Source organism: Veronia nyctiphanis, from assembly GCF_004116385.1.
Taxonomy (GTDB): Bacteria; Pseudomonadota; Gammaproteobacteria; order Enterobacterales; family Vibrionaceae; genus Veronia; species Veronia nyctiphanis.
Genome location: NZ_PEIB01000002.1, coordinates 1 through 230,686 on the forward strand (window position 1 = coordinate 1; position 230,686 = coordinate 230,686).

A 230,686-nucleotide genomic window follows, 5' to 3' on the forward strand; every position below is an offset into this window, starting at 1 on the left:
TAGAGACTTTAACAATCAACAACAGGAAATGATGCTGGCGGCATCAATATGAACCTTTTCACGCGCAAACTCTACCCATAGCGCTGTCGTATCTTGGCGGTTTATTGGGTGTGTTGATGGTCGCGACAGCGCAAAAAGGCGTTGGTAACAGAATCAATGTAGACGGTCTTGATTTCATTCTTGTCGCGAAATTGCTGGCACTGGTGGTGGCGTTTGCGTTTGCGCTGGAGTGGGTTGGCTTTGCACTGGCAACCATTCTTTTTCTTATCAGCGGTTATTGGCTGTTGGGCGAACGACGGGTCAAAACATTATTTATCGCATCGGTGCCTTTTGCGGTGAGTATCTGGTTCATTTTGGCCAAACTCCTCGACATTTACTTGGCTCCGGGCCGATTGTTTACCTTGCTGGGAGGCTAAGAATATGTGGGATGGAATAGCAACAGGTTTGTCGACCGCGATTATGCCTTTCAACATCATGATGGTGGTGGTGGGCTGCTTTGCAGGTACCTTTATTGGCATGTTACCGGGTTTAGGGCCAATTTCTGCGGTAGCACTGATGATCCCCATCACCTATGGGCTTGACCCTGCGTCGGGCATCATTTTGATGGCGGGTGTGTATTATGGGGCTGTATTCGGTGGTTCGACATCATCAATTCTGATCAATGCGCCAGGCTGCGCAAGCACAGTCGTCACTGCATTCGATGGTTATCCAATGGCCCAAAGAAGACAGGCCGGTAAAGCACTGGCACTGGCTGCATACAGTTCGTTCACGGGCGGAACGATAGGTGCGATTGTCTTATTGTTTGCTGCACCCGCGTTGGCAACGGTGTCGTTAAGCTTTCAGTCCAGTGACTACTTTGCGCTGATGATTCTGGGGCTAACCGCTGTTTCTGCTTTTTCCGGTGAAGGCAAAGTGCTTAAAGCCATGAGCATGACGGTGTTTGGATTGATGATTTCAACCATAGGAACCGATGTGATTTCAGGGGCACCGAGGTTCACGTTTAACAATCTTGATTTGGTTGACGGTATCAGTTTTTTACTGCTTGCTATGGCAACCTTCGCACTCGCAGAAGTGATAATGACGGTACTCCGTCGTCAGCATGAGGAAGAAGAGCCGGAAATGGACATGGCCGCGCTCGGGAGCATGAAGCTGACGAAAGAGGAAATAAAAGAAGTCGCTCCAACGGTTGCCCGGTCCTCGGTATTCGGATTCATTGTCGGTGTATTACCCGGAGCGGGAGCAACAATTGCTTCTTTTCTTGCCTACGGTATGGAGCGAAATATTGCGCCAAACCGTCTGAAGAAAGGATTCGGGCAGGGGGCATTACGGGGGTTGGCTGCACCGGAAACGGCAAATAATGCGGCGTCGACAGGGTCTTTCGTGCCTCTTCTTACCCTAGGTATACCCGGCTCCGGTACCACGGCGATCATGCTCGGCGCGTTGATTGCTTACGGTATCCAGCCCGGTCCTCGCTTGTTTGTCGATAACCCAGATGTATTTTGGTCAGTCATAATTTCGATGTACTTCGGTAACCTCGTGCTGTTGATCCTGAACTTGCCACTGATTCCGTATATTTCGCGGCTATTGGTTATTCCACGGCCAATCCTGATACCTCTGATTTTGTTTTTCTCCATCACTGGCGTCTATTTGGTGAGCTTTAACACCTTTGATATTCACATGATGGTGATTATTACCGTGATTGCTATTTTCCTGCGTTTGCTGGATTTCCCTATGGCGCCGATGCTGCTTGGATTTATTCTTGGCGGGATCATGGAAAACAACCTCAGTAGGGCCTTGATTATCTCTGATGGAAGTCTTTCATTCCTCTGGGAGCGGCCACTGACATTGACCATTATGTGTATCTCGATCTTTGTCGTTTTGTTACCACTAATCAAACAGTTGGTAAGCAAAATGGGGTGGATTAAGAAGAAGTCGACGCTCGGTGTAATGCCTGTTGAGGATAGTAATGAGCAATAAATATGGTCTAAATGAATGACGAAGAATAAAGGAGGCAACCGCCTCCTTTGTTTTGCTTACCAAGCTTTATGCACCTCATTGGAATTATTATTTGCGCTTGTAACCCGCTTTCTTTTGTAGCTGGCGCTTCAGGCGACGTTTCTCGCCTCCACGACCGCCACGTTTTTCGCGATGCTCATATTCTGCATTCATATCCGGCTCAAAACCTTGTATCCACTCTTGTGGAATGCGTTGGTCAATAAGCGTCTCGATAGCGGCCAACATGCCTTCCTCATCTCTGCTGACCAGTGATATCGCTACACCACTTTTGCCTGCACGCCCGGTTCTGCCAATTCGGTGAACATAATCCTCAGGTTGATGAGGAAGCTCGAAGTTGAATACCGTATCGAGCGAGGGAATATCAAGGCCGCGTGCCGCAACATCAGTGGCAACAAGCACTCGGGTTTTACCTGTTTTAAAGTTTTCAAGCGCACGGTTTCTTGCGCCCTGTGTTTTTTCACCATGGATTGCTTCTGCTTCTAAGCCGTCAAGTACGAGTTCCTTCGCCAAGCTTTCCGTGCTCTGGCGTGTTTTGGTAAAAACCAGCACCTGCTGTAGATTCTTACTGCCAATCAGAAATGACAAAAGTTCGCGTTTTCGCTTTTTGTCGACAGGGTGGATTTTTTGTTCAACTGTCTCTGCTGTTGAATTCGTCTCGGCAATATCAATTCTTACTGGATCTTTGAGTAGCTTATAAGCCAGATTAGTGACATTTTTCGGGTAAGTGGCAGAGAAGAAAAGTGTCTGACGTTCCGAAGGAATTTTCTTCATCAGCCTCTTAATGTCAGAGATAAAACCCATATCGAGCATACGGTCAGCTTCGTCAAGCACAAGCGAATGTACCGAGGACAAATTCAGCGTACCAATATGAAGGTGATCAAGCAGTCGACCGGGTGTACCTACAACAATCTGAGCGCCTTTCTCCAGCGCTTTTTTCTGCGGATTAATATTGGCGCCACCATATAAGGCGGTGACGTTGATCTGTGTGTTAGCCGCATACCCGACAAACTTCTCATAAACTTGCTGAGCTAACTCACGGGTCGGCGTAACAACCAATACACAGGTTTGAGCGCTCTGTTCTTCAAGCAGCCTATGAATGAGGGGAAGCGCAAACGCCGCGGTTTTTCCTGTGCCAGTCTGTGCACCTGCCATCAAATCTCTGCCTTCAAGCACTGCTGGGATAGCTTCGCTCTGAACAGGGGTGGGTGTCGTATATCCCTGAGTGTCGAGTGTGTTTCGCAGGGTGGAAGAAAGGAGGTGGAAAACGCTGTCAGACATTGAGGCTACCCGAAGAGGAAAAGAGCACGGAGTCTAACAAACCGGAGACGAGACAAAAAGCGCTGCCTGAAATGTTTAACATTAGTCGAATGCATCGCAACCAATCAGTGAAAACGAGTCACAAAAGTCAGGCATTATTTAATAACGACCGAAAAGTTAAGGTTCTGATTTGCTGAGACCAACAAAAGCAGGTTGTTATAGAAGTGATTACAAATGAAACTAACTCTGGGGGCAAAATGAAAAAACATCTACTAGCGGCGGCAATCGGTCTGATGTTGTCTGCACCATCAATGGCAAGCGAGCCAGTAATTGAAGAAGCAACCTATGACCAGATCAGCCAGCAGCTGAACGATGGCTCTCTGACTTCCGAAGCATTGATCACTTACTACCTTGAACGCATCGCTTCTGTCGATGATGCTGGCCCGGAGTTAAATGCTATTCTTGCGCTTAACCCGAATGCCCTTGCCATAGCAAAAGAGCGCGATGCAGAAAGAAAGGCGGGTAAAGTGCGTGGGCCGCTTCATGGCCTGCCTGTTGTTTTGAAAGACAACATTGACACTCAAGCGCCTTTGGCAACAACCGCCGGTGCGTTAGCACTGAAAGACAATGTAAAAGAAAAAGCCGCACCCGTGGTTGAGCTGTTGGAAGAGGCCGGTGCTATCGTATTGGGTAAAGCCAACCTCAGTGAATGGGCGAACTTTAAAGCATTCAAAAGCTCCAGTGGCTATAGCCAGTTGGGTGGACAAACCAAAAACCCTTATTTCCTTGATCGCAACCCTTGTGGTTCAAGCGCTGGCTCAGCGGTTTCCGTTTCTGCAAACCTGACTCTGTTTGCTGTCGGTACTGAAACAGATGGTTCAATCGTCTGTCCTGCGTCGCACAGTGGTATTGTGGGCATTAAACCGACCGTTGGCCTGATTCCAGCAGAAGGTATTGTACCTATCAGCCACACGCAGGATTCTGCAGGCCCGATGGCGCGTACGGTAAAAGATGCGGCAATCTTACTGGGTGCGATGGCTGATCCATCTAACAAAAATGCGAAAGCTGACTATACGATGGGTCTGGAAAAAGTGTCCCTGAAAGGCAAGCGTATCGGCGTCACGCAACATGGCGATCGCTTCCCTGAACCTGTGAAAGCCGTTTTTGAGAAAGCACTGAAGAACCTTGAAGCACAAGGTGCCGTGTTGGTGCGCGGTATTGCAATGCCACAGGAAGAAGCGCTTGGTCAGGCAGAGTTTGAAGTGTTGCTGCATGAATTCAAACATGATTTGAACGCATACCTTGCGACGACACCTGACGCGGTAAAAGTGAAGACTATCGATCAACTGGTTGAATTCAATAAATCGAACCCGTCAACCATCGAACTGTTTAAGCAAGAGCTGATTGAAATGTCGGCATCAAAAGGCGATCTCAAAGAAAAAGCATATGTTGATGCGCAGGCTACCATCGAGCAGTACGGTAAAGTGGAGGGGTTAGACAAAATTGCGGCTGACTTGAATCTTGATGCCTTTGTCGCGCCGACGAGCACGCCGTCATGGCTGATTGACCATGTGAATGGCGACAAGTTCGAAGCGGCTTCATCAAGCCCTTCTGCGATTGCTGGTTATCCGAGTATCACCGTTCCAATGGGAGATGTAGACGGGCTACCTGTCGGTATTTCTTTCTTTGGTCTGGCATACAGTGAAAAAGGCCTAATTGACATCGCATATGCTTACGAGCAAAACAACAAAGCACGTACACAGCCGATGTTCAAGCCGACGTTGGTCGCGAAAAAATAACCGCGAACTAACTACGACGTTTTCGGGCTGACATCTGTCAGCCCGTTTTATTTGGTTAACGCTTAGCTCAGAGTCATACTTTTAGGGTTAAACCTCAGTTCATCAATGCTTTCTGTGTGGCACCAATTCCCGTTTATTTTTGAGTCGATAGTACGGATTGAGTCGGCAATGCCTGTAGTTGCTTTAAAAACTGACTGAGTCATGTCATCTTTAAACGCCCCAACTCCGGCGTTTCGCGGGTGAGTGACTTTTCCCATTGTGAATTTTTGCTCATTGGAGTCGTTCGTAATATTTATTGGTTCATTCTGATAGAAGAAAGAGTCACCGTTCGCTTGGGTATAAGTAACCTTTGATGAGGTTGGATAAAGAACGAAAGTGAATGCTCCTTTATTTCTCTCTGGTAGTGAGTAATCCTGCTTCACACCTTTGCCAGCAATCATTTTCTCGATGATGTCGTGCGCTGTTTCCTTTACCTCAATATCGCCAGCATTTTCTGTTGCTGTGATCGTGATGCTTCCATGCTCTGAGTCATATTTAGCTGAAAGTTGCCCGAAGTCTCCGCCTAAAGTGAAGTCTTTTTCTTGCATGAGGCGATTTCTGAATAACTGGTATCCCGCGGCATCGTCACCGAAAGCGTGTTGTACAACTTGGTAAGCATGATCTAACGATGAAATGACAACACGGGCTGTATTTTCTATTGCAAAGCCGTCGGCGCGAGAGGACTTCAAGTCTGTGTATTCATCTTTCAAAAATGCTGTTTCGGGCTGATAGTTGGCCCTCGGGTCTTTAGCAAAAATATCATCAGTGCTTCCATCAGCACCACCGCCACAACCTTGCAACAAAATACCAATCGTCAATGCGATGAGTAACTGCTTCATACCTTTAATCTCCAAATGATAAAAATGGGTTTCGCTGTTGCTTACAGGGAGAGAGCATTTGGTTGTAGGTCGAAAAAGTTGATGAACTTAACTATGCCTGACTATCGTGCTACTAAGATAAAATATGAAACAGTGTTTTATACTTTCATGGCAATTATTTCAAGTAGTTTTACATTTAGTTTTTGATAAGGCTTAAAGAGGAGAAAAGAGCTACTTCAGTAGCTCTTTTGATGTTTTTAGTACTTCGCGCCATAACCATGATGGTTATATGGAGTATAAGAAAAACAGTGTTGCTGCATCATCCATTGCATGCGCATCATCATTTCCATTCTTTGCATGTAATAGAAATACTGGATTTGTTGCATACAATGCTGAGCTTGAGTCTGCATTCCATTATTGTAGTAACCGTGCCACGGGCAGGGTTCAGGCGGGCAAGGTTTTGGTGGACAGGGTTTGGGTGGACAAGGCTTTGGTGGGGTTTCGCATTCAGGCACTTCCGGTTTCGGCTTAAATAAACCTGAAAAAATTGAACCTGCCAATGCCGCAGCACCTGCAATGACGCCTCCACCTAAAATTAAACAGCCTATCGGGAGTAGCGGTGCCGCTAATCCGGCGATACCTGCAAGTATGCCGCCTCCTGCCAGAGCTGCTCCACCAGCCGCCGCGCCGCCGCATGCTGCTACCATAGCCATAGAAAATACTCCGTAAATGATGTTTTGTAATAAAAAGTCAGAACTAATTAATTGTTTTCTTATATAACAACTCGCTTAGTGCTTTTACTTGAAATCAGGTTCCCTCAAATTCTGAATATTCTATTAAGTGCTTAACGAGCGCCGAAGTCGTTGTTTTTGTTCTATTGTTTTAAGTGTGTTTAGTGACGGATTTGGCGCAATGGGACTGGACATTGATAAATCTGATTTTGACGATAAAGACCATACTCGGTTTGCTAATGAGCTGCGTCATGATCTTGAAACGTTAGAACGACTTTTGTCATCCAAAGGTTGGGGGGAAGGACCGTCGACAATTGGCGCAGAGCTGGAGTTGTACCTGACGGACATCAATAATCGGCCGATCCCGTGTAACGACAAAGTGCTCTCATTGGCAAGAGATCCGTTTCTGACAACCGAAATTAACAAATTTAACGTCGAATACAATTGTCCCTATGTTCCGGTGAAGGGCAAGCCATTTTCCCGGCTGAAAACCCTGATGGATAAGCGCATTTTGACGTTACAGGAGTTGGTCGATAATGATGGTGTGAAAATAACACCTGTTGGTATTTTGCCGACACTGCTCGAAACCGATTTTGACGCAGGGCATATGACCGACGTCCCGCGTTATCAGGCATTGATAAAAGTGCTGCGGCAGTGTCGTGGGCAACCTTTTCACATCGAAATTGAAGGCTTTGACAGCCTCTCAATGGATGTCGAAGAAGCAACGATTGAGGGAGCGAATACCTCATTCCAGGTTCATGTTAGGGTTAACCCTGACGAGTTCGCCTCTTGGTATAACGCAATACAATTATCATCGGCGTTTTCATTGGCCATGGGCGCTAACTCTCCCACATTTCTTGGCAAAAAGCTGTGGCATGAAACGCGTATTCCTTTGTTTACTCAGTCTGTTGATTGTCGCAATCCCATGCGTGAAGCCCACCTTCCTTGCAGGGCGTCATTCGGTCAAGGTTATTTGCGAAACAGTGCCATCGAATTATTCAGACAGGGGATTCATCTTCTCCCTGTTTTACTTCCAGACTGGTCGGATAACACCCTTAAGTCTCCTGAACTAAAGTCGGCTGCTCGCAGACACACACAGAAAAGAGAAAGCGAAAGTCCAGAACTGAGAGCATTGAGACTTCATCAAAGTACGATTTGGTATTGGAATCGGCCTGTTTATGATCAGGCTGATGGTGGGCACATGCGTATCGAACTTAGAAGCTTGCCCGCAGGGCCCACCACAATAGATATGCTCGCTAATGCGGCTCTCAGTATTGGGCTTGCACAACACTTCCGCCATAATATTGAATTCCTGATGGATATGTTGCCTTTTGAGTTTGCGCGTCACAACTTTTTTGCCGCGGCAAGGGCAGGGATAGACGCTAAATTTATTTGGGGTGCGAGCACTGGCTCTGTGCGTGAATACCCGGTTACGGATCTTCTACTGCCTCTGTTAGATGGCGCAGCCAATGGATTGCGTGAAATAGGGATTGACGGAAAAGAAGCAGACAAATGGATTGCGGTTATTGAACGCCGAATAATGACCAAGCAAACAGGCGCGGTGTGGCAGCTATCTTCTCTCGCGCATTATGAGCAAATGCAGAGCTCTTATCAGGCACTCAGCAGTATGTTCAGCGATTATCGAGCTAATTGCATGTCGGGTGAACCAGTATCAGATTGGATTGTGCATTGATCGTTATTAACGGCCACAGCGAGGAGACTTTTTGGTGAAACTACATGAGGTTGGGCTGCCTAATGAGCAGCAACGAAAAGCAGGATTTGAACAATGGTTGAGCAGCCTGCCTGGACCAAGCTGGCTGACGATGCAAGGGAAAGATGAGTCCCGCCACCGTGTTGTTGTGACCTTGTTACACGGCAACGAGCCCTCCGGTGTTCGAGCCATCTGGCAGTTGCTCAATTGCCCTCCTGCCTGCGCTGTGACCACGCACTTTTGTATCGCTAATCTTGATGCAGCCTTGAAGGACCCTGTATTTAGCTTTCGCCATTTGGTTGATAAGCCAGACCTGAACCGATGCTTTGGTCGTCCCGGAGATAGCTTGAGTTATCATTTAGCGCGTGAAATCGAAGACAAAATCAATGAGATCTCACCGGAGGCCGTGGTTGATTTACACAACACGTCTGGCGATAGCCCCCCCTTTGCCGTCGCGTTGTCAGACGACCACGAGCATCAGGTCATTGCCAGTTTATTCACCGATAAATTTCTTCATACCTCAGTCCATCTCGGGGCGTTAATGGAATTAAGTCGCCCGGGGCAGCCGATTGTGACAATTGAGTGCGGTGGTTTGCAAGATGAAGGGGCTGATCAGTTTGCACTGGAGGGCCTTCAGCGATTTCTGACTAAAATCAATATCCGTCGTTCAAGGCCGAAAGTCGATATGGATATTTTACATAACCCAGTCAGGGTTAAATTGGCTGCGGGTAAAACGATTTGCTATCACAGCCGAAAAGTTGATGACGTAGATTTAGTACTCAGCAAAGACGTTGATAAGTTGAATTTTGGTGAGCTGAAAGCAGGAACGCAAATAGGCTGGCTAGGCAAGAAAAAACTTGATGCGTTAACCGTCGTTAACGGTCTATCTGACTGCGAAGCGGACGCATTTTTAACTATAGCCGAGGCCGATTAACGCTTAAAGAAGACTCTCGCCTTTTCATGATCACCACAAACCCCAGAATTGCTATCGACGATTGTCTGTTTTACCTTGTGTCGGCCGCGCAATAAAAAACGGCGGTAATGACCGCCGCTTTTCGTTCTATCTCTCTACCGTGGCTAGCTTTGCAGCACAATCATTGGGATGGCGAGGATTTTATCGCCTGAACTTGCCAGATGCATAATGACCGCAACCAAACTTCCGACAAGTGCCAAGTACCAGGCGGTGCTGAATATCTGACCATATCTGTCGAGAGGTAAAACATCTGACTGATGTCTTGTACGCCATTCTGAGAAAATTTCTAAACTGCCGATTAACAGCATGACAGCGAGAAATGCAAAGCCAAAGGCATAGCTTATGTAAACCCCTAATCCCGCGCCTAATAAACATGCGATAAGCCCGACCTTATTGTTCATTGAAAAGCTGATGCTCTTAAGGATATGTCCGCCATCGAGTGGCACGATGGGTAGCAGGTTGAAAAGGTTAAGTAATGCGTTAAAACTGGCGATTCCGGCAAAGAATATATTGCCAGTGACCCAGTACGCGATAAGTGAAGCAAGTGACATAAACAGGCCAAATGTTGGCCCCATGATAGAGATCACCACGTTTTGCCAGCGGGTATTTATCCTGTCCTCACTCACGGCGAGCCGCCTAAAAAAGGAATAAGATAAATTCCTTTGGTTTTCATGCCGAAATACTTCATTGCACGAATATGTCCGTACTCATGGACGACAAGACAGGCGATCAACGCCAGCGCAAATTCGAGAGAGAAAAACCAAGAGTATGCAGCGAGGCTGGCACCTGCGAAAAGCACCTTGATGACTTTGGCGCTTTTGAGCAGTTTGAAACCCAGAGAGAAAAGACTAATGACACTGAATTTTTTCTTTGCGGCTTTTTGGTGAACAACAGGTTGCTGTTCAATGTCTTTTTCATTTCTGATGCCTTCTTCTACGACACTTTGATTAACGCTCAAGGTGTAATTGAAAGAGAAGGGTTGCCACTGCAATTGCGAAGACAGTATGACGTTGACCAGTCCGTTAGGTGTTTGTAGCTGGAAAATGTGCGTTTTATCACCTTCATTATCCACGCTTGCGGCAAGCTGGGAAACGAGTTGGTTGTCCCAGTAAAGTGCCTGCCATCCGGCCATCGAAGCTTCCAGTCTAAGGCTCTTGCCCAAACATTCTGTATTGAGTAACTGCAAAATACGCAAATCCTTGTCAAATAATTGTATCTACAAGACAGGTTTTTCTGTCAGAGCTTGTCCTGCCTTGGTGTTGAATGCGTTATACCACTTACGTGACAGAGTGAGTACTGAGATGAGAAAAAATAACGTGTCGTTCTGAATTAATCGATGATTAAGCCTATCAGCGAAAACTTTTATCGTCTCCAGCCGCTAAGCATTATCTTATTGAACTGCTGCGCTTTTTCTTGTTTCTGTCATCTCATTCTCTTGTGTATCACCTGAATACTTCACTATACAAACGTTTCTTATTGATTATCCGTATCACTTTAGAGACACCTGATGAGAAGGCCGAACTTTATAGTATGAAAACAGCAACAGAGTTTGCACTTCATCAGGAATTTAATCGACAGGGAGCGGTTGAACATGACGTTGATTATGCCAAGTTTCGGAGATGGCGGGTTTGTCAGTGACATTCGGCAGCAGGTATTGCGTAACAATCATCTTGACGACAACACCAAAGAAAGATTTAAGGAAATACTCTCATCGTCTTTGAGTAGCCAGATCAACATGCTGTTCATCGGTGAAGAAGGTGTGGGTGTCACGTCTACAGTAGATGCGCTATTTAAAAAGCTTCCTCACGCTGAAGAAACTTTATCACTGAGCCAAAGACGATCAGACTCAGTGACCCGAAGAAGTGCTGATGGAATGGTCATCTGGGACTGTGCGATATCTGGTGACGGATTCAAAGACCATCAGAAACGTTATCAAGTGCGTTCTTTACTCGAAGAAACAGACAAAAATGGCAAACCACTGATTGATCTGGTCGTTGCTGTTTTTGACGCGTCATCCATGCATATTCATTCTTGTGTGTCGACGCTGAATCACTGGGTTTTGCCTTCATTGGGACGATTTGGCGAGAATCGCCTGATGGTGCTGGGGAATAAAGCGGATAACCTTTCTCGTTCACTGTCTGATATTGGCTCAAGCCGACACTGTGTCTCTGACGGGGAACTCTGCATGGATGTTGTCGCTGCTTCATTCCGTTATCAAATGATTGATAAGTTTGGTCTCGATGTAAGGCCTGTGTTCTGCGCAGCAAACCCTGACACTGGTGCGCCATTTAATCTGATCAAACTGCTTTCTGTCATGACAAAACAACTTAACCATGAAAAGCGTCCAATGTTGTTTAACCGTTCTTTGGTATGGGGTGAGAAAAGCCTGAGTACTCATGACAAGCAAAGCCGATATCTCGCGAGAATTGAGGACAGCCTCTTCGCTACTTTCTTTACAGAATTCAACGATGGCGCAAGGCTGGGAGGCAGGCTGGGGGAGCGAGCAGAACTTAATGGCCAAGCCGCCGGGAAAATAATCCAACAAAGTATTGGGAACACATTAAGGCTGTCAAATGATCTACTTTGATCTGGCGTTTGGCAGACATTGGGAGGGAGCTTCCTCCTGCAGGGAAGTGAGTACAAGAGGAACAATAATGAACGCATCATCCAATTTACTGGGGAAAGTGATAGCTGAAATACAACATTCGCCCGTATTTGACGACAGCAAGAAAACTGACTTCGTACATCGTCTGCAACAGGTAGAGAGCAGTGCACTGAATATTTTGTTTGTCAGCCAGTCGGCTGAGACAAAAAATGCAGCAATCAATGCGATGTTTCCTACGATAGTGTTAGAAGAAAACAATAAAAATATTATTCCCTATCAATTGAATAACCTAACTCTTTGGGATTGCCCTGCATGGATGACGGGTAGCAACAGTCAAACTTCATTGATGATGGAAATTGGTGCGTTATTGGATGAACGTGACGAATACGGTCAGCCACTCATTGATCTTGTTGTTACGCTCGCCGATGGCAGTGAGAACAAACCCTATGCCGCTTTTCAAATGTTGTGCGACCACATTATTTCAGAGCGAGATCCAGCGACAAGGCACCAGGTTGTTGTCGCGATTAACTATGGCGATGTTCAGCATGCTGATGAAAACAATGTGTTTCGTTTACACGCAGAAAAACACAAAACAGATTGGCCTCAACAGGTACACAGCGCATTACAAACAGCTATGAAGCAACGGTTTGGGATACTCGCTGAAGCGATTGAGTTTGAGGCTGACACCTATTTAGATCGACCAACTAATTTGCTTGCCCTATACAGAGCAATGTTTGAAGCGCTTCCTGCAGAGAAGGCCATAAACCTGCTCAATCAAGATATTGAGTACCGCACTAATTATTGGGCTTATAACACATGCCTTTCTGACCATATGGCTTCATTTGAGAATACCCTCTTTGACTATGTCTGGAACAAGTCACTTAATGGCTGTCGTTTAGATGGCAGGTTAGGGGCGTTTGTCGGGAGTAATGGAGAAGAGCTAGGAAGCATTTTGCAAAAAAATATTTCACATGCATTATCGATAAACTAAAAAATAAAAAGGCCGGATATCCGGCCTTTTTTCCTACCCAACTTACATCATTTACTATTTAACATCATTGATGTAAAATTCTTTACATACCAGCTTATTCAATTAGACTTTAGTAAGATTATGTGGCACGAATCAATAAATAAAACAATTGATATAAAACAAGTTTAATATTTAAGTTTATGGTTTATAAATTAGTAATTAAGACATTATTTTTTTGATTCTATTAATTATTATTTAATTATGTCTAATACATCTACCCCGGAGACAATGATATATCCTCGCATCATATCGGCATCGATAATATTGATTCTTTTATTTTTAAGTTCTATCCAACCTCGACGACTTAGAAACGACAAGTTCTTTGACAGTGTCTGACGAGATACCCCCATCAGATCTGCGAGCTCCTGCTGAGTGACCGGAAGGCTTTCTCCTTCGGCAACCTCTTTTGTATTTTTTAAAGATAAAAGCATGACGCAAAGCCTGATATCGGTCTTCTCACTCAGGATAAATGAAATGGTTTTTGGGTAAGATATAGATTTCTCGCGAGATTATTCGACATTTTTACAACAAGACTTAACTCTTCGTCATATATCGACTTAAATGTTCTCGTATCGATGGAAAGTAATACTGCCACAAACATTGTTGTTGCTGTTGAGATCGTGGCTTGTCCCGCTAATAACTCAACGTCATCAAAGTATCCATTTAATGATGCGAAGCCTGCTAGGTGTTTAGTCCCGGCGAGAAAGCTCAAATCAAATCTTACTTGCCCTTCGATTAATAAATAAAATCTCTCTAATGCTTCTTTAGTAATTCCTTTATTTTAATTTTCATATGCTACCACTATATTAATAACGATTTACCATAAATTAATGGTCCAACCTTTCCTTGTTTAAATTAAAAAATCTAAAAATATAGACCGAATATGATGGTAGTTTACTTTTTGACCGATCGGGCAAGAAATTCAACTAAATAATAATATGTGGTAAATAACGAGATAGGTCTTGCGTAACGACTGAGCTGTCCTCACGAATGGATATACCTGCCGCTTCGCCATTAATTAGCCAGCTACCGATCAATGTATAGTTGTCGCCGAATTTTGGTAGCGGATGGTAGGCCTGAACAATGTAGCCTTCTTCACCATACGGACCCTGCGAATCTAATGTTTTAATACCATCCCGGTAAACAGATATATTGGCACCTTCACGAGAGAAAAGGGGCTTTTTCACATAATCAGTTAACGTAGCCGCAGCCTTGTCGTCAGCAAAATACGCAGGTAAAAGGTTAGGATGGTTTGGGAACATACGCCACAACATCGGCAGTAAAGCTTTATTGGAGATGATGCTCTTCCATAGAGGTTCAAGCCAATTCGTGGTCGTTTTGGTCAGATGTTTTCCATACTCTTCTTCAAACATAAATTCCCAAGGGTATAGCTTAAACATCCAACGAATCTCTCGGTTCTGCTTATCGCAAAACTCACCAAGGTCATTGATACCGATGTCCTCAACATGCACAAATGCTGTCGAGAGTCCCGCTTCTTTGGCACAGTCTTCCATATACTGGACCGTTTCGCGGTCTTCCACCGTATCGTAGCAACAGGAAAAATGCAGTGTTTGCCCGGGTTGTTGCCTGGCAAGTTCTGCGAACCGAGTTATCATCAAATCTTGGAGTAAGTTAAATTGGTCAGCATCCCTTCTGAGTTCTCCACTGTCCACTTTCTGCTCTAACCACACCCATTGCCAAAATCCGGTTTCATAGACTGAGGTTGGTGTATCAGCGTTATTCTCATACAGCTTCGCCGGCCTTTGCCCGTCGTAAGCCAAGTCGATACGTGAATACAATGAAGGATCTTGGCGCTTCCATGAATTGAGGATTGAATCCCAAAAGGCTTCGGGAACGCAAAACCGACGGAGCAATTCGTCATCTCTCACCACTTTATCCACCACTTGGAGACACATCTGATGGATTTCTTCGGTTGGTGCCTCTATGTCTTCTTCAATTTGTTTCAGGTTGAACTGGTAGTAGGCGCTTTCATCCCAATACGGCTCACCATACATAGTGTGGAAGCCAAAACCGTATTCTTTAGCGAGCTGGTGCCAATTAGATCGTGGGCGAGTGTTTACGCGAAGCATGCCAATCCTTTGGAGCAATAGTCGCCTACAAGAGGCGACAGAGAAAGTGTTAGTAAGGTGGGTGTTATCCACCCCAGCTGCGGGAGCTTGATGATTTACCAAAACTTGATTTCGACGCAGACATAGAGCCAAAACCGCCACGTGACAGTGTTTTGGTTTTCGTTACTGGCTTGGTTCTGAGAAATGACTTTGCGACATTGAATTTAGATTTACGCTTCTTTTTACCAAAGCTGTAACCGTCATCAGATACCCACTCGTCGTAATAATTGCTGCCCGGATAGCTTGAGCTGAACATAGGCCTCGCATAGTACCTGTCTGAACCCGAAAGCCTGCCGAACATGTATCCCGCCATGACAGGCATGAACCAACCGTTGTCGTCATCACGGTAGCAGGTGTCTAACCCAAACTCATAGGCGCAGTCTTCGTATGAACTGAACTTTGGTGCAACGGCTGATGCCTGAGCCAGTGCATCTTCATATCCCGAATGACATTGAGCGCTGATCGTGGGATTGTTGTCGATACAATCTCTAACAGCCTCGAAGATTTCAGTTTGTTCAGTCTCTTCGCTGCAACCTGTTAATGCCGTGAATGCAGCAACCGTGACGGCTGGATAAATGGGAGCCCATGACTTCCTCATCCTTGGCCGAATGACATTTGTGCTTCTTTTCATCTTGGCCTCCTAGTACGTCATGCAAGCAGCGTTAAGTAGACCAATGGCAACAGACATCGCACCCATAAGCATGGCTGCTGGAATTTCGTTGTTTTGAATGCGTTCAACCAGCTTCGGCATAAAACCAAAACGAACTATAAAAAAAGCAGCGATTTGAGCCACAAGGGCGACCGCTGCCCATACTGCGAAATCTAACAAATTGACCGAGTTACTGGCGGCGCCTGCAATGGCAATACTGTATCCAATAAACGCACCAGATAGCGTTAAGGCAGCGGCTGTATTTTGTTCCTCTTTTACCAGATGCCACTCGTGATATGGCGTAATACGGGTATAGATCGCTTTAAACAACAGGAGAAACACAATCGACAGGCCAAAATACAGCAAAAAGTCTGTGAGATTAGCCAATGAAGATGCGAGTTCAGACATATCAATTTCCTTTTGAAATAACGTGAAATGGCTTACCAGTTAAAGTCGTGGATACGCTCATCTGCAATGTAAAAGAGTTGCGAGTTGGGGCTGACTTCGACATTTAGCTTTGGATTGATTTCGAGCCCATTCCCCGTGTCCATGCCAATTAGCGTGGCATCATGCTGCTCCTTAAACGTCATGAAAAGATCACCGATGGTAGTCTTTCCCGCTGAAGCAGGGTAGTAGACTGAATACTGAGTTTGTCCCTTAGTGGTATTCAACAGCTCGTGGTGGAGTGCCGATGAACCAGGGTCAAGTGCGGCTTTCGCCAGCATTTCGATATCGACCGACGGAATACTCTCAACATTCGGACAGTGTTGTTTGAGCAGATTGCTGAGGGCTGGATCGTGAAAATAGGCCAGCATGTGGGCATCAGGGTTTGACTCGCACAAAACAGCGCAGCGGCGAGCGTCGTGTCATCTTCTTCATTGTCGATAAGAATACACGCCGCCTCAGCGACGCCTGCTTTTGTCATCCCTATTGGATCGGTAAAGCTGGCAACGCGAACAAATTCGATTTTCCCCGGCATCGGGTTTTCTATTTCAGGGCGGACGCAGAGTACGATACGACGTTGCTTTTCTTCTCTGAGCAACATTTCGAGGAGATCCATGGTGCGCTGGCCATTCCAGCCAAGGATTAACATATGTTGTGACACGTTGATGCTCCTTCTTCCTTTTAGCCCACTTTTCCAGTATTCAATCAGTGTTGTGGCGACCCGCCCTACAGCGGCAGCAAAAATACCCAAACCAGCTGGTATGACATACAAGGCGACGATCCATTTGCCAGCCGGTGTTGCCGGAGACATATCGCCATAGCCCACCGTTGATGCGGTCACCAAGAGATAATAAATGTAATTAGTCAGATCCGATGTCAGCGCCACTTCATCGGCGAGATAAAGCAATATCCAGCTGGTGATTACATGGAACATCAGCAGAATAAAGAGGTTTTTTCCATTTAGGTCATTAAACGTAGCAACAAACCAACGGCGTACACTTACCCAAAGTTGCATGCTAACTCCTGTTTTACACGAACTAACTCTGCCGTTACAGGTAGCTCTGGACACCAGAAACCTTATTTTCTGGTCACATTTTTGTCAGATAGTTAAATGATGTTACAACAGACTATGTCAGACTCGGATGGGGAATATTGCCGATGTGAATTAGTTCTCATTTTATCAACAGTATACGTCTGTGTTGAGCGAATCTGATACGAAAAATACCAGTCACAAATGATCACGTTTTCTGAATGAATCCACTCAAAGGGGGCAATAGACATGGAAGATAAAAAGCCATCTGATGAAAATGAACAAGCAAAAAGTACATTTTTGAAACAGTACTCAGAAGAAGGGTTCTGGGAGAAGGCAAAGTCCGTCGCCCAGCGTGCGGGTCTAGATGTGCTGGAGCAGGCTCTCAAACTCTATTATTCAGCACTGGACGATGACACGCCGAAATGGGCAAAGGTGACTATTTTCTCCGCGTTGGGCTATTTTATTGCCCCTCTCGATGCGATACCTGATATCACACCTGTGGCTGGTTTTTCTGATGATTTGGGAGTACTTGCTGCTGCTGTTGCCACTGTGCTTGTCTACATCAAAGACGAGCATGGCAACAAAGCGAAAGAAAAGCTGAAGCAGTGGTTTCCCGATTAGTTCGCGCCGATCGTTTACGAAATTAAACGCTATGAGTATTCATGCTTGTCGACATAACAGAGAAATAACAATGACAGATCCAAAGGTGAGATTTAGCGACAAGGTAAATGATTATGTGCAATTTCGGCCTGATTATCCTGATGCTGTTGCAGAGCTATTGCTGAAGCGATGCGCGGGTGGTTATCAGGTCGCGGATATTGGCAGTGGAACAGGCATTTTTACCCGTCAACTGTCGTCTGCCGGTTTTTCTGCTGTTGGCATTGAGCCAAATGACAACATGCGTTCAGCTGCCTTGGAGCTGGTCAGGCCGATTATTTGGCAGGCAGCGCTGAAGCCACGTCACTTCCATCAGGCTCTGTTGATTTAATTACTGCAGCGCAAGCATTTCACTGGTTCAATAACGCTGAAAGTCAGAAAGAGTTTAGGCGTATTTTACGACCAGATGGTCTCGTTGCCGTGATATGGAACAAGCGAGACTTGAGATCAGCATTTCATCGTGATTATGACAACCTTTTGAAGCAATACGCATCTGACTATGCCAAGGTGACGCATTTACAGATCAAAGATGCTGAGGTTGAAGCGTTCTTTGCGCACTTTGAAGGGAAGGAAATCTTTCCACACCATCAACAGATGGATTTCGAACAGCTTCTTGGACGTCTTCGTTCCTCATCGTATTGCCCCGATGAAGGCAGCGAGGCGTATTCAACTTTGACAAAGGCGATGAAAGCCCTCTTTGAAAAATATAAGCAGAAAGGATTTTTGAGTTTTGAATACCAAACATGTGTCTACTTGGGTAAAATGTAATGAGTGCGATATTTTCCTGAACGCTCCCGCTGCGCGGGGATTAGAGGTACAATGCCTGCCTTAATTGACCTCCGGTGAATGAAATGCGCTCGGCTACTCCCAAAAGAACGACCACAAAGAAAACGTCCTCTGATAACAATACAAGCAACAAAAAGAATAACCCCAAACGAGGTGCTTCGGTCTCTGTTGGGCGTTCAGACAATAAAAAGCCAGCCCACTTTTCCAAAAAACTGCCAAAAAAGGCGACCTCTTCATCTCGTTCGCAAAAAACACCGACGAAGAAAGGGCTGCACCCAAGAAACCCTCACCGAAAAAATTACGACTTTGAGGCGCTTGCTAAACGTTGCCCAGATTTAAAACCTTATATTGAAACGAACGCTTTCGGCGATCTCTCGGTGAATTTTTCTGAACCAAATGCTGTAAAAATGCTCAACAAGGCCTTGCTGCACGAGTTTTATGGTGTTGAACATTGGGATATTCCTGAGGCTATCTCTGCCCACCCATTCCCGGTCGCGCCGATTACCTTCACTACATTGCCGATCTTTTGGCAGAGAGCCATCAAGGGGAAATACCAAGGGGCAAAAAGGTCAGGGGGCTTGATGTCGGCACTGGGGCGAATTGTGTATACCCCATCGTCGGCGCTTCGGTATACGGCTGGCAGTTTAAAGCCACTGATATCGATCCTATTTCGGTCAAAGGCGCGAAACTCATTGCAGAAAACAACAAGAACCTCAGGGGGATGATTGATTGCCGCCTGCAAAAAAATGCTGAAAATATCTTCATAGGTGTGATAACCCAAAATCAGCGACTTGATTTCACTATGTGTAATCCTCCGTTTCATTCTTCTATGGCCGAAGCAATGGCGGGATCAGCAAGAAAAGTAAGAAATCTGTCGGCCAATGCGATGAAAAAAGGAACGCAAAATCGTGCTTCTCCGAAGCATATATCTATAAACAAAGGTGAGAAACCCACTCTTAACTTTGGTGGCCAGAAAGCTGAACTTTGGTGCCCCGGAGGGGAGGCCGCTTTTCTTGAAAAAATGATCGAGCAGAGTAAGGTATTTGCTCAACAATGCCTGTGGTTTACCTCATTAATATCGAAGAAAGAAAACCTGCCAATAGCAAAGAAAAACCTGAAAAATCAGGGCGTCGAAGACATTCGTGTGATTGAAATGGTTCAAGGTCAAAAGGTTACTAGGATATTGGCTTGGACTTACATTACTGCAAATGAACGTGCGGTTTGGTTTAAGTGATACAAGGTTCTATCTGACTGTCGTTCAACTTAGACATTGCTCAAGTCTCATTATTTAGCGTGTATCTCATACTTAATTATTTGAGAAATTTCTATTCTTTTTGGCCGGATAAACTCCGGTTAAGTTGCACCCATGAAAAGGTCATTGCGCGCAAGTATGCATATCTCGAATGCAATTCACTGCATCCACTGCGCGTTTTTACTTTTTTTTGGAGGTAGCTTTGGAATATATAAAACATAAAAGATATCGATGGCTTTTGCTCATCACTGTGTTCCTATCAGGTTGTTTCACTGTCGATAAGAAAGAGGTGGACATTGAGAAGGAAGATGGCGGACAAGCTGTCATCGATGTTGTTTTGACCGACAGGCCGTCTAACCGTGTCGTGCTTGATATTGTTAGCGATTTACCCGATGAGGTGACGGTATCACGGGCGCAGTTGACATTCACATCAAGTAACTGGAACACACCGCAGACTGTGACATTAACGGCAATCGATGACGATACCGTTGATAACGACACGGCTAAAATCAAAGTCAGCGTTAATCGCCGTTTGTCCGATTTTTCATTCGGTTTCGCGCAGGATAGGCTCGTAAACGTGACGGTTGTTAACGATGATCTGGCCGATGTCAGACTCTCAAAAACCGCAATGACAATTCCTGAAAATGCAGGGGCCGGAGAATTTACTGCCGTGTTAACCGCGCAGCCTAAATCGGATGTGATTGTAGATGTTGAAAGTAATGATGTCGACGAGGCAACAGTAACCCCATCTCAGATTACATTCTCTCCCTCGAACTGGAATACGCCTCAAGCGCTGTCAGTGTTTGGCATTGACGATGACAAAACGACAACGGATACAGCAACGGTCAGTGTGTCAGTAAATCCGCTTTCTGATGGCGGTTTTGTAGAAATACCGGTGAAGAGTGTCTTGGTCACGCTCGAAAACGATGACGATGGTGAACAGCCTAAAGCCATTAAGGTTGATCCCGCGCAACCACCTGAGCAGTTAGTCGTGACGCTGCCAGGCCGTAATGATTATTTTAAATTGCACAAAACGTCTCAGCGTGGGCCTGACTTTGAGGTGGTCAGAGTCAGATCTGATGGCACTAAAGAAGCATTGGACGCCGGAGAAGTAAGAACTTACACGGGTTACAGCCCGACAGCACCAGAAATACTCATGGCCGCGACGCTGTTACATAACGGTGATTTACGATATCAACTTTTCCGTGGTGTTAATGATGACATTATTGGAAACCCCTCGTCAGCAGCGAGAGAAGATGATTACGACGCAAGCAGGCCGACAAATGTGACGTTCTGGGACCGTATGCCAGCGCCGCCAATTACGATTCTTCAACCTATGGGAACGCTGACCGACCCTGCACCAAGCCCTTATAAATTGGCAGACCTGTCGTTGATTCTTGATGCGAGCCGCTGGACAAATCTTGGTTTCCAGAAAGACCGCTCTATCATAGAAAAAACAGAGACCAGCATTAACTTTACCGATGCCTTGTATTTACGAGACATGAGTTGGCGACACCCTATCGACAAGGTACTTATTTACGAAACCTTCCCTGCTTCTGGCACCAATGAATGGACAAAGACCAAAACACGTGTGGACAGCTTGTTCCCCGGTAATATCTCTGACCATTATGCCACTATTGGTCAAGTTGGTGGTGGGTTAGCATTTGTCTGCAACACTCATTCAATCAGCGCTGTGTACAACAGTTTTGATGCGGGATACGCGGAGTTTTGGCATGTCTTCCGACACGAAATCGGTCACAACCATGGTTCCGGCCACTACACAGGAGGAGCACCTGAGGGGGCAACCATTATGTCGGGTAACAGTATTCCGCTATCAAAAATAAGTGGCCCGGAATCTGATGTCATGAAAGGTTGCGCAAGCTGGAAATTCAAAGATGCGTATCGTGATGGACAAGCGCCCTCGCATCCCGTCCCGCCTTATGCAAAATTTGATAAGGTGCTGATCAAAGGTTCAGAGCGAGAAATTGTCCTTGATGTTCTCAGCAATGATATCGATGCGAATAATGACAAGATCGGTATTCTCGACTTCGTAACAAGCACACGTAACGGAACGATTCGCTTCGAACCAGCTGATAGCGCATCAGGTCGGGATAAACTTGTTTACACCGTAGACAGTGTTTTAGCTATCGGTGAAAAAGACAGATTTACCTACCGGATTATTGATGCTAACGGTCAGATTTCGACGGGACAAATTGAGATTCAACGCTATCCAGAATCAATCACGCTGTCGACTAATGCTGATCTGAATAACATTGCCTCAAATGCCGAGGAAGTTGCCAAACTTTACGACTACTACAGAGAAGTAAAATTTGTCACGTCCAATGGCAATTGGGCAAGCAATATCAGATTACCGAGCGGAGACAGGCTAGAGGGACGCGATTTCTTACTGACTGTAAATTCAGCCTATGCCGTAAATTTACATGTGAATGGTGAGGTGAAAACCTATTTCAGAGGACAGACCATATCGGGTACATACGGAAATGGTGCCTGGAAATTGTTTGAAATCGCGTTTTAGTCAGCGTGTGATCGAGGGAGTGAACGCGAAAAGCAGGTATGAAAATACCTGCTTTTTTTGTGCGCTAAATAGTCTGGCTCGCATTTTATCTCTGGCTTTATTGAATTTCCTGACTGTAGCGGAAAAATGGTCACGCTAACTTCTGGAAAATAAAAACATATGCTTAGAATTAAGGTCGTTGGAACTAACGGCAGTGGAAAATCCTATTTCAGTGCAAAGTTGTCTCGGGTGTTAAATGTGCCTTACATAGAAATGGATGCACATTACTGGCGACCTGACTGGCAAACAGCACCAAGCAGAGAGTTTGTCACCAACCTCAAAACAGCAATGCGTTCTTCATCTTGGGTCATGGATGGGAATTACGACCACATCAGTGGCGAGGTCATGCCAGATGTCGACACACTCATTTGGCTGGATTACTCCTTTAGCCGAACGGTCTCTCAGGCCCTAAGAAGCGCCGTAAATAATGTCGTGACCAGAAAAGAGATGTGGGCGGGTAACAGAGAAACGTTGAAAACGGCATTTTTCAGTAAAGATTCTCGATTCATCAGTACCGTAAAAACCTACCATCAAACACGTCGACACCTCTCTGCGCGTGTGACAGAAGAAGGCATGAAACATCTGAATATTATCAGACTCAAGCATCCAGATGAGGCTGCAGCGTTTTTAAGCGCAATGCAGCCAGCAAAGCAAGAGACGGTTCAAATAGTAAGTTGATTGTGCACTCTTTAACATTTCACCGCAGGTTCGGTTGATGCGTGTCTCCAAGCTCCTGTAGTGATTGCGTCTGTTGTCTTTATGCCAGCAGGTGAAATCAACGTGGGGTTATCTCATTCGTTGAGCCGAATGTGTTGCAGTAAATACGTTTCTCTTTCTATTGAAAGGCCTTTTTTCGCCGAGTTCTCAATAGTATTCAGGTTATGCGCGATTGCTTGGTCGATATCTACCCACTCAGCTCGCATACCATTCTTAATCTCATAGTCCTCGAGTTTTACTGCGCCGAGCTCTTCATCTACGTCACAGGTAAAGCAGTACGACAGCATGTGCACGACATCGAACTCAGCTTTGTACCAAGGGCGGAACTCTTCATACAGGCCATAAGCGACGACATTTCTGATATTTTGTGCGCCTGTTTCTTCTTGTAACTCACGAACAAGACCCGCTTCAATATCTTCACCTGCATCCACACCACCACCCGGTAGTGAGTAGTCCTGATATCGCTCTGTGTACATCAATAAAATTTTGTTCTCTTTTATTGTAATGGCTCGTGTCGCAAGGCGGGTAAACTGGCTTTTGTCTTCAAGCGGCTCGACATCAGGGTGGATACTGGTTTTAAGTTTATTCACAACGTACAACTTGTCTGAAAGGATCGGGTATTTGATTGGCGGTTATTGTCGCGAAGAGTCGCTCCTTTGCAAAAGAAAGTCGCCAATTCATTCATGTGAATCATTTACAAAGACGATCCCGATTCAGCAGTGTAAGCGAGAACATGGTTTGCATGAGTTTCTCCATCAAGCAGAAAACTCACTTCTCCGATAATGGTAAATCCCAGCCGCTCATAAAACGCTAACGCGGGTGTGTTGTGTATCCATGTGGATAGCCACATTGGGCTACCATACCCAGAAACAGCCTCTTGGAGTAACGCTCTGCCAATATCTTGTCCCTGAAAATGTCGGGACACATAGAGGGTTTCTATTTCATAGCCGGCATCTGGTTTATCAACAAACTTGGAGGATAAATCTAAAATAAGAAGCCCAACTAAATGTTGGTCTTTTTCATACAGAAGGACACGCTTTTCCTTCTGTTGAAGGAGCCTTTCAAAATGTTCAACAGTCAGTGTGTCTAAAACATATTGAGAAATCTCTTTCCGAATACCTTGCAGGGTATAGCTGTCCAGCCAAACCTGTAAAGATAATGCAGTGATATTAAGACAATCAGAAAGTGTTGCAGAACGAATCATTGTTGACTCCTGTGAAAGTCTTGCGCTAGATATTTTTGTGAAAATTACACGGCGAGGAGCATACGCTTTTTCTGATCAGAAGTATGAATATTAGTGCGTAATTACTGATAAAATTTCAATTTCCGATCGAGATAACTTTCTTTATTCGAAGGCGTTATTTGTCACTATTGGATACGTGGATTTTCAGATACGACACAAGGATCTCTCATTTGTCTGCCTAGACTGGTAATACGCAAAGGCAATCGAAATGACAAATTGTCTGGGCAGTAAACAGTTTTTTTAGTCGGACGCAAGAACGCCGAATTCCCCTGTATATTTTCTGAAGAAGGACTTGGTAATGACAAGTTATCAGCAGATTTATGAAGCATCGATTTCTGAACCCGAACTTTTCTGGCAACAACAAGCAAAAAATATTCAATGGTTTGTCGAGCCAAAACAAATACTGTCAAAAGATGCGAATGGTGCTGACCGTTGGTTTGCAGACGGTGTTTTAAATACAGCCTATCTGGCACTGGATTACCATATTGAGCAGGGGCGAGGGCAACAAACTGCCTTGATTTATGATTCGCCAGTCACCAACTCCGTAAAACGTTACACATATACGCAGCTTAGGGACGAAGTGGCGTTGACTGCGGGCATGTTGTCACAGCAGGGGGTATCTAAAGGGGATAGGGTGGTGATCTATATGCCTATGGTCCCTGAGGCAGCGATCGCGATGCTGGCGTGTGCGAGACTGGGCGCTGTGCACTCGGTCGTTTTTGGTGGTTTTGCTGCCCATGAATTGGCGACACGCATCGATGATGCGCAACCCAAAGTGTTGTTAACAGCAAGTTGTGGCATTGAGCTTGATAAAATTATCCCTTACAAGCCGTTGGTCGATAACGCATTGGAACAAAGCGACTGGCAACCCGGCTCGGTGATCGTGTTACAGCGGGAAGAATGCAAAGCGGCGTTAAGCAGTGATCTCGATAAAGATTGGCAAGGTTTGTTGGCCGATTCCTCGCCTCAATTAGAATGCATCCCTTTATTGGCGACGGACCCACTTTATATCCTCTATACGTCTGGTACGACAGGGAAGCCGAAGGGAGTAGTGCGGGATAACGGTGGACATGCGGTGGCGATGAAATACAGTATGGAGGCTGTATATGGCACCAAACTAGCCGATGTCTTTTGGGCTGCATCAGATGTGGGCTGGGTCGTCGGCCATTCTTACATCGTTTATGCTCCGCTTATTCATGGCTGCACCACAATAATGTTTGAGGGTAAGCCAGTTAAAACACCGGATCCCGGCGCTTTTTGGCGAGTGTGTGAAGAATATCAGGTGAATGTTCTCTTCTCTGCACCCACTGCATTCAGAGCAATCAAGAAAGAAGATCCGGAAGGTATTGAGGCCCGCAAATATTCGATGGATGCTTTGCGCCATATTTTCATGGCTGGAGAGAGGCTCGATCCTTCCACATTGAACTGGGTAGAAGAAGTTACGGGTAAGCCCGTCATTGACCACTGGTGGCAGACGGAAACTGGTTGGGCGATTGCGACGAACCTGTTGGTATTGAAGTCTTCGATGTGAAGGCAGGCTCAGCAACAAAACCACCCGGGCTACCGCATTGAAATATTGGATGCAGATGGTGAACCAGCTGCGGCTAACCAGCAAGGCTATATTGCGATTAAGCGCCCTTTGCCGCCGTCGTGCCTCCCGAGTATTTGGGGAGATCATGCGAGGTTTGAGTCTGGTTACCTTACCCAGTTTCCCGGCTATTACGCCTCAGGCGATGGTGGCTACATTGATGAAGACGGCTATGTGTTTGTTATGGGACGCATAGATGATGTTATCAATGTCGCGGGCCACCGCCTTTCCACCGGAGAAATGGAAGAAATTGTCGGTGCGCACCAAGCTGTCGCAGAGTGTGCAATTGTCGGAAAACATGATGAACTTAAAGGTCAGTTACCCCTTGGTTTGGTGGTTTTGAAAGACGGGTACTTATCTTGTGATGGAAATATCGAAGGTCAACTGGTGGATAAAGTGCGCAGTGAGTTGGGTGCAATTGCTTGCTTTAATCAAGCTGTTATCGTCAACCGCCTGCCAAAGACTCGTTCAGGAAAAATTCTTCGTCGCATTATCAGACAGATTGCCGATGGTGAGGAATATACTGTGCCGTCGACAATTGATGATCCCGCAAGTCTGGACGACATAAGCGAAGCGTTGGGCAAGCGCATCTAGTTTTTTACAACCATGAAGTAAATTAACATTATTATGCTGGTGGCGAATTAACTTGTGTTAAGTCAGAAAAATTTGATAGCGACTTAATATTCAGGTGTTTAGGTGGTTGCGGTTGTGATTTAATCAGACGAACAATGTTTGATATATCGAGACCTTATCATGGATACGTCGCCAGCATTTTCTAACCGCCAGATTACCGATGATGAGCTGCCATCTTTGCAGTCATTGTCATGGGATAAACTCAGCCCCACCTATTTTACCGTGAACATCTGGCTCAGGCTTTTAACCAATACGCTGATTTTCGCTGGCAGCGTGGCGTTGAGATGGTTGCCCGTGTCCGAAAACTGGATGTTATTGATTACATGCTTGAATGTATTATGTGCCCTCGCAATACCCATTGGCGTTATTTGGGGCTATTTTGCAGACAAGCGAATAGGTTTCAGTCTGAGAGAGCAGGATATCAGTGTACGGAGCGGCCTGGTTTTTCGTTCCATTATTACTCAACCAATGCTGCGTGTTCAGCATGTAGAACTGACCCGAGGCCCGATAGAAAGAAAGGCGGGACTGGCTACATTAGAGGTATTCAGTGCCGGCGGTGACTCGGGCACGTTTTCTATACCAGGCTTGCCTGAAGAAAAAGCCAAAGAAATCCGTCAGTTTATTCTTGGTCATGGAGACCTCACACGTCATGACTAATCCATCAATATTAGAACCGGAAGCCACATCCAATAGCGTCGGATGGCGTCGCTTATCCCCGATTGCACTTTTGTACGTGTTGGTTAACATCCTAAAGTTTGCTGCATCAAACATTCTTTATCTATTGCCAGCACTCGTTGTGGGCTGGAACACCGTCATTGAATATCCGCATTATTTGGCTTTGGCTGCTCTGCTGATGCTGACTCTCGTTTCTGTCTATTCGGTGCTGACGTTTCGCGCATACCGTTACCGCGTCCATCAGGGACATGTCGAAATTCGCTCTGGTGTGCTGCAAAAGACAGCGTTGGATTTGCCTTATGAGCGTATTCAGAATGTTCGGATTGTTCAGCCAATTTACTATCGATTTACCGGGCACGTGTGTGTCGAGCTGGATACGGCTGGTTCGAGTGATCAAGAAGCAAAACTTTACGCCCTGAGCAAAAGCTATGCAGAAGATCTTAAAGCCGAAATACTACAAAAAGTCGCATTAGGTGCTGATATCAATGTGGACGCTGAATCTACGTTTGCTGATCATTCTGGTGAAGTCATCATTAATCAGCGTTCACTGTTTGATTTAGTATTGCATGGCATCAGCAGCAACAGAGTTTGGATTATGCTGGGTGCCCTCAGCCCATTTACGGATGAAATTATTGATTACCTTGAGGCCGCCTCGAGCTACTTAGATCTCGACTTGATAGCGATGCTTGATCCGACAAAAAGTTCGTTAGTCACTGTTGTCGTGTTCTTTTTATCTTTGGCATTGACTGTGTTTTTGGTCTTGGTATCACTTTCCATTCTCGGCGCAATCATTACATTCTATGGTTTTACACTCAGCCGGGATGACGAGAGGTATATTCGTCGAAGTGGCCTTTTAACAAAACATGAAGTCACTATAAAGCTCAGCAGACTGCAGCAAATTGTGCTCAAAAGAGATTGGCTTGATATGCTTCTTGGACGGGTAAATGTAAAGCTTCTCCAATCTGGTTCAACAAACAACAGTGAGACCGCGCAGTCAAAAAACCTGCTTGTGCCATCAGTAACGCCAAAAGAAGCGTTTGAACTGTCAACAGACGCATGGCCAGAGAATCGGCTTTCTGGAATAACATACAAACGTATTGGTAAAGGGTACATGGTCAGTAGGCTGTCTATGTTTTCGGCTGTCCTTTCGTTGATATCTCTCCTTGGTTTCACGTTAAATAATTCAAACGTAGCGATATTCTGCCTGATAACGCTTCCATTATTAGCATTGGCCATCTTCATTCGTTGGTGGCGTTGGGGTTATGCACATGATGAGCAATATCTTTACGTCCGAAAGGGCTTTCTCGGTGTCGACCAATGCATAGTTCCGCTATATAAACTGCAACAAACTCGCTGGAGCCAGACTGTATGGCAGAAGTCGGCAAATGTTGGACAACTTAAAATCGTGCTTGCGAGTGGACGACAAACGGTGCCTTTTGTCGACAAGACGGAAGGAATAAAGATTCTGGATGATGCTTTACATAGAGTCGAGGATTTGAAACCGAATTGGATGTGAGTTCTGATCGTTCATGAATATTGGTTAAAGCGAAGAAAGTTATATTTATCGCTTTAACCAAAAATAAAGGAAACGATAAATTTTATTTGTTACTTCAAATGTATAATTCATATTTTATTTATTGAATTAACTATTAAATATAAGTTATTTTTACGCATTTTATTTCTGACTTATTTGTTTCTCTTTCTAAATGGAATTAATTGTGTTTGTTTCAAGAAGTGATATTTTCAGAAATCCTTCCTAAAAAGTACTACTAACAAAAAAATAATATTTTTATATAATATAACCATAGTAAATCATATTCACATTAGTATTTAAGCATACTTCAAGGGTATTTTCGTGAATTGATTTTGTGAGGATCGTTGATATATGAAAAATGCTACGTGGAACGAATTTTGGTATCGGCCATGGACGAACATGGACGGCAGTTGGTTCAATGAATATTTGTTTGTAAAAGCGCGTACGTCTGATCCGATTTCAGAAGCTATTGCCTACGATGCCATGATGAGAAAACTCGGTATACAGCCAAGTAATCCTGAACTACCTCCAAATGACACCTACGTTTCACTTACATCGTTAGATCCAAGTAACTTGCTGCTTTTATTATCTTTTATTTCGGGGGTAGTGACGTCTGGTTCCGTAGGAGGATATTAACCATGGATGAAAAAATATGGTGTTATCGGGTTGCTGAGGGAAATACCCTTCTAAGTAATGTCGAATTATCAAAAATCTGTGAAAGTCAGGAATTTTGTACAAACAAATATTTTTTTATTTCTATCGCATCATCTGTGATTCAGCAATGGAGTTTAGGTTTCGAAAGGTATTGGGAGCGCATACGCTTAAGAATTCAAAAAGATATTGAAATGGTGAATATGGATATCAATATACCTGGTAATTTACTGGATTATATCTTGTTTTGTTCTTTCCAAATTATTAATCAAGAAACCACCATTTCTACTCAATTTCTGGAGTGATTAATAAAGTAAGCAAACAAAAAGCAAGGAGCTAAAAATGGTACAAACAGTGTCAGTAAGTGATCCAATGAGAAAAAATGGTTGGGTTCCCATCGAATCAAATGATAACCAGAAAAATTCGGCAAGACGAAGCAAAAACATTAAGCTCTAGTGGTTCAACGCCATCAGGCATTGGTCGCCGCAGTCAGGCAGATTTAACTTCCTCGTCTTCGACGTTTATTCCAAGTAATAATGTAAGCTTGAATTCGTCGTCATATTCGTCGAGCCCCATCAATTATTCGAGCTCTGGATCCTCTCCGAGTTCGGTTTACACGCGCACTAGCGTTGGAACAGGGAAGAGTTCATCATATCGCTCTCAAAGCTCATCGTTTAACTCCCCGGGGAACCGTTCAAGTAATACGAATAATGTCCCCACCTATAAACGTGCACCTTCTTCATCAAGCTATCGCTCTTCACCCGGCTTTTTGAATATCGAGCAGACACCGCAAGAGTGTTTTAATGGGTATTACGATGCAGCAGCAGGTGCGGCAAGAACAGTAATTACGTCCCAAATCTCGGGCCCTGCTTCGTCAATTGTTGGTGCGGGTATTTCGATTGCTAAAAGTCGGAATGTTCACAAGCTTTTTGGTAACAACCCCTTATCAGATGATATCCGCGCAGGCGGAAGGATAATTACATACACCTTGTTTGACACCGCAGTTGGCTTCTTACCAGATCCGATCCCTGGACCGATAAGCCCAGGAACTTTGGTTTCCGCAGGGCGTAACTTTATTGCTAACTCTGCTGATAGAGGGCTTCAAACGTCTGAAGTTGCTCAGCTTGGTTAAGATGTTGTCGGTGCTGGTGGTGTTTATCAGGCAAAGAAAGATTTCTATAACAACCTATCTTTGGAAAACCTTGGAGAGCTTGCTGTAGAAAAAGGCGCTTATGCCGCTGGCTTCTTACCATTACCTCCGCCGATTCCGACTATCATCAATGCGGGAAAGGGGTTCGTAAAACAGGTTGTCAGAGGTATTTTACCTAATACGAGAAATCCAGAGTTGGACTCATTAGGCAAAGCTATTGATAGGACACCGTTAGGCGGAGTTTTACATGCCGGCTTCAGCAATAACGCTCCAGATGTTCCTGGCCTTGGTAACAACTCTCGCTTTCATAGAGGCGCTCAACGCGTTCAAGGCGCATTTAACCGTGTCTACGATGGGGTGGGTAATACGGTGTCTAACTTCGGCCGAGGTGTTAGGAAGGGCGTTAGGAATGTTGCCAATGCTGCGGGGAACTTTCTTGATAACATTAACCCGTTTAAAAGAAGAAGAGCACATGTTTGATGAACTCTCTTATTCGATAAACGTTTAATCAACAACATCAAAGCACTGAGAGGAGGGGAGGTAGTCCATTCCTCTCTCATTTTTGCTTGGGGCAAAGCAGTGCTTGAAACCTGTTTCTGCCTGCCACTGGAACTCAAAGGCCTTGGGCATGACTGAAGATAGCCGCTCAAACACAGAGCGATGTACTTTTAACTTGTTCTTGTTGTATCGACTGTGCTGAGAGTAAGCATAAAGATCCCTCGATTTTGCCTGATAAATAAGTCCCCAAAGCCCTGCTTCAGAGTCATGAGTGAGGTCAAAAGGATCGGCGTAAACTCTAGCGTTGTCGGGAGTCAGATTGTAATCCTCGATTTGGTTTATCATCCAGTTTAATGAAATACCGCTGATGTTGGTGTCTGCATAGCCTCCACCGACGTCTGAATGTGCGCCCGCGAACCAGACTTCGTCAACAACATTGTCCGTGTCCACCCATGGACATGTGCGTGTCAGGTTATCGGTTGTCAGTAATATAGGAGTAAAAATTCTGGCACGACTATCGTCAATCGACACGGCATGCGCGGCTTTTTCGACATTACAAAGCTGGTCACCATACCTAAGGTTTGGGTCTCGCCAGTTTTCTTCATAATCAGGTACACCCAGCGCTTCAATAGTGTCCCACAATCCCATAAATTTCACATCAACGGGTACGGGCTGTTTACCCAGCACTTCTGCTACTAATTTTCTGCGTTGTTCCTCTGTTTTCATACCTTTATAAGCGTCATAAATTTTAACAATGTATTCGTAGCGCTGGCTTTCAGGTATTTGGCTAATATCAGGTAATCCTGCCACATAAAGCATTGCAGCGAGTATACGCGCTGCAAATGCGCCTCGCTAAAGCCAAACAGATACACTGTATCGCCACGTCTATGGTCATAATTCTCGGCGAGAAACAGATAGGCTTCCCTGACATCGTGACCGATACCAAAGCCAAGAGCCATTCCCAACACCCTGCCATCGGTACCCACACCTTTTATATAACTGGTTCTGAGCAGCGGAGCATCTTGCAATGTCATCAAATTATGAAGCTTGGAGATATTGGTGTAACTGGCTTCGCTGTTTGCTGTTCCATCCAGAAAGACGGCGAGATTGATGGGAAGTGTGTTGTCGGATTTGGGTATGTGCGTAACGGCAGTCATCGAATGACAACCACTAAGGCCAACAAAAAGAAATGTGATCAAACACAATCGCAGGTATCGAACATTGAGCATAGAGCCGAAGAATGATCTGTAGGAAGGAATAATGCCTGAGAATATGTTGGTTCGCATACCTAATTTGAGCGTTACTAACGAATAATCATTAGCTTAAGATAGGCGAGTTTTGAGTGCGTCATTGTCTTATTTCAAAGATAACCAAACATGCAGGCTTAGTGAAAGCGAGACAGGGCTATCAGTGAGCAACTAGGAAACGCCAGCAATACTACATTGACATTGAATTGCCGATACTACACATAAGTACTTACGTGTTGACCAAGTTGCTCGGTGTGACTTTGTGGATTAATTCCTCGGCTTTCCAATATGCGTTTGACGGCTTCAAGTCGATCCCTGTAATACGTGGAATCGACGCTGGAGAGCACGTTTCCAAGACGCGAAAGCATCAGGTTGTCGACTCTTTCACGGTTGCTTAACACATTATCGTTTTCTCTGGCGAGACGGAACCAATCAATTTCATTGGGGCTTTTGTTGTTCCACCAGTCTTTTTGCTGGTGGGCGTCCCGTTTTACCGGAGCAACTGAGGGTAAATTCGAAGTGATCGAAGTAGATATGTCCATGAATAAATCACCACACGCAATGTAAATGTTTAGTCGATGGACACTTTGCTTTTTAAAACGAATAGCAACATCAAGTGTCTGGTTACGTTTATGTCATTTGGATGACTAATAAGAAAGGTATAATATGTCAGTATGTTACTGAGTTAACAGATATTTAGGGAAACATATTGTAATTTCATATCAAGATAATATTTTCTCCATTAACTGTCCTCTTTCACCTTCACTTCCTACCGGTTTCCAGCCATGCTTGAGATAAAATGCTTTGCCGATATCATTTCGCCAGTAAAAGCGAAGTCGTGCTTTTTTGCAGCCCTTTGCTTTAAAAGCCTCAAAGGCGAATGCTTGCATCATTTCGCCTAGTCCATGATGACGATATCGAGGAGAAAGGTAAAAGAGATTGATGTAGCCAAACAGTGTTCCGTCTCCATCAATCAATTTATTTCTGAACTCTAGTTGGCCTGCAAAAATATCACCATCCATCAGGTGAAAGAAACCTGCATCCTCATAAGTCTCGAGGTTTTTAAACCACTGCAACGTCGCTTTTTCGCAATAGCCTTCTGTATTGCCAAAAGTGACTCGATATGCATCTTTTCTAAAATCTAGACATGTCGCAAGATTGTTTGACAGATCGACGGGAACGAATTTCATCAATTTTTTCTCCTCAGGATGTAACTTTCCACTCTACCGAAGCTTGAGTTTACAAAAACCATACCCTTCAGAGATTGCGAGACAGATAGACTCAATTACATTGTCGACAATGATTGTCAAAAGATGGCAGATAGTCGCTAATAAGGTTGATGACTGTCATGTTGGAGATTCAATGCGATTGTTGAAAAGAAGAAAATCAATAATCGGGCTTTAGGCGCTAAAGCCTCAACAAAGCTAATTGATAGAAACCATGCGGTGAAGAGTAGAGTAACGACGATAAGACCACTTTCAAAACCTACGGCATGAATAAATGGGATTTTACTCGCCTTTAACTTACGTCTGGCGCTTTGCCACTCTTTACGCAGCTCGTTGGAAGTAAATATTGAGAGAACACTTGCCATAAAAAGGCCTGCATAGGCAGGCCTTTTTGAAAGTAACGATTGACCAGTTTAGAGAAACATTAGACTTTAAACTGCGCCATTGAGGACTGAAGCTGCTGGTTGTTTGCATTCAAGTTGTCTGTTTCTGCTACCGCCTTATCCATCTTGTCAGCGGTCTCGGTGCTAAGGTCATTGACACGGTTAACGTTCTTGCTGATATCAGCCACAACTTGTGTTTGTTCGGCAGTGGCGCAGGCAATTTGCTCTGCTTGAGCCTGAATACCACTGATGGCTTCCATCATTTGTTCAAGCAACAGTGTTTGTTCTCTGGCACTTTCTACCGTGTCATTGGCCTGACTGCGGTTTTGCGACATCACTGCATCAACTTCATGTGTTTGTGTTTGCAGTTTTTCGATAATGCCACGAATACTGACTGTCGACTCTTGCGTTTTGCTGGCAAGGTTGCGTACTTCGGATGCAACGACCGCGAAACCACGTCCTTGGTCGCCCGCTCTTGCTGCTTCAATAGCCGCATTCAGCGCCAGCAAGTTGGTTTGCTCAGCAATATCGCCGATTACATTCAGGATCTGACCAATCTGATCAACATCCTGACGGAGGCGAGACACCATCTCCTCAGCGGAGATAATATCGGTTGTCAGTTGCTCAACTTTTGAGGTTGAAGACGCCACACTCGCTTTACCGTTAGACACCATTGTCTCGGCGCTGGATGTCATTTCCCTTGTCTTTTCAGCGTTAAGCGAGATCTCGTTGACAGCATGACCCATTTCTGTGGCTGCCGCTGCAATCATCTCCAGCTCATATTTCTGAGCACTGATTGCCTGATGCGTATCGTTGACCACTTTTTGCATTTCGGCACTGTTATTCTGCACTTTGCCAGCAAGCGAAGTGCTATCAGTCACCAGATTCTGAATTTTCTCAGTAAACAGGTTGAAGGCTTCAGCGACCTGACCCACCTCATCACGGTGCTTGCTTTCAAGACGCTGACGCAGATCGCCGCCACCTTGAGCAATTTCACGCATTGCTGCTGCCGCGTTATGCAGTGGCAAAAGTGCTCGCTTGGAGAACAAACCAATTGCAGCAGTCAAAAGTCCGAGACTGAGAACCGCGAAAATTAACGCACTGGTTGTTGCCGCTTTCACTGGCCCATTCACTACAGATTCTGGAACCATTAGCGCTAGAGACCATTGCATGAGAGGACGATCTGACTTAATGGTACGAATGGCAACAACCTGTTTTTCGCCTTGCCATGTGACCTGATGGAAAGAGGTTGCGTTATTGTTTGGTGAGCTTATTAGTTGCCTGAACCCATCACCTTGTTTGTCGAGGTCGGAGAGTGACAGGCTTTTTAACTCTTCGGCATTTTTACCAGAGAAAAGCACCACTTCGCCTTTTTCGTTAAAAACAAAAGGAGTGCCTTCACCTTGGTATCTCAAATCATCAAGCAGCGTCTTCTGGATCGCTGTGACATCGATATCGGCACCGCCAATATAAAGAAGGTTGCCTGATTGGTCGTAAACCGGTGCGTAAATTGCGCCACTGAGATTCCCCGTACGGATATCAATAGCGGTAGTCAGCCACGGTGCTTTTTCTTGAACGGAACGCTGCCACCATGGGCGTTCTTTAAGGTTCACGTTTGGGTCAAAATATCGCCCAGAAATGTCGAAGTATTCGCCAGTGCTACCCAATGAGAAAAAAAGTGGTAATTAGCTTTGGGTCGAGACCAGAGACAACCTTGATATTGGTATGGATTTTTTCAAATAAGGGGGTGTCGTAGGATGCTGAGTTATTTTGACGTTCCTCAGCAAAACTTTTGAGATCTTGGTTAGCAAGAAAAACATCAACCATGGCTTGGTAACGTTGAAAATAGCCGTGTGCAAACTCAGCTTTTTCACTGACCTGTGCTGACAGCGCGTTGTTTGCATTGTCTTTCGCAAGTTGTGTGATTTTGTTTACGGTAACCCAAGTAACGGTACCTGCGATCAAGATAGCAAGAAAGCTCGTTCCTAAAATCAGCTTCCTGACTATAGACAAATTCTTCATTCCCTTACTCCTTAGAGCAATGTAGGCACGTCAGCCGGGACCGATGACGTGAGTTATTTATGCAACTAGACACTTATTTATAAATGTGTCAATAGCGGGATTTTGCATCACTTTTTCGACTGGGCGCACTGAGCGATTTTTGAAAATGGAGCAATATCACATTTTTTTAGAGGGTAAATGCGGGAGCAGTGGACGAGAGGCACCTAAACATATGAGTGGTATAGAAAAAGCCATGGATAAAAAAATTGGTCCATGGCGCAAACAAAAACTAAAATTTCGTTGTTAATAGTTACTGATTGACAGGTTTTTGTTGTGGTTCTTTCTCTTCCTTTTTGGCTCCCGGAGACCAAACGATGAGCAGTATCCCAGTTAAGAACAAACCGCATGCGCTGATCTGAGGAACGCTAAGTACTTCATCGTAAATAATGAAACCGCTGATCAAGGCGAACACAGGGACCAGTAAAGTTAACGGAGCCACAGTGCTCAGCGGGTAACGAATGAGTAGTCTGTTAAATACCCAGTATCCCAGTAGTGTCGTTGGGTAAGCCTGAAACAAGATCGCTACTGTGGTGTCAGTATTCCAGTCTTTAATAGCTTGGTAAATGACGTCAGGCCCATTAATTACCACGGCCAGCAACACGAGTGGAATTGGTGCAAATGCCATTCCCCAAACATTGAATGCAAAGGCCTGTTTCACATTAGCTGATTTAACGATGACGCCAACAATAGACCACGACATTGCTGATAGAGTGATGAGTACAAGCCCCTCAATAGTGACATTCCCGTTAGTGAAAAGAATCGAGATGGCCAGCCCCACCATTGCAAGCGAGATACCGAAGGCTTTTCGTTTAGTTATGACATCTTTATAAAGTAGGACACCCACCACGATGCTGAACAACACACTGGTCTGCATTAACACAGACGACATCCCCGAAGAAAGACCAGCGGTGATAGACCAGGAGGCCATCCCCCAAATTCCCACGCCAAAAAACAGGCCATAGCCAATCAGATAACGCCATGCAACGTCAGGCTTTCTAATGAAAAATATCATCGGAATAACGGCAGCGGTGAAACGGCCAGCGTCATTATCAATGGGTCAATATTATTGACGCCCATTTTGATCATCGAGAAGTTGAAACCCCAAATCAGCATGATCACAGACGCTGAGAAAAAATCCTGTTTATGCATTCTACGCTTGTCCCCTTCTGTATACCTTAGCTTGATATCCAGTATGTGCATGTCGAGAAAAAGAGTACAGATACAGATTTAAACTAAAAGATAGGTACAGATTATGAGATGCAGTGACATAATGCAGGTGTGTTGGTTGTTTGAAGTCACCGATGCATTAAAGAGGAAAATATAAGAAGGCGGAATATTAAGTGGCTAGATATAAACAACTGGCGGAAAAATTTATACGAGATATCGGTGAAGGTAAATTGCCGGAGGGGCATAAACTTCCCTCACTGAGATCTATGGCAAAACAGCATGTTGTCAGCATGTCAACAGCAGTGAATTGCTATCAGGAATTGGAAGCGGCAGGGTGGATTATTTCGCGACCAAAGGCGGGCTTCTTCGTTGCTGATACACCTGCTACGACTGAGTTACCAGAATGGCGTCAGTTTGAAAGCAGTGTTACTGAGCCGATACTCAATGTTTACGGTCCACTTACGCACGCTGGACCGCTTGGTGTCTCAAGCACAACCATGGATAAAAAGGCAAAAATGGCCATGGAGCAATGTTTCAAACGAGCAACTAAACGACTTAACGACTGTTTGGCACAATACCCAGACCCACAGGGTGAGCTCCAATTGCGCAATGCGTTGTCTCAGCACTTTCACCTTCAGGGCTTTCCGTTTTCTTCAAGCCAAGTAGTTGTGACTGGGGGGTGTATGCCTGCGGTCAAGGCGGCAATAGAGACATGTACCAAGACGGGGGACGCTGTCGCCATTAGCTCCCCTTGTTTTAATGGGCTTCTTGCACTGCTGAAGCACATGGGCAGAAAAATTGTAGAAATTCCCTCCACTGAGCAGGGTATAGACCTTGATCAATTTGAGCATCACCTTAAACAGGGCAATGTCAAAGCAGGGCTCTTCTGCACCACACATATGAACCCTCAGGGGATCACGATGTCGGTCGAGCAGAAAAAGCGCCTTGCCGGATTAGCGGCAACATATAAAACGCCTGTTATTGAAGATGATGTTTATATTGAGCTTTCACATTCGAATGCCTCTCCATTACCAGCGAAATTTTATGATGAAGAGGGTTATATCCTTTGGTGCGGCTCTGTCTCAAAAACACTCTCGCCTTCCTATCGCTTGGGATGGTGCCTGCCCGGTAGATACCTGACTGCGTATACCGCGCTTTTTGCTTCCGGAAGTTTTGGTGTTTCTACCCATATGCAGCTCGCCATTGCAGATTTTATTCAAAGCGGCGTATATCAAAGTTACCTCAAAAGAAAACGAATTGAGCTTCTGAAAAACAAACGCGATTACATGTCGCTGCTACGCGCTCACTTACCAGAAGTTACAAGGATCAGTAATCCCAAAGGCGGGTTGGTTATGTGGATTCAAATTCCGGGAGTCGACATAGATGCGTTGAGTAAGGAGGTGATAACAGCAGGGATAGACATCAGGCTTGGGACCTTATTTTCTGGTCTGGGTTTATACTCGGATTGTTTCAGAATAAACATCGGTCATGCTGTCGATAGTGAGGTGGAATCTGAAATAGAAAAAATAAAGCGTGTCTTATTGGCAGACATCAAACGGTGAAAAACTAAAAGTTGCGACGAATATCTCCTTATGTTGGTTGATATGGTTTCAACGCCCTTAAATCCTGAAATATATCTGTATTTTCGCCTTCATAAATCGCGGCTGGATTGTGATCTCAGTGCTTAACGATTACCATAGCGTGCCAAAGATTCCGTCGTTTTATGTTCCTTTTTGCAAGGTATACCCGTCCTTGGAGTGCTAATGACTAGCTACAAAGTTTTAGAAGTTAATGATGATCTACCAATCCGCACGAAAGGTGCAGTTCACAGTGGAAAAGTGCGTTCGGTTTATTGGTTGACTGATCAAGACAGCGCTCGTTTGATTAAAGATAAAGGCTATGACGTTCCAGCAGGCACCGAGCTAGCTATTATGGTTATTTCAGACAGGATTTCTGCTTTCGATTGCATTTGGCAAGGCGAGAATGGGCTTAACGGGGTGCCGGGCAAAGGGATCGCGTTGAATACAGTTGCCGCTCACTGGTTCAAACTATTTGATAAATCTGGCCTCGCTGGTAATCACATCGTGGATATCCCACACCCATATGTGTGGATTGTGCGTAAAGCCAGTACCGTCAGGGTAGAAGCGATTGCGCGCCAATATATCACCGGCAGCATGTGGCGTGATTACGAAAAAGGCATTCGCAGCATTTGCGGTATCGATTTACCTGAAGGCTTAAAAGCCAACCAGAAGTTACCTGAAATTCTCATTACACCGTCGACGAAAGGCATCATCAACAACCTGCCAGATGTTCCCCCTGTCGACGATGTGAATATCACCCGAAAAAACATTACAGATAATTTAGCAGCGTTTAACTTCCATTCAGCTGACGATGTTGCGAAATACGAAGAACTATTGACCGAAGGTTTTGCTCTCATCAGCAAAGAGCTTGAGAAACTCGATCAAATCTTTGTGGATACCAAGTTTGAGTTTGGTTATGTAGAGCAACTCGATGGCACTCAGAAGCTTATCTATATTGATGAGGTGGGTACGCCTGACTCCTCAAGAATTTGGGATGGGCCTGCTTACCGTGATGGTAAAGTCATCGAAAACTCAAAAGAAGCTTCCGCCAGTTGTTGATCAACAATGTGCCAGACAGTGATGTGTTGTTGAACAAAGACCGCATGCCAGAGCGAGAAGCGTTGGCGCAAAGCTACAAACTGCCAACAGAAGTGATGATGGCTGTATCAGAGACTTATGTGGGTATAGCGAGCAAAATTGCTGGCGAAGCGCTGACAATTCCAAGTGACCCACGCAGTGAAGTTATTGCTATTTTGGATAAAGAATACGGTTTGATTGAATAGTCATCATTACTGTAAAAAGAAGGCTTGGAAGACCTATATTCCGGGCCTTTTTTATCGACTCTTACCGCAGTTAAACCAGCTGCGCGTCCCAAACAAAATACTCAAACTTCTCATCAGACTTATACGCAACAAAGCCATGTCGAAGATATAGACGCTTGGCTGGGTTTCCATGAAAAATGGCAAGCTTTAACTCGGTTATTCCTGTTGGCAGGCTTTGCTTAACATGCTCCATCACCTGACTTCCAACTCCTTGACGGCGCAGCTCTGGCTCGATAAAGAACCGTCGGAAAAATAAACCGTCATCCTCTTCTTCTAACGAATAGAAGCCGACTTTCTTTCCATTTAAAAGTACCAGTGTCGGCCGGGTTTTCTTCCATTCCAGATCGTGCAATGTATGCTGGAATGCTTCATCCCAGCCAAAATATTTATCAATAAAGTGAAATTCTGCATTTGCCTTGATGATAAAAGCCCATTGCTTATCCCTTTCTTTTGCAATCTCAAAAGTAATCATTAACTCCCCCTCGGCCAATTTGGTTTTTTTGGCAATAGGTTAGCGAGGAATCAAAAGGTGAACTCAGAAAAGAGGCAAGAGCTCGAGTGAATTCTCAGACTATTTATTGTCAGCCCCCCTGCCAAAGGGGGCAGAAAGAAGCAATAACAGCTCCTCGATAAACTGGAGAGTTGGTAACTCAATCTAGGTCTTGCTTCAAAAACGAGATATCAGACGTAAAAATTATGATTGTTATATATAACGTATACGTAATGTATGTATTTTATATGCTGTGAGTTTATTGCTGTTACTGAGGAAGTTACGTGGGCATTGTAAAGATTTCGGAAGATTTACATGATGAAATACGCAAGGCGAGCGGTGTCATGTCGCGCTCTATCAACTCACAAGCTGAGTTTTGGATAAAAATCGGTATGCAGGCGGAGATGAATCCACAGTGCTCTTTCAATGAACTTGTTGCGACAATGTTGGCTAAGGCAAATATCTCTGCTGACAACTTGTCTGTTGAAGAGTCAGAACGATGAGGGAACGCGTTGTCATTAAAACGCCGGAAGAGATTGACTTAATGAGAACGTCAGGACAGCTTCTGGCAGACGTTTTCGAAAGATTAGATGACGTCATCAAACCAGGTATGACGACAATGGAAGTTAATGACTGGGTCGAGCACTATATCGTCAATGAACTTGATGCTCGGCCAGCGAGCAAAGGGCAATATGATTATCAGTTTGTACTCAATACGTCGTTAAATGATGTTGTCTGCCATGGGGTGCCAAACCAGTTACAGCGGCTTAAACCTTCAGATATAGTGAATGTCGATATCACACTGGAGAAAAACGGTTTTATCGCTGACTCGAGTAAGATGTATTTGATGTCTGAAGCACCGTCAGTTGCCAGACGATTATCATACATAACCTACAAAGCCATGTGGCAGGGAATCAAACGTGTGAGACCCGGTGCGACATTGGGTGATATCGGTTCGGCCATTCAGTCAGTTGCAAATGCCAATGGCTACAGTGTTGTTCGAGAATATTGCGGTCACGGAATAGGGCGAAAAATGCACGAAGCACCTCAGGTTTTACATTACGGAGAACCTAACACAGGGCTGACTTTGCAAGAGGGTATGACATTCACTATCGAGCCAATGATCAATCAGGGAAATGCGAAAGTAAAAACTAAGAAAGATGGTTGGACAGTGGTGACTCGTGATAAAAAACTTTCTGCCCAATGGGAACATACTATTTTAGTAACCAATGATGGATATGAGGTATTGACTCTCCGTGAAGAAGAGAAGAATTTAGCCCTTTAAATCAGTATCTTATATATAGAAATGTTTACTTACATTTTAGTACTTTAAGTGTTCACATATATGTTGTCGGCCTTATAAACAACAGATAAAATTCGCGCCCTAGCGTTACTCGCTGAGTTTAATGGTTTCGTTTGCCCCTTTTTGGCTGACAACATGTGCGTGGGTTGAACAATAATGAAAAAAATGTCGGGTTTTACGCTGATTGAATTAGTGGTGACGTTGGTCATGCTGGGTACTCTATCGGTAACGGCGGCACCCAAGCTTCTCCCCCTCAGTGGTGAAGCCTATAAAGCACAACTGATGCGCTTGAAAGGGAGCATGGGAGATGCTGCTCTTATGGCGCATGCTCATGCCATTTTGGCGGGTGAGACAAATACACCAACGGTAAGACTTAGCATGCCGGGAGTAAACGCTGATGTTCACCTTAGGTTTGGTTATCCAGCCGCAAATTATCAAGGTATTGGGCAGCTGATTGATGGTCTCGATCACGGAGGTGATTGGACATCAATGGGAGACAGAGGGTCGACGCCTCATACTTATTACGTGACATTCAGAAGTAAAATTCCATGGGTAAAGTCATCACTGTCGATTTCTGAGATAACAAACTCTGGGTGTTATATGACTTACACCGACGTGAATCAAAAAAGTGGTTCACCAGCATTAAACGTTTTTTCTGATGGTTGTTAATATATACAGCCTTGTTTAAATAATAATGTCTAGAATGGGCAACATATAATACTCCACCTGAAGCATATTAAAGGTAAAGTACTTATTGAGAGTGTTATTAAATAACGCTCTCAATATTGGCTAAGTTGTAAATCGAAGTAAATCACTCCTATTTCCTCCCCATATATAAAAATAACCATTAAAATCAAAATATTAGTTTGAATTTTTAATGATGCCTTGTCTTTAATTGATATATTAGTAAGTTTTCATGGAACTTATATCACTCCTCTATCACATATATATGCGAGCAAACTCCAGACCTGTAATTGCTCGCAAAAATCTAAATCAAAAACACTTACTTAGTTGTTTGTTCCGGCAAACATGATTGCGGTTTACAGACTCACAGAAAAACGTTTTTTGCTCAAAGAGGGATAACTCGGCAAGCAAATTTAAAAACGTAATGTATTGAGTAGGTAAGCCACGAGAAAGGAGGATAATTATGTACGGGAATAACATTGGCAATCAGGGCTATAACGCCTATGGTTTCGGCAATTTTGGCGCACAGCGCTCACACAACCTTTTTGAATGCTACTACGGCGATTCCAGCACTTCTTCTGTCACCGACGACAAAAGCAAGGCTACTTGGGAAAACGACAATTACGAAATCGAGTTTACTGAATCTCAAAGCTCTATGAAAATCACCAACAAGCATACTGGTGAGATTTATCGTGTATATAGCGACCCTTATATCGGTTTGGGCGATAAAGACGAGGGTGGTGCAATTCATCACAAAGGCGAGTTCAAAAACGACAGTGTGTTGATTCTTGATGATGGTACGCGCATCCACATGGATACGAAGCCAAAAGGAAGCCAGACTTTCCTTGATACTGTCACCATTTTCGAGCCAAACAAAAACAAAGCTACGCAAATCACTAACCTGTTATCAAATGAAAACGACCTTGAAATCAAAGACGGTACGATAGGCGAGTTTCATGATAAAACTGGCGTTGATTACGATACCGCGGTGAGATTCAAAGAAGCGTGGGGTGAAGAAGAAGGCCTTTACGTCATGAAGCATGACGGTTCATTCCACCAGATAAAAATGGATGGAACTGCTGCAGACAACAAGGCAATCATTGCTGAAATCGAACAGAAACTGAAAGATGCAGGCTACCCAGGCGCAGCAGGAATCTGGGGTTCGATGGATCCAGCTCAGTGTCCTCAGTTCTGTGATTGGATCAACAACAACTGGTGGGATCAAATCTGTCACATGTTTGGTAACCAAGCTGGTGTTGGTTCTTTCCAACCTATGCCAAGCTGGCCGATGCCGGGTCAGAACATGATGGAACAGATGTTCATGCAGATGATGATGCAATACTGCATGCAAAACATGCCGATGCCTCGTCATCAAGATTTTCAGCCTGGGGATCTTTGGGCTTTGGCTGGTGGCGCGCACATGTATATGGGCGTTCAGGACAAAATGCAGAACATGTCTGGCGGTATGGGTCAATTTCCAATGATGAACCAATGCTTCAACAAATGATGTGGGGCAATGACCTCTCTATGATGTTTGGTTTTAAACCACCTGTTATCGAAAAATAACATCGATGATTGATATAAAAGCCGACATTCATGTCGGCTTTTTCATGCTTATTACAAGAATAATATATAACCGAAACTTAATAAACAAAGCTAATTTACAGTACTTCTTTTTCACATAAATTCCGAAATGCCATCAATTAAAAATTAACGTCTAAATAAATGATACATCACTCGATAATCTAATTTCTTCAATTTGCCCTTTATTTATGCCTCGTTAGTATCTGAATATTACTTAATGAAAGACTAAGAATATTTGTTGTCTGTATGTTTCAGATTTGCTGTAAAATTTCTTTGCTGTGTTGTTTGCTTTTCAGCCCGCTTGTTTCAGCTGATTCGATAGCGAGCTATCCTGAGGGGTGGGAGTCATGGCCGGTGGTGAAAGAGTCGGTTAATCCACCTGCCGATACCGTTGTGCCTCCCGATACCTCTCTGTTTATTCAAGAGGCCGTCAAAGCATACTCATGGATCAATAATGGAGAAGGTTCTCCATTGACCATTCGAGTCAACCCAAAAAAGCTAGAACAATATAAAACGCATGGCCCTTACACTGACGGGCCAACTGCCATCGCAGTGTCTGAAGTGCAGGGTATTATTTGGGTGACTGAACACTTCGGTGGGTTGCCCATTTACGGAAGTTATAACCGCAAGGGGCAGGATATAAGCAGTATGCACCCAACGTTGGAGCCTGAATTTTGCCAACGGTGCCATGAAACATACAAGGACATATGTATCAACGGAACCTGTACAGAGCCGTTGTTAGACGCATATAAGTAAAATCGTTTCTGATGCAAGGGGGCTATTTGTCCAGAAATTTAACTGTCAATCAGCTGTTGTTTCTTACTCACCTTTTGCTCGTGTTAATTCTTATTGCTGGCTTTAGTGTTACTCGCTACCAAAGTGAGTGGAGCACAAGACTGAATAATGAAGTTGTGTTAGCCGAGCAAATTATTGCACCGCTTGTTCTTGAGTCTTCAACAGCTGTTGCTGGGCGAAATTATGCTGCGTTGACTTTGCCATCTCAGAAGCAAACGCTACTCAATATTGAGCCATTACTTCTCCTTGACGTCACAGGCGTATCAGATTATTCGTCACAATCAGTATCTGTAAGGTACCAAAGAGACATTGCGGATATCTGGCGTATGGATGTTAGCACTGATGAAATCAACCAAACCCGGAAACAAAGAAACGACCTTGGTAGCGCGCTTACAACGACGACTCAACAGTCTGATGCGCAAAGAAAAAAAATCACATACCTAGTAAAGAAGTTGGATGGTGAGTTAAAAACGATAGAGAGGGCGAAGTTAATGAGCAAGACGGTTGCTTTGCCTTGGTTGTTGCCAGCAGGTGATTACAGCTATAAATTCCTACCTGACGAAAAAGTGTTGGTCGTACAAACCCCATTGGTCAATAAAAACGGCGGCACGTTAAAAGCCGTTTTTGATGCTTCAACACTGTATCATCTGAAAACCCAGATAGTTAAAACCCTCTTCCTTGAAGCAGCTATTGCATTGCTTGCATCTGTTTTGCTAATCATCGTCGTCTCGAACTCCATCGTCAGCCCGTTGAAACGCCTTGCTAATAAAATCTCTCAAGACATTGAAAAGCTTGATATCTCTGATATGAAAGAACTAAAGCGGCAAGATGAAATTGGTATTTTAGCGCGTGCACTACAAAGCCTGACAGAGAAAACACAATCTCAAATGAAATTGCTTCGCCATCTGTCGGATACTGATGCATTAACAGGGATGAGTGGCCGCCATAAATACGAAGACAAGGCTGAAGTACTATTTAGAACATCTCAGTCCAAGCAACAAAATTTCGGCATCATCATCTGCGATATAGATTCGTTCAAACTCTACAACGATACCTTTGGACACAGTAAAGGTGACGAGGTCATAAAGAAAATTGCGGGTGTTTTATTGGCAGTGACACGAAACAATGATCTTTGTTTTCGGATCGGTGGGGAGGAGTTCATCATACTTTTCACCGATAAAGATGCTAATAATGTTCACAGCATTGCGGAAAGAATGAGAAAAGAAGTCCAACGCCTTGCCATACCTCATCACACCGAATCAGGCATTGTTACCTTGTCTCTTGGCGCGGTTCTTGCGACCCAAGCCTCTGGTCATTGGTCATATCAAAATATCTTCGATCACGCTGATGAGCAGCTCTACAAAGCAAAAGGCAAGGGCCGAAATTGTACAGTTTTCTCTGAAATTGACGCCTCTATGGCACCTACAAGGAATGTAAATCATGCCGACAACGCCATTAAATTTATGGATTGATACCGATATTACCGTCGGTGCGAAGAAAATAAGTTTCCTTCATTATAAAGATGTTGATGACGGCTATGCGTTGGGGAGCTTAATGCATAGTCCGGAGGTAGAAATTGTTGGTATTAGTTCGACGCGAGCAAATACCCTCGATATCAATGAGTCAACGTCTATCGCGAAACGTTTCGTCCGCGACTTTGGCAGCGAGAGTTATTCAGTTTATAAAGGTTCGAGCAGTACGTTTGATTGCACCCGCGCAGAACTACCTGAAGCCGTGGTCGCTCTAATCGATGCGTTAGAGAAAAGCCCGTTAACAATCTTGGCCATTGGCGCTTTTACCAACCTAGCTATCTTGTTGCATGCTCGCCCTGATTTAGCCAGTAGGATAGAGAGAGTTGTTGCTGTAGCGGGGAGAGAGTCGGTTAATGAAACGTTCATCTCAGGCAGTTATCAACGTAAGCCGTTTCGAGATCTGAATTTTGAATTTGATGTATCGGCTTTTAATGTTGTTGTTCAATCTGGTGTTGAAGTGGACTTAGTCCCCTTTAGTGTATGCAAACAAGTGTGGGTTGATTTGGAAGAGCTCTTGGCGTTGCGAGTAGGAAACCCAATGGCCCGTTTTCTTGCAGAGCATACATTTGGCTGGTGGCTTGAATGGGAAGTTGTCTTCGGTGCGAGAAAAGGCTTCAATCCATTCGACATGGTGGCAGCAGCGTATATGATCAATCGAGATTGGTTTACCACAGAGGGGCGAAAAGCAAAAATTGTTGAAGCGCCGAGCGACACGGATGAAGGGAAAATTAAGCCTTATTTGGTTTGTTCTTCGTCAAATGAAACAGGTCATCCAGTCAGATACTGCACTGGTATCAATACTGATCAGATTTCAACATTAATGCTAAGTCGCATTTCGTCTTCAACTGTAGAAACAGTCTGAGTCCCCTCCAATCGATAATTTGCTGGTGTTGGTTGCAAAAGCATCACCAGCAATACCGCTAACGTAAATTGCGCCCAAATGGTGCACCGCAGTGTCCGCACTTCAAATCAAAAGCTTTATAAACGTATCGATCAATCAGTCACGTCATATCGCCTTGCTGGTAGCAATCTTCAATAATAGTGTGTAGCAAGTTGTAATTGCTTGAAATGACAAAAGAGATCTGTCTATTTAGTCTGTATCTTCTCTTTTTTGCGCAGATAACAATAGACAAAGAATGTATCAAATTGACATTATCAAGCCAGCAGATATTCCCATGGCGCTGTTACTTGAAGCAGACCCGAGTGAATCGAAAATCAAACAATACTTACCTAAATCTCGTGCATGGGGAGTGTTACAAAAAGAGCAGCTAATTGCGGCTTGTCTTGTTGTTGACCGTGACAGTGAAAGAGAAATCATCAACCTTGCCGTTTCACCTGACTTTCAAGGCCAAGGTATTGGTGGTGAATTACTTCAACATATCGTTTCTGATCTTTTGGCTGAACGCGCAGGCAATATCGTATTGGGGACTGGCGCATTTGGCTACCAACTCGCTTTTTACCAGCAGCTCGGATTTCGCCCTGTGTCAGTAATCCGAGATTTCTTTATCGATAACTATGAAGCCCCCCTTTTTGAGGATGGGGTTCAGCATAAAGATATGATAATGATGAAGTACGACGACAACTGTCAATTGATTGTTGAGGGTTTCAAACGGTGCTTTTCACTGAGAGCTGGGGAAGAGGGAGATATTCCCTTTCTGCTGGCACTGAGAAAAGAAACCATGACACGTTATCTTGAAGAAGCAAGAATGCCCGTTGATGACGTCTCTCACTTGAAGCGTATTCGCTTTCATTTTGATGATGTGAAGATCGTCGAGTATGAGGGCCAACCAGTCGGGCTGATCAAATCTGTTTACACTCAAAAAGGAAAATCACGTTATTGGTTTTTAGTTCAGCTTCAGATCGCGCAAACATATCAACGGCAAGGCATTGGTGAAGCACTATTGCGCCATCTAATTCGTCAGGCGGAAATGAACAACGAAGATATTTATTTATCGGTCATTCGTTCTAACCCCGCTAGGCGATTTTATGAACGCCTCGGCTTTGTTGAATATGGCCATCAGGGACCAGAGATTTTATTAAAAAAGTGCTGCGGCAAGCAGTTGACATCCAGTAGGGACAATAATGAATAAAAATGTATGGCTGTTAGCCTTATGTCAGGCGTTGTTAATGTCGGGGAATGTATTACTTATTTCAGTTAACGGCCTGATTGGTCAATCACTTTCTCCGAGTGATACTTGGGTTACTTTACCCGTCGCAACCCAGTTTGTCGGTATGATGATGGCAACCATTCCTGCCTCTCTAATCATGGCAAGAATAGGGCGAAAGAAAGGTTTTATACTCGGAAATATTTTCGGTATTGGTGGGGCATTGCTTTGTGTTGTTGCTCTGCAGCAACAGGACTTTTGGTTCTTCTGCGTGTGTACATTGCTACTGGGAATAGGCATTGGCTTTGCCACACTTTATCGGTTTGCGGCTATCGAGGTAAGTGCGCCAGAAGCAAAAAGCAGAGCGATATCAAATCAATGGCTGGCGGTGTCATTGCTGCGGTGCTTGGCCCCAATATCGCCCATTATGAGTCAGCATATGTTACCCGATGCCAACTTCATCGGTGCCTTCGGCGCGTTGACCGTATTGTATATTTTGGCGTTGGGTATCTTACAACTCGTGAAATTTCCTGCGTTGCCATCAAAAGAAGAGCGAATTAAGCCTAATTCGTTCAGCACCATTTTTGCCACACCGGGATACTTGCTGACAGTATTCACTGCATTGGTTGCTTACACTGTCATGAACCTTTTGATGACGGTAACGCCGATTGCAATGCACAAGCACGGATTCTCTTTTGAATCAGCCGCTATTGTCATTGAGTGGCATGTGCTAGGCATGTTTGCACCAGCATTCGTGACAGGGCACATCATCGATAAAATCGGTACCCGAGCGACAGTGATGATGGGGGCGATGCTTATCATACTTTGTACTGTCATTAACATTCAGGGGGTATCTGAGTGGCATTTCCGTATTGCGTTATTGTTACTTGGTGTTGGCTGGAACTTCATGTTTGTAGGTGCAACCTCTGCACTGACAAATTATTATTTGCCGCAAGATAAAGCAAGGGCACAGGCATTCAACGAGTTTGCTGTCTTCGGTTCCGTGACAGTAAGCGCAATGTTATCGGGCTACCTAGAGGCGACGTTTGGATGGCAATTGCTCAACCAGATAACATTACCTTTGATGTGCACCGTACTTGTTTTTTACTTCTTTAAGTCCAGAAGCAAACCTGCGCTTGCATCTAGTTAGATGTATGGCTCTGCTCACATTAAAAATGGCGCGTTATCGCGCCATTTTCGCATCTGATATTTATTGACGATTCGGCGAAGCGTTTTGATTAAGCTCTTTGATAATGGAAATGAACTTATGCAGTGATGTCTGAATGTCGAGTCACTAAGAGGGGAATTCCATTGCTAACCTAACTGACGTTGATATTCATTTACACCGCATTAATGCTGACCGACGACGGGTTGTTGTATTCAATTTTTCGACGTTTCAATGTAGTGATTAGTTGAAATACCTACTAACGAGCGCTTTTTCGGATGTCAGCAGAATGTTGTTTGGCAATATTGTAATTAAACATTGATTTTATTGAAGGTTTGTCACTAAATGTTTCCCCCCAGAGACAGTCTATTCACGTCGTTGTTTAATGACAAACGATATCGCAGGTTATACCTGCTGGGCATCTGGGTATGTTCATTAATCATATGCTCACATATGCATTATCTTAATTTTCTTACGAGGGTATGGAGTTTACGTTTGTTATAAAAATAAAAGGTTGAAAGCGATAACCTTGATCATGCCGTAACCGCAAAGCGCTTCAGCGGATTGTATTTTGACGCTGAATATAAGGCCAAGTGGTGCCAGATAATATATAAAAACAATACATTGGAGAGATCATGAAGCGTTCTTTCTTCGCGATGGTCCCGATTGCTGCCTCGCTCGCGTCTGCATCCGCTATCGCCGACGAGACACTTTCAACACCGGCGTCAGACCCCCGTCTCGCCAAAATCATGACTGTTACCGTCAGTGATAGTGCCGAAAAACGTTACTTGCCTGCGCTTGTGGCTGCTGACGACAGCGCTGCTCTTGCTTTCCGTATTTCCGGAGAATTGTCTGAATTGCCTGTGCTTGCCGGTATGGAAGTCAAAGAAGGCGACTTACTCGCAGCCCTCGATAAGCGTGAGATACGTTTACAGCTTGCCAAAGCGAGTGCTGCCTATGAACTTGCAAAGGTTCAGTTTAACCGCATGGAGCGACTAAGAAAAAGCCGTGTTGTCTCTGAAAGCGATTATGACAAAGCCAAATCGCAACTTGAGGAAGCGGCGACAAAAAGGCAGCAGGCGAAAAATAACCTGAGCTACACCTCTTTGACCGCGCCCTATTCGGGCACTATTTCTTTAAGGTTTAAATCTAACTATGAATTTGTCGGTGCTAATGAGCCGATTATGAGTATTCAGACCTACGATATCGTTAACGTCAATTTTCAGCTGCCTGAAAGACTCGGAAGCCGCCTGGTGGGTCAGGAGAGGCGTGCAGCAGAAGTCAGCTTTGATACATACCCAGGGCAAACATTTAAGGCAACCCTCAAGCAGTTAGACACCTCGGCAGACAAAAAAACAGGTAGTTACAACGTCACTCTTACACTTCGCCGCCCTGAAGGCGTGAATGTATTACCTGGAATGGCGGCACAAGTCGCGTTGCAAGTGGGTGCGGGGGAGAATTCGTCTATCCCCAAAACGGCAGTCATTGATGACGCAGGAAAGAGTTATGTTTGGAAGGTCGATGAAGGCGGCGTGGTGTCTCGGCAACCTGTGGTTCTCAGTAAGCAGGGTGTTTTGATATCCGGCTTGAACGACGGTGACAAGATAGTGACGAATGGCATCAAGGTATTGAAAAATGGCGATAAGGTTGTGCCTTGGGTTAAGGAGCGTGGATTATGAGGAAGTCGACCCTTGCACTACTAATCTCGCTGCTGTGCGGCTTTATTCTGACTGGTTGTGAAGAGCAGCAGCAAAGCTATACCAAACCGCTGCAAACTGTTGGTGTCATGACCGTGGGCAAAGCGCATGAGTCTGCATCTTCCAACGAATTCCCCGCTGTTGCTGCAGCGGCAGACCTGACGGCTTTGTCTTTTCTTGTCAGCGGAGAGGTTGCCAAAGTTTTTGTAAAGCCTGGAGAACTGGTTAAAAAAGGCCAGGTACTGGTAGCGCTTAACAAAAAAGATCTTCGGCTTGCTGTGAAAGAGACAAAGACAAGCTATGAACTCGCTAGCCGTCAATATGATAGAGCAAGAAAGTTAAGAGGGACGGGTGCTTTACCAAAGTCGCAGGTCGACGAGCTAAAAGCAAATCGCGATGTGGCCAAAGCAGATTACAATCTCGCCGTATTAAAGCTCAGTTTCGCTGAGCTCAAAGCGCCATTCGCGGGCGTAGTATCGACGGTTCAGGTTGAAGACTTTGAAAATATCTCGCCGGGAAAAGCAGTGCTGAGTATGCACGACGCAAACCGGGTCGATGTTCGTCTTAAAGTGGCTGATCAGCTGTATGTTAATCAGCAGGACATTTCTCCTGAAGATGTCATGAAAAATATTAACCCACGGGTGTTGATGCCAGATGGAAAAGAATACCCGCTTTCTCTTAGGGAGTTCACGGGTGAACCCGATAAAACCTCCGGTGCTTTTATCGTGACCATGTCAATGCCGATGCCAAAAGACACCGTCATCCTTGATGGAATGAGCTTAAACATCATTACCAACCCGCTCAATGTATCGCTTGCAGCGTCGGTGGGTGACGATATTCCCCTTTCTGCTGTTTTCAATGGTGATGGAGACAGTCTTGCAAACGATCAAACGTATGTGTGGGTTTTAAGTGACGATAACCGAGTGAGCAAACGGCAGGTTGTTCTTGAAGCGCTGTCAGTTCGTGGTGTTCGTGTTGTTGGGGGCTTGAAACCGGGCGAACGGATTGTGGTTAAAGGCGTTAACAAGTTGATGAACGGGCAAGAAGTTCGGGTAACCGAGGGCAACAAAGCATGAATAATAAAAACATTGCCACATACTTTATCGAAAACGGTATTACGTCATGGATGCTGACGTTGTTATTTCTCATCGGCGGAACGATCTCGTTCTTAGGGCTGGGGCGACTGGAAGACCCAGCATTTACTCTCAAAGATGCACAAATCATCACCAGTTATCCCGGGGCGACACCGCAGCAAGTTGAAGAAGAAGTGACCTACCCGCTGGAAAAAGCGGTCAAACAGCTCCCTTATGTGAAGCAGGTTAAATCGACGTCAGTCAGTGGCATGTCACAATTGACGGTTTCAATGAAGAATATCTATGGTCCAGATCAGCTCCCACAGATTTGGGATGAAATGCGGCGGAAGGTACACGATATTGAGGGCGCGTTACCCCCGGGGGTGGGGAAACCCAGAGTCGTGGATGATTTCGGTGACGTCTTTGGCATTTTAATGTCAGTCTCAGGTCCGGGTTATAGCTATGCTGACCTGACTACCTATGTCGATTATCTCAGGCGCGAGCTTGAACTGGTTGACGGCGTTGCAAGGTAAATGTTGCGGGTAACCAGCAAGAACAAGTGTTTATTGATATCTCAATGAACAGCTTAAGCAATCTTGGTATTTCGACGCAAAGCCTTTTCCAACTGCTGAAAACACAAAATGAAGTGAGCAGCGCTGGTGCCGTTCGTATTGGCGATGACTACATTCGCGTTAAACCCACTGGCGATTTTGAAACGGTACAAGAGCTGGGCAATCTGATCATCAGTACCGGGCAAGATGGCGCTATTTTCCTGCGAGATGTGGCTGAAATCCGGCGTGGCTATGTAGAAGTGCCAACCAGTTTGCTTTCCTATAACAACGAAGCTTCTTTGACGCTGGGGATTTCCTTCTCCAAGGGCGTCAATGTGGTTGAAGTGGGAGAGAGAATTGATCAACGACTGGCCGAGCTGGAACCACTTAAGCCAATCGGTATGCACACTGGCATGATATACAACCAACCTAATGAAGTTGAAGGCTCGGTAAAAGGTTTTGTGCAAAGTTTGCTTGAAGCTGTTGTTATCGTCATCGTGGTTCTGCTGCTGTTTATGGGGCTAAGGTCAGGCGTGCTCATCGGACTGATCCTTTTGTTGACAGTATTAGGGTCCTTCATTTTCATGAGTACTTCGACATTGAACTGCAAAGGATATCTCTGGGGGCCTTGGTCATAGCATTGGGGATGTTGGTGGACAATGCCATTGTTGTCGTTGAAGGGATCCTGATTGGTCTGAAAAAAGGACTTACACGAAAACAGGCGGCAGCAGAAATTGTCACGCAAACCAAGTGGCCGCTATTGGGCGCGACGGTCATTGCCATTTCTGCTTTTGCACCTATCGGTCTTTCTGCTGATGCTACGGGTGAGTTCTGCGGCACGCTATTCTCTGTATTGTTGATCTCTTTGATATTGAGTTGGGTCACCGCGATTACTTTGACACCCTTCTTCGCGCATTTGTTTTTCAAAGAAGAAAATGCCAGTCAGGGAGGGGAGAAAGAAGACCCTTACAATGGCATGCTGTTTGTCGTTTACAAGGGTGTGCTAGAGCTTTGCATGAAACGCTCACTGATTACTTGTGTGGTGCTTGTCGTCGCGCTAGGTGCTGCAGTGGTTGGGTTCGGCAAGGTTAAGCAAGCATTCTTCCCGTCTGCGACGACCCCCATGTTTATGGTTGATTTACTAATGCCGGAAGGCACTGACATTAGGGCAACTGCTGAGAAAATGGCATCTCTAGAACAATGGATGATGCAGCAAGACAACATTGAGTTTGTCACCACCAGTACCGGCGGTGGTAACCAACGCTTTATGTTGACCTATGCGCCTGAGCGAAGCAGCTCCTCCTATGGTGAAATGATAGTTCGTACAAAGTCTTATGATGATGTTGTACCTACCCTTAGATTAGTCAGAAAAGAGCTGGAAGATAATTACCCTGACGTGCAATACAAACTCAAACGTGTGGAATTAGGTCCCTCTTCTGGTTCTAAAGTCGAAGCAAGAATTGTGGGTTCCGACCCTACGATTTTGAGAGGGATTGCTGCTGAGGTGAGAGCAATTTTCGCGGCTGATCCAGATACGGTCAACCTCCGTCAGGATTGGCGAGAGCGGACCAAAGTGATTCGCCCTCAGTTTAATGAGAGTCAGGCGCGCCGTTATGGTATTACCAAAGAAGACCTCGATAGCCTGTTAAATATGTGGTTATCAGGCAGTCGCGTAGGGTTATACCGAGATGGCTCAACCTTGATGCCAATCATTGCCAAAATTCCGCAAGATGAAAGCGCGAGCACGAATACCATTGAAGGAATGAAAATCTGGAGCCCCGCACTGCAACAATACATCCCGTTGCGACAGGTTGTTTTAGGTTATGAGTCAACATGGAAGATCCAATCATTGTGCGTCGCGACCGAAAACGCGTTCTGACTGTTTACACTGATCCTGACCCATTCGGTACTACCACGGCAGCAACATTGCAGGCAAGAATACAGCCGAAGGTTGAGAGTCTAAATCTACCAGATGGTTATATCATCGAGTGGGGTGGTGAGTACGAGTCGTCACGTGACGCGCAGGCTTCTTTGTTTAGCTCTATGCCATTGGGTTATTTGTTTATGTTCTTTGTGACCATATTACTTTTCAACTCAGTTAGAGATGCAATGATTGTTTGGTTGACTGTGCCTTTGGCGATAATTGGTGTCACGGTTGGTCTGCTTGGGCTGAATACACCGTTTGGTTTTATGGCCTTGTTAGGTTTGCTTAGCCTGTCAGGGATGCTGATTAAAAACGGCATTGTCTTGATTGAGCAAATCAACATTGAGCTTGAGTCTGGTAAGGCGCGCTATGAAGCGATTGTTGACGCTGCTGTAAGTCGGGTCAGGCCTGTTTGTATGGCCGCTATCACGACAGTTTTAGGGATGGTGCCCCTGCTGACAGACGTATTCTTCCGGCCAATGGCAGTTACCATTATGTTCGGTTTAGGCTTTGCGACAGTCCTGACACTGATTGTGGTTCCCGTGCTCTATAAAATATCTTATCGGGCCAAACCCGCGGAGAGTTAAACAAGCATGATGTAAGGTAAAAAGGCGTCCGTTTGGGCGCCTTTTTTATCCATTTAAGTCAGAGATTTTATTTATCTCTGCTTGGTTCATGCCCTTTATAACGTGGTAGATGGGTATCCATATCTTCCCAATTCGCTCTGGAGGTAACGAAATTATGAGATTCAGGGCGCTCGGTGATATCGGTATCCAGCAAGCCAAGGCGAAGCCTGACACGTGATGGGTCAGCTTCATTCGAACTGAAAATCGGCGAGCCGCAGGATGAACAAAAGTGGCGCTTTTTACCCGGTTTTCTCTCGAAGTAGCTTAATACCTCTTCACCAGAAGTAATAACCAGATGTTCTGTGTCGACGAACCCATTTGTTGCGTAGGCTGTACCCGATGACTTTCTGCACAAGGAGCAATGGCAGTGAATAATGTGAGAAATGGGGCCGGTAATATCTAAGGTGACTTTTCCGCAGAAACAGCTTGCTTTGTACATGTTTTTAGGCCTTTTGGTCGACACTAATTTAATTGATGACGTTATCAAAGTTAAAGGGCTACCTGTCAATTTATGTATAAATTATGAGACATGTGATTTAAATACCAATGAAAGAAACAATAGCATTTAAATAAACCGTATTGCTGCCACAAAAATGCTGGCGGCTGCTAAGTTTAAAGGGCTTGATCAGCTATCGCCTTAATCTTGCGGAGGGTTCTGTAATGGAACTGGCAGAGAAAAAAGGGGACATGGCATATCTCGAAGGGTACTTGACTTTGAAAGAAATGCTGGACATTGGAATGTTAGTTGTAATGTCTGATATTGAAGATGAAAAAATAGTCGGTGATTCAACATCAGACCAGGAGCCGTTATCAAAGGAATAATATGCCGGATAAAGCCCTGCTGAATAATGCCAGAGATGATTCAGTAGGGCTTTTTGTTTTATGCATACACGAGAATTCACTTAGTGCAGAGGCTAAAGCTTATGACCATGATGAGTTAAATTGCCTTTTTGATCCGAAGTAGGCTTTGTAGAGGAGTCATTTATGGAACTTGAGAATGAAAATGGTGAACACATGCATCTCGCCGATGATCTCACCCTAAAAGAAATGGTTGATATGGGACTATTGGTTGTTTTGTCTGATGCAGAAGATGAATCTCAAAATTGTTGGGTCCCCCTCGAACCTGATTGATTGAGATATATTTCACCTTACAAGAAAGCCCGTTCGGGCTTTCTGTTAAAAGCCTTAAAACAGAATGCAAATCATGCTACCAAATTCTTGTTTCGTGCACCGGACTCCATTACCCTCGTAGCCAGCATGTTTTGACTAACTTGAGACTACGCCTTTCAGCTCATTACACGTAAAGAGTTTCAATTAGCTCAGACAATCTGTATGAAAAACGTAGTTTCTGTTACGCGGATTGAAAATAAGGATGTTTAAATGAAAATGTTTGTCTTCGATCATTGTCCATATTGTATTAGAGCGATGATGATGAACGGTTTGAAGAAGCTGGAAATTGAAACGGTATATCTCCAAAACCACGACGTAGAAGCTCGTATTGAAAAAGTGGGCGCAAACATGGTGCCGATTCTTCAAAAAGAAGATGGCAGTTACATGGGAGAAAGCTTAGATATTGTTAAATATCTCGATGAGTTCGACGGAAACCCTGTGTTGCAGGCATCTGCATCCGAAGAAAAGGTTGCCGCCTGGTATAAGCGCGCCTATGGCGTAAGCCAGCGTTTGGTCTATCCGCGTTGGATGAGAGTTAAGCTGCCAGAATTTGGTTGCCATGAAGCGAAAGAGTGGTTTACGAAAAATAAATCAGCGGCCATTGAAATGAGTTTTGACGATGCATTTGTCATGACAGAGAGTTACTTGGGTGAGCTGAATGTGTTGCTTAAAGAGCTAGACTGGCTGGTTCTTCCTTCTGAACGAGACAATACTCTAACCTATGATGACATTACGTTCTTCCCAGTATTAAGAAACTTTACTGTGGTAAAAGGTATCATCTTCCCACCTCGTGTTCGTAATTATATCGATGAAATTTCTTCTCTAACGGATATAAACTTATATGATGATATTGCGGTTTAAGTGCTGAAATTAAAATCACGTGCCGCTATGAATAAAGCGGCACAGATTGCCTTTTTACTAGACAGAAATTGATAACTACCTAGTCATTCCTATCGTACTTAAAAATAATAAATAATTAATGCAATCAGTCTCTTATATTATCTGGAAAGTAAAATTATTTGATAGATGAGAACATCTATTTTATTTTTAGATGAGATAGAATAAAAGAGATAGTATATGTTTTTATTTAGGGATATAAAACTCACCGCATTTTTTTTCATAATACTTACCAGCTTTATATTGATTAGTTTTCCAAATACAGCTATTGCGGGCTGTCTGGTTTTTGGGGGATGTGGTCCAGGCTCTAAACCAGAGCCTGTTGAGAAGCCACCAACGCTACCTTCTGCCGAAAATGGCTGCACTTTTGACTACAATGCACCTGCATTCAAAGGTTATTCTGACAGTAAGTCGCAAAATCAATGGAGCTTTTGGATTGGGCAAGAGTATCTTGTGAATAATAATGTTGGACTGCCGATATACAATTGGTCTCCAGATGGTCAAATTAGTGTCATCAAAGACACGCAATCCAACAAAATGCTCAACTTTATTCCGGGTTCAAAAAGTTACCGAACAACCGGTTCGGGAGGCTTGCCTGAAAATCAAACATCTTTGTCTCCTACTGATCATGTCGTTGGTGGTAAGTACCCAGAAACGCAGGAAACATATAATGATGGCGGTGAGTGGCTGATGTCGGTGTTTGACGTTGGCAATGGTGATGGTCGTTTAATTGGCTTTGGTCACGCTGAAGACCATTATCGCGGACAAGGTGGACCAAAACCCTCCGTATCCGGCGGTCCACCAATGGCGTATAAAACCTTTACCGTTCTGTGCAGTAATGATTGGGGCAATACATGGGGTCAGAGTGAGATAATCCTATCTGATGGGACGAAGCCATCTAAACCCGAATGGCGTGGTATAGGAGATGGCGCTGTAGTATGGGATTTTAAAAATAATCGTTGGGTCGCGATTTTAATGAACAAACTTGATAATGGCAGAGCCGCGTTAACAGCGGCAGCAAGTTACGACAAATCAGCAAAGCCTTCTTCTTGGAAAAAGTGGGATGGTTCAAATTTCGGCGCAGACCCGATGAATGACCGAGCAGTCCACTTACAGTTCACTGATAATGGTCGTGTCAAATATTTTAACGGCGCCAATCCATCGGTAACATGGAATACCAAAATACAGAAATGGTTGATGGTTTACCATGCGTGGGGAGGCGATCTCATGATAGCAGCGGCCGATAATTTACCTTACTTTGAAAAGCCGAAAGTGCTTTTTAAGAAAGGTGAAGGTGACCATGGACGCTGGTACCCAACTATTATCAACAATAATGGTGGGACAGTAGTTTCGCGTAAATGGAATAACCTGTATTTCAGAAAGTGGTTACAGCAAAATAGTGCAGGCGAGTCTGCATTTATGGGCGTTCGTATTCGTATTTGCCAAGGTTCTTATTGCAGCGAATGAGTATATTCTTTGCCGAAAAATACGCGGTTCTATCTCATTGAGCCGCCTTTTAAAAGACATATTTTTCTTTAACTGACAAGGTAATTGAATGGCCAAAATCACTTTTTGGCCACATAGAATGTTGTTTCATTACAATGTATTGCATGTTTCTTTTCTGAGTTCTTTTACCACATATTGCATTTCTGTCATGAGCAAACCACAGAAGAGTAATCACTCTGGAACTTATCTCTACTTGGAGTCACTGAGAGTCAGAATAATGCAAACCAAACTATTGCCAGTTTTGTGTTTGTTGGAAGGAATGAGATCAAGACTGATCTCTTCTCGTTTGTTGACGATGTGAGCTAAGGAACAGTAATGGCACTAACTCTCGATTACCTGTGTTATGAGATGCAGGCCGACATAGATATGTTGAAGCAGGCACTAAAGAAGTTAGATAGAGAGAAGGATTTATTGGGTGAAAACTCTCGGGAAGCGATGGAGTTAATCGCGTCAAGAATAGATAAGCTGGAAGTACGAGAGCGAATGCTGAAAAACTGAAAAATGGGTCTTTGATACTGGCGTTCCATTATCAGATCAACATTGAAAAAGTGCAAAAACAATAATACTGTATACATATACAGTATTATTGTTTTTGGTGTTCAGTGATGCAATATAGAAAACCGATATCTTGCGAGCTTGTCGAGTTTCGCTGTGAAGAGTGCAATTTAGGTGTGCTGAGAGTGATAACAGATAAGCCCACCATACACGCTGGAGGAATAAAGCAATGGCACCACAGATGTAGCCACTGCGGTAGCGAGTGTTGCATGACCTTTCCTTTTCCTTTGCTGAGATTTCAGGGAGAGGAGTTTATCTTGGCTAAGCATGCAAGAACACTGAGCTCGTATTTTGGCTTTCCTGAATCTGATGACCGGGGAACGCCTGAAGAAGTGAGCGAATCACACAACAACAAAGTCAAAATCAGCTAGCCACTCGTCATTGCCAACTTTTCTGGGAGATAACTTCAGATTTTTTGGTACGTAAGGATTTTGCTCTGCAAGATATAACTGGGTGGTGAGCTTTTCCTCATTACCGATCCAGATTTTAACGTGGATATGAGGCGGTCGACCTGGGTAAGGATAAGGAAGCATGGTGGTGAACTGGTAGCGACCGGATGAGTCAGTGTTTGTTGCGCCAAAACCTGTAAATGCAGGATCAAAGCGAGTGTATCCTGGCTGGCGAGGGTGGTCATAAATACCTTGAGCATCGCATTGCCAGATTTCTACCCGTGCGCCAGAAATAACATCTCCGGCACGGTTTGTGATTTTCCCTTCCAGCGACATAACATCGCCAAGTATAGCTTTTTTACTTATCACGAGGTTATTGCTTAAGGGGATATCTTTGACAGGATAAAAAGGACCTTCCCGCTGCGGGGCTGTTGGAGTCTTTCTGGAACTTGCCCATGCAAGGGGAAACGTCATCATAGCGGCTGCAGTTAAAAATATTCTGCGTTTCATTTTCCACCTCGATCTTGCCGATATTAAAAATGCCTATATAAATAATTTACCATGTGAAGAGAGTGTTTGGTTCAACGCTCAAAGACAAAAATAAAAAAGCCCCGCAATGGCAGGGCTTTTATCGCATATTGCAGTTTTATCAGCTTATGCAAGCAGTTCTTTAGCAGTATCAACAACGTTTTCAGTTGTGAAGCCAAACATTTTGAACAACTCACCAGCTGGTGCTGATTCACCAAAGGTCGTCATACCAATAATACGACCATCAAAGCCCACATACTTGTACCAGAAGTCAGCAATACCTGCTTCTACAGCAACACGTGCAGTAACGTCAGATGGAAGTACCGTTTCACGGTATGCCGCGTCCTGAGCATCGAATACATCAGTTGAAGGCATAGAAACAACACGAACTTTATGGCCTTGAGCGTCAGTTGGTCAGCAGCTTCGACAACTAAACCGACTTCAGAACCCGTTGCAATAAGGATCAATTCAGGTTTGCCATCACTGTCTTTAAGAATGTAGCCGCCTTTAGCAATGTCAGATACTTGCTCTGCAGAACGATCTTGCTGAGCAAGGTTCTGGCGAGAGAAAATTAGTGACGTTGGACCATCACGACGCTCGATAGCCAGTTTCCATGCAACTGCAGATTCCACCTGATCACATGGTCGCCATGTGCTCATATTCGGCGTCAGACGCAGCGATGCAATTTGCTCAACGGGTTGGTGAGTAGGGCCATCTTCACCCAAGCCGATGGAGTCATGTGTATAAACCTGAATGTTCTGAATTTTCATCAGAGCGGCCATACGCATAGCGTTACGTGCGTATTCCATAAACATCAGGAAGGTTGCGCCGTAAGGAACAAAACCACCGTGCAGTGCGATACCGTTAATGATGGCAGTCATACCAAACTCACGAACGCCGTAGTGGATATAGTTACCTGATGCATCTTCACCCGTCAGAGGCTTAGAGCCAGACCACATAGTCAGGTTTGATGGTGCAAGGTCTGCTGAACCACCCATGAATTCTGGCAGCATCTGGCCAAATGCTTCCAGAGCATTTTGTGATGCTTTACGAGAGGCGATGTTAGCAGGGTTCGCTTGCAGGTCAGCAATCATTTCAGCTGTTTTCGCTTCCCATTCTGCTGGAAGTTCACCGTTAACACGACGTTTGAACTCAGCAGCAAGTTCTGGGTATGCAGCTTCATAAGCAGCAAGTTTTTCGTTCCATGCGGCTTCTTTTGCAGCACCGGCTTCTTTAGCATCCCACTGAGCGTAAACATCAGAAGGAACATCGAATGGGCTATGCTCCCAACCAAGCGCTTCACGTGTTGCAGCAATTTCGTCTTGGCCTAGCGGTGCACCATGACAATCGTGGCTGCCCGCTTTGTTTGGTGAACCAAAACCAATGATTGTCTTGGTACAGATAAGCGTTGGTCTGTTGTCTGCTTTTGCTGCCGCGATAGCTGCTTCGATAGCCGCAGGATCGTGACCATCAACTGCTGGGATAACGTGCCAGCCGTAGGATTCAAAACGCTTAGGCGTGTCATCAGTGAACCAGCCTTCAACATCACCATCGATAGAGATGCCGTTGTCATCCCAGAAAGCGATAAGCTTGCCAAGACCAGCGTGCCCGCCAATGAACAGGCTTCGTGAGAGATGCCTTCCATCAGACAGCCGTCACCCATGAACACATAAGTGTGGTGGTCTACAACATCGTGGCCATCACGGTTGAATTGAGCTGCCAGTGATTTTTCGGCAATCGCAAGGCCAACAGCGTTAGTAATACCTTGACCAAGTGGCCCGGTAGTCGTTTCTACGCCCGGCGCATAGCCATATTCTGGGTGACCAGGCGTTTTAGAGTGCAGTTGACGGAAGTTTTTCAACTCCTCAATCGGTAACGCATAACCCGTGAGGTGCAGCAAAGAGTAGATGAGCATCGAGCCGTGGCCGTTCGACAAAACGAAACGGTCGCGGTCAGCCCACTCAGGGTTTGAAGGGTTATGGTTCATGTGGTCACGCCACAGAACCTCTGCAATATCAGCCATACCCATTGGGGCACCCGGGTGACCAGAGTTGGCCTGTTGTACTGCATCCAGCTTAGCGCACGGACTGCATTTGCAAGCGTTTTGCGTTTCCATTTATCTCACCTTGTACTACGAAATTGTTGTAATTTGATAATCAAATAAAAGAGCGGCTATTTAGCCGCTCCTGAAAATTCGCTCTGCCAACTACAGACGAGCTCGGATCATTTCTTCAAGTTTACCTTGGTCTACGGCAAAGTTGCGGATGCCTTCAGCGAGTTTCTCAACTGCCATCGCGTCCAGATTGTGATCCCACAGGAATTCAGAATGGGTCATCGCTTCAGGGCGTGCCTTAACATTCACGTCGGCAGACAGTTTCTGTTCGACGTCGCCTTCCGCTTCGCTAAGCTCTTGCAGAAGTTGCGGGCTGATGGTCAGTCGATCACAGCCAGCGAGTTCAATAATTTCACCTGTGTTACGGAAACTTGCACCCATGACAACCGTGTCATATCCGTACTGCTTATAGTACTGGTAGATTTTGGTAACAGAAAGAACACCCGGGTCTTCTTGTGGCTCAAAATCGCGATTTTCTTTCGCTTTGTACCAGTCCATGATGCGGCCAACAAATGGTGAAATCAAATAAACGCCTGCTTCAGCACATGCTCGCGCCTGAGCGAACGAGAAAAGCAGAGTCAAATTACAGTTAATGCCTTCTTTCTCAAGAATCTCGCCTGCACGTATACCTTCCCACGTCGACGCCAATTTGATCAAAATGCGATCGTTAGTGATACCAGCGTCGTTATACATGCGAATTAGCTTGCGAGCCTTTTCAACGCTACCTTCGGTGTCGTAAGACAGGCGAGCATCAACTTCTGTAGAAATACGACCGGGTATGACTTTAAGGATTTCTTTACCTATGTTGACTGCAAGGCGGTCTCCGGCATCAATGACTTGTTGCTCAACATCGTTGCTGCTTGCTTTAGCGAAAGCGATGGCGTCATCAATAAGCGGCGCGTAATCAGCTATTTGAGCTGCTTTCAGAATCAGAGATGGGTTGGTTGTGGCATCCTGTGGCGTGTACTTGGCAATTGCGTCAATGTCACCAGTGTCGGCAACGACTGTGGTCAGCTTGCGAAGTTGTTCCAGTTTATTGCTCATCTCAAAACCTTTTGTTTGGGCTGCTTAATCTGTGGCTACTGAATGTAAGCCAGTTGTTCCCAGACCTGAACGTCAAATTACTTTGAGCAAATATTCATCGCATGAACAAATGATACAGGCCTGAGCAAATGAATGCGCTAATGGTTTATTTTTTACGTCATATTGTCAATGGAAAGTTGAATGAAATTATGGAGTGATCCCACTAATATACCGGTTGTGAGCCTTTATCCTGAACAAGGCAAATTACGCATCTTCAACCATGTTCAACAATGCCAGAGCACAGTTAGCATTTGTTGCTAAAATATCGATCGCTCCTGTTCTCAATGCCCCGAGCATCGAAAGGGCTTTTCTACTCTCACTCGCGATAGCGATGACATTAGGAATGCTCTTCAAATCTGCCATCTGAAGGCCAACGACCCTGTCTTGTATCAGCGTGTCTGCTCGATTGCCGTTGAGCTTAAAAAAGTCAAATCCACCTATGTCACCTACAATGCCATCATTCAACCTTGCCTCAACGAATTCTTGCGCACTAAAAAAGCCCATTTTGACCATATGGCTGTTTTCATTCATGTCGCCGATTCCTACCAAAGCAAACTCGGCTTTTCGCGCCTGACTCAATGTTTCGCTGATATTTTGATGAGTGATGAACATATCTCGCATTTCATGGCTATCGACATAGGCGGGCGCGTACAGCGTCTCACTACTTCCACCAAATTTTTTGGCTAAACGGCGACAGATATGATCAGCGTTGATGGTATCGCCACTTCTATGTGTGCCGCCAATGGCACATACAAATCTGGCTTTTCGGTGTGAAACAACGCCGGGGTGATCAGCTACGCAGGCTACATTTTGGCCCTGTCCAACAGCGACAACCATGCCATCCTGTAAGTTTGTATCCAGATAGGAGGAAACTTGAGCTGCTACCTGATTCCTCTGCTCTTTTGCGTCGGGCTGATCCAATGCAATCAAGGCGCGCTTAAGATTAAACTTTGTCACCAGCCTTTGCTCAAGTTGCGCACTGTGCACAGGATGAAATTTCACGGTAATTTCAACAATGCCCTCTTCTCTGGCACGCCTTAAAAGTCGGCTTACTTTAGCTCTGCTGACACCGAATTGTTTTGAGATCTCCTCCTGAGTTGCACCTTGTTGGTAATAAAGAACAGCGACCTGGGTGAGTAAATCTGTGTCGTCCAGCAGGCTCTCAAAACTGTTGGTATTCATATGAAGGATGCTCTTGAGAAAAATATCATCAGATTTTAGCGCTGGGCGTTGAGATGAACAAATGTATTTTGTGTGAGCAAACGTTCAGTTCGAGAAGATTAATTAAATGTTTAATGTTTTTTTGTGAGATGTTTGTTTGAAAATCTATACATCTGTATCTAAATTAAACACATAAATACAAAAAGTTATTGTTGGTTTGGCTAATGGCTTGTTGCAAGGGTTTCTCGAGAGAAAAGAGTCATCTATCAATAAAGTCAGTGTGTTAACAGGTGTAAATAAGCGTGCTGAAATACTTTTCCGCTAAAGCATCCTCTATCTCTTCAGTGTTTGCTCTGACAATGCTGCTAATTTTGTTAGGCACGGGTTTGACTTACTTTCCTCCTGTAGAGGTTTTCGATTCAAAGACATCTAAAGCTGAGGTGGAGCTTGGTTACCACGCAGATTTGAGAGCTTTAGGGAAAGTTGTTTTCACAGAGTTCGAATATGAGCCTTTTGTTGATCTGCAGTCTGTCACTCTCCCAGAGTACGAAAAAAACTTATTTGTCAGCTTGTCTTTAAAGAATGAAGAAAGAACCCCTCTCAGTTTGACCGTTTCATCCCCTCTGCCAAATCAGTTTTTTGAAAGAATTTACCTTGTCAATAATGACGGAGAAACGGGTTACAAAATCCTCTCTGGAACGTCGAAATGGCGTATTTCGGAATATGAAAAAGCTGAGAAATCACGTAGCTTTGAAATAGAACTTAACAGCGGCGAACAGCGTGAAATTATTACGTTGATGCACTCTGATACTGGCTTTATCAGTCCACCTTTAGTCAGAGAGTCAAAGGCACATCTGTTTATTGAACTAATACGCACATTACTCATAAGTTTAGCTGTGGTGATATTTTTCCTCACCGCTGTCCAAAAAGGCTTAGTTCTTTTGTGGGCGAGTAAGAGCCATCGATTAAGTTATTTACTCGTCAGTGGTGGCATTATTGTGGTGTTGGTAGCCGCCTTCGTTCGAGGTGACTTGACTTTCGGCTTGAGTACTCCTGCCGAATTGAGCAGAACTAGCGCTGTTGTACTCATGATCTTATCGTTATTCGTTTGTAAAGCAACGACGCGATTAAGTAGAGATGACTTAACTGAGTTACAGAAGCTGACCAAGTATATACACGTTAGTGTGATGTTAACGCTTTCCGTGATGGCTGCTTTTATACCTGAATACATTAGCTCGACAGTGATCCATTTCTTCACGCTCCTTACATTAGCATTTACGGTTGTTTTCCCCATTATCTCGGCTAATAGGCTTTGTACCTATCGTATTTTACTCTCGATCACTGGTATCCCTGTCTGTGTCGGCTTAGTACTGAGCTTGTTAACCTACTCTGGCTCAGTGCCCTACCATTTTCTTGGGGAAGTCGCTTTGGTCTCAGGTGTTATTGTTGCACTGGTTACTCTCGGTTTCGTAATGGTACTGAGCAGTCGTTCTGAACAAAGTAGGCTTTTACGGAAACTCTCTCACGATAATGTCAGCAGTTTACCTAACCTGAATGTACTCAATCATGTCATTACACAACTGATAGAAGAAGACAGGAAGTTTACCTTCTTTACCTTTGTCATCAATGGTTATTCAAGCGTCGGTCCTTACATTACGCATGAAGAGAAAAAGCGATATTTGAGAGAAATATCTAAACGGCTGAATATGTTTCTCACCGACAGCAATGGATTAGTTATTGAACTCGATAATAAAACGCTACCGCAGCGTTTGGGATACATTAGTGATGGAAAAATTGGATTTATTTTGGCGGATAGGGATGTCGAAGAGTCATTGATCGTCGCAAAAAGAATCCACTCTCTCATGACAAACTTCCTTCACCTCGACAACATTGCAGTTAATCTTAGCGGCAAGATTGGCATAAGCGTTTATCCGCGGGATGGTCAGGACAGTGAACAGTTAATTAATAAATCTATTCAAGCGCTGAATCAGACACAAAATAAAAACGTATCTGTCGCAGTGTATGATCATGAAAAATCGAGAAATCTAACCCTCAAAATGTCTCTGGTTTCTGAACTGAAAAAAGCGATTGAGCAGAATGAATTGGAAATCTACCATCAGCCGCAGATAAACCTGAAAACGGGTTCAATCTATGGTTCTGAAGTATTGCTAAGGTGGCACCACAAAGAGAGAGGTTTCATTTCTCCAGAGCTCATTGTTAGCCTTGCTGAGGAGATTGGTCTTATGCCAATGCTGACAAAGTGGATTATTACACGCGCATTTGAACATCAATTGGTCATGCAGAAAGCGTCTATCAACCGCCGCATCTCGATTAATGTCACGGCCTCTGATGTCATGCAATCTGATTTCGTTTCCATGTTGCTAGCGCTTGCAGATAAATATCAAACCCAGCTGACGTTAGTAACATTGGAACTGACTGAGTCGACGTTTGTTCGAGATTTCGAAAGCTTCATTCGGACCATGGACAAGTTAAGTAAGCATGGCGTCGAAGTATCGATTGATGATTATGGAACTGGTTACTCCTCCCTCAACTATCTTTCAAGATTCTCCTTCACTGAACTTAAAATCGACAGGAGCTTCATTGACGGTATGCCGCATAGCCACAGAAATCAAACTATCGTACGAACCACAGTTGAACTCGCAAAAGCTCTGGGTCTGGCAACCGTAGCCGAAGGCGTGGAAGATAAAGAAACAGAAACTATGCTGGTTTCTTTTGGGGTGGATGTCGGTCAGGGGTACTATTACGCAAAACCGATGTCTTTCAGTCAATATCAATTGTATTTAAAAAGAAAGGTTCCTCAGGTAGAGCGTCTTAATTAACTCTCTTACACTCGATTTTGGTTCTCTTTGATGGCCCAATCCAAGCCAGTTTGACCTAAGGGTTATATATTGCGCCAAGAACACAATGCTTCGATGCACCTGTGACAGAAGGGCAGTTGGCCGAAACACCCTTCAGTGTGCACTCTGCAAGCCATGCAAAGGCCATAGCTTCAAGATAATCAGCATCAATGTTCTTATCGTCTGTCAGCCCTACGTTAAATGATGGCAATGCTTTTTTTATTGTCATGAAAAGTGCGGTATTTCTTGCTCCACCACCACAAAGGTAAACGTCACCGCTTGGGTACTTCTTCAAGGTCTCAGCAATTGAGAGGGCAGTGAGAGATAGTAGCGTTGCTTGCACATCCTCAGGGCTGTGATTTTTACTGAGGGAATTAAGTTGATTGTTCAGCCACGCACTGTTGAATAGCTCGCGTCCGGTCGATTTGGGTGGCGGGCGTTCAAAAAAAGGCTCTGCGAGAAGAGATTCTAGAAGGTCAGGGATGACTGTCCCGCGTGCGGCAAAACGTCCATTCCTGTCAAAAGGCTCTCCCAGATATCTATTCGCCCAGTAGTTGAGAAGAACGTTACCAGGGCCGATGTCGAAACCAGTAACAGGCTGGTCTGGGTCAAGAATCGTCACATTCGACATACCACCAATGTTTACGACATAGACGTTCTTTTTAGCGTCAGAAAATATTTCATGATGAAAGGCGGGAACCAGCGGTGCGCCTTGACCTCCATGCGCCATGTCTTTCCGGCGAAAATCAGCGACCGTTGTGATACCCGTTTTTGCGCAATGATGTTGGGATCGCCGAGTTGCATCGTAAATGGATATTTGCTGTCAGGTTGGTGAAATACCGTTTGGCCATGGCAACCAATCGCTCGAATATCTGATTGCTCAATAGAGAGGGCTTCAATTGCACAGATAATGGCTTCCGAAAACAGGCTTCCGAGTTTGTGGTCTAATTCGCCAAACTCAATAGGGGTCGCCGGAGAGTTTTGAGACAGTGATACAACAACATGCTTTAAGTCATCCGGAAAAGGGTGAAAGTAGCTCCCTATCAGATGGATCTCTTGTTGTGCGATCTTGACGGCTGCAACATCAATACCGTCTAAGCTGGTGCCTGACATCACACCTAAATATATCGACAAGTTCATCTCCTACAGACTCAATTCACCTTTTATCAATTCTATATGAAGAATAAAGATGAAAACCTGATCAGAGCGCTATTGTCTGTTTTCGTTAAAAAGTACTATGCAAAAAAATATATAGGAAGATGAAATGGGGCCACTTTGGATTGACCTTGAAAGTTATGAACTTGATGCTGAGGAACGGGACTTACTGGAGCATCCCTCGACCGGTGGTGTCATCCTTTTTTCGCGAAATTATCACGACAGCGATCAGTTACAGGCGTTGACTGCATCGATTCGTAAACATGCGAAAAGAGATCTTGTCATTGGCGTTGATCAGGAAGGGGGCCGTGTTCAACGCTTTAGGCACCAGTTTACGCGTATGCCGCCAGCACAATGTTATGGCACTCAAAAAGATGGCGTTTCTCTGGCTCAAGATGCTGCTTGGTTGCTCGCTTCAGACTGATAGCCCATGATGTTGATTTAACCTTTGCCCCTGTATTGGACTGCGGATATCGAAGCCGAGCCATAGGTGATAGGGCTTTCTCTGACGATCACGATAAAGTCGTTACACTTGCTTCTGCTTTTGTGCGAGGGATGCGTGAAGCCGGAATGGCGACAACGGGTAAACACTTTCCTGGCCACGGGAACGTTATTGAAGACTCACACTTGGAAAGCCCTATTGATGACAGGGATGATATTTTTGAGACTGATATGTCTATATTTAAAAAGATGATAAACAGTGACTTACTGGACGCCATGATGCCTGCCCATGTCATTTATCCTCAATATGATACTGAGCCTGCAAGTGGGTCGGGTTACTGGTTGAAAAAAGTACTTCGTGAGCAACTGAAGTTTCGTGGCCTTGTGTTCTCTGACGATCTCAGTATGGAAGGAGCTGTTGTCATGGGGAGCCCAACAGAGAGAGCCCAACAGGCGCTTCAAGCAGGGTGTGATTTGCTTTTGATGTGCAATAACCGCGCTTCAACAATTGAGGTAATTGATAACTTGACCATCTCAGAAGTACCCGGTGCATGTCGACTCACCAAAAAAAGCCACGTTGCGCTGTCAGACTTAAAGCGTACGGAGAGGTGGAAAAAGACCCGTGCTTCAATTGACAGGTTAAATGACAGATAAGTTTTTGCAAGGTGGTGGCAAATTGCCACCACCTTTGAAGGCACAAGCATCCGACTTTCGTCTCTGCTTGTTTTAAGACGAATTAAATATCAAAATCCTCATCAAAAGCAGAGCGCTTATCTCTGTTTTGCCTGCGACGAGATTTCTTCTCGTGACGTTTGTTATCCTCACCAAAACTTTCGTCAAACTCATTTAACTTGTGGCTAAACTTTTGTTTTCCGTTTGAATTTCCGTCTTTGAGCCACTTATCCCACTTGGCCATAATTCTATTTCAACCCAAAATCTGTTATCTGGTAATACAATCTACACAAGATGTATCTTTAAAGTTCACATTGGCATGGTACCCAATCAGAATCTTACAATATACATAATATGTTTCTACTTCATGAATGTATCGCTTGGAGCGCTAACTTAATGTCTCATCTTTAAGAGCTTAACTTCTAGAGTATTTTATTTCATTTGTTTAAATGCTCAAAATAATAAATTTATTTTGTCAATAAAATGTAATGTGTCTGCTCTTATGATATGCATCTGAATTGGCATGATGAGAAAGAGCAAGGTGCTGTGAGTACCTGAGATAAAAGGCTCTATTATGACGAGCTCGTTTGGTGATATTGCTCCATGAAATTATTATTGAAAAAAGTATATAAATAGATATAAATTTCAATGGCTAGCGCATATAGTTCATGTGCTTGATTTAGTTAAATAGTCTTAACATAGTAAAGATGTTTGATTGAGGAGTAATGAGATGTTTAGTGGTCAAAAGTTTTTTGATGACAGGCATTTTCCCAAAGGTTTCACACGCTCTGGATGTTTTACTATAAAGGAAGCGCAGCTATTAGAATCCTGCGGTAGGACAATGAAAGCTTTATTTGAAGGGGTGCAAGAGCCTGCTAATGAGGATGAACAAAAATTCATTGACGAAGTAAATGGAAGGCGAGCAGCAGAGTCTGATTATGGAAAGTGCTGGTTAAAATACCTGAAAGAAATTAATCACAAACATGTTCGGTATAATCTCTGTTCTACATCTAGGCGAAATAGCGAAGACCACCATGAGTCTGATTCATTAGAGATCGACGAATAAGAATATGTAATTAAGAGCTCAAAATAGTTTGAGCTCTTAATAATAAATTAACTTACAAGTTAATTGCTGTTTCGAGTGCGACTTTCATCATTCCATGGAATGAAGTTTGACGATCTTCAGCCGATAGCGCCTCGCCTCGGGTAATATGGTCTGAAACAGTCAAAATACCCAGTGCGTTCGCGCCGAGCTCAGAAGCAACCCCGTAAAGGCCCGCAACTTCCATATCGACACCAAGAATCCCCATTTTGTCCATGACAGAGAAAATATCGGCCTCTGGCGTGTAGAAAAGGTCGGTTGTAAATACGTTGCCGACTTTAACTGGCACGTTTTGTGCGCGAGCTTGATTTACTGCTGTCTCTAAAAGGTGAAAATCGGCGATAGCAGCGAAGTCGTGGCCTTTAATTCGCAGACGATTGACCTTGGAGTCTGTACATGCCCCCATTGCAACAACAACATCCATGAGGTTGACGTTTTCGTTAACTGCTCCACAACTGCCAATACGAATAACGTTTTTGACGCCATATTCTTTGATCAATTCATGAACGTAGATTGAACAAGACGGTATACCCATTCCATGGCCCATTACCGAGAGGCGTTGACCTTTGTACGTTCCGGTATAACCAAACATATTTCGTACATCACAGACTTGCTCTGCATCTTCAAGATATGTATCCGCAATAAGCTTTGCGCGCAGCGGGTCACCTGGCATCAGGATAGTTTCAGCAAATGCACCAGGTTGTGCGTTAATGTGTGGGGTTGTCATAGTTGACTCCGACTTGGTTATCGTTCAGAAAGGCGTTTTACCCTGATTTGTGATCTCATACCAGTACAAATCAGGTGTAGTGGTGAAAAATCTGTTCAACAGACGAGCTAATCACCGATATTCACTCTATTAAGACCAGACAACGGCTTTGTTGGTTTGTTTTCTGGCTATCTGGTCACAACAAGACGGGATTATAAAAACTTTGTCGACTGTTGCCTTCCCTATGTTTATTTCTTGATAACGCAATCGTATACGCAATGAGTGTGCGCCTAAAACTGGAAACAAGATCGAGAAAATCCCGTACATTTCAGGCTGCATGGCGTTAATTTATCGAAAATAGGGAGGCGGACTGTCAGTGATTGAGCAATCAAATGAGTGAGGACTTAACCCGACAGGTGCCGGGTTAAATGGTGTCTAGCGTATTACGTCAATTTCTACTTTCTTGGCCAACGACATAGCAAGATTATTGTCGTAATAAGCGGCTTCGTTGATGAAATGAGGGTAGGCTTCATAATCGCCTTCCCATGTTACCTCTTCACCATTAAATAGAGTGAAGATTGGGTCGCCCTTTCTAAGAACGTTAAAATCAGCGTCCTGAACATTCTTATGTACCATACCGACTCTGTTACCTTTCTCATCCAGAGGAAGTTTAAGTGTCTCTTCGTATCGGTAGGCAGTAAAAGAACTCGGTATATCAGTTACCCCAGCTTCACTGTTGTATTTGTTGGTGAAGTCTAAGATGTGTAATGTCATTTCTTCCATCCAATCCATGACGTCTTGCCTAATCACAGATTGAGGCTGAGGGCCTATTTCCACTATGAGGCCCCTTGTAGCCACTGAACAAAGAAAGTAGTGCTCTTTCATATCGACCTGATCCTCAAGAACGATGACTGCATCATCCATCTTTTGCATCAAGTACGCTGCAAGCTGTGTATTGAAGTCATCGAGCTGAAGTATGATCAGAGACGGACCCATGTTGCTCGTGGTGTTGTGAAGATCAATGATGAGATCCGTACGAGAATTGCCTTTGGGGCCGAGTTGGGTATTGATGGCTTTTGCACGACTTTGCTCGTAATTCATCAACTCAGGGTTCGCAAGATCTTCTTGTGCAAATTGGCGATTTAAATCGCAGTCCAGATATCGTTTATTATCCCTGAATCCGTTTGGGTTTCCAAAAACTGTCTCAGTGCTGAAGGATGATCGCTTTATAATGTCAGGAGACTCACGCCACTTCTTTAACAAATAGATACCAGTGAATTCGTTACCATGTGTTCCGCCAACAATGGCGACATTATTAATTTTACTCATCCAAGTCCTCTCCATGTGATTGATTCCAGTGTATCAGGGAGATACAGGAGTTTCAGCATCCATCTTTGACTATCGTTATGTGTACACTGAAACTATGTAACCTAGATATGATTGACAGCCTTTACTCTGTGTACCAGCGATTTATATACGCTGAGCTATAGTCCGGTGCTTCTTTGATAAGGGAATGATCATCTGTTATTGCCGGACCGACAATTGTCTTGTATGGAAGTATTCCTGCCCACGTTTCTATTGATAGATCAGATTTATCATCGCTTACAGGGCTGTTACTGACCTTCACCGACGCTTCCTCTAATGTGATTTTAAGCACTTCCGTTGCGGTCAACTCTCGTTTATTGCCAGAACGAACCGAACGCGATCTTCCGGGCGCAATATGCTCAAGAAAAATATCGAGTAAACGTGATTTTTCACTGTTGTCTTCAACAACGGTAAAGTTGCCCAGCACCATGGCACAACGATAGTGGGCACTATGGTGAAATGCTGAGCGTGCCAGTACCCAACCATCGAAAAGTGTAAAGGTTAGGCAGGTAGGGTTTCCACGCTTCAAAAACTTGATTAGGCCGCTGTTTTTTGCTCCATGAATATAGACGTTCTCGTTTTCGCGCCATGCCAGCATAGGTATCACGGTGGGTCCGCGTTCATCACTGATTGATATGTGTGCCAGATTCGATTGGTCAATGATGCTATGGAGCACATCCCTATTCTGTGCTTGCTTTTCGGGGCGCCTTCTTAATCGTGGTTCTGTTTGTTGAGCTCAGTTTCCATTCTGTCGATTCAGTCATTTTTGTGATCTCCCTGTATGAACGTTATTCATCGACTTGCACTGTATGAATAAATTGGTATGTAGATAAGTTCCAATTCCTATTAATTGTAAGGTCCAATTTGTCCTTTATTGATATCGGTGATTTATACCTTGATAAGAATGAGCCCCGTCAGGCAGGTTTATACAACGCAATAAGAGATAAAATTCTTATGGCTCAATGGACGGCAGAAAGTCGACTACCCGCGACGCGTGTATTGGCTGAACAATTAAGCATAAGCAGGAATACGGTAACTGCCACATATGATCAACTCAAAGCTGAGGGATATATCGATAGCGTAAGAGGTTCGGGATACTTCGTTTCATTGTTACCACCTGAGCGCTTTCTCTCCGTCGAAGATATATCAGTAAAGACCGTTGAAAAGGAAGACCAAACCCCGAGAAAAACCTTTAGAAGCGCAGAATCACAGGCACTTACGCGAAACCGACCGTTTCAGCCGGGAGTCCCTGATTTGGATGGCTTCCCTTACAAAAAGTGGACACGTTTTTTGCAGAGGCAAAGTGGTCGAGCTTTATTCTCAGGCCAGAATGATCCTCAGGGTGCGGAGGCGTTGCGAAGATCAATAAGTCACTACCTCGTCTCAAGCCGATCTGTCGATTGTTGTCCAGAGAGAGTGATTGTTACGCAAGGTGCACAACAAGCAATTTATATTGCCCTTTCGGTATTGATGAAATCAGGGGAACCAATTGTCGTAGAAAACCCGGGCTATAAACAAATGCTAAATACAGCTGAGCATCTGGATCTGCAATGTCTACCCGTTAACATCATCAACGGTAAAGGAGTAGATACCACTTCGCTATCTGGCCTTAAGGCTAAGTGTTTGTATTTAACACCCAGCAATCATTATCCCATGGGGTGTGGCATTGGTACGGGGGATCGTATCGCCTGTATCGAATGGGCGCAAAAACATAATGCGTGGATAATTGAAGATGACTACGACACTGAGTTTCAATTCGGCAATAAGCCTTTTCCTTCTCTCCAAGGTTTAGCTACGCGAATGTCTGGTGGCCAGCCCAATATTGTCTATATTGGTACTTTCAGTAAAACAATGCTGCCCTCGCTGAGGATAGGCTACATGGTTGTACCAGACACGCTTGTTGAAAAGTGTTTGGCTGTAAAAGAGATCATTGGCGGCAATACTGCTGTCCACAGTGAGTTGGCACTTTCTGAATTTATCGATTCTGGCGATTATCTCCGCCACATTAGGAAAATGCGACGTTCATACCAAACCAAATGCTATTTATTCATCTCTCTGTTGCGAACGGAATTGAAGGGGCAGGTAGAAATCTTGAGTCAGGAAGCTGGCATGCATGTGACATTTGGCTGGACTCAAGGCCCAAGCGCGGTCCGCATTGCCGCCATGTTGGAGAAAGAGAAAATATCTATCAGAACGCTGGAAGGGTACAAGTACAAAAACGTCTCTATTGATAATACGTATCCGCCTGCTGACAATATCCTGATTGCAGGCTTTGGGAATGCGAGCGAGGTGCAGATTAGAGAAGGTGTGAAAATATTGGCTGAATGTTTCAATCGAAAGCCTGATATTTCAGACAAGTAAATAAGTGCTGTATGCGCTGGACGATGGTCGAAGATGAAATTAACGTATAGATAATGCATTGAATATTGATACCCGGCAGGTTTTTATTCATTGTCAGAAAAGTCTTACTTATATGAGCTATGCTGGATTTGTGATGTTTATTATTCAGGGGGTTAGCTCATGTCCGATGCCACGATCCACTTTTATGAACCCGATGAAGACTACGGTAGTCTCTCCAATTTCTATCCCGCTACCCTGTTTATTGATGGGGTGACATGGCCGACTTCAGAGCATTATTATCAAGCCCAGAAATTTAATCATCCGCCTGTTATCGAGGCTATCAGATTTGCTGAATCAGCGAAAAAGGCATTTAAGTTAAGTCGTCTTTATGGACATTTAATGCGGGATGATTGGTACGATATTCGTCAAGATGTTATGAGACGTGCAATCACAGAAAAGTTCCTCCAGCATCCTGAACTTCGAAAACAATTGCTAGAAACGGGTGGGCAAGAATTAGTGGAACATACGGCTAAAGACCCCTTTTGGGGTGACGCGGGTGATGGTTCAGGACAGAATGAAATGGGCAAAATTTTAATGGAAGTCAGAGCTCATTTTCAAAGCCAAACTCATCAACAGAAGCTTGAGGAAACAGGTTGATCGTTTTCAATGTTTAGCCTGTTGCTCTGCACCTTTTGAATCTGCTACTCCGTCCTCAGTGTAGGTACCTTCGGTACGGAGTAGTTGTTTAAATCCTTCTGTAAACTTTGATGAATTAAATTCTCTCACCACATGTAATCTGCACTCTCTTCCTGCTCTGTTTCTTTCTGTCGGACACAAATAATATTTCAAGAAAGCTTTCATGATTGAATTTTGGCTCAGTACCGGAAGTATTGGACGGCACTCCATGGCGGCATCTCCCAATGAATATCGATGACGAGGACTACAGTAGCCAATGGTGGGAATGCCCATGCTCATTGTCTTTAGCATGTTGAGTGTGGGGAAGGCATCGACATATTTGTGCATGGCGATATCTATTCTGTTGATGAATCCTTGCTCACCTTCATCGAGCGCTAACAGAATGATATGTTCTTTTGAGTCACTGAAGGATGACAAAAGCTTTTCAGTTTGATGGTTTTCGCTTTTACATGAACAACCAACCAGTATCTGTGCGCCTTCCCTAAACTCCTGGCTATTTCGTCTTACTGCTTGGTAAGCGGTTAATACCTCTTTTAGGAAAAGAGATTGACCTTTCTCGACCCAGACACCGAATGTGAGTGAGGTATCGATGTGCTTATTGTTGTCGCCTTGAGTCGTGCTTTGCTTTTTAACAATTCGAATAGGTGGACAGTAAATTTTGTTATTGATGCCAGGCCTTAACAAACATGCTTTTTTGTTAAATGACGATCGCTCTGTGCAAAGGTTAAAAGGAAGAGAGTGTGTAAAAACAATATTGTCGACGCACCAAAACGCCAGTATAGAGAAAAACTTAGATAACCATGCACCGTTGACAAAAGGTGGAGTCGGCGATGTATGAATATGAATACGACGTAGAGAGGGTTCGAATTTACTTATGAGTTGATAGGGAAACGTTTTCTCGCCATAAGTGATAACGATTTCAGTATTCTGCTGCTTAAATAAACGCCGAATAGATAAGAACTCAGAGAGCAAAGGCCACTTTTTGACATCTTTGAGGTCTGATGGCGATAAAATTTTGAACCAAGGCCAATTAACGCGCTCGATCTCCTCTAGGTAAATAACAGTGTGCCGATAGAGGGGCAACGAATTTATTGTTGTTTCCATGAATTGAAGTTGTACTCGCGATGAAAAGTCACCCACGACATGAACGATTTTAATTGACTCACTTTGCTGCGATTCGTCCATAGCATTTACCCACGTGACATTATCCGTAAATATTTGCACAGTAAATTGGATTCAATGTTCTAAAATTAGAGACAATTAAGATAAATGTAGAGAGGTGGCTTTTGTTGAATTACCAATCATCGGCTAGGTTTGCATGAAAAGCATCATACAAACTCGCTCCAAACTTGTTCAGAGAAAATTCACTATTTACTTATAAAAAAGCGCTTAGAATCGCAACGGAAAATTAAGAAGCTTGCAAATAAAAATAAGTAAAATTGCGGACTGCAACGCCAAGGATGAATTGATACGCTATATCGAGTGAGTTGTTGGATGTATGACCAGTAGCGGTCCGTAGCTTTTCACTCTTCAGTGATAACGACAATAAAAACTATTTTGGCTAGATAAAGAGACTGACATTTGAAACATAAAAAAACACCAAAAACCACGTTCCCTCTCGATTTCTTCGGTGAGGATAATGCCTGGCGTTTTGCTGTCAGAGCTGAGGATAAAAGTGAAGTATTGGATGCCTTGTTCTGGCGGTCATACCTTTCGATGCGCCGTAAGGAGGTCAACTTATTCAGTTCTGCTATCGATACATTTAGCTATGAAAGTTATGAATCTTCACCGTGCCGCCGAAATTTGTGCCTCTCAAGGCGTGATGATGACCATAAAAATGATGGGCCCAGTCGTTAACGTTCGAGAACTCAATCGGCTTTTTCAGAAAGGCGCTCATCATACTGACGTCCGTGCAGCGTAATGAAAATAAAAGGAGCTGTTGTGGCTCCTTTTATTTTTAGGTATTGATGAGTGACTCTTCCTACGCGACCGTTGCCAGGCTTGAGACTACTGCACTGCGGCGTTACGTGTATTTGGTAGTTTCAAAGAGATTACACTTGCTACGGCGAGCATAATTGAAGAGGCTAACAGACAAGCTTCTAAGCCATACAACTGATAAATCGACCCTGAGAGTACTGTGCCCAATAGTCGTCCCATAGCATTAGCCATATAGTAGAAACCAACATCCATTGAAACGCCATCTTCTCTTGCATAGCTGACTATTAAGTAACTGTGCAACGAGGAGTTAATAGCGAAGATAACACCGAACAACAAAAGACCACCTAATACGCTGAAGTAAGGCGAATAACCCCACGCTAAAGACATAGCAATGCTGATTGGAATCGCGGCTAAGACTGCAGCCCAGCCTGAGACAACAAGACGTCCCGGTACAACTCCCTCAGCCTTACCTGTGAGCTTCGGTGCCTGTGTTTGTACAATGCCGTAGCCAATCACCCATAGTGCCAGAAAACCACCTACCCACCAGTGATCCCACTGAAACTCAGAGGCGAGATAAACAGGTAGTGCAACAACAAACCACACATCTCTAGCTCCGAATAGGGCCATTCTGGCTGCTGATAGGATATTTATCTCACTGCTCTTCGAAAAAACCTCAGAAAATTTAGGTTTACTCTTTGCTTTACCTAAATCAGCTTTCAAAGTAACTAAGCTTGCAACCCAGACAGCTGAAAGGGCGATAGCCATAGCCATAACCGCGCTGGAGAAGCCAAGAACAGACAAAAGAGCGCCTCCCAAAAAGAAGCCTAAGCCTTTCAGTGCATTTTTCGAACCCGTCAGAACTGCAACCCACTTATACAATTTGCCCTCAGCGTTTGCAGGCACGAGCTGTTTCACCGCACTTTTGGCACTCATTTTGTTCAAGTCTTTTGCGATACCTGAAAGCGCCTGAGCTACCATTACCCAAATCACTGTTAGGTAGTCAGCCGGAACCAGTAACATAGATAAGGCAATTATTTGCAATGCCAAACCTATATTCATCGTACGGTTGAGGCCAATACGAGCACCCAGCCAACCGCCGAGCAAGTTGGTAATAACACCAAAAAACTCATAGAAAAGGAACAAGCTGGCAATGGCGAGCGGAGAGTAGCAAGAGAATGAAAGTGCAAGACCACTAACATTCTCAATGCGCCATCCGTCAATGTGAATGCCCAGTAGTTACCTGTAACTATGAGATATTGTTTGATGCCATCTGGTAAGGCTGACAGCGGTTTACCTGTGGCCATTAAGCGTTATCCTGATCCATACGGCCAACCATCAAAGCCAACTCCGCAGTTCGGGTTGCGTATCCCCATTCATTGTCATACCAGACATAGAGTTTTACCTGAGTTTCGTTCACAACCATTGTTGACAGCGCATCAATGATCCCAGAGCGCGGGTCAGTACGATAATCAACAGACACCAGCGGGCGCTCCTCATAACCCAAGATTCCTTTTAGTTCGCCTTCTGCTGCATCCTGAAGAAGCTGATTAACCTCGGCTTCACTGGTTGCACGATTTACTTCGAACACACAGTCTGTCAGCGAAGCATTCGTCAGCGGTACGCGCACGGCGTGGCCATTCAGGCGACCTTTTAACTCTGGGAAGATATGAGTAATGGCAGTAGCAGAACCGGTCGTTGTCGGGATCAGGCTTGTGCCGCAAGAGCGCGCACGACGCAGATCGGCGTGGGGTGCATCAATGATAGTCTGCGTGTTTGTAATGTCATGGATAGTCGTCATCGAGCCATGTTTGATCCCTAGATTTTCATGGATGACCTTAACGACAGGAGCCAGACAGTTTGTTGTGCAAGATGCAGCTGTGACGATGGGATGGTCAGCTTGATTGTACTCGTGATGATTTACACCCATGACGATATTCAGTACACCGTCTTCTTTAACAGGCGCCGTAACGACAACGCGCTTAACGCCTTGTTCTAGGTATTTTGTCAAAAGTGCACTGGTTTTCATTTTGCCAGATGCTTCAACCACCAAATCACAGCCTGACCAGTCAGTTCCCTCAATCGTGGTATTTTTGCTGGTTGAAATTTGGTGATCGCCAACGAAAATGGTCTCAGCTTCTGCATGCGCTTCATGAGTCCATTTACCATGTACAGAGTCAAAATTTACAAGGTGGGCAAGAGTGGTCGCATCACCAGCAGGGTCGTTGATATGGATGATTGAGACGTCTTCAGCGTCAAAGAGGTTTCTGAAAGTCAGGCGGCCCATACGGCCAAATCCATTAATACCAATTTTGATGGTCATGTTAATCCTTAAGTGTCATGTAGTCAGCAATATAAGCTGTCTTAGTGGCAAAGTAACAAGTCGTACAATACATATGGCAAATCATATATGGATGATATCCGATTTAATATTTCATTTTTATTACATAGAAAGTAGGAAATATTGTTGGCCAAGCGTTGATATTCACTCTGTGTCCTTTGCTGAATGGAAATTCATCAAATAGTGATGAATATAGATACTTGTGCCGCAAAAATGGGGCAGTGATTGGGATTTGAATGTTTAGATAGCTATAACACACCGCTTCGTTACAAACGGTTTACAGCCGCTCAGTAAATTTGATTTAGATGAGAACATGCTGACGGTGGGATAAGGAGAACAGAATGAACCGAGCAACAGTCGCAAGGACAGCAGCTAGACCCGCAGCGCGTGCACCACGTTCATGGACGTCACAACCCGTACAAAAGTCACCCAATGCCTATGCACCTGTGCGACACGCACCGGTGAAAAGTTAATACGGATGAGTGGTATGGTCGGCACCGTGCACGAATCGATGCCGACACACATGTTTTAAAAGAGTTTGTAAAGAATCGGCATCGCGGCCACATTATTCGCTTCAAAGTTTTCTAGCACATACTTTCTGAACGTTGATTTGAAAATCAAAGAAGGCAAAATCTCTCTCAATGAGCCCCATCGACAGTGATTAATGACTGTGTATTTTGACTCACTCTTCTCACATGGCAGCAGTAACGTAGAGTTATCAAGCTGCGTTTCTGCTTCAAACCAGCCTGCGGTGTAGTTCCAAACCCCTAAGTTTTGTTCAACGTTGTCTGCGAAAAAATAATTAAAAAGAAATACGCCTTGTTTTGAGTGATCGACAGGCCCAATACGGCTAGCATTTGATGCACTTATCTCATGAGTATATGAGGAAAGCGTATTAATCTCAGACAGCATACTAATGAATTCACTGCTGCTGCGCAGGTCTTCCTCTGCAATCTTTGATTCGCATTCAATCAATACAACGAGATCAAAGTTTGCTATGTGGACTTCGTTTTTCCTTTGCTTGATGAAATTGCCTCTACCGGTGGGATCAAGATAGCGCTAAACACATGAGCGCCGATGATTCCGTCTATCTCTGAGAGTTTGCTGCAGGCGGATTTTACATCAGTGAGAAGCCTTTTTTTTGTTTTGCTGTTGGGCAAAAAAGGCTGACCTGAGTCCACATCTGCTGCGATATGAATAAACCTGGACTCTGATGGGCTAATCAAGGTGACTTCTGGAAAGCTGAGGTGTTCATTTACGAGGGTGAGTGCTTTTGCCATTGTATGCCAAATCCGTTTCAGTTGTGTCTCAAGCACACGTTGAGTGCCAAGGTTAACTGATAATGTCTTTGTTATTTGTGAGTTTTGTGGCGACTGCTTCACTGCCGGAGAACATTTCAAGAGTATCACAATTGATATAAGAAATTAGTTGAGTATAGATTAACCTAAAATCTGTCTAATTTAGTAGATGCTAATTATATATATTTTTTAGTTAGGAGATTTGAAATTGAAAGTTTATGTACTTGTATTTTTCTTACTCGTTTCTTCACAGGCCCACTGTTTTTCAGATGTTAACCAAACTTCAACATCCAGTTACACAAAAACGAAATATCCACTTGTTTTGGTCCATGGTTTCAATGGATATACCCATCAGGCCTATATCGTTGAGTACTGGTTCGGTATCGTTGAATCTCTCTCAAAAGATGGCGCTTCAGTGTTTCCGGTACTTGTCTCTGCCGTACAAGGTACAGAAATTCGTGGAGAACAGTTATTGAGTTCGGTGGAGAAAATCATTGCCGCAACGGGGGCGGAGAAAGTGAATCTTATTGGTCACAGCCACGGGGCATTGACTGCACGTTATGTTGCTGGCGTTGCGCCTGATTTAGTGGCTTCTGTCACCAGTGTTGCGGGTGTCAATAAAGGATCTGAACTTGCTGACTTTATTAGAAGTATTGTGAAAGAGGAAACTATTCTTGAAGATTTTGTCGCTTCTATAGTCAATGTGATTGGCGGAACGACGAGTTTTTTGTCAGGGAATGGTTCGTTAACTCAAAATGCAGTAGCTGCTGTTGACTCTTTAACAACAAAAGGAGTGAGAAAGTTCAACAAGCGATATCCTTATGGTGTGAATTCTGATTGTAAGAGTTCGTCTTCACTTGCGTCAAACGGGATTCACTACTTCTCTTGGGGAGGCAAAAGTACAGTGACCAATATATTAGATCCATCAGACTTGGGTCTTCTCATCTCAGGCGGGATTGTAGGTGGTAAGAATGATGGTCTTGTTCGAACGTGTAGCAGTCATCTTGGTAAGGTTTTGGGTAAACCTTACAGAATGAATCATCAAGATGTCGTAAATCAGACAATGGGTCTAAGAGATGCTTCAGAAATTGACCCCGTCACACTCTTTCGCCAGCATGCGAATCGCTTAAAGTCACTCGGATTATAGGGCGTTTCCAAAATCTGCTGAGTAGTTTGCCTTTCATTACTCAGCAGCTTTCCATATCACCTCCCCCAAAAAAATAATAGACGTTGATAATGACTTGGGATCTTACGCGCCTATCTGTGATCTTCCTTTCAACATATCTCTCATAACTGACTATATTTATAGTCCGAATTGACTATGAATATTTGCAAAATTGATGCTGGCTACTACTTTAATAATTCGAGCTTTAACTTTAATACCTATTAGGACATATAAATTTTCTGAATTCATTGTGTAAGTTTTTCTTAAATGACCATTTAGTCTCAAAAGTGATTCAGTGGTTTTAGGTGAGAAGAACTAGCTTTAGAAAAAGCTAATTAACACAAATTTTCGCCAAAGAGCGAAAAGACAAAAAATAGTATGAGGGATGAAATGAAAAAATGGATATTTTTATTGCTGACCCTACTGTTTAGTGGCGTCGCGAATGCCGCTGTAGATCCAAGTAGTGCCGCAGAAAAAGGATACACTGAAACTAAATACCCCATCATTCTTGTGCATGGTTTCTCAGGGTTCGACAGATTGGTGGTACTAGATTATTGGTTCGGTATCTCCGAGGCTCTGACGAAAGACGGTGCCTCTGTGTATGTCGCTCATATTTCGGCCGTAAATAGCTCGGAATTGCGGGGTGAGCAGTTGATGGAGCAGGTCAAAGATATTTTGGCTACTACAGGTGCAAGTAAAGTTAATCTATTTGGTCACAGTCATGGCGCGCCTACTTCAAGGTATGTAGCAAGTGTTTACCCGGAGTTGGTTGCATCCGTCACCAGTATTGGTGGTGCTAACGGGGGCTCTGAGTTTGCTGATTTCTTGAGGCGATTGGGTAACAAAGGGTCCGCCGTGGAAACTTCGCTTGCAACGTCGGTGCAAATACTCGGACATATCATATCGTTTTTGTCGGGAAACAAAACATTGCCGCAGGATGCGCTGGCAGCGCTGGGATCGCTGACGACAGATGGCGCTAAGACATTTAATGCCGCTCATCCAGAAGGTGTGCCGATGAACTGTGAGAGCCTACCTTCTCTTGCAAGTAATGGTGTTCACTATTTTTCTTGGTCAGGCACGAGTATTCTCACCAATGTGTTTGATCCTTCAGATTATGCCTTACTTCCATCAGGCTTATTATCGGTGGTGAGAACGATGGTTTGGTTAGTCGTTGCAGTAGCCGATTAGGAAAAGTCATTCGCGACAATTACAACATGAATCACCTCGATCAGATTAATCAGACTCTCGGTTTCCATGCATTGTTTGAGACAGACCCTATCAGTGTCTATCGCCAACAAGCAAACCGTTTAAAAAGCATAGGGCTCTAGCCTCTTACGCCAATTATCTCTTCACAGCAGCGGTATGCTTGCTGGTAGAGATAATTGGTAACTTGTATCTCACACAAAACGGAATATATTACCCCGCTGTTTCTCTGAATTACCCCTCTAAATACCCAGCTATGTTTATCTCTGCGCATCAATACATTCTTTCAATTTTTTATGAGGTTATCAGTGGCAGCAGATGTTGAGTGCTGAGTCGAAATAGTTAGTAAGACCTTGAACCCTGACTTGTAGCAAGGCTTTGCATGTCCTAACGTAGCGTTTTCCAGCACCTACAAAGGCTTAAACGTTTGTCGCATATCAATCATGTATCATCAAGGGTCAGTATTCTGTTGATCAATCACGACGAAATGTTACTCATTAAAAGAATCAAAGGTGATCGTGTTTATTGGGTATTCCCCGGTGGTAGCGTGGAAGAGGGGGAGACGTTAGAAGAGGCCTTGGTCAGGGAGGCTCGTGAAGAGACTGATTTGGTGATTACCGAGTGGTCGCCAGTGTTTTCAATTTTTACTGATGGCAGGAAAGCGCACTTTTATTTATGTCCAACATCATGTCGAACTGTTCAATTAGGTGATGGACCCGAAAAGCTCAGGCAATCTGCTCATAACCGTTATGAACTGCAATGGACCAAAATATCAGAAGTCTGTCATCTCGAGCTTTTTCCCCTGGAGGGAAAGTATCTGGCGATACAGTTTCTCTCATCGTGACTAGATAACATTTTCTGAGTCAGGTTATCTAAGCAACATAAAACGACGTCTAAAAAGTAAGACTTAAGATTTGAAAGTATCTTAATTCGTATCGTCTCCACCGTTCAGAAAAGCAATATAACTGACGATAAAATATGACAAAAAGATAGGTAAAATCAAAAATTTACATTCTGATTTGACGATTGTTACTACAGTAAATGATTTGTAAAAACGATTGCTGCCATCGTTTATTTCAAATGTTATCCCTTGAACCTTTATGTCTATACTCGCAGACATCATGTGGTTTATTGGTATTCGCTATGAAAATCTTTTTGGTTATCAGTACAGCGTTGAATCTGTTGCTATTTCCTCAATACGCAACTGCCGAAGACAGTTTGTACGTTCTGGCCAATACACTTTTCGGACAGATGCCGAAACATATGCCAGACAGTGAGCATGATACGGAAAAGAGGATTCAACTCGGGCGAGCGTTGTATTTCGATACACACTTTTCTGCGAACAACACTCAATCTTCCAACTCGTGCCATAACCTGACTGATACCAAAACAGGAACTGAAAATAGATCGGTATCTGTTGGCGCAAAGGGTTTAGCAGGACGAAGAAACAGCCCTACGACATGGAATGCGGGCTTTCAATTTGTTCAGTTTTGGGACGGACGCAGTCCAGATCTTGTGTCTCAAGCTGGCAACCCATTACTGAATCCGATAGAAATGGCCCTCGCTTCGAAAGATGAATTGGTTGAGAAACTTACTGAGGCTGGTTATCAAGACCTCTTCGACGCTGCATTTCCTAAACATGATGAATCACTGACTTTTGAAAATACATTAGAAGCTTTGGCCGCTTTTCAACGAACGCTTATTACACGTGATAGGTTTGACCAATATTTAGCAGGTGACTTAGATGCTATTAACGCGCAAGAAAAGCGAGGATTAAAATCGTTTATCACTGTTGGCTGTAATGCCTGTCACAATGGCCCTTTATTAGGTGGTGAGTTGTTCATGAAAATGGGCTTGGTGAACCCATACCCCAATAAACAGGACAAGGGGCGTGCAGAGATAACCGGAAACCCAGCCGATAACTTTTTATTCAAAGTCCCTACTCATAGGAATGTGGCAAAGACTGCGCCGTATTTTCATGATGGTGCAGTGTTTAGCCTTGAACAGGCAGTTCAAGACACAGCTTGGCATCAATTGGGAGTAACGCTGAAACCTGAAGAAGTAGAGGACATTACGGCATTTTTCCATACTTTCAACAACACCAGAAATATTAATGGTGTGAACGTAAATGGGTTGTAGGAAATCTTAAGTATAAGGAGGTGGAAACATCATACACCGTTAAGTTACACATAACGTTCAAATGGATTGAATTACCAGAAACTAGAGGCCGTCATCAATATTAAAAATTGATGGGTAGCTTTTATATCTTCTGATAATCACAGTGAAGGTGAATCGTTTCTAATTTTCGTTCTGATCTTTTATTTCGGCAGACTGCCGACGTCGATGTTTGCCAAATAGTTTTCTTATCCGTTTATCTGGCAGAAAACATCGTGAATTAAATGCAAATAATGCATGTCGTTCAAACGACATCAGAGCAAAGGAGCAATTCAATGTTTAAGCAAACTCTTATCGCCGCCGCACTCTCGGGTGCATTATTAAGTGGCTATCTTCACGCTGATGAAGCGAAATCGAACCAGTTTTGGTGGCCTGAACAATTAAACCTTAATCCATTAAGGGACCACGATAAATCGTCGAATCCGATGGATGATAATTTTAACTATGCTGCGGCGTTTAATCGCCTTAATCTTGCCGACGTCAAGAAAGACATCGATTCTGTTTTGACAACTTCTCAAGACTGGTGGCCAGCAGATTATGGCAATTATGGCCCCTTCTTCATCCGAATGGCATGGCATGCTGCAGGCACCTATCGCGTTCATGATGGCCGAGGAGGCGCTGGTGGAGGTCAGCAACGTTTCGACCCGTTGAATAGCTGGCCTGATAACGTCAACCTCGATAAAGCCAGAAGGCTGCTCTGGCCTATTAAGCAAAAGTATGGAGCAAGCCTTTCATGGGGCGACTTAATGGCCTTAACAGGTAACGTGGCCTTAGAAAACATGGGCTTCAAGACATTTGGTTTCGCGGGTGGGCGAACGGACGATTGGGAACCCGATTTGGTCTATTGGGGGCCAGAGGAGCAATTTCTCGCTGATGAGCGAAGAGACAGCAAAGGGAATTTAAAAGGCCCTCTTGCAGCAGTGCAAATGGGTCTTATTTATGTCAATCCTGAAGGTCCGGGAGGGGTGCCTGACCCGATTGCTGCGGCAAAAGATATTCGTCAGTCGTTTGGACGAATGGCAATGAATGATGAGGAAATTGTTGCCCTTATCGCTGGTGGTCATACGTTTGGTAAGGCTCACGGGAAAAGAAGCCCGGAAGGCTGTGTGGGAGCGGAGCCAGCAGCTGCGCCGACAGAAGAGCAGGGATTTGGATGGAGGAACAAATGTGGGACAGGTAAGGGGGGCGATACGATATCAAGTGGTCTAGAAGGTGCGTGGACGGTAACTCCAACCCGTTGGACAACGAACTATCTCGACAACCTCTTCAACTTTAACTGGGTGCTTACTGAAAGTCCCGCAGGTGTCAAACAATGGATACCAGACAATAAAGCGGCCGCACTTTTGGTCCCTGACGCTCACGATCCAACCAAGCGTCATGCGCCAATCATGTTTACTACCGATATTGCCCTTAAAGAAGATCCCGCGTTTCGAAAAATAGCAGAGGGATTCCGACAAGCTCCTGAGTTCTATCAGCAGGCGTTCGCCAAAGCTTGGTTCAAACTCAATCATCGCGACCTGGGACCGAGAGCTCGTTATCTTGGTAGTGAAGTACCCAAAGAGATTTTGTTGTGGCAAGACCCTATTCCTGATGTCGATCATCCTCTCATCAGTGCAGAGCAGGCGAATGAACTCAAAGCGACATTCTGGCGTCAGGGTTGACAGTGCCTGAGTTGGTAAGAACGGCATGGGCGTCGGCTTCCAGTTTCCGCGGTACCGATATGCGTGGCGGAGCAACGGGGCCAGAGTCATGTTAGAACCACAAAAAGACTGGGAAGTGAATAACCCGAAAGAGCTCAAGAAGGTATTGTCTGCCTTAGGTGAGATTCAACAGACATTTAATACGTCGTCAGGTGCCGCCAAGGTTTCTATGGCTGATCTTATTGTCTTGGGTGGCGCTGCTGCTGTAGAAAAGGCAGCAAAAGATGCAGGCCGTAGTGTTCAGGTTCCTTTTACACCGGGACGAGCAGACGCGTCACAAGCGATGACTGATATTGCCTCCTTCAATGTCATGACGCCAAACGCTGATGGCTTTAGAAACTACTTTGGTAAAGATAACTATCGCTCTCCTGCCGATATGCTTGTCGATAAAGCCGACATGTTGACATTGACCGCACCGGAAATGTCGGTGTTGCTCGCCGGTATGCGTTCGATGGATGCCAATTATAAAAGTCAGCCACATGGTGTTTTCACCAATAAACCCGGTACGTTAACCAATGACTTTTTTGTCAATCTATTGGATATGTCGACGGTATGGAAAAAGTCCAATACGACAAACGGTATCTATGAAGGATTCGACCGGTTGTCAGGTGATAGGAAGTGGACAGCAACGCCTGTTGATCTGATTTTCGGGTCAAATTCTGAGTTAAGAGCTGTTGCCGAGTACTATGCCTCAGATGATGCGGAAGATAAATTTGTCGACGACTTTGTTATTGCGTGGAACAAGGTAATGAACAACGACAGATTCGACCTTAAACAATAAAAATAGATAGCAGGCTCTTTTGACTGCTATTGACGAAAGGCTGCATGAGAGTGCGGCCTTTTTTTGGTTTATCAGGACAGTTAAAGTGTGTGAATTTCACCCACTTTTTCATGCGTTTTGATAAAACTCAGGAGACAGTTAACTGAATCATTTTCCCATCAATTTGACACCAAATCATTGTGAGCTGAGCACAATTTAAAAAAGAGCCCTTGTCGTATTCTGCCTTTCCGAAGAATAAGCAGCATTGATGCAGCAAAGATTGGTTAGGAGCAGTTTATGGATGACTTTTATCTCGATGAGAAAGGGCTTGGGGGCTATTTTGAAGCTGAATGGCTGGATAAGTTAAAAGCACTCAATGTGGCAAAACCACTTGATTGTAGAATGAAGGATGTACCAGAAGATTTTGCGGTATCCACATCCACAAGTGTTGTTGCAAACTTCATTGAGAGAAACCTACAAGATGCCGGAGTGGCTCCTCAGACTGCCCTTGAAGTGGGCCCAGCGTTGGGACGAAATTGCTATGAATTGATCCAGCGTTTCCCAAGCGTCGAATATGCCACACTTGTAGAGCCATCATTTCGATTGCTGAGTAATCTGAAGAAAATTCTGATCGATGGGGATGGTTGTAATTTTAGCTACATACATGCGTATAAAAACATTAAAGAGTTCTATTTTTCGACGCGTGATTTTAGTGATGCTTGCGAACATGTGACGTTCAATTGTCTTAATTCAACGTTTGACTCAGAGACCGTTTCCGATACGTTTGATGTAACTATGTGCATGAATGTTCTCGATCAATGTGAATCGCCGAATGAGATTGTTCTTGGTCTAAAAGAGGCAACAAATAAGGGCGGTGTGCTGTTTCTTTCTTGCACATACCAGTGGAAAAAATACCACTTTGATGATGAATCTGTGCCACTAAATGATATCAACGATTACTTTGGTGACGGATGGGAAAAGTTAGATGAATCAGATTATGAATATAAAATTCGTTTTAACGAAAGGTTCTCAAGGCTATTCATGACTCATATTGTGGCGTATAGAAAGAAATAAAGAATCCAAGTAATACAGGCAGGAATGCGACCTAATACATGTCCTGAGTAAAAGAGATATGTAGTCACCAACGCGCAGACCAAAGGCTTGCGCGTTGGTGTACACCGTACACGTAGATAACTAATTTCTACAAGCGATTAGAAATTGAAATATTGAGTGAGAAATTGTTCACATTACCCCGTCGCGCAAAAATGCGCATCTGCAACACCCTCAGGCGATAGCGACCATCATAAGGTAAAACGTACCCTTGACTGTCAGAACTTTTTAAGTGAACCGTGTCTTCAAAATGTCGGTTAAAGAGCATAGGCTCAAGTGTATTAGTGTTGCCTAAAATATCGTCATCTAAGTTTATCGCTAATGTTTGACCGGCTGTTGCATAGAACACAAAGTCTGTATACCCATACCCTCTTACCGTTCCCAAATAACTCGCTGACGAGGTACCCGGCTTAAACCTGACATCAACCAGATCCACGCCATTGTTTATATTTTGTCCGGCTAAACTGAATGAATGCCATGATAAAAGAAGAACTATTAAGGATGCCTTTAAACGTCGTGCCATAGTAAATCCTACAACCTGAAAAAAACCGAATCAATTTACCGGAAATCAACAGCTATATCTCTCCCTAATGCATCTAATTTCTTGGTTGTCCAAAAATCCAGATTGAAGGCGTGAATCCGGGTCTCTTTTGGTCCTTTGGTCGCCACGGCAACATATAGTTTTGGTCCATATTCACATCGATCACCTTAGCGTTGACGAATTGATCGAATCCCTCAACGTCATTGAAATATGTTCTAACCTTTTCTTTATGTTCTTTAGACAGGTCGTGAAAGGCTTTTTGAAGTTGGCAATAGCACCAAACGCGATAAGCAGTGGCTTTTGTGCCGTTGAATTGCAGGCTTTTACCAGCAAAATCAAAACGCTTTTGGTCTGCTAGATAGGCCTCGGCATTTTGTTTGAGGTAGGGGAGGTAATCGTTCGCAATTCTGTCGAGCATGGGGAGCCAAAATGGCTGCGTTGGCTCATGCCAAATTTGCTCTGCGGATAGTTTGTCTGGTTTTGCGTTCCAAAGTCTTGCCAACCACTCATAGGTATTCGGCGCCTGCATGCGCATTGTTTCAGCAGAGACGGGATCATTGCCAAAGTGACGGAACATCGACGCAAAGTAACCGTAGTCTGCAACACTCGGGTGAGAGCCCATGATGAAGGGCTGCTCTTCAAGCAGAGGTTCAAGGAACTCAAATTCACGGAACAGCATGTCGCGCACATCTGAGGTGTTTTTCCGATTGACGCCATCTTTCCATAACCACTCATTGAGCTGCCGGTAAGAAAACCACCATCCGGCTGGGCGTCCTAACCAAGGGTGAATTATTTCTGTCGCAATTGTCCATCCGAGAGTGCGTCTGCTTGTTTTGGGCACCCACCTCCACCACATCGCAGGCCGCCATAACCATTCATCACCATAGTCCTCAACAAGAAGAGCAAAAAAAACGCAATGCAGGATCTTTGGGTAATACAGGAACACCGCCATAGCATTCTTCAAGCCATTGGATCATGGGCGTAGAATCGAACAACCAGCGCCCATCTTTGGCTTCGAGTGCGGGCATTTTTTTCACCCCCGTATTCCAGTAAATTTTATTTAGCGTCCAGTGGTTCACTTCCTTTATGTTGAAGGGAATTTGTTTGTATTTCAGGTAGGCTTCGACCTTCCCACTGAAGTAGGAAATTTTTGAGCGGTAAAGCAACCAAGGTTCGGCTGGCTTATGATGACTATTAGGCATAGCGACGTCCTGTCTTATTGTTGTTTTTGACGTCAAGCATGGATTAGGTTGTGAATATTAGGTGTTTAATCGGTGAGACATGAAAGAAGGAACAGGCTGTTCTGTTCCTCATTGTGTGAAATTTCGATTAGAAGAGGTTCAATGTCGATATTGCGTGTTTCAGTTGAGCATTAATAGCAGGGTCATTTATCCGGCTATTTTTTTCATCAAATACATTATAAAAGTTGGCAACTGATAAACTGGCTTTAAGATCTGCTCCCATATATTTTGCAGATTCGACGGCAAAATTGAGAACGCTTTTCGCTCCCGCACCGCCGGGTGAGGTTGATAAAAATACTGCAGGCTTACTCTGAAATATCTTATGTTCTACGCGCGATGCCCAGTCATAAACATTCTTAAAAGCGGAGGTATAAACGCCGTTATATTCAGCAAAAGACACGATGACCACATCGGCATCCGCGATTTTACGGATAAAGTTCTTTGCTTTTTCTGGAATGCCGTTTTCATTCTCTTTGTCTATGCTGTAAATCGCCATTTCGTAATCATTGAGGTCAATGAGTTCAATCTGTGTGCTGCCCGTCAAAGACGCAGCGTATTTCGCCAATTGCTTATTGATAGACTGGCGGCTGTTTGTAGCGCCGAATGCTAATACTTTCATGAATTACTCCTTGTTAACATGGTAACGTATCCATCTGCTTTGAGAGCATTTATTGACTAAGAATGCTTTGGCTCAGTATTTGTGATCGTGATAACGAGAGCATGCCGAGGCCTGCAATCAGCATGACGATAGCGGCAATTAAGAAACCATAATTAGTGACATTGTAACTGCTTAGTAGTGCAATGATGACATAGCTAATCCCTTGCGCTGATGTCGAGAACAACTTCAGTCCACCGTCAACGCGGCCTCGCATATTCATTGGTATGGTGACATGAAGTAGGTTTGTTCTTGCTACTCGATTAAGCGCATTGAAGAAACCGATCCCAACGGTTAGAGCAATCAGAACCGTTGGAGACAACTGGTAGCTGATTAGAAACAGCAGTGCAGAAAGCATCAGTACTGATGATGTCATTGCATGCTCATGCGCCGTACGTTTTAAAATCCAGTTGATTGAAAAACCCATCAAAATACCGCCAATAGCAAAGGCCATATTCCATGACGCAAACCATGTCCCGCTGATTCCGATTTCAGAAACATAGATAGGAACGAGTCGAGCCAGATATGTCAGCATTGGATAGCCGAGACAAGACAGCAAGACGAACAGAAAGAATCGTGGTGACGACATAAATACTGACTTACTCTCTAGTATCTGCGAAGAGAACGCTCGCTTCTCACTTCCTGTTACCTTGCGTTGGTAAGGTGTTCTCCAAAAGCATAATTGGGCAAGAGCAAATAGCAGCGAGGTCAAAAGTGAAAACTGCACCATAGTCCAGTGTTCGAGTAGCAGAATACCCAAAACGCCTGTAATGAGAGAGGTACTATGCATGGTGATTTCTCTATGACCCGATATCTTTGGATACTCAGATTTTTGATAGTTCTCCTGAATGAATGCACTGTGGTTGGCCCACGCGATATCGTTTACCACCCAAAGAACCAGTTGGAATCCGGCCAGTAACCACACAGAGCCTAAATCGACTGAGAATAGCAACAAAATGAACAGCGCCGAGGTAAGCTTCGCAGCCTGTGTGGCAAGCAGAATTGCCTTTCGCGAATAACGGTCAATAATCGTTGAACTAACAGGCGTCGTTAAAAAGCTGATGATAGTGCATACCAGCGCTGTCATGGCGACAAAAGGCCCGCGGTCTACTTCTGACAACATGGCCCAAGGCAGGGCAAGCATCATCAAACCGCTCGACATACCATCGAATATTTGCCCGGTAAGGTAAGGAATGCTTCTGGCTTTCATTGAATGTGTATTTTTCATTTTCTATCCACGACGCAAGATTTAATGACACGATAAAACCTCAACATAGCTTTAGGTAAAGGGAGCATTGTTTTTTCAGAGCAGTCTGTGGAAGAAATGCGACTGATATCATTGATTTAAAAATATCAATCCGTCGGGTAAGCAATGATTATTGTGTTGGCTGAAGGGCGATTTCACTGTCCAAATGAAAGTGGAATATCTCTCGGAAAACTAACGTTGACCAAATACAAATATGCTTGATTATGCCAATCTAACCTCAACCAATGGTGAGGTTTTAGGTGATAGTATGGAGCTGTCTGTAGGGCAGGTTGCAAAACGTTCTGGTGTCGCTGTGTCGGCATTGCACTTTTATGAAAAAAAAGGACTCATTTTTAGTAACCGAAATGCGGGAAACCAAAGGCGCTATTCCAACTCGGTACTTCGGCGCGTTGCTGTCATCAAAACAGCACAACAATTAGGTATCTCTCTGGATGAAATTAAAGAGGTACTTGCCACCCTGCCACGTGAACGATCACCAAGCCGCGAAGATTGGTCAGAAATGGCTGAGATTTGGCGACAAGACCTTCAGCAGCGCATCGCCCGTTTGCAGCGGCTCAGTGAAAGCCTTGATTCTTGTATCGGTTGCGGTTGCCTCTCTCTCGACAAATGTGGGTTGAGAAATCCGGATGATGTGATGGGCAAAAAAGATAGTGGTGGCGTGTTATTGAGAGCATTGGAAGAGTGATTTATTGCTATCAGGCGTGATGAAAAAAGGCGTTGTCTGAAAGGACAACGCCTTTTGTTTACGTGATAGTCACCGGTTAACTGGTGCCGATCCCCCATTGGATTTCGTTATCGTCGTCGTCAGTGACGTAATCCAGATAACTCTCTACTTGTTCAGCAACCAATCTGTCAGGCTCTTCGAAGAAGGCAACATGGAAAATGGCGTCGCCTTCATTGACCAGCGGTAACGTTTGTTGTCCGATAACAATTCCCCCTTGCGGGGCAACAATCGCCATATCATTCGTCCCTGCAGGGTCACTGATCATTGCCAGTATCTGCCCCTTGCTGACACGTTGACCCAGGCCAACATGAGAGCGGAGAATACCGTCAGACTCAGCGCGCAGCCATCGTGTCGCTCGGGCGAGACAGGCTCGTAAGGCTTCTTCCGTTTATTCTGTCTGATCATCCCTAAATGGCGCATCACACGTTTAACCCCTTTAACGCCCGCTGTGATGGCATAAGGCTCAAAGCGGAGTGCTTCACCTGCTTCATAGGTAATCACAGGTATACCGATTTTTTCAGCTTCAGCTCTGAGTGAGCCACCACGCAAGGCTGCATCAACTACCACGGGTGTACCAAATGCAAACGCCATTTCTGCAGCCGCTTCATTCGACAAGTTTGCACGTATTTGCGGCAAGTTTGTCCGGTGAATGGCTGCAGTGTGAAGGTCAACGACATGTGTTGACAGGCTCACTACCTGATTAAAAAATTGATAAGCCAATCGACCCGCGATTGATCCTCTCTCAGCGCCCGGGAAACAACGGTTTAAATCGCGCCTGTCAGGCAGGTATCTCGACTTATGAATAAAGCCAAATACATTCACAACAGGGACAGCGATAACCGTGCCTTTGAGTTTCTTAGGGTCAATGATTTCGAGAATCTGACGCACGATCTCTACGCCGTTTAACTCATCGCCATGTATTGCTGCGTTGATCAGTAAAACAGGGCCCGGTTTTGTTCCATGTAATACATCGACTTTTACGCCGAGAGGCGAGTGGGTATAAAGCCTGGCGGCTTCAAGTTCCACACTTGCACGGGTACCCGGCTTTACTTCGATATCTGCAATTTTAAAGCTAGGGTGTTGATTAGCCTTTGGCACGTGTTGCTGTCCTCTGCGGTTTTGCCGTTTTTTCAATATAATCAATAATCATCGCGGCAACGTCTTTGCCGGTCGCTTTTTCTATACCTTCCAGACCCGGAGAGGAATTCACTTCCATCACTAACGGGCCTCTCTCAGAACGTAAGAGGTCGACACCTGCGACTCTCAGTCCCATCGCTTTCGCTGCGGTGACTGCGGTTCTTCTCTCTTGTGGTGAAATCTTTATCAGTGATGCCGAGCCACCCCGGTGAAGGTTCGAACGAAACTCCCCCGGTTGGGCCTGACGTTTCATCGCGGCAATCACTTTATCGCCAATGACAAAACACCGAATATCTGCGCCACCCGCTTCTTTGATGTACTCCTGCACCATGATATTGGCTTTCAAGCCCATAAACGCTTCAATAACACTCTCCGCCGCTTTCTTTGTTTCGGCAAGAACGACACCGATCCCTTGTGTGCCCTCGAGTAACTTAATGACGACGGGTGTACCCCCAACCATTTGAAGTAGATCTTTGATATCGCCCGGCTTACTCGCAAAACCCGTGACGGGCATGCCAATCCCTTTTCGAGAAAGTAATTGCAAAGACCTTAACTTATCTCGCGAACGTGTAATGGCCACAGAGTCATTCAGAGGGAATACTCCCATCATTTCAAACTGACGAAGGACGGCACAGCCATAAAATGTCACGGAGCACCAATACGCGGAATAATCGCGTCAAAGCCAACCAAATCTTCACCTTTCAAGTGGATTGAAGGTTGAGTCGAATTGATGTTCATGTAGCACCTAAGTGCGTCGATAATTTTGTACTCATGGCCTCTTTGTTCACAGGCTTCAATAAGACGCCTAGTTGAGTAAAGGTCTTTGTTGCGTGAGAGAATGCCTATTTTCATCACTTATCCTTATATACATCCAGAAGGTACGACGCCTCAGGATCAACAACACACCTGCCAGACATTGCGGTCCGGCCCAACAACATTTTAAATTTCATATTTGCTCTAGATATCAGGGTCATCTCGATAGGAAAGCTGATAGACCCGGCTTTTAAACGTGTTTCAATCACGTAGCGTTCAGTTTGATGCCCGCCAGAATCACGAACGTTTCTTACTGCTTTTACTATTGCCTCACAGGTAATGGCATCGCCTTGGTTCTTCTGGTCTGGATTCGAATCAAACTTGACCCAGAGTGCGCCATCTCGCGTGAATGTACTGATGTTTGTCGCATGCAAACAGGATGTTCTGGCTCCTGTATCAACCTTTGCTTTAATTGAAGGAATGTTAAGGTCCGGTAGCTCTACCCATTCTCTCCAACCAAGAGGTATTCGTTCGGTTTTGGTCATAGTCATGCCTATCCAAATTTCGCTGGATTTTCGTCTCACATCTGTTTTTCAGTCAATAAAATTAACTTCCGATTGCACGTTTAAGTGTAACCAAATGTAAGCTTTGATTTATCGAGGGAAAAGATTGCATAGTTAATTGCTGCCATTCTTGGGAGTGAAAGTAATCTATTGATTCACATAGACAGTTAGATGACAAAATATTTAAGTTCGAAGGTTTGTCTGAGAATCTCCATCACAGTTATCGCTAACAAAGTAGATGGACAACTGACCTAATCTTCTGATTACAAGATTATTCGTTGAGCAGGCTATGTCTGTTCCAGTGCTGAGAAGTTAAGTTAATCAAGTTACTAAGTTCAGAAATGAAGAGGCAAAGCCGAGTCAATTAGTCTCTCGTTTTGGTGAATCACTCTTGTATATCGCTAACAGAAAGATGAGATTTAACTCTCTAACTCACTGATATTGAATAAATATTATTTAAAAGTTATATACCCCGCTATCCAACCTCTAATTTTGTAACGTATGGTTTACGAAGTTAATTTTATCAATTTAAGTTATTGATTAATTGATATTTTAAACATCATATTTTTACTCTTTTATGGTCATATTTATTTACGAATTTTCATTGCCAGAATTTTGTCCTGCGAATCAGATATTTTTTAATGGAAAATAACCTTGATATGAAATCTGATGAGTTGTTAGATGTTTGTTAATAGCTCAATCGCGAGTTGTTACAAAAATAAAAAGGAAAAACTCATGTAATTCAATAGATTATATGGATTAATGAGTCTCGATTTTTTAGATTTTAAACACAGGATTGTTATGAAAACGTCTCAAATTAAACCAGCAGCATATGCGGGTGCATTTGCACTATCAATGTTAGCTGCTTCTATCCAAGCTGAAACACAAAACACAGCGCCTGCTGAGTCACAACGTTTTATTGTTCAGCTTAAAGATTCACAGTTCAGCGCTCTTTCGGCACAGGCTATCAGCCCAGAAGCTCTTGAGTTAGCGAAAATTGACTTACTTCAGAATGTTGCATTAACTGTCGACGCTGACGTTGTGCGCGCTCTACCAAGTGTTAATTCAATGGCGCTTTTGTTGACTGCTGAATCAAAAGCAGAACTCGAAGCCAACCCCGATGTTGCATTCATCGAAGTTGACCCGAAACGATTCCTGATGGCCGAAGACGAGCCATATGGTATTAGCATGGTTCAGGCTAACCAAGTATCAGACAGCATGTCTGGCAACCGTAAGGTTTGTATCGTTGATACGGGTTATGAGCTTGGTCACGAAGACTTGCCAAGTGCTGGAATTACGGGTGACGACAAAAATGGCTCGAACAGCACAGGTAACTGGTATGAAGATGGCAATGGCCACGGTACACACGTAGCAGGTACCATTGCAGGTATCGGCGGTAACAACCGTGGTGTTGTTGGTGTTAACCCTTCAAACCTTCTTAAACTTCACATTGTTAAAGTATTTAATAACTCAGGTAACTGGGCATACGGCTCTGACTTGGTTGCAGCAGTTAACCAGTGTGTTAACGCAGGCTCTGATGTTATCAGCATGAGTTTGGGTGGCGGTGCATCATCAAACGCCGAACGTCAGGCATTTGCAAATGCTACAGCGCGCAATGTATTGAGTATTGCAGCGGCAGGTAACGACGGTACTTCAGCAAAATCTTACCCTGCCTCTTATAACGAAGTTGTTTCTGTTGCTGCTGTTGACCAGTCTGGCTATAAGGCTAGCTTCTCGCAGTATAATGACCAGGTTGAAATCGCTGCGCCAGGTGTTGGCGTTAATTCAACGTACATCAACGGCGGCTATCGTTCACTGAGCGGTACGTCAATGGCAACGCCTCATGTTGCAGGTGTCGCAGCACTGATTTGGAGCTACTATCCAGAATGTAGCGGTGAAAAAGTTCGTCAGGCGATGAATGCGACTGCACAAGATAAGGGCGCAGCAGGGCGTGATGACCGCTTTGGTCATGGTATTGTTCAAGCGAAAGATGCGTTAACTGAATTGCGCAGACTGTGTGATGACGATCCTACTGATACTCCGCCAACTGCGGCATTCAGCTACTCAGTAAATGGTCAGACGGTAACCTTCAATAATACGTCAACCGACGATAACGGTATTTCTACCAACAGCTGGAACTTTGGAGACGGTAACACGTCCTCATCGGTTAACCCAGTACATACCTTTGCAGAAAAAACGAAGTACACGGTTAAACTGACAGTAACTGATACAGTGAATCAGTCAGACGTTGCCTCAAAAGTTGTTGATTTGAGTACGACAACACCGCCGAAATGTGAAGAAGCTTGGTCTGAAACTAAGAGCTATCGTTCGGGCGACAAAGTGGTTTATAAAGGCAACATCTTTGAAGCTACTTGGTGGTCAACGGGTGCACAACCTGATGTCTTCTCTAATGTATGGAAGAAAGTAGGTAAGTGTGACGACAACGGTGGTGGTGACAATCAGGCGCCAGTTGCTGACTTCGGTGTTGTCGTAAGTGGTCTAACGGTGACACTGTCTGACAAATCATCTGATGATGCAGGTGTAACATCACGTGAGTGGTCATTCGGTGATGGCGGCATGTCTGTTCAACAAAGTCCAGTGTATACCTACCAAGCTGCGGGTACATATAACATCAAACTGACTGTGAAAGATGCTCAAGGTCTGACGGGTGTTAAATCTGTGCCAGTAACAGTCGGTGGTGACACAACTCCAGGTTGTGACGGAGTTCAAGCTTGGAAAGCTGGTACTGTTTACCTGACAGGCGAGTCAGTAAGCCATAAAGGTATTAAATACTCTGCTAAGTGGTGGACTCAGGGTGAAGAACCTGGAACGACTGGTCAGTGGGGCGTGTGGAAAAATGAAGGCGCCTGCCAATAATTTTCCTGACGACATCTAATAAAAAGCCCCGAATTGTCGGGGCTTTTTTGTTTTCATTTGAGTATGTAGACACTCAAAGTTTGCCCAACCTTCTCAATACAAAAAGAGCAAAACGTCGGATGATTAGGCTGATTGCTTTGGGGTATTACTGTAAGGTGGCCATCCCATAGGTTTACCTGCCAGCATGTGAAGGTGAATGTGATAAACCGTTTGCCCGCCATACTCATTACAGTTCATGACTACACGGTAGCCTTGTTCAGAAATTCCCCACTCTTTTGCTAATTTAGCTGCTGTTGTAAACAATTTACCTACCAGCGCTTCATCTTCTGGTGCAATGTCGTTGATAGTAGCGATTGGCTTTTTGGGGATGATTAATACGTGATGTGGTGCTTGCGGATTGATGTCACGAAAGGCAAGTACCTGTTCATCTTCGTAAACGATATCTGCTGGAATTTCACGTTCAATAATTTTGGTAAAGATAGTGCTCATTAGAATCCCTTAGTCTTTATATTTCTCGGAGCAATTCTGAGTTCATCTATCATAGCCTGATGTAGTCGTATCCTAAAAGATGTAGGTGAGGCTTTGGCAAACAAAAGATGAGTAATAGATGAGAGGCTGTTGATGGAAGAATGCCCAGATAGGCGCTCTTCCACCAAGTCGAGGTAATTAGAAGTTGTAAATGACGCCGACACCTGCGACGAACTGATTCTCGTTAAAAAAAGCGATGTTTGACTGCAAGTCTGAATACGTGATGTTGACAGCCAGTGTTGTATTTTGCCAACCCAAAGGTTCTTCTTGGGTATACAACAAAGAAGCTTCTAGCACATCGTCCTCTTTGACTTTATTAAATATGGGGTGCTTAGTGTCATATTGATTGGATTGGTACCCCACGGCGAACAATAAAAACTGATCGTCCATCGGCTTGAACACGCCAAGAGTTGCACCATAGCCGTCAAACGTTTCAGCCTTACCTTTAGCATCATATTGTTGGTAACTGACCTGCGTGGTCATGAAGACCTTGTGCTCTATAGATAGCGGAAAATCAATGCTGGAATTGAAAATCAAACTGTCTGCATCACGAAGAAGCAGTTGTTGGTCGATATTGTTGAGAGAAGCCTGTCCAGCCTTATCGTTATCAATTCTTAATCGATAATATGACAGACCAAGAGAGACTGGGCTGCCTAAAACGCTATCCCATTCCACATCGAAAGTGTCAGCCTTAGACTCAGTCGTCTTACGCTCTGTATTGAGTGGGTAGGGATCAATGAAAACCTCTGATCCAAAAAGCTCAGGAGAATAGGACACGGAGACGGCAGATTCACCAAATTCGGCTTCGTACCCAAGGGCAAAGGCTGATGAACCGTTGAATACTGATACATATACGCGACTACTATCCCATTGGTAGAAGAGTTCTGCGGGTGGACCAATGAGAGGCATGGAAGAGCGTTCAGCCTCTCCATTTGTTTTCGGGTTTTCAGTATCTAGGTTTGATTGTGAAGACGTATAGCCTGCGAATAAACCGATATGGCCGCCAAAGCCGCTTCGATCGTTTTCTGAAAGGGCCGATTGGCTGAATGTTAAGCCGACTAACAGCGTAAAAATCCTTTTTACTGTCATATTAAACTCTCGTAATTATTGGTATTTGTTAGAAAAGAAAATCAATAGAGCACATGTATGTTTATTTTTTATACAATAATTGTGGTCACAGAACGTGAAAATACTGAACGTCGCATTAAGTAATGTGCTCATAATGCGATCAGTTGCGAATAATTAGGGCTAATGACTCATGTTTTGAGTGACTTGCAGCTTCATGCGGAAGACTGCCGCAAGTCACTCACGTGATATATCGAACTGAGTTACGTCTTTTTTATATCACTGATCTGTCATCAGAATACGCTCTTTTAGCGAGTAGAGTTCGCGCGCAATGGGGGGACGTTTAGTGTGCCATCTTCGAGGGTGTACTCGAAACAATTTGCCTCGAGAATCTCATCGAGGTCTTGCGGCTGAGCAAAGATGAACCTTGTGCTTCATCAATGCCCATTTCCTTGAGTTTATGAAGGATGTCGAGATGCTCTACGCCTTCAGCGACAGTTGTTTTATTCATTCCAAGGCAGAACTGACTCAACGAAGAAAGAAGGCGCGTACTTTCTTCGGAGTCTTTAATCATTCTGACGAACGACGCATCAATTTTCACTTTATCGACTGGGAACTCGGCGAGGTAGGTTAGCGAACCATAGCCAGCACCGAAATCATCAATGGCAAGGCGACAACCCAGTTCAACCATTTGCATTGCGTAGTGTTTACCCAGATTCAGTTGCTTAATTGCTGCGGTTTCAGTTACTTCAATTACAATCTGACTGGCAGGCAGATTGTGATTGACTATATGCTGCTCCAGTAGCGCCACAATTTCTGGATCGGTCAACGATTTTGCTGAAATATTAAGGTGAAGTTCGATGTTAGGCTTCAGTTTGAGTAATGCCGGAAAGTCTGAGAGCGCTTTTGTCATCACTAGCTTGTCTATTCTGCCGATACTTCCATCACTTTCGGAAAACGGAATGAACTTACTTGGTACGATGAGTTTACTTTCCTCGTCGATCATTCGGACTAACACTTCGAAACCACTGACCTCACCAGATTCAAGATTGACAATAGGCTGGTATTTGAGTCGGAAATTCCCTTCCAGTAAGGCTTGCTCGGTTCTTTTACGCCAGTCCAATGAGTCTTGTAAGTAACTCAGCATGCGTTCGTTACCGTTATATACATGCCAATTTTTCTCACCGTCGTTTGATTTGACTTCATACATAGCACAGTCTGCTTGGTGCATCAGCGTATCAATCGATTGGGTACTGTCATCAAACTCAACAATCCCAGCTGAAACGCGAATAGGTAGTCGGAAAAAAGAGCCGGCTATTTGAACCTCTTGCATGCGCTGGTTCAACTCGCGAATTTTGACAACAACATTCTCCACGTTGTTATTTCTAACCAACACTGCAAACTCATCGCCACCAAGGCGTCCAATTTCGGCGTTATCCTGAAAAATCTGGACCAAGTAGTTGGCAACCTGTATCAGCGTCATATCACCGAATTTATGACCATAGGTATCGTTAATCAACTTGAAATAGCGAAGGTCGAAGTAGCAGAGTACACCGAACTCTTTTTTCTCCAGAAACGTCGAAATCAGAGCTCTTATCTTGTTCCTGTTAAAAAGTCCGGTAAGCGGGTCGTGCTCTGCAAGGAAAGACAGCTTACGTTGGCTATTTTTTTGTTCGGTAATGTCCAGCCCAACCGAGAGAATCATGTACTCTTCATCCGTTTCGCCCTGAACGCGGCGATGAACCCAGGCAACATCGAATTCATTTCCTTCTTTGGTGGCAAGTTTGCTCTCGGTTCTGATTACTCGCTGCAAGTCATTCAATGTATATACACAATCGTTTGAACCAAATACATTGGAGAAATATTCGATATTTGTAGAAGACTCACTCAATCCCATTAAATCTCGACCAAATTCATTGATCCTATGCACCCGTCCGTCCATGCAATGCATCACCACCAATAATGGCGCACTGTCGAGAAGGTTATTAACGAAGTCAGCCTCTCTGTCTCTCTCAATGAGTGTTGTGGTGAGTGCGGTAGTTTGTTGTTCGATTTCTTCTTCAAGCCTGTTAAGCTTTGAACACAATTGATAAGACGTTTCATGAAGCAGGTCGAGTTCATGTTTTTTCTTCGCTAACTCTGGTTCACCCACAGTTTGGCGAAACTCACTAAAACGTTGCTTACCGAGTAAGGGGAGGGCAGATGTAATCAGTCTCAGCCTGTTCATAGGTTCATTGATTGCCCAATACAGTGAAACGCCCGTTAAGAGAGCACAAGCCCCAAATATAATGAACAAGATCTGCAAAAATGACTTCACAAGAGCCAGTTCTTTGTCTATTTGCTGCAAAAACACTAATTCAAACGGAAGCTTTATATCGTTGAAATAGGCTGGTTGATAGCTCAACTCATACTGTTTGCCAAATACCTCTACAAAGCTAATTTTATCTTCGACGGGTTGTACGCCGAGTTGTTCAAACGCACTGAGGAAGACCTCCTGATCACTGGCAGAGGCAAAAGAATAATCACTATTTGCGATGCTTAATTCGAAGTATTGGTCAAAAAGAAACCCAGAAGAATCATCAACCTTCATTGCTTTTGAGGTTTGGATCATCGCGATTTCTGAACCAACAAAGTCCCTGAACTCAGTGGTGAAATCACCAAGCCCAGCGCCAAACATTAGCAAACCAACCAGCTCAAAGTTTGCCCAAAGGCCCACCATAGCATGTTGCTTACATGTCCTCTCGCAGATGATTTGCATTTCGGGCGTCAGGCTTTGCATGAACTTATCAACAATTGGTTGATGCAGTTGGTGGAAATGATCTGCATCCATCCGTGTTCCCCACGAGGTAACTAATCTACCGTTAGGGGAATAGAGAGAAATTTCGCCAATTTCGAAGCGCTCGTTAATAAAATGCCTGTATGAATTCAGTAGGTTTTCGACTTCTGCTATGTCAGGTTTACTGGTGGTGTTGTAACCAATCACGGAAGACACAAATTGGCCCGCTATCGCGTACTTTTCCATGCGGTTTTCAAGCATGGATGAGAACTGCAGTTTCTGTTGGTTCTGCCTCATTTCTCTGATGCCATCGAAGTAGTATTCGAGGCTCAGATAAACCAGAAGTGCGATAATCAGCAGTGTCGAAGAAAACAAAAAACTAAGACGTTTGATGACTATCCACTTTAAGCTTCCAAATTGGTGCGCACCACTTTGTATCATCAACGTGCTTCCTTCCACCGGAACATTTCGGGCTCGGTTCGCCATGAGCCGGGGCTAGGGGAATAGGTGACATTTGGTGCTAACCCCCAAATGGCTTGCTGGAAGTGAAGAGGGATGATTCCAACATCGCTGATGAGAACTTCAGAGGCGATTCGGTATAGTTGATTTCGATAGCCTTGATCGAAGTGCTTTTCTGCTGTCTGCACGAGCTCAGTCAACCTTGGATTTGAATATCGGCCGGAATTTGCTAACCCAATCTGTTGGTTATTGTCCGGAAACATAAAGAGATTCTTAAATGTATAACCGCCGTTGATATTTGGTGCCCAACCAAGAAGATTGACACTGAACTCATTGTTGGTCATTGCCCGTCGAAAGTACTCTTTTACCGGATACGTCTGTGTTGCTGCATCTATCCCAATCTCTCTGAGCATGACGGCAATAGCATCAAGGATTTCAACATCAGAAATATATCGACCCTTTGGTCCATGAATGGCCATTTTGAATCCGTTACCGTATCCGGCGCTTTCCATTAGCGCTCTGGCTTTTTGAATATTCTGCTTTGGTGTTGTGAGGTTCTTGCTTGCGAAGGGCCACTCATCCAAGAAAATTTGGCCAGCAGGCGAACCGCCGCCCGACATGACTTCGTTAGAAATATAGTCCCTGTCGATGGCCAACGATATGGCTTCTCTTACTCTGATGTCCTGCAATGGATTCACGTCCATTTCTGACCCATCATTATTCCAGATGAACGTGGGTTTTTTCCGGAAGGTATCGAGCTGAAGAAATATAGAGCGTGTGGTATTTCGCTTAAAAATGTTGAAACCTGCTTTTTCAAGCGATTCAAGATCTTTTGGTGAAAGCTTATCTGCTACGTGTGCTTTTCCCGACAGAAGGGCGTCTAATCTCTCTTGATCTGATGGAACAAAAATAATTCTTACATTCTTTATCGCGTCGATTTCACGCCAATTACCGTCAAAACGTTCGAGGAGTAATTGATTATTTTCTAAATCCGCTTCTTTCAAGCTGTATGTACCTGTACCGACAATTGTTTTACCTTTATCAAACTCATACATATCATTTGAATGAGAGAGGTGTTCTGGTAAAACTGCAATTTTGGTAAGGTCACCAGCGAATTCGGAATAGCCTTCCTTGAGTTGTATGTCAATCGTCAGATCATTGACTGAGGTCATCGATAAGATGGGCTCAACGTATGCTTTGAAGGAGTTGGTTTGCTGTGGAAGCTCTCTGATACGTTGCACAGTGAACATAAAGTCATTCACTGACATTTTATGTCCATCATGGAAAAACACATTGTCTTTTAGGCTCAAGCGCCACAGGTTCTGTTTGGCATCCAATAATTCAGTTTTCTCTACAATACCTTTCTTGAACAGCCTCTCCCCTTCATCAAACAGCCCAAGTCTGTCAAAAAATATATTTGAGATATTGATGCTGTTCCCTACATTGTATCTGTGAGGATCAAGTGTATCTGGGGCATTTTTGTAGACTATCACCAACTCTTTGTTTTCGTTTTCAGAAATGACAGGTTGAGCGAAAAGAATCGCAAGGGCAGGGATTAAAGCGCTGAAGGCATTGCGCATGAAACCAACTCCATGGTTATTTTTTGCTTATAATTTATTATCGATAAAATTATCAATATTGTGTTCACATATCAATATAAGTTTATTTATTAATACTGATAATTTTCTTAATTTTGATTATTCTTCTGGTGAAAAATATTTCACCCTTGAATCAAATTTACGATTATTGTTTCGATTTTAAGAGCTGGCGATTATTTCGCGTACACTGTTGCATAGCTATTTTTAATATTAAACTTTCATAGGCATCAAATGCCAACAATTTTGATCTAATAGATTTATTTTTTACTCTGGCTCTGTCCATCTAAAGGCTGTCAAATTTAACCTCCAATTTTCTGGGCGGGGGAAGTAACCAATATTGGGTGAAAGACCCCAATTTATGACCTGGAAATGAAGAGGAATAATCGCAACATCATTTATCACGATCTCGGATGCCCTTCGATAAAGTTGCAGACGGTAGATTTCGTCATGTGTTCTTTGTGCTTCATTAAGGAGAGCGGTGAGTTTGAGGTTAGAGTATCGGCCAGCATTGCCTGTACCAATTTTTCGTTTTTTATCGGGCGCTAGAAAGAGATTGTTAAATGTATAACTCCCACTGTTCGTTGGAGCCCAACCAAGTAAATTTATACTGAATTCGTTTTTCCCCAATGCACGCTCAAAGTACTCTTTTACAGGTAACCCTTCCGCCGAAGTTGTTACACCAATTTTTGACCACATCTTGCCTATGCTGTGGATAACCTTCATATCATTAATGTAACGCCCTTCAGGTCCATGAATCGTCATTTTAAAGCCATCAGGATAGCCCGCTTGCTTCAAAAGCGTCTTGGCCATTTCAACGTCTTGCTTTTTGGCTGTAAGGTTCTTACTCGAAAGTGGCCAGCTTTTTAAGAATATCTGACCAGCTGGCGAGGCACTTCCTTCCATCACAGATGAAATTATATACTCACGATCGATAGCGAGTGAGAGTGCTTGCCGAACTCTGATGTCTTTCAGCGGGTTTTGGGGCAGGGAGTTGCCTAATCGATCTGTAATGTATGTAGGCTTATCTCTGAACATATCGAGTTGAAGGAATATCACGCGACTTGTACTTTGGAAGAAAGCCTTGAAACCTTCGGTTGTCAGAGAGGTAATTTGGCGCGGAGTAAGCTTGTCAGCTACATCCACTTCTTTTTGACGTAGTTTTTTGAGCCTCAGTTCATCGTCGTGGATAAATACAATTTTTATCTTTGAAATCGCATTATCGACATTCACATTTTTAGAGAATTTTTCTAGCCGAATATAACCATTTTCTAAATTATTTTCAGTTACTTTATATGTATTTGTACCGACCCAAGACATATTTTTTATGAAAGTGTCCTCATCTTCTGGATCGTCGCCTTTCGTTGCTATGATTGAAATCCTTTCAAGATCCCCCTGAAATTCCGCATAGCCCTGCTTAAATTGAATACAAAGTGAATAGTTATCAATTTTTGAGTGCTTCAGTATTGGCAAAACGTACTGTTTATATGAGCTGGGACTATCTCGAAGAGAAGCTATTCGGTCCAAACTGTAAATGATATCGTCGATGGTCAGCTCTTTACCATTATGAAATTTAATACCTTTATTAATGGTGAGTTTCCATGTGTTTGTTTGAATGTCGATAGGCGTCATCCGGGAGATGATACTCTTACTGTTTGATACACCCCCACCGTTACGGACACCCAAAGAATCATAAATTAGGTTAGTAACCGTAGTCGTGTTGCCAATGTTAAACCGATGAGGATCTAACGTATCAGGTTTGTTCTTCAGAGCGATCACTAACTCTTCGGTTTCAGCGAGAATTGAGGGAGATAAAAATGTGACTGAAAAAATAAATACAGTTATAAATATATGCTGGCTTAAGCCACATTGCACCTCTGCTGCGCGGTTGGGAACGATAAATAGCGACACTGATAAATATTATCTGCGAGAGTTTGTATGTAGTTTGAATCACATCTTGGATAAATTAAAATTAGCGGTTTATTGTCTAATAACCTAGTAAGTGTGGTTGGTTTATTAAGGTACGCGAAATTAATAAGGATAAAAGTTAAATAACAATACCCGCTATCTTTTATGTGACTATTGAAAAGTAATCTAGTAGATTATTGGTGTTATTTTTACATTTGATGCTTATTTTTGTGTTGCGTAATATGAAACTGATATTCATTATTCACAATAAAATATGAATGATTTTTCTATACAACATATTGGGTTTAATTATCTAGTGAAGTACATTAAAAAATAATAACTTTTATATGCTACTTATGCCTATCCCACTAGGTATAAAAACACAGACATGAAATGGAGGTTGCCCCCTGAAGATGACAGGTAGATGCTAGTCGTTCAAAGAAAGTCATGGCTCAGCGAGTTTCAGGTTGCTAAGCCGCATGGCATGCACAGGAAATCCATCTAAAAAAGAACGTCATAATATTCATAAAATGAATACTTTAATACCTATTTCCAGAGGACTAAAACCTATCGTTGGTTGATGTGCCAACTGACAGCCTTTACTGAAAAAGGAAGCAATGAAAATATCAACGGATTAATACATTATAACCTTCTCAAAGCTACCTATTGGCTCCGGTTAACGAAAGGCCACTGAAATAAGATATAAATCAAATATTCAGCCCAGTAAAGCTGGGCTGTGAGACACCGAAAAATTTGTCAGGTATTATCGGTTATCGCTATATCCTGTAAGTTAAAGCTGTTGCTGAGCATTCTTGACCATTATTGTGGTTTTCGCACCCATCGAAACATTTGGGGTTCAGTTCGCCAACTACCCGGTGTCGGTGAATATTTTACGTTTGGTGCCATACCCCAACTCGAGTATTGAAAGTGGAGTGGATGATAGCGACATCATTAATGACAACTTCAGATGCCCTACGATAGAGCTGATCGCGATATGTTTTGTCGGGGCTGTTTTTCGCCGTTAGAACCAGCTTTTCTACCTCATCATTGTGGTATTGACCCGCATTCGCATTGCCTGATTTCTTAGCAGGGTCTGGAAAAATAAATAGGTTATTGAAGGTATAAAAGCCACTTGCTGAAGGGGCCCAACCTAGCATACTGACACTGAATTCATGGTGTCTCATCGACCGTGTAAAAAACTCACGCGTAGGCAGTGAAATAGCATTGGCCTCGATGCCAATATTGTTTAAAGCAGTGGCAACATATTCAAGGATTGCAGTATCACGAATATATCGGTTATTTGGTCCATGAATGGTAAGTTTGAAGCCTTTTCTATAACCTGCTTCCCTCATTAGTTTTCTTGCCAGTTCTACATTTTGTTTCACTGGCTTCAAGTTTTTACTGGCAAAGGGCCAGTCAGACAAAAATAATTGGCCAGATATCTTTCCACTGCCTCCCATCACCGTTTTTGTAATGTATCTCTGTCTAATGCCAGTGACATAGCCTGTCTTACCTTAAGGCTTTTGAGCGGATTCGTTTTTAGCGGGCTGTTGAACTTATCTGTGATAAACGGGCTTATGTCTCGATGGGTGTCTAACTGTAAGAACACCATTCGGGTGCTTGGCCTTTTTAGTGTGTTATAGCCCTTTTCTTCTAACATTGATAGTTGCTGTGGAGAGAGCTTGTCGGCGACATGAATTTCATTTTGCAGTAAGGCATGAAAACGTTTTTGTGCATCTGGAAAATGTATGAGCTCTATGTGTCGAATACCATCCTGATTACGCCAATTATTTTTATAGTGTTCAAGTGAAATGGTATTTTTATTTTCACCGACGTCTCTTATTCTGTAGGTGCCAGTTCCTATTGCGGACTTACCTACATCGAAGGTATCTGTGCTGTCGCTGTGTTCAAGGTGAGCGGGCAAGATAAATATTTTCGATAAATCGCCGTGAAACTCAGAATAACCTGGCTTAAGTTTTAACCTTATTGTATGAAGGGACTTTACCTTCACCTCCAGTATTGGTTCTACGTAGGGTTTGAAAGAAAAGTCACTGTCCGGCAGTTGTTTGATTCGGTTGATGGTGAATGCAACATCTTCGCTGGTCAGTTCATGGCCATCATGAAAAGTAATGCCTTTGTGAATTGAGATTTCCCATGTGTTTTCTTGTGCACTCACGAGTTGTACAGATTTAGAAAGTCCCTGTGAAAACAAGCGTTGACCAGCTTTTGAATACCCCATCTGGTCAAAAATTATACTGGATAGCATAATGTTATTTCCGGTGTTCAATCGATGTGGATCAAGGGTATCCGGCTTTGTAAGCACGCCTATCTTCAATATATTTTCGTTTGCATAAGAATAAAAAGCTGTTAGTTGCACAAAACACAACATCAATAGAGAGCAATAAAAACGTGTCACTTGCTGACCTTCAGAAATTAATCAACGAGAAGTTTCAAGCTTACAAGTTAAGTCGCTGTCGGCAACATTAGAGTGTGTGAATTATTGATATTGAGATAAATGTAATTTTTGCCAATATATTGCATATCAGAAATGAGGAGTATTGGCATTTGATTTGGTTGTGGGAAATGTTTTCTGTGAAATTTTCATTTTCTCAATAAATTGAAATATTCGAAGTACTTTCGGTATAAAAACAACTGTCTAAGTTTCATATTTCGAAAGTGCAGTATGACCTCGTAGCAGTTTAACACTGTCATGTATTTAGCTCGAATGGCAGAAGTCTAAGATGTAATTGATGTTTGCCTTTGAAATTAATCGATAAAACAATTATTTAAAATGCAATGTCTTTTTCTATGCATTAAGGTCAGTATCTTGACTGAAAAATCTTACTTTAGGAGCAGGGTAAGTGAAGGAAAACAATGGTATTCGCGTTCGACAATTAACTGAAGCTGACCATACAGAGTTGTTTGCTAACTACAAAAGTTGTGTTGAATCGGCAAGGTTTGTGTCTTCTCAAGTTCATACAACTCAGAGTGCGACACTTGTTTCGATAAAAAGGTGGAGAGCCAACTATTTCTCTGATGACCCTAAGGTACTTACTTTTGGTGTGGAATGGAAAGAATCAGGCGAAATAATCGGCTTGATGATTTTAGTTTTTGCCACAAGTTTTGCTGAAATTCACTACGGTGTTGGCAAAGGTTTTTCAGGCAGAGGGTTAGCAACCAGCATTTGTCGGGAGGGGTTGGTGCTGTTGAGAGACATGGGCGTGAAGGAAGTACGGACACATCCTTACCACCGTCATTATGCCAGTATTCGTGTGCTTGAGAAGTGTGGTTTTACTCAACATGGCATTCTAGAGAACTACGCAGTATTTCCGCAGCTTGGCGAAGGCAAATTCGATTGCGCTGATATGAGGCTTTCACTCTGAATAAAGTCTCGAGTCAACCAAATAAAAAAAGGCGAGCATATTGCTCGCCTTTTCACTCACTAACTTGGTTCTTAGTCTTCCATGTAGCTTTCAATAGAAGGGCAAGAACAAATCAAGTTGCGGTCACCGTAAACGTTATCAACACGGTTAACGGTAGGCCAATACTTAGCGGCTTTAGCCTGAACACTTGGGAAACAAGCTAGCTCGCGGCTGTATGCTCGGTCCCAACTTTCGGCCATCAAATCGCCTTGCGTGTGAGGTGCACGAACAAGTGGATTGTCTTCCAGAGACCACTCGCCAGATTGAACACGCGCAATTTCGGTGCGGATAGCAATCATCGCATCACAGAAACGATCCAACTCGTCTTTGTCTTCACTTTCAGTTGGTTCAATCATCAGTGTGCCGGCAACAGGGAATGACATTGTTGGGGCATGGAAACCAAAGTCCATGAGACGCTTCGCAACATCTTCTTCACTAATGCCCGATACTTCTTTGATTGGACGAATATCGATGATGCATTCATGCGCAATACGGCCGTGCGTTCCACGATAAAGGACTTCGTAGTGCGGACTTAGACGTTCCATCACGTAGTTGGCATTCAGAATCGCAATCTTAGTTGCTTCTGTCAGGCCTTCTTCACCCATCATGGCAATGTAAGCCCACGAGATAGGAAGGATAGACGCACTGCCAATAGGTGCAGCAGATACGGCGTACTCGCCACCTTGTTCAACGTGACCCGGCAGGAATGGCGCAAGGTGAGATTTAACACCGATAGGACCCATACCTGGACCACCGCCACCGTGAGGGATACAGAAGGTCTTATGAAGGTTCAGGTGAGAAACGTCTGAGCCAATGAAGCCCGGCTGGTGAGACCAACCTGCGCATTCATGTTCGCACCATCAAGATAAACTTGGCCGCCTGCTTCATGAACGAGTTCGCAGACTTCCTGTACAGCTTCTTCATAAACACCGTGTGTAGAAGGGTAGGTGATCATGATGCATGACAGGTTGTCACGGTGCTTCTCTATCTTCGCCTTCAGATCTTCAACGTCGATATTACCGTCATCGTCACAGCCAACAACAACAACCTTCATGGATACCATTGCTGCAGATGCAGGGTTAGTACCATGTGCAGAGCTTGGGATCAGACATACATTTCTGTGGTCGTCGCCACGGCTTTGGTGATAGCGCTGAATAGCAATCAAGCCAGCGTACTCGCCCTGTGCACCTGAGTTAGGCTGCAAAGACATTGCATCATAGCCAGTGATCTCACACAGCATTTTATCCAAAGAGTCAGCCAGTTCAGCATAGCCCAGAGACTGGTCAGCCGGAACGAACGGGTGAAGTGCACCAAACTCAGGCCAAGTGACCGGAATCATTTCGGCTGCTGCATTGAGCTTCATTGTACAGCTACCAAGCGGAATCATACCGTGTGTCAATGAGAAGTCTTTGTTTTCGAGCTTCTTCATGTAACGCATCATGCGTGTTTCGCTTTGATAGGTATTAAATACCTCATGCGTCAGGTATGCGCTGGTGCGACGACATGCCTCAGGGATAGCTGCAAACTCGTCTGCCTCTACGATAGCTGAGAATTGGGCTGCATCGCCTTTACCAGTCAGTACTTTGAGAAGTGCGTTGACTTCGCTCAGGCTGGTTGTTTCGTCGAAGCTTACACCCAACTTGCCGTTCAGTTTACGAAGGTTGTAACCTGCGTCTGATGCGGCAGAGAAAAGAGCGTCAGTCTTATCACCGGTGTTGATAGTCACGGTATCAAAGAAATGATGATGCGCCAGCTCGAGACCTGCATGGTTAAGGCCAGCAGCGAACAGAGCAGTCAGGTGATGCACACGGCGGCCTATTTTGCGAAGACCTTCTGGACCATGGTAAACAGCATAGAATGCGGCCATGTTTGCCAGTAGTGCCTGAGCAGTACAGATGTTTGACGTGGCCTTTTCACGACGAATGTGCTGCTCACGCGTTTGCATTGCCATACGTAGTGCCTGATTGCCATTGACGTCTATCGAAACACCAATAACACGACCTGGCATGGTACGTTTCAGCTTGTCACGGGTTGCCATGAAGCAGCGTGTGGACCACCAAAGCCCATAGGAACGCCGAAACGCTGTGCTGAACCAATAACAACGTCAGCACCCATTTCGCCTGGCGCTTTCAGAACGGTCAGAGACAACAAGTCTGCAGCTACCGCGACCAGCGTTTTATTTGCTTGAGCAGCAGTAATCAGAGCAGACAAGTCTTTAACTTCGCCCGTTGTACCAGGGTATTGAAGAAGGGCACCGAATACATCGTGCTCAGGCAAAGTATCAGCAGCCGCAACAACTACGTCAAAGCCGAAAAACTCTGCGCGAGTCTTTACAACGTCGATAGTTTGCGGATGCACGTCGTCAGCAACAAAGTATGTGTTGCTTTTGCTCTTTCCGCCGCGCTTACAAAGCGTCATCGCTTCGGCTGCTGCTGTCGCCTCGTCAAGGAGAGAGGCATTGGATAATTCCATACCAGTCAGGTCCATGACCATTTGCTGGAAGTTCAACAGCGACTCAAGACGACCTTGAGAAATCTCTGGTTGATAAGGCGTATAAGCCGTATACCAGCCTGGATTTTCCAAAACGTTACGCAATATAACGTTTGGCGTGTGCGTACCATAGTAGCCCTGACCGATGAAACTGCGTTTGATAACGTTTTTTGACGCGATCTCTTTCAGTTTCGCCAACATGTTGTTTTCACTCGATGCTGGGTCAAGTTGCATTGGTTTTGGAAGGCGAATACCAGCAGGTACCGTTTCTTCAATCAGATGTTCTAGGCTCGTTGCGTTAATTGCTTTGAGCATCTCATTTTGTTCTTGCAGCTTAGGACCATTGTGACGAGCAATAAACTCACCATCAACATCCAAACTGTCAAGCAAACGTGTGTCAGTCATCACTCGGATCCCGAATTAGTCTTCAATAGATTCTTGATAAGCTTCAGCAGAAAGCAGGTGGTCTAGGTTGCTGTCATCAGCAAGTTTGATTTTCGCTAACCAACCGCCTTCGTATGGTTCTTCGTTAACCAGCTCAGGGCTGTCTTCTAGGTTTTCGTTGACTTCAACGATTTCACCGTTAACTGGGCCATAAATATCAGATGCTGCTTTCACTGACTCAACCAGTGAAAAGCTCTCACCAGTTTCAACTTCACCACCTACTTCTGGCAGGTCAACAAATACTACATCGCCCAGCAATTGTTGCGCGTGGTCCGAAATACCCACAGTTACAGTGCCGTCGCCATTGTCTTTTACCCACTCGTGGCTTTCAGAAAATTTCAGTGTTGCATCCATTAGAGTCTCTCCATAAAAATCAAAGCTAGTTGCCCGGTTTTATGCCGGGCTATTCGTTATTAGTGATAAAGCGGGAATCGCTGGCAAAGTTGCTGCACTTCTTTACGAACGCGCTCTTCAACATCAGTGTTGCCATCTGGTGATTCAACCAATCCATCAAGAACATCACCAATCCACTCACCAATTTGACGGAACTCTTCAGTACCAAAGCCTCGCGTCGTGCCAGCAGGGGTACCAAGACGAATTCCAGATGTCACCATTGGTTTTTCAGTATCAAAAGGAATACCGTTTTTGTTACAGGTAATACCTGCGCGCTCAAGCGCGACTTCCACCTGATTGCCTTTGAGTCCTTTCGGGCGCAAATCAACCAACATCAGGTGTGTATCTGTTCCGCCAGTCACAATGTCACACCCACGAGTCTGAAGGACTTCAGCAAGTGCTTTTGCGTTTGCAACGACGTTGTTGATGTAGAATTTAAATTCAGGCTCAAGTGCTTCGCCGAAAGCAACCGCTTTTGCAGCAATCACATGCATTAAAGGACCACCCTGGAGCCCCGGGAATACCGCTGAATTGATCTTTTTATTGATGGCTTCATCGTTGGTCAGGATCATGCCGCCGCGCGGGCCGCGAAGTGTTTTGTGCGTAGTCGTTGTTACCACATGTGCGTGAGGAATCGGACTTGGGTGTGAGCCAGTCGCAATTAACCCCGCGATGTGAGCCATATCGACCATGAGAAGCGCACCAACGCTGTCTGCGATTTCTCGGAATTTTGCGAAATCAATGTGGCGTGGGATGCAGAACCGCCAGCAATGATAAGTTTTGGCTTATGTTCTTCTGCCAGCTTAGCAACCTGCTCGTAATCAAGTTCCAGAGTTTCTTCGCTAACGCCATACTGAACCGCGTTAAACCATTTGCCAGAAAGGGCAGGGCGTGCGCCGTGTGTTAAGTGGCCGCCCGCATCAAGTGACATACCAAGAATGGTGTCACCTGGCTGAAGAAGCGCCAACATGACTGCGCCGTTTGCCTGTGCACCAGAATGCGGTTGAACGTTCGCATACTCACAACCAAACAGTTGCTTGGCACGCTCGATAGCAATGGCTTCGACTTCATCGACATGCTCACAGCCACCGTAATAGCGACGTCCCGGATAACCTTCGGCGTACTTATTGGTCAGGCAACTGCCTTGTGCCTGCATAACGGCTTTCGATACGATGTTTTCAGAGGCAATCAACTCGATTTGTTGATTTTGACGTTTCTCTTCAGCCTTGATACCTGCCATGACTGCGCCGTCAGTCTCATCCAGGTTGGTGGTGAAGAAGTTTTCGTGTTGTCCAGTCTGATAGCGAGGTTTCATTTTTCAGTCCTTTGTCATCAGAGTGCCTTTTTTGCAGGCACTTTGTCTGCTCTGGTTTTTGCTGTTTTCAGCAAGCGACCACGTTAATGGGGATGGTATTGGTTGCAAGACCACCCAAAGAGGTTTCTTTGTATTTACTCATCATATCGAGCCCGGTCTCGTGCATCGTTTTGATTACGGTGTCTAAGGGTACGTGATGTTCACCGTCACCGTTCAATGCCAATCGCGTTGCATTGATAGCTTTAACCGCGCCCATGGTGTTTCTTTCGATGCAAGGTACCTGAACCAGGCCATGAATTGGATCACAAGTAAGGCCGAGGTTATGCTCCATTCCGATTTCAGCAGCATTCTCAATTTGTTCGAGACTCGCACCCATTGCCGCCGCAAGACCAGCTGCAGCCATAGAACAAGCTACGCCAATCTCACCCTGACAGCCCACTTCTGCAGCAGAAATAGAGGCATTCGTTTTGTAGAGTGAGCCAATCGCAGCAGCGGTAGCCAAAAAGATTCTTATGCCATCGGTGTTGCCGCGGGATACAAATTTGTTGTAGTACGCGAGCACGGCCGGAATGACGCCAGCAGCGCCATTCGTTGGCGCAGTGACAACCTGTCCGCCAGCTGCATTCTCTTCATTTACTGCCATGGCGTACATGTTCACCCAATCATTACTGTCGAGTGGCAAACCAGTGTGGTGCATCTTGTTAATTGACTGATACAGCGTTTTGGCACGTCTCTTAAGCTTTAGACCACCCGGGAGAACACCATCTGCTTCAATGCCGCGCTCTATGCACTCAAACATGACCCGCCAAATAGCATCGATGCCTTCATGAACGTTATGAATAGTGGCGTTTGGGTTCTCAGCCACGGCGCGAGCAAGTTCATTATCGAACATGACCTGTGCGATTGTTTTGTTCGCTACGCGGCAGTGCTCAATAAGTTCGGCCGCGCTACTGAAAGGGAAGGGGAGTTCAATGTTATCTTGGTCAGACTCCGTTTCCCCCTGCTTAACAACAAAACCTCCACCAACGGAGAAAAACGTCGCGCTATGAAGCTGCTTGCTGTCTTTGCCGAAGGCGGTTACCGTCATGCCATTGGGGTGTTCTGTCAGCACCTTATCGCAATGAAAAACAATGTCGTCATCCCATTCAAACGAGATATCGGTTTTTCCTGCGAAAGAGAGCATTTTGGAGGTTCTGATATTTTCTGAGCGGGTCGGGATGGTGTTGGAATCGATATACTGTGGCCATTCGCCTAGCAGCCCCATGACACATGCAACATCTGTTGCGTGGCCTTTGCCTGTTAGTGCCAGTGAGCCATAAAGATCAACCACGATTTTCTCAACGCTGTCAGTCAACGTTAGCTCGTCTATTTCCTCGACAAAGCGGGCACAGGCAACCATTGGACCTACCGTATGGGAACTGGAAGGACCGACTCCGATTTTAAACAGATCAAACATGCTGTGACTCATGCATGTCTCCTTGCTCTATAACATTCCCAATAAGGGGTGAAAGCTCTGCGACATCAGGAATCAAACTTAATATTGCGTTTAACCCTGGGTTAATTCCCTTCATTGTTGGCTAACATACAAAACCCCGTACCCATCCGCAAAATAAATTTCCTATAGGAAACACGCAGTGTGATCATTGTTACACTTTCATTCTAGCAATCCTAGCAAATAATGATTATCAACAAACGTTTGCATTATTGCTGAGTGAGCACATGGCTTTAAATGCCAAAACTGACAATAACCACTTAAGTTATTGATGTATATCTATATATTTATATATGTAGATATTTATTTCTTTATCTGTATTTGAGTGTCTGATATTTGTACATTTTTTGCTGACAAAAAAGACAAAAGTTGATTTCTGGAGTTTCCTATACGAAACTTTTTAGCGAAATTGTTAACCGTGTTGGTGAAACCATCATGATGTTCGTGTAAAAATGAACGTGTTTACAACAGAATCTCAACAGGAATGATGACAACGAATGACTGAGACAAACTCACAGGAAGTGTTACCGGCAGTATCAATTGAGCGAGCAGCGAAGCCTGACACGGCTGATACACAGATAGCGCCGCTCAAACTGGGTGAGCGCCTAAAAGAAATTCGTACTGCGGGTGGCCTGACCCTGGAGGAAGCGAGTCAACTCACCGGTCTAGCGAGGTCAACGTTGTCGAAAATTGAGAATGAGCAGATTTCTCCGACATTTCAGGCAATGCAGAAGTTAGCTGCAGGCTTGAATATCGATATTCCCCAGCTTTTCTCTCCTCCCACAAATCGTACAGCGGCGGGTAGACGAGATATTACCCGTGCAGGAGAGGGGAAACCCCGACCGACTGGCACCTATGAACACGAACTTCTAGCGACTCAGCTAAGACACAAGAAAATGATGCCATTCAAAACCCGCGTTCGAGCGCGAAGCTTTGACGATTACGGTGATTGGATAAGACATGACGGGGAAGAGTTCCTCCTCGTGTTGGAAGGCAGTATCCAGTTTTATTCAGAATTCTATGAAGCTATCACCCTTACCGAGGGTGATAGTGCTTATTACGACGCCAACATGGGACATATGTTGGCGTCGTTGAGCGAAAAAGACGCATTGATACTTTGGGTTACCGCGTCCTGAACAGGATAGGTAGGTAACAAATTACATTGGCATCACTCATGGTGCAGTACACAAATAAGTGCGTGTAACACGCAGTTATCATGGAGCGAAACATGTCTCAGGAACTTCACAAAACCCCACTACATGCCTGCATATCGAAATGGGCGGGAAAATGGTCCCGTTTGCAGGTTATGACATGCCAGTACAATATGCACTGGGTGTTCGTAAAGAACACATTCACTGCCGCGAACATGCTGGTTTGTTTGATGTCTCTCACATGGGTCAGTTACGCCTTCACGGTGCTGACGCGGCCGCTGCCCTAGAAAGCCTTGTGCCTGTTGATATTCAAGACCTTCCTGCTGGTAAGCAACGTTATGCGCTATTCACCAATGAACAAGGCGGCTTGATGGATGATCTGATGGTGACCAATTTTGGTGATCATCTGTTCTTGGTCGTGAATGCAGCGTGCAAAGAGCAAGACATTGCCCATCTTGAAGCAAACCTGCCTGCAAGTGTTGAACTTGAGCGTCTCGATGATCGTGCATTGCTTGCCTTGCAGGGGCCAGAGGCGGCTGTTGTTTTGTCTAAACTCAACCCAGTCGTTGCGGATATGGTGTTTATGGATGCCGTTAAGGTCGAACTAAATGGTGTTGAGTGCTTGGTGAGCCGTTCTGGTTACACTGGCGAAGATGGTTACGAGATTTCAGTCCCGTCAGAGCATGCCGACGCGCTCGCTCGTGCGTTGCTGAGCGACGATGCGGTTGAGTGGATTGGCCTTGGTGCGCGTGACTCACTGCGTCTTGAGTGTGGCCTCTGTCTCTATGGCAATGACATCGACACAACAACAACCCCTGTTGAAGCGAGCCTGCTATGGGCAATCAGTAAGAACCGTCGTCTTGACGGTGAGCGTGCAGGTGGTTTCCCGGGCGCTGATATCATCCTTCCACAAATCGTCAATAAAGATGTGAACCGTAAGAGAATTGGTTTGCTTGGCCAAAGCAAAGCGCCAGTTCGCGAGGGCAGTGAGCTGTTTGATGCTGACGATAATAAGATTGGTGTAGTAACCAGCGGTACGTTCGGTCCAACTAAAGGCATGCCTGTTGCGATGGCTTATGTAAATGCTGAAGTTGCCGTGATCGGTACCGAAGTATTCGCAGAGGTCCGTGGTAAGAAATTACCTATGACTGTCGAGAAAATGCCGTTTGTTCCGCAACGTTATTATCGCGGCTAACATTACGCTTTGTTATGTGAAAAAGCACAGCTTTACGCTGTGCTTTTTTTTGTACTCAACTTACAGAAAATGCCTTTTCCATGGCGGTTTGTAAGCAATTAATAATGTTTTCGAGGTGAGTCCGAGCAGTTGTTCTGTCAGTCATCATCTGGACCAGTGTAAATGTTATTATTTGTCAAAGAGAAATAATTGATATCTACCTATGATGTGAAATAGGTCAGACTTAAAAACATTGGACAGCAAACGTCAGATATCTAGATTAATGTCTTAGGTAAGAGACATCTTTTCATTAAGGTGATGAGTGTGGCTGATACGGAAGGGAGGCCTGACAACATGTTAGCTGAACAAAATGAAAAGGGCGAAATTGATAACCCACTCATTTGGCCAATTCTGACGATATTAGAAGCGTCACCAGAAAGCTGGAAAGTCCACCATCTCATGTCTGAGTTGCAGAAAACAACCATCATTGACCCTCTTGATGATGATGTGCAGCTTGACCTGTTCAAAAGAAACTTCCTTATCATGAACGCGCTTTTTCAGCTGCAAGAAATGCTTTACCCGAAGCAATGGCTTCAAGTTGAGTCGATGGACATAAAATTGGTGTTCCGATCAACAAAGTTGGGTTTGCAGCGACAAGAAATAGATGTCAAAGATCCTCTCAGAGAGTACTACCTGAATTGGCGTAACTACAATGCGCAAGAGGATGATGTTCGAGAAATGCTCCGTTCATTTTGGAAGCGTTACCGTCGACATATTGGTCACACAACAGAGAACACAGTCGAAAGAAGTAATGCGTTGGCTGCGTTGGGTCTACCTATTGATGCTAGTGAGAAAGATATTCGTCAGCAATGGCGAAAGATGGCACTGAAATGGCACCCAGATCGCCCTGAGGGTGATGCTAACGTGTTCAGAACAATGTGTGAAGCATGGCAGAGTTTGCGTTTGTGAATGAGTTTGTTCTGAGTGATGGTTTGCGCACTTTGAAGTGCGCTTTTTTTCTGGAAACAATTCGTAGGGTTAGCATGAAACGCAGTAATTTGGTATTGATAATTGCAATCTTTTCTTCTTCAGCATTTGGGTGGCAATTGATTGAGCAAGATGAAGCCGATTTACCCACCGTTTATATACGGGTTGAATGCAACAGCGCCGAGCAACTGATTATCGCAAGCCACCCATTAGCTAATGAATACTATGATATTTATGGCCAACCTCATGAGACGCTCGACAAAGCCGCACGTATTTCTTGTCAGGAGACGCCAAATATAGAATTACAGTAGGCTGTTATTCAGCAGACGATACGCATACCAGTGCTTTATCATTCCCCAATTTGTGCGTCATCCAATAATGTCCTGACTTCATTGCATCATCGTCAAACGTGAGTTTCCAAATTCTGTAGCCCAGAGGCTCATCACGAGAAAGGAATACTTTTACAGACAGCTCGCCAAGTTTATTATTGTCACTTAAGTGATCCCACAGTTCTTGATACTGACTTTTAGTCGCTAAGTTTGAACCAGGTAATTCACAGCTCCGCCTGATAGCCCATCCGTTGTCATTTGGCTCTAGAACACTCACTGATAGTACAGTGAATATATTGGAGCCAACTTTATATCTTGGTGATGTGCTCAATTCTGTTTTTGCAATCTTAAGTGTTGCAACGTTGTCTGAAGTCTCAGTTGACGCTCTAATAAACAAAGGGCATTTTGGCGGCGTATCATAGCTGAGTGTTAAACCAGTATTATCTTTACTCGGGAAATATTCGGTGTTGAATGTCCATTTACATGCCGTAATGATTTTAATCTTGACTTCGCTTATGTCGTTGTTGCCCAGATTCGCAAACGAGACATTTAACGCCTTTTCATCATTCAAGTTTGCATCCATCACCAGTTCGGGATACTTGAGTGTTCCGCGAGAAGTACGGGTTTGTTGCTCCGTAATACCGGGCATATAATTTTTTGCAAAATAGTCTGCAAAACCGTAAGTCATTCCAGACGCATGAGACATACCAACGGCATGGGCTATTTCGTGATACCAGATGTTGTAGTACTGGCCACCGTTTTTCCAGTGCCGATGGTTTTCATTAATATAACTTTGCCAGATAGATGCCCAGCCACCACTTGTATTGATGTAAGCACTAAGGTTCGCACCGCTGCCACCACCCATGCCCTCTGCGCTGTATTGATTTCGCATAATTTTCAACGTTAACCTGTGGCCTTCAGCGGCAAATTTGAGGAGGTTGTAAACCCCGTAGGGGAGTTGAGGGTTGTTGTAGTTACCACACTTAGCGTTATCGTAATTACAACGATTTTCGAAAAACGTCAGCATTGCATTTGCGTAGCTTTTTGTGTTTGCCAAATTGTAAATATTGATGGCTGTAATTTCAGCGAGTTTCCTTTCTTCAATATTTGGCAGGCTATAACATGTTTTTTCCTTATCGGTACACAGCTCCTCAACATTGTTTGGTCCGATTGTTATTGTTGGATTAAACAACCGGTATTGATGAGCGTAAATGATGCTTTCTGTCATTAGTGAGGGGAAGTCGACTTCAGCTTCGCTATATTCGGGCAGAGTTTCTGAGAGTTTCACTAAGGTAAAAGCCTTGTTACTTCCCAGTTGAACAGGCAGTGCATTAATTGGAATGGGGGTGTTGTTTTTCACGTACCAGATATTATCTGATTTACGAAAGCTGATGTCGTTGAAGTTAAACCGATCTGGCTTATCCAATGCTGTGATGTCTTCAATTAGTCCTTCAATGTGATTCACATTTTGTAATTTTAATGGGAGGGTCAGTTCTGTAACCGATACGCTTTCGTAACTCTCGTTTACTGCAGGAACCGCTTCAAATTCTACTGATATTTCACAATCGCTATCAACATTGCTTACAGTATAGTTATTGCCGTCTTGAATTCCGCTACAACCAGTGACGCTGGCTACTTGCTGTAAATTTCCCGCAAGCATTGAAAAAGTCTGGTTATCTTGATGTGTTAATTGAGATGCGTCGGGGGAAATAGTCCCATCACCTATTACAGATGTCGACACGCTATATAGCTTTGGTGTGAAATCAGCGGTTATCTGACAGTCTTCAGTGACTTCAGACAACACATAGAGATCACCGTTCAAGACACCCTGACAGCCATTGATATTGCTGATTTCATGATGTACTTCTGGAGATACTGTAATGTCTATCATCTGGCTGTTTTTCAGTTCAGTCTCTGTTATCGAGAGGCTTCCTTCACCCAGGATCGCTGTCGTCACTTGGTAATATTTCTCTTTGAAGGACAGTGACACTTCACAATGGCCATCAGTGCCGTTTATTGTATACGTATTCCCGCTAAGGTTACCTTGACAACCATTGACTGTATTCACTTCATAATGTTCATCAGGAGTGATTGTAAAGCTCACTGATTGATTATATTTGATTGATTGTTGTGTGGGGGAGATGCCACCATTTCCGTCAATCGAGAACGTTATATCGTATAATTTGGGGGAGAATGTCAGTGACAAGCTACAGTCTTCGTTTAATTGATCGACTGTTATTAATGAGTCAGAGGTGCGTAGTGCATTACAACCGTTTATTTGTGATAGTTGGTAATGTTCTGAGGGGTTAACAGTGAAGCTTTGTGTTTGGCTGTTTGTCAGTTGCGCACTAGTAGGGTGATAGTACCGTTGCCCGAGACTTTTGTTTTTATCGAGTATACATTGGCCATAAATTCGGCATTAATATTACAGTCATTTGTTAATTCTCTTATGGCAAGGCGTCCGTCTTCCATCACCCCACCACAACCAGTGAAACTTATTAGGGAGTGGTAACTATCAGGCGTCGCAGTAAAACTTACCTCTTCACCGTAAGGTAATAAAAAAGATGACGGTCGAATTGAACCCTCTCCGATTTCGTTTGTGGTAATTGAGAAAATATCGGGTGTTATAGTGATTTCAATATTGCAATTTTCATTTATATCTTTAATTAAGAACGTATTTTTTTCTAAGGTTCCATTACAGCCTGTTGCAGTTTCTACAGAATGGTAATCTGATAAAAAGAGCTCAATGAGAGTGTTCTCTCCCTCTTTAAAGTCTCTAGTACCTGATTTTGTAAGCGTCTTATCACCTGCGAAGTAACCTTGCCCTTTTCCTTTAATTTCAAACGAAAGGCTTAAACGTTTCTGGTTTAACTGAGTTAATGCAGTTGCTTTGAGTGAATCTTTACTCGTTGATTTTTCTTGAGAGTCACAGCCTAAGAGAAGAATGGGCAAGATAAAAAAAAAGTGTTTTTATTTTCATAATAATAAGGCCGGTTATGATTATATAGAATGATATTCTTTATTTAATGTGAGACGCATAAATCATCAGATATTTTATAATAGTAAAGTGTAAGATTAATTTCCCATGGTTTTTTCGTCATAAAAATTCCGTGAGTAATTCAATGATCATTTCTTATGTAGAATGTATAAAGGTGTAAGATGATAAATAATAAAAAAATTTTTTGTATTGTGGCCATGCTAGTGCTTCCTTTTCATGCGAAATCATGGGTAGTGGTTTCAGAGAGTATGGAAGGAGACGGTACAGTTGTATTCTATGAAGTTAATTGCGATAGCGGTTTAGTTATTTCTATCTCAGCCGATATCAAAGAGAGCACATATTTTGATACTGAGGGTAACACTCATGACTCTTTGGATGATGCAATAAGCCGGTCTTGCTCTGGTGATAATTTGACTGATGGATCAATGTGAAAACGTATTTTATATTTTCTCAGTTCTATGATCTGTTTTTTGACTAGAAATTAAGATAGTGAATTGCTCTATACATCATGAGAAGACTACGTTCTGTGTTTTTTTTCCTAATTGGGGTGAGTGTTTTCTTATCCATTTATCTTTTTGTTTTAACAAGTAAGTCTATAACTGTAAGCAAAAAAATATATGCCCTTCAGGGTGAAATAAATGTACAAGAAAGTTTGTTTTTTGAATTTAAGCAAAGCTCAGATGCCCTTACGAATTTCGCCCGAAATTATGCGACAACACAGAATCAAGCCTGGAAAACATTCTATTTTCAAGCACTGAATATACGAGATGGTAATGAATCGATACCGGAGAACTATTTCTCTGAATTTTGGATTCAAAAGGCTCTTAATCAAAGTAGCTCGCTAACTCAGTCTGATTCACAAACTAGAACCTCTATGCCTTCTTTGCTCTCAAGGGTTCAGAAAGCAAGTGACAGCAGCATCGATCAGGCGACATTGAATCTAGCTTTAATGAAGTTGTCGAACCTGAACAATATCGAAGTGAAAGCGCTTAATTTGGTCGGGAGTGTAGACAGAGCATCTCAAGAAGCCCAGCGAACACACCCTGATTTAAGTCGAGCAATAAGATTACTTTATTCTGTGGAGTACTTGCAGGCCAAGGCCGATGTCTTCAAATCGGTAGGAAACTATTTTAGAACATTAAAGAATACGACTGAGGGCCAAATTACTCTACTTCAGGGTGAGAGCAACCGTCTACATAACCATGTATCTATAGCTTTATCCCTACTGTTTCTTTGTATTGTTATGTCAGCCATTGTCTTATGGACGTTTTTCTTTCGACCCGTCACCAATATACAAAACGCTATTCTCAAGCGAACCGAAGGTGATGAGTTTGAAGTAAAACTTGAACCTTCTGAACAAGGCGCACTGAAGGACCTTGCTGATGCTCAGAACAAGCTACTTCTGGAGTTACACCGACGATTTGAATTCAGTCAAACATTGAAACACTTCTCTGACAAGATCAGAGGAATTAGTGAAACACAGACAATCAGCGAGGAGATTTGCCATTACCTTAGCCATCACTTCTCGCTTCCGCTGGTCAATGTTTTCGTCTGCGACAACGGACGCCCAATTTGTCGTGCGAGTATTGGCGGTCAGGGAAATCTTCCTCAGTTAGACGAAATGCCACCTCTTTACAAACGTGTTCTTCAGTCTCAAACCATCATGCGGCTTCGTAACGATGACAGGCAGTTCCGCATAGGGTTAGGGTCCGGTGAACTAGAACTTCACGAGCTTATTATGTTACCACTGTGTGTCAGCGAAGAGCCTGTTGGTATGATAGAGATGGCGTCCATCCGATCTTTAACTGACTCAGAGATTGAGTGGATTGAGGCTGTTAAAGATGACATGGCGATTGCTCTCCAATTGGCGATAGCGGCAGAAAAACACAAAGAGGCTGACAAACGCACTTCTGAACAGCTAACACTTAATCGACAGATCATTGATGCCATTCCTAACCCTGTCTATTACCGGGATTGTGATTGCAAGTACATAGGCGTCAATAATGCATTTACCGATTTTCTTGGTCTTTTTTATGCTGATGTTATTGATAAAAAAACCAGTGACCTGTTTGATAAGTCGACCAGTGACCTGTTCGATGCAAATGAAAGAGAACTATTGGAATACCCTGGTTCCCAGTTTTACGATATTGAATTGCCCAACGCCGAGGGCGAACTTCGCAATCTCACAGTAATAGAAGCGACATACTTTTCACCCAACGGAGAGCCAATGGGTGTTGTGGGTCTGTTTGTCGATGTCACCACACAAAAGCGTCTAGAGAGAGACCTCATATCAGCTAAAGATCAGGCGAATGAAGCAAGCAGCGCGAAAGGGGAGTTTCTTGCCAACATGAGCCATGAGATCCGAACACCTATGAATGCAATTCTGGGCATGGCGCAACTTACGCTGCAAACATCAATGACGAAAAAACAAAAGCATTACGTTGCCAATATAGAGAAAGCAGGTAAATCATTACTTGGGATCATTAATGACATCCTCGACTTTTCAAAAATAGAGGCCGGGAAATTCGAAATTGAAAGTACGCCTTTTTCCCTTGATGAGGTCCTCGATAATGTCTGCAATATTGTGGTGTTAAAGGCAAAAGAGAAAGGTTTGGACTTGCTGGTTGACGTCGATCCGCTTGTACCGGATAGCCTTATTGGTGACCCTCAACGTTTTGGTCAGATAGTCGTAAATTTGGTTGGAAACGCCGTTAAGTTTACGGATAAGGGGCATATTACAATCAGATTGAGAGTGCATTCTGACCGTGCAGATGACTCGATAATATTGCTCGTTGAGGTTGAAGATACTGGCATAGGCATGACCGAAAACCAACTGACAAAACTCTTCGAATCATTCTCCCAAGCGGATGGCTCTATAAGCAGACAATATGGTGGCACAGGGCTTGGGTTGTCGATTTCCAAAGGGTTTGTCGAACTGATGGGCGGCAAAATTTGGGCTGAAAGCACTGAAGGAAAAGGGTCCACATTTTCTTTTACGCTCGAGCTGACGAGGGGGTCAGATGCGGTTGAAATACAAGCAACTTCGATTAGTACTGACCTTTCAGGCTGAGCGCTCTCGTCCTTGATCCTGCCGTTTCTCCTACAAACAAGGTCATTGAAGCTTTAAAGTCTCAAGGTATGAATATCAGTATAATCAGCGCTGAAGAACACATTTCAAGCGAGTTAATAGCAATGTCAGAAGGTGGGAAAAATTATAGACTGCTCATTCTATCGACCAAGGCAGAAGGGGTCATTGATGGAAGCTTGTGTCAAAAAGTGCGTGAGCTTGAATTAAAACCCACGCCAATCTTCCTTGCTCTGGTAGCTGATAATTATGATTTTATCGATACAGACAGTTTTACAGAGCATTTTGATGGGATTATTGACACAAGAAACGACATATCTCAAACGCTAGAAACCATCACACACGTCCTCGATATTGAAGGCAAGTATCAGTTACCTGCCGCTGACTTTTCTGGATTGAGAATACTTTTAGTTGAAGATAACTATATTAATCAAGAAGTAGCCAAAGCATTACTCGAACATTTTCAGCCAATCGTCGACATTGCTGAAAACGGCTTGATAGCCCTCGACAAGGTGAAATCTAACGCTTATGACCTGGTATTAATGGATATGCAAATGCCAGTTATGGATGGTTTAACAGCGACACGTGAAATTCGAAAATTATCAGAGCATGTGCAATTACCCATCATTGCTATGACTGCTAATGTCCTTAAACAAGAAATTGAAGAGTGTCTGACGGCTGGTATGAATGATCATATTGCCAAACCTATTGAGGTTGACGAACTGATCTTTGCAATAAATAAATGGATTCATTCTGAGATAACGACAAGCGAGAGTGACGATTCAACCGCGTTTATCCCTGTTCCCAAATCCAATATCAGCCTCCTTGACACCCACGAGGGTATTCAACGATTAGGTGGTAATGAAAGCACCTATTGGAGCTTGGTGAAAATAATGCTCGACACCAATATTTCCAAACTGAATAAGTGGCTAGATCATGCTGATGATATAACAGTCGAAGAGGCGGAACTTTTTGGTCACACCTTGAGAGGGTCTGCTGCAAATGTCTCAGCAAAATCTCTAAGCCTTTTGGCGAGTGAGCTTGAGAAGAAGGCTAAAGCTGGCGTCTCTGATCAGGGTGTAATGAGAGAAATGCTAGATGTTATGCACGAAATACGCATGCAGTTTATGCATATTGATAGTGAAGCCCGAAGCCAGGAGTCATTTCACGGTTACACAACTAAAGAGCTTCGCATTGAACTAGAGCAGCTTCAAATTCTCTTGAGTCAATTCGATTCGCAGGCACTGGAGTTTATTGAGGGTATTAAGCAAAGCGCAAACAGCATGAGTATCGATCTCGCCAGTATTCATTCTGATATTCAGCAATTCGAATATGATGCAGCAGGCAAGAAAGTGTTTGAGGTGATTGCTGAACTGCATGATAGAGAGTAGTCATGAAAAGGCGAGGGGTTGGGGTTACCCCTCTAGCCGAGCCTATCGCTTTTGTTTCACTGCCAACTTCTGTTGAGGAGAAGGATGTTTAACCAACTCGTAGCGAAGAAGCTCCAACATAGCATTCGACTCTCTGCGGTTATTTGGTTTCCAGCTTGATATAACTTTTATACGATTTTCCATGTTACAGCCTCATTTGTTAATAAATTACGAAAATGACGTTCTGAACATGTGGCTACAACTGAACAACAACCACGTATTTGGAAAAATTAGCTAAGTATGTAGAAAACTTAATCCAAAATGACCAACTTAATTTGCAGGAAAAAATAGAAAAAAGATGTGATACATGTCTATAAATCAGTACTAACTGATTTTAGCGCGCTATTTGCTTCTTAAGGAAAAGAATAAAGCCTCGACATTCGAGGCTTTATAGATTGCGGCATAATCAAAGAAAAGATACGTGTATTATTCTTCCCAAACGACCAACTTACCTTTTGGCCAGTCATCACAGACATTGCTGTATCGTTTTTCGAGCTCATGACGTTTAATCTTGAGTGTCGGCGTCAGAATACCGTTTTCGATACTCCAAGGGTCTTTGATAAGAAGAACACCTTTAATTATCTCATGACTCTCAAGCTCTTTATTGATCGTTGAAATTACAGACTCAATTTTTTGCTCGTAACGCGCCTTATCCATATTGGGGAAACTGGGTGGGACTGCCAGTAATATTGGCGAAGGCATACCTGAACCCACTATACACATCAGCTCAATGTTGCTCAGCTCAAACAGACGTTTTTCGATTGGCACGGGAGATACAAATTTGCCTTTGGCGGTTTTGAAGGCATCTTTTTTACGGCCTTCAATACTCAGATAACCTTCGGAGTCTAACGAACCTTTGTCACCAGTGTGAAGCCAGCCGTCAATGATGGTCTCTTTCGTGGCTTGATCGTTTTTGTAATAGCCTTTGAACAGACCCTTACTTTTTACGAGAATTTCGCCGTCGTCAGCGATTTTCACTTCAACACCAGGACCAGCATTACCAATAGTGCCGACCTTATCTGAACGATATGGATAGTTTAGCGTGCCGTAAGCCATTGACTCTGTCATGCCCCAGGCTTCGGTAATGTTCATTCCCAGCTTTTCGTACCAACGAAGCAATGCTGGTGAAACAGGCGCTGAACCACAGCCGAGGACCCTGGCATTTTCTAGACCTAGGCCAGTTTGTATTTTTTTCCTTATCAGACCGGACACGATAGGAAGTTTTAAAAGGAAATTTAGCTTACCGTCCGGCAGTTTCTCTTGAATGCGTTGCTGGAACAGCGTCCACAAACGCGGAACCGAAATAAACAAGGTTGGTCTTTGCATCTTCACGTCGTCGATAAAGGTATCCAATGACTCTGGGAATGCAGTACAACCACCCTCAAGCATTGCTGTGCTGAGAATATATACACGCTCTGTGATGTGAGCTAACGGCAGGTATGAGAACAGGCGATCGTTTTTGTAGACCCCTAAGTATTCGCAAAGCTGTGTTGCAGACCACGTAACTGCACCGTAAGTCAGCATCGCACCTTTCGGAAGACCTGTACTGCCTGATGTGTAGACAATTGTCATTAAATCGTCGTCACCATGGGCAGGTCGTTCGTCACTGGCTTCGTGTTTGACCAGTAAATCATTCCAGTCATACCCGCAATTGATTGTAGGGTAAGGAAAAGCGATAGTTTGGATATTTGGGCGCTCTTCGATAACTTCCTTGATTGCTTGTGTGTCATCGAGTTTACCGATGAAGATAGCCTTGGATTCACTGTGGTCTAAAACATGTGAGATGGTATCTTTACCCGCTGTCGGGAAAATAGGGACACTTACATAGCTACCCAACATCATTGCGAGATCTGCGACGAACCACTCGGCGCAGTTTTTTGAGACTAATGCAACGCGATCTCCGGGCTGAAGGCCCATTGCGCGGAGCGCGGTTACGATTCTGAGAGCATGGTCGGCAACATCTTTAAAAGTGAAGTCTTTAAATTGTCTATTGATGATTTGACGGAGAAAAACTTCGTTTGCCCGTTCGTTAGAAGCGTACTGCAACGCTCGCTCGTAGGGTTTTGGTAGGGACATCAGAGCACTCCATTTGCTGCGATATTCTTTAGTTTAATTACTTTTATATAATTGTTATGCGCTCGTTAACTTAAGTTGCTGTGGTCCAATGAGTCAAGCGTTACGCCAAACGCTTGTTCAATTTTTTGAAGTCACCGGATTTTATTGCGTAAAAGCTAATATAACGACTCTATTACTGTACGTATCAGCTTCTCTCTTTCGCTGTTTTTATCTTAGTAAAAAGTTGTAACTTCTTTATACATATCAATATTTAGATGAAAGCTTCATTTTTGATAATTTGTACTATTGTTAATAAGACTGGGTTAAGGAGTACCGGACGGTAACCAGCCAGACATGTATTTTTGTGCTGGAATAGACTGAAAAATTGTGACCTGTTTGTTTCGGGCAAAGGATACTTTTGGGGAATGGCCATTTTCCGATGCACAGGTTGAAACAGGAAAATGACTATGCCTAAAAGAAGTAGGGAAGATACTGAAGAAACGATAAAAACGATTCTTGATGCTGCGGTTGAGCAACTCATTGTCTATGGATATGACAAGATGTCGTATACGACACTCAGTGAGCAAACCGGGATTTCAAGAACAGGTATAAGCCACCACTTTCCGAAAAAAACGGATTTCATCAGCAAGCTTGATGACAGGCTTATTAGTATCTTGCTGGAGAAATTGGATTTGGAAGGTGATCAAACTCGCTTCTCAAACAGTTGGAAAAGCGCGTTAGCGAGTGATGAGAAATTTGCTGCAGTATTGAAACTCATTTTCTTGTTCAGAGCCACAGACGATAATGACGTAAACTTTACCAAGCGCGTCTGTCAGAACTTAGAGTCTCTCGGTTGCGAACGGTTCGGGAATGGATTCACACAAGAATTGGAATGTCTGGTAGGTAAGTCGGTGCTCAAAGCGTCTTGAAATACCTTTTTCAGACAGTACAAAAAAGTTACAAAGCGCCGTTATGGCGCTTTTTTGATGATGCTATTTGTTAATGAGTAGGGTTTTCCCACCCCAAAATGTAAATGATTTACTGCTTCAAACTAACCAAAGCCAACCACTTCTTTTACCTTTATTGACAGCTCTGTAACGAAAGAGTTGATCGAAAACAGAAAAACATCAGATTTATCCATTGAATTCGCAAGTGATATTGAAGGGTTGAAAAATTCTTTAGTAATGGCGTCTCACTTGTGCAGTTATTCCTTGCCCAAGAGATATTCCATGAGTAGATCATTAGTTTTAGTCCTTAACTCCGGCAGTTCTTCAATCAAATTCGCGTTAGTCGAAGCCAAAACGGGAAATGCCGAACTGTCAGGGATCGGTGAGTGTTTTGGTGCCGACAACGCGCGAATTTCATGGAACGGAGAAGGGATTGAAGAACAAGAAATAAGCCTCCTAGCGGACAAGAACCAACATCAACAGGCTGTTGATCAGATCGTCTCATTGATTGAAACAGAACACCTAGGCAGTCAGTTATGCGCTGTTGGTCATCGCGTCGTTCATGGTGGAGAGTACTTTTCAGAAGCCACACTCATTGATGATGGTAATAGCGAAAATAGAAGCGCTGAGCATTTTGGCACCTTTACATAACCCGTCTCATGTCATTGGTATAGAGGCGGCGCGCAAAGCATTCCCGTACCTTCCTCAAGTCGCCGTATTCGACACCGCATTTCACCAGACAATGCCCCCAAAAGCCTATACATATGCCATTTCACAAAAGCTGTATCGATATTTTGGTATTCGTCGTTATGGCTTTCATGGCACCAGCCACTTTTTCGTGAGTTGTGAAGCTGCAAAATGGCTTGATAAAGCGCCTGAGATTACCAACGTGATCACTGTGCATTTGGGCAATGGTGCCTCTGTTTGTGCCGTTAAAGACGGAAAAAGTGTCGACACCAATATGGGCTTTACGCCTATTGCAGGCTTGATGATGGGAACACGTTGCGGCGACCTCGACCCAAGTATTCCTGAGTTCTTGCAAAAACAGGGGTGGAAGCCAGAACAAATTTACAAGGAGCTCAACGGAAACTCAGGTTTTTCTTGGCGTCTCAGAGCTAACCAGCGACTGTCGCGGTATTTGCGAGGCGGCTGAAGAAGGACACAAAGGTGCGCAATTAGCATTAGAACTATTTAGTTACCGCGTCGCCAAATACATCGCGTCATATATGGTTGCCCTTGATGAAGTTGACGCGATTGTATTCACGGGTGGTATTGGCGAAAACTCATTTCCGGTCAGGCAGCTGATTCTGAAAAACCTGAAAGTGTTTGGTTACCGTGAAGATGAAAGCGGCAATAAAAGTGCACGATTTGGGAAAGGCAGAGTGATTAGCCAGAGCGGAACAACGCTTGCCTTGGTAATTCCCACCAACGAAGATTTTGTTATAGCTTCACAAGCTGTCGAGTTTACAGATAAATAAGTTGTCGCTTTACAGAAAAAAGCCGCGGAAAATTATCTGCGGCCTTTCATTGTGTATTCTTCGTTGAGATTAACGAAAATACATTGGCGAAATATCAAACGCGGGGTAGCCGTAGACTCTGATCGCATCGCACAGAATACTGACTTTTTCTTCTTCAGTCAGGATCAGTGAGTTGCGAACATTGAATGCTTTAACAGGACGCCTGCCTACTCCTGTCTGATGTAATGCGACATTGAGTAACGCCATACTTCTCGGCAAGTGGGAAAGGCAACTGACCACATAAATGTCATGATTCTGTTTCTGACTGATTATTTCTGCCGTGAATAGCGCATTTTGCACTGTGTTAGTGGCTCGCCTCTCTTCGATGATATGTGTGCTGGGCACGCCTCTTGTAATCAGCCATTGAGTCATTACCTCGGCTTCTGTCATGCCATCCACAGGGACACCACCTGTCACTATGATCTCACTCTCTGGGTTATGCTCCCAGAGGCTAAAGGCCGCCTCCAGACGTTCATTTAATGCTGCTGTAGGCTGCGCCTGAGGGCCAAGTTTTAATCCCTGAACAACAAGGATGAGTCTTTGGCACTCTGGTCTCTTTTCTGCAAAACCGTCCTCCCATTTTGTGGCACACTCAAACAGGTGATTAGCGTCTTCTATGTGGCTTGGGCTGATATGTTGAAGTGCATCGGCGAGTTCGTGTTTATCCTTTAATGACAATGATTTACACCAGAGTAAGCTGTGGAAGAGTGCTTCAATGTTATGTGGTGAACGGGCGAGTATTTGTTTGTAAGTGTCGAGGGCAAGCTGAGGTTGACGCTTGAACAGATAGGCGCTGGCAATGCCAAAGTAGGCTGATAATCGCAAAGGTTCTTCAATTAGCACGTTATTCAGGCAATAGATGACCTCATCCATGTTATTCACGCATTGTCCGTCAGCGTTGATGTATTCGGCCCTGTTTTTAGCCGTGTAAGCATCTGCTGCTCTGGACAGCCAATCAAAAGACTTTATGTAATCTGCGTTGTTTTGCTTTTTTTGATGCATGTTGTTGCCCGATTATTCTTTTGTGTGTACTTGAAAACCTTCCGTCCTGATTTTCAAACAATTGAGCTAAATATGAGATTTTGATCTAACTTTTAAGGGTGTTCGTCCTTATTGGAGAGACCAAGAGTGGCCGAGGTTTTTTTCTCTTGCCAACCCGTTTTCGACGCTGAATTAAAGCACTGGGGCAGTGATTTGTTATTCCGAGAGGGGTTTGAAAACAAGTTCCCTTCGATAGACGAGGATACTGCGACATCACGCGTCCTGAGTGCAAATTTTCTTGCAAGCAGCAACAAGCCCGGCGCGCGTTATATCGTGAATTTCAGCGAGTCATCATTGATGGACGAAATTCCATTATCCATGCCACCCGATGAGCTTGTTATCTCAGTCACCCGAGACTCAACACCGAATCAGGCATTAATCGACAAGCTCAAAAGCTACAGAATGGCGGGTTATCAGCTTCTTATCGATGGTGACGCGTTTCAAAACAGTTGGAATCAATATCTTGAGCTTTTTGATATTTTTCGCGTGAGTATGGAAGCGGAAAACCCAGCTAACTGGGAGAACATTACAACGAAGTATGCCAACAAAACATTCTTAGCCTGTAAAGTGGAAACGCAAGAAGAATTGATGATGGCGAAGCAATTTGGCTTTCTTCTATTTCAGGGGTATTTCTTTGAAAAACCACAGATTATGAAGTCAGAAGATGTGGCTCCTTCGGTATTAACCCTGCTAGATGTGTGCATTATCATTAACCGCTCGCCACATGATATTGACGGTTTGACGCAGCTAATTTCAAAAGATGTTTCTCTTCTTTACAAAGTGGTCGCCAGTGCCAATATTCTAGCTAAAACAAAAAGCAGTGCGATCACTAACCCAAGACAGGCCGTCGTGTACCTTGGTGTTGAGTCATTAAGACGCTTGGTGTCTTTACTCATCATGTCCAACATGAGTAACCAAGCTGCGGCACAATTACAAAACTCTGCGTTGTTGCGAGCGACGTTCATGTCGACGATCGGTGTAGACGATGAAAAGTTCAACCCAGACGAAGGCTTCATCGCGGGTGCCTTCTCTTTGTTGGATGTCATGCTCGGAAAACCGATGGAAGAGATCATTCAAAACTTGGACCTCTCCTATGAAGTAAAACGCGCAATGGTTTCGCAGGAGGGGTTATACGGCGACGCTCTAAAGTTGTGCAAAGACATTGAACGGGCGAATTGGAATGGCGTGACACATTGGTGTAATCAGTTCTCGGTATCTGATAAAACCGTGTTAAAAACATATGAAAAATGTCGTGATGATACTGCGGTAATCATGGCCAGCATGCAGGTATAACTATGTTTGCGATACGTACGCGTCTGGCCATTGTTTTGTTGATCTGCGGAACGCTGATCCTCAGCTTTTTTGGTTACCTGAATTATCATCATACTAAGACACGGCTGATGGAGGATATGGATGCTGAAATCACTGCGTTGGCCAACCGATTAAAGTTCAGACTCCCCGATACATTGGTAAACGGTGATTACGATTCAGTCATCAAAGACCTTGAGAGTGAGTCCAGTTCCCGTTTTGTGAAAAAGCTTGAAGTAATTGCTGCGCAAGAAAAATTCCGCTATGCCACTCGTGAAACGCCAATTGTCTCGCCAAATGACAGCGCTTTTCAGGTTCGTATCTTTGATTTGCAGTATATGGAGCCAGGTAAAAACAAAATCGTTGGGTCTTTATTCATTTTCGAAGATGCCTCGCTGATAGAAGAAACATTGGCATCCGAAATACTCACAGGCGTGCTGCAAATCTTCATTCTTGATGTCATGATCATGTTTCTGATTTGGAAATATGCGCGGGCAATTACCGAGATTGAATCGAGTAAAAACTACCTAAATACCGTCATACATAGCTATAAAGACGGGCTTTTGGTACTTGCCGATGATCATAAAGTTATTACCGCCAATGAAGCTGCAATAAAAATATTTGATTTGCCGCAGTCAGAATCAAGTTCAATCACTCTTACGGATATCATCTCGAAGGTGGTGCCGGATTCCAGGGCATATTTCTCTCAAGCATTGTATGGGTTGACGAATAAAAAGGTTAACTATCAGCTTGAAACATCTGGCGGGAAAATCATTGTTCAGGTGAGGTCTACTCAAATAACGGTCGGCGATGAAATCCTTCAGGTTGCTATCATTCGTGACATCACAGAGCAGCATATTGATAAAATTAAAGTATCGAAAGGTGCCGAGCTTTTCTCGGCAGTAAAAACCCTTCAGGATAAGTTCTTGACCAGTGATGATTTTCACCGAAGTTTCAAAGAAGTACTGAGTATTCTGTTGAAAATAGGTGAAAGTAACCATGGTGTGATTCTCGAGGTCGACCACAAGGAAGAGAAGAAATACCGGGTGTTGGCTCAAACACGTCTCATTGCAAATGGATATATCTCGCCAGATTTCATCGATACGGTGGTCAACGAGGTACTTGGAACCAATAAAGCGACAAGAAACCTTCAGGTAGCGGGACTAGGTGCTGAGAGCAAGTTAGTCATCAATACCTTGTGCATTCCATTATTTCTGTCAGAAGAGCTGGTGGGTATTGTATGCCTGTGCGATGAATCAACCTTTATGAGCCGGAATTACAGCAATGGCTAGAGCCCGTACTTTCAAGTTTGAGTGCTATGGTCCATTTTGTTCGTCAGAAAAACCTGAACGATCTCATTTCTCAGGAGATGGCGCGCGCGAAAGAGCAAGCTGAAAATGCCAACGAAGCGAAAACAAATTTTCTCGCCATGATGAGCCACGAAATTCGAACGCCAATGAACGGCATTGTTGGTATGTCGAACATGCTTAAAGAAACATCGATGACCAAACAGCAAATCTACTTTGTCGATACGCTCCTGCATTCCTCAAATGCGCTACTCAACATAATCAACGATGTTTTAGACCTCAGTAAAATCGAAGCGGGCAAGATGCACCTCAATGCGAAGCCCTCTGATATAGAGGATTTAGTATACGAATCATTAATGGTGTTTACGGCCAAAACGGCGGAGAAGCAATTACGCCTTCATTGCATGATTAATCCGCAGCTTCCAAGAGAAATAGATGTTGATGAAGTGCGGTACAAACAAATCATTATCAATTTGGTTGGCAATGCCGTTAAGTTCACGAAACAAGGACAAATTGAGATCAACCTAAATTGCGTGTCTGTCGATGGCAATGAGATGCTGGAGATGGAAGTCAGTGACACGGGTATAGGTATTCCTGAGGACCGCTTGGATGCAGTATTTGAGAATTTCACTCAGGCTGACAGCTCTTCTTCGCGCTCCTATCAGGGAACAGGTCTCGGACTGCCGTTATGTAGAAAGCTTATTGACTTGATGGGCGGCTCTATCAGTGTTGAGAGTGAAGAGGGGGTCGGCACCACGTTTAGAACATTGATCCCGCTCTCTGCTGGACAAAATTCGGGCACATTATTTAAGCGTTTTGATGCGCCCTCAGAGAGTCAGCGACGCAGAGCGTATGCTGCGACACGCGACGGTAAGCTCTTTAAAATAATTAATGGCTATCTTTCAGAACTCGGTTTTTCAGTCACCCAATGCGGTGTTGCCGAAGGTATTCCTTATCAGCTATTGAAAGGAGCCATTTTGTTTGCTGATCAAGATATGGTCGATACGCTTGGCGATGCGATAGCCGAAGCAGAAACGACCATTGTGATTAGTCATGATGGTTGCCTCGACAAATATCCACTGCCATCTATCACCAGCCCGGTTTCACCAACAGCTCTCTACAATGCTGTGGTGCATGGTGACGCGGACAATAATCAGCCAGTGATTGATTTATCGTCACCGCTTGAAGGTCTAACAGTGCTGGTGGCAGAAGACCATATGGTCAATCAGGACTTGATGACTTTGATTCTTTCTGGCTTGGGGTGTGATGTCACTGTTGCCGATAACGGACGCATTGCAGTATCAAAACACAAAAAACAAAACTTCGACATGATTCTCATGGATTGCCAGATGCCTGAAATGGATGGTTTTGAAGCAACCGGTAAAATTCGTGTATTCGACAAAGAAACGCCGATTATTGCTGTTACTGCGAATGCTATGTCAGGTGATGCAGAGAGGTGTCTTGAGCATGGTATGGATGCACACCTTGGTAAGCCGTTCACCAAAGAGCAGCTATCAGACATGATGAAGGCTTTCTTACCGCGTGTGAATACAGAACATCGTCGTGAAGATGTCAGTATCGCGCAGTTACCGGTGATCACCCAAAGTATTGAGTTAGCAACGCAGGCTGCGGAATGCCTGGCATGCGAGGTTGAAACGATGAACGAGACACGAATGAATAATGAATCAGAAAAGGTGATAGACCTTGACCATTTAGAGCAACAAATTGGGGAAGGCCTTGATATCTTACAGATGTTGTTGGGAAAATATTCTGCTACTCAGACGGTTGACCTTGAGAATTTAAAAGTGGCGTTAGAAGGCGGGGATATTGATCGGGTTCGAAAACTTGCACATAAAATGAAAGGTGCAGCGGCCATGATTGGTGCAAGTGCCTTTGCTGAACTCTGTTTAAGCATCGAAAAATATCCGAACAACGAAATTGGCGAGTTCCGTCAGTTATTACCTAGTTTGTCTGAACAAGCGCATTCTATTTCCGAAGAGATTGAGGAGATCCTTGCTATGAACTCCTAGGTAAGGTCGCAGCGTGTGTTGCCTGTTCTCTTTCCTTATTCAGTGATATCGCCTATTCATTTTTCTTTCTGGCCAGCTTTGTTTATCTAACATCCTGAAAATATTGAGTTAATAATTGATGTGAACTTGCATTTTTGATGGTTCACAAGTCCATATGTATTTTACTTTCAACCTTGAAAGTAAAATTACATAGAGGTGTGGGAATATCATTTAAGTAAATTGAGTTGTGGCTCACAGCTGATATAGAGCGTCAAAAATTTGAATAAAGCACTTCAAAATAAACTAATTAAAACAATGAGTTATTCATGTTGATTTGTCTGTGGATAAAATTCGTTATCCACAAATTTAGTTGATAAGTAGTGGTTTAATCCCTTGGAGGTAGGTGGGTCAAGGGGTGATAAAATGTCAACCAGACTTTTAATCAACGAATTAAAGCCGAGAAGATTTGCGGAATGAAATGAAAGAAAATACGAAATAAATTTCAAATAGATATTTTCGTCATCTTAAAAAACAAGTGCTAATCAAAACGACGGCAGTATACAGTTTATCATACTTTAAAAGGAGGGCCTATTTCGCAAAATCAAATATACATCTCATTGAGTACGCTAAATCCAGATACACAGAGAAACGAAGTCGCTGGTGATGTTGTTTGAAGGGTTTTGAGCGTCTTTGGAGGGAGCTTTAGGTAAAAGCTGTCGTCACACGCAGTAACGACAGTTAACAAAATGACTGGTTCGCCTAGTTGACCGAGTTAACCTCTGCGACTTTTTCGGCGGGCTGCTGATCGGTAGGAGATGATTCATTCATCGGCTTGTTGGTTACTACTGGGTATCTGTCGAATACTGCTTTAAGCGTGAAGTATCCAATGAACGCAGAGGCCAGTGAGCCAATAAAAATCGCTATTCGAGACGTGTTGATCAACTCGGGACTTACTGTGGATGGAAAGGCTAATGTCGCGATGAATATCGACATGGTAAAACCAATTCCGCACAAAATTGAAGCACCGAAAACATGTCCAAAGTTGAGCCCCTGCGGCGGGCGGGCGATACCAAGTTTTGCAGATAGCCAGCAAGCACCAGTTACCCCAATGGGCTTACCCAAAATAAGGCCAAGCGCAATACCCATTGGTAGAGGCTGGAGCAGGCTTTCAGTATTGAATCCGGCGAGCGGGACGCCTGAATTGGCAAAGGCAAAAAGTGCAGTATTAAAAAATTACTCCAAGGGGAAATTCCATGCTCGAGGTTTTTAAGCGGCGAGCGTTTTCCTGTTGTGCCAAGAGGAACAAGAAAACCAAGAATCACACCAGCGACTGTTGCGTGTACACCTGACTTGAGTACTGCTACCCAAAGCACCGCGCCAACCAACATATATCCGGTCAAACGAAGAACGCCTTTTATGTTCATGTAATAGAGGACAAGACATGATACTGCTGCAACCGCAAGCGAAACCAACGACAAATCAGAGCTAAAGAATAGTGCGATAATTAACACTGCGCCCAAGTCGTCAATGACAGCTAACGCGAGCAGGAAAACTTTTAAGCTAACAGGCACACGTTTGCCGAAAAGCGCGAGCACGCCAAGGGTGAAGGCAATATCAGTGGCTGACGGTATTGCCCAGCCAATCATGTTAGTGCTGTTGTTAAAATTAAAGGCCGTAAATATGAGTACAGGGATAATCATGCCGCCAATGGCAGCGATGACAGGAAAAATAGCCTGTTCTTTTGTTTTGAGAGAACCTTCAACGAGTTCTCTTTTTACTTCGAGCCCGATAAGCAAAAAGAAAATGGCCATTAATCCGTCATTGATTAGCAATAACATATCTTTATCGATATTCAGTGCGCCAATTCTTATCTGAACGGGGAGCTCTAAAAAACTGAGGTAATGGTGCGCGAGGGGGGAGTTAGCAACGAGAAGCGCAGCGAACGCCGTAATGATAAGAACGATACCCGGTGCGGTATCTTGCTGAAAAAAAGCTTTTAGTTTCTTGGTAATACTCACAGTGTACTCCTGTAAAAACCTGTCCTGCCTATAAATTTAGTCCTTAAGTAATTTATTCAGCAAAACGGACTTAACGTTTCAAAAACTAAAGCCGGAATTACGGGTAAGAAACCAAGGTGACACCCAAATTTATGGGTGTAAAACTCAACACATGGCGCTCAAATGTTGAGAGGAGTCACTTATCTAGTGTTCTTGCTGTCTGATAAGTGCCCGAAATAATTATTTTTTTATTGCCTTTAAAGACAATGTTAAATGTATGACGGCCATTGGTTCGTCACCATGTAATGTAGGACAAGTCGCCACAATTTCAACGTCTTTGTTTATTCTTTGTCCCGTCCTAAATGTTTCTTCAAGCATATTGTCAATGACATCTCCTTGATCACAAGTGAAGACAACATCTGCTTCAGGGCGCTTTAGAAATTCACCTTTCATTGACTTAAATGCTAACGAGACCTTTTTGTTTTCTTTGCGTGTTTTGTAATACGCTAAATAGCCGCCTGCAATATCTGCTCCTACAGCTAACGCCCCCATGTACATACTGTTGTGGTGGTTTTTTGTACGTCTGGTAAGGGGGAGCATAATTTGAACTTTTTGTTCGTCAATGTAGATCAGTTTACTTTTGCAGTAAGAGATCATCGGTATTTTGGCCAACGAAAAGATCTTTAGCTTGAGGTTTTCAAGCCACAGATGTGACTTCTCAGGCTGTACATTGGTTTCCTTCGATAGTGTTCCTTGCGGCACGTTAGTTTACCTCCTATGTAAATTGCGCATCTCGCGCTTGCATTTATTGCGGTATTAGCCCTTTAAGAGTAGCCAATGTGAATGCAGTGATGGTTTTGCAGTCTGTAATTTCGTTGTCACGAATTAATTTGCTCACTTCATCCACTGACAGCGATATGACGTCCAAATATTCGTCGTCATCTGGTTGACCTGATTTGGGCGCGAGTGATGAAGCAACGTAAAGGTACATCTCTTCGTCACAAAAGCCCGGCGCAGGATGTATTGCGCCCAATTCGGTCCAGCAATCCGCTACATGTTGCGTCTCTTCTTGCAGTTCCCTTTTTGCACATGCTATCGGAGACTCATTTTCCTCAATTGTTCCTGCCGGAAACTCGAAAATCCAACGATCGAGAGCGGGGCGGTACTGTCTCAATAAAAACAAATGATCCCCCTGGATAGGGACAATGAGAGCGGCACCTGGGTGTCTAACTATCGTTTGCTTTGCTGTTTTTCCGTCTGGAAAATCAACAGTATCTTCACACAAACGGAATCGCTTCCATCTGTGTATAGTTTCAGATTGAGCCATGCTACTTTCCTTTCGTCATACTGTAAGGTTTGAACTTGAGACTACAGGTGGAAAAACTTACGCAGATAATCAGTAAACTTGTGATCAAACACTCTAATTTGACTCATTAAAGCACTATTTGTGGTACACTCCGCGCCATTCAACAGCAGCCTGCGCTGCCTGTTTCAACATATAACCACATATCGTGAAGACACAAGCACTGGAGCACTACATTGCAATTTGAAGACTTGAATTTAGACAAACGGCTGATGAAGATGATTGATCACCTTGGGTTTCAACAACCCACGGAGATACAGCAACGAGCAATTCCTGTCGTTTCGGCAGGGAAAGACTTATTAGCCTCATCTAAAACAGGTTCTGGGAAAACATTAGCCTTTCTTCTTCCTGCTCTTCAACGCATGTTTCGTGCTAAAGCATTTAGCCGCAGAGATCCTCGAGTCGTTATACTTGCTCCTACCAGAGAGCTGGCGAAACAAGTATACGGGCAACTTCGTCAACTGGTGTCTTCTACACCCTACAAAGCTGTTTTGATTTTAGGTGGAGAAAACTTTAACGACCAAGCGAAAGCGTTTAGGAAAGAGCCTGTTTTTGTCGTTGCTACGCCGGGACGCCTCGCTGACCATCTTGAACATCGCCATCTAAGTCTTGAGGGGCTTGAAATGCTTATCATGGATGAGGCCGACCGTATGCTTGACCTCGGTTTTGCGCCTCAGCTCAAGGCAATTCATGACGCAGCCTCTCATCGCAGGCGTCAAACACTCATGTTCTCTGCAACGCTCGACCACCATCAAGTTAATGCCATTGCTGGGGATATGTTGAGTCAACCTAAACGTGTTGCGGTTGGCTTCGCCAATGAAGAGCACAAAGATATCGTACAACGCTTTTTTCTTGTGGACCATTTGGACCATAAGCAGGCCTTGCTTGAAAAGGTCATGGAAGAAGAGTTCCAGCAATTGATGATTTTTACGGCGACTCGTTCCGATACCGACCGATTAGCGAAAGAGTTTGCAGATAAGGGAATGAAAACTGTTGCGTTGAGTGGCGATTTAAATCAAAACCAGCGAAACCGCATTATGGATGAGTTCGAGAGAGGTATCCATAAAGTGCTGGTGACCACAGATGTTGCGTCGCGCGGTTTAGATATTACCAATGTGTCGCATGTTGTGAATTTTGATATGCCCAAACACGCGGAAGAATATGTTCATCGTATTGGACGTACTGGCCGAGCCGGCAACAAGGGTTTTGCCTTTTCTTTTGTTGGACCAAAAGATTGGAACAGCTTCAAGAATGTTGAGGCATTTTTGTCTCAGAAAATTTCGTTTGATGTGTTTGAAGGGCTGGAGGCTAAGTTCAAAGGCTCGTGCCTAAGAAAAAGAAATTCTCTGGTAAAAAACCTTCGACCAAGAAACATGGTAAGAAAAAGCCATCGACAGAAAATTCAGCACCTAAGAAGAGAAACAAGAGTTTTTACCAAGGTGTTTCTGTTGGTGAACAGGTGTTTATGCCTAAAAAGGTAAAGAAAGCCTCTGAAGAGTAGATAAATGTTCATTTCGGCGAATGCTGAGAAGTTTTTTTCGCTGTTATGAGCGGTTTTGTTGCTTAAATGTTGCAAAAATAGGCGTTTCACTCTGTAAATGATGAGATACAGGGCACTTCTTCGAGATTGGTCACATCATCCCCATTCAGGGGTGATTTGATGATTACAACACTTTAGAATTACGCCGAGATTTAGGGGCATTCTCGCCCCCAAACTTTAATCAATTGTGTTGAATATGGAGAGATGAGCGTGGAAACGGTTTTGGTAGTTGCTTTTATTATTATTGGGTTGTTGATTGTGCGAAAAGAGCGTGCTCAAAGACAATAAGAATTCAAAAAGGCGCTAAACAACTTTTGAAAATCACTTTTTACCTGTGTTTCTATGCCTTACAAATACAAGCTTCAAAAAAATGCCTGCCTCGTCCAAGACAAGTCAGGCATTTTTTATTCCATCCAAGAAGGATTTTTCCCTATTGTTGGGAAGTGAGAATTATTGAATCTGCTCTAATTTGCTGGTAGATGTGAGCAAACATCGAATCTGTGTAGTCAGTTGATGCACCTGTAACATCGTAAATACCGCAATGCCACTCGTTGCTTTCTATTGAGCAAAACAGCATACCACTTGCAACAGGCTTTCCATCTTCAGTTGCAATGTATAGCGTTATCTCTATATCGTCGGCTTGTGTTTTATCTGACTGAGAAAGTTGAGCAAAAAACTCGAGGATGTTTGGTCTATTCTCTTCACTGTAGCTTTGGCTTTGAGTGACAGCGTAACGAACCATCAGAGGGTGACAATCAACAAGGTGGAAAGACAAGTTATTTGTTAACGTCTTATTAGATATGCCAGTTGGCACGGGTGTCGTTTCTTTGTCTGCGTATTGCTGATAGCCTAAAAGGCTCTCTTGCGTCGGGTATTCTGCATCCTTTACATGGCTTGCCATCCACGCCTGTTTCTTATTGAAATGGCTGTCTATCGATGTATTTGCCATAAACTTTCCGTGGCTCGAATTCCACGACCTCTCTTCATAATTAGGCTTAAAGATATTAATGAAGCTGCGCCAAATAACAATGAATAGGAGATCAAAAGCTCAATTTATGTGCGCTAAATGAAATAACAGCCTGATATTTCGAGAAACAAACCTATTTTGAGTTAAAATAGAGGAAATTTTGTTCTCGAATATCGAAGTCTCAGGTTCCTCTTTTATGTCAAGTCAGCGATTGCAGACACAGTTTAGTCGGATTTATGGTCATTTTGGCGGAGAAGACAGTGAAACTTCGCTTCAGCACATGGCTGATGTTCTCGTATGTACCCGAAGAAATGCGAGAATGGTCCTTAATAAAATGGCGGAAAAGGGATGGCTGACGTGGGAACCTGCAGTTGGTCGGGGCAAGCTAAGTAAACTGGCATTCCACCGCAGTACATCAGATTTACAACAAAATCGCCTGCGAAAATGGGTCAGTGAGGGAAAACTGGAAGCAGCGCTGGAGGCATTGGACAATGATGCAGTCAGGCTTGCTCAATTGATTCAGGAGTTATTGGGCGCAAAAGTTCAAGAAGGGAAGCAAATCATTCGACTTCCTTATTACCGCGCTTTTCATAGCCTCGATCCATCAAAGCCATTGCGGCGATCCGAAAATCATATAGTACGACAGATTTTTAATGGCCTGACGCGGTTCAACGATAAAACAGAGAAGTTAGAGCCTGATTTGGCCCACCATTGGCAGCAGTTATCTCCAACGCACTGGCGGTTTTTTATTCGTCCTGCTGTGTTTTTTCATGACGGTAAACGATTGAGAGAGCGAGATATCATCTGGTCGTTGGATGCATTACGCATCCACACCTATTTTTCCCATGTTGACCGTGTCATGTCCCCAAGCCCAAACGTTATTGATGTCTTGCTTACTCGGCCAGATAATTATTTTGCGGAATCTTTGGCTATGCCCGTTTCATTTATTCGTTCGCAGGAGGCGTCAGCGAAGAAGGACGCCGAACGTGTTCCCGTTGGCACTGGTGCATACAAAGTATCAGAAAACTCTGAACGGAAATTGGTTCTCGATGCGCATGATCAATTCTTTGGGTTTCGGGCACTGACAGATACGGTTGAGATTTGGGTGTTAGGTAATGTAGCAATGTGTCAGCTTCAGCCTAGTGCTTCTTTGCACCCGAGTGCGCTTGATGCGAGACGGAATACCTCAGGTATCATTAAGGGGCAGAGAATGGCTCTTGATGAAGGGGCTAACTTTCTGCTATTGAACCGACGGTCAGGGTTAGCGAAAGATCCAAGATGGGCTGCGTATTTTGAGACCGCACTATCGCCCGTCTCTATGCTTCCAAAATTGACGGAAGCGGGAGCAGGGGATTACCGATTAAGTCCTGCCTATGGCTTGTTGCCGGGTTGGATACATACACCTGTCGTCAACGATATCCATGAGGCTCCTGGCGTAACGACCGTTTATTTAGGGTATCAGTCTGAACACCCTCTATACCCCATCATGGCTCAGGTGATTAAAAATCGACTGAAACACGATCATATCAACGTAGAAATTATGGTGCTGGAAAACGAGCAAATGCGCTCTGGTAAAGATCTCAAGAAGATAGATATTTGGCTCGGTGGAGTTAGCTCGGTAATCAACGAACGGACTCTTTACTGCAATGGATACTCTGTTTTGGCCTGTTTTCAGCAATGATGCCTGAGAGTGACTACGAAGATATTATGCGTGATGTCGATCGATGGCGAGCCAGTGACTTATTTGACTTTCATGGCGAGCAGCTTGCAAGAATGTTGGTGGAGAAAAAGCAACTCTTACCGCTTTATCATATTTGGCTTGGGGTAATTGACGATACTGATCTTGAAAATGTCGCGCCAAATGCTGTGGGTTGGTTTGATTTTAAATCTGTTTGGCAGAAGCCTACGACCAAAGACCTATAGCAAATAAACGATTGGGACTAGGGAGTCGGTGATGGCTTCAGGTCAAAGCAGGCTGACATCAACATGTATTTATAGATAGTTTCATCGTCCTTCAGCCGTTTTAAGGGATGAAACAACCGAAAGTCACCGTTCATTAGTGCGCATTCTTGCTCGATATCTTGTGATAGGCAACTATCGCTGGGTTGTATCTTAATACCTTGCTTGTGGTAATTTTCTGCGTCTGCCGGCATATCGCCTAACCACCAACTAGCCAGTGTTTTGCTTGCCATGGTTCTGTCAAACCAATGGTCAGAAACAAGCAAAAGGCGAAAGTCCGCATCCTGTGAAAATTCAAGCTTTTCCATCGACCATTGTATGTCAGTGATCAGCGCATGCCTGCAACCAGTCCCTGAACTAACCATCCTGTGCCCAATGACGTACAGCTGATGAGTGCCACCATCAATGTGGAATATAGGTAGTCTGATATGTTCAGAAGTCTCAAGTTGAGTTAGAGAAGCATAAATGCTTTGGTCATGGAGCGTGCTGACAATACGGCGAGACAAAGCCTTGCCAAGGTGAATATCACGCATGCCACGGTTATGAATGGTTGGGTAATGGTTTTCACAAAGCTTACGGCAATCCGCCTCGAAGCCCTCCAAACTTTGTGAGATCACATCGTCCAGCAAACATATCTCCAGAAAAAGTTGTAACTACATAGATTTAACGGAAGTATGGCAAAATTTTCAGGAAAGTGACATATTGCAGCGTTATTGGGGCTTCACTCTTGCGTTATATATCAGCTTTTGCAGCGGTGATAGGAGGCTTTTTGACCAGTTCTTAATGTTTCGCCGTCTCAGCGTCAGTAAGACCAGCGCAACGATGATGTAGATTGATGGTTCAATCAGCTCTGATTTTGACGACCAGTAAAAATGTACTGGAACCAGCAGCATTGCAGCGTAAACCCAGTTGTGAAGCGATTGCCACTTCCTTCCCAAACGACGTTGCATACCTTTGGTTGATGTAACGGTTAAAGCGAGCAATATCAGCCATGCTACAAACCCAACCGTGAGGAATGGCCTTTCAATAATTTCGCTGATGAGTAAACTCACGTTTAGCGCCAAATCCAAAAAAGCATAAACGCAAACGTGTAATGTCGCCCATACGAAGCTATAGATACCCGCAGGCCGCCGAACCTTGATTAACAGCCCAAGCTTGAAGTAGCGAGACATCGGGCTGATCAATAATGAAAACACCAAACTGTTGAGCGCAGCAATTCCTGTAAACTTGGTAAGCCCTTCTATCGGATCTGCACCAAAGCCTCCCATTAGCGTGAGAGCAACCAGCTGGGCCAAAAATCCCAGCTGAATGATATGGAGAAAGGTGCGGATAATAACCGTATGTCCCTGTGTAATTCTCATTAAAACTTCCTGGTTAGGTCCATACCTTTATAAAGGCTGGCTACTTCCTCAGCATAACCGTTGAACATGAGTGTTTTTTGTCTAGTGGAACTAAATACAGCACCTTCACCGATAAAGCGTTCAGAGCTCTGACTCCAGCGAGGGTGGTCAACTTCAGGATTTACATTGGCATAAAAACCATACTCGTGACTTGCGAGAAGGTTCCATGTGGTTGGCGGCTCTTTTTCTAATAAGTGGATTTTAACGATAGATTTGATGTTTTTGAAACCGTACTTCCAAGGCACAACAAGACGAATTGGCGCGCCATTTTGAGGAGCGAGAGTCTTACCATAGAGCCCAACACTCAAAAGTGTTAATGGTTCATGGCTTCATCGAGTCGCAGTCCCTCGACATAGGGATAATCTATTCCGCCACCAACAAACGATGATCGCTGACCTGGCATTTGCTCCGGATCGTAAAGTGTTTCGAAGGCCACATACTTTGCGCTTCCTAGAGGGTCTGCTTCTTTAAGTAGCGCAGCAAGTGGGAAACCAAGCCAAGGAATATTCATTGACCATGCCTCAACACAGCGCATTCTGTAACGACGTTCTTCAATCGTAAAACGGGTGAGAAGGTCTTGATAGTTAAGTTTCAGTGGCTTGTTAACCATGCCAGTTACTTCAAGTGACCAGGGGTCGACTACAAAGTTTTGACTGTTATCTACCGGATCATTTTTTCCGGTACCAAACTCATAAAAGTTGTTGTAAGAGAGAATTTTGGATTCCGGAGACATGGTTAAATTTTTTCCATATGGCGTTTTCTTCCCCTGAAGTAACTCTCTTTTAAACGTTGATTTGTCCTTGTTTTCGCTGTCATCAGAGAACAAATCAAACAGGCTGGCATTTGCCTGCTGAGCGACTGGGAGAGTCAACGCCGCAATACCAAGCTTTTTCAAAATTTCGCGTCTGGATTGATAAACTGTTTCCGGGGTCAATGCGCTCTCAGAGACAGACGACTTCCTTCTTACTTTTATAAGCATGTTTAAACCTTTTGTTAGATTTGTACAACTATGACCGAGCAAAAGCCATTTGCTTTCGTAAAGTAGCGTCTCAAAGATGAAAAACATGGCTCGGATCTGGAATTCTTTGTACACGAGAACTAGAGTGACAGTGAATTCACGAGCTATTTTTAGATAAACTCTATGAATAAATTGAGAAACATTTCGGTTTTAGCGATTTTTTCGATGTTCCCGTTTTCACATGCGTCAGCATATCAAAACGTTGTGGGTGTCGCCGTTGGATCACAGGGATACGCAGTAAATTACAACCGGGAAAACTTCAGGCTTTCAATAGCTTTTGATGATTTTTCCGCCGGATTGGACCTGTTGTGGAATATGGAGTGGGCGGGTAACTTTGGCGGTTACTCCTATACAGGTGCGGTTTGGGTGGATGATCCGTTGAAAGAATGGGGCATTAAAACAGGTCTTGGTATTGCAGCACCTATGGGTTCGACCAACATGGAAATGTATGCTGAATATGGACCTGTATGGTACGGAAAAAATAGATCAGACATTGAATTTGAGGGGAGCGTCGGGGTGAGATTTGCCTTTTGATTGATGCGCTTCTCGTCTTGCTGAGAGGGTAGACATAGGAGTTGTTTTGCCGAGAACACATATAGCAAAAGCACTTTGGCAGTCAGCAGTTTGTGCTGTGGTATTGTTTTTACATACATTTTCGGTATCTGCCGTTGAGTATCAGCTGCCAAGCCACGGGAGTCGTATAATAGGCAAGAACCTGACTCACATTACCGAAAAGTCAGAAGATCTTGAATCAATTGCTGCCAAGTACAATGTCGGTTTTCTTGCGCTGATTGCAGCCAATCCGGGTATTTCTCCACATTTAGTTGAACCTGGCACTTTCATCAAAATTCCTCAACAACTGATTCTACCCGTTGTCGATTATGAAGGTATCGTGGTCAATCTTGCCGAATTGCGCCTGTACTATTTTGAGAAAGGAAAAAACAACGTGCATGTTTTTCCTATCGGAATTGGTCGAGTAGGGCGCGAGACGCCATTGATGACGACAAGAATTCGAACCAAACGAGAGAACCCAACTTGGAGACCGACAAAAGAAATCCGCAAAGAGTATCTTGAACGTGAAATCGAACTTCCCGCTGTTGTTCCTCCTGGTCCTGATAATCCGCTTGGTACCCATGCCCTGAGACTCGATTACGGTGCAGGTGAGTACCTTATACACGGAACGAACAAAGACTTTGGTATCGGTCTACGTGTCAGCTCTGGCTGTATACGTATGCGGCCTACTGACATCGTGTGGCTGTTTGATAAATCGCGAGTGGGTGAAACCGTTAAGATAATCAATCAGGCAGTAAAAATCAGCGTGGAGCCGGACGGGGCTGTTTTTGTTGAAGCTCATAGACCACTCTCAAGAACGAAAGAAGAAAGAGATAAGCGCCTTGTTTCGAGACCGGATGATCTGCTCACAGAGTGGCTGGGAGATGATTCGCTGCACGCGAAACGATACCGCGCGACACTTGCGGTTCAGTCAGGCATACCTGTTGAAGTAGGCACCATGCCTCTTTAATAATGCTCTATTCAAACACAATGTTTGAATAGAAAAACAGAAACAAAAAAGGCATCAGTTGATGCCTTTTTTCTTTTCTACACGGCCTTGTGTCACATACTATTTTTTGAAGGCACTGCTAGTTACTTAACATAGCTTTGAGATTTCACAATGCTTTGAGACATCAAGTCGATACGCTCATTCGCACGTGTCGCTTCATCATACGCTAAGTCTGATGTTGCTTTGGCATCGAAGATACCACCTTTCAATGAACCTGCTTCTTCAGAAACCTGCTCCAACTGCTCTGTTAGCTGGTCTACCTGACTCGAGAGCTGATAAACTTTGGCCGAAAGTCCCGCCACGCTTTTCTCCACGCCAGAAGAGCTGGAGCATCCCGCCAGCAGTGCGCAACTTACTAGTGGTGCGAGCGCGAGTAGACGTTTTTTCATAGTGAACCTCATAATACTTGTTAGTGTGCCTGTTACTGCATTGTCAAAAAAATAATGCTACGTCCTGTAGAATGTGTATTAACAGTAGACCCTACCTCGATATTATGACGCCATTCGACTATCAGCGGGCGACTCAAACTTGAAACCCTAAATAAAAACTTTCGTATATCAAACAGTTGATACGACCATTATTTATGCAAAAGTCTCACCTAGTCATCAATGTTTGTGATCTGAGTCCATTGCCATGCCGTTTATAACGGACTTCACAGGGATTACGTACTCCATTACATCCCCACTGGCAAAGTGTAGACTTAGATCAATAGATTCGCCTTCTTTTAGTCTTGATTTTAAATCAAAAAGCATAATATGGAGACCTCCCGGCTTGAGTGAGACATACCCATTTTCCGGGATTTCAATATTTCAACTTTGCGCATTTTCATCATGCCTTTTTCCATAGAATGTCCATGAAGTTCGACACGCTCAGCAGCAGTTGTTGATGCGGATAATAATTGTCGGCTCATCGAACCGTGATTATGAAGTGTTGCAAATATTGCAGAGTTTTTAGCTGAGGGCGCCATTTCACGCGCATAAGCATTATCGAGCATGATATGGGAGCCAGCTTGTGCAACGAAGCTCGAAAGTAGAAGTACTGAAGCAAATATCTTTTTCATTCGTTATCCATCCATGAAATATCACAAATTTAACTATTCGTTGTCCTGTTTATCGCGTCGGCAATGATGGCCGGATTGAGAGTATGCTGAACTTTTTCAATCACACTGCCATCAGAGGAAATGAAGTAAAAATAAGAACTGTGGTCTACCGTGTACTCCATTGCAGAATCTTCAAGTTCAGTGACTTGATAAAGCACACCATATTTTCTTGCTAATGTTTGAATCTGTTCTTGGCTACCGCTGGCACCGAGCAATCGCGGGTGAAAATGTTTTGCATACTGCTCTGCTGCTTCCGCAGTATCTCTATCAGGGTCAAGAGTAATGAATATTGGAGCGATTTTATCAAGTGTTTCGGCCGGGAGAGTCTTCATGGCCGCGGATAAAATGGCCAGAGAAGTAGGGCAAACATCCGGGCAATGTGTATAGCCGAAATAGACTATCCTGACTCGATCATCATTGGGGTCATACAAATTTATAGTGTTGCTTCCGCTTAGGAGTTGTCCCGCTAAGCGTTTGTCTTCAGTTTGCTGATTTTGGTCAAAGTAGAATCTCGCTCCAAGCCCGGCAAATAGTGCAAAGGCAAGTACAAGTAATTTTATCTTCATTGCTGCATCCTAATACTTATAGGAAAAGACATTCCCTGTGATTTATCAGAAATTGAGCCTAACCATGTCATCGAATCTTCCGTGCACATAGGCAAGATAATTTCTGCGGTGAATACGCCGGATTCTTTTTCAGTCAATTCGGTTTTATAAACACCCATTTGCATTTCGTCACCCCTGAGCATCAATGTTGGCTTAATCAACGCTGATTGCGACGTAACAGTTATTAAAGATGAAGTGCTTGGCGTTAAAAACTCAGCATCTAGAGCGATGGTTATGTTGCCAAATCTGCAGGGGACTTCGCCTAAAACGCAGTACTCCTCCAACTTTTTCTGATCGCTACGATTTAGCCATATTCCTAGATCAGGTAATAAAAATCCTACACCGACGAGCAGACTTAGAAAAACAGCGAAGAGCGCATTTTTGAATTGACGCGATGTAAACATAGAAAACGTGATTCAGCATAATCATTAACTAAATCGTAACATGATGCGGAGGAGGCGTGGTTGGTAAGAATGAGAAATTGCTATAGTTGTCAGCTAATTACTGTCAGATAAAGAAAAGGTGGGTCGGAACCCACCTTTCTGATGTGTACGAGATTTAGTCAGCCAGTCTGTGGGCAAGTTTTTCCATACCGACAACAATGCAAAAACCGAGTCCCATCATCATGATGGCGACAGCCAACTCTGAGGGCTGAGACACAACCGTCTCATACGTCCACGGGAGGAGATTCTTTTCGATTAAAGGAACCTGCTCGCCCGCACTGTTAACGCGCCAACTAATTACTTCCTTCCAAGGCCAAATCTTGACCAGTGCACCTATAATGAGTCCGGTTAAAAAGGTCATTGTGAGTTCTCTGTATTTTCTCAATAACCAAGATAAAACATGGGAGAAGCTGAGCAGTCCGACAAGACAGCCTGAAGCAAATATCGCAAGCGTCGCGACATCAAATTGTTTTGCCGCGGACAAGATTGAACTGTACATACCCAATAAAAGTAGAATAAGGCTGCCAGAGATACCGGGCAGGATCATCGCGCAGATGGCGATTGAACCCGCGAGGAACACAGTGAGCGGGTTTACGTCTAGTGTCAGCGGGTTGGCGACAGTAATTTGCCACGCGAAGAACGTTCCCAAAGCCACCATCACAACTTTGCTTATCGTCCATGATTCAATTTGTTTAATCATATGAAGGGCAGAGGCGACGATCAAACCGAAGAAAAATGACCATAAAATAATGGGGTAAGTTGCCAGCCCCCATGTTACTCCCTTGGCGAGCGTGAAGATTGCAATCAAAATGCCGCTGAGTAGAGCCGACAAAAATGAGCCGTTTATGTGCTCCCAAACGGCTTTGAAGCCTTGGTCTCGCCACAAAGGAATGATAGACGGATTAACTCGGCGAATGCTTTCCAGCAATGTGTCATAAATGCCAGTGATGAATGCAATAGTTCCGCCAGAGACGCCGGGCACAACGTCAGCGCTACCCATGGCCATACCTTTAAAGAAGGTAAGCAAATGTTTTTTCATACGAGATACTAATCGGTAAAATTTGTGACTGGCATTATAAATGTCAGTTGGAATACTGCGAGCTCTTTTATAACAAAAAGTTGTTACAAGCTACGCATTTAGTGCCCATGAAAAAGCATGAGTAAGGGCGTGTTTACCACGTTTGGGTATTGGACTGCCGTGGAGCGGTAAAATACGCTCAAATGGCCAAGATAAAATCTCTTGCAAGGATTGTCTCAACAAGGTCTTTGGATCACTTTGCACTTGAATGCTGGGTGAGCAACCCGCATGAAAGTAACGCGCGGTTAATACCCCCAGTAACTGGCGACTAAGAGAGCCTTGGTTAAACTGCGCCAGAGTTGTACCGATTATCAGGGTCTTCGATTCAGGGTCGCAGAAGATGGTCTCCGATTGCCGCTCGCTAAGAACAAACATTGATTGGTAGAGGTCTTTTCGCCATAGATCATGATTCTGCGAAGATAATGGGGCATCGAAACCAATGTCTGTACGTTTAAGTTCGAGACCGGGTGCGGCGAAAAAATAGGCATCGGGGAACTTGAGCCACCAATCTGAGAGATGATGATGTAAGTGTTCGTTGACTGTGACTATCGCTTTTATTCGTCCAAGACTTTCAAGCTCAATGAGTAAGGTATCAGAGAGTGCCGTCGGGTTGTAAATGAGTAATTCGCCTCCTGAAAGACGAATCACTGACATCCGGAGATTTATATCGATTCCCCATTGTTTAAAAGGGCTATCGTGATACCACAGCCTATTCGGTTGCCACTCTATCATTAACGTCCCCAAGCTATCTCAAGTATCGAAGCTGTTCTAAATAATCAGAGCGTTACACGTATGTATGGATAAAGGAACCCACCCCAAAATGTAGGGGTGGGTGATATGTTACTGGTTTTCCAGAAGGTCTAAGAAGAAGGCAAATTCAAGTGCTTTGTCATGCAATGACTTGAACCTACCTGACGCGCCACCATGGCCGGCATCCATATCCGTTTTAAAGAGCAACCGGGTATCGTTGGTCTTGAGATCACGAAGCTTAGCGACCCACTTCATCGGTTCGAAATACTGAACCTGAGAGTCATGAAGCCCGGTAGTAACAAGGACATGCGGATAGTCTTTGGCTTCGATATTGTCGTAAGGTGAGTAACTGAGCATATAGTCGTAATAGACTTTCTCGTTTGGATTGCCCCACTCACCATACTCGTTGGTTGTTAATGGAATGGTTTCATCGAGCATTGTTGTGACGACATCAACAAACGGCACATGCGACGCGATACCAGTATAGAGATTCGGCGCAAGATTCATTACCGCACCCATCAGCAAGCCACCAGCAGAGCCGCCAACTGCGAACACTTTGTCGTCTGCACAATACTTCTGATCAACGAGCGCTTTTGTGACATCAATGAAGTCGTTAAAAGTGTTCATCTTGTTGAGCATTTTGCCGTCTTCATACCAAGGGCGGCCAAGCATTTCAGAGCCCCGGATATGGGCGATGGCACAGACGAAGCCACGGTCAAGCAAACTTACCCAGTTTCCAGAAAAAGACGGCTCAATAGTATGACCATAAGACCCGTATCCGTATTGATAAAGCGGATTCGTACCATCTTTTTTGAACAGCGATTTGCGGTATACAAGCGATACAGGCACTTGCTTACCATCTCTGGCTGTGACCATAACCCGCTCTGATTGATAGTTTTGTTTGTCAAAACCACCCAACACTTTTTTCTGCTTTAGTAAGGTCTTGTCACCGCTCGCAAGATCATATTCAAAGTGTGAGCCCGGGTCGGTAAGGCTTGAATAGAAAATACGTACCGAACTGGCACTCATTTCACTGTTGCCCGTCATATGTGCCATAAAAGCCGTTTCGTCAAACTGCAACGGGTATTCAGAACCAGTAACGAGCTCTCTGACGGTAATGGTGGAAACCCCGTTTTCGCGTTGTTCGTATACAAGGTGGTTTGAGAAAAGCTCGAAATCTTCGAGTAGTGCATTGTCATCCGGTGCGACAACGTCTTCCCATGATTCAATATTGTGCTTATCGGCGCTGTTGGTTTTCATCAGACGGAAATTGACCGCTTTGTAATTTGTTTTTACAAAGTAATCCTGTCCCAGTTTCTCTACCTGGTATTCAAGCCCATGCTCCCGAGGGTAAAACATTTCAGGTTTAGCATTGGGGTCATCAGCAGAGAGAATCGACATCCCTTTACAGTCAGTATTGTAATGCCAGATATAGACTTCTGAATCGTCTTTACTCTTATCGAGAAAGGTATAAAACGTCAGGTCTTTTTCTTCGTAAACCAATTCGTCTTCTGATTGCTCTGTACCAAGACGATGTTTGAAAACCTGATACTCCAACAGTGTCTGCTCATCTTTTTTGATGTAGTAGAACGCTTTGTTGTCGTTCTGCCACACAATTTGGCCTGATGTATTGATCAGGGTATCGACCAGCAGTTTGCCAGTATCAAGGTCTTTAACTTTGATGGTATACATGCGGCGGCTGACAGTGTCTTCACTGTATGCGAGCAGTTTGCCGTCGATACTGACTTCAACGTCTGACACGTTGTAATAGTCATGTTCTGCAGCCAGTTGATTTACATCAAGGAGAACGGCTTTATTGCTGCCTGCAAAATCATCAGCACGGACATAAACCGGATATTCATTGTCTCCACTGACTTCCGTCGAATAATAGAAGTTGCCATCTTTAACTGGCACAGAGCTGTCGTCTTTAACGATTCGACCCTTCAGCTCTTCAAAGAGTGAGTCCTGCAATGCTCTAGTATGCGCCAGCATAGACTCTGTGTGGGCATTCTCAGCTTCAAGGTGATTAATGACTTCGGGATCTGTGCGATTGTCATCGCGCATCCAATAGTAATCGTCAACGCGGGTGTGACCATGGTGAGTCATTTGATGTGGCACTTTTTTTGCCTGAGGACCTTCAGGGGTCGCTGATACATCAGAGAGTGAGGATGGGTTGGAATTATCGGTATTGGACAAAATAAATTCCTCAATTTTCAATATGTTGGTTTTTCATGAAAGAGGCGTAAGCCATGATAAAGATAAGAATCACGTTACTCAAACGCATAAAATTCTGGTGCAGAGTCGTGAAATGTCAGTCTGTTGTGTTTTTCTAAACAGTATCCTAGCCAAGAATCATCGAGGTTTTGCACCAACTTGGCGATAAAAAACGTCAAATGTGATGCATACGACACGCACAGGAACAGGAAAGTGGCGTCAAATCATGGCGTGATGAACAAATCTCCATATCCACATGTAGGAATATTACATACATAATAAATTCCGACAAAACAAAAGTGTGACTAATGACTCATTGTTTAAATGCGATTTGAGGTTTAATTTGATCAAAAAAATAAGGGTTGCTTCTCTTGTGCGCAACCCAGTGTGCTGGAATTCAAAAAAAACCGGACAACTTGATTCAAAGGGTGATAGGTATCCCAATATCGCCTTTTAAATCGGCTAACTGACTGGTTAGCAAGCTTTTTTGCATGTGGTGGTTCACAATGGCAACCTTGTGCATTTACTTTTGTTTCGCTTAGCCCGAGAGAACATTTATGACTATGTATTATCATGGTTCTGATTTTGACAAGGAACAATTCAAACAAGAATTACGTCAGGTGTTAACAAGCCAACTCGCCGTTGTAGAACAAAAAGCAACATCGCGAGATTGGTATCAGGCACTCGGCAAGGTCCTGTCTCAAACGACAACCTCCCTTCTGTTGCAATCAGAGTCAAACAACGAAAGCTCAGACACCCGTAAAGTTAACTACTTCTCCCTTGAGTTTCTCATTGGTCGCCTGACAGGCAACAATCTGATTAATCTTGGCATCTATGATCAGGTTCAAGAAGCGTTGAAAGATATCGGGCTCTCGTTGAGTGACCTGCTAGAAGAGGAAAATGACCCTGCGCTGGGCAATGGCGGTTTGGGTCGACTGGCTGCTTGTTTTATGGATTCGCTTGCCAGTCAAGCCTATCCCGCTGTTGGTTACGGTCTTCACTATGAATATGGCTTGTTCAGACAGTCATTCCACCATGGCCGACAACAAGAAGCACCTGATACTTGGAAAGACACAGAAGGGTACCCATGGGAAAGGCAGCGTGTTGAATTGACTCAGCAGGTCGGCTTCTGGGGGCATGTCGAAGAATATAAAGATACTGAAAACGAGCTACGAAAGCGCTGGGTTCCAGCTCTTGAAGTGGAAGGTGTTGCATGGGATATGCCCGTGGTGGGCTATCAGAATGAGACGACATTGCCATTACGTTTATGGGAATGTAAAACCTCCAACCCTTTTGATTTAACGCGTTTTAATGATGGTGACTTTGTTGGAGCACAATACCCTGCGCTAGAAGCGTCAAACATCACCAAAGTGTTGTATCCCAATGACAATCACGAGCAAGGTAAAGCACTGCGTTTGATGCAGCAGTATTTCCTTTGCGCATGCTCAGTCGGTGATTTGCTTCGACGCCATCTTGCGCTTGGCCGAAGTCTGAGTAGTTTGCCTGATTTCGAAACCGTACAACTAAATGACACGCACCCTGTTATAGCAATCCCAGAGCTGATGCGAATCCTGATGGATGAACATGGACTCGAATGGGACAGCGCGTGGGATATTTGTTCACGAACGTTTGCTTATACCAACCATACGTTATTGCCTGAAGCGCTTGAGACGTGGTCGGAAGGATTGATGGGCAACTTGCTGCCGCGTCACATGCAGATAATTTTTGATATTAACCACGAACTCATGGTCAGTGTTCAGAAAAAATGGCCCGGCGATATCAGCAAAATGTCCAAGCTCTCTATCATTGAAGAGGGTGACTATCGACGAATTCGTATGGCGAATCTTGCTGTGGTTGCGTCTTATGCTGTTAATGGTGTTGCTGCAATGCACTCTGAGCTGGTTAAACGTGACTTATTCCCTGAGTTCGACACGCTCTATCCCGGTAAACTGACAAATGTGACGAACGGTGTAACGCCTCGTCGCTGGATTAAATTCTGTAACCCAGCGCTTGCAAACCTGATTACTGAAAAATTAGGTGATGGTTGGATTAGGGACCTGAACGAGATTGAAGGCTTGAAAGCTTATGCTGATGATAAAGCCTTCCAGGATGCGTTCATGGCGGTAAAGAAAGCCAATAAACAGAAATTGGCTGACTGGGTTAAAGATAAGCTCGACATTGAATTGAACACTGATGCCATCTTTGATGTTCAAATCAAACGGCTTCATGAGTACAAGCGTCAGCACCTTAACCTGCTGCACATCCTGTCGCTTTATCATCGTCTTCTTAACGAGCCCGATTTTGATATCCATCCGCGTGTCTTTATATTTGCAGCAAAAGCTGCACCCGGGTATGCATTGGCGAAAGATATTATCTACGCCATCAACCGTGTGGCTGAAACCGTTAATAATGATGCTCGACTCAAAGACAAACTCAAGGTGGTTTTCTTGCCTGACTACCGAGTAAGTCTTGCAGAGTTGATCATTCCAGCCGCGGATGTGTCTGAACAAATCTCGACGGCGGGTAAAGAGGCATCAGGGACTGGCAACATGAAACTCGCCATGAACGGTGCCCTGACCATAGGAACAATGGATGGTGCTAACGTCGAGATCCGCGAGGAAGTGGGCGACGACAACATCTTTATATTCGGCCTAAAAGTCGACGAAGTCATTGCGCTTAAAGAGAAAGGCTACGACTCCTTTATCTACTACGAGAGTGAACCACTCCTGCAAGCCTGCTTGAACATGCTTCAGGATGATACGTTCACACCAGAAAAGCCAGGTGAGTTGATTTCGGTTGTCAGAAACCTGCTGGATTATGGTGATCCGTATTTGGCACTCGCCGATTTTGCTTCGTATGTTGATGCTCAAATGGCGCTCAATGATGCCTACGGCGACCAAACGTCATGGGCCAGAAAAGCCATTCTGAATACGGCACTTAACGCGAAATTCAGTTCAGACCGCAGTATCCGCGATTACGCGAATAACATCTGGAAGTTAGAAACACAGAAATAGAAGCGTAAAAAAGACGCCGGATGCGTGCGTGTCCGGCAAAAACAATAAATGCTTCATTCAGTTGGTTTGGTGGACGTTTTCTGCCATGAGAGGGAAGGGAATATGAATTCAACGATTTCACAGATAGCCCATGAAGCAGGCATTGCTGCTGAATATATCGATGCATGGGGAAAAGGCGCTGTCGTCGATAGCAAAATACAGGAAGCACTCCTTACTGCACTCGGTTACGATTTAAGTTCCGAGAAAGCACTGATCAAGTCGGCAGAGAGAAAAAGTCAAAAGGACATACTTTCTCCTGTTTCTGTTTTTAAGCAAACTCAGCAAAAACATATTCACGTCAATGTATCTAAAAGTGCACGCCTATCGGAGTTTAGCTGGCGATTAGATACGGAATGTGGACAGAAACTATTCGGTGAGCTTTCGACTCTGGTTGCCAGTGATACCCGCGTAGACGGCGGCGAACTTATTATTTCTTTGCCGGAATCTCTGCCCGTTGGATATCATCAGTTTTCTCTTACCCGTAAGCGCAGAAAATCGCCGATTACTATGACCCTCATTGTCGCGCCCGAGCAGTGCTTTAAATCTGCAGCACTGCGAGAGGAGCAGAAGTTATGGGGGCCAAGCGCGCAACTATATACTTTACGTAGCGAGTCAAACTGGGGCATCGGGGATTTTAGCGACCTGCGTCTGTTGGTTTCTGAAGTCGCCAAACAAGGTGGCGACTTTGTTGGCATTAATCCTATCCATGCGCTGTTCCCCGCAACTCCGGAGTCTGCCAGCCCGTATAGTCCGTCATCCAGATCTTGGCTGAATGTCTTGTATATTGATGTTGCTGCTGTGCCTGAATTCAATGCCTGTAAAGAAGCGCAAGAATTTGTTTCGGATGAGAGCTTTCAACAGCAACTGAAAACGGTGCGCAATTCAGAATACGTTGATTACACCGGCGTGGCGTCTTTAAAATTTCCAGTGCTGAGGTTGTTATTTACTGCGTTCAAATCTCTGAAAGCAGATTCATCGCGAGCTCTGCAATTCTCTGACTTTATTCGTGAAGGTGGAGAGAGCTTGTATCGTCAAGCGACGTTTGATGCATTACATACACATCTTAATCAGGATGTTAGTGCAAGTGAATTAAGAGATGGCGTTAAAGAAGCCGTGTGGGGCTGGCCAGTCTTTCCTGAAAAATATCAGCACTTTTCCAAGTCTGCAGTCAAACAGTTTGCGACCGAAAATGCCGATCACGTTGAATTTTTCATGTTTCTACAATGGACGGCTAAGCAACAGCTCGAATCAGTGCAAGCTGAGGCTATGGACAGTGGTATGAAGCTGGGCCTTTATCGTGATCTTGCTGTTGGTGTTTGTAATTCGGGTTCAGAAACTTGGGCCGATGAGGGCGACTTGGTGTTGGATGCCAGTATCGGTGCACCGCCGGATGTACTTGGGCCGCTGGGTCAAAATTGGGGACTTCCGCCTTTTAACCCTGACAGCATGCGAAACAACGCTTACAAGCCGTTTATTGAGCTACTCAGAGCAAACATGCAGCATTGCGGAGCACTGCGTATTGACCATATCTTAGGCTTACTACGTCTCTGGTGGGTACCTAAAGGTCGCTCAGCATGTGATGGTGCCTACATATATAACAAAGTGAATGACTTACTGTCGATCCTTGCGCTTGAAAGTCACAGGTTTAAGTGTAGTGTTATCGGCGAAGATCTTGGTACTGTGCCGGACGAAATCGTATTACTTCTTAACGATGCAGGTATTTACTCGTATAAAGTACTGTTCTTTGAAGTGGCTGAAGATGGCGGATACTTTTCCCCGTCTCACTACGCCCCCCAATCAATGGCCACATTATGCACGCACGACATGCCAACACTGAAAGGTTTTTGGCATTGTGAGGACCTGAAGCTTGGTGAGAAACTGGGTTTGTACACAGACCCTGAAGAAATTGATGCGCTTTATCGGGGGCGTGCTGAAAACAAGCAACGATTACTGGACAGTTTAAGATGGCATGGTGTGTTGTCTGACGGTATTGGTCATGATGCGGCATATGTTCCTATGGACAGCTATCTCAATCATGCTATGCACTTACATCTGGCAAGTGGTACCAGCGCTTTACTGAGTATCCAACTTGAAGATTGGCTTGAGATGGATAACCCCGTTAACGTGCCAGGTACGAGCACGGAATACCCAAACTGGCGTCGAAAACTTTCTGCTTCACTCGAAGAGATTTTCTCAAAACCAGACATAAAAGAATTGGCTCAACAATTAACCAGAAAAAGAACTGCAGCCAGTGGCACCGAATCTTAAGGAGACACCTTTGACTATTTCCTGTCCTGAAAAGGACGTTTATGCACAACTCGAAAGTGCTGCATTTTCAGACCCCTTCGCGTTTCTGGGACCGCAATACCGTTCAAACACTGAGAAAGAACCAACTTCACTGAGGGTGTGGTTGCCGGGTGCTCACGATGTTTCCGTTGTTTTGGCTGATGGAAAGTCTCTTCCATTACAACGTGACGGGGACTCTGCGGGCTTTACTTTAGCGTCAAGCAGAGACCTAACAGGTGAACTCTATCAATTGATGATTAACTGGGGCGAGTCTCAACAAACTCTCTTCGACCCCTACCAGTTTCATCAGGTCATGCCGAGCGAAGAGACAATTTTCGATCCGGTCAAGATGCACAAAGAGATGGGCGCGCAACGTTTATCTCTGGCGCGCGGTGGAAAATCAGTCATAGGTACTCGTTTTGTGGTGTTTGCTCCACATGCCTCATCGGTGAGTGTGATTGGCGACTTTAACAGTTGGGATGGCCGACGAACGCCGATGCAGCGCGTTGATCATGGCCATTGGGCGATTTTTATCCCTGAACTTGATGCAGGTAGTCGCTACAAGTTTGAACTCAAGGATTCTGCAGGGAACACCCTGCCACATAAGATGGATCCTTGGGGCATTCATGGCGAACAGTACCCATCATTTTCGTCATTGGTTTACGACCGCAAAGCCTATGAATGGCAGGATACAAAATGGCAGACCCGTGAGACTGAAACTAAACATGAAATGCCACTGTCGTTTTATGAACTTCATGCGGGGTCGTGGCGCCGTCATGAGAATGGAGATATGTTCACCTATCGTGACCTGGCTGAACATCTGGTGCCGTACCTCAAAGAAATGGGGTATAGCCATGTAGAGCTAATGCCAGTCTCTGAACACCCGTTCTACGGGTCATGGGGCTATCAGCCGATAGGCATGTTTGCACCGACCAGCCGTTATGGCACGCCTGATGATTTCAAATACTTTGTCGATACCTGTCACCAAGCGGGCATCGGTGTGGTGCTCGACTGGGTGCCAGCGCATTTCCCATCCGATGAGCATGGCTTGGCAAACTTTGATGGTACCTCCTTGTTCAACGACCCTGATCCTCGTCGAGGTTGGCATCAGGATTGGAATAGTTATATTTACGATTATGGTCGCGATCATGTGAGACGATTCTTGGTATCTAATGCGCTTTTCTGGCTCGAAGAATTTCATATCGATGGACTCAGAGTAGACGCTGTTGCATCAATGCTATACCTCGATTACTCACGTGATCACGACCAGTGGATACCTAATGCAGATGGCGGTAATGAAAATTATGACGCAATCAGCCTTCTGCGTTGGATGAATGAAGAAGTCTACAAACACTTTCCAAATGCGCTGACCATTGCAGAGGAATCAACAGCATTTTCGGGTGTATCTCGTCCAACGTCGATGGGTGGGCTTGGTTTCGGCTTCAAGTGGAACATGGGTTGGATGCACGATAGCCTGAGCTACATTCAGGAAGCGCCTGTACACAGAAAATATCATCATGACACTGTCACGTTTCCGATGGTCTACGCCTTCAGTGAAAACTATGTTCTCTCCTTGTCACACGACGAGGTCGTTTATGGTAAGGGTGCTGTGCATGACAAAATGCCGGGTGACGAATGGCAAAAGACGGCTAACCTAAGAGCTTACCTTGGTTATATGTATGGTCAGCCCGGTAAGAAACTGAATTTCATGGGCACGGAAATTGGCCAGACTGCTGAGTGGGATCATGACAATCAGTTGCAGTGGTTCTTGCTTGACTATGAGCGCCACTCCGGTGTGCAGAGCTTGGTCAAAGATTTGAACTGCCTCTACCGAGATTACAGTGCCCTCCATCAGCTCGACTGTGATCCTGAAGGTTTTGAGTGGCGCATGCAGGATGATAGCGAGCGCTCTGTGCTTATTCATGAGCGTTTTGACCGAGACGGGCAGCGTATTCTTGTAGTGAGCAACTTTACGCCAGTGCCACGTGAGGCTTATAGATTGGGTGTGCCAGTTGTTGGTCAATATGAATTGATATTGAATACTGATGATAAGAAATATCACGGTAGCGACTTTTCAATCGATAAGGTTATCGAGACTGAAAATGTTGAAAGTCATACTTTGCCACAGTCTATTGCACTCGATATTGCCCCTCTCTCTACCCAGTTCTATGTCTTTAATAAGAAAGATTAAAAGAACATCCGCATTAAGAAAGCAGCCAAGTAAGGCTGCTTTTTTTATATCCTAAATTTCTCGTATTATTGCCCACTGTTATGACTGAGAACAAATGACAAGTTTGTTTTTTGATTTTTCCGAACTAGGATATTGTTTATTCCAATTAAACAATATTTAGGATTGTTATGAAATGCCGTAACACGATAAGGAAGATAAAGAGTCACCCTTCGTCGGATGGTGACGGTGTTAACATCAATCGAATACATGGCTTCGAAAACCCGCTGGAATTCAGTCCATTCCTGCTCGTTGACGAGTTAAAAAGTGATGACCCCGAAGATTATATTGGTGGGTTTCCGCCCCATCCGCACCGGGGTATTGAGACCTTAACCTATATGTTACAAGGTCACTTTGAGCACAAAGATCACATGGGTAATACTGGGTCACTCAAAACAGGTGGAGCGCAATGGATGAGCGCTGGAAGGGGTGTCATTCATAGCGAAATGCCAATTATGGACGGAGGCATGTTGCATGGGTTTCAGATTTGGTTAAACCTACCTGCGACAAAGAAGATGCAACCTTCACAGTATGAAGACTTTCAGTCACCTCAGATCACTGAATACTCTGAAGGGGAAGGGAACCTTTTGAGAGTGATATCAGGGGATGTGTCTGATGGAGAGGCATTACTAAGCGGGCCTCTTCAACGTACAGGAGTGCCGGCACTCATTGCCGATTGGCAAGCTGCGTCGGGTAAGTCCAGGACGTTGGTGTTTGAGGAATCATTCAACGCAATGCTTTACGTGTATTCTGGCCGCGTCGTTGTATCAGAAGACATGATATCTGAAGGGCACTTTGCACTTTTGAATCATGGTGAAGCGCTAAACATCGAAGCGCTTGAAGACTCAGGAGTGTTGCTTCTTGCCGGACAGGTAATTAACGAACCAGTCGCACATTACGGCCCCTTTGTCATGAACACTGATGAAGAAATTGAGCAGGCGCTTCAGGACTACCGGAACGGTGTATTGACTGACGCGCCCTAAAGCCTGCCTTCATCTTATGACTGATGCTGCTGGCCGTCTTCAAATTGTTTGATGAGCGCTGATATGTCTTTGCGGCTTAGCCCTTGCCGACTGAGAGACTGATAAGTTTCAAATGTTTTTTTAGTTAGCGGTAAAGGAGCGTTGAGCCGCTTACCTTCTTCAAGGCAATAGCCAAATCTTTGATCATCCATTCGATGGCAAACCCAAAGTCAAATTCGTTTTGCGCCATCGTATTGGAGCGATTCGCCATTTGCCATGAACCGGCTGCTCCCTGAGAGAGGGTTGAGAATACCTTTTCAATGTCGAGTTCTGCTTTTTGAGCAAAATTGACCGCCTCAGACAGACTTTGCAGAACACCCGTAACACTGATTTGGTTAACCATCTTACAAAGTTGTCCTGAGCCTGTCGGGCCCATCAAAGTAACAACTCTTGAATAGCAATTCAGTATGGATAGCACCCTATCGAGAGTTTGCTGATGGCCACCTGCCATTACTGCAAGTTGTCCGTTCTCTGCTCCAGCTTGCCCACCAGAAACTGGCGCGTCGATAAAGTGAACCCCTTTTGTCTCGCACAAGCCAGCCATGTCCTTCGCTAACTGAGCTGAAGTAGTTGTGTGGTCGACGATTACAGCACCTTTTTTTACTGATGAGAGAATACCATCGTCTCCGGTCATAATGTCCAGCACATCCTGATCTTTGCCAACACAGATGAGAATGATATCAGCGCTTTGGGCCGCTTCTGACGGTGAGTGAGAGGCTTGCCCTGAATGTTCATTGCACCATTTAGCGGCCTTTTCTGTCGTGCGGTTAAATACATTAATGGGGTAACCTGATGCCGAAACATGGCTTGCCATGGGATACCCCATGTTTCCCAAGCCAATAAACGCAACCTTTTGAGACATGTTTTGCATTTCCTTTGTCTAAACTGAGTGGTAACACTATGAATGATCCTCAAATAGCAGGCAAATACTTGAGAAAGGAATAAATGTCTGTTTTATATTAGTGTTGGGTCTTATAAAAGGACGTGTATGTACTGGCAAACAGTCTTCTATGCGCTTGAAACCGTGTTACTGATAACGGGTAGCTTGATGCTTGCCAGATCAGCATTTCAATATGCGAGTCGAACAGGCGACTGGCACCACGTCAGTGCTGTGTTCTTTAATACAAGCAACCTCAGTAAAGATGAACTTCGCTGGTGGATCTTGGCGGTTTCCTGCTTGGTTGTTGGTTTTACGGTCAAGTTCTCGTCGTACTTCTTTTATTTGTCTTGAAATACGTACTCTCAGGGCATAAAGTCAAACATATTACCTTCTGATTCATATAGAAAAAGTTACTTTTGATGAGTAGGAATGGTCGCAACCACTAAGTTTGCTTTTGGTGGTTTTCGTTCGACAGGGAGTGCTGAGTATGAAAAGCGCACACGTGAAAAGTATCAAAAGAACGCTACGTCAAAAGTTATTGATGCTGGTCTGTGTGAGTTTGCTCAGTATCAGTATTGTCTCCGCGATGACTTGGGTGGTTCGCGACGTCGTTACGACACACCTTCTTACCAATGCCCACGAGGAAGGCGAAAACAGACTGCTATCCTATGTCAGTGATATCAGACGTGTTCTTTCGGATTACAGAGTGCTCCCGTATTTAGCCTCAAGCAAACCTGAAGTTAAGCTACTTCTGTCTGGTGATGAGACCTTTCAGGCTCAGAGTGACGCATTTCTCGCTGACATGGACAAGGCTGCTGTGACATCTGGTTGGTACATTCTTAATGCCAGTGGACGAACAGTTTCGAGCAGCCGCTCCGATATAACACCGCTTAATATTGGAATCCGTTTACAAGAAAAACTCGCAGACTCGGGTGGAGAAGTAGTAATGACTACTGATCTTTCCTCTTCCCCCGTCTTCCATTATTTTGCTGCTCCTGTTTACAACCAAACAGGCTTTGCTGGTATTTCTTTAGCACGTCTTGAACTGACGAAACTGGAGGAATCATGGTCAGCAGCCGATGAGCACGTATCGGTGAGTGATGGTCAGGGTAACTTTTTTATCGATGTTCGAGGCGACTTTCCCAAGCAAAATGTTGTCACTTCTGCCAAACAACTGGGAGAAGGCTTTTCAGTTGATATTGTGGTGTCAGGAGATGGTTTTCGCTATTTGCAACAGAGTGTTTATCTGGATGATGTGGGTTGGCAGGTGTTTTTTCTGACCCCGTTAAAGTCAATCGAAGCCTATGCTTTCGGCGCTTCTATGATCACACTTACCCTCTCTATTGCATTGATAGCACTGATGCTATTCCTCGTCGAGCGTAAGCGTCGACTTAATGCTCGTGAGGTTCTTCAGCAAACCGTGGCGGAGTCAGAACAACAGTTAGCCAGAATTATCTCTCGTACTAATGTAGGTCTCGTGATTCTTGATCGTTCAGGGGAGACCTTATTTGTTAACCCTATGGCGAAGCGCTATTTTAACCTTTCAGACTCGATGGCGTCGGGCATGCCATTATGGCAACTTTTTCCTGACTCTGAGCACAATGAGGCAGTAAATATCGTACTCAAGCGACTTAGAGAAGATATTGAAGGGGTTGAACTAACAGGTGTTGAGGTTATCGCTGAACGTACTGACGGCTCTCGCTTCCCTCTAATGTTTTCAATCACATCCTTTCCTCAGGGGGGAGAGCAGGCATATCTTGTTACCTTGCTTGATATCAGCAAGCGAAAAAAAGCCGAGCAAGCCCTCCATGAGCTGAACATTGAATTGGAGAAAAGGGTGACACGGCGGACGGCTGAGCTTGAATCCGCGAAAGAGGCGCTGATTGAGCAACAAAAGCTTGCAGCGATGGGACGTATGTCATCTGCCATCGTGCATGAACTGAATCAGCCCCTGACGGGACTAAAAACCCTCCTTTCTAGCAGTTCTCTGCTTATCGAACGCCAACAATTGGATACATTACGCACTAATATGTCATTGGTAGATACCTTGATTGATCGCATGGCATCTATGACGTCGCAACTCAAAACATTTGCCTTTAATCGTCCAAGCGAGCTTACGCCACTATCTTTGAATACCATCGTTGAACGTCTGTTGATGTTAAATCAACATCGCCTTCAATCAGTCAACGTTAGCACCGTTCTGGATAAGTCTCTGCCATTAGTGCTTGGAGAGCCTCAGAGAGTTGAACAAGCTGTCGGTAATTTGCTGACGAATGCGCTTGATGCAGTTCATGGCACTGATTCACCAACCATAACCATTGCAGCCAAAGTACGCGCGTCTGATATCGATGAGGATGAGCAAATCATTCTAGAAATTAAAGATAATGGCGAGGGTGTCTCCGAACCTGATATTCAAAGAGTCTTTGAACCTTTTTATACCAGTAAGAAGATGGGAGAGGGCCTTGGTCTGGGGCTTGCGATTACTGCCAACAGTATGCGTGACATTGGTGGGGCAGCGTCTGCATTGGTCAATAATGATCGAGGTATGACGTTTACTCTTGCCTTCCAAGTATTCAAGAACCCTGTCGGGGAGAGGCAATAATGAGCAACATGTTGTGCATGAATATTGGGAACACATGTTGCTCAAGTGTTTTATCTAGGCGCTGGTATTCGCCAACGCGTACTGTTTACGTGTAATGACGAAGAGAAAGCTGAACATCACTAACCCTAAGACTTTTAAGCTCATGTCAAAGCTTGGCCACATGAGCAAAATAGCACTCACCAGAGATACAGCCCGAAGTACAATACTTAATTCTCCTTCTAAGTACCCTTCCATTGCACCGACAAGTGCCCAGGTTCCTATCAAAGAGAAACCGCCCACGATCATAACTTGGTACATATCACCATTAACAAGCGGTGTATAAGCCATAAGTAACGGCACCAAGTAGAGACCTTTGGCAATCTTCCAAGCGGTGAAACCCGTCTTCATCGGTGGAGTTTTAGCGATTGTAGCTGCCGCAAAGGCGGTCAGGCATACAGGTGGTGTCACATTACTGTCTTGAGATAACCAAAAAATAATCAGGTGCGCAGTCAGCAGAGCAAGTCCTACCTTTTCCAGACCCAAGCCTTGCTCAAGGAGTGTGGCCTTGAAGTCATCCGGCACAAGACTTATCAATGACGTTGCTTCAACAAGCGTCATTGGCTGTGTTAATGCATCGATTTTATCAGGTGCGACAAGCAAGAAAATAGCTCTGGCCTGTTCAGGTAGCTGTCCGTTTACTAAAACATCGAGAAGTTGCTGCTCAGCAATCAGGCTATAAATTGCGGGTGCTGACAGTGTGCCCAGCACGATATATGACGCAGTAACAGGAAGTCCCATACCAAGCACCAAAGAAGCGATTGCAACAAGTACCAACATGGTTAATAGGCTGCCATCAGACCAACTGTTAATCATCAGTGAGAAGGTATTGCCAACTCCCGTTGTGCTGATGACGTTGACAACAAGACCAATGCCAGTCAGCAATACCGCTGTCGTTACCATGTTTTTCGAGCCTTGAGAAAGTGCATCGACAATTTCCCTAGGCCCCATTTTGTTGGGCGATAACCATGACGCAGCAATCACCGAGAGAATTGACAGTCCAGCAGCGTAAGTTGGCGTAAACCCACTAATTAGCAGTGCGACAAGAACAGCGAGGGGAATAAGGTAATGCCAACCACGAACGAGCACTTTTGATACGGGCTCTGTGCTATTTTCGACGTGCTGTACACCACTTCTTTTGGCCTCAATCCGAACGAAAAACGCGACAGAGAGAAAGTAGATAAGGGCGGGAACGAATGATACGGCAATTATCTCAACATAAGGGATTTGCGTGTACGACGCCATTATAAAAGCGCCAGCCCCCATGACCGGTGGCATGAGTTGTCCCCCTGTTGATGCGGCAGCTTCAACGCCTGCGGAAAAACGGGCGGGAAACCCCGCTTTTTTCATCAGCGGAATGGTGATGACACCTGTAGAGACAGTGTTTGCGACGCTTGAACCGGAGACCGACCCCATGAGGCCTGAGCCAAGCACAGCAACAAATCCCGGTCCACCAATGATTTTTCCAGCGACGGCACGTGACACATCGATAATGAAGTCTCCGGCACCAGACTTCACTAAAAATGCACCGAACAGGATAAACATGAAGACATAGCTCCATGAAATCCTGGATATCGGACCAAACAGACCCTCTGAGCTGTAGAAACTGCGGTAAAGGACCGTTTCAGCTGATAACCCCGGAAATGAGAACACGCCATTTATCAGGCTTCCCCACCAGACGACATAGCTCAGGGCAACCACAATCAGTACGGGTATGAACCAACCCATGGTTCGTCTGATTAACTCAAGAACAATCAGTATGCTAAGATTGAGAAAAACCAATCTGTTGCCACGAAGGTCACTCCGCGCTCATAAAGCGCATCTTCAGCAAGCGGAATATAGACAAGGCAAGCGACCGCGCCAATAGCAATAAATACGTCGAAGAATAATGCGGGCTTACTGTTCGAAAAGCGTCTCGCTGCGGGGTAGGTCAGCGCACACAAAACAGCAAAGCCTGCAAAATGGGTTACGGAAACCCAAAGCTCAGGAAGAGTAGCAAGTGTATTGAACCAAATATGAAGAACAGCCATCACCACGCCAATAACGGTGATAATTTTACCTAGCAGCGGAAACTGTGTTCTTTGTGACAGCTCAAATTGAGACAAGCTTTCTTGGCCTTTGTCTCCGCTGTTCTCGATAGAATGCTTGGTCATTATGACTCCAGAACAAACAGATAATAGACACCCACTCATCGATAAAGTGAATATCTTAGCGTCAAACTGAGCCGGACATTTGTCCGGCTATGTCATTGATCGGTTTCGTTAGTTCGAAATCAAATGGTCAGGGATTGTTAGGCCTTGCTCTTTATAAAAACGTGCTGCACCTGGGTGTAGTGGGACAGGTAACCCTGCTATCGCCTTTTCAATAGCCATCGCTTTAGTCGCTTTGTGAATACCATTGAGGAAAGGCAGGTTCTCATAGATCGTTTTTGTCAGGAGGTATACATCTTCTTCGCTGATGTCATGACGGGCAGCAAGAAAGTTGGGTTGTGCAACAGTGTTTACCGCTTTTGTCTGTCCGGGGTAGGTGTTGGCTGGTACCTCGTAACGTGTCCAGAGTTGATAGCCATTATTGGCATCTTTGATTTGCTTATCAGTGAAAGAGAGTAGGGTAATGTTGTCGCCCATTGCCGCAAATGCACGGGTTACAGCACTCACAGGTACACCCGCGGGTGTGTTCATGCCCTGAATAGCGCCATTTTGTAATGCGTCGGCACTTGCACCATACCCCATGTAGGCAAGGTTGAATGAATCTGGATTTACATTGAGGCCCGACATAATGTGACGGCCAGATCCTTCTGTACCTGAATTTTTCTTACCAATTGAGAATTTTTTATCTTTTAGTTTATTGAGGTCTGAAACATCCCCCTTTTTGACTAAATCTGATTTGATAACGAAATGCTCAACGTTTTGCCACAACATGGACACTGATCTGAGGTCTTTCTGGGGACCTGACTGTTTCAGTTTACCGTCACCGTTCCATGCCCATGCACCATAAAGTCCTTGAAGGATCGCAAACTGGGCTTCATTTTCTCGCAGCAGTTTAACGTTTTCACCGGACCCGGCAGAGCTGATTGCTGAAAGAGAAAATTTATGTTTCGGCTCTAGTTTAATTTTGCTTAGAGTGGCAAGTGCAACACCGACCGGGTAGTAAGTTCCTCCCGTTGAAGCCGTGGCAAGAATGTAGCTCCTGTTTTCCGCAGCGTTTACACTGGCAGTCATACCAAAGGTAGTCAGAAGGCTCGCTGTAATGGCTGCATGTTTGATGAATGATGTTATTTTCATTGTCTTCTCCATGATGAGTGCATGTAAAGCACTTCCCTAAGAATCATTTTGTATCACGTCGCCGCTATACAGCATTTAGTATGCCAATAATTAACTCTTTGATTTATAACAAATTGACTGAGGGAGGAAAAGGAAATGAGCAAAGTTATGCTGATGATGATATAAAGATACCAGCAAAATTTTGCCTATTACACACAACGTAAAACTGGCAAAGTTCCCTTTAGATAAAGGCATTAACAATAAACCGTTGAGCAGTATCACACTTATTCTCTTATGTTATGAGCAATTTTTTGCCAATTCATTTAAAAGTCATCCGTGTGTTTTTCATCTAAGGCTAATAGTTTAAGGTCACTTAATTACATCGACTCAGTTTGAAGGGCTGGTGAAATCTGAGCGATTGAGTCCATGTTTTTGCATCTTTTGGTTGATGGTACGTCTCGGTAAATCGAGCTCTTCCATGACTGCCTGTATATGGCCTTTATGCCTTTTTAATGCATCTTGAAGGATCTGTCGTTCCGCGTTTTGCATTTGTATCGATAGAGGCAACATCGTTTTGGAATTTGCTTTCGGAGCGTCAGGCCCACTGGCGAGTATTTCACCAACAGACACGCTCTCATCCAACGCAAAACGCGTTGCTACGTTTCTTAGTTCCCGCACATTACCTGGCCAGTTGTAACCAATAAGGGCGTCCCTGTCGTTCAGACTTAATTCTCTCATTACATTCAATTCGCCAATAAAGTGAGCAAAGAGCAAGGGTATGTCTTCCGTTCTCTCTCTGAGAGGAGGGATGACAATATGCGAAACATTGAGTCGATAATACAAATCCTGACGAAAACCCGAATGTAGTTTAAGATCTTCCTTGGCTGCAGCGATACATCGGATGTTTATTGGTTTACTCTCATTAGACCCAACCCGTTCAATCAGTTGTTCCTGAATGGCTCTGAGGAGTTTAACTTGCATGTTCAGAGGAACACTTTCTATTTCATCAAGAAACACACTGCCTTTATCTGCAAATTCCAGTTTTCCGATACGTCTCTTGGTCGCACCAGTAAATGCCCCCGCTTCATGGCCGAATAATTCACTTTCAAACAGGTTTTCCGGTATCGCGGCACAGTTTAGCGGCACAAATTCTGCCTTTGCACGGTGGCTATGTTTGTGAAGACTCTCAGCTACAAGCTCCTTACCACATCCAGTCTCCCCGTAAATGATGACATTAGTGTCCATTTCTGCGAGTTTTAACACTTCATTACGAATGGTAACCATGGCATCGCTTTGGCCGACTAGAACGCTTTCGAGACCATGAAGTTGCGTTAAATATGCCAGCCTCTCTTCATGGTCGTCGGTGTTTTTACGAAACGCGAGTGCTGAATTGACAGCTTCAGTGAGCCGAGTGGGCTCAAAGGGCTTCTCAAGAAAATCGAATGCGCCAAGACGAAGCGCTCGGACCGCCATATCGATATCTCCATGCCCTGTAATCAAAATAACGGGCAATTGAGGGATGATGTTCTGAAGTTCCTTGATCAGTGAAACGCCGTCTGTATCAGGGAGCTTTACATCACTGACAACGACACCCGGAAAAGCAGCAGTTAACGCATCTTTAGCTGCATAACCTGTAGAACAGGAAATAACAGAGAAACCCGCGAGTTCTAACCACTGTGCAGTTGCCTGTCTGACTATGTCGTCATCTTCAATAAGAAGCACTTGTCCCTGCGCATCCATACATCCTTCTCCATTGGTGCGATTGAAACGGCAAAGACTGAATGGGGCTGGCTGTTTGGATTCAGCCAAATATTGAAATTCAATCTGTTAGGTCGAAATATTAACAATTCGAATGTTTTTTTGTGAACTTAGCAGTGTAGAATGTGACATTGATAAAATGCATTTCACTTTTTAAGGGATCTATGCCAATTTCATCAACTTTCAAGCTCTCCTTGGCCCATATCAACGATACACACTCGCACTTCGAGCCTACGTCTGTCTCGCTTGTTATCCCTGAAGTGAACATTAAAGTCTGTTTGGACACCGGTGGCTTTGCCAGAATTAAAAACACCGTCGACAGCTTCAGGAAACAGGCAGATGAATCTGATTGCCCATTTTTATTTCTCCACGCGGGTGATTGCTTCCAAGGATCTCTTTATTACAGCCTATTCAAAGGCGAAGTGAATGCAAGGTTATTGAATCTATTGGGTCTAGATGCAATGACCTTAGGGAACCATGAATTGGATCTCGGGAATACACCTGTTGCTGAATTTCTCGACCACATAGATTTCCCCCTTCTTGCAGGAAACTGGGATATCAGTAATGAGGATATAGGGAAATCCAATCGCCTTACTGATAAAGAAAAGTTGCAGCCTTATTCACCGAATGAAAAACGGGCAAACATCATCTACAAAGACTTTGGCAATACCCGAGTAGCGATATTTGGTATCTGCATAGATAAAATGGCAGCGATTGCGAACCCTGATGATGACACACCATTTTTAGATGCAACAACAGTTGTAAGAAACACGGTTGCTTACCTGCACAGTAAAGCTATCAAACATATCATTTTACTCAGTCACCTCGGCTATGAAGCAGACTTAGAGATGGCTAATGCTATTGAAGGGTTATCAGTCGTCATTGGCGGCCACAGTCACACTTTACAGGGCGATTTCAGTGCTTTTGGCTGGGAAAGCGAAGAGCCTTATGGCCGTATCGTCTCTGATACTGTCGTCTTTCAGGCAGGTTGCCATGCGATGTTTTCTGGTTTAGTGGAGTTGGAGTTTGATGATACAGGGAAAGTCATCAACCACACGGGTGGAAATTATTTGATGATAGATACTGACTTTCATGAGTCGATGTCTATCGAGTGTGAAGGCCGGGCAGAAAATATAACTGATGCAAAACGCATTGCAAAACAGTATTTAGAGAAACAGAACCGAATTATTTTGGTCAATTCAAGCAATGAAATTTCTGAAATATTAAACAACGAGTATCGTCCTGCCGTTCTAGAAATGACAAGTGACATTGTCACTCAGGTTCCATCTCGTTTACGTCATGTTCGTATTCCTGATGAAGACGGTGGCAGCTGCATAGCGCCATTGGTTTGCGACGCTATGCTGTATTCTGCAAGGTCAAGGGGCAATACCATCGACTTTGCTATACATAATGCGGGCGGAGTCAGAGTAAGTGTAGAGAGTGGGCCGCTCACAGCGGCAGAAGTGGCTGGCAGATTACTGCCGTTTGAAATAGATATTGTCAAATACAAAGCGACAGGAAGCCAATTTAGAGAAGCGCTTGAAGGAGCGATTAATAATGCAACGAATAACGGCGTAGAGGGCACTGGTGACGGGAGCTATCCTTACTTGGCTGATCTCAAGTTTGACTATGATACTTGTCTTCCTATGGGTAAAAGGATAACAACCTTACTCTTTCGTCAGAACAACCGCTGGACACCCATTCTCGGTGAAATCTGGTACACCGCAGTATCCTCTGCATACACGACGAAAGGTAAAGAGGGTTACGATGCGTTGAATCATCGACAAAACGATAGCATGTCAATTGGTGTAACGCTTTCTGAAAGCTTTATCGAGTATGCGCGTACAAAATTTGAGCTGGTAAATGTGGCAGATAGCGAATGTCATCTTTATCATCGACAATAACTCCCTCTTAGCCATTCCCCATCTAGCCGACTCAGAATGTTGGCTTTTCTTTTTCCAATAAAAATTGGCATACCGTTTGCTGCTCGCTTGGTACTGATACGGAAAGCTACATTAGCAATTCATGGAACTTTAGGGTGTTTGAAACAACACAGTATTAGTACTAGTGACTAATTCTCAAGAACAGCCAGGAAGAGCCGATGAAAGAAGAAAGAGTTAAGGAGAAAGGCAATGTTAGAAAAGCGTGATTGGTTTGATTTGGGTTTGATTATCTTTTGGATTTCAGCATGGGGCGTATTGATGTACTTCGTACCATTGGGCTAGCAAAACAAAACGGTAAACCGGAAGGTAAGCGAGAGCGGCGCATATAAAAAAGGGCGCTGATTATCTCTCGAGCGCCCTTTGCGTGAATAAGAACCTTTCCCTTTTTTTGGCCTTTCTACCCTAGCTCTGAAAAGTTTGTCGGTCACCAATGCCTTAAGTGCGTTGTCTTTTATTTCTCCACGTTGGTGTTGATAGATATAACTTTCCGACGACGATTCTCCATGTTCTAAATCTGTATCCTTTTTGGTGCGTTGCTTCTTCTTTGCCATGACTCTTTCCTTATTAACAGCGTTAAAGCACTGAAAGAATATCATTAGTTACTCTTTTGTAAAAATAATTACGCATGTTTATCGTTTTAGCTCACGATTGAAATTTGTTTAAAACGTATCTAGGCAGGCGTTGCGTCTTATATAAATAAAGCACCCTTTCAGTATCTTTATTCCTAGTTTTAGCAAACTAACACCGATTATTAATGACACCGTAAGGTGAAAAAACTGAGGTATTATGTAAACGAGTTGTTAAGCTCTAGTCAGTGGTTAAATGTTAAGCTATTGTTAGCTTTGTGATAAAAAATTAGAGATAAATTTTACTTGGAATGTGAGTACCTGAGTTTTGCTGTCTTACTCCATTTAAACCCCTATAAATAAAGACTTCTCGATGAAAGTTTTGCATTAATTAAACTAATGCCAAAATGTAAAATTTGTCAGTTTTCTAACCTCTAATTACCGTCTAATATCTCGCTCATAAATTAATCAGCATTCAGAGGCGGACATGACACAGGTAGTAGAACTTGGTTACAACAACGTTGATTTTGGACAGAACAATAAACACTATTCAGTAAACCTAAAAGGTTTGCTATTCCATGCAATTGATGTGTTATTCAAGCGTAGCAAAAAGCCTGTATCTATGTCGCTTTCCGAGCTGCCTGAATACATCAGAAGAGATATTGGTCTCCTCAAATAAACAATCTGATACTTAAAAAAAAGCCTGTCTCTGACAGCTTTTTTTTAACTCTATGATGCTGATACTGGACAAAAAAAAACCCTTTGGTCAGTATATCATTCTGATTATAGAAATTGAGTGAGACATGCATGTGAGCTTTTTTTCATGGTTATTCGGTGAAAAGGAACAAAAGACTGAGGTCGAACCAACAGAATACAAAGGGTTTCTTATTTATTCAGAGCCAAAAAGTGAAGGGGGGCAGTACAGGATTAACGGTCGTATCTGTAAAGAGACAGACGGCGAGTTGAAAATCCATCATTTTATTAGGTCTGATATTCTGCCCGCTGAAAACACTGCGACAGAGTTGATGATTAATAAGGCAAAGATGTACATCGATCAAATGGGAGAGAGCATGTTTAACTAACCCTCTATCTCGGGTTACTCTGCTATTACAGTGTCAACTTTGGCCTTTAGAGCTGAGATCACTCAAAAAAGAATAATGTGAATTTATTGCATCTGTATTCAAGACGAGTGATCTAGAATTTGTATTGCTTGCTAGTCATTTAACTACATTTTAGCGCTGCAACGTGCCTGATAAGCTTACATATATATGAAGTTTATGAATTATTCCAACAAATAGCTTGTTGTAGGTCGTTGCATTGGTTAAAAATGGAACAATAATTTAAGCCAATAGTCAGGGATAAACTATGCAAATTGGTGTACCAAGAGAAACACTCGCCAATGAGACGCGAGTTGCTGCGACACCCAAAACGGTAGAGCAGCTTTTAAAAATGGGTTTCGATGTTGTTGTTGAAGCCGGAGCGGGGAGCCTTGCCAGTTTCGATGATAAAGCCTACGTTGGAGCAGGTGCTGAAATCAAAGAGGTCGGCGACGTCTGGAAATCAGACATCATCTTTAAAGTGAATGCCCCAATTGTTGACGCCGATTCTGGTATTGACGAGATAGCACTCCTTCAGGACGGAACCACATTAGTGAGCTTCATCTGGCCTGCGCAAAATGAACCATTAATGCAAAAACTTTCTGAAAAGAAAATCAATGTGCTTGCGATGGATTCTGTACCGCGTATTTCTCGTGCTCAGGCACTTGATGCCTTGAGTTCGATGGCGAACATTGCAGGTTATCGTGCCGTTGTTGAATCTGCGCATGAATTTGGCCGTTTCTTCACTGGTCAAATAACTGCCGCTGGTAAAGTGCCTCCTGCAAAAGTCTTTGTTGCTGGTGCTGGTGTTGCAGGTTTGGCAGCAATCGGTGCAGCAGGGAGCCTTGGCGCTATTGTTCGTGCATTCGATGTAAGACTGAAGTTAAAGAACAGGTTGAAAGTATGGGTGCAGAGTTTCTTCAAGTTCAATTTGAAGAGAACACAGGCAGTGGTGATGGCTACGCCAAAGAAATGTCTGACGATTTCAATAAGAAAGCTGCTGAGCTTTACGCCGAGCAGGCGAAAGACGTCGATATCATTATTACGACCGCTCTTATTCCTGGACGACCTGCGCCGAAATTGATCACCAAAGAAATGGTTGATTCAATGAAACCGGGTAGCGTCATTGTCGACCTTGCGGCGGCGAATGGTGGTAACTGCGAATACTCTGAAGCTGACAAAATCATTACAACGGACAACGGCGTGAAAGTTATCGGTTATACCGATATGGTCGCTCGTCTTCCTACCCAATCTTCACAGCTTTACAGTACTAACCTTGTTAATTTGATGAAGCTTCTTTGCAAAGAAAAAGACGGCAACATTGATATTGATTTTGAAGACCTTGTCCTGCGTGGCGTAACCGTCATCAAAGAGGGTGAGATTACTTGGCCAGCACCACCTATTCAGGTATCCGCTCAGCCTCAGGCACAACCGGAAGCAAAACCTGCAGTTGCGCCTAAAGAAGACAAGCCTATGGCTCCTGAGAAGAAGTTCGGTCTTATTGCAGCAGGTATTGCCGCATTTGCTGGGTTGCCAACTCTGCGCCAGCTGAATTCCTTTCCCACTTTACGGTTTTTGTACTGGCATGTGTTGTTGGTTACTACGTGGTATGGAACGTTACTCACGCGTTGCACACACCGCTTATGTCAGTAACTAACGCGATATCAGGCATCATTGTTGTCGGTGCTGTACTTCAGATAGGTCAGGGGAGTGGCGTAGTCACATTTCTTGCATTTATTGCCGTATTAATTGCAAGCATTAATATATTTGGTGGCTTCACAGTAACCAAACGCATGCTTGAAATGTTCCGTAAAGATTAAGGAGTGATCATGTCTTCAGGAATTGTTCAGGCAGCATACATTGTTGCTGCTGTCCTTTTCATCATGAGCTTAGCAGGTTTGTCTAAGCAAGAATCGGCCCGTTCCGGTAACTACTTCGGTATTGCGGGTATGGCAATTGCTCTGATTGCAACTATTTTTGCGCCGGAATCATCAGGTACTACTTGGGTGATTTTAGCCATGGTTGTAGGTGGTGCGATTGGTATTCACTTTGCCAAGAAAGTCGAAATGACCGAGATGCCAGAACTGGTAGCGATTTTGCACAGTTTCGTTGGTATGGCAGCGGTGTTGGTTGGTTTCAACACCTTTATTAACCCAGCCGAAATCAAAGCTGAAAGTGCTGAAATGGTTGCAGCGATGCATACCATTCATATGGTTGAAATCTTCCTCGGTGTCTTCATCGGTGCAGTGACTTTTACAGGCTCGGTTGTTGCTTTCGGTAAACTTCGCGGGGTTATTTCATCTAAACCCTTGATGTTGCCTCACCGCCATAAGCTGAATCTCGCTGCAGTGCTTGTTTCTCTGTATCTACTGACAAGCTTTGTTGGTAGTGAATCGACTTTTGCATTGATCCTTGTGACACTGATAGCGTTTGCATTTGGATATCACTTGGTGGCATCAATTGGTGGTGCTGATATGCCAGTTGTTGTTTCTATGCTTAACTCTTACTCGGGTTGGGCGGCAGCTGCAGCAGGCTTCATGCTGTCAAATGACCTGCTGATTGTAACGGGTGCATTGGTAGGCTCGTCGGGTGCGATACTGTCGTACATCATGTGTAAAGCAATGAACCGTTCGTTCATCAGCGTTATTGCAGGTGGTTTCGGTACTGATGGCTCGGTCTCAACCTCTGATGAGCCTCAGGGCGAACACCGTGAAGTTTCTGCTCAAGAAGTGGCTGAGATGCTTAAAGACTCACGTTCAGTAATTATCACTCCTGGATATGGAATGGCTGTTGCTCAGGCTCAATATCCTGTGTACGAGATTACTGAAAAACTGCGTCAGCGTGGTGTTGATGTTCGCTTCGGTATCCACCCTGTTGCAGGAAGGTTACCGGGTCACATGAACGTTCTGCTTGCAGAAGCAAAAGTACCGTATGATATCGTTCTTGAAATGGACGAGATCAATGATGATTTCCATGAAACAGATACAGTACTTGTCATTGGTGCGAATGATACGGTGAACCCTGCCGCAATGGAGGATCCATCAAGTCCAATCGCTGGTATGCCAGTACTTGAAGTGTGGAATGCGAAAAACGTGGTTGTATTTAAGCGCTCTATGAATACTGGCTACGCTGGTGTTCAAAACCCGCTGTTTTTCAAAGACAATGCCACAATGCTATTTGGTGATGCGAAAGAGAGTGTTGACGCAATCTCTAAAGCTATTTAACAGAAAGAAAGCTTCATGTGCAAAAGCTGGTCGAAAGGCCAGCTTTTTTTGTGTCTTATTGTATTGTCGAATCTAAGTGTTTGAACTCGGTCTGAAACTCGGGAAGTTTTGCCCATTTCAAAGTTTCGAAATTTATTCGAGTAAAGCCAACCTTCCGGTGTTAGTCTTTGACTATGCGAGCATTATTCCTTTTATCAGGTGCATTGTCGTTTTCGGTTTTTGCAAATGACAATTTCGCCGACAACTACAATAAGTTCAAGCAGAAGCTGGTGGAGGAAAAGCCACTAGCAAGTTATGCCATCAATAGTATCCATGGCCAATTCCCACGAGCATTGCTGGATTTAGACAGCATGTTGCCACAGACGACCGAATACCCCTTAAAAGATCTAAAACTTCTATATCAAGCATCAACAAAGTGCAGTGGCCCATGGCCGGTGAGTCCAGCGGTAAATGATCCGCTGCTATTTTCCCGAGCTATTTGTAATCAGACATGGTTGCCAGCCGCTTGGTTTTCCAGAACAAATTTGATCCACCCGGGTGGTGGAAGTTACGCGATGCGGTATGTAGAGACTTTCCCTGAGAGAAAAGCTGATTTGGAAAGGTACTTTCATATTCAGGAACGAGATATTGCAGAACCAGACACCTTGCTTGGACGTCTGCAAAGGATGCCTGAACTTGCCATCGACGGATTCAATGAGGGGGCCGAGTTTATACATTCTGCTGATGAACTCTGGTTTCGTAAAGGTGCAGATTATTTTCTTTATGGCTCTGAAATATGGAAGCCTGCATTACGAGAACTCGATTTAGCGGTCACTGATGCCGAAACGAATGATTATTGCCTTACCAATGTGGGTAACCTGTGCTGGAACTGGGAGGAAGCATCGTCTGAATGGCGTCAGCTAGTCATTTTCCTGATTACTATCAACCTGTTTGGTGTTGGCGGTTGGTTGTTCAACCGATGGAGTGTCAAACGTCGCATCATAAAAGAGCGTATGGTGGTTTTACAGATATTGACCCATGAACTTCGAACTCCAATTGCCAGCCTTACGATGACAGTGGAGGGGTTTCGTCGAAAATTTGACCAGCTCCCCGAGGAGTTTTACGAGGAATTCAGGCGAATTTGTGAAGATAGCATGAGGCTTAAACAACTTGCTGAGGCCAGTAAAGATTACCTTCAATCTGGCCATAAGCCTCTCGAAACCAATGAAATTCCGTCGATAGCCGAGTGGCTAGAGTTTATCTGTGATGAACATAAGGTTGAGCTGACTATAAAAGATGATTGCCCAGTTTCAGTAAATATGTACTGGCTGAAAACATCCCTCGATAACCTTATCACTAACGCACTAAAGTACGGTGTGGCCCCCGTTAGTGTTGATGCGGAGCAAGTCGGTGGAAAACTCAAGATAAGTGTAAAAGATCACGGGACACTGTCAGATAAAGATTGGAAATCAATACGTAAGCCATTTATTTCTGAAAGTGGTCTAGGCCTTGGCCTGACGATTGTAGATGCAATGGTGAAAAGAATGGGTGGTAAATTGAACTTTAGCGGACCACCGACAACGTTTGTTTTGGAGATACCTTGTGACACAGTTAACGCTGCTACTCGTTGAAGACGACAATAATCTGGCTGATGGTTTGCTAGCCAGTTTAGAGCAGGCTGGATACAAATGCCTTCATGCCGATTGTGCAAAGAAGGTACCTTACTTTTGGGGTAAGGCAGATTTAGTGATTCTCGACCGTCAATTACCCGAAGGAGATTCATTAGAGTGGTTGTCAGATTGGAAGAAAATTAAGTCTGTTCCCGTTATTTTGCTCACTGCCATGGTGTCAGTTCGTGACCGGGTTGCTGGTCTTGATCGCGGTGCAGTGGATTACATGATAAAGCCTTTTGCTGAAGCCGAGCTTCTGGCCAGAATACGCGCGCACTTACGAGAGGCTGAGCAAGAAATAGAAGATAATGAAGAAACGGTTATTGGCAATCTTACTATTTATCCAGCGAGCCGCACCGTCTTGAGTGATCTTGGAGAAGTTATCCTTACTCGAACAGAGTTTGATCTTCTGTTTTACCTAGCCAAAAATGCGGGGCGTGTTTTTACCCGTGACGAATTGTTAGAGCAGGTATGGGGTTACTCACATTATCCAACAACAAGAACTGTTGATACGCACGTCCTTCAGCTCAGGCAAAAGTTACCTGATGTAGAAATTGAAACGCTGAGAGGCGTTGGTTATAGGATGAGGGCGTTTTAAAATGAAAGAGTGGGGAAGGTCAAAATTGATACTGTTAGCGGGCGTTGTTCTTGTCTCTTTGCCAGCGACAGCGAATTGGTTTTCAGGTACCGACCCACTTATTTCAGCGCATCAAAAGCTTCTTGAAGGCAACACTGTCGATAGTTTTAATGCGATGGTAGAAGTTTTACAGAGAAAAAACATGCGGGATAAAGAAGCGCATATCTCTGAGCTATTGCAACTCGCCATTTCAGAAGATTGTGGCAGAAGTTTGAGTAACATTCAGCCCCCGTCTTGGTTGCTAAATTTAAAGTTACGACGCGAAATTGTTCAGGCACCAAACAGAATTTCCCACCGGTTTGTGATTAAGGGTGAATCTGCTCGGCCTTTGACGTCGTTGAAATTCAGCCAATGGCCAGACGAATTAGTACTTGATAAAAAAGTTGTCGAACAAACGGGGAGTGATTTCTCTGTGACAGTCGATGGACTCTCTTCGCCAGTTAAAGCTGGATTGTACAAATTCGAAATCAGGGCTGGCGCTGTATCAGAAAATGAGAAGGCGGAAGTGTGGACGAGCTGGTTTATTATTACCCGTCCTGATCCGATTCAAAAAATAAGCTGGAAAGACGCCAGAAACTGGTACATTTTGCACCAGGCAGGTTTAGCGGAAACATGTGAAAAACCCTATTTATCCATCAGCTTGTACCCTCAGGCAATAGGTGTGTCAGAACCTGCTTGGTCAGTGAACATACATCACAACCCACCTTTGAGCTTGCCAAAAGTTGAGGTGCCTGATGGTCGATATTGGTTATCGGTTTCTCTGATTGAAAAGCGTTGGCAGGGTGTCGTTTCTGTTGAGGAAGTTCAAACGATCGCTCGCTCAATTGAAATACCTGATGTAGATGTTGTCAGCTTTGGTAGTGAGGAAAAACCCTCGGGTAAACCCGAATAATGTATTGGGTATTTCAGCGCTCGTTTGTTTCAAATTGTACAGCGTTATAGTTTTTCACCAAAGAACATGCTTTCAGTGTAAAATACGCAAACTGAGCCAATAAGTGTTAGAAGTTAAAAATGAACAATATGCCCACGCTTTCTCACGCCCAACAGCAAGAGGCTGCTGAGAAAATTCATGACCTGATGTCGAAAGGAATGAGCAGCGGTGAAGCGATAAGAATCGTTGCTGAACAAATCAGAGCAAATTACTCTACAGCTTCTGATGAAGAAGAGTAAAAAAAGCGACCTGAGAGGTCGCTTTTTTTTTATTCCCAGTAATATGCTATACCTGCTAATACACATCCTAAAATATCCTCATTGATTTTTGGCAGGAATATGTCGTGAATAATCGTCTAACACTAGCAAAGAATATTGCGAGGTCTCGACACGAGGGTCAAATGTACGGTGAATTCCCGTTCTATTTGCATCTTGATCAAGTCGAAAAGCTGGCTGAGCCTTACGGGTTGAATGCTATGATTGTTTGCCAATTACAATCACTTATCGACGATACCTCCACAGAGCTCGACGAAATATTTTCCGAATTTGGGCAAACTATTGCTCATGCTGTCAGCTACCTATCTTGTGCGGTTTACGAAGATAGGCATCATCGGATGGTTAAACAAAATGAGACGCTTAGTACATTGGAGGGCTTCGAGGAGTCTGAGCGACTTGCGTTAGTTGTAAAAACGTGCGACCAGTATGTTGATGCTAAAGCTTCTCGAGTGTTTTTTCCTGAACGATTTGCAAAATATCAATCCGATTACGCAACCTTCAGAGATGCAGTTTATCGGCCGGGTTTGTGTGAAAAAGTATGGTTGGATCTGGATCGTTTAATGGAAATAGGAACTTTCCTGGGGAGAACAGAGCACCATTGAAGAAATGTTGTATCTTCCAATGGTGCATAAAACTAAATTAAGGGGTGTTACTCGTCATATACAGTCGGGATAGGCTGGCGTTTGTGTTGCGTCATCTTATATATATTCACAAGTTTGTCGGAGACATGCTCTGAAACGGGCTTACCTTCTAGGAAATCATCAATTTCATCGTAAGTAAGCTGCAATGCATCCTCATCCGCTTTTTGCGGGTCAAGTTCTTCAAGATCAGCGGTTGGCACTTTTTTCACGAGCAACTCTGGCGCACCTAAATTTGCTGCGAGCTGTCTTACCTGACGTTTGCTAAGACCAAAGAGGGGGGCCAAATCACATGCGCCGTCACCGAATTTAGTATAAAAACCAGTAATGTTTTCCGCTGAATGATCAGTTCCGAGCACAAGGCCTCCGACAAGCCCCGCAATTTCGTATTGTGCAACCATTCGAGATCTAGCTTTGACATTACCTTTGACAAAATCAATTTTGTTGTCGTCAGCAGGTAATAAATCAGTGCCTTGGAGTGCATCTAAACTGGCTTTATGCAGACCATCTACACCCTCTTTAATATTGACACTCACGGAGCGAGAAGGCTGGATAAAACTCAGGGCCAATTGCGCTTCATCTTCGTCTTTTTGAGTACCATAAGGTAGACGAACTGCAATGAACGTATATTTTTCTGTTTTATGCTCTTTATTGAGTTCATTAACAGCAACCTGAGCCAATCGGCCACAGGTTGATGAATCTACACCACCACTTATTCCCAAAACCAAAGAGTGGGTATTAGAGGCTATGAGGCGGCTCTTGATGAAATTGACACGACGTTGAATTTCGAAATCAGGGTCGATAATAGGGAGTACACGCATCTCGTCGCGAATGGCTTGTTCCATTTTAAGTTTGTCCTCTCGGGCATTTGCTTTATGTCAGTGATATTTTGCATGATTACGCAATCAAAATCATTGAAAACTTACTGACTCTTAATACGGACCGCCGAGGAAAATAGTTGAGAGATATGGATTCAAAATTATAGATTTGGCGTCAGTCATGTGGATACAAGGCAAACATTAAGTGTCTACACAATAGACACATATGGAATGGTAACTTTACCGTTTGGTGAACGGACCTGTATTGGGGGATTGAGCAGTGTTTTTGATAGTTTTGTTACAGTGTATAATAGAGGTTCGACCAGTAAGGTGAAATTAGTAGTGCCAGAGATAACAAATAATAAAATTGCCGTGTTTGGGAGTGCGTTTAATCCACCAAGCCTAGGGCACCTCAGCGTTTTACAAAGACTAACGCATTTCGATAAAGTTCTTTTAGTGCCGAGTATTGCCCATGCGTGGGGAAAAAATATGGCAGCGTATGAAGAGCGCTGTCGTTGGACTCAAGCGTTCATTAATGACATTGGCTTGGATAATGTTGAACTCTGTGACGCTGAAAAAGCTATTTACAGGGATGGAGAGCCAGTCACAACATGGGCATTATTAGCATTCTTATCAAAAAGGTACTCTGAAAGTGAACTTACTTTTGTATTAGGCCCCGATAATTTTCTGAACTTTGCTAAGTTTTATAAAGCGAAAGAAATAACTGAAAAGTGGAGTGTTCTGGCTGCGGCTGAGACAGTACCCGTCAGAAGCACCATGATCAGAGCAGCGTTGACATCCGGTGAGTCGATAAAGAATCTTACTACACCGAGTGTCGCAACCCTATTGACCGATTATAACTTTGAATGAAAAAACAATTCATCACTGAGATGGCTTGACTGGAAGATGAGTTATGCCAGCAGCATATAGAGTAATACTTTTAGCCACCGCAATTCTGACGAGTCAGTTTTCGTTAGCCAGTGATGTGCTTGAAGTCAGCGATAATGGCCGAAAATCAGACTTCTTCTCTCACAGCAATGAGAGAGGGCGGCTTGAAGTGATAAAAGACTCGTTCGTTTTATCATTACCTTCTTGGAGAAATGATACTCGAGATAAGCTAGATATTTGGAACAGCTGGTCGATTGGTGTCGATGTCAATCCATTTATGATGTCGACTGACGGAAAAAACTTCTACGTTATGGGCCTTCTGATTGATGAAAAAGAAATGCCAGACTGGGACGATTTAGATGGATTAACCGATTGGCTTCTAGACCAAGGTGTCGTGATGAGTGTAGGAAGACAGGTGACGGGAAGCGATGCGATCTATCGTTTTGATATTCGCTTCCGCCAGAACAATGATCCTGAAGTTTTACTCCAGCTTCAAATACCTTATCGGTAGCCAGCTACTTCAATCAGTCTTGTCGATATCTGCTCTTCATTTAGCGTAGATAAAGACGAAATATCAGTCAGTTTTCTCCCCGAGCGGATAAGCTTGAGTAACTCTCGTGTATCAAAAATATCCGTAATGCTCTGAAGTTCATTAATTTGTGCGCAGTTTGTGTCTTCTGAGCAGTCATCTTCATTTCTGCCAGATACGACTCCAACCATCAAACTATCGGTAGCGGTATTAACTTCGACATTTAGAGGCAATTTTGTTGTCAATACATGCTGAAGTGATGGGGTAGCATTGCAAATATGATCCCTGAGGACTCGCATAAGACGACCGCCCGGCATATTCCAATCGACAGATTGAACTTGGCTGTACTCGAAAAGTATCGAAAAAATAAATTGTGACGGCGTCACGTATCCAGCATCCGAGGGAAATTCGGACTGGCTTCTCTGAGAGAAACGTATCTCTTTTGCCTCACTGTTTGGCATAAATGAGAGAGAAAATAGTGAGTCTGCAGGTAACCAAAAACACTGTGAGGATCCTATTACATACTCCAATTTACCAAGCCTGATCAACACAAAGCCCTTTTCGACACATATCAATGAATGAAAGGCCAATTTTTTTCGTGAGGTAATTTTCAAAAGGGTGGCTTTATGGTTAGAAATCTCAATGGCTTGATTCATCTTTTTTCTCTCGAGACGTAGGTTTGCACATGTTCGTCAGTTTCCTTGTTTGGATCAAGCTATTGCACTATTTCTTCGTTTAAATGTTCACATTTCAGCCTAATTCTATGACAATAAAAGGTAAGACCTCCAACCAGGATGGTTCAAGGTTCTTATCAAGTGAGACGATTCTAATAACTGCGTACAATGACGCGGATCTAAATTAATTAAGTGAAAAAAAGTGCAGTCTAAAAACGACCCCTATGTAGATATCCGTCCTTACCATGACGACGAAGTTGTTCCAGCCATTAATCGATTGATAAATGATGATGAATTCATCTCCGCTATCCTCAGGTATCGCTTACCTTTGCTCGCTAAGACCTTTCCCTGGATAGGAAAGGCATTTCTCAAGCAATACCTTAAGTTTCGCTGGGCTAATGTGAAAACAGTCCATGACGTGCAAATGCAAGTTGCGAAATATATGCAGTCGATGGTGGAACAAACCACAGATGGATTAACCTACAGCGGGTTAGACAATCTCGATCCTTCTAAAGGATACCTTTTCGTCTCCAATCACCGTGATATAGCAATGGATCCTGCTTTGGTGAACTGGTCATTGCACCTTGAGGGCTTTAATACAGTCAGGATTGCGATTGGCGACAACTTACTGACCAAACCATGTGCCACTGAGCTAATGAAACTGAATAAAAGTTTTATCGTGAAAAGGTCAGCGAAAGGCCCACGAGAAATGATGAAAGCGCTGGGTCAGCTTTCATCATATATAAAACACTCGCTGGAAGAGAATCAATCGGTGTGGATCGCACAGAAAGAGGGCAGAGCAAAAGACGGTAATGACAAAACTGATCCTGCTATTCTGAAAATGTTTCATGTTGAGGGACGAAGACAAAAGCAAGGTTTTGCAGAGTATGTGTCTTCTCTTAACATTATTCCAGTGTCTATTAGCTACGAGAATGACCCTTGTGATTTTGCTAAAGCCAATGAACTGCATCAAAAGTCTGTTGATGGCGAATATGAGAAGGGCGAGTTTGAAGATATCGAGAGTATCGTTCAGGGAATCGTTGGCCAGAAGCGTAAAATCCATATTGCATTCGGTGAAAAGATCGTTGGAGACTTCAATTCCCCTGAAGAGTTGGCTAATGAGATTGATCGACAAATCTGTACCAACTACTACTTATTCCCTAATAACTATATCGCTGCAGACATTCAGCATGAATCGGTGACATCAAAAGACAAAAAGATGTTTGATGAAAAACTCAGTGCAATGCCAACCGGCGTTTCGGACATTGTTCGACAGATGTATGCGATTCCTGCTGAAAAGAAAGCACACTGAGTTTACGGGGTTAAAATGCTTCTTCAAAGCATAGGTGAGTGACAATGTCACTTATCTATGTGCCATACTCAGCAGTATCCAAGAATTGTTGCTCGACTGTATTTATCTCCCTTATAGCTCGATATTCAAGGTATATGCTCTCACTTGCTGCGGGTGTCCAGCCAGTGAGTATTGACTGAAATTCACCGGATGCCATTTTTTCGCTAATTAAATGTTCTGGTAAAACAGCGATGCCCATGTTCTGTGATACGGCATCTCTGATATCCCTCAGACTTTGAAATCGATAGCCCTCCGTAAACACTGTCGTGACTTCTTCGCTTTCTTTGTTCCGTAGTTTTAATGAATTACTAGTGACGTCGTCACGTTCTCTTGCGATAAATGTAAACTGACTGAGCTCCGTTGGTGTTTTCGGTTTCCCGTTTCTATTTACAAATTCAGCCGAAGCGACCATCTTGTACCCTTGCTCTTTCAGTGCTATTGCTTTTCCATTTCTTCGTTGAGTCGCGGTATAAAAGAGTAGGCCAGACTGAGTGGATGATGCATTTATTGAATTTGTCCGACTTATTGTAAATTGCACCAAAGGATAAAAATTTCGGAAGAGGGTAGTGAGCTTAGTGACGACACGTAAATCAATACTGTCTTCTAACCACAATTCAATGTCGGCTGGGTAGGCAGTGACATTAGACACTTTAGCTTCTGCGGCATAGAAATGATTAAGCATTTTCGTCCCGCTTGACGCATATTCTATCCCCAATTTTGTCAGTGATACTGAACGAGTATTTCTAATAACAAGCTCCAAGCCCAGACGTTTTTCCAACGCAGAAATCTGCTTACTAACCTGTGATTTCGAGATACCGAGCTTGTCTGCAGCACGCGTAAAGTGCCGTTCTTTAGCCAGTATTGTAAACACCGCTAATTGTTGTACCTCATCTAATGTCGCCACATCGATATCCTTTTTTTTGTTGGTCGCCTCGACGGAATTAACTCGTCATTGAGTAAATAAATCAGTAGTGGAACGCTAAGGATGACCAAATACTGTTCAATATATTGAAAGTGTATATTCACTTACCTGTGTTATTCCTATGAGGAATTTCAGGTGGATTAACTGTATTTTTATTTCATTTTAATCTGAAAATAAGAAACAATAGTAGCATGATTTAATTTTAATGTTTCTATATGGAAACAAAATAGTTATCAAACCGTATCGTTAAAGTGAGAAAAGGCCTAGTTGTCATGTAATTGAAATATATGGCTGAGATTATCAAGCGTTTTGTTGTGGTTTATCGAATTTTGACTCTCTTCATCGACGTCCTGATATTTTGCAATCAGCATTTCCTTGGCATGGAACGGTTGCGAATGTGTTCAAATAACGATGATGAATAGTTCGATTGGAAAGAAAAAATGGAGGTTTAAATGTTAGAAGTGTTTTATCGCTTCTTTTTGTTGGGTTGCATGAGCTTCGGTGGACCCGTTGCACATATCGGTTACTTTCAGAGAGAGTTTGTTGATAAACGTAAATGGCTCAGTGAAGAGCAATTCTCTAGCGCACTCAGCTTGTGTCAGTTTTTACCAGGCCCAGCAAGCAGTCAGTTGGGTATGTATATAGGACACAACCGAGCCGGTTACATTGGCGCTCTGTTTGCGTTTTTAGGATTCACGCTGCCTTCTGCGCTTCTGCTAACATTTGCTGCCGTGTCAGCGTCATCGCTTGGTCAAAACGAAGCACTTTCGATATTGATTAGCGCCGCTAAGCTGCTGGCCGTCGTTGTTGTTGCCGATGCCATTTGGACAATGGGCAAGAAATTCATCACTGACAAGGCGACTGTCGTTACGTGCATAGCAACAACTGCTTGGATCTTATGGCAAACAGGATTAATAGCACAACTCGCGCCGATTGTCATCGCTGGTGTGTTTGGTGCATTCTTACTGTCTAAACCATCTTCCAATACTTTGGATAAGCATGAAGGAGAAAGAGCAGGTGCTCTGAGTGTTGTTCTCTTTACACTATTTGCTTTGTTACTTGTGGTGCCAGCGTTATTGCCGCAATCTGCAACGGTCGATGTATTCAACTATTTCTATCAGGCTGGGAGCTTTGTGTTTGGTGGCGGGCATGTGGTGCTGCCTCTTCTTCAACCCATTATTGAAGGAAATGTCGCCGATAATGTGCTAATCGAAGGTTATGCAGCTGCTCAATTGGTGCCTGGTCCAATGTTTACTATTGCCAGTTATGTAGGGACATCGTTTGATGGGGTAAACCCGTACTTGGGCAGTATTATTGCCACAATTGCCATTTTCTTGCCTGGTGCACTTCTACTGTTTGGGGCTATGCCAGTGTGGCAGTCCGTGATGAGAAACCCTCAATTTGCTGGCGCAGTTACTCTTATCAATGCTGCTGTCGTAGGGCTCTTGTTGGCTGCGTTTTATCGACCTGTATGGTTGGGAGCCGTGCATAATGCCTTTGATATTTTCGTTGTTGTTATCGGCTTTGTTGTTCTGAGGAAATACAGCATTTCAGTATTTTGGTTACTTGCTGCGATGCTTTTATATAAGGGCGGAATGTCGATAATTTAATCATCATTTTAGATCAGCAGGATCGACGACGATCCCTGTTTTTATAGCACTTAACGCACTATAACTATATTGCCTGTAAACATCGCTATAATACTCATATAAATTACCCTAAATGAATTAGCAGAAAAAACGTTAAAACTCCCACCTGTGGGTCTTTCCAGTGTCAGCCGCATGCTGTGCTAGCTCAATTGCGTAAATTACCTTTGTTGCATCCTCGGCATTTACCGGAGGGGCTGCGTCATCTGATATAGCTCTGGCAAGTTGAGAGAACAACTCGCTGTAACAGCCATGTTCAAGCTCAAGTCTTCTGACTTCTTCTGTATCACCCACTTCAAGTGTTGCTTGGTGTTGTTGCCTTCCGAATTCAGAGTAAGTGGGTGGAAGGCCATCTCTCAATTGTTTTTCTTGAATATCGACGCCGTGGACAGTAAATGTGGCTTTTGTTCCCTGCACCTCAAATCGCAGACCCTTTCCAGAACGGAAAGGGCTTGAGCCCAGAATAATTTCTTTATCCTTGTAATGCATAATTACACGGAAGTAATCGACGGCTTGAGATTGCTCACGCATTGAATGGGAACGGGCAGAAATTGCGTCGGGGTCACCGAACAATACCAGTGCCTGATCGATAAGGTGTGAGCCTAAATCAAATAACATCCCAGTGCCTTCACCCGGCATCTCTCGCCATCGGCCAGAGACATCAGGGCGATAACGGTCAAAGTGTGATTCAAATACTTTTACTTCTCCGAGCTCGTTTTCATTTATTAGGTTTTTTATTGTTAGAAAATCACCGTCCCAACGCCTGTTTTGGTAAGGGCAGAGTATCTTTCCTCTTTCTCTCGCCACATTAATCAATTCAAGCCCTTGACCTGAATGTGTGACAAAAGGCTTTTCTACCAGCACATGACAGTCAGCCTCAAGAGCCTGTTTTGTATAGTTGTAATGTGTGTGGTTAGGGCTACCAATGACGACCAATTCAAGCTCTTCCTCACGAAGCATTTGTTCTATGTCGGAATAGCATTTCGCATCAGGTACTGAAACTTTTACGATATCGGGTTTGCTACTTACCACAGCGGTGACCTGATAATCTGGTAATACAGAGAGAAAAGGGAGATGAAACGTTGTTGAAGAGAGACCAAAGCCAACCAGACCAGTCCGAATCATAATGCGCTCCTCATTTTGTTCGGTGACATAGCAAAATATACGGCATCTCACGGTGAGTGTCAGCCAGTCTGCACTTTTACTACAAAGCATAAGCACTGAAAATATGCCAAGCAAGTGGGAATACATACATGATTATTTTGACAAAAGTAGATTTTGTATGTTTAATTCTCGCCACTTTCTGAATTTGGAGTTTACGCCTGATGTTTAACTAATCCCTGACAATCTAATTTCTTTAGTTTTTTCAGGGTTAGTGGGCGTAAACTACACCTCTCTACATTTCTATTATGGGTTAACTCCCGTTTCGAGCGTGTCGTCCACATGCCCTGCTTATTTTTAAATAAGGAGCGCAATGCCATTTATTATTGCCAGTGATGTGAGTATTCAGTTTGCTGATGGCTATCAGGTTTTCCCCTCGTTATCGTTCTCAATCGACGCCCGTTATTCAGGCCTTGTCGGGAGGAATGGTAGTGGCAAATCTATTCTCGGTAAATTGATTGCGGGCACAATCAAGCCAACAACTGGCCATGTTGTTCGGCCTAAAAAGGTTGGATATTGGGGGCAATTTGAAGTTTTGGATCAAACACAGACAATTGCACAATACCTTGGCGTTGACACTAAGTTAGATGCTTTACGGCGCGTTGAACAGGGAAGTTGTGACTTGGTTGATTTTGACATTATCGCTGATGACTGGGGCATCGAAGAGACAATCAACGAACTACTGGTTTCGTTACGACTAACGTCCACTTCATTAAAGCAAACCGTAACCTCTTTGAGCGGCGGGCAGCAAACGGTTTTAGGTCTTTGGCGGTTGTTTCAGTCAGATCATGATTTGTTAATTTTGGATGAACCCTCGAACCATCTCGATCAACAAGCAAAAGCATGGCTGTTGGCTCAAATAGCCCGGTTCGATAACAAGATTCTTTTGATCAGTCATGACAGGACGTTACTCAACCAGTGTGACACCATTTACCATCTCGACAACCTTGGTATTAGCCAGTATCGAGGAAATTACGCGGCCTATGAAGAGAATAGAAGGCGCGAAACAGAAGCTCTTTGTCGTAGACGCGAGGATGCTGCAAAAGCGTGTAGAAAAGCGAAAAAAAAGATTCAGGAAAACGTCGAAAAGGCGCAACGACGAGAGAAAACTGGCCTGAAACAGCGGAAAAACAGCTCTCATGGTAAATCGTTGCTAGATACGATGAAAAATAGCGCGCAAAGCTCAAGAGGGGCGCAAAAAGAGAGGGATCTCGCTCGGTTAGAAGATGCTAAGACAGCTAAACAGGCGTTGGATTCGAGAGTCGCCAGCGCTACGCCTCAGCAACTCGTATTCGACAACACTCAGGCCAGAAAAGGTCGAATACTTGATGTTATCAGCGTGAGATTACCCTTTGGAACAAAGCAAAGCGTGACAATGTCACTTAATGTGGGTGAGAAAGTGTATATTTCAGGTGAAAATGGAAGCGGTAAATCGACGCTATTAAAGACTATTTCGGGTGTGATCGAGGAGCTAGCGGGCGAAATCAACAACAAACTTGATTGCATATACCTTGATCAGCACTTTAGCCTGTTGGATTCAGATCTAGATATGGCCGATAACTTAACGAGATTGTGTCCGCATTTCACCCTAGCTGATTCGCGTAACTTGTTGGCATCTATTGGTTTTCGGGGCGATACGGTTTTTAAGAAAGTATCTTACTTGAGTGGTGGCGAGAGAATGAAACTTTGCATTTTAGCGGTCAGTCATCAACAGAATTCACCACTGCTTCTTCTTGACGAGCCGGATAACCATCTGGATTTAGATTCAAAAATTATGTTGGCTGAAGCGATTTCTTCTTATTCAGGCAGCGTATTGTTAGTCAGTCATGATCAACATTTTGTTGAGCAGAGTGGTATCTGGCGCAAGTATAAAATGGTGTAACAAAAAAGAGCGGCTCAGCCGCACTTTTCCTGTTGTCACTATCCCATGATAACAGGGTGTCCTCTTTCAGGGTGAGTAAAAACATCAACGGGCCAGCGATACACACGGTTAATGATTTCTTTGGTTATCACTTGTTTCGGCGAGCCGTCGGCCATAATAAACCCGCTATTTAGTATCATGATACGATCGGCATATTGTGCAGCAAGATTGAGGTCGTGAATAACCGCAATGACTGAGGCGCCTTCTTCAGCCATATTTTTCGCAAGTTTCAATGTGTTATGTTGATGACTTAGGTCGAGTGCGGCGGTTGGTTCATCAAGCAATAAAACCGTTCCATGTCGAGCGCGCGAAATTTGGGTAAGTACCCTGGCGAGGTGTACACGTTGTTTCTCACCACCAGAAAGCGTGGGGTAGAGCCTGTTAGCCAATGCGTAAACTTCTGTTTTTCGCATTTGCTCATCGGCGATCGCGCTCAGTTCTTTTTGGCTCACCGCTAAAGATAAACCTCCCATTTCGACGACCTCTCTGACATTAAACGCGAACGAAAGATCACTGGATTGAGGTAAGACGCCCATAAACGAAGCACGCTCAGGCCCCGACCAATCTTTAATATCTTTATCGTGAAGGGTGATGTCGCCTTTAGACTCTAACTCCTGTGTGATGAGCTTTAATAAGCTACTTTTACCTGTGCCGTTTGGACCGAGGATAATAGTCAGCTCACCCTTGCGAAAACGAGCGGTCACGTTTCTCAGTATCTCTTTATCGCCGAGTTTTAGTGAGACATCTTTGATTGAAATAGCCATTAGCTCAGTCGACCTCGTTGTTTAATCAACAGTACGATGAAAAATGGTGCACCAAGGATCGCAGTTACAATTCCTACAGGCATATCCATCGGCGTAGCACTGTACGGGCAATCATATCTGCGACTAAAAGTAGAAGAGCGCCAAGCATCATCGAGACGGGTAAAAGACTTTTATGATCAGGTCCTGTCAGCATTCTGCCAAGTGCGGCACAATCAGACCAACAAAACCAATCATCCCAACTAGTGACACTGTCACTCCAACGCCAACCGCTGTAAGAATAATCAGAGTGCGTTTCAGAGTCTGAATGTTTACGCCAAGGTGCCTCGCCTCAGCTTCACCAAGGAGGAGGGCATTAAGCTTTGAGGCGTCTTTGACAAAACAAAGATACAAGATTACGAGTGTTGAAAAGGCCAGCACGATACCAGGCCAGCTTGCTCCCGTGAGTGCGCCCATCATCCACAATGATATATCTCTTAACGCCTGATCGTTGGCGAAATAGTTTAATAAACCAATACCAGCCCCCGCTAATGCCGAGACAGCAACGCCAGCGAGCAGCATGACAGTCACTGATGTTCCTGATGGACCAGAGCCAAGTTTGTAGATCAAAAGGGTAGTGACCGCACCACCAATAAACGCAAAAACTGGAACGGTGCCGAATTTAAGCAGCATGGCACTTTCTGCCGCAAGGCTGCCAAACATAATGATGGCGAAAGCGCCCCCAGCGATGCGCCAGACGAAACACCAATAATACCAGGGTCGGCAAGAGGGTTTCGAAAAAGCCCCTGCATCACGGTACCGCAAAGAGCCAGAATAGCTCCGACGGCTAAAGCCATTAGCGTTCTCGGTAAACGAACTTGTTGAATAATGACTTCAACATGAGGGGGGATGGCACCATCGATAGGTAACAAAGCTCTCAAGCTATCGCCAAATGAGATATCCATCGGCCCGAGAGTGACGGAACTGACTGTTGCGATATAGAGCATCGCTGCTGATACGAGCAGCAACCACTTTACGGGAAGGCGTCTAGCCTGAGGCGTATTCATTACTCTAACCTGTCTGCGTTGGTACGGAACATTTTGTTCATGGCATAAGCCAAATTCAGACTTTCTATACCAAAACCACCAAGAATGGCTTCAGTTGCGCTGCCATAATTCTTCCATTCATGCCTGCTGATGTTGCTCTCAGCAGCGGGTAAGCGTTCAGAACGGCTTCGGCACTGCTCAGTTTTTTCCAGTTTCTCTCTGAAATCAGAATGAAATCCGGGTTCATGTCGGCAATGGCTTCATAAGACAGTGGTTTGTAAGAATTCATGCTGGATGCTGCTGGATTTTTGCCCCCTGCAAGCTCTATGACGGTATTGATGGTGGTCTCACCGCCAGCAACGGTTGCGGGGCGATCGCCGGACATCATCATGAAAAGCACATTCGGTTGCACATCAGGTTTAACATCTGATAAAGCAGCCATGCGAGAAGAAACATCGGCTTTAATTGTTTTGGCTTGCTCTTGAGTGCCAGTTAACTTTGCGAGCGTGTCAATGCGCAAATTAAAATCTTGCAGTGAATGGCCTTCTGAAAGCGTACTGACTAATACACCACTCGATTTTAGAATATCGAGAGTGCTGTCAGGGCCCATCGCATTTGAGCCAATGACATGTGTCGGTGACAATGCTAGTAAGCCTTCTGAGGAGAGTTGTCTATGATAACCCACCTGCGGAACTTCATTGTTTTTCACATAAGCACGACTGGTGGAATCGACCGCGACCAGTTTGTCTTGGGCACCCAGCGCATAAATCAACTCAGTAACACCAGAGCCTGCGCTGATAATTCTCAGTTGTTCAGCTGCGACGGATGTCGACAGAGCACAGCCGAGTAGTGCGATACCCTTAATGAGTGTTGTAGCCTTATTTACCATTTTTTGTTTCTTCCATGACAATGTTGGTTGCATCAATGTTGTTTTGCTGCAAGAAGGCCAGCACTTTAAGCATGCTTTCCACGCTGGCGTTTTTATCCGGTGAGATAATTATTTTATGTTCTGGGTGCGTCTTCACACTCTCCCGGACGGCTTGGGTAAATGTTTTCCATTGTTCAATGGAACGGCCATCAAGTGCCCAATAAGGTGCGGCATTGAGAATATTGATTGTGATGACATCCTGATTATTCGTGCTCAACACACTTTGCTCATCAGTTGCCGGTATCTCAACATCCATGGTTTTTACCTGCACGCTGGCAGTTAACATCAGAAAGACCATAACGATGAAGAGGATGTCGAGAAGCGGCGTGAGGTCAACACTGAACATTTCTTTATGATTGTCCTGATACTGCCTTATCATCCCACTCCCTCCACAAGTTCTTGGGCGGGAAGGTCAGCGGCACTTACTTCATGTTTATTATTAAGGCTTGACGAAAGCGTTAGATTTACGTGATTCATCACCTGCTCAGCTTTGGTCAGGCATCTGTCAGCAGTGAGTTGGAATAACTGAGAAAACGTAATAGCGGGTAGGGCAATTAATAAACCTGCAGCCGTTGTTGACATCGCAAGGCCGAGACCGTCTGCTAGCTCTGCTGGCGTCACTGAACCAGAGCTCTCTCCTATACCCTTAAACATCTCAATCAAACCAAGAACGGTGCCGAGTAAACCGACCAGTGGGCTGACGACACCAATAACGTTCATTAACCGTAAACCGGACACAAAGCGGACGCGTTGTTCCTGTAGCCATAATGACGCACAGTCTTCTCGGATTGCTCTCTCGGAAGAAGCGTGCTGAAAAACAATACCAATACTCTTTGCCAGCAGATTTCTCCGAGCACTGAGATCAAGACCAGACGCTTCTATGACGTTAATATCGCCCGCTTCTAGTTGTGCCAATTGTTTACCAACATTGATGCCGAAGAAGGGAATGTTTAAAAGAAAGAAAATCGAACGCTCAATGAATAACATCAGAAACAGAAAAGAAAGTACGGTAAGTGGCCATGTCATCAAGCCAAGTTGTGTTTTTAGTGAAAGCAGTAGATCGGGGAAAGTCATGATTAATCCAATTTAAAACGAACGGGGATATGAACACATGAGCGACAGCAAGTCCGTTTTGCTTCGCTCCTGAAAATTTCCATTTTCCAATTGTTTTGATTGCCGCTTTATCCAGTACAGAGTGTCCGGATGAGCGTAAAAGCACTTGCTTGAGTTGTTTGCCTTGTTTGTTCAGCCAAACTTCGATGAGTATTTCCCCTTCCAGCCCACGTTTACGCGCTATGCGTGGGTACTTTATTGGCGTTGGTTTGGCGGCGAACCTAGGCTTATCGAGCAATACTGGCGCACTCGCTGCCATTTGCATGCTGTCTGACGAGGTTGAGAGTCTCGTTTCTCAGCAGGTTTTACAGTCTGTATTTTCTTTGGTGTCTCTTTACGACTGATTTTTTGTTCAGGTCGTTTAGCGGCTTTTGGGGCATTAGCGACTTTTTGAACTGGCTTCGTTTTCTTTAAGGGCTTTGGTTCGATTTTTTTCTTGGGGGCCGGTTTTTTCTTAGGTGTTGGCGTCTTTGCCAGTAATGGCTTTTTCGATTCTTTTGGTTGTTTAGGCGTCGCTTTTGGCGGGTTGGTTTTTTCTACCTTCTTGACTGGCTCAACAGAAGCGACTTTTTCATTTAATGTTGCTTTCTCTTTTGTCTCTTCTTTAACTGCTTTTTGAGTCTCTTGCGGTGTTGGACTTTTTTCAGTTTCTGCTTTTGTTGGTTTCGCTGCTGCAACGAGACGAATGCTCAGGTTTTTACCTGCTTTACTGTCAAAGGAAACTGTCTGCGGTGGCTGTGGGTAGGTAATGAAAACACCACACTAAGAATCGCGAGGGAGGCGACACCGCAAGCCAGGTATCGTGTATAGCTCACTTTATCTCCTGAATGATTTTTAAAACTCACTCATTATGCACTGAATGCAAATAATATCAATTATCATTTACATTAATATTTTTGAAGTTTAGTATAGAAATCGATCAATAGGTGATCTTGTCCGTATATATTTAAAGTGACATGCTCCGCGTAACAGCGTTTAGTGTGCTATACGATCATCCGCTCCGTTGAGTCGGTGTTCGCTACCCTAAATACTCAGAAAATTAGAATTGATATAAAAGCTAATTTCACCTCAAAAGGTGGGAATGGCGATTAGGAGAGAAACATGCATGCAGTTGATGTTGCACTGCAAACACGTCAAGAAGTGGCTGACTATCTCAGTAAAGATGCAGATACGCCTGTTTCTATGATGGCCGAAAGCCTTGGTAGATCTGAAGGCCAAGTCACGCTGGCACTGCCCGATGATATGGTAAAGACAGTTGATGGGAATCATGCTCAGTATGTACTCGAAGCTTTGCCCGAGTGGGGAAAGGTAACAACGATTGTTCACTCCTTCGGTTCGATTTTTGAGGCAAAGGCGACGTTTCCCAAAGGCAAGGTTGCTCACGGCTTTTACAACCTCATGGGAAAAGACGGTGAATTACATGGACATTTGCGTCTTGAAAACGTTCAGCATGTTTGTTTTGTAAGTAAGCCTTTCAGGGGGATGGAAAGTCACTACATTGCCTTTTTCACTGAAGGACTAGAGTGTGTTTTCAAAATCTACCTTGGCAGAGACAAAAAGAGGCAGCTGCTTGAGGGACAGGTTGAAAAGTTTTACGCGCTAAAAAAGGAGTTAACCAATGAGTGATCAAGAGAAGGATAAATACCAACAACAAAAAGCTGAACGTTTGCAAAATCGTCTTGGACCAGAAATTCAAGAGTTTCGAGACAGCAGAAAGACACTTCAGCTCGGTACCGTAGACACAGATGGTAAACCTCATACCAGCTATGCGCCCTTCGCATTCTCGAAAAGCGGTTATTACATTCTTGTTAGCGACCTTGCCCAACATGGGCTCAATCTAAAAGTTAGCCAAGAAGTCTCGATCATGATGATCGAAGATGAAGCGGACGCAAAATCTATCTTCGCGCGCAAGCGTTTGTCCTTTGACACTCTGGCTGAGCCAATTCATCGTGACAGTACTCACTTTGCTGAGGGAATCGAGGTAATGGCAAGCAGACTAGGCGAGATGATCACTAATCTAAGCCAGCTGAAAGACTTCAATCTTTACCGCTTAAATCCTATGGAAGGGCGCTATGTGAAAGGCTTTGGTCAAGCTTACAACGTAACTGGCGAAGATTTGCTCTCGGCAATTCACCTCACTGATGGCCACGGCCACGCAAAGCAAGCATAGCAAAAAACTATATACCCTCGAGCCTGAACTAACTCAGGCTCGTTAACCCTCATAAAATCCTTTTCAGTGATTATCACATTTTATTGGTGTGAGGGTTTTCTACGCCTTAAGCTTTTTAATGATGGAGTTATCAATAGCATGAATGTTTACTATAAAACCCCTCTCGCACTGATGATAGGGCTCGCTTTTACTAGCAGTCTGCATGCAGAAGATATTTATACATTTGATGAAGTTATCGTCTCTGCAACACAATCGGAGCAACAAGAAAAAAATGTTGCGGCAAGTGTTTCCCGTGTTGGTCGAGAGCAACTCGACGATGACTTGGCACAAAACTTAAATCAGGTTTTCAAATCTTTGCCGGGTGTTGCCGCTAAAGGGCAAGGTAGATTTGGCGTCAGTGGTTTTAATATCCGCGGTCGCGACGAAAATTATGTTAAGAATCTGATTGATGGCGTAGAGCTGCCTAACAGCTACAACCCTGGCGCAGATGTCATGCGCAAGTACAGCACAGCCATTGAGCCAGATTCGCTAAAGGCAGTCGAAGTCAGTAAGGGCCCTGTTTCCAGTGTCCACGGCAGCAATGCGCTGGCAGGCGCAGTGGTCTTTTCAACGTTAGACCCTGCCGATATCCTCGAGAGCGAAGAAGGTAATGATACGTCGGCAAAAGTAAAAGCGGGATATTACTCGGCAGATCAAAGCTACAAAGTCACAACATCAATAGCTAATAGAACAGGTGACGTTGAGAGCCTGTTGCAAATCACACATCGAAGTGGCCATGAAACGGAAACGCATTCTAACGGTGCTGATATCGAAGGCACGGACCGTGGGCTTGCGGATCCATCAGAATTTGACGCCAACAATGTGCTAGCGAAATTTATCGTCCCAGTGAATGAAAATCATACAGTGAGCTTTACAGGCGAGGCTTACGACAGACAAGCTGAGACTGAACTGTTGTCCAGAGAGGGTAAGTCTTTAGGCCCCGGCTTCACGTACTCCGACAACCAAGGAGAAGACCAAGACTCTCGCTACCGTGCCACCATTAATCATGAGTGGACGACGGATAATGTTCTTTTTGATCAGTTAAATTGGTCTTTGAGTTATATGTTGAACGAAACCGAACACAAAACATTTGACACCTCTATTGCGCGCGGAGAAAGAATGCGCCGCAGACAGGGCAGTGACTCAGATTATCAATTTAAGGCGCGCCTCCAAAAAGATATTGAACTGGCGGGCTCAGTCCATGAAATCAGCTACGGCGTGAACTTCTTAAAGCGGGATTTTGAGTTGGACTATGATACAACCAAATTTCCATCTGGTACCGTTACGCCTGATACTCCTCTGTTGAACGATGCGAAATCTCACGACATTAGCATCTTTGTTGAAGACAATGCTTTCCTTTTCGAAGACTCACTAGTTGTCAATGCTGGTTTACGGTATGACCGTTTCAAAGCCGATCCTGCGGATGCCCAGTATGATGTGGTAAAAAACAGCCGTGTAACCGGACGATTGGGTGCCGTATATAACTGGACGGATCAGGTAAATTCTTTCGCCAGTGTTAGTCAAGGTTTTAAATCGCCGACAATTCAAGACCTGTATTACACATACGCCCGAGGCGAGATTATTTTGCCTAATCCAGAGCTTAAAGCGGAGGAGAGTCTCTCATACGAAACTGGCGTTAGGGGCAGTTGGGACTCTGGAAAAGCATCCTTGAGTGTCTTTTACACTGATTACAAGAATTTCATCCAACAAGTTGAAACGGGCAGAGCGCCAGACGGCAGAAAGATTTCCACTAAGATCAACCTCAATAAGTCGAAAATTTACGGTGCTGAATTCTCAACCACACTCGGGCTTGATCAGTTGATAAGTGCACCGAAAGGAACGTTTGCGAAATTGAGCGTTGCTTACGCTAAGGGCAAAGAGGGAAGCGACAACAAGGGTATTGACTCTGTATCACCTCTGACATCAGTAGCGACACTCGGCTATGATAACGCGAGCAACGACATCGGTGGTCGTGCTTTACTTACTGCCGTCGCGGCGAAAGAAGGCAAAGACTGGAGAGATGAAACCAACCTGAAAGCACCTGGCTTTGCGACGCTTGATCTGACTATGTATTACAAGCCAGTTGAGCCGCTGACTATCCGGGCAGGTGTCTACAATGTTCTTGATAAGCAATACTGGTATTTCCAGGACGTTGCAGGTCTTAAAGCAACAAGCAAAGGTGTCGACAGATACTCTCAGTCGGGTCGTAATTTTGGTATCGAAGTTGAATATACTTTTTAATGACTATTTGACCCTATCCCAATAAATGAAGAATATAGCCTCATCCCAGTATGAGGCTTTTTTTCATCTTCTAGACTGTTATAACCATAAGTTGAATTCCTTTACTCTCTGTTCCAACCTTACATCAATACTTGTTACGGGAAGCATAATGAAGATTTCGTTCAAAACAGTTATTGAATGCCCGGATTGTGGCCATAAATCTGAGGAGCTGATGGATGTTCAGGAAGTGGTTTCTTGTTACCGCTGTCGAAGCTGTGACAGTTTACTTGTCACACCCGCTGGAGAGTGCTGTATTTATTGTGCTTTTGGCGATGAAAAATGCCCAAGCTGCCAAGTGAAATTGTCGACAGTTCCTGAGAATATAACCAAACAATAAAACACATTATTTTTCTAATTTTAATATTTATATACAGACACTTAGGTGGTTAAATCATTATTGTATTATAAATAAAACACGTCAAAATACTGTAGACAATTTTATTTGTCGTCTTGAAAATAAAACATATTCGACACCTGCTAATTACTTACACTCCACTCATGCCTCAATCAAATGAATATTTAGGGGGAGAGAGGATGGGATTACACGAGTGGTTCTGCAAAACTTGTCGAGCAGATACAGGACATGAAGTAAGAGAACAAAATCATTATGATCCGAAAACGTTGGCGTTAACTGTCGCGCCAGTCGGGGTCAGTGAAGATCATACTGAATGTACTTGTACCACCTGTGGAACTGTGTCCTGGGTCGACCCTGTTGATATTTTTCAACTTTATGAGCATGATTTCGGCGACTAAAAGAAGTGCATTTCAATTTATATTCGAAGATTGCAGTTCGCTACTACTTATCTTTTATACACATCATATAATTCCCGAAGACCTGCATAGATTGTCTCCGGGAATTCGCTGTTTATGGGTGCCTACAAATTTTTGAGTAGAGCTTTCTCCAAATAAGAGCGTTCAACATGCAGATCGAAACTATTCACCCAGAGCAGTTCAATGATGTCATCCGGCTTTGGGAAACAACGGTCAGGGCCTGCTACGAGTATTATTCAGAGCAACACATCGAGGATATTAAACAACGTGTCGTAACAAGGCAGTTGGACAATCTAACATTACGCGCGGTGCATAACCTCGAGGGTGAAATGGTCGGCTTTATCGGCACACGTAACAGCAAGATAGCGATGCTTTTTATTCACCCGGAAAGTCAGCGACAGGGGTTTGGCCGCGCCTTGGTGAGATATGCTGTCGAGCTTCTTCATTGCGATCATCTTGAAGTCGATTACCGCAACATCAATGCCATTGTTTTTTATCGTCGGTTGGGGTTCACGATCTTGAAAAGCGGTGACAACACGCCACCTCTAGTCGTTATGCAAAAATAGTACTGAGTGTGCTAAGAGGTGGCGTAATAACTAACAGCCGAAAATCATGCGATTAAACAGACGCCTTTCTATCTCAGCTTCACTGATGTCCATTGGATAAAACCCTACGGAGTCTCCCGGCATTCTTTGCGCCAACTTGCCAGCACCAAGAGCGCTCAGACAGCCAATTTTGGGGTAACCGCCAATGGTTTGCCTGTCTTTCATTAACACTATCGGCTGACCATCATCAGGAACTTGGATCGCGCCATAGGCGATGCCCTCAGACGTAATCCCGGTCAGCGAGCTTTTTACCGAAGGGCCTTCGAGCCGATACCCCATGCGATCAATATTATTGCTGACCGTATATTGAGAATGAAAAAAACGCGCTTTCGTTGCCTCACAAAACGAAGTATGTTGATAACCGAGGATCACGCCAAGCGATAATGCGGATTGATAGTCAGGGATCGCCCAGCTCGGTACCCGAGTGTCATTGACCACACGGTTTGAACTCACTTCAAGTTTGTCACCTGCTTTTAGCTTTTCACCATTCTTGCTCAAACCTCCCAGTTGCTCGCGGGAAACCGTTGAACAACTGCCGAGCTGAGGCTCAACATCAAAACCATCGGCGACGGCCAGATAAGCGCGGAGGCCAGAGCGGGGGCTTTGAAATTCAAGTTGATCTCCGGGCTTGAGCTGATAGGTGCACCAAGGGGCGATCACGCGGTCATTTAAGCGTGCGTTGAGATCAGCCCCCGTCAGTGCTACCGACACTGGCTGATGGGCTTCCAAAACACATTGACCAAAGGTTATTTCTATTTGTGCCGCATCGGGTGAATTTCCAAGAATGCGATTTGCCCAAAAGAAGGCATGCTCGTCCATTGGACCGCCATGGGTGATGCCCAGATGCTGGTAACCAAATCTACCGCTGTCTTGAAGTAGACTCAATACGCCGGGATTAAGAACCTTAAACGCCACCGAGATCTCCCCCTAAACTGAGGTAGGTATCCTTGTCGATAGCAACGAAACGGACACTGTCGCCCACGCTGACTTTTGCCAGTGTTTCGCTTTCCCAATCCAACACTGAGATTGGTGTGCGACCGATTATCTGCCATCCTCCCGGTGTTTCAGAAGGATAAATCGCGGTTTGATCATCCGCTAACCCGACACTCCCAGCTGGCACTTTTAAACGTGGCGTGGACTTTCTTGGGATTTGGATAGATTCACATAAGCTTCCCAGATAAGAAAAGCCGGGACTAAACCCCATGGCATAAACGCGGTATGACTTGCCCATGTGAGCATCAATAACCTCACTCCGGCTTAGCGAACTGTGTTGGATAATGTCGTTCATATCCAGGGCAACCTCATCACCGTAGTAGACCGGAATTTCAATTTCGGATGATGATGCCGACACTTTAGGCATGTTTTCATTGTCGCTGAGGATATGTTTAATCTGGCTGATGATTTGAAATCTGTCTGTATGCTGGAGATCAAAGTAAACCAAGATACTGTTGTAAGAGGGCACCAAATCTATCAGCTGCTCCCCGAGTTTTTCCCTAAGTGCTCTTGATGAGTGAAGCACTTGCTCGGCAATGGTTTCGCTGACTCCCTCTCCGAGATAGACAATACATGACTGCTCATTGAGCATTTCAACCTGCATGTGGCCTCCGTATAGACGATGCGACATCCAGCGCATGTTGCCCATCACCGTGGATACACACAGTATCCGCGCTTAGATGAAAGGTGTGACCCGATGTTGTGGTGACGGTACCATACTCGGTGATTTGTTGAAGCTGCGAAATGATTTGTTCACTATTGCTATGAACGGCGCTGGGGATCGCTCGGTTTACCAGAAAACCCTTGTCGTCGTATGCGCGATCGCTGAACGCTTCGAACATCAGTTTGACGCCATGTTGTTGTGCCAGATGTTCAACGCCTTTTCGTTCAGTGATCGCCATTACTACGAGAGGACATTCAGGTGCCATAGCAGCGACGGCCCTAATAACAGTTTCTAGCACCTCGTAGTTTTTCATCATGGTATTGTAAAGGGCACCGTGGGGTTTAACGTATTCGACGTCAACATTTTGCTGGCGACAAATCCCCTGAAGTGCCCCGATTTGATAGCCCATCCACGAAAAAAGCTCCTGTTCCGTGCAGTCCACATTTCTGCGGCCAAATCCGAGAAGGTCCGGATAGCCGGGGTGTGCGCCAATGGTCACGTTGTTGTCTTTTGCTAACGCAACTGTATTTGCCATTGTGACCGGATCTGATGCATGGAACCCACAGGCAATACTGGCCATGTCTATAAAAGGCATGACAGTCTCGTCCTGACCTTTGGCCCAACAGCCAAAGCTCTCTCCCATATCACAGTTAATTTTCATTGAATTCTCCGTAGAGGTTTTCGCGCTCTAGCGTTGGCTCATATTGGCAGGTAAGTAAGTCACAATCTCGGGAAAGACAGTGATCAAAATAAGCCCAATCAGAATCAGCATGAAAAAGGGCAATGCTGCCTTTGCAACATAAAGAATGTTCTTGCCTGTCAGAGCCTGAATAACAAACAGGTTAAAGCCAACAGGCGGTGTGATTTGTGACAGTTCGACCACCAGCACGATGAAGATCCCGAACCAGAGTAGGTCAATCCCCGCCTGTTGGACCATTGGTAAGACAACGGCAACCGTTAACACAACTACGGAGATACCATCGAGAAAGCAACCTAGTACGACGAACAAAATAGTCAGGTAAAACAGCAGTTCGAGCGGAGAGAGCGTCAGCGAGGCGATCCACTCGGCCAGTTCGCGGGGAATACCGAGAAAACCCATCGCCAGCGTCAGAAAATGCGCACCAACGAGGATAAACCCAATCATGCATGCGCTTTTTACGGCACCTAGAAGGCTGTCGAGGAAGCCTGAGAATGTTAGTGTGCCAGTCATCCACGCAAGCACCATTGCACCAAACACCCCTAGTGCTGCAGCTTCTGTTGGCGTTGTAAGCCCGCCATAAATAGAGCCGAGAACAAAGAGAATCAAACTGACAATAGGTAATAGCTTACGCAAAGCTTTAAAACGTTCAGGCCAGCTGACATCGTGCTCTGAATGAGTGGGAAGTTTGTCTTTGTTGAGCAGTGCCCAAAGTGCGGTGTACCCGAGAAAAAGCCCCATCAGCATCAGCCCCGGCAATGCCCCAGCGATAAACAGCCGACCAATAGAAACCTCGGCCGCGACGCCATATACAATAAGAATAATCGATGGCGGGATCAGGAGACCGAGTGTCCCAGAACCCGCTAAGGTACCGACGGCCATTTCTTCGCTATAGCCCTGCTTTTTCAACTCTGGCAACGTCATTCTACCAATGGTGGCTGCTGTTGCGGCTGACGAGCCGGATACCGCAGCAAAAATACCGCAGCTGAGTACGTTTACATGGAGTAACTTGCCTGGAAAACTGCTTAGCCAAGGTGCGAGCCCTTTGAAGAGATCTTCAGAAAGTCGGGTTCGAAATAAGAGTTCACCCATCCAGATAAACATAGGCAGGGCGGTCAGTGACCAGCTGGTGCTGGCCCCCCAACTCGACGAGGCAAAAAGAAGTCCAATCTGCTCATTACCTGTCAGGTAAAGACCAAGCACACCAACGCCAACCAAGGCTAATGACACCCAAATGCCCGCGGCGAGAAACAGCAACATGCTGATGGCAAGGATGAAAGATACCAGTGTCATTTCCATATGAGTGGCTCCGTGATAACTGCTTTAGAACGCATGACGTGTTGTGGTATGGATTCGGTCCGCATTATTGTTCACCTTTGCTGGGCTCTGTGGCCGAATCTTGCGGCTGACTCAATGTCATTTCTTCCTGTTCAACTTTTTTGTAATGAGGTGTTTTGCCTTGAATCGCTTCAATCAAGCTGTCTAATACGGCGAGTGTGAAAGCAATCATGCCAACGGCAAGCGGCACCTGAGGGATCCACAAAGGAATAGGAATATAACCGTGGGTGACTTCCTCAAAGTCATAAGACTCCCACACCATATATGTGCAGTAGTAACTGGTAAAAGTCAGCAGGATAAAGGCCATAGCCAGTACGATAACTTCAAGAGGCGTTTGTAAAGTCTCGGGCAATCTCTGAATCAGTAAGTTAACCCTGATATGACCACCTTCGCGAAAGGTATAGGCAAGCCCGAAAAATGTGGAGGCGGCGAGGGCATAGCCCGAAAAATCCTCTGCCGACGGCACGATAAAACCAAACAGGCGGCCAATAATTTGCGCGAGGATCAATAGCATGATCACTATGATACAAAAGCCTGACAGGTAGCCCGACAGCAAATAAATCGTATCTTTACGGGACATATTTCTGGAACTCTCCATGTCCGTGTCTCTCCACGAATAAGATTTTCCGTGACAATGATTAATCTAGAACCTGAGGGGCCCGAAGGCCCGCTCACTTCAACTATTTACTGATTACGGTAGTTCGTCAGCACTGGCTTGAGTGATTGTGGTGACTCTTGTTCCCACTCCTGCGTCATGGTGACACCAATGGCTTGCAATTCGTTCAGTAGTGTGGATGATGGCTTAGCAATCTCAATACCGTTGTCAGCCAGCGTTTTGGTGTCTTTGGCCTCCTGATCTTTTACTTTTGTCCAACCTTTCTGCTCAGCACTTGCCGCGGCATCAAGAATGACTTGCTGTGTTGCTTTGGGTAGGCGCTTAAATGCGCGTTTGTTAACCACAACAAAATTCTTAGGGATCCATGCCTTCACCTCAGTAAAGTGGCTGAGGTAATCCCATGCCTGACCATTCGCGCCTGTTGAGGGTGAGGTGATCATGGCATCGATAATGCCCGTGCTGAACGCCTGAGGGATATCGGGTACCTGAACCGTGGTGGGGGTGGTATTCATTAGGTCAGCCAACCTAGATGTGGAGGGGCTATAAGCGCGCATCTTGGTGCCCTCGATGTCGCTCAGAGAGTTCACGGGCTTTTTGGTATATAAGCTCTGTGCAGGCCAAGGTACGGCATAGAGCAGGATCAGACCTTCTTTACTGAGCTGCTTTTCAACTTCAGGTTTTGCCGCTGTCCAGAGTTTCTGGGCTTGTTCATAGTCCGTTGCCAGAAACGGAATGTTGTCGTGCTTAAAGATGGGATGGGTATTGCCCATGATGCCGATAAATACTTCGCCAATCTGAACCTGACCTGTTCTCACCGCACGGGGAATCTCGGGGTGCTTCATCAGCGACGCGCCTGAATGCACCTTGATATCCAGCTCACCTTTACTGTCTGCTTTAATTTGTTTGGCAAATTCGTGAGCAATTTGCGTTGGTAGATTGCTGTCACCATAAGGCGTTGGCATGTGCCACTGCGCCGCGAGTGTAGCAGATGCAGTGAGGCTACTCACCAACAAAGCAATGCCGGAGACGGTTCTATTGATCAGCTTCATTTTGTTCTCTCCATTGTGTTTTCATTTTCACCACAGGGACATAGGTCAGACATTGCGGTCTCGTATCAGCCGCGACTGTCATTGCGCTACATCAATGAAATGTGGTCATTAGCAATATCGGTAACCAACATTTTCCCTGGTGCATGTGTAATTGCGATCTCGGGTTTAGCGTTTTCTATTGCGAGTTGCGGTGTGACACCACAGGCCCAAAAAACGGGAATTTCATCAGAGTTAATTGTGACGCTGTCACCAAAATCGGGTTTTGTAATGTCATCAATGCCAATCAGTGAGGGATCCCCCAGATGAATGGGAGCGCCGTGTGATTTTGGTAAACGCGTGGTGATTTGCACTGCACGAATAGCATCGACAGGTTTGAAAGGACGCATAGATACGACCAAATTACCGTGAAAGTGGCTGCTTGGATGAGCGGGTATGGTGGTTTTGTACATCGACACATTGACCTGTTCTTCGATGTTACGCATCGTCAAGCCCGCTTTTGTCAGCGCATCTTCAAACGAAAAAGAACAACCCAGCACAAAGGTGACAAAATCGTTCTGCCAAATAGACGTAATGTCATTCATGCTCTGACTAAACTCTCCGTGCCTGAATATTTTGTACTCTGGAATATCACTACGAATATCAATATCGTCTCCCAGTGGCGTCATTAATGGCTCACCGGGTAACGACACATGGAGCAGTGGGCAGGCCACTGGGTTTTTTTGGCAAAACAGCAGGAAATCGTCTGCCCATGTTTTACTGAGTATCACGATGTTTCCCTGAACCAGCCCCGGAGCAAAACCACTCGTTGGGAGGTTGAAATCACCCTTTCGGATTTGATGTCGTAATGCGTTGGCTTGTTCAACCACAGGAATACCGTAGGAATCATTGGGAGCAGAAAACGTCACTGGCGTTGGCATCATGTCTCAACCTGCTGTCTGAAGTGGGTCAGTCAAATGTTGCAAACTTGTTTCATTCCGTCCAATTATAGATTTTTACCTTTAGTGATAAATAATATCTATGGGTTCCACCTACATAGCAATCTAAGGCCATGAATGTTTAAAACTTTGCGCTATGTTGGTGCTTTGTCATTTCTGAGCATTTGCGACATCAACAGCAAGTCCTGCAGCCAGTTCTGCAGCCCCATTTAAAGGTGCTCGCATAAATGAGGCAGTGAACTTAAGCGGAGACGGCGTCCACTCACAGTTGACTGGCTCCAAGCGGCCTGCATTAAACTCTTTTTCGGCGAGAGCCTGCGGTAAGGTCGCGACCCCTAAGCCATCGAGCGCCAGTTTCATGCAGGCTGATAAAGAACTGGATGTGAAGAAGTGTGCGGTAGAAGATTCCAATGTTTTGAATGTCTCATCGATTTCACAAAACGGCAGTGTATTTCGTGGGTAGGTAATAATCGGCCATTTTGCTATGTCTTCGAGAGAAAGGGGCTTGCGGGAGGTTACGAGGTTCGGTTTGGCAGCCCAAACCAGCGGGTATTCACAAAGTGCCAGATTCGTCACCCCGGGTTCAGTGACAGGCCCCATCAAAAAAGTCATATCCAGCGTGCGATCGAGAAGGTCATGCCTGAGCTTTGAGGTGACATCGACGGTGACATCGATATCTAGGTTTGGAAACTGATCGTTGAGTTGCCCAAGAAAGAGGGTTAACCAAGTGTGAACGATGGTCTCGGAGACACCAAGCCTGAGTGTGCCCTGCATCAAGGCATTGTTCTCTGCTCGGCTTTGCAGCTTTTCGGCCATCATTAAGAGTTTTTCGGCATAAGGGAGCAACTCTCGCCCCTTGGCGGTGAGAGCAACCGGAGAAGCATCACGATCAAACAGTTTGACGCCCAGCTCTTCTTCAAGCCCTGCGATACGCGAGGAAATAGCCGGTTGGGTGGTGAATTGTTGTTCTGCTGCTTTTCGGAAACTTTTCAGTGTGGCAACAAGAACAAAAGTCTCAATCCTTTTGAGATTCATACAGCAAGGCCCGTGAGTAGCGGCGACATTACCGCTACTTTCAACCTTAGCAGTGGATGGTGTTAAGGGGAGTGTTACAAGTGATATGTCTACGAACTTAACTGTTGCTGCATCACATTGTAAAACCTTTGGAAATATTAAATTTCATTGAGGTTTTCTTTAATCCATGACGCTCTCTGCCTGATGGCTGTTTGCTCATCGTCTGCGAGCTTGTCCCAGTTACCGAAAATCATTCCGATGCGCGGGTTTTTGGTCAGTTCTTCTCTGTGGCTGACCATGAAATCCCAGTAAAGTGAATTTAACGGGCAGGCATCGTCAGACGACTTTTCTTTAACTTTGTATTGGCAGTTGCTGCAGTAATCACTCATCCGATTGATGTAACTGCCGCTGGCACAGTAGGGTTTGGTAGCGATGATGCCGCCGTCGGCGAACAGGCTCATACCACGTGTATTTGGCATTTCAACCCACTCGATGGCATCGATATAAATCCCCAAATACCATTCGTCTACTTGGCGCGGGTCCAGTCCAGCAAGCAGGCTGAAATTGCCCGTCACCATCAGGCGCTGAATGTGATGTGCGTAGGCAGTGGTGAGACTTTGCGAGATAGCCTCAGACATACACCTCATCCCTGTTTTACCATCCCAGAAGAACGCCGGTAGATCACGATCTACGCCATAGTGGTTCTTATCGGCATAATCAGGCATGTTTGCCCAGTACACTCCCCGAACATATTCCCGCCAACCAAGCACCTGCCTGATAAAACCCTCAACAGCCTGAATACTCGCACTCTCGGCCTCATACGCTGCAAGCACTGCGTTAATGACTTGCATGGGATGAAGGATCTTTGCATTCAATGCAAAAGATAAACGGGAATGAAAAAGGCTCCAACTGTGTGGGGACTGGCAGGTCATTGCATCCTGAAACTGACCAAAATTTGGTAGCTGCTCTTCGATAAAAAAATCAAGAACAGCGAGGGCTTCGCTGCGGGTGACAGGCCAAGGCATCACGTCATCAAGTTCTCCCAGTGTGGTAACGCCATGACGTTTGAGCCGGGAGGCGACATCGCTTGTTTTTCGGGTAAAGGTCAGTGGCGTTGGGATTAATGCTAAATCGCTTTTCTTTAATTTCTTTCGGTTGTCGGCGTCATAGTTCCACTTACCACCGACAGGCTTTCCATCGAGCATCAAAACATCAAACCGCTTTCTCATTTTGCGGTAGAAGGTTTCCATGCGCAGATGGGTATCCTTCTTGAATTGCTTATCGATTTCCTCAAATGGCAGCAAAAAGTGCTCTGTATCCACACAATGAGTTTGAAGTCCAGATGATTCCAACGTGCTGGCGAGTTGTGATAATTGTTCTTTTAGACGATATTCATCAGGACGCTGGTACTCAAAGCCGGTTATCCCGTTTTCGTTGATGAGTCGTGTGATAAGTGATGGCAAATCTGGGTCATCGATTGTGTCATCGAGTGTCAAATGGCACACATTGTGGCCTGCTTTCTTCAATGCTTCAGCAAAGCCTTCCATCGCCATAAAAAACGCACACACCTTTTGCGCGTGATGACGGACGTAGTCTGTTTCTTGCTTCATCTCCGCAATGGCATAAAGCACGTGTTCGTCTTTAGTTTTAAACCAAGCGTGTGATGCATTCAGTTGGTCGCCGAGTATCAGGCGCAATGTTTTAGCCATTGATGGGTTCATCCTGTCGGGTGTGTCTGTTGAGTATGCGGTACTTTTCTTTCTTCACTTCCGGGCGAGTACGCCAATGCCAAAATAAATCCCGAGCGCGTTTCCCTGACTCAGCCAAGTCAACAACGGGAGCAGGGTAGTCTTCACCGAGTCGAAAGTTGTACATCATCTCTTCCATCGGTGTGACTTCCCAAGGCGTGTGAATGAGTTCGGAGGGAAGCTCTGAAAGCTCGGGCAGCCACTCGCGGATGAAATCTCCGTCCGGATCTTGCTCTTGTGATTGTTTCACTGGGTTGTATATCCGGATGGTGTTAATACCCGTGACGCTCGCTGCATCTGAAACTGTGGGTAATGGATGCCGGGCTCGAAATCTAAAAATAGTTGGGCTAAATGCGTGACACCGTGACGCCAATCTTGCAGCAAATGATGGCAAAGGAAGCTGACGAGCATGGCCCGCATCCTGAAATTAATGTAGCCCGTTCGATGAAGGCACCGCATGCAGCATCAACTAATGGGTACCCTGTTTTGCCTGATTTCCACGCTTCCAGCAAATCTGGGTTATTCTGCCAAGGGAATTGCTGGTACCCCGCATTTACGGGGGAAAACTCCATTTGGCTTTCGCTTTCAAATTTTTGGATAAAGTGGCAATGCCAATGTAGACGAGAGGAGAGTGCTCGAAGCGCGGATCGCCACCCCGGCCTTTTCCAGTTGTGTAAGACGACTTGATAGACCTGACGGAGGCTGAGATTTCCCCATGCCAAATGCGCAGAAAGGCGCGAACACGAATGGCGACTTTTAGCAGGACTGGATATGCCTTTGTGATACTCCTTGCCACGTTCTCTAAAAAAGCTATTGAGCACTTCATGTGCGGCTGTTTCCCCGCCGTGCTGAAAATTTGTCCCTGAGCCAGTCGATTTGTTACTTGGGTAGGGAAGTTGGCTTAACACAGCATCCGAGCCGACAAATTCGATGTTATCCAAATTCGTCTTCACCAGCGGTGCGCGCATCACGTCGCTCCAGTGGGTGTCCCACCCGTTTCGCGAACTTGCCCCACGGATAACTGCAGCATAAGGGCATTCGACCCACCTCACGCGGTGTTCATGACACCATCTTGCAACGTATTTATCTCGGTTAAAGGTGATGTCCAACCCAATTTCCTGGTAGCTGAACAGTGCTTTGACATTGAATTCAGTGTTGAGGGTAGTCAGGGTTTCAATAATGTTCTTGTCCGAGACACTCACTCTGCCAGCGTGCTTGCTCAGTCGGGCGTTCATATCGTCGATGGATTGTTGAATAAACCGCCAATGGCGCTCGCTGTAGTGGTCATCGTCAACAAGCACAGGCTCGAAACTAAAAAGAACAAGTAATGGCAAACCCGTTTGGCTGGCTAAGTACAGAGGAAGGTGATCGTCGAGGCGAAGGTCGCGCTTTAACCACACGACGGCGATATCTTTCAAATTTTTCTCTCGTAAATTGGTGCGTCTGATGTGAGCGACACAAACACTTGTTGTCCTGTGAGAGATTACGTTTCTCTGAGGGAAAAAAGTTCACTTACAAAAATTTGACCGACTTTTACACATTGCATACTCAAGTATTCGATTATGTCTTAAAAGCTATCACTTTTGCTCATCAATGCTCCTAATTGCTTTATTTACCCAATGACTGAAACTGAAGATATAAAATACGTAAATTATTTAAGATCTTAATCCTTACTTGAGACTCTGGTTTTCTCCAAAATTCACAAGACGTATCTTTTTTAATAAATACAACTTTTAGCAGACTTTCCCTTCGTCAAAATTCACTACTCATGCACATAATATTTAGGTAATTGATAGAGATAGCGGAGTTTCTGGTCTTTGTTAATTTGCCTTGCCCAGATCTTTTGCAGCGCAAGACTGCAATGGAATGTTTATTGATAAAAATTCAGGTATGAAAGTATGAATAAGGCCTTGCATCTAAAAAAACATGTTTTGTCTGCGATTTGTCTTGGCGTGTTGACCGCATGCGGCGGCGGAGGGGGATCATCACCGAGCATTAGCCAACAAGCAGAGACGTTTTCTCAGTCGTTTACCGAGAGCGGAATTTCATCATCGGCGGTGAGTTTCGATGCGCATGCGACAGCCAGCGGTGAGGTTGCGTCACGTGAAGAGGGTTCCGACGGACTAAAAGCGGCCCAAGAGGATATCAAGTCAACATTAATCAATCTCGGCTTCGACGTAACGGAGCAGTCTTTTTCTTATCGTGTGTGGAATAAAAACAGTGCAACACTCTCGGTAGGTGTTGATGCTCTTAACAACTTCGCGGTGATTAAATACTCGCCAGCATCTAATGGTGAGATTAATGGTGATTTAGTTTGGCTAAACCCTACTACTTACAACCCAGGCTCAGCACACGCGCCAACTGATGGCTGCGCTGACACTGACTTTCAAGAAGCAATTAACAACAATGGCAAAGTTATCATTAACAACATTGTCATGTTGCAAGCAGGTGGTTGTGATACTGAACAAAAGATTTTGCTCGCTCAGAAATATAAAGCTGCTGCCGTCATCATGTTCAAAAGCCAACCTACTGGTGCTGATGATACCAGTGTTTATGACACCGCATTACCTTATAGGCTGAACCCGGTTGTTACCATTCCCATTCTAGGTATCAGCTATAACAAAGCTGAAAGCTATTTCCGTTTTAACGTTAATAAAGACATTATCCTGAATGTCGATGTGAGCCAAGAAGAGCGAAACGGTAAAAATATAATTGCTGACCTGAAAGGACGTAATGAAAACCAGTTTGTGATGGTTGGTGCACACCTTGATTCTGCCGCAGGTAGCCCGGGAGCAAACAACAACGGCTCTGGCGTGGTTGCTATGCTCGAATATGCCAAAGTGCTTGTCGAGGAATTAGGTAAGAATGCTATTGACCCTCTTCGAAGTTCGTTAAGACTCGCATTCTGGGGTGCTGGCGAAGCGGGAAAATACGGTTCAGCCAGTTATGCGGAAGCCAATTTTGACGCAAAGTATCAGCAAATTTTAAACACATTGCTGGTGGAAACCGGCAAAGCGACATATGCAGAGTTATCTGAAGGTGAAGTAGAAATCCTCAGTCGTCGAATGCAGGCAAGCAACGCTATTAAGGCTTATATCAATCTCGATTCTATTGCGTCCGTGAACGGCTTTTACGGTGTGTTGGACGGCGATATTTCGTCTACATCCAGTGATTCTTCATCGGCTTATGGTTCAGGAAAACTTCCTTTGCCCGCTGATGGCGGGCAATATCACATAGAAAACAGTTTTAAAAACGCGTTTCTGGGTTTGAATACCAATATGGTTCCGTTATTGCTAGACAATAAAGGCGATTACGAGGCATTCGGTAAATATCATGTGCCGTTTGGTGGCCTATTTAGTGGTGCAGACGGTACGAAATCAGAAAGTCTGATGGCAACATTTGGTGGTGAAGCAAACAAGCCTTTCGATCCTTGCCACAAAAAAGACTGTGATGGTATCGATAATATGGATACCAAGGTGCTGTTAACGAATACGCGTGTCATGGCAGAAGTTGTGACGACTTACCTTTTGAAGGATGACATTTTCAAATGATTGTAGTGACCCCGGTGCTAATTTAGCTAGTTGCTTTGGCCTGGGGCTCAATCCCGTTCCTTACTCAATTTTCTTGATTAAGAGACTGGCGACTCATTGACGATGGCGCTAACATACGGGAAATTATAAGGAAGTTGAGTAAGGATTTATCGATGCCACTGGTTACTTGTCCTGTCTGTGAGAGTCAGGTTTCGAAAAAAGCGCATGCCTGCCCGAAATGTGGTGAGCCGGATCCCGTCAACTATCATGCGACAAATCGCTGGTTAGGTAACTTATTCTGGTTACTGGTCATTGCAGGAATAGGCTATGCTGGCTGGGTATATGTCTGGCCGCTGGTAGTGGATGTTTTTAACCGCTGAGTATTCGATGGACAGTATTATAGAAAGCCGCTCTTGGAGCGGTTTTTTTGTCTTTGATGCAATTAATCGGTTAAAACACTCTAAAATCCGCTATATCGATGACAATCCTATGATGTCATTCGACATAAGTTGAATGATAAATGACATTTACGACAGGGATATTCAGTCATAGAGGCTCGGTTACTAAAAACATGAACCATCCACATGTTTCTATCCCATCTCTTAGATTTCAAGGCTTGAGAAATTAAGTTCGTCAATATTCAGGCCGCAATTGGCAATTAATGTGCAGTATAATTTGACGAGACTCTATTGCTTTTCAACTCGATACGAACACTTTCATCTGAGGTAGAGAGCATGACCATCGCCTTGGGATTACTCGATAAAGCGTCTAACTTGACCGGTCTATGGTTTAGCAAATTTATGCTTGCGTGGTTTTTGTCCACTAAGTGATAAATAGGCCGGATTTCTCCATTAATTACAATATCTTTGCTACCAACATTTGTGTATAGCGCATAACGACTTAATAGCGCTTGGTTGGATAACCATACTCGATGATACTCATCGACAGACCACTCATAAAAGTAGATCGCTCGTGTGTTGATACGCAGGAAAAAGAACGCGCTTTCTATCTTTTTTGTTAGCCAATTATTGTCTGGCGGCGACATATTAACGGCCAAAATTTTGTTGCTTTTCAGGTAGTAACTCAGAAGTTTTTTCACTAACAACCTGACGAAAAAACCCTTACCTCTGGCAGAACGATGTAATTTAAAGTCACATAGGTACCAAAATCGTTGACATTTGCCACCGTGGCTAACTTCTCTTAATACTGCGCACCCCATCCCGAGGATGGCGTCCTTTTCTTCTAAGACAAAAAACTCCGCCTGCCCAAGCGAATTAAAGAAGTCATAATACTGCCCGCTGGACAAACCGTGACAGATATTGAAAGTTTCATCACCCAGTGGATAGATAAACTGAGTTTCAAACTGGCGCAGCAATTTTGAATATTGCCCTTGTTCAATGCTCTTTAGTGTTTTAAATCTCATTTTTCGAACACGACCATTTCTGAATAAAATCCGGTGTTATCGTCCAAGGGGATGACGGTGCCCATTGATATATCCTGTAAAATGTAATCACCCAATAACCGTCTCATAACCATTCGTCCTCCTTCATTTAAGCGTTCGAAGGCGCTATGTGTAATTTCCACAAATTCGTTTAGCGGCATCCAGTCACCAATATTGGATAGATCGATAAAATCATAGCGTCCCTCGGAGACGGCTTGTTTGGCATCTTTACAAACAAGGGTTAGCTTTGTTTGTGCCGCATCACCCAACATAGCCGGGGGAAGAGGGGTACCGAGAATGACATTCTTTGAATTGAGGATATTTCGCTCACTTTCTATATCCGATGCCATCTTTCTGTATACCTGTTTGAAGTGTTCGCTGAATACTCCCTGTGAATATCGTGTCGCCTTAGGGCCAAAAATAGCTGTAAGCACCTCGGTACTGAACACATTGTCAATCACATAGTCCATATGTCGAAAATCACCTTGAAGCGCCCAGCGAATGTGTAGCTCCCCTTCAGAGTTGGTGAACACGTTCCGGACAAATTGGAAGAGGTACTCGAACTTCCCCTCCGGCAAAGCCTGTTGGCCTGACATCTTCTTCCTGCAAACTTCAAGTTGTGCTTCATTGATATCAAAGGCCAAAACACTCGCTACCTTCTCATTGGCGAGGTGTTCAATGACATGCTCTCCCCCTGAGCAAACAGTCAGTACGCTAATCCCATCACGAGCGATGTCATCAATGATTTTCGTCAACACCGCTGAAGATTCGCGGGTATGATAAAAGTTCACTGGCATCTGTTCGTTTAAATGAATGATTTCCTCTGTGGTCGGAAGTGATAGGGTGCTCAGCACGTGTATAAACGTTCTTTGCTCACGACAAAATAGCTCAGCATCAAAATCTATTCCTTCCTTCTCCATTGCCATCAGTATTTCTTCACCATGGCTCCAATCTAATTTACTGTGCTTGGAGTAGTGCGTTTGCTCACCGAGCAATGCTGTTTGAGCTAATTTATTGGCGATCGTTTCAGAAATGACAGCATAGATGTATTCAATTGCAGCCAGAGCATGAAATAAAAATCTCTTGTCATGACTCTTTAGGTAGTTATCTATCCAATCGTTGATAAACGGACTGTGAAAGTACGTTCCCTTAAACCCCAGAGCGTTGAGATGGGCGTTGAAAGTGTTGATATGAAATTTTTCTGTGTCTCCCTGCCCATGTTCTTCCCAAATATTGTCGACAATCAGGAGCCTCGCGTAAGGGTTTTGAATTCGGCTTGCCAGATTCAAAAGCATTTTAGGGAAGGCATCAACAGCATGATAAAAAGGGACCTGAGATTTTAAAAGTTCTTCCCTGTTCGCCGTCTTTAAAAACTGAAAGTACAAAGAGCTTTCCCAGATTGCTTGATTGTCCTGCGTGATTTGCTTTGCTTGCTGTTTAAACATTCTCTTTCCCTCTGCTCTAATTCGATAAAACCGTGTAAATTCAATATATTTCAGGTAGCTAAATTTAAAACCATTTTTGTTAAAGTTTCTCTTTATGATATGTTTGGTATTAAAATATGATACCTTTGGTGTTTTTAATGAGTCAGAGAAAACAATTAGTTCAAACACTTAAAGCGCTCCTGAGACAACACGGCGTCACTTATCGGATAGTTGCACAACACCTTCAAATTTCAGAAGCCAGCGTCAAACGTCTATTTTCAACCTGTGATTTCACAATTGAACGAATAGAAAAAGTCTGTGAGTTGGTGAGTATTGAGTTGAGTGATCTGGTGATGGCGATGCAAGAAGGTTTACTGAGTACGTCGGAGCTAAGCGTTGAATCTGAAAAAGCGCTTGTTTCTGATATTCCTTTATTATTGACCGCACATTTGCTGATCAATAAATGGACAGTCAATCAGATATTGTCCAACTATGACATTGACCGACTGGATATGATCCAAAATCTGGTCGAGTTAGATAGGATGAGGATCATTGATTATTTGCCCGGTGAAAAAGTAAGACTAAAACTGAGTCGCAACTTTCAATGGCAAGAGAACGGACCTATTCAGCAATTTTTTAATAAGCACATTAGCTCTGAATTTTTTAAATCTACCTTTGATCAGCCGGGAGAGTTGCGTTTATTTGCCTCAGGTATGCTCTCAAAGACCTCTAATCAGGCAATTCAGCATCGTTTAACCCGCTTACAGGCCTTCTTTGATGAATTACATCGAGGAGATGAAGTGCTTGAGATGGAACAGCGATATGGCACCAGTATTGTTCTGGCAGTCAGACCCTGGAGTTTACCGATGTTTGAAGCATTAAGGAAACCAGAACGCCAAAAGACGTTCTAGAAAAAGTCAGTGAAAATCCCGTAACGTAAGTTATTGAAGTAGCCGACCAACCTTAACTGTCAGGTTGTTGATTTTAATACATAATGTTTTCTCCTCGCTGTATTGCTCTCAAGTTTGTGACTGATTGTATGGGCTTGGCTTACGCCATAAGTGCATTGAAGTTGGGCAAATCGCCAACAAACTTTTGATGAACATCGAGGTAGGTCGAGCGGTATATCTCGTCAATCACTTCAGCTTCAGGAAAACACTCGGAAAATCCGGGATGACCATCATCCAACGTCATTTCAGCCGCTTGTTTGATATGAGCAATAAATACGCGCGGATCTTCGAGACCAACGGCGATGCGCATGGTTGTTGGTGCAATACCTGCGTCTCTTAAGCGTCGCCGGATAATTCAGAATGGGTAGTCATGGCAGGACACAAAGCAACAGTATTTGTCTGGCCGAGGCTGACTTGCATACCGATAGCAGGTTCGAGCATATCAAAAAACTGCTTATACAAAACTGGTGAGATGGCTTTGCGACTTTCCGTCCCTTCCATATCGATAGTGAACAAAGGCGCAGGTAAGCCGAGATGTAGATTTTCCTTCATCACTTTATGGTTTGGGCTGGCGGGTAGAGCAGGGCATGACACGTTAATGTCAGGATGTTTATCGAAAACCTTTGCCAACGTCAGCGTATTAATGGTTTTTTGTAACACGCGCATTTCAAATGTTTTCATGCCATTAAGCACTTCAAAAGCTTTGTCGGCATCAAGGAACGCGCCTTTGATGTAATACACGTTCCAAAAGAGGGTCTCATTCCAGTTGACCTGTTTCTGCGTTCCGTTGGCTTGTTGGTATGTGACGCTATCGCCTTTTGGAATAAACATTTCCTCGTTTCGCCCAATCACCACGCCTGCCGTTGTGCTGCCCGTTCCTGCAAGGTCTTTGGTGTACGAGTGAATGACAAAGTCTGGACGCTCCATCGGGTCGTCTCGTTTGAGAACTGGAGACAAAAATGGCGTTCCCACCGTAGTGTCTGTAATCACCGTCCAGTTACGCTTGTGGGCTTCTTTCGAGATGCCAGCAACGTCCAATACGTATCCGTGGGGATTACACGGGCTCTCTAAATAGACATAAATTTTGCGGCCATCAGCAAGTCTTGTTTTGTATTTTTGCGCAACGTCATCCATCGCTGAAGCATAATCGTCAGTGCCATAGCCGTCGACCCACTCGACGGCCACATCGAGATTAGATGATTTATGGTACCAGTCATTCAGCAACTGATAGCTGCCTCCGTAGATATTGCGGGAGGCAATCACAATATCTTCTCTGCCCAATAAGTGGCTCAATAATCCGTCGATGGCAGCCATGCCTGAATTGAAGTTCCAGGCTAAATATTGATCAGCCATTTTCCCTGCTTCTACGTCGACAATATGGTTGGCGAGACTGATAGAGGTTGGATTCAGTAAGCGGGAATAAATTTCATGCAGTGGTTCTCGTCCGTTAAATGCATCTTCTACCCATTCAGTACAGGCAAATAGATAAGTCGCCGTTCTCGTTATCACTGGGCTTGATGAAAAGATGGCCGCCACATTATCAAAAATAGGGTAAGCACCCTTGGCAGCGAAGTTACCGTTGGACGTTGCGATGCTTTTATAGCTCGCCCGCATTGGGTTTTGCAGGTTATCTAAAATTTTGGCGAGTTGAAATGATAAAAAGCGTTTGGCATTAAACCATGCGATGCGATCACTGCGGTCAAGTGTTGATAGGTTATTCAACGTGAGTTGCCAAAGGTCGTGAGTATGTCCGTTAGCCTGATATAAATGGGTCGCTAAATGGATTAACGACTTTCCAAAATCACTCTCTGTATCAATCCCAAAGTGCTCAGCCTGTTCAGTCGCAAGCTCTTCCGCGGTTTCTTTCGATGTGCTGTTACGCAATGGGCTCAATTGTCGCTGAGTATTCATAACGCGTTCCCTTCTATAAAAACGTGTTCCTTTTTTAAACTTAGCAAAGTCATAGAGGTAAATGATTGCTATTCATGCTCACAGTAGCGTGTATATTGGCAGATTATGCAATATAATTATCTGTTGAGATAGATCACAGTTCTATCCTTTAATTGTGATTGACGATACCGGGAGTGATTATGGACGCCACAGACAAACGAATTCTGCTTGAACTCCAAAAGAACGGGAGACTCACCAACCAAGAATTGTCAGATAAGATTTCGTTATCTCCATCGCCTTGTTTACGCAGGGTCAAAGCGCTAGAGAAAAAGGGGCTAATCACTGGCTATCATGCCCATGTTGATCAGGACAAATGTGGCTTGCCAATTAATGTCTTTGTGTTAGTTAAACTCGACAGACCAACTGAAGATAATATCGCTAATTTTGAACAACAGATTGCCGTGATGGATGAGGTGATGGAGTGTTTTCTGATGACAGGCACGCATGACTATCTGCTGCGTGTTGTCAGTGAATCTTTGCAGTCTTACGAGCACTTTATCCGTAAAGAACTGACCCAACTGCATAACCTAGCTGCAATAGAATCAAGCTTTGCGTTTGGTCAGGTAAAAAAACAGACCTCTTTACCAATAAAATAAAAAGACGAGTTATTGACGACATATGGCGCTTTACTAACAGACATGTGTCGCGCATAATCTAACCATCACGTCACGGAGGTGATCCATTATGTATTCAGCACAGCTGCAATCTCTCGGTATTATCAAAAAAGGTCAGGTCATCAATCAGGATGCGGAATTGGATATCATCCGCCATGGTCTGACAGTCAAACATGCTCGGAAAGTTATGGTGGACATGGCGTTAACCAATACTGAGTGGGTCGCTCTTATTGGCCTGAGTGCGCGTAGCATGCAGCGCAAAAGTGATGTTGATGTGCTCACGCCATCTCAATCAGAAAAAACACTGGCGATTCGTCGGGTATTGGACTTGGCCACTGAGTATTTCGAAGACAGGAATATTGCTCTCGACTGGCTAAAAACGCCTCAGGCAATCTTCGGTGGTAAAGCAGCTTTGGACTACCTTGATACCAATACTGGCATTCAATACGTAGAAACGGTGTTGTATCGATTGATGCACGGCATGACCGCCTGATGGAAGTCTTTCGGCTCTCATTAGCAAGGTTTGCTGATCTCTCTGGGATGGGAGGAATGTTCGGTTCAGGCCGCTGGCATCAAAAGGGATACCCTGTTGTCTACACTGCTGGGTCGCGTTCATTGGCTGCACTGGAAAGGTTTGTTCATGAGAGTCCTGTTCACATGCCAAAACTTGTCATGCTGACCATCTTTATCCCCGATAGCCTTGCAATTCAGCGCCGCAGTGAATCTGAATTACCCAAAGGATGGGACGCAGTACCAGACGCGGATACTTCAAGAAACCTTGGTGTTCAATGGCTCAATGAACAGCAGTCGCCTGTTATGCAGCTCCCCTCGGCCATAGTTGCTAGTGAGTACAACTTTTTGATCAATCCTGCGCACCCTGACGCGACGCAAATCAAGATCATTGAACAAAGGGACTTTTACTACGACAGTAGGATGAAACGGATGATCCGATGAACGCGTCGATGCGGTGAGTTAGATACTTTAAGTGAAAAAAAATCCCCGGTATTTTGCCGGGGATTTTGATTTAAGCAATCAAGCATGCCTGATTTAAAGAAGGTTCATCGCATCTGCTGGTGCCATCATCTGTACCAAATGATCAAAGTTCAACAGGTCTGGGTACGCCTGCTGGAGCTTTTCAATTCGATACAAATTTTCTCCGTTCGCACCATATTCCACCACCCATCGGTTGAGCATGATTTTGGCTAAAGGTGCAAGATAGTCCTTTGGCATATCACAAAGCAGCGAAAGGCTGTGGTCGCGGATTCTCTTGTCGCTGTGCGCTAAACCCAGTTGAACCATTGTGGATATACCGGGAAGCGGACCTGATGACATGACAACGGACATCAAATCAGGCAACAAAGGATCGAGCTCAAACGGCGATGCTGTTGCTGTTTTGGTCAGCTCCAGTAACGTTGTTTTGAGGAGCCAGCGTTTCACACTCAGATTAGGGTTCGCGGCCAATGCATGGAAGAAGGTTCGGCGCTGGTCCTGTGTCGCGAGAAGCAACCATTTATTCCAATCTTTATGCGGCTCGGCATGCCTGAACAAACAAGCAATCTGTCGAGATGGAATCAACTCGCTGGCTTTGGTTTGTCGCATCAACTCTTTTTCCATACCCTCAGGAAAGTAAGGAAGTTGCTGACAAGCTTCGACAAGCCGAGACCAGAGAGAAGGTTGCATTGCCATCAATTCAACCAGACGTTCAGGCAATACTTTCCCTTTGAGGCGTGAAATTGCTCGATTAGCCTGCTCACCAGAGCCCGCAAGCCAACGAACTGCAATTTCATTAGACAAAGGTAAGTGGTGCTGTCTCAGGTAAAGCTCCTGCTGTTTGTCATCATCAAGCAAATAGGCGAGTTTCCAGTAGAGATCGATATTCACCGGGTAGTGATCATCAAAACTCATTAAGGTGCTCAACAGTGCGTCTTGCCACCCGTTAGTATTTGCTTGTTGCCATTGATACAGCATTCTGTTGTCCACGCCCCTCACTGCGCTCAAAAGAACAAGGTGGGTGAGTGAACGTAACTGTTTACTGGTAACAATACTGCCTGACGAAGGGGCTTGAGATGCTCCTTGACTGCCTCTTGTAAGGTTGCTAACCCAAGGCCCGGCGTGTTGTAGCGCTGGAAGGTGATTAACAGCATTTCAACATGCTCAGTTGACAAGCTTGTCAACCACTCGCCCAGTTCACGCAATTGCTGATTGGACGCTAACTTGCGCAGACTGACAATACTGCTTAACGACAGACGTGCACTGTTTTCATCTGGATCGGTTAACGCATACATCTTGAGGTCTTCTGCCATTGGCAAGAAACCACCGGGTTGTCTGAGTTGACCGAGGGCCAGACGTGCTGTCATTGCTGTGATCAAATCAGGATGGTTTAGGAATGAAAGCAATGGCCTCAGTGCTTTATGATGGCCTGACGCGCCCAACGCCTGTAATTGGCAGGGAGCGGGTGAACCACCAAGTGCATTGATCATATCCGGCAACGCCAGCCATTTATGATCTGATAAGGTCGTTGTCTGTTCAAACAAACCGATCATCATTTGGTTAACTGCACATTTTACCGCGTCCGAGTCATCAGTGAGCAGTGGAATGACCATAGGTATTGTGGCATCAATTTGCCATTTACTGATGGCGTTGACTGCCTGCTCACGAACCTCAGGATCTGGGTTTTGGAACAGTGCAGGCAAGTAGGCCAACATGGTATTACCCGGTGGTCGATACTCGAGTTGACGGCTGAATGCTAACCCTGCATCAGGATCAGTCGCCAGCTTTTCGAACAGCGGCTCATTGAACAATGCACCAGAGTCCAGTTGGTATAACCATGCCGCCACACTCCCGGGTTCATGAGCCAGTGTAAGTTCTTTGGTTAAGAACAAGGTACTGATGTCTTGCTCAGACGCGGGTAGGGCGGTAAATGCTGATGCCAACGAAAACTCACTATCAGCAGGTGGAAGCGGGGCTTCAACCTCTTCTTCTTTAGTACCAATGGTTGTCTCGATTTTCTCAAGGCCAAGGTTCATCAAAGAAGCGATGGATAACTCTTCCGACTGCTCAATTTTAACGTACTCATTGAGTGGCAAGTTTTGATGCTGGGACGAGCTGCCATCGGGCCAATATATCGTGATTTCTCGGACAGGCTTGGCTGCGGGAACCAGAAAACGTTTGTCACCATAGGAAAGGAAACTGAATCGACTGTTACTGTGTCTCCTAATCCTCGTGCCGTCCTGATACTCAATCGTGACGGCGGTATCTAAACCACTGGTATGAGTGTCGGCGATCAACTCTAGACCAAGCCAGTCAGATATTTTTGGTGTACGGTTTATCAACAACTGACCTGCATCATTGTTGTTGCTTAGGAACAAATCCATATCCCCATCGTTGTCAAAATCTGCTGAGATACCTCCGCGACCTGAATAGTTGAGGCTCTTGACGATACCCATTTCATCAAGTGTCACCTGCCTGAATTGCCCACCAGTATTCATAGCAACAACGTCTGGTTGGCGTCGCGCTAGGTAAGGTGTATCGGCTTCAGGCTTGAGCTCCCCCGTTCTCGAGACAACATCTAACCATCCATCATTATTCAAATCGGCGACGATATTACCCCAGACGCTGAGATAACGATCGTGCTCACCGGAAAACTTCGCTTTCTCGGTCACGTTCTGAAAATAGGGTGGTCTTTGCGATGGCGCAACAAGTGTTTGCAGGTGGCCTTGTCGATGTGAGACAAGCAAATCAAAATGCCAGTTGTCGACCAGTGGTCCATATATTGCCGAATGCGAACCGGTAGCAGTCTGGAAGTCGAAAACGTTTGATTTGTCCCGCAGCGAGTTACTTTGATTGAATACCGAATTGTGGGTCACGTAAACCTTGTTTCCTGTGTTATTGGCATTCACAGTATAAAGATCACGTTTGCATCATGGTTGATATCCCAACTAAGTGCACTAAGCCCTAATCCGGATGCATCTCTCAATGCATAATCTGCAGTCTGATCGGTGAAAATTAACCCACCGTGATTCACCAGCAAAAGATTAGGTGCTGGCTCAAACTGTTCCAGATCAAAACCCAGCGTTGTTGATGCAAGCAATTCGCTACTTGCGTCGTCGGGCCTCACAAAACCACTGGCATAAATATCAACCAAACCATCATGGTTGATATCAGTCAGTAGCACATTGGTATACCAATTTTTTGTTGCTGTTCGGTAAGGAGCCGGGCTCAGACCCGACGGTTGGTTTTCATAAATTGACAAACCATCACGATGGGACACAATCAGGTCTTCACGCCCGTCCTGATTGAGATCGCCCACAGCACAACCCATGCTGTGTTGATGTTGGTACGTAGTCAGTAATTCAAAGCGCTGACCATCAATATTACGAAACAGAGCATCGCCCTGCGTTTTTTGCCATATTCCATGGCTCTCAGCCAGTTCCCTGGCGCCACTTCCTCCTATGATAAATAAATCCTGCCATCCATCCTGGTCGACATCGAACACACATGCGCCGCCTGCCAGCGAATCGGCAATATCCTTAATGCCGGATGCATTCTGCTGGTGACGGTGAAACAAGCCGTAAGCGAGAGTTCGGTCCACAAAAACCGGCAACACTGGCGACGCAGGTAGGCGAGTACCTGAAGGCGCCGGGTTGCTAACCGGAAAAGGAATAGATGCAGTCAGTTTGTTAAATGCTTCTGGCCAGTGTCTCTGAAGACCCAGGCCAAATACGAGTACACATACCAGTACTAAAAGTACGCGCTGAACCGAAAAGTATTTAATCACTGTCTGTTGCTCTATTTAGCTTTACCAAATTGTGAAATTACAGAATAGCCCACGAAAATAGACAGTTTGGTCTCAGACCTAATAAAAGCAGAAAGTAGTAGACAGCGAATAAACTGAATTTTCTCAATCAATCATACAGATATTTGAGCCTCGTATCTTTGTGACTGTTTCATATGTATGATTACTTCAACAGTGAGATGGCTGTATTATTGTTTAGATACAGTATCTAACGCTTTGAAAACAATAAATAGATAAAATGAGTTATTCATAACCTATTTGTTCATAATAAATTTTACTTCTGCTAAATGTTAATAAATATATATAAACAAAAAAGTTCCAACATGAATTTTATTTAACCAGTTGAAACTTCGATGTTAACTTCTTAATTCCTCCTTTTAAAATTCAATCCAAACCTCAAATTTAACTTTTAAAACATTAATTTAAAACCCTTCATCCTGTAACCGTGTAGGAGGTTTTATTTCAATCCCCAAAACTCTATTTATTACCTTTTATCAAAAACATAATTGTCATTAAGGATGACTTGTAAATATCTTTTAGGTTGAAATTTTATTTTTACTACTGGTTGTTTTTATTTGCTGATGAGTTGAGACAGTGTCTGAGATTACTACGAATTAATTAAGATAAATTTAAGAAGATTAACGATTCCTAAATATCTATTCTCAAATTTAATCCGTGGTGTATGAATCAAGAAAATTAACAAACGAACATTCAATTGAAATTATTCATCATGAGCAATGGGGTAAAAATGAAACAGTTTATTTTTAAATCCAATATTGAGCTTAGAGAAACACAGACCGCAGCACTTAGTGACACGCACCGCCAAGCAAACTGGGAGGAAATGGCCTCACATCTTAGCCTTTGGGATCTAAAGCGAATCAAACAATTTGGCTTTGGAAGACGAATAAAGCCGGATAAGCAGTTTGTTCTTGACGCGTTTGAGCAACATGTTCAACAGACGCCTGAGTCAATCGCAATTATTGATGGTGAGAAACGACTAAGTTATCGAGAGCTCAATCTAAAAGCGACCCAGATTGCAGAAGAGTTGGTGCACGTTGGCGTTCGACAGGGTGACTACATTGGTCTGTTTGTCAGTCGCTCTGAATCTCTGATTGTCGCGATCATTGCATCACTAAAAATTGGAGCTATATATATACCGCAAGACGCCAAAAAAACGCCTGCTAACGCACTAAAAAGTATTGTTGAACTCGTGAAGCCTGCGGCGATTCTGACAACCGAGACCTGTTGTGGTCTTTTACCTGACTTTAACCAAACAAATACCTTTACCATCGAGAACCTGCTGCAAAGAAATACCGCTTTTAATCAGCAAGCTACCGTTTCTGTCTCTCCAACGAAATACAGCGATGACACTTGCTTTGTTCTTTTTACATCGGGCACAACGGGCACGCCGAATGGTGTCTGTGTCAGCCACAAAAACCTGAGCAATATCATCATGACCCAACCCGGAGATCTTGGAATTAAACCGGGTATGGTTGTATCACAACTGCTCAGTATTTCGTTTGACATGTCAGCATGGGAAATCTTTGGTGCGTTATGCCATGGGGCGACGCTCATTTTAAGAGGAAGCGATTTTCAGGCTACCGCGAGTCGGGCGAATGTCATCATTGCTACACCATCGATCCTTGCTCGTATTAACCCCTCTTTATGCCCCGAGTTGGAAACGGTCGCAGTGGCCGGAGAGCCATGCCCCATACCTCTGGCGGAGAAATGGTCAGGGTTTTGCCAGTTTTATAATTGTTGCGGCCCCACAGAAACAACCATCGTTAACACGATGCAAAAATACCACCGAGCAAGCCGCTAAGTATCGGAAAGCCAACACCCAACAACATTGTTTATGTTCTCAATGACGACATGCAGCCTTGTGCAATCGGTGAAGTCGGTGAAATGTGGGCCGGTGGAGCATGTGTAACCAAAGGTTATTTGGGCAATGACGCACTCACTGCGGAACGATACGTACCCGATCCTTTTTTGGCGGACGGCAGCATGATGTTCAGGACCAGAGATTTAGGCCGTTGGACTTCCAATGGCGAGTTAAAGCATATAGGTCGCACTGATGATCAGGTCAAAGTACGTGGTTTCAGAGTTGAGCTTGACGGTGTATCGCGTCAA

General features: G+C 44.3%; 182 protein-coding genes and 33 pseudogenes (1 of these 215 cut by a window edge). 109 read left to right on the forward strand and 106 right to left on the reverse strand.

From position 1 onward, the window contains the following. Positions 1-62 precede the first annotated feature (62 nt). Both CS022_RS01905 and CS022_RS01910 read left to right on the forward strand, forming a co-directional pair. Positions 63-416: pseudogene (locus tag CS022_RS01905) on the forward strand (tripartite tricarboxylate transporter TctB family protein); the annotation flags it as partial. Between the two features lie 4 nt (positions 417-420). Beyond that, positions 421-1,977, forward strand: a complete 1,557-nt coding sequence (locus CS022_RS01910; RefSeq protein WP_129120865.1) for a tripartite tricarboxylate transporter permease — start codon at positions 421-423, stop codon at positions 1,975-1,977. An 87-nt stretch (positions 1,978-2,064) separates the two neighbouring features. Here the strand turns inward: CS022_RS01910 and CS022_RS01915 are convergent, their stop codons facing one another. Then, on the reverse strand, positions 2,065-3,294 hold the full coding sequence (locus tag CS022_RS01915; RefSeq protein WP_129120866.1) for a DEAD/DEAH box helicase: 1,230 nt from the start codon (positions 3,292-3,294) through the stop codon (positions 2,065-2,067). Between the two features lie 236 nt (positions 3,295-3,530). Here CS022_RS01915 and CS022_RS01920 point away from each other — a divergent pair, with 236 nt between their 5' ends. Beyond that, positions 3,531-5,072 (forward strand): amidase, encoded by a 1,542-nt coding sequence (locus CS022_RS01920; protein ID WP_129120867.1) that lies wholly within the window; start codon positions 3,531-3,533, stop codon positions 5,070-5,072. A gap of 62 nt (positions 5,073-5,134) precedes the next feature. Here the strand turns inward: CS022_RS01920 and CS022_RS01925 are convergent, their stop codons facing one another. Then, a complete protein-coding gene (locus CS022_RS01925) occupies positions 5,135-5,950 on the reverse strand; it encodes a hypothetical protein (protein WP_129120868.1) in 816 nt (271 codons plus the stop codon). 236 nt (positions 5,951-6,186) lie between these two features. Further along, entirely contained in the window at positions 6,187-6,642 is a 456-nt protein-coding gene (locus CS022_RS01930; protein ID WP_129120869.1) for a hypothetical protein, read from the reverse strand. Between the two features lie 199 nt (positions 6,643-6,841). Here CS022_RS01930 and CS022_RS01935 point away from each other — a divergent pair, with 199 nt between their 5' ends. After that, positions 6,842-8,353 (forward strand): glutamate--cysteine ligase, encoded by a 1,512-nt coding sequence (locus tag CS022_RS01935; RefSeq protein ID WP_129120870.1) that lies wholly within the window; start codon positions 6,842-6,844, stop codon positions 8,351-8,353. A gap of 34 nt (positions 8,354-8,387) precedes the next feature. Beyond that, positions 8,388-9,305, forward strand: coding sequence for a M14 family metallopeptidase (locus tag CS022_RS01940; RefSeq protein WP_235869195.1), 918 nt, complete (start codon positions 8,388-8,390; stop codon positions 9,303-9,305). A gap of 143 nt (positions 9,306-9,448) precedes the next feature. Here CS022_RS01940 and CS022_RS01945 read toward each other — a convergent pair. Beyond that, positions 9,449-10,530, reverse strand: a pseudogene (locus tag CS022_RS01945) (site-2 protease family protein). Positions 10,531-10,935: 405 nt separating this feature from the next. On the opposite strand from CS022_RS01945, the gene CS022_RS01950 reads away from it, so the two are divergent. Continuing rightward, positions 10,936-11,931, forward strand: a complete 996-nt coding sequence (locus CS022_RS01950) for a GTPase family protein (protein WP_129120871.1) — start codon at positions 10,936-10,938, stop codon at positions 11,929-11,931. A 67-nt stretch (positions 11,932-11,998) separates the two neighbouring features. Further along, complete coding sequence (locus CS022_RS01955; protein WP_129120872.1) at positions 11,999-12,940, forward strand: hypothetical protein; 942 nt, start codon at positions 11,999-12,001, stop codon at positions 12,938-12,940. Between the two features lie 230 nt (positions 12,941-13,170). Here CS022_RS01955 and CS022_RS01960 read toward each other — a convergent pair whose 3' ends face one another. The 5 genes and pseudogenes from CS022_RS01960 to CS022_RS01980 all read right to left on the reverse strand — a co-directional run bounded on the left by CS022_RS01960 (position 13,171) and on the right by CS022_RS01980 (position 17,216). Next, positions 13,171-13,410, reverse strand: a complete 240-nt coding sequence (locus tag CS022_RS01960; protein ID WP_129120873.1) for a helix-turn-helix domain-containing protein — start codon at positions 13,408-13,410, stop codon at positions 13,171-13,173. A 495-nt stretch (positions 13,411-13,905) separates the two neighbouring features. Next, on the reverse strand, positions 13,906-15,069 hold the full coding sequence (locus tag CS022_RS01965; protein WP_129120874.1) for a glutathionylspermidine synthase family protein: 1,164 nt from the start codon (positions 15,067-15,069) through the stop codon (positions 13,906-13,908). A 64-nt stretch (positions 15,070-15,133) separates the two neighbouring features. Continuing rightward, complete coding sequence (locus tag CS022_RS01970; protein ID WP_129120875.1) at positions 15,134-15,739, reverse strand: DUF1190 domain-containing protein; 606 nt, start codon at positions 15,737-15,739, stop codon at positions 15,134-15,136. Between the two features lie 9 nt (positions 15,740-15,748). Then, positions 15,749-16,165 carry a DUF350 domain-containing protein gene (locus CS022_RS01975; RefSeq protein WP_129120876.1) on the reverse strand — a complete coding sequence of 139 codons (417 nt, stop codon included), beginning with the start codon at positions 16,163-16,165 and terminating at the stop codon, positions 15,749-15,751. A gap of 32 nt (positions 16,166-16,197) precedes the next feature. After that, positions 16,198-17,216, reverse strand: a pseudogene (locus tag CS022_RS01980) (potassium channel family protein). Between the two features lie 264 nt (positions 17,217-17,480). On the opposite strand from CS022_RS01980, the gene CS022_RS01985 reads away from it, so the two are divergent. The 6 genes and pseudogenes from CS022_RS01985 to CS022_RS02010 all read left to right on the forward strand — a co-directional run bounded on the left by CS022_RS01985 (position 17,481) and on the right by CS022_RS02010 (position 23,182). After that, positions 17,481-17,855 carry a YkvA family protein gene (locus CS022_RS01985; protein WP_129120877.1) on the forward strand — a complete coding sequence of 125 codons (375 nt, stop codon included), beginning with the start codon at positions 17,481-17,483 and terminating at the stop codon, positions 17,853-17,855. A gap of 70 nt (positions 17,856-17,925) precedes the next feature. After that, entirely contained in the window at positions 17,926-18,222 is a 297-nt protein-coding gene (locus CS022_RS01990; protein ID WP_129120878.1) for a methyltransferase domain-containing protein, read from the forward strand. Beyond that, the gene (locus CS022_RS01995; RefSeq protein WP_129120879.1) at positions 18,171-18,659 is read left to right on the forward strand and encodes a methyltransferase domain-containing protein; all 489 of its coding nucleotides are present in this window, start codon (positions 18,171-18,173) and stop codon (positions 18,657-18,659) included. The genes CS022_RS01990 and CS022_RS01995 overlap by 52 nt, the downstream gene beginning before the upstream one ends. Before the next feature lie 83 nt (positions 18,660-18,742). Then, a pseudogene (rlmF, locus tag CS022_RS02000) lies at positions 18,743-19,911 on the forward strand (23S rRNA (adenine(1618)-N(6))-methyltransferase RlmF). A gap of 220 nt (positions 19,912-20,131) precedes the next feature. Then, positions 20,132-22,465 (forward strand): Ig-like domain-containing protein, encoded by a 2,334-nt coding sequence (locus CS022_RS02005; RefSeq protein ID WP_129120880.1) that lies wholly within the window; start codon positions 20,132-20,134, stop codon positions 22,463-22,465. A gap of 159 nt (positions 22,466-22,624) precedes the next feature. After that, positions 22,625-23,182, forward strand: coding sequence for a P-loop NTPase family protein (locus CS022_RS02010; RefSeq protein ID WP_129120881.1), 558 nt, complete (start codon positions 22,625-22,627; stop codon positions 23,180-23,182). 113 nt (positions 23,183-23,295) lie between these two features. Here CS022_RS02010 and CS022_RS02015 read toward each other — a convergent pair whose 3' ends face one another. Then, positions 23,296-23,811, reverse strand: coding sequence for an NUDIX hydrolase (locus CS022_RS02015; RefSeq protein ID WP_129120882.1), 516 nt, complete (start codon positions 23,809-23,811; stop codon positions 23,296-23,298). Between the two features lie 104 nt (positions 23,812-23,915). Beyond that, positions 23,916-24,425 (reverse strand): GNAT family N-acetyltransferase, encoded by a 510-nt coding sequence (locus CS022_RS02020; RefSeq protein ID WP_129120883.1) that lies wholly within the window; start codon positions 24,423-24,425, stop codon positions 23,916-23,918. Between the two features lie 337 nt (positions 24,426-24,762). Between CS022_RS02020 and CS022_RS02025 the strand changes: the two are divergent. The 7 genes and pseudogenes from CS022_RS02025 (at position 24,763) to CS022_RS02055 (ending at position 31,175) form a co-directional block, all read left to right on the forward strand. Further along, positions 24,763-26,646: pseudogene (locus CS022_RS02025) on the forward strand (propionyl-CoA synthetase). Positions 26,647-26,805: 159 nt separating this feature from the next. Then, positions 26,806-27,342: a PH domain-containing protein gene (locus CS022_RS02030; protein ID WP_129120884.1), complete on the forward strand. Its 537-nt coding sequence runs from the start codon at positions 26,806-26,808 to the stop codon at positions 27,340-27,342. Beyond that, positions 27,335-28,876 (forward strand): PH domain-containing protein, encoded by a 1,542-nt coding sequence (locus tag CS022_RS02035; protein ID WP_161569526.1) that lies wholly within the window; start codon positions 27,335-27,337, stop codon positions 28,874-28,876. The genes CS022_RS02030 and CS022_RS02035 overlap by 8 nt, the downstream gene beginning before the upstream one ends. A gap of 369 nt (positions 28,877-29,245) precedes the next feature. Continuing rightward, positions 29,246-29,530, forward strand: coding sequence for a hypothetical protein (locus tag CS022_RS02040; RefSeq protein WP_129120886.1), 285 nt, complete (start codon positions 29,246-29,248; stop codon positions 29,528-29,530). A gap of 2 nt (positions 29,531-29,532) precedes the next feature. Further along, positions 29,533-29,850, forward strand: a complete 318-nt coding sequence (locus tag CS022_RS02045; RefSeq protein WP_129120887.1) for a hypothetical protein — start codon at positions 29,533-29,535, stop codon at positions 29,848-29,850. Positions 29,851-29,927: 77 nt separating this feature from the next. Beyond that, positions 29,928-30,677 carry a hypothetical protein gene (locus CS022_RS02050; RefSeq protein ID WP_129120888.1) on the forward strand — a complete coding sequence of 250 codons (750 nt, stop codon included), beginning with the start codon at positions 29,928-29,930 and terminating at the stop codon, positions 30,675-30,677. 60 nt (positions 30,678-30,737) lie between these two features. After that, positions 30,738-31,175 (forward strand): hypothetical protein, encoded by a 438-nt coding sequence (locus CS022_RS02055; RefSeq protein WP_129120889.1) that lies wholly within the window; start codon positions 30,738-30,740, stop codon positions 31,173-31,175. 24 nt (positions 31,176-31,199) lie between these two features. Here the strand turns inward: CS022_RS02055 and CS022_RS02060 are convergent. The 7 genes and pseudogenes from CS022_RS02060 to CS022_RS02095 all read right to left on the reverse strand — a co-directional run bounded on the left by CS022_RS02060 (position 31,200) and on the right by CS022_RS02095 (position 37,259). Continuing rightward, positions 31,200-32,479 (reverse strand): annotated as a pseudogene (locus CS022_RS02060) (phospholipase effector Tle1 domain-containing protein). Between the two features lie 176 nt (positions 32,480-32,655). Continuing rightward, complete coding sequence (locus CS022_RS02070; RefSeq protein WP_129120892.1) at positions 32,656-32,982, reverse strand: hypothetical protein; 327 nt, start codon at positions 32,980-32,982, stop codon at positions 32,656-32,658. Between the two features lie 180 nt (positions 32,983-33,162). After that, positions 33,163-33,630: a GNAT family N-acetyltransferase gene (locus CS022_RS02075; RefSeq protein WP_129121129.1), complete on the reverse strand. Its 468-nt coding sequence runs from the start codon at positions 33,628-33,630 to the stop codon at positions 33,163-33,165. Positions 33,631-33,767: 137 nt separating this feature from the next. Beyond that, complete coding sequence (locus CS022_RS02080) at positions 33,768-34,031, reverse strand: chlorhexidine efflux transporter (protein ID WP_129120893.1); 264 nt, start codon at positions 34,029-34,031, stop codon at positions 33,768-33,770. A 59-nt stretch (positions 34,032-34,090) separates the two neighbouring features. Beyond that, positions 34,091-35,662, reverse strand: a complete 1,572-nt coding sequence (locus CS022_RS02085) for a methyl-accepting chemotaxis protein (protein WP_161569529.1) — start codon at positions 35,660-35,662, stop codon at positions 34,091-34,093. Positions 35,663-35,708: 46 nt separating this feature from the next. Further along, the gene (locus tag CS022_RS02090) at positions 35,709-36,071 is read right to left on the reverse strand and encodes a hypothetical protein (protein WP_129120895.1); all 363 of its coding nucleotides are present in this window, start codon (positions 36,069-36,071) and stop codon (positions 35,709-35,711) included. A gap of 289 nt (positions 36,072-36,360) precedes the next feature. Beyond that, positions 36,361-37,259, reverse strand: a pseudogene (locus CS022_RS02095) (EamA family transporter). A gap of 191 nt (positions 37,260-37,450) precedes the next feature. On the opposite strand from CS022_RS02095, the gene CS022_RS02100 reads away from it, so the two are divergent. Further along, entirely contained in the window at positions 37,451-38,839 is a 1,389-nt protein-coding gene (locus CS022_RS02100; RefSeq protein WP_129120896.1) for an aminotransferase-like domain-containing protein, read from the forward strand. Between the two features lie 201 nt (positions 38,840-39,040). Beyond that, positions 39,041-40,140 (forward strand): annotated as a pseudogene (locus CS022_RS02105) (phosphoribosylaminoimidazolesuccinocarboxamide synthase). A gap of 70 nt (positions 40,141-40,210) precedes the next feature. Here the strand turns inward: CS022_RS02105 and CS022_RS02110 are convergent. Next, complete coding sequence (locus CS022_RS02110) at positions 40,211-40,651, reverse strand: GNAT family N-acetyltransferase (RefSeq protein ID WP_129120897.1); 441 nt, start codon at positions 40,649-40,651, stop codon at positions 40,211-40,213. Positions 40,652-40,953: 302 nt separating this feature from the next. Here CS022_RS02110 and CS022_RS02115 point away from each other — a divergent pair, with 302 nt between their 5' ends. The 12 genes and pseudogenes from CS022_RS02115 (at position 40,954) to CS022_RS02170 (ending at position 55,669) form a co-directional block, all read left to right on the forward strand. Continuing rightward, positions 40,954-41,172, forward strand: a complete 219-nt coding sequence (locus CS022_RS02115; RefSeq protein WP_129120898.1) for a ParD-like family protein — start codon at positions 40,954-40,956, stop codon at positions 41,170-41,172. Next, positions 41,169-41,954, forward strand: coding sequence for a type I methionyl aminopeptidase (gene map, locus CS022_RS02120; RefSeq protein WP_129120899.1), 786 nt, complete (start codon positions 41,169-41,171; stop codon positions 41,952-41,954). The genes CS022_RS02115 and map overlap by 4 nt, the downstream gene beginning before the upstream one ends. A gap of 174 nt (positions 41,955-42,128) precedes the next feature. Beyond that, positions 42,129-42,641 (forward strand): type II secretion system protein, encoded by a 513-nt coding sequence (locus CS022_RS02125; RefSeq protein ID WP_129120900.1) that lies wholly within the window; start codon positions 42,129-42,131, stop codon positions 42,639-42,641. 478 nt (positions 42,642-43,119) lie between these two features. Beyond that, positions 43,120-44,163, forward strand: coding sequence for a DUF1521 domain-containing protein (locus tag CS022_RS02130; RefSeq protein WP_129120901.1), 1,044 nt, complete (start codon positions 43,120-43,122; stop codon positions 44,161-44,163). Positions 44,164-44,486: 323 nt separating this feature from the next. Continuing rightward, positions 44,487-44,996: a hypothetical protein gene (locus CS022_RS02135; RefSeq protein WP_129120902.1), complete on the forward strand. Its 510-nt coding sequence runs from the start codon at positions 44,487-44,489 to the stop codon at positions 44,994-44,996. A 26-nt stretch (positions 44,997-45,022) separates the two neighbouring features. Next, the gene (locus CS022_RS02140; RefSeq protein WP_161569530.1) at positions 45,023-46,507 is read left to right on the forward strand and encodes a sensor domain-containing diguanylate cyclase; all 1,485 of its coding nucleotides are present in this window, start codon (positions 45,023-45,025) and stop codon (positions 46,505-46,507) included. Beyond that, a complete protein-coding gene (locus CS022_RS02145; protein ID WP_129120904.1) occupies positions 46,476-47,429 on the forward strand; it encodes a nucleoside hydrolase in 954 nt (317 codons plus the stop codon). Before CS022_RS02140 ends, CS022_RS02145 begins: the two co-directional genes overlap by 32 nt. A gap of 274 nt (positions 47,430-47,703) precedes the next feature. Next, the gene (locus tag CS022_RS24765; protein WP_161569531.1) at positions 47,704-48,657 is read left to right on the forward strand and encodes a GNAT family N-acetyltransferase; all 954 of its coding nucleotides are present in this window, start codon (positions 47,704-47,706) and stop codon (positions 48,655-48,657) included. After that, positions 48,650-49,822, forward strand: a complete 1,173-nt coding sequence (locus CS022_RS02155; RefSeq protein ID WP_235869196.1) for an MFS transporter — start codon at positions 48,650-48,652, stop codon at positions 49,820-49,822. The genes CS022_RS24765 and CS022_RS02155 overlap by 8 nt, the downstream gene beginning before the upstream one ends. A gap of 650 nt (positions 49,823-50,472) precedes the next feature. Continuing rightward, positions 50,473-51,516, forward strand: a complete 1,044-nt coding sequence (locus CS022_RS02160; RefSeq protein WP_129120905.1) for an efflux RND transporter periplasmic adaptor subunit — start codon at positions 50,473-50,475, stop codon at positions 51,514-51,516. Beyond that, a complete protein-coding gene (locus tag CS022_RS02165; RefSeq protein ID WP_129120906.1) occupies positions 51,513-52,610 on the forward strand; it encodes an efflux RND transporter periplasmic adaptor subunit in 1,098 nt (365 codons plus the stop codon). The genes CS022_RS02160 and CS022_RS02165 overlap by 4 nt, the downstream gene beginning before the upstream one ends. Beyond that, a pseudogene (locus tag CS022_RS02170) lies at positions 52,607-55,669 on the forward strand (efflux RND transporter permease subunit). The gene CS022_RS02165 and the pseudogene CS022_RS02170 overlap by 4 nt, the downstream one beginning before the upstream one ends. Positions 55,670-55,736: 67 nt before the next feature. Here CS022_RS02170 and CS022_RS02175 read toward each other — a convergent pair. Beyond that, on the reverse strand, positions 55,737-56,147 hold the full coding sequence (locus CS022_RS02175) for a GFA family protein (protein ID WP_129120907.1): 411 nt from the start codon (positions 56,145-56,147) through the stop codon (positions 55,737-55,739). A 221-nt stretch (positions 56,148-56,368) separates the two neighbouring features. Between CS022_RS02175 and CS022_RS25195 the strand changes: the two genes are divergently transcribed. From CS022_RS25195 to CS022_RS02190, 5 genes are all read left to right on the forward strand, one after another. After that, on the forward strand, positions 56,369-56,530 hold the full coding sequence (locus CS022_RS25195; RefSeq protein ID WP_201746187.1) for a hypothetical protein: 162 nt from the start codon (positions 56,369-56,371) through the stop codon (positions 56,528-56,530). Between the two features lie 162 nt (positions 56,531-56,692). Then, positions 56,693-56,839, forward strand: coding sequence for a hypothetical protein (locus CS022_RS25200; RefSeq protein ID WP_201746188.1), 147 nt, complete (start codon positions 56,693-56,695; stop codon positions 56,837-56,839). 249 nt (positions 56,840-57,088) lie between these two features. Then, the gene (grxB, locus tag CS022_RS02180) at positions 57,089-57,739 is read left to right on the forward strand and encodes a glutaredoxin 2 (protein WP_129120908.1); all 651 of its coding nucleotides are present in this window, start codon (positions 57,089-57,091) and stop codon (positions 57,737-57,739) included. A 279-nt stretch (positions 57,740-58,018) separates the two neighbouring features. Next, positions 58,019-59,242, forward strand: coding sequence for a hypothetical protein (locus tag CS022_RS02185; RefSeq protein WP_129120909.1), 1,224 nt, complete (start codon positions 58,019-58,021; stop codon positions 59,240-59,242). Between the two features lie 354 nt (positions 59,243-59,596). Then, positions 59,597-59,779: a hypothetical protein gene (locus CS022_RS02190; protein WP_129120910.1), complete on the forward strand. Its 183-nt coding sequence runs from the start codon at positions 59,597-59,599 to the stop codon at positions 59,777-59,779. A 398-nt stretch (positions 59,780-60,177) separates the two neighbouring features. Here CS022_RS02190 and CS022_RS02195 read toward each other — a convergent pair whose 3' ends face one another. From CS022_RS02195 to CS022_RS02220, 5 genes and pseudogenes are all read right to left on the reverse strand, one after another. After that, entirely contained in the window at positions 60,178-60,735 is a 558-nt protein-coding gene (locus CS022_RS02195; protein WP_129120911.1) for a dioxygenase family protein, read from the reverse strand. Positions 60,736-60,879: 144 nt separating this feature from the next. After that, positions 60,880-61,385 (reverse strand): annotated as a pseudogene (locus CS022_RS27910) (transketolase-like TK C-terminal-containing protein). Further along, positions 61,362-62,869: pseudogene (gene tkt, locus CS022_RS25205) on the reverse strand (transketolase); the annotation flags it as partial. The pseudogenes tkt and CS022_RS27910, both read right to left, overlap by 24 nt. 90 nt (positions 62,870-62,959) lie before the next feature. Further along, positions 62,960-63,910, reverse strand: coding sequence for a transaldolase (gene tal, locus CS022_RS02215; protein WP_129120912.1), 951 nt, complete (start codon positions 63,908-63,910; stop codon positions 62,960-62,962). A 243-nt stretch (positions 63,911-64,153) separates the two neighbouring features. Next, on the reverse strand, positions 64,154-65,131 hold the full coding sequence (locus CS022_RS02220; RefSeq protein ID WP_129120913.1) for a sugar-binding transcriptional regulator: 978 nt from the start codon (positions 65,129-65,131) through the stop codon (positions 64,154-64,156). 281 nt (positions 65,132-65,412) lie between these two features. Between CS022_RS02220 and CS022_RS02225 the strand changes: the two genes are divergently transcribed. Further along, the gene (locus tag CS022_RS02225; RefSeq protein WP_129120914.1) at positions 65,413-67,950 is read left to right on the forward strand and encodes a putative bifunctional diguanylate cyclase/phosphodiesterase; all 2,538 of its coding nucleotides are present in this window, start codon (positions 65,413-65,415) and stop codon (positions 67,948-67,950) included. A gap of 55 nt (positions 67,951-68,005) precedes the next feature. On the opposite strand, the pseudogene CS022_RS02230 reads toward CS022_RS02225, so the two are convergent. Continuing rightward, positions 68,006-69,108 (reverse strand): annotated as a pseudogene (locus CS022_RS02230) (anhydro-N-acetylmuramic acid kinase). Between the two features lie 124 nt (positions 69,109-69,232). Between CS022_RS02230 and nagZ the strand changes: the two are divergent. Then, positions 69,233-70,218, forward strand: a pseudogene (nagZ, locus tag CS022_RS02235) (beta-N-acetylhexosaminidase). Positions 70,219-70,300: 82 nt separating this feature from the next. Here nagZ and CS022_RS02240 read toward each other — a convergent pair. Next, positions 70,301-70,480 (reverse strand): hypothetical protein, encoded by a 180-nt coding sequence (locus tag CS022_RS02240; RefSeq protein ID WP_129120915.1) that lies wholly within the window; start codon positions 70,478-70,480, stop codon positions 70,301-70,303. 486 nt (positions 70,481-70,966) lie between these two features. Here CS022_RS02240 and maoP point away from each other — a divergent pair, with 486 nt between their 5' ends. Beyond that, positions 70,967-71,302, forward strand: a complete 336-nt coding sequence (maoP, locus tag CS022_RS02245; RefSeq protein ID WP_129120916.1) for a DUF413 domain-containing protein — start codon at positions 70,967-70,969, stop codon at positions 71,300-71,302. Positions 71,303-71,354: 52 nt separating this feature from the next. On the opposite strand, the gene deoD is transcribed toward maoP, so the two are convergent. The 3 genes and pseudogenes from deoD to CS022_RS02260 all read right to left on the reverse strand — a co-directional run bounded on the left by deoD (position 71,355) and on the right by CS022_RS02260 (position 74,173). Further along, positions 71,355-72,065 (reverse strand): purine-nucleoside phosphorylase, encoded by a 711-nt coding sequence (gene deoD / locus CS022_RS02250; RefSeq protein ID WP_129120917.1) that lies wholly within the window; start codon positions 72,063-72,065, stop codon positions 71,355-71,357. A gap of 414 nt (positions 72,066-72,479) precedes the next feature. Next, entirely contained in the window at positions 72,480-73,373 is an 894-nt protein-coding gene (locus CS022_RS02255; protein WP_129120918.1) for an aspartoacylase, read from the reverse strand. Positions 73,374-73,494: 121 nt separating this feature from the next. Further along, positions 73,495-74,173, reverse strand: a pseudogene (locus CS022_RS02260) (pyridoxamine 5'-phosphate oxidase family protein). A gap of 100 nt (positions 74,174-74,273) precedes the next feature. Here CS022_RS02260 and pdxR point away from each other — a divergent pair. Together pdxR and CS022_RS02270 are read left to right on the forward strand one after the other, a co-directional pair. Beyond that, positions 74,274-75,770: a MocR-like pyridoxine biosynthesis transcription factor PdxR gene (gene pdxR, locus CS022_RS02265; RefSeq protein WP_129120920.1), complete on the forward strand. Its 1,497-nt coding sequence runs from the start codon at positions 74,274-74,276 to the stop codon at positions 75,768-75,770. Positions 75,771-75,929: 159 nt separating this feature from the next. Further along, on the forward strand, positions 75,930-76,406 hold the full coding sequence (locus CS022_RS02270; protein ID WP_129120921.1) for an NADAR family protein: 477 nt from the start codon (positions 75,930-75,932) through the stop codon (positions 76,404-76,406). A gap of 6 nt (positions 76,407-76,412) precedes the next feature. Here CS022_RS02270 and CS022_RS02275 read toward each other — a convergent pair whose 3' ends face one another. Beyond that, positions 76,413-77,630, reverse strand: a complete 1,218-nt coding sequence (locus CS022_RS02275) for a hypothetical protein (RefSeq protein WP_129120922.1) — start codon at positions 77,628-77,630, stop codon at positions 76,413-76,415. 396 nt (positions 77,631-78,026) lie between these two features. On the opposite strand from CS022_RS02275, the gene CS022_RS02280 reads away from it, so the two are divergent. Next, on the forward strand, positions 78,027-78,302 hold the full coding sequence (locus CS022_RS02280) for a hypothetical protein (RefSeq protein WP_235869198.1): 276 nt from the start codon (positions 78,027-78,029) through the stop codon (positions 78,300-78,302). A 150-nt stretch (positions 78,303-78,452) separates the two neighbouring features. Here CS022_RS02280 and arsJ read toward each other — a convergent pair. Together arsJ and CS022_RS02290 are read right to left on the reverse strand one after the other, a co-directional pair. Then, a pseudogene (arsJ, locus tag CS022_RS02285) lies at positions 78,453-79,687 on the reverse strand (organoarsenical effux MFS transporter ArsJ). Further along, entirely contained in the window at positions 79,687-80,703 is a 1,017-nt protein-coding gene (locus tag CS022_RS02290; RefSeq protein WP_129120923.1) for an ArsJ-associated glyceraldehyde-3-phosphate dehydrogenase, read from the reverse strand. Before CS022_RS02290 ends, arsJ begins: the two are co-directional and overlap by 1 nt. A gap of 359 nt (positions 80,704-81,062) precedes the next feature. On the opposite strand from CS022_RS02290, the gene CS022_RS27075 reads away from it, so the two are divergent. Beyond that, a complete protein-coding gene (locus CS022_RS27075; protein ID WP_268967848.1) occupies positions 81,063-81,194 on the forward strand; it encodes a hypothetical protein in 132 nt (43 codons plus the stop codon). 55 nt (positions 81,195-81,249) lie between these two features. On the opposite strand, the gene CS022_RS02295 is transcribed toward CS022_RS27075, so the two are convergent. Together CS022_RS02295 and CS022_RS02300 are read right to left on the reverse strand one after the other, a co-directional pair. Beyond that, positions 81,250-81,696, reverse strand: a complete 447-nt coding sequence (locus CS022_RS02295) for a hypothetical protein (protein ID WP_129120924.1) — start codon at positions 81,694-81,696, stop codon at positions 81,250-81,252. Positions 81,697-81,716: 20 nt separating this feature from the next. Next, a complete protein-coding gene (locus CS022_RS02300; RefSeq protein ID WP_129120925.1) occupies positions 81,717-82,001 on the reverse strand; it encodes a hypothetical protein in 285 nt (94 codons plus the stop codon). Positions 82,002-82,221: 220 nt separating this feature from the next. Here CS022_RS02300 and CS022_RS02305 point away from each other — a divergent pair, with 220 nt between their 5' ends. The 6 genes and pseudogenes from CS022_RS02305 to CS022_RS02330 all read left to right on the forward strand — a co-directional run bounded on the left by CS022_RS02305 (position 82,222) and on the right by CS022_RS02330 (position 90,096). Beyond that, on the forward strand, positions 82,222-83,166 hold the full coding sequence (locus CS022_RS02305; protein ID WP_129120926.1) for an esterase/lipase family protein: 945 nt from the start codon (positions 82,222-82,224) through the stop codon (positions 83,164-83,166). 408 nt (positions 83,167-83,574) lie between these two features. Next, a pseudogene (locus CS022_RS02310) lies at positions 83,575-84,512 on the forward strand (alpha/beta fold hydrolase). A 302-nt stretch (positions 84,513-84,814) separates the two neighbouring features. Continuing rightward, complete coding sequence (locus tag CS022_RS02315) at positions 84,815-85,231, forward strand: NUDIX domain-containing protein (RefSeq protein ID WP_235869200.1); 417 nt, start codon at positions 84,815-84,817, stop codon at positions 85,229-85,231. 299 nt (positions 85,232-85,530) lie between these two features. Then, positions 85,531-86,526, forward strand: a complete 996-nt coding sequence (locus tag CS022_RS02320; RefSeq protein ID WP_129120927.1) for a cytochrome-c peroxidase — start codon at positions 85,531-85,533, stop codon at positions 86,524-86,526. A gap of 311 nt (positions 86,527-86,837) precedes the next feature. Next, positions 86,838-89,043 (forward strand): annotated as a pseudogene (katG, locus tag CS022_RS02325) (catalase/peroxidase HPI). Positions 89,044-89,319: 276 nt separating this feature from the next. Next, positions 89,320-90,096, forward strand: a complete 777-nt coding sequence (locus tag CS022_RS02330; RefSeq protein WP_129120928.1) for a methyltransferase domain-containing protein — start codon at positions 89,320-89,322, stop codon at positions 90,094-90,096. A 127-nt stretch (positions 90,097-90,223) separates the two neighbouring features. Here the strand turns inward: CS022_RS02330 and CS022_RS02335 are convergent, their stop codons facing one another. The 5 genes from CS022_RS02335 to CS022_RS02355 all read right to left on the reverse strand — a co-directional run bounded on the left by CS022_RS02335 (position 90,224) and on the right by CS022_RS02355 (position 93,797). Then, positions 90,224-90,655: a hypothetical protein gene (locus CS022_RS02335; RefSeq protein ID WP_129120929.1), complete on the reverse strand. Its 432-nt coding sequence runs from the start codon at positions 90,653-90,655 to the stop codon at positions 90,224-90,226. A gap of 73 nt (positions 90,656-90,728) precedes the next feature. After that, complete coding sequence (locus CS022_RS02340; RefSeq protein WP_161569532.1) at positions 90,729-91,514, reverse strand: glutathione binding-like protein; 786 nt, start codon at positions 91,512-91,514, stop codon at positions 90,729-90,731. 49 nt (positions 91,515-91,563) lie between these two features. Then, positions 91,564-91,875, reverse strand: a complete 312-nt coding sequence (locus tag CS022_RS02345) for a glutathione S-transferase family protein (RefSeq protein ID WP_129120931.1) — start codon at positions 91,873-91,875, stop codon at positions 91,564-91,566. A 127-nt stretch (positions 91,876-92,002) separates the two neighbouring features. Next, on the reverse strand, positions 92,003-92,533 hold the full coding sequence (locus CS022_RS02350) for an NADPH-dependent FMN reductase (protein ID WP_129120932.1): 531 nt from the start codon (positions 92,531-92,533) through the stop codon (positions 92,003-92,005). Between the two features lie 49 nt (positions 92,534-92,582). Next, positions 92,583-93,797, reverse strand: coding sequence for an MFS transporter (locus tag CS022_RS02355; protein ID WP_201746189.1), 1,215 nt, complete (start codon positions 93,795-93,797; stop codon positions 92,583-92,585). A 286-nt stretch (positions 93,798-94,083) separates the two neighbouring features. Between CS022_RS02355 and soxR the strand changes: the two genes are divergently transcribed. Continuing rightward, a complete protein-coding gene (gene soxR, locus CS022_RS02360) occupies positions 94,084-94,521 on the forward strand; it encodes a redox-sensitive transcriptional activator SoxR (RefSeq protein WP_129120933.1) in 438 nt (145 codons plus the stop codon). Positions 94,522-94,597: 76 nt separating this feature from the next. Here the strand turns inward: soxR and CS022_RS02365 are convergent. The 3 genes and pseudogenes from CS022_RS02365 to CS022_RS02375 all read right to left on the reverse strand — a co-directional run bounded on the left by CS022_RS02365 (position 94,598) and on the right by CS022_RS02375 (position 96,995). Further along, positions 94,598-95,658: pseudogene (locus CS022_RS02365) on the reverse strand (succinylglutamate desuccinylase/aspartoacylase family protein). Beyond that, positions 95,645-96,549, reverse strand: a pseudogene (rimK, locus tag CS022_RS02370) (30S ribosomal protein S6--L-glutamate ligase). The pseudogenes CS022_RS02365 and rimK overlap by 14 nt, the downstream one beginning before the upstream one ends. Then, on the reverse strand, positions 96,549-96,995 hold the full coding sequence (locus tag CS022_RS02375; RefSeq protein ID WP_201746190.1) for an ATP-dependent zinc protease family protein: 447 nt from the start codon (positions 96,993-96,995) through the stop codon (positions 96,549-96,551). Before CS022_RS02375 ends, rimK begins: the two are co-directional and overlap by 1 nt. Positions 96,996-97,814: 819 nt before the next feature. On the opposite strand from CS022_RS02375, the gene CS022_RS02380 reads away from it, so the two are divergent. Beyond that, on the forward strand, positions 97,815-99,890 hold the full coding sequence (locus CS022_RS02380; protein ID WP_129120935.1) for a S8 family serine peptidase: 2,076 nt from the start codon (positions 97,815-97,817) through the stop codon (positions 99,888-99,890). A gap of 123 nt (positions 99,891-100,013) precedes the next feature. On the opposite strand, the gene CS022_RS02385 is transcribed toward CS022_RS02380, so the two are convergent. The 6 genes and pseudogenes from CS022_RS02385 to CS022_RS27915 all read right to left on the reverse strand — a co-directional run bounded on the left by CS022_RS02385 (position 100,014) and on the right by CS022_RS27915 (position 110,610). Further along, on the reverse strand, positions 100,014-100,385 hold the full coding sequence (locus CS022_RS02385; protein WP_129120936.1) for a histidine triad nucleotide-binding protein: 372 nt from the start codon (positions 100,383-100,385) through the stop codon (positions 100,014-100,016). 171 nt (positions 100,386-100,556) lie between these two features. Beyond that, positions 100,557-101,507 carry a DUF2860 family protein gene (locus CS022_RS02390; protein WP_129120937.1) on the reverse strand — a complete coding sequence of 317 codons (951 nt, stop codon included), beginning with the start codon at positions 101,505-101,507 and terminating at the stop codon, positions 100,557-100,559. A 319-nt stretch (positions 101,508-101,826) separates the two neighbouring features. After that, positions 101,827-104,700 carry an EAL domain-containing protein gene (locus tag CS022_RS02395; RefSeq protein ID WP_235869227.1) on the reverse strand — a complete coding sequence of 958 codons (2,874 nt, stop codon included), beginning with the start codon at positions 104,698-104,700 and terminating at the stop codon, positions 101,827-101,829. Further along, on the reverse strand, positions 104,700-106,298 hold the full coding sequence (locus CS022_RS02400) for an ABC transporter substrate-binding protein (protein ID WP_129120939.1): 1,599 nt from the start codon (positions 106,296-106,298) through the stop codon (positions 104,700-104,702). The genes CS022_RS02395 and CS022_RS02400 overlap by 1 nt, the downstream gene beginning before the upstream one ends. Positions 106,299-106,580: 282 nt before the next feature. Next, complete coding sequence (locus tag CS022_RS02405) at positions 106,581-108,224, reverse strand: ABC transporter substrate-binding protein (RefSeq protein ID WP_129120940.1); 1,644 nt, start codon at positions 108,222-108,224, stop codon at positions 106,581-106,583. A gap of 887 nt (positions 108,225-109,111) precedes the next feature. Continuing rightward, positions 109,112-110,610 (reverse strand): annotated as a pseudogene (locus tag CS022_RS27915) (ABC transporter substrate-binding protein). A 472-nt stretch (positions 110,611-111,082) separates the two neighbouring features. Here CS022_RS27915 and CS022_RS02420 point away from each other — a divergent pair. Next, the gene (locus CS022_RS02420) at positions 111,083-111,604 is read left to right on the forward strand and encodes a GNAT family N-acetyltransferase (RefSeq protein WP_129120943.1); all 522 of its coding nucleotides are present in this window, start codon (positions 111,083-111,085) and stop codon (positions 111,602-111,604) included. A 71-nt stretch (positions 111,605-111,675) separates the two neighbouring features. Here the strand turns inward: CS022_RS02420 and gcvP are convergent. From gcvP to CS022_RS02440, 4 genes and pseudogenes are all read right to left on the reverse strand, one after another. Then, a pseudogene (gene gcvP, locus CS022_RS02425) lies at positions 111,676-114,538 on the reverse strand (aminomethyl-transferring glycine dehydrogenase). A gap of 15 nt (positions 114,539-114,553) precedes the next feature. Beyond that, entirely contained in the window at positions 114,554-114,931 is a 378-nt protein-coding gene (gcvH, locus tag CS022_RS02430) for a glycine cleavage system protein GcvH (RefSeq protein WP_129120944.1), read from the reverse strand. Between the two features lie 59 nt (positions 114,932-114,990). Then, positions 114,991-116,285: pseudogene (locus tag CS022_RS02435) on the reverse strand (serine hydroxymethyltransferase). Positions 116,286-116,352: 67 nt separating this feature from the next. After that, positions 116,353-117,753 carry an L-serine ammonia-lyase gene (locus CS022_RS02440; RefSeq protein WP_129120945.1) on the reverse strand — a complete coding sequence of 467 codons (1,401 nt, stop codon included), beginning with the start codon at positions 117,751-117,753 and terminating at the stop codon, positions 116,353-116,355. Between the two features lie 521 nt (positions 117,754-118,274). On the opposite strand from CS022_RS02440, the gene CS022_RS02445 reads away from it, so the two are divergent. From CS022_RS02445 to CS022_RS02460, 4 genes and pseudogenes are all read left to right on the forward strand, one after another. Next, positions 118,275-118,913, forward strand: coding sequence for a helix-turn-helix domain-containing protein (locus tag CS022_RS02445; protein WP_129120946.1), 639 nt, complete (start codon positions 118,275-118,277; stop codon positions 118,911-118,913). 92 nt (positions 118,914-119,005) lie between these two features. Beyond that, positions 119,006-120,123: pseudogene (gene gcvT, locus CS022_RS02450) on the forward strand (glycine cleavage system aminomethyltransferase GcvT). 333 nt (positions 120,124-120,456) lie between these two features. Then, positions 120,457-121,071, forward strand: a complete 615-nt coding sequence (locus CS022_RS02455) for a DNA-J related domain-containing protein (RefSeq protein ID WP_129121132.1) — start codon at positions 120,457-120,459, stop codon at positions 121,069-121,071. Further along, a complete protein-coding gene (locus tag CS022_RS02460; protein WP_129120948.1) occupies positions 121,050-121,400 on the forward strand; it encodes a hypothetical protein in 351 nt (116 codons plus the stop codon). Before CS022_RS02455 ends, CS022_RS02460 begins: the two co-directional genes overlap by 22 nt. A 4-nt stretch (positions 121,401-121,404) precedes the next feature. Here CS022_RS02460 and CS022_RS02465 read toward each other — a convergent pair whose 3' ends face one another. Together CS022_RS02465 and CS022_RS02470 are read right to left on the reverse strand one after the other, a co-directional pair. Next, positions 121,405-123,624, reverse strand: a complete 2,220-nt coding sequence (locus CS022_RS02465; RefSeq protein WP_129120949.1) for a hypothetical protein — start codon at positions 123,622-123,624, stop codon at positions 121,405-121,407. A gap of 131 nt (positions 123,625-123,755) precedes the next feature. Beyond that, entirely contained in the window at positions 123,756-124,370 is a 615-nt protein-coding gene (locus CS022_RS02470) for a hypothetical protein (RefSeq protein WP_129120950.1), read from the reverse strand. A 207-nt stretch (positions 124,371-124,577) separates the two neighbouring features. Between CS022_RS02470 and CS022_RS02475 the strand changes: the two genes are divergently transcribed. The 3 genes from CS022_RS02475 to CS022_RS02485 all read left to right on the forward strand — a co-directional run bounded on the left by CS022_RS02475 (position 124,578) and on the right by CS022_RS02485 (position 128,892). Then, the gene (locus tag CS022_RS02475; RefSeq protein ID WP_129120951.1) at positions 124,578-124,847 is read left to right on the forward strand and encodes a hypothetical protein; all 270 of its coding nucleotides are present in this window, start codon (positions 124,578-124,580) and stop codon (positions 124,845-124,847) included. 443 nt (positions 124,848-125,290) lie between these two features. Next, a complete protein-coding gene (locus tag CS022_RS02480; protein ID WP_161569535.1) occupies positions 125,291-127,486 on the forward strand; it encodes an ATP-binding protein in 2,196 nt (731 codons plus the stop codon). A 68-nt stretch (positions 127,487-127,554) separates the two neighbouring features. After that, entirely contained in the window at positions 127,555-128,892 is a 1,338-nt protein-coding gene (locus tag CS022_RS02485; RefSeq protein WP_129120953.1) for a response regulator, read from the forward strand. Positions 128,893-128,934: 42 nt separating this feature from the next. On the opposite strand, the gene CS022_RS24770 is transcribed toward CS022_RS02485, so the two are convergent. Together CS022_RS24770 and CS022_RS02490 are read right to left on the reverse strand one after the other, a co-directional pair. Next, positions 128,935-129,075: a hypothetical protein gene (locus tag CS022_RS24770; protein ID WP_161569536.1), complete on the reverse strand. Its 141-nt coding sequence runs from the start codon at positions 129,073-129,075 to the stop codon at positions 128,935-128,937. Positions 129,076-129,357: 282 nt separating this feature from the next. Next, positions 129,358-131,007, reverse strand: coding sequence for an AMP-binding protein (locus tag CS022_RS02490; RefSeq protein WP_129120954.1), 1,650 nt, complete (start codon positions 131,005-131,007; stop codon positions 129,358-129,360). A gap of 446 nt (positions 131,008-131,453) precedes the next feature. Between CS022_RS02490 and CS022_RS02495 the strand changes: the two genes are divergently transcribed. Further along, positions 131,454-131,915, forward strand: coding sequence for a TetR family transcriptional regulator (locus CS022_RS02495; RefSeq protein ID WP_129120955.1), 462 nt, complete (start codon positions 131,454-131,456; stop codon positions 131,913-131,915). A gap of 300 nt (positions 131,916-132,215) precedes the next feature. Next, positions 132,216-133,411: pseudogene (locus tag CS022_RS02500) on the forward strand (acetate kinase). Positions 133,412-133,480: 69 nt separating this feature from the next. On the opposite strand, the gene CS022_RS02505 reads toward CS022_RS02500, so the two are convergent. After that, positions 133,481-134,452, reverse strand: a complete 972-nt coding sequence (locus tag CS022_RS02505; RefSeq protein ID WP_129120956.1) for a YdcF family protein — start codon at positions 134,450-134,452, stop codon at positions 133,481-133,483. A 126-nt stretch (positions 134,453-134,578) separates the two neighbouring features. Between CS022_RS02505 and CS022_RS02510 the strand changes: the two genes are divergently transcribed. From CS022_RS02510 to CS022_RS25775, 3 genes are read left to right on the forward strand one after another with little or no spacing between them, the layout of a single operon-like run. Continuing rightward, positions 134,579-135,784: an EAL and HDOD domain-containing protein gene (locus CS022_RS02510; protein ID WP_129120957.1), complete on the forward strand. Its 1,206-nt coding sequence runs from the start codon at positions 134,579-134,581 to the stop codon at positions 135,782-135,784. A gap of 2 nt (positions 135,785-135,786) precedes the next feature. Next, entirely contained in the window at positions 135,787-137,091 is a 1,305-nt protein-coding gene (locus CS022_RS25770) for a PAS domain-containing protein (protein WP_235869202.1), read from the forward strand. Between the two features lie 26 nt (positions 137,092-137,117). After that, entirely contained in the window at positions 137,118-139,136 is a 2,019-nt protein-coding gene (locus CS022_RS25775; RefSeq protein ID WP_235869203.1) for an ATP-binding protein, read from the forward strand. A 738-nt stretch (positions 139,137-139,874) separates the two neighbouring features. On the opposite strand, the pseudogene nhaA reads toward CS022_RS25775, so the two are convergent. The 3 genes and pseudogenes from nhaA to CS022_RS02530 all read right to left on the reverse strand — a co-directional run bounded on the left by nhaA (position 139,875) and on the right by CS022_RS02530 (position 142,439). Then, positions 139,875-141,127, reverse strand: a pseudogene (gene nhaA / locus CS022_RS02520) (Na+/H+ antiporter NhaA). Between the two features lie 225 nt (positions 141,128-141,352). Continuing rightward, the gene (locus tag CS022_RS02525; RefSeq protein WP_129121133.1) at positions 141,353-141,820 is read right to left on the reverse strand and encodes a hotdog family protein; all 468 of its coding nucleotides are present in this window, start codon (positions 141,818-141,820) and stop codon (positions 141,353-141,355) included. 97 nt (positions 141,821-141,917) lie between these two features. Further along, positions 141,918-142,439: an NUDIX hydrolase gene (locus CS022_RS02530; RefSeq protein ID WP_129120958.1), complete on the reverse strand. Its 522-nt coding sequence runs from the start codon at positions 142,437-142,439 to the stop codon at positions 141,918-141,920. Positions 142,440-142,651: 212 nt separating this feature from the next. On the opposite strand from CS022_RS02530, the pseudogene CS022_RS02535 reads away from it, so the two are divergent. Continuing rightward, a pseudogene (locus CS022_RS02535) lies at positions 142,652-143,976 on the forward strand (DEAD/DEAH box helicase). A gap of 469 nt (positions 143,977-144,445) precedes the next feature. Here the strand turns inward: CS022_RS02535 and CS022_RS02540 are convergent. Continuing rightward, entirely contained in the window at positions 144,446-144,964 is a 519-nt protein-coding gene (locus CS022_RS02540) for a hypothetical protein (protein ID WP_129120959.1), read from the reverse strand. 214 nt (positions 144,965-145,178) lie between these two features. Here CS022_RS02540 and CS022_RS02545 point away from each other — a divergent pair, with 214 nt between their 5' ends. Continuing rightward, positions 145,179-146,663, forward strand: coding sequence for an SgrR family transcriptional regulator (locus tag CS022_RS02545; protein WP_235869204.1), 1,485 nt, complete (start codon positions 145,179-145,181; stop codon positions 146,661-146,663). Further along, positions 146,660-146,905, forward strand: a complete 246-nt coding sequence (locus tag CS022_RS25780) for a hypothetical protein (RefSeq protein ID WP_235869205.1) — start codon at positions 146,660-146,662, stop codon at positions 146,903-146,905. The genes CS022_RS02545 and CS022_RS25780 overlap by 4 nt, the downstream gene beginning before the upstream one ends. Before the next feature lie 17 nt (positions 146,906-146,922). On the opposite strand, the gene CS022_RS02550 is transcribed toward CS022_RS25780, so the two are convergent. The 3 genes and pseudogenes from CS022_RS02550 to msrP form a co-directional block, all read right to left on the reverse strand. After that, positions 146,923-147,570: a hypothetical protein gene (locus CS022_RS02550; protein WP_129120960.1), complete on the reverse strand. Its 648-nt coding sequence runs from the start codon at positions 147,568-147,570 to the stop codon at positions 146,923-146,925. An 81-nt stretch (positions 147,571-147,651) separates the two neighbouring features. Next, positions 147,652-148,302: a protein-methionine-sulfoxide reductase heme-binding subunit MsrQ gene (msrQ, locus tag CS022_RS02555; protein ID WP_129120961.1), complete on the reverse strand. Its 651-nt coding sequence runs from the start codon at positions 148,300-148,302 to the stop codon at positions 147,652-147,654. Then, positions 148,302-149,320 (reverse strand): annotated as a pseudogene (gene msrP / locus CS022_RS02560) (protein-methionine-sulfoxide reductase catalytic subunit MsrP). Before msrP ends, msrQ begins: the two are co-directional and overlap by 1 nt. 162 nt (positions 149,321-149,482) lie before the next feature. On the opposite strand from msrP, the gene CS022_RS02565 reads away from it, so the two are divergent. Beyond that, the gene (locus tag CS022_RS02565) at positions 149,483-149,893 is read left to right on the forward strand and encodes a hypothetical protein (RefSeq protein ID WP_129120962.1); all 411 of its coding nucleotides are present in this window, start codon (positions 149,483-149,485) and stop codon (positions 149,891-149,893) included. A gap of 46 nt (positions 149,894-149,939) precedes the next feature. Next, positions 149,940-150,881: a L,D-transpeptidase family protein gene (locus CS022_RS02570; RefSeq protein WP_328590303.1), complete on the forward strand. Its 942-nt coding sequence runs from the start codon at positions 149,940-149,942 to the stop codon at positions 150,879-150,881. A 122-nt stretch (positions 150,882-151,003) separates the two neighbouring features. Here the strand turns inward: CS022_RS02570 and CS022_RS02575 are convergent, their stop codons facing one another. From CS022_RS02575 to CS022_RS02605, 7 genes and pseudogenes are all read right to left on the reverse strand, one after another. Continuing rightward, positions 151,004-151,309 carry an Lpp/OprI family alanine-zipper lipoprotein gene (locus tag CS022_RS02575; protein WP_129120963.1) on the reverse strand — a complete coding sequence of 102 codons (306 nt, stop codon included), beginning with the start codon at positions 151,307-151,309 and terminating at the stop codon, positions 151,004-151,006. A 216-nt stretch (positions 151,310-151,525) separates the two neighbouring features. Continuing rightward, positions 151,526-151,980 (reverse strand): annotated as a pseudogene (locus tag CS022_RS27085) (copper chaperone PCu(A)C). Between the two features lie 29 nt (positions 151,981-152,009). Beyond that, positions 152,010-152,585 carry an SCO family protein gene (locus CS022_RS02585; RefSeq protein WP_129120964.1) on the reverse strand — a complete coding sequence of 192 codons (576 nt, stop codon included), beginning with the start codon at positions 152,583-152,585 and terminating at the stop codon, positions 152,010-152,012. After that, a complete protein-coding gene (locus tag CS022_RS02590; RefSeq protein ID WP_129120965.1) occupies positions 152,582-153,028 on the reverse strand; it encodes a hypothetical protein in 447 nt (148 codons plus the stop codon). Before CS022_RS02590 ends, CS022_RS02585 begins: the two co-directional genes overlap by 4 nt. Before the next feature lie 154 nt (positions 153,029-153,182). After that, on the reverse strand, positions 153,183-154,106 hold the full coding sequence (locus CS022_RS02595; RefSeq protein WP_129120966.1) for a DUF368 domain-containing protein: 924 nt from the start codon (positions 154,104-154,106) through the stop codon (positions 153,183-153,185). A gap of 90 nt (positions 154,107-154,196) precedes the next feature. Further along, positions 154,197-154,877 carry a DUF4336 domain-containing protein gene (locus tag CS022_RS02600; protein ID WP_129120967.1) on the reverse strand — a complete coding sequence of 227 codons (681 nt, stop codon included), beginning with the start codon at positions 154,875-154,877 and terminating at the stop codon, positions 154,197-154,199. A 108-nt stretch (positions 154,878-154,985) separates the two neighbouring features. Further along, positions 154,986-157,091: a S9 family peptidase gene (locus CS022_RS02605; protein ID WP_235869206.1), complete on the reverse strand. Its 2,106-nt coding sequence runs from the start codon at positions 157,089-157,091 to the stop codon at positions 154,986-154,988. Between the two features lie 581 nt (positions 157,092-157,672). Here CS022_RS02605 and CS022_RS02610 point away from each other — a divergent pair. The 4 genes from CS022_RS02610 to CS022_RS02625 all read left to right on the forward strand — a co-directional run bounded on the left by CS022_RS02610 (position 157,673) and on the right by CS022_RS02625 (position 165,658). Further along, the gene (locus tag CS022_RS02610) at positions 157,673-160,123 is read left to right on the forward strand and encodes a glycogen/starch/alpha-glucan phosphorylase (RefSeq protein ID WP_129121136.1); all 2,451 of its coding nucleotides are present in this window, start codon (positions 157,673-157,675) and stop codon (positions 160,121-160,123) included. 102 nt (positions 160,124-160,225) lie between these two features. Next, complete coding sequence (gene malQ / locus CS022_RS02615) at positions 160,226-162,430, forward strand: 4-alpha-glucanotransferase (protein ID WP_129120968.1); 2,205 nt, start codon at positions 160,226-160,228, stop codon at positions 162,428-162,430. Between the two features lie 10 nt (positions 162,431-162,440). Then, positions 162,441-164,639 carry a 1,4-alpha-glucan branching protein GlgB gene (gene glgB / locus CS022_RS02620; protein ID WP_129120969.1) on the forward strand — a complete coding sequence of 733 codons (2,199 nt, stop codon included), beginning with the start codon at positions 162,441-162,443 and terminating at the stop codon, positions 164,637-164,639. A gap of 167 nt (positions 164,640-164,806) precedes the next feature. Then, positions 164,807-165,658: a pirin family protein gene (locus CS022_RS02625; RefSeq protein ID WP_129120970.1), complete on the forward strand. Its 852-nt coding sequence runs from the start codon at positions 164,807-164,809 to the stop codon at positions 165,656-165,658. A gap of 14 nt (positions 165,659-165,672) precedes the next feature. Here the strand turns inward: CS022_RS02625 and CS022_RS02630 are convergent. Further along, positions 165,673-166,559 (reverse strand): annotated as a pseudogene (locus CS022_RS02630) (NAD(P)-dependent oxidoreductase). Positions 166,560-166,685: 126 nt separating this feature from the next. Here CS022_RS02630 and CS022_RS02635 point away from each other — a divergent pair. Both CS022_RS02635 and CS022_RS02640 read left to right on the forward strand, forming a co-directional pair. Beyond that, positions 166,686-166,928 carry a hypothetical protein gene (locus tag CS022_RS02635; protein ID WP_129120971.1) on the forward strand — a complete coding sequence of 81 codons (243 nt, stop codon included), beginning with the start codon at positions 166,686-166,688 and terminating at the stop codon, positions 166,926-166,928. A gap of 136 nt (positions 166,929-167,064) precedes the next feature. Then, on the forward strand, positions 167,065-169,179 hold the full coding sequence (locus tag CS022_RS02640) for a sensor histidine kinase (protein WP_129120972.1): 2,115 nt from the start codon (positions 167,065-167,067) through the stop codon (positions 169,177-169,179). Positions 169,180-169,233: 54 nt separating this feature from the next. Here CS022_RS02640 and CS022_RS02645 read toward each other — a convergent pair whose 3' ends face one another. From CS022_RS02645 to CS022_RS02655, 4 genes are all read right to left on the reverse strand, one after another. Further along, positions 169,234-170,943 carry a TRAP transporter permease gene (locus CS022_RS02645; RefSeq protein ID WP_408057196.1) on the reverse strand — a complete coding sequence of 570 codons (1,710 nt, stop codon included), beginning with the start codon at positions 170,941-170,943 and terminating at the stop codon, positions 169,234-169,236. Positions 170,944-170,969: 26 nt separating this feature from the next. Next, on the reverse strand, positions 170,970-171,368 hold the full coding sequence (locus tag CS022_RS27920) for a hypothetical protein (protein WP_408057197.1): 399 nt from the start codon (positions 171,366-171,368) through the stop codon (positions 170,970-170,972). 108 nt (positions 171,369-171,476) lie between these two features. Further along, positions 171,477-172,499, reverse strand: coding sequence for a TAXI family TRAP transporter solute-binding subunit (locus CS022_RS02650; RefSeq protein ID WP_129120973.1), 1,023 nt, complete (start codon positions 172,497-172,499; stop codon positions 171,477-171,479). 366 nt (positions 172,500-172,865) lie between these two features. Next, complete coding sequence (locus CS022_RS02655; RefSeq protein WP_129120974.1) at positions 172,866-174,218, reverse strand: sigma-54-dependent transcriptional regulator; 1,353 nt, start codon at positions 174,216-174,218, stop codon at positions 172,866-172,868. A gap of 182 nt (positions 174,219-174,400) precedes the next feature. Between CS022_RS02655 and CS022_RS02660 the strand changes: the two genes are divergently transcribed. Continuing rightward, positions 174,401-176,140 (forward strand): bifunctional metallophosphatase/5'-nucleotidase, encoded by a 1,740-nt coding sequence (locus CS022_RS02660; protein ID WP_129120975.1) that lies wholly within the window; start codon positions 174,401-174,403, stop codon positions 176,138-176,140. A gap of 317 nt (positions 176,141-176,457) precedes the next feature. On the opposite strand, the gene CS022_RS02665 is transcribed toward CS022_RS02660, so the two are convergent. Further along, positions 176,458-176,730, reverse strand: a complete 273-nt coding sequence (locus tag CS022_RS02665; RefSeq protein WP_129120976.1) for a ribosome alternative rescue factor ArfA — start codon at positions 176,728-176,730, stop codon at positions 176,458-176,460. 502 nt (positions 176,731-177,232) lie between these two features. Between CS022_RS02665 and CS022_RS02670 the strand changes: the two genes are divergently transcribed. The 9 genes and pseudogenes from CS022_RS02670 to CS022_RS02710 all read left to right on the forward strand — a co-directional run bounded on the left by CS022_RS02670 (position 177,233) and on the right by CS022_RS02710 (position 185,160). Continuing rightward, a complete protein-coding gene (locus tag CS022_RS02670) occupies positions 177,233-177,424 on the forward strand; it encodes a hypothetical protein (protein WP_129120977.1) in 192 nt (63 codons plus the stop codon). A gap of 130 nt (positions 177,425-177,554) precedes the next feature. Further along, on the forward strand, positions 177,555-177,827 hold the full coding sequence (locus CS022_RS02675) for an HlyU family transcriptional regulator (RefSeq protein WP_129121137.1): 273 nt from the start codon (positions 177,555-177,557) through the stop codon (positions 177,825-177,827). A gap of 283 nt (positions 177,828-178,110) precedes the next feature. Further along, a pseudogene (gene pntA, locus CS022_RS02680) lies at positions 178,111-179,662 on the forward strand (Re/Si-specific NAD(P)(+) transhydrogenase subunit alpha). A gap of 9 nt (positions 179,663-179,671) precedes the next feature. After that, on the forward strand, positions 179,672-181,066 hold the full coding sequence (pntB, locus tag CS022_RS02685; RefSeq protein ID WP_129120978.1) for a Re/Si-specific NAD(P)(+) transhydrogenase subunit beta: 1,395 nt from the start codon (positions 179,672-179,674) through the stop codon (positions 181,064-181,066). Between the two features lie 173 nt (positions 181,067-181,239). After that, entirely contained in the window at positions 181,240-182,676 is a 1,437-nt protein-coding gene (locus CS022_RS02690) for an ATP-binding protein (RefSeq protein WP_129120979.1), read from the forward strand. Next, positions 182,648-183,313: a response regulator transcription factor gene (locus CS022_RS02695; RefSeq protein WP_129120980.1), complete on the forward strand. Its 666-nt coding sequence runs from the start codon at positions 182,648-182,650 to the stop codon at positions 183,311-183,313. Before CS022_RS02690 ends, CS022_RS02695 begins: the two co-directional genes overlap by 29 nt. A 1-nt stretch (position 183,314) precedes the next feature. Next, complete coding sequence (locus tag CS022_RS02700) at positions 183,315-184,244, forward strand: DUF2861 family protein (RefSeq protein ID WP_129120981.1); 930 nt, start codon at positions 183,315-183,317, stop codon at positions 184,242-184,244. A 119-nt stretch (positions 184,245-184,363) separates the two neighbouring features. After that, on the forward strand, positions 184,364-184,522 hold the full coding sequence (locus tag CS022_RS02705; protein ID WP_201746191.1) for a YoaH family protein: 159 nt from the start codon (positions 184,364-184,366) through the stop codon (positions 184,520-184,522). A gap of 161 nt (positions 184,523-184,683) precedes the next feature. Then, positions 184,684-185,160, forward strand: coding sequence for a phosphohydrolase (locus CS022_RS02710; protein WP_235869207.1), 477 nt, complete (start codon positions 184,684-184,686; stop codon positions 185,158-185,160). 47 nt (positions 185,161-185,207) lie between these two features. Here CS022_RS02710 and nadE read toward each other — a convergent pair whose 3' ends face one another. Beyond that, the gene (gene nadE / locus CS022_RS02715) at positions 185,208-186,041 is read right to left on the reverse strand and encodes an ammonia-dependent NAD(+) synthetase (RefSeq protein ID WP_129120983.1); all 834 of its coding nucleotides are present in this window, start codon (positions 186,039-186,041) and stop codon (positions 185,208-185,210) included. A gap of 324 nt (positions 186,042-186,365) precedes the next feature. Between nadE and CS022_RS02720 the strand changes: the two genes are divergently transcribed. Both CS022_RS02720 and CS022_RS02725 read left to right on the forward strand, forming a co-directional pair. Beyond that, positions 186,366-186,884: a nicotinate-nicotinamide nucleotide adenylyltransferase gene (locus CS022_RS02720; protein WP_235869229.1), complete on the forward strand. Its 519-nt coding sequence runs from the start codon at positions 186,366-186,368 to the stop codon at positions 186,882-186,884. Positions 186,885-186,927: 43 nt separating this feature from the next. After that, entirely contained in the window at positions 186,928-187,413 is a 486-nt protein-coding gene (locus CS022_RS02725; protein WP_129120984.1) for a hypothetical protein, read from the forward strand. On the opposite strand, the gene CS022_RS02730 is transcribed toward CS022_RS02725, so the two are convergent. Continuing rightward, the gene (locus CS022_RS02730; protein ID WP_129120985.1) at positions 187,404-188,087 is read right to left on the reverse strand and encodes a hypothetical protein; all 684 of its coding nucleotides are present in this window, start codon (positions 188,085-188,087) and stop codon (positions 187,404-187,406) included. The two genes, CS022_RS02725 and CS022_RS02730, sit on opposite strands and share 10 nt — an antisense overlap. Positions 188,088-188,307: 220 nt before the next feature. Here CS022_RS02730 and CS022_RS02735 point away from each other — a divergent pair, with 220 nt between their 5' ends. Next, the gene (locus CS022_RS02735; protein WP_129120986.1) at positions 188,308-189,417 is read left to right on the forward strand and encodes a 1-acyl-sn-glycerol-3-phosphate acyltransferase; all 1,110 of its coding nucleotides are present in this window, start codon (positions 188,308-188,310) and stop codon (positions 189,415-189,417) included. 55 nt (positions 189,418-189,472) lie between these two features. Here CS022_RS02735 and CS022_RS02740 read toward each other — a convergent pair whose 3' ends face one another. Beyond that, on the reverse strand, positions 189,473-190,360 hold the full coding sequence (locus CS022_RS02740; RefSeq protein WP_129120987.1) for a LysR family transcriptional regulator: 888 nt from the start codon (positions 190,358-190,360) through the stop codon (positions 189,473-189,475). A 470-nt stretch (positions 190,361-190,830) separates the two neighbouring features. Here CS022_RS02740 and chrA point away from each other — a divergent pair, with 470 nt between their 5' ends. Next, complete coding sequence (gene chrA, locus CS022_RS02745) at positions 190,831-191,988, forward strand: chromate efflux transporter (protein ID WP_129120988.1); 1,158 nt, start codon at positions 190,831-190,833, stop codon at positions 191,986-191,988. Positions 191,989-192,120: 132 nt separating this feature from the next. Here the strand turns inward: chrA and CS022_RS02750 are convergent, their stop codons facing one another. Further along, positions 192,121-193,149, reverse strand: a complete 1,029-nt coding sequence (locus tag CS022_RS02750) for a Gfo/Idh/MocA family oxidoreductase (protein ID WP_129120989.1) — start codon at positions 193,147-193,149, stop codon at positions 192,121-192,123. Between the two features lie 349 nt (positions 193,150-193,498). On the opposite strand from CS022_RS02750, the gene CS022_RS02755 reads away from it, so the two are divergent. After that, positions 193,499-195,067: an ABC-F family ATP-binding cassette domain-containing protein gene (locus tag CS022_RS02755; protein ID WP_129120990.1), complete on the forward strand. Its 1,569-nt coding sequence runs from the start codon at positions 193,499-193,501 to the stop codon at positions 195,065-195,067. Between the two features lie 38 nt (positions 195,068-195,105). Here CS022_RS02755 and CS022_RS02760 read toward each other — a convergent pair whose 3' ends face one another. From CS022_RS02760 to CS022_RS27925, 7 genes and pseudogenes are all read right to left on the reverse strand, one after another. Beyond that, complete coding sequence (locus CS022_RS02760) at positions 195,106-195,870, reverse strand: heme ABC transporter ATP-binding protein (RefSeq protein WP_129120991.1); 765 nt, start codon at positions 195,868-195,870, stop codon at positions 195,106-195,108. 73 nt (positions 195,871-195,943) lie between these two features. Further along, positions 195,944-196,569: pseudogene (locus CS022_RS27095) on the reverse strand (FecCD family ABC transporter permease). Beyond that, a complete protein-coding gene (locus CS022_RS27100; RefSeq protein ID WP_268967852.1) occupies positions 196,473-196,913 on the reverse strand; it encodes an iron chelate uptake ABC transporter family permease subunit in 441 nt (146 codons plus the stop codon). The pseudogene CS022_RS27095 and the gene CS022_RS27100 overlap by 97 nt, the downstream one beginning before the upstream one ends. Before the next feature lie 64 nt (positions 196,914-196,977). Next, positions 196,978-197,781 carry a heme/hemin ABC transporter substrate-binding protein gene (locus CS022_RS02770; RefSeq protein WP_235869208.1) on the reverse strand — a complete coding sequence of 268 codons (804 nt, stop codon included), beginning with the start codon at positions 197,779-197,781 and terminating at the stop codon, positions 196,978-196,980. Continuing rightward, the gene (locus tag CS022_RS02775; RefSeq protein ID WP_129120992.1) at positions 197,771-198,199 is read right to left on the reverse strand and encodes an ExbD/TolR family protein; all 429 of its coding nucleotides are present in this window, start codon (positions 198,197-198,199) and stop codon (positions 197,771-197,773) included. The genes CS022_RS02770 and CS022_RS02775 overlap by 11 nt, the downstream gene beginning before the upstream one ends. Further along, positions 198,196-198,894: a MotA/TolQ/ExbB proton channel family protein gene (locus tag CS022_RS02780; RefSeq protein WP_129120993.1), complete on the reverse strand. Its 699-nt coding sequence runs from the start codon at positions 198,892-198,894 to the stop codon at positions 198,196-198,198. Before CS022_RS02780 ends, CS022_RS02775 begins: the two co-directional genes overlap by 4 nt. Next, positions 198,794-199,171, reverse strand: a complete 378-nt coding sequence (locus tag CS022_RS27925; protein ID WP_408057203.1) for an energy transducer TonB — start codon at positions 199,169-199,171, stop codon at positions 198,794-198,796. Before CS022_RS27925 ends, CS022_RS02780 begins: the two co-directional genes overlap by 101 nt. Here CS022_RS27925 and CS022_RS25785 point away from each other — a divergent pair. Both CS022_RS25785 and CS022_RS02790 read left to right on the forward strand, forming a co-directional pair. After that, positions 199,080-199,277 carry a hypothetical protein gene (locus CS022_RS25785; RefSeq protein WP_235869209.1) on the forward strand — a complete coding sequence of 66 codons (198 nt, stop codon included), beginning with the start codon at positions 199,080-199,082 and terminating at the stop codon, positions 199,275-199,277. The two genes, CS022_RS27925 and CS022_RS25785, sit on opposite strands and share 92 nt — an antisense overlap. A gap of 92 nt (positions 199,278-199,369) precedes the next feature. Next, complete coding sequence (locus tag CS022_RS02790) at positions 199,370-199,552, forward strand: hypothetical protein (protein WP_129120995.1); 183 nt, start codon at positions 199,370-199,372, stop codon at positions 199,550-199,552. Between the two features lie 70 nt (positions 199,553-199,622). Here the strand turns inward: CS022_RS02790 and CS022_RS27105 are convergent, their stop codons facing one another. Then, positions 199,623-199,748, reverse strand: a complete 126-nt coding sequence (locus CS022_RS27105) for a hypothetical protein (RefSeq protein WP_268967853.1) — start codon at positions 199,746-199,748, stop codon at positions 199,623-199,625. 286 nt (positions 199,749-200,034) lie between these two features. On the opposite strand from CS022_RS27105, the gene hutX reads away from it, so the two are divergent. The 6 genes from hutX to CS022_RS02815 all read left to right on the forward strand — a co-directional run bounded on the left by hutX (position 200,035) and on the right by CS022_RS02815 (position 204,759). Then, positions 200,035-200,559, forward strand: coding sequence for a heme utilization cystosolic carrier protein HutX (hutX, locus tag CS022_RS02795; RefSeq protein WP_129120996.1), 525 nt, complete (start codon positions 200,035-200,037; stop codon positions 200,557-200,559). After that, positions 200,552-201,103, forward strand: coding sequence for a heme utilization protein HutZ (hutZ, locus tag CS022_RS02800; protein WP_129120997.1), 552 nt, complete (start codon positions 200,552-200,554; stop codon positions 201,101-201,103). Before hutX ends, hutZ begins: the two co-directional genes overlap by 8 nt. Positions 201,104-201,241: 138 nt before the next feature. Next, complete coding sequence (locus CS022_RS02805; RefSeq protein WP_129120998.1) at positions 201,242-203,383, forward strand: TonB-dependent hemoglobin/transferrin/lactoferrin family receptor; 2,142 nt, start codon at positions 201,242-201,244, stop codon at positions 203,381-203,383. A 211-nt stretch (positions 203,384-203,594) separates the two neighbouring features. Then, the gene (locus tag CS022_RS27110) at positions 203,595-203,759 is read left to right on the forward strand and encodes a hypothetical protein (protein WP_408057204.1); all 165 of its coding nucleotides are present in this window, start codon (positions 203,595-203,597) and stop codon (positions 203,757-203,759) included. A gap of 197 nt (positions 203,760-203,956) precedes the next feature. Further along, positions 203,957-204,175, forward strand: a complete 219-nt coding sequence (locus CS022_RS02810; RefSeq protein ID WP_129120999.1) for a hypothetical protein — start codon at positions 203,957-203,959, stop codon at positions 204,173-204,175. A gap of 167 nt (positions 204,176-204,342) precedes the next feature. After that, complete coding sequence (locus CS022_RS02815) at positions 204,343-204,759, forward strand: GNAT family N-acetyltransferase (protein ID WP_129121000.1); 417 nt, start codon at positions 204,343-204,345, stop codon at positions 204,757-204,759. A gap of 30 nt (positions 204,760-204,789) precedes the next feature. On the opposite strand, the gene CS022_RS02820 is transcribed toward CS022_RS02815, so the two are convergent. The 10 genes and pseudogenes from CS022_RS02820 to CS022_RS02865 all read right to left on the reverse strand — a co-directional run bounded on the left by CS022_RS02820 (position 204,790) and on the right by CS022_RS02865 (position 215,270). Further along, entirely contained in the window at positions 204,790-205,713 is a 924-nt protein-coding gene (locus tag CS022_RS02820) for a 5-oxoprolinase subunit C family protein (RefSeq protein ID WP_129121001.1), read from the reverse strand. Beyond that, positions 205,703-206,395: a 5-oxoprolinase subunit PxpB gene (pxpB, locus tag CS022_RS02825; protein ID WP_129121002.1), complete on the reverse strand. Its 693-nt coding sequence runs from the start codon at positions 206,393-206,395 to the stop codon at positions 205,703-205,705. Before pxpB ends, CS022_RS02820 begins: the two co-directional genes overlap by 11 nt. Beyond that, a complete protein-coding gene (locus CS022_RS02830) occupies positions 206,385-207,116 on the reverse strand; it encodes a 5-oxoprolinase subunit PxpA (protein WP_129121003.1) in 732 nt (243 codons plus the stop codon). Before CS022_RS02830 ends, pxpB begins: the two co-directional genes overlap by 11 nt. A gap of 27 nt (positions 207,117-207,143) precedes the next feature. Further along, entirely contained in the window at positions 207,144-208,451 is a 1,308-nt protein-coding gene (locus CS022_RS02835; protein WP_129121004.1) for a TRAP transporter large permease, read from the reverse strand. Positions 208,452-208,515: 64 nt separating this feature from the next. After that, complete coding sequence (locus CS022_RS02840; protein WP_129121005.1) at positions 208,516-209,070, reverse strand: TRAP transporter small permease; 555 nt, start codon at positions 209,068-209,070, stop codon at positions 208,516-208,518. Between the two features lie 104 nt (positions 209,071-209,174). Then, entirely contained in the window at positions 209,175-210,155 is a 981-nt protein-coding gene (locus CS022_RS02845) for a TRAP transporter substrate-binding protein (RefSeq protein ID WP_129121006.1), read from the reverse strand. Positions 210,156-210,241: 86 nt separating this feature from the next. Beyond that, positions 210,242-211,072 carry a putative hydro-lyase gene (locus tag CS022_RS02850; protein WP_129121140.1) on the reverse strand — a complete coding sequence of 277 codons (831 nt, stop codon included), beginning with the start codon at positions 211,070-211,072 and terminating at the stop codon, positions 210,242-210,244. Between the two features lie 168 nt (positions 211,073-211,240). Continuing rightward, positions 211,241-212,125 (reverse strand): LysR family transcriptional regulator, encoded by an 885-nt coding sequence (locus tag CS022_RS02855; protein ID WP_129121007.1) that lies wholly within the window; start codon positions 212,123-212,125, stop codon positions 211,241-211,243. Between the two features lie 137 nt (positions 212,126-212,262). Continuing rightward, positions 212,263-213,813 carry a cryptochrome/photolyase family protein gene (locus CS022_RS02860; protein ID WP_408057199.1) on the reverse strand — a complete coding sequence of 517 codons (1,551 nt, stop codon included), beginning with the start codon at positions 213,811-213,813 and terminating at the stop codon, positions 212,263-212,265. Beyond that, a pseudogene (locus CS022_RS02865) lies at positions 213,806-215,270 on the reverse strand (FAD-binding domain-containing protein). The gene CS022_RS02860 and the pseudogene CS022_RS02865 overlap by 8 nt, the downstream one beginning before the upstream one ends. A 480-nt stretch (positions 215,271-215,750) precedes the next feature. Between CS022_RS02865 and CS022_RS02870 the strand changes: the two are divergent. Together CS022_RS02870 and CS022_RS02875 are read left to right on the forward strand one after the other, a co-directional pair. After that, entirely contained in the window at positions 215,751-217,403 is a 1,653-nt protein-coding gene (locus tag CS022_RS02870; protein ID WP_129121009.1) for a M28 family metallopeptidase, read from the forward strand. A 152-nt stretch (positions 217,404-217,555) separates the two neighbouring features. Further along, positions 217,556-217,762 (forward strand): hypothetical protein, encoded by a 207-nt coding sequence (locus tag CS022_RS02875; protein ID WP_129121010.1) that lies wholly within the window; start codon positions 217,556-217,558, stop codon positions 217,760-217,762. Positions 217,763-218,040: 278 nt separating this feature from the next. Here CS022_RS02875 and CS022_RS02880 read toward each other — a convergent pair whose 3' ends face one another. Further along, complete coding sequence (locus CS022_RS02880; protein ID WP_129121011.1) at positions 218,041-218,805, reverse strand: hypothetical protein; 765 nt, start codon at positions 218,803-218,805, stop codon at positions 218,041-218,043. Continuing rightward, entirely contained in the window at positions 218,802-220,268 is a 1,467-nt protein-coding gene (locus tag CS022_RS02885) for an iron-containing redox enzyme family protein (RefSeq protein WP_129121012.1), read from the reverse strand. Before CS022_RS02885 ends, CS022_RS02880 begins: the two co-directional genes overlap by 4 nt. A gap of 137 nt (positions 220,269-220,405) precedes the next feature. Here CS022_RS02885 and CS022_RS02890 point away from each other — a divergent pair, with 137 nt between their 5' ends. After that, a complete protein-coding gene (locus CS022_RS02890) occupies positions 220,406-221,158 on the forward strand; it encodes a helix-turn-helix domain-containing protein (protein WP_161569538.1) in 753 nt (250 codons plus the stop codon). A gap of 139 nt (positions 221,159-221,297) precedes the next feature. On the opposite strand, the pseudogene CS022_RS02895 reads toward CS022_RS02890, so the two are convergent. Continuing rightward, a pseudogene (locus CS022_RS02895) lies at positions 221,298-223,108 on the reverse strand (trans-sulfuration enzyme family protein). Between the two features lie 179 nt (positions 223,109-223,287). On the opposite strand from CS022_RS02895, the gene CS022_RS02900 reads away from it, so the two are divergent. The 3 genes from CS022_RS02900 to CS022_RS02910 all read left to right on the forward strand — a co-directional run bounded on the left by CS022_RS02900 (position 223,288) and on the right by CS022_RS02910 (position 224,715). After that, positions 223,288-223,743 carry an Lrp/AsnC family transcriptional regulator gene (locus CS022_RS02900; protein WP_129121014.1) on the forward strand — a complete coding sequence of 152 codons (456 nt, stop codon included), beginning with the start codon at positions 223,288-223,290 and terminating at the stop codon, positions 223,741-223,743. 88 nt (positions 223,744-223,831) lie between these two features. After that, complete coding sequence (parS, locus tag CS022_RS02905) at positions 223,832-224,254, forward strand: type II RES/Xre toxin-antitoxin system antitoxin (RefSeq protein WP_129121015.1); 423 nt, start codon at positions 223,832-223,834, stop codon at positions 224,252-224,254. Beyond that, complete coding sequence (locus tag CS022_RS02910) at positions 224,254-224,715, forward strand: RES family NAD+ phosphorylase (RefSeq protein WP_129121016.1); 462 nt, start codon at positions 224,254-224,256, stop codon at positions 224,713-224,715. Before parS ends, CS022_RS02910 begins: the two co-directional genes overlap by 1 nt. A 93-nt stretch (positions 224,716-224,808) precedes the next feature. Here CS022_RS02910 and CS022_RS28390 read toward each other — a convergent pair whose 3' ends face one another. From CS022_RS28390 to CS022_RS02925, 3 genes are read right to left on the reverse strand one after another with little or no spacing between them, the layout of a single operon-like run. Next, complete coding sequence (locus CS022_RS28390) at positions 224,809-225,729, reverse strand: hypothetical protein (RefSeq protein ID WP_129121017.1); 921 nt, start codon at positions 225,727-225,729, stop codon at positions 224,809-224,811. 26 nt (positions 225,730-225,755) lie between these two features. Continuing rightward, positions 225,756-227,627 carry an ASPIC/UnbV domain-containing protein gene (locus CS022_RS02920; RefSeq protein ID WP_161569539.1) on the reverse strand — a complete coding sequence of 624 codons (1,872 nt, stop codon included), beginning with the start codon at positions 227,625-227,627 and terminating at the stop codon, positions 225,756-225,758. A 29-nt stretch (positions 227,628-227,656) separates the two neighbouring features. After that, on the reverse strand, positions 227,657-228,538 hold the full coding sequence (locus CS022_RS02925) for an FG-GAP repeat domain-containing protein (protein ID WP_161569540.1): 882 nt from the start codon (positions 228,536-228,538) through the stop codon (positions 227,657-227,659). A gap of 766 nt (positions 228,539-229,304) precedes the next feature. Here CS022_RS02925 and CS022_RS27115 point away from each other — a divergent pair. Together CS022_RS27115 and CS022_RS27120 are read left to right on the forward strand one after the other, a co-directional pair. Further along, positions 229,305-230,378 (forward strand): AMP-binding protein, encoded by a 1,074-nt coding sequence (locus CS022_RS27115; protein WP_161569541.1) that lies wholly within the window; start codon positions 229,305-229,307, stop codon positions 230,376-230,378. A gap of 26 nt (positions 230,379-230,404) precedes the next feature. Further along, a protein-coding gene (locus tag CS022_RS27120) for an acyl-CoA synthetase family protein (RefSeq protein WP_328590305.1) crosses the window boundary here: on the forward strand, positions 230,405-230,686 show its 5' portion. The gene runs 276 nt beyond the window's last position; the window shows 282 of its 558 coding nt (coding positions 1-282); the start codon lies at positions 230,405-230,407; its stop codon lies off the right edge, out of view.

Bases quoted from the DNA above. Each gene is read 5' to 3' on its own strand.
- CS022_RS24765 (WP_161569531.1), top strand. From the start codon at position 47,704: ATGTATCAAATTGACATTATCAAGCCAGCAGATATTCCCATGGCGCTG.
- parS (WP_129121015.1), top strand. From the start codon at position 223,832: ATGTATTCAGCACAGCTGCAATCTCTCGGTATTATCAAAAAAGGTCAG.
- CS022_RS02190 (WP_129120910.1), top strand. From the start codon at position 59,597: ATGGCACTAACTCTCGATTACCTGTGTTATGAGATGCAGGCCGACATA.
- CS022_RS02830 (WP_129121003.1), bottom strand. From the start codon at position 207,116: ATGAAAATTAACTGTGATATGGGAGAGAGCTTTGGCTGTTGGGCCAAA.
- CS022_RS02165 (WP_129120906.1), top strand. From the start codon at position 51,513: ATGAGGAAGTCGACCCTTGCACTACTAATCTCGCTGCTGTGCGGCTTT.
- CS022_RS01935 (WP_129120870.1), top strand. From the start codon at position 6,842: ATGGGACTGGACATTGATAAATCTGATTTTGACGATAAAGACCATACT.
- CS022_RS25770 (WP_235869202.1), top strand. From the start codon at position 135,787: ATGTTTGCGATACGTACGCGTCTGGCCATTGTTTTGTTGATCTGCGGA.
- CS022_RS02840 (WP_129121005.1), bottom strand. From the start codon at position 209,070: ATGTCCCGTAAAGATACGATTTATTTGCTGTCGGGCTACCTGTCAGGC.
- CS022_RS02125 (WP_129120900.1), top strand. From the start codon at position 42,129: ATGAAAAAAATGTCGGGTTTTACGCTGATTGAATTAGTGGTGACGTTG.
- CS022_RS02270 (WP_129120921.1), top strand. From the start codon at position 75,930: ATGTCCGATGCCACGATCCACTTTTATGAACCCGATGAAGACTACGGT.
- CS022_RS02455 (WP_129121132.1), top strand. From the start codon at position 120,457: ATGTTAGCTGAACAAAATGAAAAGGGCGAAATTGATAACCCACTCATT.
- CS022_RS01955 (WP_129120872.1), top strand. From the start codon at position 11,999: ATGAACGCATCATCCAATTTACTGGGGAAAGTGATAGCTGAAATACAA.
- CS022_RS01975 (WP_129120876.1), bottom strand. From the start codon at position 16,165: ATGTCTGAACTCGCATCTTCATTGGCTAATCTCACAGACTTTTTGCTG.
- CS022_RS24770 (WP_161569536.1), bottom strand. From the start codon at position 129,075: ATGGAAAATCGTATAAAAGTTATATCAAGCTGGAAACCAAATAACCGC.
- CS022_RS02575 (WP_129120963.1), bottom strand. From the start codon at position 151,309: ATGAAAAAACGTCTACTCGCGCTCGCACCACTAGTAAGTTGCGCACTG.
- CS022_RS02670 (WP_129120977.1), top strand. From the start codon at position 177,233: ATGACACAGGTAGTAGAACTTGGTTACAACAACGTTGATTTTGGACAG.
- CS022_RS02805 (WP_129120998.1), top strand. From the start codon at position 201,242: ATGAATGTTTACTATAAAACCCCTCTCGCACTGATGATAGGGCTCGCT.
- CS022_RS02480 (WP_161569535.1), top strand. From the start codon at position 125,291: ATGCCTTCTTTGCTCTCAAGGGTTCAGAAAGCAAGTGACAGCAGCATC.
- CS022_RS02505 (WP_129120956.1), bottom strand. From the start codon at position 134,452: ATGCATCAAAAAAAGCAAAACAACGCAGATTACATAAAGTCTTTTGAT.
- CS022_RS02635 (WP_129120971.1), top strand. From the start codon at position 166,686: ATGTACTGGCAAACAGTCTTCTATGCGCTTGAAACCGTGTTACTGATA.
- CS022_RS02640 (WP_129120972.1), top strand. From the start codon at position 167,065: ATGAAAAGCGCACACGTGAAAAGTATCAAAAGAACGCTACGTCAAAAG.
- CS022_RS02910 (WP_129121016.1), top strand. From the start codon at position 224,254: ATGGAAGTCTTTCGGCTCTCATTAGCAAGGTTTGCTGATCTCTCTGGG.
- CS022_RS01985 (WP_129120877.1), top strand. From the start codon at position 17,481: ATGGAAGATAAAAAGCCATCTGATGAAAATGAACAAGCAAAAAGTACA.
- CS022_RS02075 (WP_129121129.1), bottom strand. From the start codon at position 33,630: ATGAAATTCGTTCCCGTCGATCTGTCAAACAATCTTGCGACATGTCTA.
- CS022_RS02530 (WP_129120958.1), bottom strand. From the start codon at position 142,439: ATGGCTCAATCTGAAACTATACACAGATGGAAGCGATTCCGTTTGTGT.
- CS022_RS01990 (WP_129120878.1), top strand. From the start codon at position 17,926: ATGACAGATCCAAAGGTGAGATTTAGCGACAAGGTAAATGATTATGTG.
- CS022_RS02890 (WP_161569538.1), top strand. From the start codon at position 220,406: ATGAGTCAGAGAAAACAATTAGTTCAAACACTTAAAGCGCTCCTGAGA.
- CS022_RS02775 (WP_129120992.1), bottom strand. From the start codon at position 198,199: ATGATAAGGCAGTATCAGGACAATCATAAAGAAATGTTCAGTGTTGAC.
- CS022_RS02400 (WP_129120939.1), bottom strand. From the start codon at position 106,298: ATGCGCAATGCCTTCAGCGCTTTAATCCCTGCCCTTGCGATTCTTTTC.
- CS022_RS01970 (WP_129120875.1), bottom strand. From the start codon at position 15,739: ATGAAAAGAAGCACAAATGTCATTCGGCCAAGGATGAGGAAGTCATGG.
- CS022_RS02705 (WP_201746191.1), top strand. From the start codon at position 184,364: ATGAACAATATGCCCACGCTTTCTCACGCCCAACAGCAAGAGGCTGCT.
- CS022_RS02700 (WP_129120981.1), top strand. From the start codon at position 183,315: ATGAAAGAGTGGGGAAGGTCAAAATTGATACTGTTAGCGGGCGTTGTT.
- CS022_RS02725 (WP_129120984.1), top strand. From the start codon at position 186,928: ATGCCAGCAGCATATAGAGTAATACTTTTAGCCACCGCAATTCTGACG.
- CS022_RS02255 (WP_129120918.1), bottom strand. From the start codon at position 73,373: ATGAGTAAAATTAATAATGTCGCCATTGTTGGCGGAACACATGGTAAC.
- CS022_RS01915 (WP_129120866.1), bottom strand. From the start codon at position 3,294: ATGTCTGACAGCGTTTTCCACCTCCTTTCTTCCACCCTGCGAAACACA.
- CS022_RS02090 (WP_129120895.1), bottom strand. From the start codon at position 36,071: ATGAAGAATTTGTCTATAGTCAGGAAGCTGATTTTAGGAACGAGCTTT.
- CS022_RS02135 (WP_129120902.1), top strand. From the start codon at position 44,487: ATGTTTCAGATTTGCTGTAAAATTTCTTTGCTGTGTTGTTTGCTTTTC.
- CS022_RS02040 (WP_129120886.1), top strand. From the start codon at position 29,246: ATGAAAAATGCTACGTGGAACGAATTTTGGTATCGGCCATGGACGAAC.
- CS022_RS02850 (WP_129121140.1), bottom strand. From the start codon at position 211,072: ATGCCAACGCCAGTGACGTTTTCTGCTCCCAATGATTCCTACGGTATT.
- CS022_RS02155 (WP_235869196.1), top strand. From the start codon at position 48,650: ATGAATAAAAATGTATGGCTGTTAGCCTTATGTCAGGCGTTGTTAATG.
- CS022_RS02880 (WP_129121011.1), bottom strand. From the start codon at position 218,805: ATGAGATTTAAAACACTAAAGAGCATTGAACAAGGGCAATATTCAAAA.
- CS022_RS25785 (WP_235869209.1), top strand. From the start codon at position 199,080: ATGAGTATTTCCCCTTCCAGCCCACGTTTACGCGCTATGCGTGGGTAC.
- pxpB (WP_129121002.1), bottom strand. From the start codon at position 206,395: ATGCAGGTTGAAATGCTCAATGAGCAGTCATGTATTGTCTATCTCGGA.
- CS022_RS02080 (WP_129120893.1), bottom strand. From the start codon at position 34,031: ATGGCAAGTGTTCTCTCAATATTTACTTCCAACGAGCTGCGTAAAGAG.
- CS022_RS02335 (WP_129120929.1), bottom strand. From the start codon at position 90,655: ATGGCACGACGTTTAAAGGCATCCTTAATAGTTCTTCTTTTATCATGG.
- CS022_RS27075 (WP_268967848.1), top strand. From the start codon at position 81,063: ATGAACCGAGCAACAGTCGCAAGGACAGCAGCTAGACCCGCAGCGCGT.
- CS022_RS02395 (WP_235869227.1), bottom strand. From the start codon at position 104,700: ATGATACAAAGTGGTGCGCACCAATTTGGAAGCTTAAAGTGGATAGTC.
- deoD (WP_129120917.1), bottom strand. From the start codon at position 72,065: ATGACAACCCCACACATTAACGCACAACCTGGTGCATTTGCTGAAACT.
- CS022_RS02870 (WP_129121009.1), top strand. From the start codon at position 215,751: ATGAATAAGGCCTTGCATCTAAAAAAACATGTTTTGTCTGCGATTTGT.
- CS022_RS02110 (WP_129120897.1), bottom strand. From the start codon at position 40,651: ATGATTACTTTTGAGATTGCAAAAGAAAGGGATAAGCAATGGGCTTTT.
- CS022_RS02010 (WP_129120881.1), top strand. From the start codon at position 22,625: ATGCTTAGAATTAAGGTCGTTGGAACTAACGGCAGTGGAAAATCCTAT.
- hutX (WP_129120996.1), top strand. From the start codon at position 200,035: ATGCATGCAGTTGATGTTGCACTGCAAACACGTCAAGAAGTGGCTGAC.
- CS022_RS02070 (WP_129120892.1), bottom strand. From the start codon at position 32,982: ATGGACATATCTACTTCGATCACTTCGAATTTACCCTCAGTTGCTCCG.
- CS022_RS02475 (WP_129120951.1), top strand. From the start codon at position 124,578: ATGATAAATAATAAAAAAATTTTTTGTATTGTGGCCATGCTAGTGCTT.
- CS022_RS02650 (WP_129120973.1), bottom strand. From the start codon at position 172,499: ATGAAAATAACATCATTCATCAAACATGCAGCCATTACAGCGAGCCTT.
- CS022_RS02300 (WP_129120925.1), bottom strand. From the start codon at position 82,001: ATGGCAAAAGCACTCACCCTCGTAAATGAACACCTCAGCTTTCCAGAA.
- hutZ (WP_129120997.1), top strand. From the start codon at position 200,552: ATGAGTGATCAAGAGAAGGATAAATACCAACAACAAAAAGCTGAACGT.
- CS022_RS02440 (WP_129120945.1), bottom strand. From the start codon at position 117,753: ATGAGTCACAGCATGTTTGATCTGTTTAAAATCGGAGTCGGTCCTTCC.
- CS022_RS02050 (WP_129120888.1), top strand. From the start codon at position 29,928: ATGGTTGGGTTCCCATCGAATCAAATGATAACCAGAAAAATTCGGCAA.
- CS022_RS02595 (WP_129120966.1), bottom strand. From the start codon at position 154,106: ATGAAAAAACATTTGCTTACCTTCTTTAAAGGTATGGCCATGGGTAGC.
- CS022_RS02730 (WP_129120985.1), bottom strand. From the start codon at position 188,087: ATGAATCAAGCCATTGAGATTTCTAACCATAAAGCCACCCTTTTGAAA.
- CS022_RS02275 (WP_129120922.1), bottom strand. From the start codon at position 77,630: ATGGACGAATCGCAGCAAAGTGAGTCAATTAAAATCGTTCATGTCGTG.
- CS022_RS02350 (WP_129120932.1), bottom strand. From the start codon at position 92,533: ATGAAAGTATTAGCATTCGGCGCTACAAACAGCCGCCAGTCTATCAAT.
- CS022_RS01950 (WP_129120871.1), top strand. From the start codon at position 10,936: ATGACGTTGATTATGCCAAGTTTCGGAGATGGCGGGTTTGTCAGTGAC.
- CS022_RS02565 (WP_129120962.1), top strand. From the start codon at position 149,483: ATGAATAAATTGAGAAACATTTCGGTTTTAGCGATTTTTTCGATGTTC.
- CS022_RS02750 (WP_129120989.1), bottom strand. From the start codon at position 193,149: ATGATTCGGACTGGTCTGGTTGGCTTTGGTCTCTCTTCAACAACGTTT.
- tal (WP_129120912.1), bottom strand. From the start codon at position 63,910: ATGAGCAATAAACTGGAACAACTTCGCAAGCTGACCACAGTCGTTGCC.
- CS022_RS02290 (WP_129120923.1), bottom strand. From the start codon at position 80,703: ATGACCATCAAAATTGGTATTAATGGATTTGGCCGTATGGGCCGCCTG.
- CS022_RS01960 (WP_129120873.1), bottom strand. From the start codon at position 13,410: ATGCTTTTATCTTTAAAAAATACAAAAGAGGTTGCCGAAGGAGAAAGC.
- CS022_RS02490 (WP_129120954.1), bottom strand. From the start codon at position 131,007: ATGTCCCTACCAAAACCCTACGAGCGAGCGTTGCAGTACGCTTCTAAC.
- CS022_RS28390 (WP_129121017.1), bottom strand. From the start codon at position 225,729: ATGCTGTATCAATGGCAACAAGCAAATACTAACGGGTGGCAAGACGCA.
- chrA (WP_129120988.1), top strand. From the start codon at position 190,831: ATGTTAGAAGTGTTTTATCGCTTCTTTTTGTTGGGTTGCATGAGCTTC.
- CS022_RS02240 (WP_129120915.1), bottom strand. From the start codon at position 70,480: ATGGCCAAGTGGGATAAGTGGCTCAAAGACGGAAATTCAAACGGAAAA.
- gcvH (WP_129120944.1), bottom strand. From the start codon at position 114,931: ATGGATGCAACACTGAAATTTTCTGAAAGCCACGAGTGGGTAAAAGAC.
- CS022_RS02320 (WP_129120927.1), top strand. From the start codon at position 85,531: ATGAAAATCTTTTTGGTTATCAGTACAGCGTTGAATCTGTTGCTATTT.
- CS022_RS25780 (WP_235869205.1), top strand. From the start codon at position 146,660: ATGATGCCTGAGAGTGACTACGAAGATATTATGCGTGATGTCGATCGA.
- CS022_RS02145 (WP_129120904.1), top strand. From the start codon at position 46,476: ATGCCGACAACGCCATTAAATTTATGGATTGATACCGATATTACCGTC.
- CS022_RS02815 (WP_129121000.1), top strand. From the start codon at position 204,343: ATGCAGATCGAAACTATTCACCCAGAGCAGTTCAATGATGTCATCCGG.
- CS022_RS02590 (WP_129120965.1), bottom strand. From the start codon at position 153,028: ATGTTTACATCGCGTCAATTCAAAAATGCGCTCTTCGCTGTTTTTCTA.
- CS022_RS02770 (WP_235869208.1), bottom strand. From the start codon at position 197,781: ATGGTAAATAAGGCTACAACACTCATTAAGGGTATCGCACTACTCGGC.
- maoP (WP_129120916.1), top strand. From the start codon at position 70,967: ATGTTTAGTGGTCAAAAGTTTTTTGATGACAGGCATTTTCCCAAAGGT.
- CS022_RS02665 (WP_129120976.1), bottom strand. From the start codon at position 176,730: ATGGCAAAGAAGAAGCAACGCACCAAAAAGGATACAGATTTAGAACAT.
- CS022_RS02175 (WP_129120907.1), bottom strand. From the start codon at position 56,147: ATGTACAAAGCAAGCTGTTTCTGCGGAAAAGTCACCTTAGATATTACC.
- CS022_RS02760 (WP_129120991.1), bottom strand. From the start codon at position 195,870: ATGGCTATTTCAATCAAAGATGTCTCACTAAAACTCGGCGATAAAGAG.
- CS022_RS02020 (WP_129120883.1), bottom strand. From the start codon at position 24,425: ATGATTCGTTCTGCAACACTTTCTGATTGTCTTAATATCACTGCATTA.
- CS022_RS02610 (WP_129121136.1), top strand. From the start codon at position 157,673: ATGTATTATCATGGTTCTGATTTTGACAAGGAACAATTCAAACAAGAA.
- CS022_RS02445 (WP_129120946.1), top strand. From the start codon at position 118,275: ATGACTGAGACAAACTCACAGGAAGTGTTACCGGCAGTATCAATTGAG.
- nadE (WP_129120983.1), bottom strand. From the start codon at position 186,041: ATGGAACAAGCCATTCGCGACGAGATGCGTGTACTCCCTATTATCGAC.
- CS022_RS02600 (WP_129120967.1), bottom strand. From the start codon at position 154,877: ATGATAGAGTGGCAACCGAATAGGCTGTGGTATCACGATAGCCCTTTT.
- CS022_RS02690 (WP_129120979.1), top strand. From the start codon at position 181,240: ATGCGAGCATTATTCCTTTTATCAGGTGCATTGTCGTTTTCGGTTTTT.
- pntB (WP_129120978.1), top strand. From the start codon at position 179,672: ATGTCTTCAGGAATTGTTCAGGCAGCATACATTGTTGCTGCTGTCCTT.
- CS022_RS02540 (WP_129120959.1), bottom strand. From the start codon at position 144,964: ATGGCAAATACATCGATAGACAGCCATTTCAATAAGAAACAGGCGTGG.
- CS022_RS01925 (WP_129120868.1), bottom strand. From the start codon at position 5,950: ATGAAGCAGTTACTCATCGCATTGACGATTGGTATTTTGTTGCAAGGT.
- CS022_RS02885 (WP_129121012.1), bottom strand. From the start codon at position 220,268: ATGTTTAAACAGCAAGCAAAGCAAATCACGCAGGACAATCAAGCAATC.
- CS022_RS02860 (WP_408057199.1), bottom strand. From the start codon at position 213,813: ATGGCTAAAACATTGCGCCTGATACTCGGCGACCAACTGAATGCATCA.
- CS022_RS02460 (WP_129120948.1), top strand. From the start codon at position 121,050: ATGGCAGAGTTTGCGTTTGTGAATGAGTTTGTTCTGAGTGATGGTTTG.
- CS022_RS25200 (WP_201746188.1), top strand. From the start codon at position 56,693: ATGGAACTTGAGAATGAAAATGGTGAACACATGCATCTCGCCGATGAT.
- CS022_RS02345 (WP_129120931.1), bottom strand. From the start codon at position 91,875: ATGCCTAATAGTCATCATAAGCCAGCCGAACCTTGGTTGCTTTACCGC.
- CS022_RS02855 (WP_129121007.1), bottom strand. From the start codon at position 212,125: ATGAATCTCAAAAGGATTGAGACTTTTGTTCTTGTTGCCACACTGAAA.
- CS022_RS01965 (WP_129120874.1), bottom strand. From the start codon at position 15,069: ATGCTTCGCGTAAACACTCGCCCACGATCTAATTGGCACCAGCTCGCT.
- CS022_RS02875 (WP_129121010.1), top strand. From the start codon at position 217,556: ATGCCACTGGTTACTTGTCCTGTCTGTGAGAGTCAGGTTTCGAAAAAA.
- CS022_RS02755 (WP_129120990.1), top strand. From the start codon at position 193,499: ATGCCATTTATTATTGCCAGTGATGTGAGTATTCAGTTTGCTGATGGC.
- CS022_RS27115 (WP_161569541.1), top strand. From the start codon at position 229,305: ATGAAACAGTTTATTTTTAAATCCAATATTGAGCTTAGAGAAACACAG.
- grxB (WP_129120908.1), top strand. From the start codon at position 57,089: ATGAAAATGTTTGTCTTCGATCATTGTCCATATTGTATTAGAGCGATG.
- CS022_RS27920 (WP_408057197.1), bottom strand. From the start codon at position 171,368: ATGACCAAGCATTCTATCGAGAACAGCGGAGACAAAGGCCAAGAAAGC.
- CS022_RS02380 (WP_129120935.1), top strand. From the start codon at position 97,815: ATGAAAACGTCTCAAATTAAACCAGCAGCATATGCGGGTGCATTTGCA.
- CS022_RS02195 (WP_129120911.1), bottom strand. From the start codon at position 60,735: ATGAAACGCAGAATATTTTTAACTGCAGCCGCTATGATGACGTTTCCC.
- CS022_RS01920 (WP_129120867.1), top strand. From the start codon at position 3,531: ATGAAAAAACATCTACTAGCGGCGGCAATCGGTCTGATGTTGTCTGCA.
- CS022_RS01910 (WP_129120865.1), top strand. From the start codon at position 421: ATGTGGGATGGAATAGCAACAGGTTTGTCGACCGCGATTATGCCTTTC.
- CS022_RS02330 (WP_129120928.1), top strand. From the start codon at position 89,320: ATGGATGACTTTTATCTCGATGAGAAAGGGCTTGGGGGCTATTTTGAA.
- CS022_RS02030 (WP_129120884.1), top strand. From the start codon at position 26,806: ATGGATACGTCGCCAGCATTTTCTAACCGCCAGATTACCGATGATGAG.
- CS022_RS02375 (WP_201746190.1), bottom strand. From the start codon at position 96,995: ATGACCAAAACCGAACGAATACCTCTTGGTTGGAGAGAATGGGTAGAG.
- CS022_RS02625 (WP_129120970.1), top strand. From the start codon at position 164,807: ATGAAATGCCGTAACACGATAAGGAAGATAAAGAGTCACCCTTCGTCG.
- CS022_RS02485 (WP_129120953.1), top strand. From the start codon at position 127,555: ATGAATATCAGTATAATCAGCGCTGAAGAACACATTTCAAGCGAGTTA.
- CS022_RS02585 (WP_129120964.1), bottom strand. From the start codon at position 152,585: ATGAAGATAAAATTACTTGTACTTGCCTTTGCACTATTTGCCGGGCTT.
- CS022_RS25775 (WP_235869203.1), top strand. From the start codon at position 137,118: ATGGTCCATTTTGTTCGTCAGAAAAACCTGAACGATCTCATTTCTCAG.
- CS022_RS02495 (WP_129120955.1), top strand. From the start codon at position 131,454: ATGCCTAAAAGAAGTAGGGAAGATACTGAAGAAACGATAAAAACGATT.
- CS022_RS02045 (WP_129120887.1), top strand. From the start codon at position 29,533: ATGGATGAAAAAATATGGTGTTATCGGGTTGCTGAGGGAAATACCCTT.
- CS022_RS02810 (WP_129120999.1), top strand. From the start codon at position 203,957: ATGGGATTACACGAGTGGTTCTGCAAAACTTGTCGAGCAGATACAGGA.
- CS022_RS02780 (WP_129120993.1), bottom strand. From the start codon at position 198,894: ATGACTTTCCCCGATCTACTGCTTTCACTAAAAACACAACTTGGCTTG.
- CS022_RS02545 (WP_235869204.1), top strand. From the start codon at position 145,179: ATGTCAAGTCAGCGATTGCAGACACAGTTTAGTCGGATTTATGGTCAT.
- CS022_RS02835 (WP_129121004.1), bottom strand. From the start codon at position 208,451: ATGGAAATGACACTGGTATCTTTCATCCTTGCCATCAGCATGTTGCTG.
- map (WP_129120899.1), top strand. From the start codon at position 41,169: ATGAGGGAACGCGTTGTCATTAAAACGCCGGAAGAGATTGACTTAATG.
- CS022_RS02355 (WP_201746189.1), bottom strand. From the start codon at position 93,797: ATGAAAAATACACATTCAATGAAAGCCAGAAGCATTCCTTACCTTACC.
- CS022_RS02160 (WP_129120905.1), top strand. From the start codon at position 50,473: ATGAAGCGTTCTTTCTTCGCGATGGTCCCGATTGCTGCCTCGCTCGCG.
- CS022_RS02035 (WP_161569526.1), top strand. From the start codon at position 27,335: ATGACTAATCCATCAATATTAGAACCGGAAGCCACATCCAATAGCGTC.
- CS022_RS02660 (WP_129120975.1), top strand. From the start codon at position 174,401: ATGCCAATTTCATCAACTTTCAAGCTCTCCTTGGCCCATATCAACGAT.
- CS022_RS02655 (WP_129120974.1), bottom strand. From the start codon at position 174,218: ATGGATGCGCAGGGACAAGTGCTTCTTATTGAAGATGACGACATAGTC.
- CS022_RS01930 (WP_129120869.1), bottom strand. From the start codon at position 6,642: ATGGCTATGGTAGCAGCATGCGGCGGCGCGGCGGCTGGTGGAGCAGCT.
- CS022_RS02130 (WP_129120901.1), top strand. From the start codon at position 43,120: ATGTACGGGAATAACATTGGCAATCAGGGCTATAACGCCTATGGTTTC.
- CS022_RS02390 (WP_129120937.1), bottom strand. From the start codon at position 101,507: ATGACAGTAAAAAGGATTTTTACGCTGTTAGTCGGCTTAACATTCAGC.
- CS022_RS02710 (WP_235869207.1), top strand. From the start codon at position 184,684: ATGTACGGTGAATTCCCGTTCTATTTGCATCTTGATCAAGTCGAAAAG.
- soxR (WP_129120933.1), top strand. From the start codon at position 94,084: ATGGAGCTGTCTGTAGGGCAGGTTGCAAAACGTTCTGGTGTCGCTGTG.
- CS022_RS02645 (WP_408057196.1), bottom strand. From the start codon at position 170,943: ATGGGTTGGTTCATACCCGTACTGATTGTGGTTGCCCTGAGCTATGTC.
- msrQ (WP_129120961.1), bottom strand. From the start codon at position 148,302: ATGAGAATTACACAGGGACATACGGTTATTATCCGCACCTTTCTCCAT.
- CS022_RS02845 (WP_129121006.1), bottom strand. From the start codon at position 210,155: ATGAAGCTGATCAATAGAACCGTCTCCGGCATTGCTTTGTTGGTGAGT.
- CS022_RS02900 (WP_129121014.1), top strand. From the start codon at position 223,288: ATGGACGCCACAGACAAACGAATTCTGCTTGAACTCCAAAAGAACGGG.
- CS022_RS27110 (WP_408057204.1), top strand. From the start codon at position 203,595: ATGGATGTTCAGGAAGTGGTTTCTTGTTACCGCTGTCGAAGCTGTGAC.
- malQ (WP_129120968.1), top strand. From the start codon at position 160,226: ATGAATTCAACGATTTCACAGATAGCCCATGAAGCAGGCATTGCTGCT.
- CS022_RS25195 (WP_201746187.1), top strand. From the start codon at position 56,369: ATGGAACTGGCAGAGAAAAAAGGGGACATGGCATATCTCGAAGGGTAC.
- CS022_RS02220 (WP_129120913.1), bottom strand. From the start codon at position 65,131: ATGAATACCAACAGTTTTGAGAGCCTGCTGGACGACACAGATTTACTC.
- CS022_RS27100 (WP_268967852.1), bottom strand. From the start codon at position 196,913: ATGAATACGCCTCAGGCTAGACGCCTTCCCGTAAAGTGGTTGCTGCTC.